We start from the raw sequence: 230,686 nt of genomic DNA on the forward strand, positions 1-230,686 counted from the left end.
AGCGCATGAAGCCGACACAGCGGTGCTGGGTGTTTTCCAGCTCGCGCGGGTGTGCCGGCATGCCCAGCCGCTGCAGATACGCCGGCGCCGCGTACACGCCCGCCTGCAGGTCGCCCACGCGGCGCGCGATCAGCGACTGATCGGTGATGGTGCCGCCGCGCACCACGCAATCCACGTGCTCGCCGATCAGGTCCACGCGGCGATCGCTCACGCCCATGTCCAATTGGATATCCGGATAGCGCGCATGAAAGGCCGGCAGTGCCGGCATCAGGATCAGGCGCGCCAACGGGCTGGGCACATCCACGCGCAGGCGCCCGCGCGGCAGCGCCGACGCATCGGACAGGCTGGTCTCGGCATCGTCCATGTCCGCCAGCAGCCGCAGCACGCGCTCGTAGTACGCCGCGCCATCGGCGGTGACATGCACCTGCCGCGTGGTGCGGTTGAGCAGCCTCACGCGCAGGCGTGCCTCCAGCTGCTGCACCAGCTGGGTCACGCTGGCCCGGCTCATGTGCAAGGTCTCGGCCGCCTTGGTGAAGCTGCCGGTCTCCACCACCCGCGCAAACGCCTGCATCGCGTCGAACCGGTCCATCGCCACTCCCGACTCCAAGATTGTTTGGATTCTACAAACAGTGCTGGTCGGCATCGCCGATTTATCGCGCGCAGACAAGCACCTACGCTGCCTGCCTGTTCCGATTCGACACCCGATGGAGGTCACCATGGCAACACGTGAGGCAGTTTTTCCGCAGGGGCGGCACGCGCTGTACGAGCGCCACCGCTATTCGCCGGCAGTCCGCGCCGATGGCTTGCTGTTCGTCGCCGGCCAGGTCGGCAGCCGCGAAGACGGCTCGCCGGAACCGGAGCTAGAGGCAGAGATCGCCCGCGCCTTCGCCAATCTCGATGCCATCCTCGCCGCAGCCGGCTGCAGCGCGCAGGACGTCGTCGACGTCACGCTGTTCATGCTCGACCCCGACGTGGTGTTCGAGGCCATGTGGGACAAATGGGTGAGCTACTGGGGTCCGGCACCCTACCCCACCGTCACCGCAGTGGGCGTGACCTGGCTGGCCGGCTTCCGCTTCGAGATCAAGGTCGTGGTGAAACTCCCGACACGGCAGCAGTAAACGTTTCCAGTAACTTGCCGGTTCTATCGCGTCGCGTCTGCATGCAGCCAAAGCAAAATCTCCGCCGGCCGCATCGCACTGGCGATAAGTAACTGGCGCGCCCACGCGAAATAATTCAAAGACCGCCACGCCTGCCTCGCCAGTGCGTGGCGTTTTTTTTGCGCGCGCACTTCGGAGCAAACGCATCTTTGTCAATTTTCCCCTGTAAAAATGCGGTTTTTTGCTTACCTCGGCCTTCACCGCTGCGCTACGCACCGGCAGGCCCGAGATGCGGACGATTATGTCCGCCGATATTCACCCCAGCTGTTTCAAACACCTAAAACACGCGTCTCGATAGGGCGGAACTATCGTCTACTTCTTGTGGTGCTTTGGTTTCTTAACCGGTTTTTCCAAGTTGTAAAAATCTCGCTAAAGCAATGATGCAGACGGCCGCTACCGCAATCCAGGGCGTTGCGACGCTCATTACCGTTCTGCCCGCGCGCCTCCCATGGCGCTGCGTCCATCACCCACTCAGCCGAGATTCTCAATGAAATTGACCGTCAAGCTTCTCAGTGGCGCCATCGCCCTGGCGTCGTCGACCTGCGCCTACGCGCAGCAGGACTCGATGTTTTCCTTCAGCGGCTTCGGCACGCTGGGTGTGGTGCATTCGACCGAGGACCAGGCCGACTTCACGCCCGACATCCAGACCGTGGAAGGTGCCGGTGCCAGCCACTCCACCTCGGCACGTCCGGACTCGCGTATCGCCGGCCAGGTCAATGCCAACTTCACCGAGAAGTTCACCGGCGTGTTGCAGGTGACCAGTGAGTACGCCGAACGCGGCGATTACGATCCCAAGGTCACGCTGGCGCATGTGAAGTATCAGTTCGGCCCGCAGTTCGCCGCGCGCCTGGGCCGCATCACTGCGCCGCTGTACATGCTGTCCGAGTACCAGCGCGTCGGTTACGCCACCCCGTGGGTGCGTCCGCCGTACGAGGTCTACAACTACCTGCTGCCGATGGACGGCGTCGAAGGCGTGTACACCATCAACGCCGGCGAGAGTGTGGTCAGCGTGCAGGGCTTCTACGGCCGCATCAATTCGAAGAAGGCCGATGTGTACGCCATGCGCGGCCTGGCGCTGGGCCTGGAATCGGGTGCGTCCACGTTCCGCGCCGCCTACATCGTGGGCACCACCGATTTCGATACACCGGCGCTGGATCGCCTGTTCTCGGTCTATCAGCGCATCAATCCCGCACTGGCCGATCGCCTGACCACCTATGGCGTGGACGGCAGCTTTGCCAGCCTGGGTTACGCCTACGATCCGGGCAGCTGGTTCCTGCGCAGCGAAGTGATCCGCGCCGATTACTCGCCCTCGCTCAACGGCAAGACCACTTCCGGTTACCTCAGTGTCGGCGGTCGCTTCGGCACGCTGACGCCGTCGATCACCTATGCCAACGTCGATCGCAAGGGCCCGACCATCGCGGCCGGCCAGGATCCGGTCGGCGTGATGACGCGCGCACTGGCGCAGGCCGAGAGCGGCCGTCACAGCTTTACCGCATCGCTGCGTTGGGACGCGCGTGAAAGCGTCGCATTCAAGCTGCAGGCCAGCCACATCAACAACAACGCGGGCTCGTTCGGATCGTTGAACAACATCCAGCCGGGCTTCCGTCCGGGCGGCAGCTACAACCTGCTGTCGGCCTCCGTCGACTTCGTGTTCTAAGAGAGCCCCCATGACCATTTCCAAGTGTTTTGCAGTCTCCCTGCTTGCCGCGTTGTCGCTGACCGCGTTCTGCGCCAATGCCGATGTCGTGGTGGTGATGTCGGCCAAGGGCGGCCCGGACAGCCTCAGCGCCGCGCAGGTGTCGCAGATCTTCCTGGCCAAATCCAACAGCCTGCCCGGCGGCGGCGCGGCGGTGCCGATCGATCAGGAAGAAGGCGTCGCCACCCGCGATGAGTTCTACAAGAAAGTGGCCTCACGCGACGCGGCACAGCTGAAGTCGTACTGGTCGCAGCTGATGTTCACCGGCAAAGCGCAGCGTCCCAAGCGTGTCAGTGGCGACGATGCGGTCAAGAAGGCCGTTGCCGCCACGCCCGGCGCCATCGGTTACATCAGCGCCAGCGCAGTCGACGCCAGCGTCAAGGTCGTCCTGAAGCCGTGACCCGCCACCTGCTCGAGACTCAAGTCATGAGACGCATCCTGTCGCTACCGTTGTTCTGGAAAATCCTGATGCCGGCCGCGGTGGCGATCCTTTGCCTATCGAGCTATGTGGCCTTCAGTACGCTGGTCTTTCACCGCAACAACGACCGCCTGGAAGCGGTACGCGACGTGCATTTTCCGATGCTCGACGCCATGACACGCAACGTGGCTGCACTGGACAAGCTCATCAACGGGCTCAACGGCGCCGCTGCCGCCGGCGATGCCGACATGTTGGCGGCCACCAAGCCGGTGGCCGACGAGATCCACGCCTCCTACGTGAAACTGCAGAAATCCGATCCCGCCAATGCAAAGGAACTGGCAGGTCTGGGCAAGCAGTTCGATCAGTACTACAGCCTGGCGCACGGCGTGGCCGCCGCGTTCGTGGAGCAACGCGAACCCGATGCGGCGCAGATGAGCGCCATGGCACCGGCACTGGAAACCTATCGCACCACCCTGACCGCCATGCAGAAGCGTGCCGATGCACGCTTCCGCGGCACCGTGCAGGAAGCGGTGGACAGTTCGGTGGCGGCAAGCATCGGCGGGCTGGTGCTGGGTCTGGTCGGTGCGGTGCTGTGCATCGCCTTCGGCTGGATCGTGGCGCGCGCCATCACCCAGCCGCTGAACCGTGCGGTGGGCATTGCGCATGCGGTGTCGTCGGGCAAGCTGGACAACAACATCTCGATCGACCGCAACGACGAGGTCGGCCAGCTGCTGCAGGCGATGGACAGCATGCAGCGTCAGCTGCGTCGGGTGATCCAGGCGCAGACCGACATGGGCGACAAGCATGAAGCCGGCATGGTCAGTCATCGTATCGCCGAGCAGGAATTCCCCGGCGAATTCGGCAGCATGGTGCGGGCCAGCAACGCGCTGGTGTCCAGCCATATCGCGGTGACGATGCAGATCGTCGCATTGACCGAGCGTTATGCCGCCGGCGACCTGTCGCAGCAGCTGGAGCGGTTGCCGGGCGAGAAGGCGGTGATCAGTCAATCGATCAACGATGTGCGGGCCAGCCTGTTGTCGATCAATGGCGAGATCAAGCGGCTGGCGTCGGCCGCGGCGGCGGGCGACTTCAGCGCACGCGGCGACGAGACTGCGTTCGAGCATGATTTCCGCCAGATCGTGGTGGACCTCAATCACCTGATGAGCAGCTCGGACAAGAGCCTGGGTGCGGTGTCGCAGGTGTTGCAGGCGATTGCGAGCGGCGACCTGACCACGCGCATGCACGGCGACTTTGCCGGCGTGTTCGCACGCATGCGCGACGATGCCAACACCACGGTTGACCGCCTGACCGACATCGTCGGGCGCATCCAGCATTCCTCGTCGGAGATCGATACTGCGGCCGGTGAAATTGCCGCCGGCAATCAGGACCTGTCGCGGCGTACCGAACAGCAGGCGGCCAGCCTGGAAGAAACCGCCGCCTCGATGGAGGAACTCACCTCCACCGTCAGGCAGAACGCCGAGCATGCGCTGCAGGCCAACGAACTGGCACGCAGTGCCGCCAGTGTGGCCTCCAAGGGCGGCGAAGTGGTCAGCCAGGTCGTCGGCACCATGTCGGGCATCGAAACCTCCTCGAAGAAGATCGCCGAGATCATCAGCGTCATCGATGGCATCGCCTTCCAGACCAATATCCTGGCCTTGAACGCGGCGGTGGAAGCCGCCCGTGCCGGCGAACAGGGCCGCGGCTTTGCAGTGGTGGCCTCGGAGGTACGCACGCTCGCGCAGCGTTCGTCCGCTGCGGCCAAGGAGATCAAGGAGCTGATCGACGCCTCGGTGGGCAAGGTGGCCGAAGGCTCGGTGCTGGTGCACAAGGCCGGTACCACCATGACCGAGATCGTCGCCAGCGTGAATCGGGTCACCGACATCATGGGCCAGATCACCGCCGCATCCAGCGAGCAATCGGCCGGCATCGAACAGGTCAACCAGACGGTGATCCAGATGGACGAAACCACCCAGCAGAATGCAGCGCTGGTGGAAGAAGCCATGGCCGCGGCACGGGCGATGGAGAAGCAGTCCAGCACCCTGACCCAGCTGGTCTCGCTGTTCCAGCTGCAGCCTGCCAGCGCACCGCAACTGGAAAAAGAGGTCGCATAGTCGACCGAGCGTATCGTCTCGCGACGTATTTGACGGCCTCTTCTGCATGGACTGCAGAAGGGGGTTTTTTGTGTCCGCCGACGGCGAACGCAGCGCCGGCACGGCAGCGTCGCAAGGCGCGCATCTTGCACCGACGAACGGCACTGCGCTGCTTCCAACCTGACCTCTGGCGGTGTCGCCTGCCGGTGTGTGCTGGCGTATCCCGACCGCAAGGCGGGCGGTTGTCCGACAGCAGCAACCGCGCTCTGCTGATGGCGCAGCTATGCGTCATCGCAAAAACCCTGGCGCGGAAGCACATCTGCACGCTCCAGGCATAACCAGGGGCTTATCGCCTGCCAGCCCGTATGCCGCTCAATGCGCGAGACCGGTCACAGTTTTGCCGGAAAAACTGACGTGACCGCACATTCCTCACGCCTACGTCACCACCAAGCAACATTTGCATGCGATAGCTGTCGCGCTCGCTAAAACAGCGAGCCAACTGTCCCCCTTCCAGCGCGCGTTCCGCTGAGCGTCGATCTGCCCCCGGCAGCCGGCGGTGGCGTCGTGCGTCCGATTGATTTTCCAGGAGATTCACTGCCCATGCGCTTCCGGACTTTCTTCGCCGTTCTGCTCTTCACCGCTGCCAGTGCCAGCGCAAACGCCCAGGTCGTCACCCTCAACAAGGGCGGCTACACCTTGCGCTACGACTGCACCAACCACACCGCGTTGCGCTACGAGTACGTGCTGCAGGCCGATACCGGCTCGGCCGCACGCCCGTCCAGTTTCAATCTGGACACCGAACTGCCCAGCGGCTGCGCCGGCCAGACCTCCACCGCCTCCTACGCCAGCGTGCGCACCGGCTACGATCGCGGGCACCTGGTGACCTCCAACCACATGGACTACAACGCGACCTACATCCGTCGCGCCAACCTGATGTCCAACATCGTGCCGCAGGTGTCCAGCTTCAACCAGGGCATCTGGGTGCGCGCCGAAAACGTGGCCGAGTGTTACCGCGACATCGCCAGCGTGCAGGTCTACGGCGGTGTGATCTACAGCGACACGACCAACGATTACTTCCTGAGCAGCCACGGCATCCGCACCCCGGACTTCTTCTGGAAGACGATCATCACTGCCAACCCGGGCGGCGGCACCCGCGCGATCAGCTGGCTGATTCCCAACAGCGCCAACCTCGGTTCGCTGGACAGCTACATCGTCAGCATCGACGAACTGGAAGACCTCTACGGCGCCAGCACCATCGGCATCACCGCACCGGCCGCCGTCAAGGCCATGCTGCCCGCCACCACCTGGCCGCAGCCGAGCAATTGCGACCTGGGCTGAGGGCGGCTGCCCACTTCTCCAGCCACGTCGATCAAGAGCAGCTGACACCATGTTGCGAGCAGTCGTCAGGTGGGTACGAAAGGCGCCTACGGCACCGGAGTGTCCGAATGGCCCTTGCCGGTGTCGGGCACCGGCCGCGCCCATCTGGCGCTGAGCGCAGCAGCCTGCTCAGCCGCTCTACACCGCTGGGCGTGCGATCCAGCAGACAAGGCCCGGGATTCCCGGGCCTTTTCGTTGCAGGCAGCGGCACGCCTGGCCCGCTGCAACGCGCACTTAGGCCTCGGGCGCGGCAAGCGCCGCAAACCAGTCCGCGTATGGCGTGTTCTTGACCAGATGCCGATTGAAGTCTTTGGCACCATCGCTCCACCACACCGGGCCACGCTCTCCCAGCGCCGTCTTGGCACGGTCGACCGCCGCACGCGCTGCAGCCAGCCGCCCGGCATCCTCATCGCGCTTGGCCGCCTTGACCGCGCGTCGCGCGTCCATCAAGGCGCCGACCAGCCCGGCACGCACGTCTTCGCGCAGATGCGGGTTGGCGGTACGCCAGAGCCGGCCACGCACGATCAGATACCGGCCATCGGGCGTGGTGACAGGCGCAGCATCGGCGGCGGTCATTGCCAACGTACTCGCCAACAACCAAGTAACGTCGTGCAGACCAAGCCGCGCCTACTCGACCTGCGCAAAGCGCGGACGCGCAACGCCATCCACCTCGACCTGCTCGACGAACATCGCATACGGCCGCACCCACAGACCGACGTCGCTGTCCAACGGGCGATAGAGCACCAGCGGGGCCAGTGTTTCGCTGCAGCGCACGACGCCGAGCACGTCATAACGGCCGCCCTTGAAGTGGCGGTACTGGCCCAGCGCGATGCTGGGCAATGGCGACAGGGAGGTGTCCATGGATGTCACAGAATGGGCAATCCGCAAGTCTAGGCAGCATGGCCGGCCGCAGCCAGCACATGCCGCGCAACCGGCAGCCTGCCGGGTTCAGCGATGCACGGCCGCGTGCAACGCTGCCACGCGCCTACTGGTCGTCGTCTTCGTCTTCGTCGTCTTCCGCGCCCAGGTCGTCGTCGTCCTCCACCGGGTCTTCGATGCCGTCGTCGTCATCGATCTCGCTGTCCTGTGCAGGCCCTTCCTGGATCGGTGTGTTGTCCCTGCCCGGTGCCTTGATGCCATTGGGCGGGGTCGGATCGTCTACGCCGCGGTTGCCGTTTTCGTCGTTGCTCATGGTCTGCTCCAGCGGTAAAAGACCGCATAACCACCCTCCTCCCGCCGATGTGACGCGCACGTGTGTCCTGCACGATGGCAGCGCACCCGTGCGGCCACGCGTGAGGCGAACGAACGCGACTGCATCCGGCCGGCACCTGTGGCCGTATTGATGAGAACGCCCACGGAGTCACCCGCATGCCGAGCCTGATCTGCGACCTGAAAGACCTGCTCGCCGCCTGGAAGGCCGAAGCCAGAACCTTCGATGCCTGCGACATGCCGGCTTCCGCGCTGGCCTTCCGCGACTGCCATCGTCGCCTGTCCGCGTTGCTGGACGACCATGCGCGCCACGCGGCGGCGCCAACGGACGCGCTGGCCGCGCACGAGCAGCCGGGCTCAGTGCCCCAGCTGCAGGCGCGCGCCATCGCGCCGATGGGTTCCTAAGGTTTCGATCAGCGTATCGCTGGCCTGATTCACGCCGATCACCTCGACCTCGGCGCCGTGCGCGCGCAGCTTGAGCACCACCTGATCCAGCGCTGCCACCGCGCTGATGTCCCAGAAGTGCGCGTGGCTCAGATCGATCAGCACCTTCGGCGGCGTGCCCGGGAAATCGAAGCTGGCCACGAACTGCCCGGCCGATGCAAAGAACACCTGGCCGCGCACCGTATACACGCGCACTCCGTCGTCACGCTCGCTGGCCTGCACCTGCAACATGCGCCCGACCTTGCGCGCAAAGAAGAGCGCCGACAGCAGCACCCCGGCCAGCACGCCGCGGGCCAGATCGTGCGTCCATACCGTGACCACGACGGTGCCCAGCATCACCACCGACGAACTCCCCGGGTGCGTGCGCAGATCGCGTAGCGAGCCCCAGCTGAAGGTGCCGATGCTGACCATGATCATCACCGCCACCAACGCCGCCATCGGGATCTGGCGCACCCAGGGCGCGCCATACACCACCATCAGCAGCAGGACGACGCCGGCCACCAGGCACGACAAACGCCCGCGCCCGCCCGAGCGCACGTTGATCACCGATTGCCCGATCATCGCGCAGCCGGCCATGCCACCGAAGCACCCGGCCAGCAGGTTCGCCAGCCCCTGCCCTGCGCATTCGCGGTTACGCTGCGACGGGGTATCGGTGAGGTCTTCGACAATCTGCGCGGTCATCAACGACTCCAGCAGGCCCACCACAGCCAGCGTCGTCGACACCGGCAGCAGGATGCGCACGCTGTCCCACGTCAGCGGCACGTCCGGCAGCAGGAACACCGGCAGGCTGTCGGGCAGACGGCCCATGTCGCCCACGTCGCGGATGTCGATGTGCCAGTACGCGCACACCGCCGTCAGCACCACGATGGCGACCAGCGGCGAGGGAATCGCCGTGGTGAAGCGCGGCAGCAGATAGATGATGGCCAGGCCCGCTGCACACACCGCATGCACCGGCCATGGCATGCCGACCAGCTCCGGCAACTGCGCCAGGAAGATCAGGATCGCCAACGCATTGACGAAGCCGGTGATCACCGAGCGCGAGACAAAGCGCATCAATGCGCCCAGGCGCAATGCCGCCGCGATCAGCTGCAGCACGCCGGCCAGCACGGTGGCCGCCAGCAGGTATTGCAGGCCGTGGTCCTTGACCAGGTCCACCATCAGCAACGCCATTGCGCCGGTCGCGGCCGAAATCATCCCGGGCCGGCCACCGGCGATCGAAGTCACCACTGCAATGCAGAACGCCGCGTAGAGCCCGACCTTGGGGTCGACGCCGGCAATGATCGAAAAGGCAATGGCTTCGGGAATCAGCGCAAGCGCGACCACGATGCCGGCGAGCACATCGCCACGCACGTTGCCGAGCCATTGCTGGCGCAACGAGAAAACTCTGGACATTGAAACGACTCCGCGCACCGGCAAACACACGGCGCGAATACATGAACGTCAAATACCTGGACCTTCGCAGCAACTGCGAGCGCGTGATGCCTTAGGTCAGGGTGGTGTCATGTGTCGGAAGAGATCGTTTTGGACGAAGCTTCATGCTAACGCGCTGCTATCGGTCTGCACAACCCGATGGCGCGCTGCTGCGCACGCTCGTCGAATAGTGGAGGATGAGCAACGCTGCCGATGCGCGAGTACCACCAACGCTCAGCCCGCTGAAAGCCGCGTGCTGGCATCGCATGCTGCCACTGTCGATGGGCAAGCTGCATGCGTCGTGGGCACAGGGCGTTGCGTGAGACACCGTCTGCGTGCGGTGGATGTGCCGGGCAGCACGCGCCCTGTCGCTTCAGCCGCTGCCGGCAGCGCGTGGCTCAGTCGTCGCCGAGCACACGCTCGCCCATCAGTTCGCGTTCGCGCTTTTCCAGTTCTTCGGCATAGCGCTTGCGCACGAAGCTTTCCGACAAAACGCCCAGCACATTGCGTTGTGCATCGATCACCGCCAGCTCGTCGGCCTGCGTGGCATCGAAGACCTTCATCACCGCCACGATGTCGGTGTCTGCCAGCAATGCCGCATCGCGGTGCTTGGCGTAGTCGCTCACCGGCGCATCGGCCTGCACGTTGTCCGCATACAGCACTGCCAGCGGCACCACACCGGCGTAATGGCCGGCGGCGTCTTCCAGCACCACGCGCTGCGTGGACCCCAATGGAAACCGCCGGCGAAACTCGCTCACCGTGGTGTCGTGCGCGGTGTGGTTGGCGTCCTTGCGCATCATCTTGCCGGCCGACAGATTGCGCACCCACCCCACGTCACGTGCACTGCGAATGTTCTCGCCACGCAGATGCAGGCGCCAGGTGGAGAACGAATAGCCGAACACCTGGCGCACCACGGTGTTTGCCACCAGCACCGCCACCATCACCGCGCTCGCCAGCACAAAGTCGTGCGTGCCTTCCAGGATCAGCATGGCCATCGTCATCGGCGCACCGACAATGGCTGCCGCCAACGCGGCCATGCCCACCAACGAAGCGCTGGTGATGTCCACCGCCGCGGCGCCGACCAGCAGGTTCAGGAACACCGCAAACAGGCTGCCTACCAGCGAGCCCATGAACAGCGAAGCGAAGAACAGCCCGCCACGGAAGCCGAAACCCAGCGAGATGCCCGACGCGATGCATTTGAGCACCAGCAAACCGGCCAATACCTGCAGCGTGCTGCTGCTGGTCAGGTCCAGATGCAGGGCGCCATGTCCCGATGACAGCACTTGCGGCGAATACATCGCCAACGGAATCAGCAGCAACCCGCCCACCACCGGGCGCCCCCAGAGCGGCAGCTCGATCCGCCCCACGGCGCGTTCGATACCGGCCACCAGCCGCATCACCGCGATGCCGATCAACGCGCAGGTCAGCCCCAGCGCGATGTAGATCGCATAGTCGCGCGGCTGCAATTGATAGGCGACCGCCGCCGGCAACGAATACGGCGCGGCACCGAGCGCGTTGGCCATGAACGCGCCGGCCAGCGCCGCTGCGGCCACTGGCGCAAGCGCCGAGGGCGTATAGGCGCCGATCACGATCTCGAACGCGTAGAACGCACCGGCCAGCGGCGCCCCAAACGCACCGGCGATCGCGCCTGCCGCGCCGGCACCGACCAGCGTGCGCATGTCGGCCCGGCGTACCCGCAGGACACGGCCCAGCTGCGAACCGGCGCCTGCGCCCATCTGCGTATAAGTCGCCTCTAGCCCCACCGATGCGCCAAAGCCGTTGGACAGCAGCGTCTGCACCGCAACGATCAGGTTGTCGCGCATCGACATGCGCCCGCCGTGCAAGGCATTGGCCTCCACCGCATCCACCAGCGGCCGCTTGCGTCGCCGCGCCAGCAAGGCCACCAGGCCCACCAGCAGGCCGCCCAACGGCAACACCAGCAGCTGGGTGGCGGTGATCGATTCGGCGGTACTGAGCCGCTCGCCCGGCGCAAGCGCGTACAGCCAGGCCTGCAGCGCATGCGCCATGCCGGCCTGCACCACCATCAGTGCTGCGGCGATCAGCCCCACCACGGCTGCCAGCCCGATGAACCACAGATCGTTGGCGCGCAATTGCCGGCGCAACCACTCCAGCGGCCGTCGCCAGAATGCGACTGCCGGGTGCACGGCGTGCGTGGGGTTGTGAGGAAGTGGCTGCATGGAAGACCAGCGCTCCGCCGGATCAGGGTGCCGGCGCACGGGAGACGTCAGCGATGCGGCCTAGTGTGCAGCAACCTGGCTGACCTGCCGCAGTCTGGCCGCGGCAGTGCACGCAACGAACACAGCGGCGGCAGCTAGTGCAGGCCACGCGCCGGGGACGACACTCTCACCCCAGTGCACACAGCGGCTTTTCCCCGGGGCGCAAGGTCAGCACACGCACACCGGTACGCGTCACCGCCACGGTGTGCTCGAACTGCGCCGACAACTTGCCGTCGCGCGTATGCACCGGCCATTGATCAGGCTCGGCGCGGATCGCCGCCCTGCCCTGATTGATCATCGGCTCGATGGTGAACACCATGCCTTCCTGCAGCTGCATCCCGGTGCCGGCATGCCCGTAGTGCAGGATCTGCGGCTCTTCATGCATCTGCCGGCCGATGCCATGCCCGCAATATTCCTTCACCACGCTATAGCCCTGCTCGCGCGCATGCCGCGCGATCGCATGACCGATGTCGCCCAGCCGCGCGCCCGGACGCACCGCGGCAATCCCCTTCCACATCGCCTGATAGGTGGCCTGCACCAACCGCCGCGCCGGATACGCCACCTCGCCCACCAGATACGTCGTGCTGGAGTCGGCGATATAGCCATCCTTTTCCAGCGTGATATCCAGATTGACGATCTGGCCGTTGCGCAGCACGTCCGCGGCCGCGGGCACGCCATGGCACACCACATCATCGATCGAGGCATTGAGCACGAAGGGAAAGTCGTACTGGCCCTTGCTGGCCGGCCGCGCGCCCAGTTCGTCGACAATCATCCGCTCGACGAAGTCGTTGAGTTCCAGCGTACTGCGGCCTGCCAGCGGCAGCTGATCCAGCGCATGGAACACCTGCGCCAGCAGCGCACCGGCGTTGGCCATCAGCGCAATCTCCGCCGGCTGCTTGATCATGTCCGCGCCGGTTTCAGGGATTGCGGACGCACGCCCGCCGCGCGCAGTTCCTGCGCCACGATGTCCTGGAACGAGGATTCCGGATGCATCTCGCACAGCATGCCGACCTTGATCCAGAAAGTGGCCTGCGCGTTGATCGACCGGCTGGTCACTGTGCACGCGCGGCGCAGCTGATCGTGCAGTTCGTCATCGATATTGACGATGCCCATGCAAGCTCCTATGTCATGAATATACAGATCGTATATGAAACGTATAAAGACCTGCAATGCCGGCAGTTGCCTGCGTCTGCGCTCGCTGGTTACCAGGCGAACGCAGCCGGGAAGACATCAGGCAGGGCAGCGCTAGTGACCGGCAACCGGCGAGCGTGCGCCCGCCGCAAAGCCGTGCTGTCGGGCACGCCATGCAATCAGCAGCCCGATTGCCAGCAGCAAGGCCATGGCAACCGGAAAGGTCTGCGCGCCCCATTGGTCCAGCAGCACGCCGCCCACCACGCCACCACCAGCGATGACGCTGTTCCAGGCAACCACATTGAGCGACAGCGCAACATCGGCGCCTTCGCCTGCGCTGTCGGCAAGCGCGGTCTGCAGCAGCGTCGCCGCGCCGCCAAAGGTCAGGCCCCACACCGCCACACAGACGTAGACCACAGGCTGCACGTCTTGCAGCAACGCCAGCACCACTGAGATCGCAAGGAACGTCGCCAACGACACCAACACCGTGCCGCGTAGGTGCTGCTCCACCAACTTTGCTGCCACGCCGATGCCGACCAGTGCCGCAACGCCGAAGATCAACAGCAACACATCCACGCGATGTGCCAGCCCCGCGTGTGCGGCGAACGGCGCCACATAGGTGTACAGGATGTTGTGGGCCAGCATCCATGCCATCACGGTGGCGAGCACCGGGCGCACGCCCGGCGTGCCGAGCACCTTGCGCAGCGGCACCCGCTGCGCTGCGGACTGCCCGGGGTAATCGGGCACCTTCAGCAGCACCCACACGATCAGGATGAGCGTCAATCCGGACATCGCCGCGAACGCACTGCGCCAGCCCAGTAGGCCGCCCATCCAGGTGCCCAGCGGCACACCGAGGGAAAGCGCAACCGGCGTGCCCACCATCGCAATCGCCATGGCCCTGCCCTGCTGGTCCGGCTGCACCATGCGCCGCGCGTAACCGGCAAGCAGGCTCCACGCCAGGCCTGCCGCTGCGCCGGCAAACAAGCGCGCCACCAGGGTCAGCGCATAACTGGTCGACAGTGCGGTGACCGAGTTGAACAGCAGGAAGCCGACGATGGTGAGCAACAGGACGTTACGCCGCCTCCACTGCTGGGTCGCAATGGTCAGCGGAATTGCGGCAATCACCGACCCAAGCGCGTAGGCGGTCACCGTCTGCCCGGCCAGTGCCGGGCTGATACCAAGGCCTGCGGACATCTGCGGCAGCAGTCCTGCCGGAAGGGTTTCGGTCACGATGCAGATGAAACCGGTCATGGCCAGCGCCAACAGCGCGGCGACGGGCAAGGGCGGCGGGATCGCGCTGGCAGTGGATGCAGTTGGAGAGGTCACACGCTGTCCTTCATTGGGGAGGGGGGGAATGCTGGTCAGACCGCTACATATATATCGATCGATACATATCAAGACCAAAAAAAAACAGGTCTTCGTCCTGAGACCTGCCGGTCGGCACCACTGAGTTTTTACATATGTATCGGTTGATATATATATCTGCAGGGCGGCCACGTTGTCAACGACATCTGTATCGAATAGTCTTGATGTAGACATCGGAGGGCGCCATGGCGCAAATGGGAAGGCCACGCAGCTTTGACCGTGACGCCGCGGTGGAAGAGGCGCTTCACCTGTTCTGGGAACAGGGCTACGAATCCACCTCGTTGAGCCAGCTCAAGGCCGCGATTGGTGGCGGCATCACCGCGCCCAGCTTCTATGCCGCCTTCGGCTCGAAGGAAGCGCTCTTCAAGGAATGCATGGACCGCTACCTGGCGACCTACGCCAGGGTGACCCACTGCTTGTGGGACGCCGCGCTTGGCCCCAGGCAGGCAGTGGAGCTTGCGCTGCGCCGTTCCGCCAAGATGCAGTGCGAGCGCGGCCACCCGAAAGGCTGCATGGTCACGCTGGGAGTGATGAGCGCGCCGTCGCCGGAGCTCTCGGCACTGTGCGCACCGCTGACGCGCTCGCGCGCGCGCACGCGCGCCGGCATCCGCGCCTGCGTGGACCGCGCCATCGCCGGCGGAGAACTCGGGCCTGCCGCGGACGCCGCCGCACTGACCTGCGTGTTCGACAGTTTCCTGCTCGGGCTATCCACGCTGGCCCGGGATGGCATGAGCTTCAAGGCGATGGATGCCGCGATCACGCAGCTCATGGGGCTTTGGGACGCCCAGGCGCGCTAGGTAGGCAGCGCTTCAACCTGTGCGCCGCCGGAGGTATCGATGGCAGCGGCAGCGCGCATCGCTGTGCTGGTCTAGTCGAAGGTACCGACAGCGGAAAGCCGCACCAACTCGTCCACCACGTAGCGCACCTTCGGGCGCAGATGGCGCGTGCGCGGCCACAGTGCGAAGATTTCGATGCAATAGGCCGTGCACTCTTCCAGGACGAGCTGCAGCCTGCCAGACGGGATGTGCGGGCGCACCAGCGAAATCGGCATCTGGCAGATGCCCAGACCTGCGATCGCAGCGTCGATGACCGCGTCGCCGTCATTCAACTGATGCGTTCCTTGCGGCACAAAATCGCCGGCGCCCACCGTGTCGCCAAACCGCCAGCCGACAGGCTGGCCATTGCGGAAGCCGACGATGCTGCGATGCGCCTGCAGGTCCTTGATGGTGCGGGGAGTTCCGTGTGCAGCGAGATACCCAGGTGAGGCGCATAGCACCAGTCGCTGCCGCCCCAGCTTGCGCGCAACCAGGCCACCGGAGCTTTCAACGCCGCCAAACCGGATCGTCAGGTCGATGCCTTCCTGGGCCGGGTCGATCAGATGGTCGTTGAAGGAAAGCGTGTAGTGGAGATCGGGATGCGCTGCGCCGATGCGGAGCAGGATCGGCAGCATGACGTGGCGGCCGAAAGACGACGGCATGTCCACGCGCAACCGGCCGCTGGGCAGTGACGACTGAGAGGCCAGGCCGGCTTCTGCGCTGGCGATCTCTTCCAACGCAGCAGCGCATGTCGCGAAATAGGATTCACCATCAGCAGTGAGCGCTATACGGCGCGTGGTGCGATGGAACAGGCGCACGCCCAGCCGCGTCTCCAGGCGGGCGATCGCCTTGCCTACCGCCGAGCGCGAGATCCCCAGCGACTCGGCCGCCTCGGTGAACGTCCTGGAACGTGCCGCAGTGACGAAGGTGACCAGCCCATTGAGTGTCTCGACAGGGATCATCAGCGGCCCTTTGGGGAATCGATGTCCCCAATGGCGGGACGCCAAGCGCCTTTATGTGCGCCGAAGTCAACCTTACCTTCTTTAGCCTGTCCTCACCAACTAGCGCCCTCCCCATGACATCAACGATTTTCCACCCCTTCGATCTCGGCGACATCCGGCTGCGCAACCGCATCGTCATGGCACCGATGACCCGCGCGCGCAATCCGGGATGCGTGGCGAACGCATTGACGGCGACGTACTACGCTCAACGCGCGAGCGCAGGCCTGATCGTCAGCGAAGGCACTCCCGTCTCGCAGCAAGGCCAGGGCTACATCGATGTGCCCGGCATCTGGTCGCAGGAGCAGGTCGCCGGCTGGAAGATGGTGACCGATGCAGTGCATGCCCAACAGGGCAACATCTTCGCCCAGTTGTGGCATGTGGGCCGCATGTCGCATACCTCGCTGCAACCCAATGGCGCCGATCCAGTGAGCGCGAGCACGCGCCCGGTGGCATCCAGCTCCAAGAGCTTTGCGTTTATCTACCGCGAAGACGGAACGCGTGGGACGGCTGAGCCCAGCCCGGCACGTGCGCTTGAGACCGAAGAAGTGCCAGGCATCGTCGGCGATTTCGAGCAGGCGGCACAACGCGCGATCGACGCCGGCTTCGACGGCATTGAGATCCATGCGGCCAATGGCTACCTCTTCGAGCAGTTTCTCAACCCGATCACCAATGACCGTGTCGACGCCTACGGCGGTTCGCTGCAGAACAGGGCGCGGCTCATTCTCGAGACCGTGGATGCGGTGGCTGCGCGCATCGGCTCACGCAAGGTGGGGATCCGCCTTGCACCGAACAATCGCCAATTCGACATGCCCGCGTACGCGGAGAGCGAGGCCAGCTACCTCTACCTGGCCGAAGAACTGGCCAAGCGCGAGCTTGCGTATGTGCATCTAAACGACAACCACGCAAACGGCTCGCCGGACATGAGCGAAACATTCCTCGCAGCGTTCAAGCGCACCTACGGCGGCACCGTGATCCTTGCGGGCAAATTGAACCTGGAACGCGCAGCCCGGTTGATCGATCAGGCAGTGATCGACCTGGCCGCGTTCGGCCAACCCTTCATTGCAAACCCGGACCTTGTGGCACGCCTGCAGACAGGCGCACCGCTCGCATCGCCGGATCGCGACACCTACTACGGCGGCGGCGCCGAGGGTTACACCGACTATCCAGCCGCAACCTGAAGCACAAGCATCACCTCCGATGCATCCGCCGGCGGCTGGCGCTGCGCGCTGCGAATTCGCCTCCAGAGGGCTATCGCAGCGCGTATTGGTGTGCTCCTGCGCCAAGCTGCACCGCGTGTGGAGGTGTGCTTGAGTGACGCGTCTTCCATTGAGCTGGCGGTACGTGTGATCGCCGGCGGCGCGTCATCGACCGCCCCTGCCCCAGCCAGCCTTGTTGGACCTTCCAATGACCCTCGGTAGCGTGGACATGACAGCACGACAAGCGGCGGCGTGAGAGCAGCACGCGGTCAGACGGGCGCGTTGGCCAATGCCCGACATTAGAGGTTGGGCGACATGGCTACCTGCCTTGACCTTCGACGCGTCTGCTCGCTCACCGACTACTAGAGCCCAGTCTGAAGATGCGGCAGGCACGACCAAGCGCTGCCGGAGGTTCTCGAAAGGAGCTCCCTTAACTCCAATGCTTTCCCGTTGACACGCGCCAGGAGCCGGAGCGAGTATGCGTGCGTCGCCGCATCATCGGCGACCGGGCTTGGCGGCCTGACTGTCAGCGGCGAAAGCCGCATTGAGCATGCTCTGCGGCTTTTTCGTGCCCGGCGTTGTCTGTTTTTATGGACGGTCGGACGGGGAGGCTGCAAAGCCTGCCGGCGCTGACCCGGTCCGCCAACCCCGTTCGGTCGTCCACCCTGCTTGGCGGCGTGGTGGATGGTTCGCTCATTGAACTGGAGTCAGCACCATGTTCTACAACACCCAACAAGCACCCGCGTCTGCGGCGCGCCAGATCGGCCACCATATCGATCTGATCGCCAACGCTTTCGAATGCAGTCATGCGTGGCTGAACCAGATGGCACGCCTCGTAAGCACAGGCAAGGCCATCCACGCCCTCCCGTTTGCCGACAATAAAGCAGCGATCGCTGCAGTTGATACCTTGTGCGCGCAGGTGCGGCCATGAGCACTAGCAAACAGTTCCGCGTCTGCACAGGCGTCACCCTCAGCTTCGAAATGATGCAGGGCTACGTGCTAGCGATGTTGCATTCCCACGCGCAGCCCGGCCTGCCGCCGGTCCTGATCGCCTGCGAAGCCACCGGCTTCGATGACGTCTTGCCGGGCGGCGATACGCAGAGCATCGTGCTGGGCCGGCTGCACGTCTGCATGCATGAAGACCCGGCAGTTGATGTCCTCACCTGGCTGCGCAAGCAAGCGCACCGTAACGGAGCGACACGATGATTACCACACACGCAAACGCTTATCCATAAGACGCCAACTACGCAATCAGCGAAGAACACGACGTTGCCCGATAGTTTCCGAGCCACAAAAAAGGCACTTGGACGCGCGTCTAAGTGCCTGCTTTCATTAGTGGGCCCACCAGGATTCGAACCTGGAACCAAAGGATTATGAGTCCTCTGCTCTAACCGTTGAGCTATAGGCCCGGCAGGGTGGGTGGCGAGATGCGGGGCATGTCGGACCGTCCAGCTGAGGCGAAAGTTTACCTGCCCGCGCGCGTCGCTGTCTGCTGACATCAGGCATCGATGAGGAGAAGCGCCCGAACCCACCGTGCCCGCGCATGCCCACACAAAAAAGCCCGGCCTGAGCCGGGCTTCTAAATTTGTATGCGATGACCGCGCCTTGCGCACCATTCGCGGTAGGTGATCCGGTGCTACAAGCACCTCAGCAATCAGCACCTCAGCAATCCCGAATCCCCACTCCCCAATCCCGGCTACTAAGCCACCTCAAGCTGCGCATCGACCAATTGCCGGCCTGCGCGGAATCCCTGCGCGATGGCTTCCTGGTAGGTCTCCCATCCCTGTTCCCGGCCACCGATGCGTGGCTGGCGTTTGCCGCCCAGTGCATACACGTCGACCCATAGCGTCCACCTGGCGCCCGGGGACGCCTGCTCGGTGCGTACGCGAATCTCGTGCTCGCGGTATGTGGTGGTTTCAAAGCGGCTTTGCCTGCTCATACGACAGCCTCGTTCCATTCGTCCATCAACTTAGAAGCCACGGCTAGAACGTCACGTGAGTCAGGCAGAAACATCGGCTTCATGTTGCGCCGCTGTCTGGCTTCGTCGCCGGGGCGTGAATGTCGCCTGCGCCACCCCCGGCGCGTCGGTGCTTCAGCGACGTCCACCCGGGCAAGCATAGCTCGCGGCATGCCCCACAACACAACAGCCCCGCATGTGCGGGGCTGTTGTGTGATCACTGCACCGATACGGCTACCGGATCAGTCGATGTCCAGGAACGAGCGCAGCTGTTCCGAACGGCTCGGGTGACGCAGTTTGCGCAACGCCTTGGCCTCTATCTGACGGATCCGCTCGCGGGTGACGTCGAACTGCTTGCCCACTTCTTCCAGCGTGTGATCGGTATTCATGTCGATACCGAAGCGCATCCGCAGCACCTTGGCCTCGCGCGGGGTCAGCCCTGCCAACACGTCCCGCACCGTCTCGGAGAGATTGATGTTGGTGGTGTTGTCGATCGGGGACTCCACATTGGTGTCCTCGATGAAGTCGCCCAGATGCGAATCCTCGTCGTCGCCGATCGGGGTTTCCATCGAGATCGGCTCCTTGGCGATCTTCATCACCTTGCGGATCTTGTCCTCGGGCATGTCCATTTCCTTGGCCAGCTCCTCTGGCGTGGCCTCGCGGCCGAACTGCTGGAGCATCTGGCGGGAAATGCGGTTCAACTTGTTGATCGTTTCGATCATGTGCACCGGAATACGGATGGTGCGCGCCTGATCGGCGATCGAACGGGTGATGGCCTGACGGATCCACCACGTTGCATACGTCGAGAACTTGTAACCGCGGCGGTATTCGAACTTGTCCACGGCCTTCATCAGGCCGATGTTGCCTTCCTGGATCAGGTCGAGGAACTGCAGGCCGCGGTTGGTGTACTTCTTGGCGATGGAGATGACCAGGCGCAGGTTGGCCTCGACCATTTCCTTCTTGGCCTTGCGTGCCTTGGCTTCGCCATAGGCCATCGCGCGGCTGATCTCCTTGATCTCGCCCAGGGTCAGGTAGTTGGCCTTCTCCATCTCGATCGAGCCCTGCTGCTCGGAGACGATCTGGTCCTTGACGTCGCGCAGCGCCGACGACCACTTCTGCTTGCGCTTGAGTGCGTCTTCCACCCATTCCAGGTTGGTCTGGTTGCCTTCCCAGGAGCGGATGAAATCCTTGCGCGGCATGCGTGCCACGGTGGTGGCCAGGTGCAGCACCTTGCGCTCGTGATCCTTGATGCCGTTGACCACGCCACGCAGCTGGGTGACCAGCGCATCGGTCAGCGGCAGCGGCAGCTTGAGCGTGGTGAAGATGGCGGCCATGTCCTCGCGCGCCTTGACCACCAGCTTGTGCTCAGCGCCGTTCTTGGCATAAATCTTCTTGAACTTGGCGTATTCGTTGGCCAGGTTCTCCATGCGCGTGGCCACTTCCACCGGGTCCGGACCGGTCGGGCCGGCCTCTTCCTCGGCAGCGTCGTCATCGCCGTCTTCGTCGTCGTCTTCATCGACCGCGTCTTCGTCGACGGCGACCGGGCCGGCGGCGGCCAGCGCAGCAGCGGCGGCGTCGGCTTCTTCGATCAGATCGTTGAAGCCGACCACGATCTCGGCCAGACGCTTCTTGCCTTCCTTGTGCGCTTCGTAATCGGCCAGCAGCATTTCGGTCGACAGCGGGAACACACCCAGCGCTGCCTGGACCTGGCTCAGGCCTTCTTCGATACGCTTGGCGATGGCGATTTCGCCTTCGCGGGTCAGCAGCTCGACCGTACCCATTTCGCGCATGTACATGCGCACCGGGTCGGTGGTGCGGCCACCTTCGGTGTCGAGCGCGGTCAGCGCGGCGGCAGCTTCTTCGGCTGCGGTGTCGTCAACCTCGCGGTTGCCGGTGTTGCCATCGTTGAGCAACAGGGTTTCAGCATCGGGCGCAACTTCATGGACATCGATGCCCATGCCGTTGATCATGCTGATGATGTCTTCGATCTGCTCCGGGTCGACCAGGTCGTCGGGCAGGTGGTCATTGACTTCGGCGTAGGTCAGATAGCCCTGTTCCAGGCCCTTGCTGATCAGTAGCTTGATGTCGGATTGCTGGGCAGGACGTTCGTTGGCCATGAGTGCTCGCGCCACCGGCTTTGAGATTGGAAAGAGAACCTAGCATTATACCAGCGTGAAGCCCGGTCTGCCGGATTCAAGACAGGACCGCTGGTGGACGTGGGTTTCTAGGGTCTGAGAAGGAAGGTCACCGGGCCATCGTTGACCAGGTCGACAACCATATGGGCACCAAAGCGCCCGGTTTCCACCCCGCCGCGATGTTTTTGCCGGCAGATCGCCACCAATTGATTGAACGCCCGTTCAGCCTCAAACGGCGGCGCTGCCGTGCTGAAGCCGGGGCGATTGCCGGAACTGGTGTCTGCGGCCAGGGTGAACTGGCTGACCAGCAGCAGGCCGCCGCCGGTGTCGGTGAGTGAGCGGTTCATCTTGCCGGCGTCGTCGGCGAACACGCGGTAGCCGAGCAGGCGCTCGGCCAGGCGCCGGATCTGCGCGTCGCTGTCGCCGGGCTCGACCCCGACCAGCGCCAGCAGCCCGGGACCGATCTGCCCGACGGTCTGCGCATCGACCGTGACTGCGGCGCGGGTGACACGTTGAATCAGCGCAAGCATGGGCACTCTCCGGCAGCAAACTGTGCCGCGCAGCATGCCCAGCACGGTTGGCACTGTCACGCGCGGGTCATCGCCGGCCGCGCTGTTTAGAATTGCGCGGATGAAACCCGATGTTCGCGCTCGCCTGCTTTACGCCACCGCCGCCACCGTGGGCCGCCTGCCGTGGCCGCTGCTCAAACGTGTGGCCGACGCGCTGGCCTGGAGCTGGCGCAAGCTTAATGCGCGCGAGGCGCGCGTGGCACGCCGCAACCTGGAACTGGCGTACCCGGAACTGGATGCCGGCCAGCGCGCGCAGCTGCATGCGCAGGTGCTGCGGTCGACCGCGCGGCAGACGCTGGAAGTGCTACGCACCTGGACCCGCCCGCCGGCCGAGAACCTGGCGCGGCTGCAACGCAATGGCCAGGCGCTCTACGACGCCGCGCTGGCCTCCGGGCGTGGCGTCATCGTGGCCGCGCCGCACTTCGGCAACTGGGAGCTGCTCAACCAGTGGCTGTCCGAACGCGGGCCGATCGCCATCGTGTATCGCCCGCCGGAATCGGACGCGGTGGACGGCTTCCTGCAACTGGCACGCGGCGGCGACAACGTGCGCCAGGTGCGTGCCGAAGGCCCGGCGGTGCGGCAGTTGTTCAAGGTGCTCAAGGACGGTGGCGCGGTCGGCATCCTGCCCGATCAGCAGCCGAAAATGGGCGATGGCGTGTTTGCGCCGTTCTTCGGCATCCCCGCCCTGACCATGACCCTGGTCAACCGACTGGCCGAGCGCACCGGCGCGATCGTGCTGTATGGCTGGTGCGAACGCGCCGGCGGCGACCTGCAATTCGCGTTGCATGTGCAGCCGGCCGACCCGGCAGTGGCCGACGCCGACCCGGTGCGCGCCGCCAGCGCGCTCAACGCGGGCATCGAACAGATCGCCCGGCGCGACCCGGCGCAATACCAATGGACCTACAAGCGCTACACGCTGCGCCCGCCGGGCAGCGGCGAGCCCAATCCGTATGCGACCGAGCGGCATCCGCACTGACGCCGGCTGCCTAAAGACGGAGCCGCCCGCGCATAGCGCGGCGTTGCCGGCGGCTCAATCGTCGTGCGGAGCGGCCGGCGTGGCGAGGATGCGCTGATAGAACGCCAGGTCCAGCCAACGGCCGAACTTGAAACCGGCCTCGCGCACGGTTCCGGCATGGGTGAAGCCGAACTGTTCGTGCAGCGCAATGCTGGCCTGATTGCTGGCATCGATGCCGCCGACCAGCACATGCACGCCGCGTTGTTCCGCCGCCGCGATCACGCCCTGCAACAGCAGGCGTCCGAGCCCCTTGCCGCGGTGGTCGCGGTGCACGTAGATCGAATGCTCCACGCTGTACTTGAACGCCGGCCAGGCGCGGAAGGTGCCGTAGCTGGCGAACCCCATCAGGCTGCCGTCGGCAGCTTCCACCCCGATCACCGGAAAGCCGCCCGCGCGCTTGGTCGCAAACCAGCCGACCATGCTCTCCGGTGGCCGCGGCTTGTAGTCGTACAACGCGGTCGAGTTGGCGATGGCGTCGTTGAAGATCTCCAGGATGGCGCTGGCATGGCGGTCTTCGCTGCAGTCGATGAGAGACATGGGGTCCGGTGCGGGCAGAGGGTCTTGGGATTAAAAGGCATTGCCGGGCGATGAACAACGCAGCCGGCATGCAACCAATCCACGCCTGCCGCGCAACTCAAACGGCGGGCGCTGGATGCAGCGTTCCACCCGGCCGTGGCGACTGGCGCTTGCGAACCACGCGACAATGGCCGCACGCGGCAGGCAACGGCCGCGGCGGCGTCCGCCTTGAAGCGGCCGTGGCAATCCCCATCTGGAGTCGTGCATGAGCAGCCCCGTCCCCTCCCCCAGCGCGCAGGCCTTCGGTGATCCGGCGGCGATCCGTTGCGAGCGCGCCGCCTCCGAGCTGCGCGCCGGCCGCCCGGTGCTGCTGACGGCGGCCAACGGGCAGGCGCGCGCGGTGCTGGCGCTGGACAGCAGCACCGCGCAGTCGTACGCGGCCTTCGCGCGTGCGGCGCAGGGGCGGCACTATCTGTTCGTCACCCCGACCCGCGCCCAGGTGCTGGGCCTGAGCGCGCCGCAGGGCGCACGCGTGGCGCTGGTCGAACACGACTACGACCAGCTCGCTGCCCTGGCCTACCTGCGCGACACCCCGGTACCGACGCAATGGACCCCGGGCGATGCGCTGGATGCCGGCACGGTGGAAATCGCGCGGCTGGGCCTGCTGCTGCCGGCGATGCTGGCCGTGGAACTGCACGACGCGGATGACCACGCCGCCTTCGCCGGTTGCCAGTCGCTGGCACTGGACGATCTGGGCAGCGGCTGCGCCAAATCCGCCGCGGCCGGCTACGAGCTGGTCACCCGCACGCCGGTGCCGTTGCGCGGGCTGGGGATGAGCGAGTTCGTGGTGTTTCGCGGCGGGGTGGCGCAGCGCGACCAGGTGGCGATCGTGGTCGGCCAGCCTGATCTGTCGGCTGCAGTACCGGTGCGCGTGCATTCCTCCTGCCTGACCGGCGATCTGTTCGGTTCGCTCAAATGCGATTGCGGCGACCAGCTGCGGCATGGCCTGGCCAAGCTGAAGGAGCTCGGCGGCGGCGTGCTGCTGTATCTGGACCAGGAAGGCCGCGGCACCGGCATCGCCGCCAAGATGCGCGCGTACGGTTACCAGCATGCCGGCCTGGACACCATCGATGCCGATGCGCAGCTGGGCTTCGGCCCGGACGAGCGCCGCTACGGCAGTGCGGTGGCGATGCTGCGCGGTCTGAGCATCGGCCGGATCCGGCTGCTGACCAACAATCCCGCCAAGGCCGAGCGCCTGCGTGCGGCCGGCATCGCGGTCGAGGACCGCATCCCGGTGACCGGCGACATCACTCCGGAGAACGAGCAGTACCTGCGCACCAAGGCCGCGCGTGCCGGGCATGCGCTGGATGTGGATGCGCTGATTCTGGCCGCGCAGTAAGCGCCGCTGCGCCGGATGCGCCCGCCCGCGGCGCCCGGCTATGCTTGCGCACCGCTCCTGCAGGCCAGCCTTGTGCACGACGCTCCACCGCCGCACCCCGAGGTCATCGTCGCTGCCGCGCCGGCACAGGCTCCGGCGGTGGACCACACCCAGTGGCAACCGCTACCGCAACGCGGTGCGTATGTGGCCGGCGTCAACGGCGCGCTGGGCGGCGGATGTGCCGGGCTGATCGCCGCCGGCGTGACCGTCACCGTGCTACACGCCTGGCATAACTGGCCGGTGGTGCTGGGCGTGACCGTGGTGGCCGCGCTGCTGGGTGCGTGGTTCGCGGTCAAACGGCATCGGCTCACCCACTGGAAACTCGACCAGCACGGCCTGGCGCTGCAACGCGGCCATCTGTGGCAGAGCGACACGCGCATTCCGATTTCGCGCGTGCAGCACGTGGACCTGCGCCGCGGCCCGATCGAACGCGCCACCCGGCTGACCACGCTGGTGGTGCATACCGCCGGCAGCCGGCTCAACGCGGTGGCCTTGTCCGGCCTGGATCAGGGCGATGCCGAACGCCTGCGCGACCGCCTCGCCCGCCAGCTCGATCACGACGACGACGCGCTGTGAGCGCCATCGAACACCCCGGCCAGGACGAGCAGCGCCTGCATCCGCTGTCGTGGGTGTTCGTGTTGTTGCAGCAGATCCGCCAGTTCCTGATTCCGCTGGCGGCCTTGGTGCTGTTCGGCAGCCGCGATGGCAGCCGCGACTCGGCCGACCACATCGCCACCGGCGTGGTGATGGCTGTGCTGGTGGCAATCTCGGTGCTGCGCTATTTCACCTATCGCTACCGCATCGGCACCGATGGGGTGGCGATCCGCAGCGGGCTGCTGGAACGCAGCCGGCGCGATATCCCGTTCGCGCGCATCCACAACGTGGTGGTACATCAATCGCTGCTGCACCGGCTGGCCGGCGTGGCCGAGGTGCGCCTGGAATCGGCCGGCGGCCACAAGCCCGAAGCGGAGATGCGCGTGCTGCGGCTGGACCAAGCACTGGCGCTGGAAGACCTGATCCGTCGCCGCACGCATGACGCCGATGCCAGCACGCCGCAGATCGAGGCCGACAGCAACACGCTACTGCGCCTGCCGCTGGGTGAAGTGATCCGGCTGGGGCTGATCTCCAACCGCGGCATGGTGGTGGTGGCTGCCAGCTTCGGCGTGATCTACCAGATGATTCCGCGCCGCACGGTGTCCAACTTCGTCGAACACAACGGCGAGCTGGCGTACCGCTACGTCAGCCAGATCCATCCGGGGGCGGCGGTGACCGCCGCGTTGGTGGTGCTGGGCGCACTGGCCGTATTGGTCGCGATGCGCGCGCTGTCGGTGGCGCTGGCGGTGGCGCAGTACTACGGCTTTCATCTCAGCCAATCCGAGCGCCGCCTCACCGTGGAGCGCGGCCTGCTGACGCGCATCCGCAGCAGCGTGGCGCTGCGGCGCATCCAGTCGTGGACGCTGTACGAAAGCCGCCTGCATCGCCTGTTCGGTCGTCGCCAGTTGCGGGTGGAGACTGCCGTGGCCGGCAGCGCCGACCGCGAAGGCAGCGCGTTGAAGGAGCTGGCGCCGATTGCCGACCCGCAACGCTGCGATGCCTTGTTGCAGCGCCTGCTGCCGGGGATTGCCTGGCCGCCGGCACAGTGGCAGGCGATCGCCACGCATTGCTGGTGGCGCTTGAGTCTGCCCACGCTGCTGTTGCTGCTGCCGCTGGTGATCGGCCTGGCCTGGCAATTCGGCAACCAGGCGGCATGGTTGCTGCTGTGGTTGCCGTGGAGTGCATTCAAGGCGCATCGCCAGGTGCACCGCATGGGCTACGCGGTGGATGCGCGGTTTGTCGCCGTGCGCGGTGGCTGGTGGAAACGCTGGTGGCGGCTGGCCGAGCTGGACAAGCTGCAGGCGCTGCAACTGCAACGCTCGCCGCTGGACCGTCTGTCCGGCACCGCAACGCTGTGGCTGGACACTGCCGGCGCCAGCGCGACCGGCCCGGGGTTATGCCTGCGCTTTGTGCCGTTGGCGCAGGCGCAGGCGCTGCAGGCGCAGTTGGGTGCCGCGTTGGCGCGGCGCAAGCTGCGTTGGTGAGTTGGGAGTCGGGATTCGGGATTGGGTGAAGTGCTGATTGGCAGCGGTATCTCGTCAACGCGCAACTCGCAGTGATCAGCGTTGTGCCGGGCCCCAGTATCCGAGTTCGCGGCGGATCTGCAGGCCTCGCCACACTGCACCCAGCGGCTTGCGCCGCAGCGTGCCGAGCTTGCCGGCGATGAAGTCCTCGGTCGCTGCCATCACCCGCTCCGACGACCGCCCGTCGCGGTATGGGTGGATCGCATCGGCATAACGGGCGAGCGCATTGCGCAGCGACGCATCCGGCGCCAGCGCGCGCGCCAGCTGCTGCGGCAATTGCCCGGGCTGCTGGAAGTCCAGCATATGCGGCTGCGGCACGCGGTTGCGGAAGGTCACCACCGGTTTGTGCTGCACCACGAACTCGGACACGATCGACGAGGTATCCGACACCAGCACATCGGCCGCACGCTGCCCAGCCATCACTTCTTCGGGTTCGACAAAGCGGGCATGCGGCCCGGCCAGCGCGCGATAGCGATCGAACAGCTCCGGCGCGCACTTCGGATGCAGCGTCAGCAGCCAGTAATGCGCACCGCGTGCGATATCAGCGGCGATCTCGTCGTAGAGCGCGGGCGCAGCGCTCAAGCGCTCGGTAAACGTGGAGCCGAACAGGATCACCGGCCGTCCGTTGGCGGGCGCGCGCAGTGCAGCGCTGCGGCCGCCATCGTCGCGGAACACCGGGTCGAGCTTGGGCCAACCGGTTTCGACCACGGCAAAATGCCCTTCGCGCTCGGCGAGTGCGCGAAACGGCGCCGTGGTGGCCGGGCCTTGCGTGCAATACAGATCGAACAATCCGCGCACGCGGAAGTGCCCGCGGTTGTCTTCGCGTTTCTGCACGTTGAACCCATGGAACAGCTGCACCTTGGCGCCCGCAATGAACGGCGGCACCCAGTTGGCCGCGCTGAACACCGCACGCGGGCGCAACGCCAGCGCCTCACGCAGGCCGACCTCGCGCACCTCCGGCAACACCAGCCCGCGCGCACCGCCCTCGAACCACGCCGATACGGCGTGCCCGCGGGCCTGTAATGCCTGCGCCAATGGCGCCAGAATAGGCAACGCGTAACGTTCCGTTGCGAACAGCAGGTATTGAGCCATCACATGTCCTCTTCGACCGCACCCGACGAACGGCCGCGCATCAGCGCCTGCATTATCGCGTTCAACGAGGCCGATCGCCTACGCGACTGCCTGCGCTCGCTGGCGTTCTGCGACGAGATCGTGGTGGTGGACTCCGGCTCCACCGACGCCACCGTGACGCTGGCCACCGCACACGGCGCACGCGTCCTGCAGCGCGCCTTCGATGGCTACCGCAGCCAGAAGGCATTCTGCGTTGCGCAGGCCAGCCACGACTGGGTGCTGTGCCTGGATGCCGACGAACGCGTCAGCGATGCCTTGCGGGCGTCGATCGTTGCCGCGCGCGATGGCGGGTTTGCTAATGCGGCCGGCTATCGCTTCGCACGGCTGTCGGATTATTTCGGCCGGTTCCTGCGCCATGGCAATGCCTATCCGGATCGGGTGCTGCGCTTGTTCGATCGACGCCGCGGCGGCTGGCGCGGCAAGCGCGAGATCCACGAGGCGGCCAGTGTCGACGGTGCAGTGGTGACCCTGGCCGGCGATCTGATCCACTATCCGTACCGTTCGCTGGCGCAGCAACTGGCCAAGACCCAGCGCTACGCGCAGATGATGGCCGAGCACGAGCATGCGCGCGGCAAGCGTGCGACCTGGAGCAAGCTGGTGCTGGCGCCGGCCTGGCGCTTCTGGCGCGGCTACCTGCTGCGCGGCGGGTTTCGCGATGGCTGGCACGGGTTGATCTATGCCTACGTGCGCGCCAACTACGTGCGCCAGAAGACCATCATGCTGTGGCTGCTGCAGCACAACCAGCCGGTGCAGGACCCGCCGCGTGCGGACGAGCGGCGCGGCGACTGAGAGCGGTCAGCAACACGACTGCGCTCGCCGCTACGTCGGCGCAAGACGCGCTCGAAGCCGGCAGTCCACCACGTCAATTCCGGTGACGAGGGAATAACCCATCGCCACCGCAAGCCCGCTTGCTAGACCTTGTCGGCCGCTCGAGCCGGGAACTCCTGCGCCTGACGCGCTGCCAGCCCGACCAGCACACCGACCATCGCCGTGTAGAAGCTGGCCGACACCTGGTGCGCAAACATGGACTGGGTCAGCCCGCACAGCGCATAGCTCACCACGATCATCACCCCAGCCGCGGCCGGTCCGCGGAACTGGCGCTGGCAGCTGCGGCGATGCAGCCGCACGAAGATCCACAACGGCACCCCGTAGACCGCAAACAGCAGCAACAGGCCCGGCACGCCCTGGGTGGCGCCCCACTCGGCCAGATCGTTGTGCGCATGGCCCAGATGACAGCGCAGCAGCCAGGTGTCGCCGGCGCATACCGGCAGCTCGCGCATCGCATCGTCGAAGCGCCCGACGCCGATACCGGTGAGCGGATGCGCGCGCAAGGTGTCCCAGGCCACATGCAGGCGCTCGATCCGGGCACCGGCGGAGGAGTCGCTGTCGCCGACCTCATAGCGCTGCAGGTCGCTCTGCAATTCGCCCAGGCGCATCTGCTGGGTCAACGCCGGCACGCTGAGCACCACGCCGACCGCCAGCACCGCACTGCCGACGAAGGTCAGCAAGCGCATGCGTGCGCTCTGCCAGGGCGCGCCCCAGATCAGCACGCCCAAGGTCACCAGCAACGACAACCACACCCCGCGGCTGCCGCTGAGCACAATCACCACCACCGTGGCGATGGCCGCGCCCACCAGCCAGCGCACCTTGCCGAGCGGACGGCAAAACACCGCCACCACCAGCAGCATCAGCGCGATATCGGCAAATACGATCGCATTGGTCCAGCCTTCCGCGCGGTCGGCACCGTTCATCACCTGCAGCATGGCAATCAACATTGCCGCGAACACGCCGGCAAGCGCGCCACGCCATAGCCAGACCTGGCGCGGCTGCAGTGCGTACGCCCACACCGCCGCCCACGGCAGCACCAGAAAGCGCGAGCGGTTGTCGACATCACGCAGCCCGTGCTCGAACAGCACGATCGACAACAGCGACATCGCGATCACCGCCGCGGCCAACCACCCCAGCGCGCGCAGCGACCAGGGGCGCATGGCAACGCCTGCGCGCAGGCTGCGCCAACCCACCAGCGAGCCAAGCAACAGGCACAGCCCGAACGGCAGCAACCCGCTCGGCATGCTGACCACCAGCGCGGTCAACGCGAACACGCCCAGTTCGGCAATGCCCACACCTGCAGGTGATGCGATGGGGGCCGACGAGGAAAGCGCAGCGGGCTGGGTGGGCAAGGAATTCATTCAGACATCGGTGGCAACTGGGGGTGACATCGGGCGACGCGGGTCAGTGACGCCGGCCAAGCTAACGATGCCCCGCATGAATCCATGCTAGACAGCGGCCGACGACGGCATTGACGGGCCGCCGATCGCGGCAGACACCTGCGCTGCGCCGGCTCATTCGGTGTCCAGGTTGCCCTGCTCCTGCACTTCCACTGCCCGCTGCTCGGAGCTCGCCACGCAACTGCCGTGCACGGCATCGGCCGGCACCAGCCACCAGCGACGGCGATTGGCCACCCCCACCATCTGGCTGCGGCTGCGGTCCACGCAGCCCAGCAGCGCGGTCTCCTGCGCCATCAGCCAACGTCGATCGGGACGCTCTGCCTGCCAGGCCACCGCGCGCTGCAGCTGTTGTTCCCACGGCACCTTGAAGCCGAAGGTCTGCGCGGGGCGGTCGGCCATCAGCAGGTTCTGCTCTTTCCAGGCCACCAGCCCGAGCTGCGCGTCCGGGCCGATCCGGCGCCCGGCCTCGCGCATCACCGCGCCCGCCGAACTGGAGTCGTTGAAGATCGGATAGCAGACCAGGCCGAACGCCACCCACCACGCGCCCAGCAGCGACGCGGCGGCAAGCGCGGAGCGGCGCACCCGCAGCAGCAACAGGCTGGCCACGCCCCATAAACCGACTGCCAGCAGCAGCCAGCCGAGCGGGTCGGTGGCCTCGCTGCCGACCCCGCGGCTGTCCATGATCTTCTGCTCGAAGCCCGGATGCCCGATCAGCATCGCCGCGCCGCCGGCAGCGAAGGCCAGCGTCAGCAGCAGCACGAATCCGAACAGCAGCCGCTGCACCCCGGCGCGGCGCAGCAGGCCTGCCGCCAGCGGTGCCAGCGCCAGGCAGAACATCGGCAGCGCCGGCAGGATGTACACATCGCGCTTGCCGCTGGGAATGGTGAAGAACACCAGCACCAGCAGCCACCAGGCCAGCGGCAACAGATAGCGCGCATCGTGTCGCTTGAGCCGGCGCCACCAGGCCGGGATCGCCCAGGGCAGCACCAGGATGGTCGGCAGCCACATTGTGGCCATGCCCTTGAAGTGGTACCAGACCGGCTGCGCGTGATCCCAGGAATTGGCGTAACGCTTGGCGGTCTGGCGCAGCAGGATGTCGTTGAGATAGACGCGGTACTCGGGCTGGCCGGCGGTCAACGCGGTCACCATCATCGGCACGAACCACAGCAGGATCGCGACGAAGAAGAACAGCGGCCCCAGCCAGAAACGCCGATCGCGCACATGCACGCGCACGCCCGGCCAGCCGCGCGCCGCCGCAATGCCGGCCGGGATCAGCATCAACAGGGCGATGATGCCGACCCCCTTGGTGATCACGCCCAGCCCGGCGGCAAACCAGCCCAGCGTCCACCAGCGCCAGGCCGGCCCCAGCAGCAGATGGCGCAGCAACCCGTAATTGGCCAGGGTGATCCAGAACACTACCAGCGGATCGATCTGCGCCTTCTTGGCCTGGAAGGTGAAGTGCAGCGTGAACAACAGCATCCACGCCGCATACGCACCCACACGCCGGGTCCACAGGCGCCGCCCCAGGTCGTACACGCAGGCCAGCGTGCCCAACGCCGCCAGCAGCGACGGCAGCAGGAACGCCACCCGCCAGTTGCCCAGCAGCGTGTAGAACAGCGCCTGCAGCCACATCAGCATCGGCGGCTTGTCCGAATACAGCTCGTTGCCGCGATGCGGGAACAGCCAGTCGCCGCTCATCACCATCTGCTTGGCGACCAGTGCAAACCGCGGCTCGTCCGACGGCCAGGGGTCGCGCAGTCCCAGGCCGGCACCGATCACCAGAACGGACGTGATGGCCAGCAGCCAGAAATCCTTGGAAGCACGAGTCTTGAGCATGACGGGCGGCAGTGGATGCGAAGGTGGAGCGCCGGGGTCGGCGCGCGGTCAGGACGCTTTTAGCAAAAGCGCGTAGAAAAAACCGTCGCAGTGCTGCTCGCCGGGGAAACGCTGGCGTCCGGCACCGGCCGCATGACCGAATTGCGCACCCAGCGGTTGCGCCTGCGCATCGGCAGTGCGTTGCAGGAATGCCTGCACCTGCGCCTGGTTCTCGCGCGCCAGCAGGGAACAGGTGGTGTAGAGCAACTGCCCGCCCGGCCGCAGCGTGCGCCAGGTGGCATCGAGCAGACGCGCCTGCAACGCGCACAAGGCGTCGATATCGTCGGCACGGCGATGCAGCAGCACGTCGGGCTGACGGCGCACCACGCCGGTGGCCGAACACGGCGCATCCAGCAGCACCGCATCGAACGGCTGGCCGTCCCACCATGCGGCGGTATCGGCGGCGTCAGCGGTATGCAAGGTCACCTGCGCGCCCGGCACGGTGCGCTGCAAGGTTTGCTGCACCCGCTCCAGCCGGCGCGCATCCACATCCAGCGCGGTGAGCTGCAGGCCAGGATGACGTTCCAGCAGATGCGCGGCCTTGCCGCCGGGCGCCGCGCAGGCATCGAGCACGCGTGCCGACGGCGCCAGCGCCTGCGCATCGGCAACCTGCTGGGCAGAGCCGTCCTGCACCGAGACATCGCCGTCGGCAAAGCCGGGCAACTGGCTCACCGGCACCGCCCCGTGCAGACGCACCGCATCCGGCAACAGCGCATCCGTGTCCGCGCCGATGCCCAGCGCGGCCAGCCGTTCGACATAACCGGCCGGGTCGATCCGCGAGCGCTGCACGCGTAGCCACATCGGCGCCATCTGCGCGCTTGCCACGAAGATGCTTTCGGCCTGCTCGCCCCAATCGGCGCGCAGTTGCTTGCGCAGCCAGGACGGCCAGCCTGCATCGGCGGACACCGCCGGAAAGCCCTCGCGCTGGGCGCGCCGCAGGATCGCGTTGACCATGCCGGCCTGCCGCGGCCGGCCCAGCGCGCGGCACGCGTCCACGGTGGCCGACAAGGCCGCGTGCGCGGGCAGCTGCAGCACGTCGAGCTGGGCGAAGCCGGCCATCAGCAGTGCCTTCAGTTCCGCATCGCGCGGCGGCAACGGGCGTTCCAGCCACTGCCGCAATGCCACGTCATAGGCCGGGCGGCGGCGCAGCACCGCAAAGCAGATCGCCTCCACCAGCGCGCGGTCGCGTGGATCATCAAGGCCGGGCAAGGTCGCGGCCAGTTCGGCCTTGAGCGAGCGGCCTTGGTCGAACACCGCCGTCAGCACCCGTGCCGCGGCCAGACGCGAGCCGACGCCCGCAGTTGCAGTCTCTGCCGACATCAGCGCAGCGCCGGCAGGTCGCGGCGCGCGTTGAGGTAGTCGGCAGCGGTGATCGCCTTGCCGCCCTCGCGCTGCAGCACGCGCACCCGCAGCGCGCCCTGCCCGCAGGCGATGTCGATGCCCTGCTTGCTGGCGGCGAGCAGGGTGCCCGGCGCCTGCTGATGGGCCAGCTCCAGCGCCACTGCACCATGCAGGCGCACGCGCTCGCCGGCCAGGATCGCCTCGGCCACCGGCCATGGATTGAACGCGCGTACCCGCCGCGCCAGTTCCTGCGCCGGCTGGGTCCAGTCCAGCCGCGCCTGCGTCTTGTCCAGCTTGTGCGCATAGGTCACGCCCTCGGCCGGCTGCGGCTGCGCCACCGGGCGGATGCCGGCACGCAGCAGGCCCAGGCCATCGGCCAGCACCTGCGCGCCCAGCGCGGCCAGGCGGTCGTGCAACTGCCCGCCGGTTTCCTGCTCGCCGATGGCCAGCCGCTGCGACAGCAGCACCGGGCCGGTATCCAGCCCGGCTTCCATCTGCATCAGGCAGACGCCGGTTTCGGTATCGCCGGCCTCGATCGCGCGCTGGATCGGCGCGGCGCCACGCCAGCGCGGCAACAACGAGGCATGCACGTTCCAGCAGCCATGGGTTGGCGCGGCCAGCACCGCCTTGGGCAGGATCAGGCCGTAGGCCACCACCACCATCAGATCGGCATTGAGCGCGCGCAGCGCGGCCAGTGCCTCCGGCGAGCGCAGCGTCTGCGGCTGGAAGACCGGGATGCCGCGCGCAATCGCCTCCAGCTTGACCGGCGACGGCGTCAACCCGCGGCCACGGCCGGCCGGCCGATCCGGCTGGGTGTAGACCGCCACCACTTCATGCCGCTGCGCGGCTGCGCGCAACGAGGCGACGGCAAAATCCGGCGTACCGGCGAATACGATTCTCATAGGGTGGGGATTCGGGAGTGGGGATTGGGGAGTGGCAGCGGCGGCGGGGAAGGGGGATTCGGGAATCGGGATTCGCAGCAGGGGGCTTGGGCAACAGCGCAATGGCTGGCCAATCCCATATCCCAGGTCCCGACGTGTCGCTCCATCCGTGTACGCGGAGCGCGCGCAGCGACAGCCTGCGCCATCGCTTCAATCACGCGCGATAGCGCCGCGCCCGGCGATTGGGATGGGGACCAACGGATCCGGCAAGCAGCCAGAAAACCCGCTTCACCAATCCCCAATCCCAACTCCCCAATCCCTGCCCTCAGGCCACGTGCTTACGCTGCTTGGCCAGTTTCTTGCGCACCATTTCGCGCTTGAGCGGCGACAGGTAATCGACGAACAACTTGCCGTCCAGATGGTCCATCTCGTGCTGGATGCACACCGCCAGCAGGCCGTCGGTGCTCAGTTCCTGCGCCTTGCCCTGGCGGTCGAGATAGCGCACGGTGATCGCATCGGCGCGGGCGACGTCGGCATAGATGCCCGGTACCGACAGGCAGCCTTCCTGGTAGACCTGCTCGCCCTGCCTGCTCACGATCTCCGGGTTGATGAACACCTGCGGGAGCGTCTTCTCCTCGCTGACGTCGATCACCATGAAACGCTTGTGCACGTCCACCTGACTGGCGGCCAGGCCGATGCCGGGCGCCTCGTACATGGTCTGGAACATGTCGTCGAGCAGGGTCTGGAATGCCGGGCTGGTGAGCTCGGCAGCATCGACCGGCACGGCCTTGGTGCGCAGCCGCGGATCGGGGAATTCGAGAATAGGGAGCAAAGCCATGGGATTACCCGTCTGGGAACACCGGCGCTGCGCCGGCAAGACGCTGTCATTCTAGCGCAATGCTTGCGTGACGCCCCGGTTTCTGGACTATAGTGCGCAGACCTGTTGGGGAATCAGGCAAGAAGGCACTCATGTTGAACCGACTTCGTACGGTCGTCGCTGCGGCGATGCTGACCGTCGCGACCTACGCTGCCGCGCAAGCGGTGGGCGAGCATCCAGAGACTTACGTGGTCCGCAAGGGCGATACCCTGTGGGACATCGCAGGACGTTTCCTGCAAAAACCCTGGTTGTGGCCGGAAATCTGGCAGGCCAACCCGCAGATCCAGAATCCGCACCTGATCTATCCCGGTGACGTGATCAGCCTGGCCTACCTGGATCGCGTCGCCAAGGGCACCGTCCAGCCCGGTCCGCGCCAGGAAGCACCGATTAACGCGATTCCGCTGGCCGATGTCGAGCCGTTCCTGAAGAACCTGCGCGTCACCGACGACTTCGACCAGCTGCCGTATGTGGTGGGCCTGGAAGGCGGCCGCACGCGCGCCACCACCGGCCAGGTGGCCTATGTGGTCGGCCTGGACGATGCACAGCCGGGCCAGCGTTTTGCGGTGGTGCGCCCGACGGTGAAGTTCAGCCTGCCCAAGCACAACGAAGACCTCGATGCGGCCGGCAACATCACCGCAGGCGCCGGCAACATCTGGAAGAACTACATCGCGCCGAGCACGCGCCGCGAGTTCCTCGGCTACGAACTGGCACAGGTCAACGTCGGCACCATCACGCGCAGCGCGGCGGGCGGCAACTCCAAGGCGGCCACCCTGCTGCTGCAGGACAGCGGCCGCGAAGTACGCGCCGGCGATCGCATCGTCGCCGTCGAGGCGCAGCCCTACGACCTGCAGTTCATCCCGCATCCGCCGTCGGAACAGGCCCTGCAGACCGAATTGCGGGTACTGGCCATCTCCGATGCCTTCACCGTCGGCGGCACCCGCGACGTGATCGCCATCTCCGGCGGTGCCCGCGAAGGCATCAATAACGGCACGGTGTTCTCGATCTGGCGCAAGGGCCGCACGGTCAGCGACCGCGTCAAGCACTCGCTCTTCTCGCGGACCGACGACGACTTCAGCGGCCCGGCCGGCTCCACCGTCGGCCTGCCCGACGAATACGCCTCGCACGCGATGGTGTTCCGCACCTTCGACAAGGTCAGCTATGCGCTGGTGATGGAAAGCGTCAAGCCGACCGGCCTGGGCTACTTCGTCAAGCATCCCGACGCGCAATAAGCGAAAATTCCGATGCGGTAATACGACGGCGCCTGAGGGCGCCGTCGGCGTTTGCGGTTCAGGCTGGACGTATGGCCCTCCCCACTTCCGACCTGCGCGCACTTCTGACCCTGCTCCTGGCGGGCGGCCGTAGCCCGCCGCGCCATGCGCTGCTGGACTGCTTCGCCAGCCCGGCCGAGCTACTGGCGGCCGGGCCCGAGGCCTGGCTTGCCGCCGGCTGCGACGAGTTGCAGGCGGCACGGCTGCAGACCCCCGATGCGCGCGCCCTGGACGCCGCCCTGCAGTGGTGCGAGCAGCCCGGCCATCACCTGATCGGCATGAACGATCCCGACTACCCCGCCCTGCTGCGCCACATCGTCAATCCGCCGCTGGCCCTGTTCGTGGACGGCGACCCGAATGCGCTCTGGCACCCGGGCGTGGCCGTGGTCGGCAGCCGCTCTGCCACCGCCGGCGGCCGCGACCACACCCGCACGTTCGCCTCCGGCCTGGCCGGCGCCGGGTTGGCCATCGTCAGTGGCATGGCCGCCGGCGTGGACGCGATCGCGCACGAGGCCGCGCTTGCCCGTGCCGGGGCCATCACCGTGGCGGTGGTGGGTACCGGCGCGGATGTGGCCTACCCGGCAAATCACCACTCCCTGCGCGATCGCATCGCCGCGCGTGGCGCGGTGGTCAGCGAGTACCTGCCCGGCACCGGGCCGGTCGCGGGGCATTTCCCGGCCCGTAACCGGATCATCGCCGGGCTGGCCCTGGGCACCCTGGTGGTGGAGGCGGCCATGCGCTCGGGCGCGCTGATCACCGCGCGACTGGCGGCGGAGGCCGGGCGCGAGGTGTTCGCCCTGCCCGGCTCGCTGCACAATCCGCTCGCGCGGGGCTGCCATCACCTGATCCGGCAGGGCGCCACCCTGGCCCAGGAGCCGGCCCAGGTCATCGACGGCCTGCGCCTGCTGTCGGGCGAACTGGCAAGCGCCTTGCGCCAGCGCCTGGCCGCCCCCACTGATCAGGCCAGGACACCGCCGCAGGCCGGCCCGGCGCGGCCGGATCCGGACTACCAGCGCTTGTGGCAGGCGCTGGGCCATGACCCAACCCCTATGGATTCCCTGGTCGAACGCACCGGATTGACGGCCGCCGCGCTGTCCTCCATGCTGCTCATCATGGAACTGGAGGGAGACGTGGTCACCGAGCACGGTCGCTATACCCGCAATCCCTAGTTTCTTCACCTCCACAGCGTCGCGCGACGCAGGCCGAGGGGCAATGAAAGAGAGCATTCTTGATGTACTGCTGTACCTGTTCGAACATTATTTCAGCGAAGATGCGGACCTGGTCCGCGACCGTGACTCGCTTCAGAATGGCCTGATCCAGGCCGGTTTCAGTCCCGCAGAAATCAGCAAAGCCTTCGATTGGCTGGACGCGCTCTCCGAGCAGCGGCCCAGCGTCGCGCGCCCGCATGTCGATGGACCGGTACGCATCTATCACGGCCCGGAGCTGGACAAGCTCGATGTGGACTGCCGTGGATTCCTGTTGTTCCTGGAACAACACCGCATCCTCGACGCCGACCAGCGCGAGCTGGTGCTGGATCGCGCCATGGCGCTGGACCAGGACGAACTGGACCTGGACGACCTCAAATGGGTGGTCTTGATGGTGTTGTTCAACCAGCCGGGTGCCGAAGCGGCCTACGCCTGGATGGAAACGCAGATGTTCCTGGACGAGCCTGAACCCGTACACTGAGGCGGAAGCCGCAACGGACGCGTGCGAGGGGACGGCAATGAGTAGTTGGTATTACGCCGAGGGCAACCGCCACCGGCGTGGCCCGGTGGCCGACGAGGCCTTGCTGGCGCTGTATCGCGATCACGCGATTGCACTGGACACCTTGGTCTGGCGCGAAGGATTTGCCCGATGGGTGCCGCTGTCTGCGTGCGCCGACGAGCTCGGGCCACCGATTTCCACCGATCTGCGCGCCGCAGCGCTGCCGCCGCCCCTGCCGCCGGTTCCACCAGCGGCTGTCAATAACGCAGCCGCCATTGCGCCCGCGCCGTCAGCGCGTCATCTATCCAGCAACGGGCCGGGATGGCCGCTGGCGTTGGTGCTGGGCGCGGTGGTGGGCATGTTCGTGCTGGTGGCGATGATCGGCATCCTGGCGGCGATCGCGCTGCCGGCGTACCAGGACTACACCGCGCGTACCAAGGTCGCCCAGGCGATCGCGGCGCTGACACCCTTGAAGCCGCAGATCGCCGAATTTCTCGCGCAGCAAGGCCGTTGCCCGGTCAACGGCGACGCCGGATTTCTCGCGCCCGAGCAGTATGCAAACGATGTCTTGAGCAGCGTGCGGATCGGCCGTTTCGACACCACCGAGTGCGGCGTCGAGGCACTACTGCATGCGCCAAAAATGACCAGGATCGACGGCAAGGCGCTGTGGCTGGATTTCGACGCGGACGCCGGCAGCTGGCAGTGCAGCTCCGAGATCGACGACAACCAACTTCCGCCGGACTGCCGCGGCTAGTCAATCGCTTTACGCAAGGGGACTTCAATGACGCAGTGGTATTACGCCGACGCACAACGCGAGCGCCAGGGGCCGGTGGACACGGACACGCTTCGCGCGCGCCTGTCGGAAGGCCTGATCGATGCATCCAGCCTGGTCTGGCGCGAAGGCTTTCCGCAGTGGGTGGCACTTGGCGAGGTCGCGGCCGAGTTGGGGATCGACACCGCCGTGCCAGCGCCCGGCGCGCCGAGCGTCGGAGATGCGCCGGTGCACGTTGCGCACGGTGAGCCGCAGGCGACGGTTTACCCGACCAGCGTCGCGGTGGATCACACGCCTGCCGCAGATACGCCGTTTGCCGGCCCGGCGGCAGACGCTGCGCTCGGGCGGTCCGACTCCGGCCTTGCCGATCACCCTGCCGCAGTCGATCACCAGCAGCGGCCGCCGAGCGGGCACGCTGCATCGGCAGATCCAGCGGCGTGGTCCACCACGCCGGCAGACCCTGCGGCAACTCCGGCGGCATCGGGCCCGCTCCTGGCCAACACCTCGCACGCGCCGGCAACATCCGCGCATGCCGCGTCGCAACCACCGGCCGGCGCGCCGCTTCCAAGCGCCTGGGATTCCGTCGCCGCGCCCGCGGCAAGCGTCGCATTGCACGATGCCCCGGTTGTCTACGCCGGCCTGTGGCGGCGCGTGGCCGCCAGCATCCTGGACAGCCTGATCACCAGCTTTGCGGTGTACCTGATCGTGATCCCGTTGGTGTTCGTCGTGGCACTGGCGACCAGCCGGGGCGATTCCGGCTCGGCGCTGGACGACGGCAGCGCGCTCAGCATCGCCATCCTGGTGATGTCCTACGGCATCGGCCTGGCGATCCCGACGCTGTATTTCGCCTGGATGCAGTCCAGCCGGCACCAGGCCAGCCTGGGCAAGCTCGCCTGCGGCATCAAGCTGGTGCGCGCCGACAGCAACGGCGGCCGGGTCGGTTTCTGGCGCAATGTGCTGCGCTACCTGGCCTACATGCTGATCAGCGTGCTCACCCTGGGCATCGGCGTGGTCGTGGCCGCGTTCATGGCCGGCATGACCGCGCGCAAGCAGGCTCCGCACGACAAGGTCTGCGACACGCTGGTGGTGGACCGCTGGGCGTTTACGGATCACCCGGAGCGCCAATCCAGCGGCCTGGACACGGTCACCATCGTGGTGCTGGCCATTTATGCGGTGCTGCTGGTGATCTCGGTGGTGGTGGTGGGCTTCATGCTGGCCGCCATCGGAATGAGCCAGAACTAGCAGTTCGCGGCCCTGGCCGCTTGACACGGCGGCGTCCGCCGTGATCTTTCTAATAAGAGAACTGAACGCCCGGGCTCGTTTCCCGGGCGTTGACCTGTGGGAAACAGTCGATCTGCTTCCCTCCACCGGCCAATTAGGCCACGCTACCCGCCCCCCGGGCCCTGCCCAAAGAATTCGCCACCATGCCCAAGCACCTGCTCATCGTCGAATCGCCTGCCAAGGCCAAGACGATCAATAAATACCTCGGCAAGGACTTCACCGTCCTGGCCTCGTATGGGCACGTGCGCGATCTCGTTCCCAAGGAAGGCGCGGTCGATCCGGACAACGGCTTTGCGATGCGCTACGACCTGATCGAGAAGAACGAGAAGCATGTCGAAGCCATCGCGCGCGCGGCCAAGGGCGCTGACGACATCTATCTGGCGACCGACCCGGACCGCGAGGGCGAGGCGATCAGCTGGCACATCGCCGAGATCCTGAAAGAGCGCGGGCTGCTCAAGGACAAGACGATGCAGCGGGTGGTGTTCACCGAGATCACCCCGCGTGCGATCAAGGAAGCCATGCTCAAGCCGCGCGCGATCGCGGCCGATCTGGTCGATGCGCAGCAGGCCCGTCGCGCGCTCGACTATCTGGTCGGCTTCAACCTGTCGCCGGTGCTGTGGCGCAAGGTGCAGCGCGGCCTGTCGGCCGGCCGCGTGCAGTCGCCGGCGCTGCGCATGATCGTCGAGCGCGAAGAAGAGATCGAAGCCTTCATCGCGCGCGAGTACTGGTCCATCGATGCACATTGCCGGCATCCGTCGCAGCCGTTCAATGCGCGCCTGATCAAGCTGGACGGGCAGAAGTTCGAGCAGTTCACCGTCACCGACGGCGACACCGCCGAAGCGGCGCGGCTGCGCATCCAGCAGGCCGCGCAAGGCGTGCTGCATGTCACCGATGTGGCCAGCAAGGAGCGCAAGCGTCGCCCTGCCCCGCCGTTCACCACCTCCACGCTGCAGCAGGAAGCCTCGCGCAAGCTCGGCTTCACCACCCGCAAGACCATGCAGGTGGCGCAGAAGCTGTACGAAGGCGTGGCGCTGGGCGACGAAGGCTCGGTCGGTCTGATCAGCTATATGCGTACCGACTCGGTGAACCTGTCGCAGGACGCGCTGTCGGAAATCCGCGATGTGATCGCGCGCGATTTCGGCACCGCCTCGTTGCCGGACCAGCCCAACGCCTACACCACCAAATCCAAGAACGCGCAGGAAGCGCATGAGGCGGTACGTCCGACCTCGGCGCTGCGCACCCCGGCGCAGGTGGCGCGCTTTTTGTCCGACGACGAACGTCGCCTGTACGAATTGATCTGGCGCCGCGCCGTGGCCTGCCAGATGATCCCGGCCACGCTCAACACCGTCAGCGTCGATCTGTCGGCCGGCAGCGAGCACGTGTTCCGCGCCAGCGGCACCACCGTGGTGGTGCCCGGCTTCCTGGCGGTTTATGAGGAAGGCAAGGACACCAAGAGCAGCGAGGACGAGGACGAAGGCCGCAAGCTGCCGCTGATGAAGGCCGGCGACAACATCCCGCTGGACCGCATCGTCACCGACCAGCATTTCACCCAGCCGCCGCCGCGCTTCACCGAAGCGGCGTTGGTCAAGGCATTGGAGGAATACGGCATCGGCCGGCCGTCCACCTACGCCTCGATCATCCAGACCCTGCAGTTCCGCAAGTACGTGGAAATGGAAGGCCGCAGCTTCCGTCCCACCGACGTGGGCCGCGCCGTGTCCAAGTTCCTGTCCGGGCATTTCACCCGTTACGTGGATTACGACTTCACCGCCAAGCTCGAAGACGACCTGGATGCGGTCTCGCGTGGCGAGGAAGAGTGGATCCCGCTGATGGAGAAGTTCTGGGGCCCGTTCAAGGAACTGGTTGAGGACAAGAAGGATTCGCTGGACAAGACCGACGCCGGCAGCGTGCGCGTGCTGGGCACCGACCCGGTCAGCGGCAAGGAAGTCAGCGCGCGCATCGGCCGGTTCGGCCCGATGGTGCAGATCGGCACCGTCGAAGACGAGGAAAAGCCGACTTTCGCCTCGCTGCGGCCGGGCCAGAGCATTTACTCGATCTCCATCGAAGATGCGCTGGAGCTGTTCAAGATGCCGCGCGCACTGGGCCAGGACAAGGACCAGGACGTCAGCGTCGGCATCGGCCGCTTCGGCCCCTTCGCGCGCCGCGGCAGCGTCTATGCGTCGCTGAAGAAGGAAGACGACCCGTACACCATCGATCTGGAGCGCGCGGTGTTCCTGATCGAGGAGAAGGAAGAGATCGCGCGCAACCGCGTGATCAAGGACTTCGAAGGCAGCGACATCCAGGTGCTCAACGGCCGCTTCGGCCCGTACATCAGCGATGGCAAGCTCAATGGCAAGATTCCCAAGGATCGCGAGCCGGCGTCGCTGACGTTCGAGGAAGTGCAGCAGCTGCTGGCCGATACCGGCAAGCCGGTGCGCAAGGGCTTCGGCGCCAAGAAGGCCACGCTCAAGAAGAATGCGGTGAAGGATTCGGCCAAGGAGGCCAAGGACGCCGCAGCCAAGAAGACCGCGGTAAAGAAGACGGCCACCAAGACCGCGGCGAAGAAGGCACCGGCCAAGAAGGCCGCTGCCAAGAAGGCCACCAAGCGCGTGGTCAAGAAGACCGTGAGCAAGGCTGCAGGCTAAGGGCGCCACATGCAGCACACGCTCAGCCTGGACAGCGCCGTCGCCACCCTGACCCGGGGCGGCGTGATCGCCTATCCCACCGAAGCAGTGTGGGGGCTGGGCTGCGACCCGCGCCAGCAGGCCGCCGTGCTGCGGCTGCTGGAGATCAAACGCCGCCCGGTCGACAAGGGCGTGATCGTGGTCGCCGCCAGCGTGGATGTGCTGCACGACTGGGTGGATCTCGACGCGCTGACACCGGCCCGCAGACAGGAGGTGCTGGCCAGCTGGCCGGGCCCGCATACCTGGATCCTGCCGATCACCGCCCAGGCGCCGCGCTGGATCACCGGCGCGCATGACGGGCTGGCGGTGCGCATCAGCGCACACCCGCTGGTCGCCGCGCTCTGTGCGGCCTGGGGCGGCCCGTTGGTGTCCACCAGCGCCAACCTGGCCGGCGAACCGCCCGCGCGCAGCCGGCAGGCGCTGGACCCGGCCCTGCTGGCCAGCATCGACGGGGTGACGGATGGCGAGGTGGGCGCATTGGCGCAACCGACCCAGATCCGCGACGCCCGCAGCGGACAGATCCTGCGCGACTGAGCAACCGCCACGCGCCGCCTGTCGGAGCGCTTCGCCATAGACACCGTCTGCCCCTTTGCCCACAGCCGGGTAGACGCGCACACTGCGGCCATGCGTACCGTCCTGACCCTTCTGTTGCTGGCCACCGCGCTGCCTGCGTCGGCGGCCAGTACCGCCAGCAAACCGGATCCGAATGTGCGGATCTACCGCTGCGTCAGCAGCACCGGCACCGTCGCCTTGCAGGATGCGCCTTGCAGCAGCGGCCGCCAGCAGGTGCTGGACCTGCAGCGCCCGCAGGATCCGCCGCCGCGGCCGCAGCGCGCCGTTGCCGCCCCGGCCGCCGTCGCGACGCAGCCACCGCGCGAGGTGCGCATCATCACCGTGCAGCCGCCGCAGCCGATGTACGAGTGCACCACCGAGGACGGCAACCGCTATACCAGCGACAGCCCGGAAGGCAATCCGCGCTGGGTGCCGACCTGGGGCCCGGCCTATGTGGGCAACGGCATTGCCCCGCCGGTCAGCGGCGGCGGCATCCAGCGTCCGCCGATTTCGGTCCGCCCACGCCCGGCGATGTCGGTGCAGGGAAGCGCCGGTCGCGGTGTAAGCCTGCGCGGCAGCGCAAGCTTCGGCGGCGACGGTTATCAGGGCGACTATCAAGGCGGCTACAACGGCGGCGGCTACGGCGGCGGCTACGGCGGCACGGTGATCGTGCCGTACGGCAACGTGCAGATCCGCGACGAATGCCATGCCCTGCCCGAACAGGAAGTCTGCGCGCGCCTGGCCGACCGTCGCTGGGAACTGATCCGCCGCTACAACAATGCCCTGCAGAGCGAGCGCCAGGATCTCAGCCGCGAACAGCGCGGTATCGACGCGCGCCTGCAGCGCGATTGCGGCGGCGCATGAGGCGCTGGCCGTGGGCGGTATTGCTGGCGTGTGCCTCGGTGGCCAGCGCACAGGAAGTGGCGATCTACCGGTGCACCGACTCCAGCGGCGCGCTTACCGTGCAGAACATGCCCTGCCCGAAAGGCATGCAGCAGCAGAAGAAACTGATGACGGCACCGGCTGCGGTACCGTTGACGGCGGGTGGATTAGGCGCAGCATCGCCTGCGCGTAGCGCGCCCGCTGCGCAGCCGCCCACCAGGCCGAAGACCGATGTCCCCGCCGCCGCCCCGGCTGCGACGCCGGCACCGGTGGCACCGACGCCACCTGCCGCGGCCTCGACCTCCACGCTGCCACCGCCGCCCTTGTTCGAATGCACCGCGCACGACAACGGGCGCTATTTCACCGAAGACCGCGAGCCGGCCACGCGCTGCCTGCCGATGCAGACCACCAACCTGGCGGGCGGGCCGGCAACCGGCGGCGGCAGCGCCTGCGAAGTGGTCACCGACCGCTGCGCACCGGTGCCGGACCAGAGCCTGTGCGAGGCCTGGCGCCAGCGTGCCGAGCAGGCCGAATCAACCTGGCGCTTCTCCGACGAGGCGCAAGCGGCCGAGCGCAAGCAGCGCTACGTACAGATGCGTCGGGTGCTGGACGAAAGCCGCTGCGCGAATCCGTCCGCCACGCCGTGATGCTGCAACCGGCGTGACAGCGCATGGCAGCCAGTGCGCCGGCGCTGTGCTTGCCGGGCTGATTCTTTCGAGCCACTGCAACCGTTAGCGATCACCGGATGACCTGCGCGGTGCAGCGAGCCGCATGCGAGCAAGCCCGCCGCACTGTCGCCTGCGTTGCGTGCAGACGCGGCGGACGAACACTGGAGGCGCAGGCGCAGCGACGGATCGGCGCCTGCCTGCGCGTCTTCGATGCCATGCGCAGGCACTGTCCGCGCGACCACGCACGCAGGCGTGTCAGAACCCGTAGCGCAGGAAGCCGCCATCCACTGCGATGCATTCGCCGGTGATGTAACTGGCGGCCGGCAGGCAGAGGAAACCGACGGCGGCGGCCACTTCTTCCGGTTCACCGATGCGGCGCATCGGGGTGCGCTCAATGACCTGCTCGTAGTAATCCGGATCCGACAACGGCCCGGAGGTGCGACGGGTGCGGATGTACCACGGCGCCACCGCGTTGACACGGATGCCGTCCTCGGCCCATTCCACCGCCAGGTTGCGCGTCATCTGCTGCAACGCGGCCTTGGTCATGCCGTACGGCGCGCCGCTGCGTACATGGGTGATGCCGGAGACGCTGCCGACGTTGACGATCGCCGACGCCGCGTGACGGGTCAGCAACGGGTGCGCATAACGCGACAGCTCGAAAGCGGCGAACACATTGGTTTCGAAGATGCCGCGCCACTGGTCTTCGGTGTAATCGATCGCCGCGCGGGTGATGTTGCCGCCGGCATTATTGATCAGCAGGTGCAGGCCATCGGCATGGTCTTCCACCCAATCCAGAATCGCGCGCCGCTCTTCGTCGTCGGCCACATCGGCGGCCAGCCCATGCAGCTCGCGCTGGGGAAATTCCTCGGCCAACTCGTCGCGCGCCTGCGCCAGCGCATCGGCATCGCGCGCCACCATCAGCAGATCCGCGCCAAAGGCCAGCAGTTCGCGCGCGATGGCAAAGCCAATGCCGGCGCTGGCGCCGGTGATGAGCGCGGTCTGTCCATCCAGCCGCCAACGGTGGGTTGTCACGTGGGTGATCCTCTTTCAAGACGCAGGAAACGGCCGCAGCAGCGCGCTTGACGCATGCCTGCGGCCCGGGCGTTAGGATACCGCCACCCCGAGCGAGGTCACGACGATGAAACGGCATTGGATTCTTGCGATCAGCCTGACGTTGCTGCTGGGCGCCTGTCAGCGGCCGCAACCTGCGCCCACCGAGCAGAAGCCCGAGCCGCAGGCCACCGCCCTGCGCGACCACATCCAGGAACCGTTGAACAAGGCGCACGCAGTGCAGGCGGCAAGCGACCAGGCCGCAGACGATCAACGCAAGGCGATCGATGCGGCCACGCAGTAACCGAAGCCTGCTGTCTGGAGCACGCGCGTTTTTGTCGACGCAGCAACTGCGCGTGCGCGCATGCGATTGAGCGCAAGGCGATCGCTGCATCTGCGCGCACGGCAAGCACGCGTGAGGTCGCTCGACCGATGGCTGGTTGCCTGTGATCGTGGCGCCGTGCGTTCTGCCATTTCTGCGCTGTTGGCGCGCCCGCATTGCTGCATCGCCTGAGCGCAGATACAACAACGCCGGCACAAGGCCGGCGTTGTCGATCCATCAGGTTGCGAACCTGCCGCGTCAGAAGCCGCAGAAGCAGTACGCCAGCGACTTGACCGGGGTGCCGCCCGCCTTGCTGTCGTGTACGGCGTCTTCGACAAAGCGCAACTGCGTGTCCACTTCCGGCAGCGAGCGCGCCAGCAGTGCGCGCGCCATGCCCGAATCGCCCAGCATCCAGGCGCCCATGCGGCTGCCGGCAAATCCGCTCATGAACTGCGAGAACGGCGTCGCCGGCTTTTCCACATAGCGCACGCGGAACTTGCCGCGGCTCAACTTGGCGCGGTCGGCCGCATCGGCCACCGCTTCGGACATGCCACCGAACGCGTCCACCAGGCCATGCTGCCTGGCCTGCGCACCGCTCCACACGCGGCCACGTGCGACCTTGTCGATGGCGTCCACCGACTGATGCCGCGCCTGCGCCACCTTGCCGGTGAAGTCGGCGTAACCCTTGTTGATCACCGCCTGGATCACCTGGCCGGCGGCCGGGTCCAGCGGACGGGTGATGTCGAAGGCGCCGGCAAAGCGCGTGGTACCCACGCCATCGGTGTGCACGCCGATCTTGTCCAGCGCGCGGGTCAGGTTGGGCACCATGCCGAAGATGCCGATCGAGCCACTGATGGTCGACGGGTCGGCATAGATGCGATCGGCGTTCATGCTGATCCAGTAACCGCCCGAGGCGGCCAGATCGCCCATCGACACCACCACCGGCTTGCCGGCCTGCTTGAGCGCGACCACCTCGCGACGGATCTGCTCGGAAGCGAACACTTCGCCGCCGGGCGAATCCACACGCAGCACCACCGCCTTGACCTCGTCGTCGTCGCGCGCCTGGCGCAGCAACGCGGCGGTGGACTCGCCACCGATGCGGCCGGCCGGCTGCTCGCCACCGCTGATCTCGCCAGCGGCCACCACCACGGCCACCTGCGGACGGCTGTCCATCGGCGAGCGCTGCGCCTGCAGCTGGCTCAGATAATCGTTGAAACCGATGTTGCGAAAGCCGCTGTCGGCATCGCTGTCGGCCACGCCGCGCTTGGTCAGCAGCGCATCGACGTCCTCGCGGGTCTTGAGCCCGTCGACCAGCTTCTGCTGCAGCGCGAACTTGGCCAGATCGCCACCGGCGGCGGCCACGCCCTCGGGCAGCGTGTCGATGCCGGCGGTCAGCTGCGCCGGGCTCAGCTTGCGCGCCTTGCCGACATCGGCCAGGTAGCGCTGCCACACGTCGTTCATCCAGAACAGGTCCGCTTCCTTGGCGTCGGCCGAAGCGGCATCGAGAATGTACGGCTCGGCGGCGGACTTGTACTCGCCCACGCGGAACAGATGCACGTCCACGCCGAGCTTGTCCTGCAGGCCCTCGCGGAAATACTGGCGATAACGGCCAAGCCCTTCCAGCAGCACGCTACCCATCGGGTCGAGATAGACCTCGTTGGCCTGTGCGGCCAGCAGGTACTGGCCCTGGCTCATGCTCTCGCTGAAGGCGACGATCTGCTTGCCGGAGGCGCGCAGCTTCTGCAACGCCGCGGCCACTTCGCGCTGCGAGGCGAAACCGGCGGGCTGAAACTTGTCCAGGTTCAACACCACCCGCTCGATCTTGCGGTCCTTGCCGGCCGCCTCGATCACTCGCACCAGGTCGCGCAGCTGCACTTCCTCGGCGCTCTTGTCGCCGACCGCCTTGGCCAGCGACCGGCTCACCGGGTCGGCGCTGAACTGCTCGACCAGCGTGCCCTCGGGGTTGATCACCAGGGTGGTGCGCTCGGCCAGCGGCTTGCTGCCGTCGCCACGCGCGATCGCCACCACAAACAGCAGCAGCACCAGGAACAGGAAGCCGAAGAACACCAGGTTGAAGATCAGGCGCCGGGTGAAATTCATCACATCCCACAGGCCGACGAAGAAACTGGCGATGGGACTGCGACGCACGGGGTGGTTCATGGAAAACTCCGTCAAAAGACGCTGCATACAATTCAATGGTGTCCAGCATACCGGCTGCGCGGCGCGCGCGGCATCCGCTGGAAGTCAGGGGGTCGCGCCGGCAGTCAGCCGCCGGCTGGTCTGCCGGAAGCGCAAGCCCATCAGGACCGACGCCACGGTCAGGCCCAGAATCAGGCCGATCCACATGCCTTGCGGTCCCCAGCCCAGCCCCAGGCCGAGCCCGGCGCCGATCGGCATGCCGACACCCCAGTACGAGAACATCGCCAGGAACATCGGCACACGGGTGTCCTTGAGCCCACGCAGCGCGCCGCTGGAAAGCACCTGGATGCCGTCAGGGAACTGGAACGTGGCGGCAAACAGCAGCAGCACCGAGGCCAGCGCGGCCACCGCCACATCGTCGGTGTAGACGCTCACGATGGCATCGTGGCCCAGCAACAGCACGCTGGCCGACAGCGCCTGGGTGCCCAGCACGATGGCGTAACCGGCCCAGGCCGCACGCCGCATGCCGAGCGGATCGCCGCGCCCGACCGCATGCCCGACCCGCACGGTGGTCGCCTCGGCCACACCCATCGGAATCATGAAACACAGCTGCGCGACGTTGATCGCGATCTGGTGCGCGGCCGCTTCGGTGGAGCCGAGCCGGCCGATCAGCAAGGCGGTGACGATGAACAGGCCGCCCTCCATCAGCACGGTGATGCCGATCGGCAGACCGGTGCGCAACAGATCGCCGATCGCACGCCAGCGCGGACCTTCGAAATGGGCAAACAACTGCAGGTGCGCGAAGCGGCGCGAGCGCCACAGATACAGCGCAAACACGCTGGCCTGCACCCACATGGTGACCGCCGAGGCCATGCCCAGGCCCTGCGCACCGTGCTCGGCAAAGCCGAACTTGCCATAGGTCAGCGCATAACCCAGCGGCGCCAGCACCAGCAGGCCGCCAAAGCCCAGCAGCATGGTCGGCAGGGTCCAGTGCATGCCCTCGCTGAGATAGCGCATGCAGAAGTAGAACGTCAGCGCCGGCCCGCCCCAGCGCACCGCGTGCAGGAAGTCGGTCGCACCCGGCACGATGTCCGGCGCAATCCCGAAGGTGGGCAACAGCGGCGGCACCGCACTGAGGAACGCGAACATCACCGCGCCCAGTCCCAGCGACAGCCACAGGGCCTGGCGGAACAGCGGGCCGATCTCGCGCTCGCGGCCGGCGCCACGCAGCTGCGAGACCGAGGCGGTCAACGAGATCAGCGTGCCGATCGGCACCAGCATCGGCAGCCACAACAGCGAAGTGCCGATGGTGACCGCCGCCAGCGTGGCGGTGCCGTGGTGACCGGCGATGACGTTATCGACAAATCCGATCAGGCCGGTGGAGACGTGACCGAGCACCAGCGGCAATGCGAGCAGGCCGGTGGTGCGCACTTCCGCGCCGAAACGCGGCGTCGCGGAGGTGGGTACAGGAGAGACAGACATGACAACCGATCGCTGCGCGGACTACGGCCGTGCCGGGAGGCGCTGGCACCGGGTCGCGTGGGGCCGCTATCTTACCCGCACTTGCGACACCGGCAGCGGCTATCGGCGGCAAGGCGCAAGGCGCAAGGCGCAAGGCGGGAGATGCTCGACGGCGAGCGGCTGGCGTGGCTGGTTACCGGAACGGCATGCCCGGGCTCCAGCGCGGTCCGTGTCCTTCGTGACGACCGCCGCTTCGCGCGCATCGCAGAAGCCGGCAGACCTGCAAGCCCTCGGCTCGGTGTCCGGCCCAACTGCCCGGTATCGAGGATGGACACCGAGCACGCGTGGAGACGACGCCGGCGCAGGGGGCTGCAACGGCGCAGTCCCGCCGCTGCCGGTCAGCGCGCCAGCTGGCGCTTCAACCAGGCGCTGCGCGTTGCCGGCGCCTGCGCGAGCAGGGCATCGCGCAGGCCATCGCGCTCCTGCGGCGGGGTGCGTTGTGCCAGCATCGCCAGCTGTTCCAGCTGCCCGGCGTCCAGGCTGCGCAGCGCCACCAGCAGCGTGTCGCGCTGCGCTGGCGGCACGTAGCCGATCAAGGGCTGCAACTGCGGATAGAACGCACCCAGCTGCGAACCCAGGCGCCAGCCATCGCGATGCAGGCGATCCATCGCGGTGAACTGCGTGCGCAGCGCGCGCTGCTGGTCTTCGGGCAAGCCATGCAGACGCTCGCGTGCCTGCCGCAATACCACCCGGTCGGTGGCGGTGAGCCCTTTCCAGGCCGCATAACGGGCGCGCAGCTCGGCCCGCTGGGCCGGCGTCAATGCGTCCCAGCGCGCGCGCTGCTGCGCGGCGCTCGGGGTTGCGGCAGTGGCGGCTGCGGGGGTCGGCATGCCGGCGGGCGCAGTCGCGTTGCCTTCCTCCAACGGCGCTGGCAGGGTCTGCGCAGCGGCCATGCCGACAACAGCCAACGCCAGCAGGCCGCACCACTTAATTGTCGTCATCGACGGTCTCCAGGGTGGCGGCAGGCTGGTCGGCGGTGGTGGCATGCGCGCCGGATTCGTCGGCCGGCACCGGATGGCCGGCCGCATACCAGGCGTAGAAATCGGCAGAACGTGCCAGTTCCAGGTCCGGGTCGGCCAGCATCGCCTGGTCGCGCGGATCCAGGCCGGGGTTTGCCACCGCCTCCGGCAAGTCGGCGGCGGGAAGGTCTTCCACTAGCACCGGCGCGGCATCGGTGACGTGCAGCACGCCGGCCGGAGCCTGCGAGACCGGCTCGGGCGGCAGGGCCGGCCGGCGATGCGTCCACCACCAGCCCAGCGCCGCAAGCAGCAGCGCCAACGCCAGCACGGCCAGCACGATGCCGGCGTGGCGGCGGTCGATCCGCGGCCACTGCCACTGGCGTGCAGGACGGTTGCGCGCTGCGGCCGGGCGGCGCGCTTCGGCGGCGGCCGCAGGCGCGGCCGCGACAGGCTGCAGCGGCATGCCGGCCAGGGCCGACTCGCGGAGCTGTGCCAGCCGGCTGACCTGCGCCGGGCTGAGCTCGCGCAACTCCTGCTGCGCCGCCTCGGCCAGTGCCCGCCAGGCCTGCGCATCCGGGTTGCCGGCCGCATCGCGCGGGCAGGCACGGGCCAGCGACTGCCGATAGGCCGCCACCTCGATGCCTTGCACCTCGCTGGCAGGCTCTTCTTCCAGCCCGGCCACGATACGCAGCAGCAGCGCCAGCCGGTCGCTGGTCTGCATCCGCCCCAGTGCGGTGAACGGCGGCAGCCAGGTCCCCGGCATGGGCTCGCGCCGCAGCGGCGGTGCCGTTGCCAGCAGGCTCCAGAAGCGCATCGGCCAGCCGGCCATCGGGCGACCCGCCGCCTGGCTGCTGAACGCACGCAACGCCGCCGCCAGGGCCCGCTCGGCCGCCGCGCCATCGCCACATTGCATTTGTGCGAGCACCAGACCCCGGCGTTCGACACCGCGCAGGAAAGCAGACAGCGCGGCAGGGGTGACGGGGGCGTCGGGGACTACGGTCATGGGAACTCCAGCATCGGCCGGCATGATACCGACGCAATCGGCCCCCGCCGATGGCTTGACAGATCGACCCGGCTGCGCTGCGTCCCGGCGCCATCGACCGCCGTCACCCGCGCGGGTTGTGCACAGCGGCAGACATGCCGATACGCAGGCGTCTGTCAACTGTTGATTTTTCTTTGTTGCATTCGTGTTTCACGCCTAAGTGATTGATCCTTATAGCTTTAAGCCGATTGGTGAAAAAATGTCCAACAGGTTGCAGAGGCTAGTGAATCCGCCTTCACAGCGTGGAGCACGAGACTAATTCACAGGCTTATCCACAGGCAGTGTGGATAAACCCGTTTCCTTAGCCCTCACATAGGTTTACGTCGGATTTATCACTTCCGTCACACAAACGCGTCGTAAGCCGAAGCACCGATTCGGAGGCGATCGAGCGGCGTCTGCCGGGTACTGGACAGGGTCGGTAGACTGACCGGATGTCTTCGACCGTCGCCACCTTGCGCGTCGCCCTGCCGGTGCCGCTGCCCCAACTGTTCGACTATCTGCCTCCGGCCGACGCGCCGCTGACCGACCCCGCGCGGGTCGGCTGCCGGGTGCGGGTGCCGTTCGGGCCGCGCGAGCTAGTCGGGGTAGTGGTGGAGATCGGCCAGTTGACCTCCGCCGAAGGACTGCGCCCGGCGCTGGCCTGGTGCGACGACGCCCCGCTGCTGGTCGAGGAGCTGGCCCGTTCGCTGCAGTGGCTGGCGCGCTACACCCACGCACCGCTGGGCGAGGCCCAGTCCAGCGCCCTGCCAGGCCCGCTACGCCGCGGCGAGCCGCTGGCCGACACCCATGCCTGGGCCTGGCAGCTCACCGAGGCCGGACGCACCGGCGCCGCCAGCCTGCGCGCCGGCAGCCGCCCCGCCTTGCTGGCCGCCCTGCTGCTGACCGGTGCGCTGGGCGAAGAACAGCTGGACCCCTTGCTGCCGCAGTGGCGCGAGGCCGCACGCAGTCTGGCCAAGCGCAGCCATGCCGAGCGCGTGGCGGTGCCGGCCGACAGCATCCCGCCCCGCCCCGGCAGCGGCCCGCAGCTCAACGACGAACAGCAGGCCGCCGCCGACGCCATCCGTGCGCAAAGCGGTTTTGCCACCTATCTGCTCGATGGCGTCACCGGCAGCGGCAAGACCGAGGTCTACCTGCAGGCGATCGCCGACTGCCTGGCGGCCGGCCGCCAGGCGCTGGTGCTGGTGCCGGAGATCGGGCTGACCCCGCAGACCCTGGGCCGCTTCCGCGCCCGCCTGGGCGTGCCGGTGCACGCATTGCATTCGGGGCTGTCCGATGGCGAGCGGGCGCGGGTATGGGCGGCGGCCTGGCGCGGCGAGGCCAAGCTGATCGTCGGCACGCGCTCGGCGGTGTTCACCCCGCTGCCCAATGCCGGGCTGATCGTGATCGACGAGGAACACGACGGCAGCTACAAGCAACAGGACGGCATCCGCTATCACGCCCGCGATTTCGCACTGGTGCGCGGCAAGGCGCTGGATGTGCCGGTGATCCTGGGCAGCGCCACGCCGTCGCTGGAAAGCCTGCACAACGCCTATTCCGGCCGCTACCGGCATCTGCGCCTGTCGCGCCGGGCCGGCGAGGCGCGGCCGCCGCGCGTGCGCGTGCTCGACGTGCGCAAGCGCCCGCTCAAGGACGGCCTGTCGCCGGAAGTGCTGGCCGGCATCGGCGCCACCTTGGCGCGCGGCGAGCAGGTACTGGTGTTCAAGAACCGCCGCGGCTATGCACCGGTGCTGCTGTGCCACGACTGCGGCTGGACCGCCGCCTGCCAGCGCTGCAGCACGCCGCTGCACCAGACCCCGATGACCGTGCACGCCGGCGGGCGGCGCCTGCAATGCCATCACTGCGGCGCGCGCCAGCAGGCACCGCTGGCCTGCCCGGCCTGCGCCAGCCTGGCGCTGCAGCCGCAAGGCATCGGCACCGAGCGGCTGGAAGAACGCCTGACCGAAGCGTTCCCGGAGTTTCCGGTGGTGCGCATCGACCGCAGCACCACCCAGCGCCGCGACGCGCTGGAGACCCAGCTGGCGCGCCTGGGCAGCGAGGCCGGCATCCTGGTCGGCACCCAGATCCTGGCCAAGGGCCACGATCTGCCACGGCTGACCATGGTGGTGGTGGTCGGCATCGACGAAGGCCTGTTCTCGGCCGACTTCCGTGCCGCCGAAAAGCTCTCCCAGCAGCTGATCCAGGTGGCCGGACGCGCCGGGCGCGCCGACCGCCCCGGCGAGGTCTGGCTGCAGACCCATCACCCCGAACACCCCTTGCTGCAGACCCTGGTCAACGGCGGCTACCACGCCTTCGCCGATGCCGAACTGCAACAGCGCGAGGCCGCGGGATTTCCGCCGTTTGCGCATCTGGCGCTGTTTCGCGCCGAGGCCAAGGACGTGGCGGCAGCCAACCAGTTCCTGATGGCGGTGCGCGGCCTGACCACGGCAGACAGCACCGCACAATCGCCTGCGTTTGCCGCAGTGGAGTGCTACGGCCCGATGCCGGCACCGATGCCACGCCGCGCGGGTTTCCAGCGCACCCAGTTGCTGTTGTCCGCGCAACAGCGCTCGGCACTGCATCGTCTGCTGGACGCGCAACTGCCCGCGATCTATGCGCTGCCGCAGGCGCGCCGCGTGCGCTGGTCGCTGGATGTGGATCCGATTGATCTGTATTAAGGCGGGCGTATCGCACGCGGGGCAGCAGCCAGACCCATGTTTTGCGCGCTGTGCCCAGGTCCCTGATCGCGCGTGGCGTGATCTTTCGTAGGAGCGCACCCGGGCGCGATGTGGCATTACCGGCACAGCCATCGCGCCCGGGTGCGCTCCTACGACCAGACGCGAGCCAACAGGCCACACGTGTCCCCACGCTTTTGTAGGAGCGCACCTGGGCGCGATGGGGCGTTCCCGGGAATGCCCTCGCGCACAAGTGCGCTCCTACAGAAAACGCGGGCTACTTGGCTGCGTGATGTACGAGGCGCATGTCCTTGCAGCAACGTGTCGGGTCGGCAGCGCGTGCGGCGCCTGCCATGAACCATGCTGGCCTGAGCGGAAACGCAAAACTCAGGTCAGCGCGGTCATCACCCCACGCTGGTACGCAGGCCGCGCGCGCAGGCGCTGGTACCACGCCTGCAGATGTGGCAGCTCGGGCCGCTCGATCGGCATTTCGAACCAGGCGTAGATGAAGCTGCCCAGCGGAATATCGCCCATCGCAAATTGTGCGCCGGACAGATACGGCTGCTGCGCCAGGGCCGCATCCGCGCGTGCGAGCAGGTCGCCCGAGCGCGTCAGTGCCGCGGCGATGCGCGCAGGATCGCGCTCGGCCTGCGGTGTGCGCAGCACGCCCCAGAACAGGTCGCGAAACACGCCGGCAAACGTCGAGGTGGTCCAGTCCATCCAGCGATCGCCCAGCGCGCGTTCGGCCGGTGCCTGCGGATACAGGGCCGGCGCATATTGCGCGGCCAGGTAGCGCACGATCGCATTGGACTCCCACAGCACCAACTCACCATCCTGCATCGTCGGCACCAGACCGTTGGGATTCAACGCGCGATACTCGGGCGTGTCGTTACGACCAAACGCACCACCGACTTCGATCGAGGTATACGCCACCCCGGCTTCTTCGGCGCACCACAGCACCTTGCGCACATTGCTGGAATTGCGCCGCCCCCATAGCGTGATCGAGGCGTTTCCTGCCGCCGATTGCATTGCAGCGTCAGCCATCGTCATTTCCCCGCTGCCGGTTTGGGCGTCGCGCGCGCCGGACGCTTTGCGGTGGCCGCCTGCGTGGCGACGGCGGCCGCTGGCTGCGCCGCTTTCGCCCGCCCGCCCTTGGGCGCATCGCGTACCCACAGGGCCTGCTCGTCCTGCTTGATCTCGAACAGGCCGATCGCACGCACCAGGTCGCTGAGTTTGCGATAGCCGTAATTGCGTGGGTCGAACGAGGCCTGGTTGGCCACCTGCTTGCCCACCGCTCCCAGATGCGCCCAGCCATCGTCTTCGCAGGCACTGTCGATCGCATTGCGCAGCATCTGCACCAGCCGGGTGTCGCCGCGCAGCGCGGTGGCGTCCTTGCGGCCGGCGGCGGTGTCGCTGGCCGCTGCCGCCTGCTCGCCCAGCGCCTCGACATAGGTGAACTTGGAACAGGCATTGACGAACGGCGCCGGGGTTTTCTTCTCGCCGAAGCCGTACACCTTCATGCCATCGGTGAGCAGACGCATCACCAACGGGGTGAAATCCGCATCGCTGGAGACGATCGCAAAGCCATCCAAATTGCGCGCATACAGCAGGTCCATCGCATCGATCACCATCGCCATGTCCGAGGCGTTCTTGCCCGAGCTGTAGGCAAATTGCTGGATCGGGCGGATCGCGTATTCGTGCAGCGCCGCTTCCCAGCTCTTCAGGTGCGGACTCTTCCAGTTGCCGTAGGCGCGGCGCACATTGGCCACGCCATAGCGCGCCACTTCGGCCAGCACCACGTCGATCTTGCCGGCCGGCGCATTGTCGGCATCGATCAGCAAGGCGATGCGTTTGTCGGGATTGTCGATCATGGTCATTCCTCGAAGTTGTCGGCAGAGTCGGTGTCGATTTCGGTGTCGTCGGCATCGGCCGACGGCAGCGTGTACTGGCTGCCATCGTGCATGGTCAACACGCCATCGCTCAGGATCTCGCGCTCGGAGCCGCCGCTGACCCAGTTGGCGTGCACGCGTCCGCGGCCACGATCGCCTTCCACCGTGAACACGAAATCGTCGTCACCCGGCGCCAGACCGGTGCGCACCAGATCCACCCGCATCGTGTGGATCTGGCCGATCTGTTCCTGCACCACCGCATCGTCCTGCAGCGCGGCGCGTGCCTGGTCGGCAAACAGCGACCAGCCGAACACGATCAGCCAGCCGAGCGCGCCCAGCACCAGCACGCCGAACAGCACCACGCAGGCCGCCAGCCCGATCAGGCCGAGCGTGACGCCGCTGAGTTTCTGTCCGGGCGCACGCGCGGCAGCCGGTGCCATCGCCGGCGAAGCGGATGGCGGTGGCGACAGCGGCGGCAACGGTGGGGGTAGCGACGGCATGCGGTCATCAGGTGGATGAGATGCGACATGATGCCGCAGGCAGGCCGGATCCAGGCGGCATGTTCATTACCGATGCGGCATGCTGATGAGCCCGCGTCGCATTCCATCGGACCTTACGATGACTTCTTCCCCCTCCCAAGCTCCGCTGCACCTGGTTGTGGTTGGCGGCGGTTTCGCCGGCTTATGGGCCACCCGCGCGCTCGACGATCCCGGCATCCGTATCACCCTGATCGACCGCCAGAACCATCACCTGTTCCAGCCGCTGCTGTATCAGGTCGCCACCGCCGGCCTGTCGGCACCGGATATCGCCGCGCCGCTGCGCCACATCCTGCGCGAGCAGCGCAATGTCGAAGTGCTGCTCGGCGACGTCGCCGAAATCGCACCGGCCCGCCGTGAGGTGGTGCTCGCCGACGGCAGCACGCTCGGCTACGACATGCTGCTGCTGGCTACCGGCGCCACCCATGCCTACTTCGGCAACGATCAATGGGCCGAGCATGCGCCCGGCCTGAAGACGCTGTACGACGCGCTGGTGCTGCGGCGCAAGTTGCTGCTCGCCTTCGAACGCGCCGAGGCAGAGTCCGACCCGGCCGCACGCGCAGCCTGGCTGAGTTTTGCCGTGGTCGGCGGCGGCCCGACCGGCGTCGAGCTGGCCGGCACGCTGGCCGAGATCGCCCGCCACACGCTCAAGAACGAATTCCGCCATATCGACCCGCAGCAGGCGCGCGTGCGCCTGGTCGAAGCCGGCCCGCGCGTGCTGCCCTCGTTCCCGGACGATCTCACCGCCAAGGCGCGCAAGCAGCTCGAACGCCTGGGCGTGGAGGTGCACACCGGCACGCCGGTCACCCACATCGATGCGCTGGGCTATCAGCTCGGCGACACCTTCGTGCCTGCACGCACCGTGGTGTGGGCCGCCGGCGTGGCCGCATCGCCGCTGGCACGCACGCTTGGCGTGCCACTGGACCGTGCCGGCCGCGTGCTGGTGGAGCCGGACCTGAGCGTGCCTGGCCACCCGGAAATCTTCGTCGGCGGCGACCTGGCCTCGGTGCAACAGGACGGCCGCCCGGTGCCGGGCGTGGCACCGGCGGCAAAGCAGATGGGCAAGCACATCGCCAAGGCGATCCGCGCCCGCCACCGCAGCCAGCCTGCACCAGCCTTCCGTTACCAGGACTACGGCAACCTGGCCACGATCGGCCGCATGGCCGCCATCGTGCATGTCGGCAAGCTCAAGCTCTCCGGCATCGTGGCCTGGTGGTTCTGGCTGGCCGCACACGTGTACTTCCTGATCGGCTTCCGCAACCGGTTCGTGGTGCTGGTGAACTGGGCGATGGCGTACTGGAGCTACCAGCGCGCCGCGCGCATCATCTTCGGCGGTGCCACCGACGACCCGCCGCCCAGCAGCAAGGACGGATGACAGCGGCGCAGGCCGTGCGCGATGCTGTGCGGCCTGATGCGACGGTCTGATCGTGACCACTCTCCTGTTCCTGCTGGATCTGCTCGGCACCTTCGTGTTCGCCCTCAGCGGCGCGACCGTGGCGGTGCGCAACCGCCTGGATCTGTTCGGCGTACTGGTGCTGTCGTGCGCGGCGGCGGTGTCCGGCGGCATCGTGCGCGATGTGCTGATCGGCGCCACCCCGCCGGCCGCACTGGTGCATCCGCAGTACCTGCTGGTCGCCTGCCTGGCCGGCGTGGCCGGTTTCTACTGGCACGCAGCGGTGGAACGGCTGCGCAACCCGGTGCAATTGTTCGACGCGGCCGGGCTGGCGCTGTTTGCGGTCTACGGCACCAGCAAGGCGCTCGATTACCAACTCAGCCCGCTCAGCGCGACCTTGCTCGGCATGCTCAGCGGCATCGGCGGCGGCATCGCGCGCGATCTGCTGGTGGCGCGGACGCCGGTGGTGCTGCAGGCCGAGCTGTATGCGGTCGCCGCGCTGGCCGGTGGCGGCCTGGTCGCGATCGGGCACATGCTCGCAGTGCCGCAGGCCTGGTCGCTGGCGACCGGTGCGCTGGTCTGTTTCGGGCTGCGTTTCATGGCCATCCGCTACGGCTGGCATCTGCCGGTGGCGCGCCTGCCGGAATAGCACGGGCGGGCGCAGCGCGCGGTCGATCATCGGCGAACGACCACGACGAACAACCACGCGTCCTCGGACTCGACGCAGCACAAGCAGCCCACATGCAAACGGCCCGGTAAACCGGGCCGTTTGTGCAACACCTGGGGCACGATCGAAGGATCAGGCCACGAACAGTGCCTTCATCTTCTTCAGCGCATTCGCCTCGATCTGGCGGATACGCTCGGCCGACACGCCGTACTCGTCGGCCAGCTCCTGCAGCGTCACCTTGGAGTCGGAGTCCAGCCAGCGGCGCTTGACGATATCGCGCGAGCGCGTATCCAGGCCGGCCATGCCTTCGCGCAGCAGCTGCAGCTGATTGTCTTCGCTGTCGTGACGCTCGTAGGCCTGCGACGGATCTTCGTCGTTGGCCACCAGATAGCTCACCGGCGACGGCGGACCGTGATCGTCGTCTTCGTCGGACGAGGCGTCGAAGCCGATATCGCGACCGGACAGACGCGACTCCATCTCCATCACTTCGCGCTCGGACACGTTCAGGTCCTTGGCGACCGCAGTCACCTCGGATGCATTGAGCCAGCCCAGGCGGGTCTTGGACTTGCGCAGGTTGAAGAACAGCTTGCGTTGCGCCTTGGTCGTGGCGACCTTGACGATGCGCCAGTTCTTCAGGATGAACTCGTGCATCTCGGCACGGATCCAATGCACCGCGAAGCTGACCAGGCGCACGCCCATTTCCGGGTCGAAGCGCTTGACCGCCTTCATCAGGCCGATATTGCCTTCCTGGATCAGGTCGCCCAGCGGCAGGCCGTAGCCGTTGTAGCCGCGAGCGACGTGCACCACGAAACGCAGGTGGGAATGGACCAGCTCGCGCGCGGCGTCCAGATCCAGCTCGTCACGGAAGCGACGGGCAAGATTCTGTTCCTCATCGACCGACAGCACCGGGATCTGGTGCACGGCACCGATGTAGGCTTCCAGCGAACCGAGCGCACTGGGAATCGGGAGATTGTTTGCCACTAGGGCAGTCGAGGTGATCTGGTTCATAGGGCACCATCTTAGCAGTCGAACTATTGGACTGCCGGGTACAGAAAGAGTTCCCAGCGTTCCATTTATAGGACGTTCGGGCTTCTAGCGTTGCCGTCGTTCTACGGCGCAGCTCCCCGACTTCGAATACCTACGCTACCACCGCCGCCCTGCGCAGACCGTGACAGAGACGCCGCGAAACGGGCCGGCGCTGGTACCGTTCAGCCGCTGGCCGAAGTGGTGTCCAGCGCGTTGCGCGGCGGCAGTGACCAGTCGATCGGGCCCAGCCCGCGGCGCTGCAGATGCTCGTTGGTCTTGGAGAAGTGCTGGCAGCCCAGAAAGCCGCGGTGCGCCGACAACGGCGAGGGATGCGGGGCCTTGAACACGCGATGGCGCGCCTGGTCGATGACCTTGCCCTTGGACTGCGCGTAGCTGCCCCAGAGCAGGAACACCAGGCCTTCGCGCTCGCGGTTGAGGGTCTCCACGACATGGTCGGTGAAGCCTTCCCAGCCCTTGTTCTGGTGCGCGCCGGCACGGCCCTGCTCCACCGTCAGCACCGCATTGAGCAGCAGCACGCCCTGGCGCGCCCACGGCATCAGATAGCCGTGGTCCGGCCGCGCGATGCCCAGGTCGTCCTGGATCTCCTTGTAGATGTTGAGCAGCGACGGCGGCACCGGCACGCCGGGCAATACCGAAAAGCACAGCCCATGCGCCTGGCCTTCACCGTGATACGGGTCCTGGCCCAGGATCACCACCTTGACCTGTTCGAACGGGGTGGCGTCGAAGGCCGCAAAGATCTGCGGGCCCGGCGGGAACACCCGTGCCCCGGCCGCCTTGCGCTGGCGCAGGAATGCGGACAGCTCCTGCATTTCCGGGCGCAGCAACCAATCGCCCACCCGCGCCTTCCACGACGGTTCCAGCTGGATACGCGCTTCCACTTCAGCCACTTCGGTCATAGCGTGACAGCCTGGTCCTCGAGCCGTGCCAGGCGCAGCTGGAACAGCACCTTGGTCACCAGCAGACGTTCTTCGATGGGTTTTTGCACCAGGTCGTTGGCGCCGGCGCGCAGCAGCTCGGACTGGTTGCGCGGATTGGTGTCGCCGGTCATCACCAGCACCGGCAGGCGACGCTTGCCGTAGGCGAAGTCGATGCGGATGCGCTCGACCACGTCGCGGCCGTTGAGCTCGCCCTTCAGGGTTACATCGGTCAGCACCACGTCGATGCGGCGCTCGGTGCGGCCCAGCGATTCGGCGGTGAGCAGCGCGAAGGCATCCTCGGCGGTGAGCACATGCACCACCTTCAGGCTCTGCCGCTCGAGCATGCGCTTGGTCGCCTCGGCCACCACGCGGCTGTCCTCGATGTACAGCACGGTTGCGCCGATCACCGGCTCGGGCTGCACATAGCCGCGGATGAAGGTCGCCAGGGCTTCGTGGCCCAGCGCCTTGTCGAAATAATCGGTGACGTATTCGGTGAAGCGGCGCTCCACCAGATGCTGCTGCGCATCGCCGGAGACCACGATCACCGGCACATAGGCCTGGCCGGCCGCTTCGCGCACGCTGCGCGCCAGGGTCAGGCCATCGCCATCGGGCAGCGACAGCGAGGTGGTGACCAGATCCACCGCACCGGCTTCCAGCGCCTGGCGCGCCTCGGCGATGCTGGAGCAGCCGATCACCTGCACGTTGGGCAGGTCGCGCTGCAACACATCGGCGATCAGCTTGCGCACCAGCTTGGAGCCATCGACCACCATCACGCGCGGCGCGTCGCTGATCAGGTGCTTGAGATCCGGTGGATGCATGGCAGGCCTCAGGTCTCGGTGGGACGGGTCTGGCGAAGGAAATGGCCGGTGACCAGCCAGGCGCCCAGCCAGCCCAGGACCAGTGTGCCGACCAGCACCAGCGCAGAATGCAGCAGATCCAGCCCGTGCAGGGTAAAGGAGCTGCCGTAACTGTCGGCCAGGGTCGCCAACGGCGCGCGCAGTGCCAGCCCGGAGGCGGCGATCAGCGCGAGCGCCACAGCGCCGGCACCGAGCCCGTACCAGGCCCCCAGGTACAGGAACGGGCGCCGGATGAAGCCATCGCTGGCGCCCAGCAACTGCAGCACGCCGATTTCCTCGCGCCGCGACTGGATGTCCAGCCGCACCGTATTGCCGACCACCAGCACCGCGCCGACACCCAGCAGTGCCGACAACACCTGCACCAGCCGCTCGCCGAAGTGCAGCCAGCCATCCAGGCGCTTGCGCCACAGCGCGTCGTGCTGCACCTGGTCGGCCTGCGGCAAGGCCTGCAGCGCGCCGGCCAGCTGCGCATCGTCGGCCGTCTCGCTGGGCGTGACGACCAGCAGCGTCGGCAGCGGGTTGTCGCCCAGCGCATCGATCGCCTCGTCGAGCTTGGCGCTCTCGCGCAGCTCGGTCAGCCCCTGCGCCGGCGTGCGCAGCGCGACCTGGGCAACGTCCGGGCGCGCGCGCAGTTCGCCGGCCAGGGCCTGCGCGGCATCGGCGCCGATCTCGACCTTCAGGAACAGGTTGATCTCGCGCGACTGCTGCACGCTGCCGGCCAGCAACTTGACATTGTCCAGCGCGATCGACAGCCCCAGCGGCAAGGCCAGCGCCAGCGCCATCACCACGATGGTCAGCAAGGTGGCCCAGGGCTTGCGCATGGCACGGCCCAGGCTGAAGGCGATGCTGTGCAGATGGTGGTCGATCCACACGCCGACACGCGAGGGGGCGACGGCTTCGGTATTGGCGGGCTTGCTCATTCGGCCAGATCCTGCGGCGAGATGTCGTCGACCAGGCGGCCGTGATCCAGGATCAGCACGCGCTTGCGCATCTGCTTGAGCAGGGCCAGGTCATGGCTGACCACCAGCACGCTGGTGCCGCGCGCGGGCAGCTCGGCGAACAACTGCATGATTTCCGCGGCCAGCGCCGGATCCAGATTGCCGGTGGGCTCATCGGCCACCAGCAGGCGCGGTTCGCCGACGATGGCGCGGGCGATGCCCACGCGCTGCTGCTCGCCGGCCGACAACTGCGACGGCAAGGCCCGCTCGCGATGGGCCAGCCCGATCCGCTCCAATGCCGAGCGCACGCGCTTGCCGATCTCGGCACGCCGGGTGCCGCGCAGGATCAGCGGCAACGCCACGTTCTCGGCGATGCTGCGGTCGTTGAGCAGGCGATGGTCCTGATAGACCGCACCCACCTGGCGACGGTGCAGCGGAATCTGCCGGCCGCGCACCTTGAGCAGGTTGCGTTCGCCCAGCAGCACCGCGCCCTGGCTGGGCCGCTCGCTGAGGTGGATCAATTTGAGCAGGGTGCTTTTGCCGGCGCCGGAGTGGCCGGTCACGAACAGCATCTCGCCATCGGCCACTTCGAAGCTGACATCGGTCAGCGCCTGGTGGCCACCGGCGTAGTGCTTGCTGACGTTGTCGAAACGCAGAACGGTCATTCAGCGATTATGCCGGAGCGCCAGCGCTTGCGTCGCATCGCCGAAGCCCGGCAATGCGACGCAGGCCGCAGGCGATCAGTTGCCGGACACCAGCGAGCGCAGGCGACGACCGATGCGGCTCAGCAGCGACGGGCTGCCGGACGGCTTGGCGGCGCTGCGCACCGGCTTGGCGACCACCTGGGTGGGCTTGCGCGGTGCGGCAGGTGCGGCGACCGGAGTGGAGGCCACTGCCGGCTCGGCACCTTCGACCGGGCGGCCATTGCGACGACGGCGCCGCTTGCGCGGTGCGCGCTCGGCATCGGCCACGATGGTGGAAGGTGCCTCGACCGACGCCGCAGCAACCACCGGCGTTTCGGTCGGCGCGGCCGCTGCCGGGGCTTCGCCCTCCACACGCGGCTTGCGACGCGGACGCGGCTTGCCATCGGCACTGCCGCCGTCGCGACGACCGCCGCCACTGCCGCTGCGCGATGCGCCACCCGGCCCGCTGCGACCACCGCCGCGACGCTGCTCTTCGGCAGCACGCTGTTCGCGCGCCTCGCGGAAGATGGTGCCCACGCTGTCGCCAGCATCCTCGTCGGCCTCTTCGCCTTCCACCGGTACACGCGCGGTGCGCGGCAGCGGCGTCAGCAGCTCGGAGGTCACCGGCTCGACCGGGATCTTCTGCTCGATATAGGCCTCGATGTCCGGCAGGCTCATCGCATAGCGCTCGCAGGCGAAGCTGATCGCATCGCCCTCTTCGCCCAGCCGCGCGGTACGGCCGATGCGGTGCACGTAGTCTTCCGCATCGAACGGCAGGTCGTAGTTGTAGACGTACTTGACGCCGTCGATGTGCAGGCCGCGCGCGGCCACGTCGGTGGCGACCAGGATTTCGAGCTGGCCCTTCTGGAAGCGGTTGAGCAACGACTCGCGCTTCTTCTGCGGCACGTCGCCCGACAGCACGCCGACCCGGTAGCCGTGCCGCTCCAGGGTGCGCGCCACGCGCTCGACGAACGCCTTGGTATTGACGAACACCATGGTGCGCGCGCCTTCGCTGCGCGACAGCAGGCCCAGCAGCAGCGTCTGCTTCTCTTCGTCAGAGGGGAAATAGATGCGCTGGCGCACCCGTGCGGCGGTGATGCTCTCGGTTTCGACGACCAGCTTTTCCGGCTCGTTCATGTGCTCGTAGGCGAGCTCGAGCACGCGATGGCTGAGCGTGGCCGAGAACAGCAGGGTCTGGCGGGTGCCGCGCTCGGGCATGCGCCGCAGCAGGAAACGGATGTCCTTGATGAAGCCCAGGTCGAACATGCGGTCGGCTTCGTCCAGCACGCAGATCTCGCAGGCATGCAGCGAGACCACCTTGTGCTGCTTGACGTAGTCGATCAGCCGGCCCGGGGTGGCGATGATCACGTCCACGCCCTGCTGCAACAGCTCGCGCTGCTTGTCGTAGTCCACCCCGCCGTAGACCAGCGCAAAGCGCAGGCCCAGGTCGGCGCCGAACTTGACCGCATCCTTGTGGATCTGGATCGCCAGCTCGCGGGTCGGCGCCAGGATCAGCGCACGCGGGTCTTCCGGCTTGCGGTCGGCCAGCGCCGGGCGGATCAGCAGGCGGTTCATCACCGCTACTAAGAACGCCAGGGTCTTGCCGGTGCCGGTCTGGGCCTGGCCGGCGACGTCGCCGCCCGGCAGCGCGACCGGCAGGGTCAGCGCCTGGATCGGGGTACAGCGGGTAAACCCGGCGCTCTCCAGCCCGGCGATCAGCGCCGGATGCAGGTCGAACGTGGAAAAAGTCAAATCGGTCAGCGGTTTGTCGCTCATTATTCCGTCTTCGTGAGGCGCCCTGGGCAGCCCGGGCGCGGCTTGCATCGATGCCGACAGCGTCGCAAACTGCGGCTGTTGTGGCGGACAGCGCGGCTTCAGGACTGACACTTGATTCAGTCGCGCAATGCCCCAGTTTAACGCAATGTAGCGGCCTGCCCGTTCGGGCGGGCCGTTTTGGTTTCCAGGAGACCCAACGTGAGCGACAAGGTTCAACATGTCGGCGATGCCGACTTCGATACAGCTGTACTGCAATCTGGCGAACCGGTGCTGGTGGATTTCTGGGCCGAGTGGTGCGGACCCTGCAAGATGATCGCCCCGGTGCTGGACGATCTGGCCGATACATACCAGGGCAGACTGAAGGTTGCCAAGGTCAATGTGGACCAGAACCGCGCCCTGGCCATCAAGTACCACGTGCGTTCGATCCCGATGCTGTTGCTGTTCAAGGACGGCCAGGTGCAGGCCACCCAGATCGGTGCGGTTGGCAAGGGCCAGCTGACTCAGATGATCGACAAGACCCTGGGCGGCGCGGCCGCCTGAGCGAGCGGGCGTCCAGTGATGGGCGCCCCGTGATGCGCCAGCAGTTAAATCCTGCTGCGGCAGGCGCTTGCGCGGTTGCGCGCAGCGGTGATAGTGTCAGTTGATCCGGAGCACGTTCGTGCGCCGACGTACCCCTCTAGAAACCTCTTCTAGACTCCCATCACCTAAAGTTCGCCCCCCAGCCGGGCGCTCGCACTCTTAGCGAGGAATCACGCACTTGTCCGATCATCCTTCCTCCGATACCGGGAGCAGCGTCGACGCTCCTGTCGAGAAGCGCGTGCGCAAGCCGCGCGTGAGCAAGACCGCCGCTGCCACCGACGACGGTGGCGCGCAGCAGCCCAACCTGCCCTTGCCCGCCAGCCCCGCACCCGACGCTCCACGTGCCCCGCAGGCACCGTCGCACGCTGCCGATTCGGCACCGGCGCAGACGTCCGGCGATGGCGCGTCCTATGCCGGTAACGCCCCCAGCACCAACCAGGGCAACCCGGGCGGCGACACCCATGGCGACTCCCGCGAGGGTGGCCAGACACAGCAGCAGCGCTTCAATCAGGCGCAGCAGCAACAGAACCAGAATCAGGCGCAGCACCGTGGCCAGGGCCAGAACCAGGCTCAGCCCCAGGCGCAAGGTCAGGGTCAGGGTCAGGGTCAGGGTCAGGGTCAGGACCAAGCCCAGAATGGCGGCCAGAATCAGCAAGGCCAGGGCCAGGGGCAGAACCAGCAGGGCAACCGCCGTGACCGCTTCCGCAACCGCCGCGACCGTGGACGCGACCGCTTCGGCAATGAAGGTGGTGGTGGCATGCCGTCGTCCGATGGCAGCAATGAGCCGTTCGTCGCGCGCCCACACCCGGCCGTGCCGGAAGGCTTCCCGGTCTACTCGCTGAGCGATCTCAAGCGGATGCCGGCGCAGAAGCTGCTGGATATCGCCGACCAGCTCAACATCCAGGAAGGCGTGGCGCGCGCCCGCAAGCAGGACGTGATCTTCGCCCTGCTCAAGGTGCTGACCCGCCACGGCGAAGGCGTTGCCGCCGACGGTGTGCTGGAAATCCTGCCCGACGGCTTTGGCTTCCTGCGTGCCGCAGAAGCCAGCTATCTGGCCGGCCCGGACGACACCTATATTTCGCCCAGCCAGATCCGCCGCTTCAACCTGCGGACCGGCGATCACCTGTCCGGCCGCATCCGCTTCCCGAAGGACGGCGAACGCTATTTCGCGCTGTCGATCGTCGACACCATCAACGGCGAGCCGCTGGAGGCCAGCAAGAACAAGGTGCTGTTCGAGAACCTGACCCCGCTGTTCCCGCGCCGCCGCTTCCGTCTGGAGCGTGGCGATGGATCGACCGAGGACATCACCGGCCGCATCCTGGATCTGATGGCGCCGCAGGGTAAAGGCCAGCGCGCGCTGATCGTCTCCCCGCCCAAGGCCGGTAAGACGATGATGATGCAGCAGGTGGCCACGGCCATCACCAGCAATCATCCCGAAGTGCACATGATCGTGCTGCTGATCGACGAGCGCCCGGAAGAAGTGACCGAAATGCAGCGCACCGTGCGCGGCGAGGTCATCTCCTCCACCTTCGACGAACCGGCCGCGCGCCACGTGCAGGTCGCCGAGATGGTGATCGAGCGGGCCAAGCGCCTGGTCGAGCACAAGAAGGACGTGGTGATCCTGCTCGACTCGATCACCCGTCTGGCACGCGCCTACAACAACGTGGTGCCCAGCTCCGGCAAGGTGCTCACCGGTGGTGTGGACGCCAACGCGCTGCACCGTCCGAAGCGCTTCTTCGGTGCGGCCCGTAACGTGGAAGAAGGCGGCTCGCTGACCATCATCGCCACGGCGCTGGTGGAAACCGGCAGCAAGATGGACGAGGTGATCTACGAAGAGTTCAAGGGCACCGGCAACAGCGAAGTGCATCTGAACCGTCGCATCACCGAAAAGCGCGTGTATCCGGCGATCGACATCAACCGCTCGGGCACACGTCGCGAAGACCTGCTGATCGAGCCGGAGCTGCTGCAGAAGATCTGGATCCTGCGCAAGCTGCTGCACCCGATGGACGAAATCGCGGCGATGGAATTCCTGCTGGACAAGATGAAGACCACCAAGTCCAACGACGAGTTCTTCAGTTCGATGAAGCGCTGAGTCGCTCGGTATTATCGATACAAAAAAAGCCCCGCATCGCGGGGCTTTTTTTTTGTAGTTGGGTGATGATGCGGACTCTCTGGAGAGGCAATGCGCCTGACATCCTGTCCGCAGCAGCGGCAACAGCCGCTGCCCAATGGCATCACCCCAAAAAACCAGATCTGGTTATCTGCCTGACAGAGCGCGTCACGCGGGAGCAAGGCGCAAGCCCCTTTTCCCTTATCCCTCCTGCAGCGGCGTCGCCAAGCGAACGCCTTCTCCCCGCACCGAAAACAAGCCATAGCCAGACAGCGCATCAGGACTGTCGATCGATACGGCGTCACTCCTTTCATTACGCCACGGCGCAACCTGACGCGGGCCCGGGAGGTAGGCCTGCCACTGCTTCTGCCTGGCGTTCAGGTCGCGCTCGGATGAGGCAATCTCGAACGTCACCGGCACACGCATCACCCAGAAAGGAGCATTGACGTCAGGGCCCTCGGTTGGCGGAAGAAACTCCCAATGACGCGCCTTGCTCATGGACGTATCGGCAAACTCCTGCCGCCAGCGTGCGCGCTTGGACTCGGGCACCAGCGCGGTGAGATTGACCTGCTCGGCGACCACATCCTCGACCTTTCCCGTACGACCGATCTTGAGCAGCAGATAGACCACACCCGTCGCCCCACCTCGGAAGGCATTCACCGGATAGGCAGGTGGTTGCATGTCCTTGGAGCGCACGCTCCCCACATCCTGCGCCTCGCCGCCGAAATGCGCGCTACGGATCGAAATCAGATACCGATTGTCATCGGTCGGCTTGGCGACCAATAGCAGATTCATCGGCAAGGTTGCCGGCAAGGCGCTGCCATCGTCTTTCACCGGATCAAAGCGCCACGCCGCGATCGAGTGCTTGACCCGCTCGCGAACGGCCACCGGTAACTGGGCCTCATCCTTGAGCGCCACTGCGGTGACGACACCCTCGGGGGTCAGGGTCAGGGTACCCGAGACATTCATACTCGCCTCGGTCAGCTGGCGAGCGCTGCTGGAACCCGCTTGTGCATTACCGAGCAGTGCCAGTCCCATAGCGAAGCCAAGCACGATTTTTTGCTTCCACTGCATCACGACTCTCCATTGATCCAAGCGCTCTTTGTACCAGTGTGCACATGCAAACGAAACATCTCAGGCCAGCCGACGCGAATCCGCATACGGCGGGGTGTCGGGGTAGTCGTCCTCGCGAAGGCGGGTTTGCAGGTCGCGCCACCACTGCGGGTCGAACAGTTCCGGGTGCAGGTGCTTGACCGCTTCCAGCTGCGAGGGCGGCAAGCCCATGAATAGCGCGAAACGCTCGGGAAACACATCGCGCGGGCCGACGTGGAACCAGGGCTCGGCAGCCATCTGTTCTTCATAGGTGGTGGCGGTTGGCCAGTCGCGGAAGGTGCATTCGGTGATCAGGCACAGCTCGTCGTAGTCGTAGAACACCGCGCGCTGATGGCGGGTGATGCCGAAGTTCTTCAGCAGCATGTCGCCGGGAAAGATGTTGTTGCGCGCCATGTCCTTGATCGCCTGGCCGTAGTCCAGCGCGGCCGCATGCGCGGCTTCGGGCAGCTGTTCGCGCAGGTAGAGATTGAGCGGGCGCAGGCGGCGCTGCACGTAGCACAGCGCGATCAGCACGTCCTGGCCATCTTCGCTCAGACTCGTCGCACAGCTGGTCTGCAGCTCTTCCAGCAACGCTGGCGAGAAACGCGATTTGGGAAACCGCAGGAAGCGATACGGCTGCGCGTCCAGCAAGCGACCGATGCGATCGAGCTGGAACACCAGCTCGTATTTGCCTTCGACCTGCGCGCGACTCATGGTCTTGGGATAGGCAAAGCGGTCGCGAATCAGTTTGAACACCAGCGGATAACTGGGCAGGGTAAATACCACCATGACCATGCCGGGCGTGCCGTCGGCATGCACCAGCTGCTCGGAGGGATGCGCCTGGAAATGGCTGAAAAACGTGCGATAGCGTTCGGTCTTGCCCTGCTTGGCGCGCCCGAGCATCGTGTACAGCTCGTCGACCGGCTTGTGGGTAAGCAGGCTGCGTAAGAACACCACCGCGTCGCCGACGGTGGCCAGATCGGCCTGGAAGTAACTGCGCGAGTTACTGAACAATTGCGCGACGTCGCTGCGTTTGGTCAGCACCGCTTCGGCACGCAGGCCGGCGTCATCGTTGACCAGGGCGATGACGCATGGCGAGAAGCGATGTTCGCCGAACACGCGGCCGACCAGGTAGGCGCGCCGCTCGCGATAGAACACCGTCTCCAGCAGCTCCACGCTGCGCACCGGGTGCTCGCCCCAATGTGCGAGATCGTCGAGCAGGCGCACCGCGATCGCCGCTGCACAGCGGGTGCGATGCGCATACGGAACGTCGAAGGAATAATCGCCGAGCACGCGCACCAGCATGTCGGTCAGCCGGCCGGGCGAGACCGCATAGGTGTGCCGCGCAACTGGCACCGTGATCGCGTCGGTCGGCTCGATATCCAGCGCGATGAACTCGATCTCCGCATCCACGCCGTGGGTGCCGAAGTAACGCCGGGTCAGGGTGTTGTAGAAGGTCTTGTACAGCTCCTGGTCGATCAGCCCGCTCAGCAGCGCGGCGTAATGCACGCGTGCACGCATCCACAGCGCGCGATCGTGCGCCTGCCCCAGCAGCACCGCACGCAAGCGCAGCATGCATTCGCTGATGTACTGGTCGTACAGCGCGATCCGCGCCACCGCATCATCGCGCGCGCCGCTCCAGTCGCGCGTCTCAAAGCGCTGTTTGGCCCGTGCGGTGATCTCGGCAAACCGGGCGTGATAATCCTCGAAGGCGTCGTACACGGCATGGGCGATCGCCAGCGCACGGCGCTCGGACTGTGGCGGTAACGGGAGCTGGCTCATGCCGGCAGTGTACCCAGCGCATGTTGCGACGTGCAGCGGAGACAAACGGTCAATCGAACAGGCGCACAGTCGGCCAAATGCCGAGACTGCTCGCACCGAGGCGCAGGATCTCTCGCAGGCAAGGCATTGCCAGGTTGTGTGGCCTGGTACGCAACGACCGTGTTCTCGCTGTTACGCGCAAACGCCGGAAACGACAAGGCCCGCTTCTCATCGAGGCGGGCCCTGCCTGTTGCACCTGCTGGACGCACCGCCAGGCGGTGCGCTGGATCAGGCCTTCAGCATGGCCAACACGTCGTTGAAAGTCTTGCTCGGGCGCATCGCCTCGCTGACCTTGGCCAGATCGGGGTGATAGTAGCCACCGATCTCGACCGGCTTGCCCTGGGCACCGTTGAGCTCGGCCACGATGCTGGCTTCGTTCTCGGTCAGGGCCTTGGCCAGCGGTGCGAACTTGGCCTGCAGGGCGGTGTCCTCGGTCTGCGCAGCCAGGGCCTGCGCCCAGTACATCGCCAGATAGAAGTGGCTGCCGCGGTTGTCCAGTTCACCGACCTTGCGCGCTGGCGACTTGTTGTTGTCCAGGAACTGACCGTTAGCGACGTCCAGCGCCTTGGCCAGCACCGTGGCCGACGGATTGTCGTAGCGGTTGCCCAGATGCTCCAGCGAGGCGGCCAGGGCCAGGAACTCGCCCAGCGAATCCCAGCGCAGGCTGTTCTGTTCGACGAACTGCTGCACGTGCTTGGGCGCCGAGCCACCGGCACCGGTCTCGAACAGGCCGCCACCGGCCATCAGCGGCACGATCGACAGCATCTTGGCGCTGGTGCCCAGCTCCAGGATCGGGAACAGGTCGGTGAGGTAATCGCGCAGCACGTTGCCGGTGACCGAGATGGTGTCCTGGCCCTTGCGGATGCGTTCCAGCGAGAAGGTGGTCGCTTCCACCGGCGGCAGGATGCGGATATCCAGGCCACTGGTGTCGTGATCCTTCAGATAGGTTTCCACCTTGGCGATGACCTGCGCATCGTGCGCACGGGCCTTGTCCAGCCAGAACACCGCAGGCGTCTCGCTCAGGCGCGCACGTTCGACGGCCAGCTTGACCCAGTCCTGGATCGGCGCGTCCTTGACCTGGCACATGCGCCACAGGTCGCCGGCTTCCACCGCATGTTCGAATACGGTGGCGCCGGTGTCGTCGGTGACCTTGACGGTCCCGGCGGCGGCAATCTGGAAGGTCTTGTCGTGCGAGCCGTATTCCTCGGCCTTCTGCGCCATCAGGCCGACGTTGGGCACCGAGCCCATGGTGGACGGATCGAATGCGCCATGCGCCTTGCAGTCGTCGATCACCGCCTGATAGACATCGGCGTAGCAGCGATCCGGGATCACCGCCTTGGTGTCCTGCAGCTTGCCTTCGGCATTCCACATCTGACCGGAGTCGCGAATCATCGCCGGCATCGACGCATCGACAATCACGTCGCTGGGCACATGCAGGTTGGTGATGCCCTTGTCCGAATTGACCATGGCCAGGGCCGGACGCTGCGCGTATTCGGCCTGGATATCGGCCTTGATCTGCGCCTGCTGGTCTTCCGGCAGCGTGGCGATGCGTGCGTACAGGTCGCCGATGCCGTTGTTGGGATCGAAGCCGACCGACGCAAGCGCTTCGGCATGCTTGCTCAGCGTGTCCTTGTAGAACTCGCCGACCACCACGCCGAACAGCACCGGGTCGGAGACCTTCATCATGGTGGCTTTCAGATGCACCGAGAACAGCACATCCTTGGCCTTGGCATCGGCGATCTGCGCGTCGATGAAGCTGGCCAGTGCGCGCTTGCTCAGCACCGCGGCATCGACGATTTCGCCGGCCTTGACCACGACCTTGTCCTTCAACACGCTGCTGCTGCCGTCGTTACCGACGAATTCGATCTTCAACGCGCCGGCGGCCGCCACGGTGGCGGATTGCTCGCTGCCGAAGAAGTCGCCGTCGTCCATATGGGCCACGTGCGACTTCGAATCGCTGCTCCACTTGCCCATGCGGTGCGGATGCTTGCGCGCGTAATTCTTCACCGACAGCGGCGCGCGGCGATCGGAGTTGCCCTCGCGCAACACCGGATTGACCGCGCTGCCCTTGACCTTGTCGTAGCGCGCCTTGATGTCCTTTTCGGCATCGTCCTTGGGCGTGTCCGGATACGCCGGCAGCGCATAGCCCTGGCCCTGCAGTTCGGCGATGGCGGCCTTGAGCTGCGGCACCGAGGCGCTGATGTTGGGCAGCTTGATGATGTTGGCTTCCGGCGTGGTGGCCAGCTCGCCAAGCTCACCGAGGTCGTCAGCGATCTTCTGCGCGTCGCTCAGGTGCTCGGGAAACAGCGACAGGATGCGGCCGGCCAGCGAGATGTCGCGGGTTTCGACCACGATGCCGGCAGTATTGGTATAGGCATCGATGATCGGCAGCAGCGACTGCGTGGCCAGATACGGTGCTTCGTCGGTGAGCGTGTAGATGATCTTCGGTGTCTTCGACATAAGGTGCGATGGCTCGTGTGGTCGGAAGGAGCGCCGGCGTCGTTGGCACTGGCGTTGGCGTGCGCGACGGGGGTCGCTGCTGGCACGCCGATCGGCCAGCGCGTGGAACGCGGCGATGGATCAGCACGGCATTGTCGCGTCTGAGCCGCGCCCGGGTAAAGCGGCCACAGGCGGATGCTCCATCCCGCCACCCGTCCAATGCGATGGATGCAGCTGTAACGAATGTGCCGTCTGACAGAGTTGCATAGAAAAAGGGCGCGATCGTGCGATCGCGCCCTGATGGCCTGCTAGAAGAACGATAGGGCAGCGCGATGGACGCGCTTGTCCGACATGCTTGGGATCGGCGCGCCGCCGCTTTGCGAATACGCACACCTATCTGCAGACTGCCTGCTCGCCTGGCTGCTTACTTGACCGTGATGGTCTGCGGAGTACCCGCCGGCTTGCCATCCACCATCACCTGCGCGGTGTAGCTGCCAGCCGGCCAGCCATCGGGCTTACTGAAGCTGAGATTGGTGGTTTCCGGGCCCGTCGTGGTCAAGGTGGCGTTCTGCTCGCCGGCCACCTGGCCATCCTGATAGGTGAGTTTGGCTGCGACCGCCACATTGCTCGCGCTGCCATCGGTTTTCACCGAAACGATGATGGTGTCTTTGCTGCCGATGTTGGCCGACGGAGTCACCGACTTGTCGGCAGTCGCCGTGGTGCCGACCACCACGCTCGACACCATCACTGCCGAACCTGTGGCGGCGGCGGTATCGGTGCTGGCAGCGCCGGTCGCGGTGCTCTGGCCAGCCTGATCGCTCGCCGGCGGTGTTGCGGCCGGACCCGGCATTGCCTCGGTGGCAGCGCCGGAGGTCGGATCCTTGGACACGCTGTCGTCGTCGGCCTTCTTACTGCAGCCCGACAGGGCGAGAACGCCGGCAAGGGCAATGGCGAGGGTGCTAGAAACGGAAGTAGTACGCATGGATCAATCTCCGGATATCAAGATAAAAAGTGGGTTTCGAAAGGTGCCAGGTGTGCGGTGCGCCTATGACTTCGGCGGCAACTGCAGGACCTGGCCGGGAAAGATCTTGTCCGGATCCTTGAGCGTTTCGCGGTTGGCTTCGAAAATCCGCGGCCACAGGTTGCCGTCGCCGTAATGGCGCTTGGCGATGCTGGACAGACTGTCGCCCGCCTGCACGGTGACCGATTCGCTGACCAGCTGCGCAGTGCTCTGCACGCTGGTACGCACGTTGGAGAAATCCGCCGCCGGCGCGACGTCGGCGGTGCTGTCGACCGAGGACGTCACGTTGGAAAAATCTGCTTTCTTGTCGACATTCATTGCCGCAATCCCTTTGCATCACGATGACTGCAGGGTGCGCGGCGCGCCGTTAAGCGTGGATCGCGCCACCGTGAAGCTGGCGCGAGCCTTGAATGGGCGCGATTACTGGCGCAGGTCGCGGAAGATCGACAGCGGTGTCGGCACGCTGGGCGAGCTGCGCAAGGGGTTGATGTCCAGCCCGCCACGGCGGGTATAGCGCGCTTCCACCACCAACCATTCGGGCGCGCAGCGGAGCAGCACGTCATGGAAGATACGCTCCACGCATTGCTCGTGAAACTCGGCGTGGTCGCGGAAACTCACCAGATAACGCAGCAGGCCTTCGCGGTCGATCGGGGCGCCGCGGTAGCGCAACGTGACGCTGGCCCAATCCGGTTGACCGGTGACCGGGCAATTGGATTTGAGCAAGGCCGAGGTCAGCACTTCTTCCACCACTGGTTGCGCGTGCGCCGCCAGATACGCGGCATTGGGCGGGCCGTAGTCGTCGATGCTGACATCCAGTGCGTCGATCGATTCGCCCTCACCCACCGCATCGATCGGCGGCAGACCGAATTCCACCGCCACGTCGGCACCGGCGCGCGTGGACAGGTCGGAGGCGATGCGCGTACGCACCGCTTCGGCGCTATTGAAGCGGGTGGCATTGAGCGAATTGAGATACAGCTTGAGCGACTTGGATTCGATCAACGACGGCGACTCGCTGGGCACGTGCAAGGTGGCGGTGGCCACGCACGGCTTGCCCTGCGCATCGAGCCAGCTGAGTTCGTAGGCATGCCAGCGGTCGCGGCCGATGAAGGGCAAGGCTCCCGTCAGGCCGATCGCCTCGCGCCCGGCCGCGCGCGGAATCGGGAACAACAGCGACGGATCGTAGCCGCTGGGATAGGCGACCTCACGACCGAGGGTGGAATCTTCTGGGGTATTCATCGCGCCATTTTAGGCCGAGCGGGCTGGCCGTGAGGTGTATAGCGGACGCTGGAGCGACCTGGCGACAGAAGCAGCGGGCCGTCCAGCGGCCCGCCACCCCACACGGTCACCAACGCTCAGCAGAAACCGCGCAACTGCACACGATTCCCGATTCCCGATTCCCGAATCAGCCAGCCTCCCCCTGATGCAGGTAATCCAGCGACACCTGCAACAGCGCGCGCAGGCCCACATCCAGCGACGATTCGTCGAGCAGGAACTGCGGCGAATGATTGCTGGGCGCGGTGGCCGGGTCGATGCCCTTGGTGGTGGAGCCGACGAAGAAGAACATCGACGGCACCTGCTGGGCGTAGAAGGAGAAATCTTCCGCGCCCATCTGCAACGGCGGCTCGTAGACATTGTCGGCGCCGACCACGGCCTGCAGGCTGGGCAGCATCCTGGCGGTCAGCGCCGGGTCGTTGACCGTGGCCGGGTTGCCGGGCTGGTCCGGCACCTGCGCCTCGACCTTGGCCCCGTGGGCGGCGGCGGTGTGCTCGGCCACCGTCTTGAGGTCGGCGAAGATCTGCTGGCGCATGGCTTCGTCGAAGGTGCGGATGGTGCCGACCATTTCCACGTCGTCGGGGATGATGTTGTAGCGGATGCCGCCCTTGATCGCACCGAAGCTCAACACCGCCGGTTGTTTGGACAGGTTGGCGCGGCGGCTGATCACGGTCTGCGCGGCACCGATCATGTCGGCGCTGGCCACGATCGGGTCGATGCCGTTCCACGGCGCCGAGCCATGCGTCTGGCGGCCGATCATCTTGATCGCAAACCGGTCCGAGGCCGCCATCAGCGGGCCGCTGCGCACCGCGATCTTGCCGGCCTGCACGCTGGAGAACACATGCAGGCCGAACACCGCCTGTGGCTTGAAGTCGGCGAACAGGCCTTCCTTGAGCATCAGCGAGGCGCCGCCCTCCTCGTTGCCGGGCGCGCCTTCTTCGGAAGGCTGGAAGATCAGCATCACTTCGCCGGGCAGCTGCTCGCGCATGCCGACCAATGCTTCGGCCACCCCGAGCAGGATCGCGGTGTGGGCGTCGTGGCCGCAGGCGTGCATCACCCCGACCTGCTCGCCGCGGTACTCGGCGGTGACCGTGGAGGCATACGGCAGGCCGGTCTGCTCCTTGACCGGCAAGGCATCCATGTCCGCGCGCAAGGCGATCTTCGGACCCGGCTTGCCGCCCTTGATGATGGCCACCACGCCGTGATGGGCGATGCCGGTACGCGGCTTGAGGCCGAGCTTGCGCAGCTGCGCGGCCACGGTGGCGGCGGTGCGCTCCTCGCGGTTGGACAGCTCTGGGTGCTGGTGGAAGTCGCGGCGCCACTGCACCAGCTTGCTCTGCAACGGCGCGGCGGCGGCCTGGACTTCGGGCCGGGGCGCGGCCTGGGCGGCGGCCAGGGTGGGCAGGGCAAGCAGCAACGCGCTGGTCAGCAGGCGGGAGTGGCGCATCAGCAATCCTCTAAAGATGGTCGCTTAATGTAGTGCAGGTGCACGCTCGGTGGGCTGCAGTGGGGCTCGATTCAGTCCCGCGGTCAACCACATCGGCCCTGACGCGTTGCCGCTGCACTGCATCTGTGAACGCTGCAGTCGTTTCGTCCGGCGGGCCGTTACTTCAGTAACGCTCAATTGCCTGATCGCAACGATATGCTTCGCACAGCCGCCCCACGGTCGCACCAGCGCCCGGCCCGCCCTCAGGAGTTGTCGCATGTCGCGTTTTTGGAAGATCACACTGCTGGTCGTAGCGGTGCTCGTCGTGGTGTTCGTCGCAATGCGGATGTTCGGTGGGGGCAACCACGGCAAGCGGGCGGATGCGCCGGACGGCAATGGCACCGAGAACAGCGGCCCGGTACCGGTCACGGTCGTGGCCGCCACCACCCAGGATGTGCCGGTCTACGCCAGCGCGCTGGGCACGGTGACCGCGCTCAACACGGTCACGGTCAGCCCGCAGGTCGGCGGCCAGCTGATGAGCCTGAATTTCAAGGAGGGCCAGGAAGTGAAGAAGGGCGAGCTGCTGGCGCAGATCGACCCGCGCACCCTGCAGGCCAGCTACGACCAGGCGCTGGCGGCCAAGCGCCAGAACCAGGCGCTGCTGGCGACCTCGCGGGTGAACTACCAGCGCTCCAACGACCCGGCCTACAAGCAGTACGTCTCGCGCACAGACCTGGATACCCAGCGTAACCAGGTGGCGCAGTACGAGGCGGCGGTGTCGGCCAACGATGCACAGATGCGCTCGGCGCAGGTGCAGTTGCAGTTCACCCGCGTGACCGCGCCGATCGACGGCATCGCCGGCATCCGCGGCGTGGACGTGGGCAATATCGTCAGCGCCAGCTCCACCATCGTCACCCTGACCCAGATCCGCCCGATCTACGTGTCCTTCAACCTGCCCGAGCGCGAGTTGCAGGCGGTGCGCAGCGGCCAGGCGGCCGCCCCACTGGACGTGGCGGCGCTGGATCGCGGCGATGCGCACGTGATCAGCGGCGATGGCAAGCTGGAGGTGATCGACAACCGCATCGCCGCCGACAGCGGCACCTTCGGTGCGCGTGCGATCTTCGCCAACACCGACAACGCCTTGTGGCCGGGCCAGTTCGTCAACGTGCGCCTGCAGCTGCGCACCATCTCCGGCGGCACCGTGGTGCCGACCCAGGCCGTGCAGCGCGGCCCGGACGGCGATTACGTCTACGTGGTCGGCAACGACAACACCGCGCAGATGCGCACCGTGGTGCAGGGCGTGGAAGTGGACGACAGCCATGTACAGGTCACCAAGGGGCTCAAGCCAGGCGAGCGTGTGGTGACCGAAGGCCAGTTCCGGCTCAAGCCGGGCAGCAAGGTCAGCGCGCTCAAGCCGGGCGAAACCCCGCCGGAGCCGACCGAGGCAGAACTCAAGGCCGCGCAGGACAAGAGCCGTGGCGGCGCCGGCGGCCGACGCAGCGGCGGCGGCCCGCGCTAACTCGCGAGCACCGGCGACGGGCCTTCCGTCGCCGGTGTGCATCGGCGCTGCGCGCGCCGGCATCGATTGACGTCTTCAGCAAGGACACCCCCCGTGGGCTTTTCGACCATCTTCATCCGCCGTCCCATCGCCACCTCGTTGTTGATGGCGGGCATCCTGCTGCTGGGCATCCTGGGCTACCGGCAATTGCCGGTCTCGGCGCTGCCGGAAATCGACGCGCCCAGCCTGGTGGTCACCACCCAGTACCCCGGCGCCAACGCGACCACCATGGCCTCGCTGGTGACCACGCCGCTGGAGCGCCAGTTCGGGCAGATCTCCGGGCTGCAGATGATGACCTCCGATTCGTCGGCAGGCCTGTCCACGATCATCCTGCAGTTCTCGATGGACCGCGACATCGACATCGCCGCGCAGGATGTGCAGGCGGCGATCCGTCAGGCCACCCTGCCCTCGTCGCTGCCGTATCAACCGGTCTACAACCGGGTCAATCCGGCCGACGCGGCGATCCTGACCCTCAAGCTCACCTCCGACTCGCTGCCGCTACGCGAGGTCAACCGCTATGCCGATGCGATCCTGGCCCAGCGCCTGTCGCAGGTGCCGGGCGTGGGCCTGGTGTCGATCGCCGGCAATGTGCGGCCTGCGGTGCGCATCCAGGTCAACCCGGCGCAGCTGTCGAACATGGGCCTGACCATGGAATCGCTGCGCAGCGCGCTGACCCAGACCAACGTCAGCGCGCCGAAGGGCTCGCTCAACGGCAAGACCCAGTCCTACAGCATCGGCACCAACGACCAGCTCACCGACGCGGCGCAGTACCGCGAGACCATCATCAGCTACAGCAATGGCCGCCCGGTGCGGCTGGCCGATGTGGCCAACGTGGTCGACGGGGTGGAGAACGACCAGCTCGCCGCCTGGGCCGACGGCAAGCCGGCGGTGCTGCTGGAAATCCGCCGCCAGCCCGGTGCCAATATCGTGCAGACGGTGGAGCAGATCCGCAGCATCCTGCCGCAGCTGCAGGCGGTGCTGCCGGCCGACGTGCACCTGGAGGTGTTCTCCGACCGCACCGAAACCATCCGCGCCTCGGTGCACGAGGTGAAGTTCACCCTGGTGCTGACCATCGCGCTGGTGGTGGCGGTGATCTTCGTGTTCCTGCGCCGGTTGTGGGCCACCATCATTCCCTCGGTGGCGGTGCCGCTGTCGCTGGCCGGTACCTTCGGGGTGATGGCGTTTGCCGGCATGTCGCTGGACAACCTGTCGCTGATGGCGCTGGTGGTGGCGACCGGGTTCGTGGTCGACGATGCGATCGTGATGATCGAGAACATCGTGCGCTACATCGAACAGGGCAAGAGCGGGCCGGAAGCGGCCGAGATCGGCGCCAAGCAGATCGGCTTCACCGTGCTATCGCTGACCGTGTCGCTGGTGGCGGTGTTCCTGCCGCTGCTGCTGATGCCGGGCGTGACCGGGCGCTTATTCCATGAGTTTGCGTGGGTGCTGTCGATTGCGGTGGTGATCTCGATGCTGGTGTCGCTGACGCTGACGCCGATGATGTGCGCCTACCTGCTCAAGCCCGACGCCCTGCCCGAAGGCGAGGACGCGCACGAACGCGCCGCGGCCGCCGGCAAGACCAACCTGTGGACGCGCACCGTGGGCACTTACGAGCGCAGCCTGGACTGGGTGCTGGCGCACCAGCCGCTGACCCTGGCGGTGGCGATCGGCGCGGTAGCGCTGACCGTGGTGCTGTACGTGGCGATCCCCAAGGGCCTGCTGCCCGAGCAGGACACCGGCCTGATCACCGGCGTGGTGCAGGCCGACCAGAACGTGGCGTTCCCGCAGATGGAGCAGCGCACCCAGGCGGTGGCCGCGGCGCTGCAGAAAGACCCCGCCGTGACCGGCGTGGCCGCCTTCATCGGTGCCGGTACCATGAACCCGACCATCAACCAGGGCCAGTTGTCGATCGTGCTGAAGACGCGCGGCGACCGCGAGGGCCTGGACGAGGTGCTGCCGCGCCTGCAAAAGGCGGTGGCCGGCATTCCCGGCGTGGCGCTGTTCCTCAAGCCCGTGCAGGACGTCACCCTGGACACCCGCGTGGCCGCCACCGAGTACCAGTATTCGATGTCGGATGTGGACAGCAGCGAGCTGGCCACCTGGGCCGGGCGCATGACCGAGGCGATGCGCAAGCTGCCCGAGCTGGCCGACGTGGACAACAACCTGGCCAACCAGGGCCGGGCGCTGGAGCTGAGTATCGATCGCGACAAGGCCAGCATGCTTGGTGTGCCGATGCAGACCATCGACGACACGCTGTACGACGCCTTCGGTCAACGCCAGATCTCCACCATCTTCACCGAGCTCAATCAGTACCGGGTGGTGCTGGAAGTGGCGCCGGAATTCCGTAGCAGCACCGCGTTGATGAACCAGCTGGCGGTGGCCAGCAACGGCAGCGGCGCGCTGACCGGCACCAATGCCACCAGCTTCGGCCAGCTGACCTCGTCCAACTCCTCCACCGCCACCGGCGTGGGCGCGCAGAACACCGGCATCGTGGTCGGCGCCGGCAGCATCATTCCGCTGGCCGCACTGGCCGAGGCCAAGGTCACCAACACGCCGTTGGTGGTCAGCCACCAGCAACAGCTGCCGGCGGTCACGATCTCGTTCAATCTGGCCCCGGGCCATTCGCTGTCGCAGGCGGTGGAAGCGATCGAGCAGGCGCGCCAGGATCTGAAGATTCCGACCCAGGTGCATGCGGCGTTCGTCGGCAAGGCGGCCGAATTCACCGGCAGCCAGACCGATATCGTGTGGCTGCTGCTGGCCTCGATCGTGGTGATCTACATCGTGCTGGGCGTGCTCTACGAGAGCTACATCCACCCGCTGACGATCATCTCCACGCTGCCGCCAGCCGGCGTCGGCGCGCTGCTGGCGCTGATGATGTGCGGGTTGAGCCTGTCGGTGGACGGCATCGTCGGCATCGTGCTGCTGATCGGCATCGTCAAGAAGAACGCGATCATGATGATCGACTTCGCCATCGACGCCCGCCGCGACGGCGCCAACGCGCACGAGGCGATCCGGCGCGCCTGCCTGCTGCGTTTCCGCCCGATCATGATGACCACCGCAGCCGCGATGCTGGGCGCGCTGCCGCTGGCGCTGGGCACCGGCATCGGCTCGGAACTGCGGCGTCCGCTCGGCATCGCCATCGTCGGCGGCCTGCTGCTGTCGCAGCTGGTGACGCTGTACACCACGCCGGTGATCTACCTGTACATGGAACGTGCCGGCGAGCGGCTACGCGATTGGCGCGCACGGCGTGCCGCCCGCCGCGACGGCGTGCCCCCGGCCTCCACCTCGGAGCGCCCGGCATGATGACCGATGGCGTCATCGCTGATCGGTCTGCCTGCCCACGGCATCGCCTTCCCGCACGCACGCATGGCAGCTGCGCTGGCTGTTGCCTTTCCCGATTCCCGAATCCCGAATCCCGATTCCCGGCAGTCACTCCATGAACATCTCCGCGCCCTTCATCAAGCGCCCGATCGGCACCGCGCTGCTGGCGATCGGTTTGTTCGTGATCGGATTGATGTGCTACCTGCGGCTGGGCGTGGCGGCGTTGCCGAACATCCAGATTCCGGTGATCTTCGTGCACGCCACGCAGTCCGGCGCCGATGCCAGCACCATGGCCTCCACCGTCACCGCACCGCTGGAACGCCACCTGGGCCAGCTGCCCGGCATCGACCGCATGCGCTCCTCCAGTTCGGAGAGCAGCAGCCTGGTGGTGCTGGTGTTCCAGAGCAATCGCAACATCGATTCGGCCGCGCAGGATGTGCAGACGGCGATCAACTCCTCGCAATCGGACCTGCCGTCCGGGCTCGGCACGCCGATCTATTCGAAAGCCAATCCGAACGACGACCCGGTCATTGCCATCGCGCTGACCTCGGACACGCAATCGGCCGATGAGCTCTACAACGTTGCCGACTCGCTGCTGGCGCAACGGCTGCGCCAGATCACCGGCATCAGTTCGGTCGATATCGCCGGCGCCTCCACACCGGCGGTCCGCGTGGATGTGGATCTGCGCGCGCTCAACGCGCTGGGCCTGACCCCGGACGATCTGCGCAATGCGGTGCGCGCGGCCAACGTCACCTCGCCGACCGGATTCCTGTCCGACGGCAACACCACCATGGCGATCGTGGCCAACGATTCGGTGTCCAAGGCCGCCGATTTCGCCCAGCTGGCGATCTCCACCCAGTCCAACGGGCGCATCGTGCGGCTGGGCGATGTGGCCACCGTCTACGACGGCCAGCAGGATGCCTATCAAGCGGCCTGGTTCGACGGCAAACCGGCGGTGGTGATGTATGCCTTCACCCGCGCCGGCGCCAACATCGTCGAAACCGTGGACCAGGTGAAGGCGCAGATTCCCGAGCTACGCGCCTACCTGCAGCCCGGCACCAAGCTGACGCCCTACTTCGACCGCACCCCGACCATCCGCGCCTCGCTGCACGAGGTGCAGGCCACGCTGATGATCAGCCTGGTGATGGTGATCCTGACCATGGCGCTGTTCCTGCGCCGCCTGGCGCCGACGTTGATCGCGGCGGTCACCGTGCCGCTGTCGCTGGCCGGCTCGGCGCTGGTGATGTACATGCTGGGCTTCACCTTGAACAACCTCAGCCTGCTGGCGCTGGTGATCGCCATTGGCTTTGTGGTCGACGATGCGATCGTGGTGATCGAAAACATCATGCGTCATCTGGACGAAGGCATGCCGCGTCTGGATGCCGCACTGGCCGGTGCGCGCGAGATCGGCTTCACCATCGTGTCGATCACTGCCTCGCTGGTGGCGGTGTTCATTCCGATGCTGTTTGCCAGCGGCATGATCGGCGCGTTCTTCCGCGAGTTCACCGTGACCCTGGTGGCGGCGATCGTGGTGTCGATGCTGGTGTCACTGACCCTGACGCCAGCGCTGTGCAGCCGCTTTCTGTCCGCGCATACCGAGCCGGAAAAACCCAGCCGTTTCGGCGCCTGGCTGGACCGCATGCACGAGCGCATGCTCGCGGTGTACACGGTGGCGCTGGATTTCTCGCTGCGGCACGCCTTGCTGCTGTCGCTGACGCCGCTGCTGTTGATCGCCGCCACCGTCTTTCTCGGCGGCGCAGTCAAGAAGGGCTCGTTCCCGGCACAGGACACCGGCCTGATCTGGGGCCGCGCCAATTCCAGCGCGACGGTGTCGTTTGCCGACATGGTCAGCCGCCAGCGCCGCATCACCGACATGCTGATGGCCGACCCGGCGGTGAAGACCGTCGGCGCGCGGCTGGGCTCCGGCCGGCAGGGTTCCAGCGCCTCGTTCAATATCGAATTGAAGAAGCGCGACGAAGGCCGCCGCGACACCACCGCGCAGGTGGTCGCACGCCTGAGCGCCAAGGCCGACCGTTACCCGGATCTGGATCTGCGCCTGCGCGCGATCCAGGACCTGCCCAGCGACGGCGGTGGCGGCACCAGCCAGGGTGCGCAGTACCGCGTTTCGCTGCAGGGCAATGACCTGGCGCAGCTGCAGGAATGGCTGCCCAAACTGCAGGCCGCGTTGAAGAAGAATCCGCGCCTGCGCGATGTCGGCACCGACGTGGATACATCCGGCCTGCGCCAGAACATCGTGATCGACCGCGCCAAGGCCGCGCGCCTGGGCATTTCGGTCGGTGCCATCGATGGCGCGCTGTATGGCGCCTTCGGCCAGCGTTCCATTTCCACCATCTATTCGGATCTCAACCAGTACAGCGTGGTGGTCAATGCACTGCCCTCGCAGACGGCAACGCCCAAGGCGCTGGACCAGGTCTTCGTGCCCAACCGCGCCGGCCTGATGGTGCCGATCACCTCCGTCGCCACCCAGGTGCCTGGGCTGGCGCCGCCGCAGATCGTCCACGAAAACCAGTACACCACGATGGATCTGAGCTACAACCTCGCACCGGGCGTGAGCACCGGCGAGGCGGACCTGATCATCAAGTCCACCGTGGAAGGCTTGCGCATGCCCGACGGCATCCGCCTCAGTGGCGACGACAGCTTCAACGTGCAACTCAGCCCCAACTCGATGGGCGTGTTGCTGCTGGCCGCGGTGCTCACCGTCTACATCGTGCTGGGCATGCTGTACGAGAGCCTGATCCATCCGGTGACCATCCTGTCGACGCTGCCGGCCGCCGGCGTCGGCGCGCTGCTGGCGTTGTTCCTCACCAACACCGAGTTGTCGGTGATCTCGATGATCGCGCTGGTATTGCTGATCGGCATCGTCAAGAAGAACGCAATCATGATGATCGACTTCGCGCTGGTGGCGCAGCGCGTGCACGGCATGGATGCGCGTGCGGCCGCACGCGAGGCCTCGATCGTGCGCTTCCGCCCGATCATGATGACCACGATGGTGGCGATCCTGGCCGCGGTGCCGCTGGCGGTCGGCCTGGGCGAAGGCTCCGAACTGCGCCGCCCGCTGGGCATTGCGATGATCGGCGGGCTGATCTTCTCGCAGAGCCTGACCCTGCTCAGCACCCCGGCGCTGTACGTGATCTTCTCCTGCCTGAGCGAACGCTGGAAGGCGCGTCGCGCACGTGCGCGTGCACGCCGGGCAGAGCGCGCGGCGGCACGGCGCCCGGCGGCGTCGGCGCACTGAAGCGATGCCGCACACGTGCCGGTCTGCACGGACCGGTGCGTGCCGGCCGGCATGGCGGTTGGCCCGCATCTTTCGCCATCGCTTGCCGCTTGCTGGCATGACGCCGGGGCGTCGCTGCTGGCAGCGTATTCAAACGCGGCATAGTGATGCGAGCTGTAAATGCACGCTCGACCTACTTGCTTTCGGCCAGAGCCCAAGTGCTTTACCGCATCCAGACGACGCTGCGATCTAGAAGCTCGGTTGCCTTGACGTGTTGGACGGCATGGATGGATCAGGGATGGATCAGTTATCGCGTGGCGGGGCTGCAGCTTGGTTACAGGGACCTTGCCCGCCTACCATCGCAGGACACGCCGCAAGTACGTCCATGTAGGCGCTTACGCGGCATCCATGCCGCGTAAGGTCCCGCGACGGTAGGCGGGCAAGGACCTGTCGAGATGGTCGGTGTCCGTGTCTGCAAGCGGGCATGGCATGCGTTGGTCGGATCAGGGTGGGTCCGATCGATCAGCTTCCCGGCACAGGCCGAGCAAGAGTCAGGCCTTCCAGCAAATAACCTGAAAAACGCAGGTAAACGCTCTTTACCCACCGACCAATTTTCTGGTGCGGTGTCCTCGCCGGTTGCGGGACCCTTGGCGGCATGGATGCCGCCAAGGAGCCTCCACGGACGGATTCACGGCGTGTCCCGCAAGCGGTGAGGACACCGCGCGCTCGACTCACTGAGCTTTTGACCTGAGCCGAAGCGCCTGACCGCGTCCAGATGCCGAGACTAGCCAAAACCTCGATTGCTTCTTTGTTCCGATGCTTCAAGGTACGCGCCATCCGAATCCGCAGCAGCGCACATTCTTGCAATGTGGACTGCGTGATCACGACACGTAATACGCGACAAAACCGGCAGACAGCAGGCGTGCAAACGTACGCGCCGCGCCGTGACCGCTACACCAGCAACGCCTGCAGCGACGCCCGCTCCAGCTGCGCGTACAACGCGCACTCATCCTGCACCTGCACGCCCAGCGCCTGTTCGAAACTGCGCTTGCTCGAATGTGCTGCATAGGCGCGTTGTTCGGCACCACCGAGATTGGACTGGAAGATGCCGGCCGCACTCACCGGCAGGAAATCTTCATAGATGATCGGATCGGCACTGAGCAGACCGAGCGCAATCGCGGTTTCTGCCGGCATTGCCGCCACCTGCGCGGGATCGGCACGTCCGGCCTCGGTCAGCGCGTAGCGGAAATAGCCCAGGCCTTCCTGACGCAGCACGGCTTCGTCGTCGGGAAATGCCGCGAACGCGGTCTGCAGCCGCGTGGCGTAATCGGTACCGGTGCTGCCCGCGCCATCGCTATCGCGTGCCTGCGCCAGCAGCGCGTCGTACAGCGCGCGGCCCTTGGGCGTCAGCGCGAGCCCGCGTTGTTCGATCTCGCCAAAGCGCGCGGTGTGCGTGCCGTGCTCGGCCTGCCCGCTGTCGCCGACAAAGCGCACCGGCTCCTCCAGTGCCTTGAAACTGGTCTGGCGCAGCAGGATCGGCACCCGACGACGCGGCGGACCTTCGATCACCGCCTTGGCATCGATTCCGGCGCGCTGCATCTGCGCCTGCGCCGCATCGATATCCAGCGTGCGTGGCGTCAGGTGGTTGATATGCGGCCCGTGGAAGCTCACCACGTCGGCGATCAGCTTGTGCGCCTCGCTCAGCGCGCGGTAGGTCGGCAGCGACACCGTCGCATCGCCGTGCCAGCGGAAGGTTTCCAGCGCTTCGGCAACGAACTGCTGCGCCTGCGCCGCCTCCAGCCCGCCGTGGCGCTCGTGCTGTTCGATCAGCTCCAGCGCGGCCGCGGTGAAGATCTGCCGCTGCTCCAGGATCTGCGCCGCCTGCGCCCGCAGCGCGGCGTCTTCGATCAGCTCCAGCCGCAGCAACGAGGTGAACACGCGGAACGGATTGGCCGATAGCGCCGCCTCGTCGATCGGGCGGAACGCGGTGGAATGCACCGGCACACCCGCCACCGACAAATCGTAATAGCCCACCGGATGCATGCCCATCACCGCAAACAGCCGCCGCAACGTGGCCAGTTCCTGCGCCGTGCCGACGCGGATGGCACCATGCCGTTCCAGATCCAGCCGCGCGCGCTCGTCGTTGCGTTGCAGGCGCGCGGCCAGGGCGGGATCGGCGCTCAGGGTGTCGGCGTTGACCTGAGCCACCAGCGTCATCAGGTCGCCGTACAACGGCACCTCGGCGCGATACATGTCCGACATCGCCTGCGCGAACAGGCTGCGGATGTGATCGGGGGAGACAAACACGGTATCGCGCATGGGCTGGTCTTGGCAGGGCCGGCCAACGCCGGCGTTGCAGCATTCTCGCCGACCGCGCCCTGCGGCGGCCAGCTGCACGGCAGCATGCCGGCGCCTGTGTTGCCGCGCAGACAGCCGCGCAGCCGATCGATCACCTCACGGCTTGCCACTGTGCGGGTTCCCACCAGGCGTAAAACGCATCGAGTGGCGGCTGGCGATCCGTGGCGAGCAGTCGTCCGCTGGATGCGGATGGTGGGCAAGCTCGGAACCGTAGCGCATGGCGTGGTCCATGTCGGTCCTAAGCCGACTGCGCCCGTGCGGCCGGGAGCGCAGTCATCTTGTGGGTCGCTCCGAGGATGGCCAACAAGCGAGAGAGGCCGCCAGCCCCGCCCAGGCTCAGGCCGACCTGGCGCGCATCGAACGGCTGGCACGGCTCCGGTGCCACTACCTGCAGCGAGTTGACGCCGAATAGCACGCTGCCGCACCGGTAGCCGACACCACCTTGAGCCGGCAGCCACCGGATCTGCGTGGACGGCGCGCAGGAAACGCAGCGTGCGAGTGGTACACGCCGGTTCCTAGTACCGCCGCACCCGCCGGGTGGCTACGCCGCCGGTTTGCCAGCCACTTTAAAGCCCGGCCTGCGCCGCTGCCTCGGCCGCCTCGCTGGCCTGGCGCGCGGCTTCCAGCCGTTGCGCGTGATCGCCGAGCTGGCGTCGCAGCAGCGCGTCCAGGGTGATCGGACGTTCCCAGCGGTCGTAACTGGCGACGATGGCGTGCCGCAGCGCGCGCATATGCACGGTCTCCGGCGTGACCGACAGCCGCGTGATCACGCCCTCCCAGCCGTCATGATGGTCACGGCTGTAGGCGCGTACCGTGTCGCGGCAGGACAACTGCAGCGTCTGCGCCCAGAAACAGGCGAAATAGATGTCGCCGGCGTGCCAGCCATGCACCTGCAACAATGCCTGCACATAACCGCGCGGGGTGCCGGTGTAGCGCGCAACTTCGCCGATGAAACTGTCCGGGTAGCGCTGCGCGTAGCTGCCCATGTCGGCCAGATGCTGGTCCACCCAGGCATCGCCGGTGCCCGGCGTCACTGCCGGCGCAGCAGCCGGTGCCGCAGCGGCAGGCGCGGATGCTTGCGCAGGCGATGTTTGCGCAACTGCCAGCATCGGCAGCAGCAGCGCACTCATCAGCGGCAGGGATCGCAACAGCGAGGTAAGCAGTGAAGGCATGCGCCGATGATGCCGCATGCCCGTGTCGCTGTCAGGCCGAGCGCTTGCGCCACCGACACAGGCGGCGCGCCGTCAGCGCGCCAGCCGTATGGGATGCCCCGAGTCGGAACGGATGCATGACACCGGACCGCCACGAGCATTCGCATGTCTGGCGCGCGCACAGCCGCGCCGGCCGCGCTCAGCGTAGATCGTAAAAGCCGCCGTAGTGCACTTCGCGGCAGCCGCTGAGATCGCAGGCACCCACATAGCCCGGGCCGATGTAACGCTGACGCGCATCGCGATTGTGCGGGCTGCTGTATGGGTCCGGGCCGTACAGACCATTGCCGTAATAGATCTGGCCGTACGGGCGGTTGCGCGACGCGCCTAGCCGCAGCCCGGCGCCATACCCGAGGTATCCGCGGGCGTCGCCGCCATAGGGGCCGTAGCGCTCGCCCGAATACCCGTCGGCAGCAAATACGCTGCTGCGCTCACGCCGGTCCGGCCGGGTCTGCAAGGTCGCGATGCTCTGGCCCTGGGCGTCCACATAGCCCTGCTCGCGGTCGAAGCGCACCATGCGGAAATACACCAGCTCTCCCGCGTCCCGACGCGTACGCAGGCGTACATAGTTGCCGCCATCGTCGTAGTAAGGCTGACCGTCGCGAAAGATCACTTCGCTCGGGTTGATGACTTCTTCTTCGAGCTCGGCAGCCGTCAGTGACGGCGCGCCGCCTGACAGACCCAGCAATACGGCCAGGCTGACACGGCAGGTAAACGACAACATGCGCATCGGTGATCCCTCCTAGTCGGCCAGGCACCCACGCCTGACCGGAAACGTCCTGTTGCTGGGCGCCGCCGGTTGCGCCGGCAGATCCAGGTCGCGGCGCTGGCCGCGACGGAGCTCAGCTTAGCGCGTGCTGCCGGGCCACTGCATCCAGCGCATGCACTGCGGCCGGCCAGCCGGCGGCGTCGGGCACTTCGCGCATGCGCGGCTCGTCGGCGGCCACGCCATGCTCCTGCTCGTGCGCCCAGGTCACCGCGTACGGGGTGTAGATTCCCCAGCCGCCGATGGCCAGCACCGGCTCCACGTCCGAGCGCAAGGAATTGCCGATCATCACAAAGCGCTGCGCCGGCAGGTCGAACTCGGCCAGCACGCGCGCATAGGTCTGGGGATCCTTTTCGGACACCACCTCCACGCGCGGAAACAGATCGGCCAGGCCGGATTGTTCGATCTTCTGCTCCTGGTGGAACAGGTCGCCCTTGGTGATCAGCACCACCGCATAGTCGGCTGCAATCGCACTAACCGCCTCGCGCACGCCGGCAATCACCTCCACCGGGTGCTGCAGCGTGGCGCGGCCGATCTCGACGATGCGCTGGATGTCGCGTGCGGCAATGCGCGCCTGCGTCAGTTCGATCGCCGTCTCGATCATCGACAGCGTCATGCCCTTGGCGCCGTAGCCGAATACTTTTAGATTGCGCCGCTCCACCGCCAGCAGGTGCTGCTGCATGCGGGTATCGCCCAGATCCAGGTAATCGGCCAGGATCGCTTCGAAATCCGCTTCGGCAGTGCGGTAATAGTCCTCGCTTTTCCAGAGGGTATCGTCGCCGTCGAAGCCGACCAGTTGGATCGCCTGGCCGTCGCGCTGTGCAAAAGAGGTCATCGCGCCAGTTTAGCAGCGCACTGGAGCGCTGCCGCGGTCAATCCCCCGCGGCGTCGCCTGGACCGGGCTGGTAGCTGGCGAATTCGTCGCGCGACAGGCGCCCATCGCCATTGCTGTCGAAGCCGGCAAAATTCTCGCGCAGGACGGGGTCGGCGCCGGCTTCGGCCACGGTCAATGAGCCGTCGGCGTCGCTGTCCAGGCTGCGGAAGGTCCGTGGCGCCAACGTGCCGGCCTGCGGCGCCAGTGCGGCCTCCGCACCGCCTTTGGCAGCCGATGGCGCTGCAGCGTCGGCCGGCAGCAAGGGCGTGGTGGCAGGCGGTGGTGGGTCGATCGGCAACGGCGCCATTGTCGGTGTTGCCGGCCCTGTGGTGGAGGTCGCACGCGACGGGTTGGCCGGCGGCAACTCCGGCGGCGCCGCGAGCGCCCACAGTGGACTCGACAGGCCGACCAGCATGGCGATACGCAGCAGCATGAAAGTGTGCCGAAGGGACGAGCGGGCAAATCTAGCGCGGCGCACGTAAAGAAAACGGGAGCGACCCTGGCAGATCGCTCCCGCGTGTCCATCCTGTTACGTGGTCATGCTGCTACTTGCCGATCACGGGCATCCACGAAGCGATGCCACGGATCAAACGACAACAACCGCTCAAATGACTGCAATTGCGAAAGCTGCCTCCTGATGTCGAAAAAAACACGTCAGCAAACGAACTCACTACCTTGCGACCTACTACCTCAGTTGCCTTGCGACCCACTTCCCGCTGCGCCGCCCTGCTGCTTGGCGACAAACGCCTTGTATTCGTCCGGGGTCAGCTTGCCGTTCTTGTCGGAATCGGCGTCATTGAAGATCTGCGCGAGCCCGGCATTGACCTGGGCTTCCTGTGTGCTGATGGCGCCGTCGCTGTCGGTGTCGACGCTCGCCCAGGTCTGGCCGCCGCCGGACTGCGCAGGCTGTGCCGCAGTGGTGGCAGAGCTTCCCGACTGGGCCGACGTCGCGGCGGCATCCTGCTGCGTACTCTGCGCCATGGCCGGCAGCGCCAGGGCGGCGGCAAGAGCGGCGGTGGCGGCGAGCAGCGAGGTGCGGTTGCGATTCTTCATTGGGTGGTCTCCTTGGCTTGGGAATGCGCGGTGTCGCCGCACATGGCCCCACCTTACCCAGCCCGAATGAACGCAAAACCCGCCGCAATTTCACGCAAAACATCCTCTTAACCACGCGTCGGACGTTTGCGCCTAGCCATCTGTTAGACATCGGTGAGCCAAACAGAAGCAGCTCATTCAATGCATCGAAATATGCGAACCGTGCCGCATTTCATAACGTAAATTTACGCATTCGGTGCCTCGTCATCCCAGCTTCCGGAGCTGAACAGTTTCCAACCCAGCACCACACCGGCGATCGCCCCGGCCACTTCCAGGATCACCCGCGATCCCAATTCGTTGGGATCGTGGATCTTGGCCAATGCCAGGCGCGCATACAGCGGCGACTCCAGCCGCACGATGCTGGTGTAGACGAGATTCCAGATGTCGTAGCCGCCGCCGATGGCGACCGCGAGCAGACAGGCGATGCCCAGCGTGTGCCCGTGGGTGAAGTGCAGACGCCGGCCGATATGCTCGACCCCAGCGAAGACCAGCACACCCAGCACCAACGCAATCAGGCCAGCCTCCAGCGAACCGAGCAGACCGAAGTGCAGAGGCAGATTCATCGTGACGATCCAGGCAGCAGGCGCATCAGTCTAGCGGTTGCGGGTGATGGATCCCGGCCCAAGCAGCAAGCGCGAGCGCTTACGCGAACGCGGACCGGCCGGGCGCTACGAGTGCCCGATGCTGCGGCGCGCCGCGCTCACGCATCGTCCTGGCCGCGCGCACTCACCTGCGCCTCGCCTTCTTCATCCCATTGCACGCTGACCGAGATCGGCTTGCAGCACACCTGACAATCTTCGATGTAATGCTGGTCGCCGCCGGTCAGATCCAGCGTTAGGGTGATCCACTCCCCGCAATACGGGCAGGCGATATCGGTAAAGCGTTCCGGGTCGGACATGACAATTCCTTGCAGCGGTTTGGGGTGATGCACAACATGGACAGCACGGTGGCCGGAGTCACCGCCTGCGGCACGGTTGCTCAGTTGACCGGCACATCGAACGCGGTATCCGGCATCGGCTCGGGGCGGAAGGTGAAATGCCACCACTCCATCGGGTAGTTGGCAAATCCCTCCGCCGCCATGGCACGCAACAGCTGCTGGCGGTGGGCACGCTGGGCGGGGCTGATATCGCGCGCATCGGTATGCGCACGCGCATCGAAGAAATCGAAGTCGGTGCCCATCGCCACCGGCTGGCATGGACCCTGCCGGCAATCGAGCAGGCCCAGGTCCAGCGTTGCGCCACGGCTATGCCCCGAAGTCTCGGCAATGTAGTTGCCCAGCAGCGCGCGCTTGTCCACACGCGGGTAGTACTGCGCCTTGGTCGACTGATCCTGCAGATCCGCAGCCCAGGCCACGAAGGCCTGCACCGCCCGCGCCGGCCGGTAGCAGTCGAACACCTGCAGTCGATATCCCTGGGCCTTGAGCGACCGCGCCACCCGTGCCAGGGCCTCCGCCGCCGGACGCAACAGATAGCACGTGGGCGCCTCATACCCCGGCACCACGTGCCCGGTGAAGTTGTTGCTGCCCGCATAACGCATGTCCACCGCAATCTCCGGCGCAAGGCCCTGCACATTGACCAGACCGGCTTGTGCGGCGGTTGTTGCCGGCGAGAGGATGGGAGCCGCTTGCACGTTGAGGCCTGCGCACAGAAGAACCAGCGCAGACACCTGCCACCCGATGCGCTGCAGGGTGCATGCGACGTGGTGCCATACGAGATTTACCGGGGATCGTGCTTGCGTCATGCGCCAAGCATAAGCCACCACAAGCAAGCTGCCTGCACAGAAGCGCTCGAACAGGCAAAGCACTTGGATCGCTTGACGAACAACGGCTCGGGACGGACAGACCGGATCGCTGCGCTCGCCGTCTACACATCGACGCACTATCCCCCCCTGTGCAATCGCCAGTCCGGTCGAATGCCGGACTGGCGATTGCTGTCGCACAGATTCGTAACCTGATGAGAGGTGCCTAGCGTGCAGGACCCGACTGCGTCTGCGCGGCCTGCGTGCGCTGCTGATCCTCCTGGTTCTGCCGCTGCGTCTCGGCTGTGAGCTGTTGCTGACTCTGCTCCAGCGGCACCGATGCGGCCTGCTGCTTGTCCACGTAGGCACGATTCACATCGAGTGGGTTGTTGGGATTGCGCTCCACCGCAATCAACCCCTTGCCATTGGTGCTCGGCACCAACTCGTCGATACGCGACATCCCACTGACCTTGGCTTCGAATGCGATTTGGCCAGCGGCGCGCTGCATTTCGTCGCGGCTATTGAAGCCGCCGTTCGGCCCATGCTTCTGAAGATGGTCCATTGCCTGCTTGAGCAACGGATCCACTGGACGTTGCGCTTCGACAGCGGCGGAAGCGGGGAACTTGGCCTCGCCACTATTCTTGGCCTGGCCCTGTTGCTTGCCGAGTGCTTCGAGCGTGGCCTTATCGGCAATACCCGTCGGATCCATGCCCTTCTCGCGCTGCAGGTTTGCCACCACTTCCTTGGTCTTGTCGCCGTAATAGCCGGTACCGGACAGCAACTTGCCGCTGTTGTCCTTTATCCCGAGTTCGATCAGGGCCTGCTGCATTGCCTTTACATCCGCACCTTGCTCGCCCGGTCGCAACGATGTGCGCGTTGGATGGTCCTGATGCTGCGACTGTGTCTGTTGCCTGTCCTGCAGCAGGTCGCGCGCCTTGGCGAATGGATCGGACGCAAACAACCTGGCGTTCTGGTTGTCGGCCAGATACTTGTCCAAAGGCATCGTATTGACGCCCTTTGTGCCGCTGGACTGGCTGACCTGCAGCTCGCCGCTCTTGGGGTCGCGCACCACCATCAGGATGTGATCGATGCCCTTCCAGTGGTCATGCCCCGAATTCCGGCTGGCATCCACGCCAATGACCATGCCTTCCTTCAGCGCACCGGGCTTGAATACGTCCTGGCCTTGTAGCAACACGCCGGAATTGTCGAATGCCTTCTTGACGATGCCACCGGAGCCAGTCATTCCTTGCACCAGCATGTCCTGGCGGCCGAACACGTCGCGGCCGGCCTTCTGATTGATCTCCCGCATGGTGGCGTTCTGCAACTCAGAGACCCAGCCGGAGCAGTCGATGTAGCCCTGTTCCAGGTGCTTGCCGTCCACGCCGGGATGGTAGAGCCTGTGGCCCTCGATATTGATCGCGTACTTCACATCGTCGTACTTGACGCCCATCTCATACGCGGCGGTGAGCTTGATTGCGTCTTGACCGCCCTGCCCGGCCGCAGCAGCCGGATGCGACTGCACGCGGGCCGGCGCAGCCGGCTGTTGGGACTGGCCCTCGGCAACTGGCTTGATGCCCTTTTCCGGGATGGCGATATGGTCGAACTTGGTGTCCCAGTACTTCAGAAAGGTCTTGGCCATGTCCTGATCGGACATCTTCTTGAACTCGGCCAGCGAGCTGCCGGTGTAAGCCTCGAACTGTTTGGCACCGGCCGCATCCTTTTCGCGCGGCACATTGTTGATGATGTTCGCGCGCGTGTCTCCGCGCGCGAAGCTGCCGTCGGCAACCGCCTTCTGGATCGACCGATAGCCGGCAGCGCCCTGCTGGTGCGCCATGTACATATCCAGCCCATCGGGCTGCGGCTTGCCGGACAGGTACGGACGATTGTCTTTATCGTGCTGGCGGGTCAGTGACCTCGCATTGTCCTGATATAACCGCGCCGCGGCATCGGTATTGGCCACCGCATCCAGTTCACGGCCGTTGATGCCGTAGGCCGCGGCGGTACCAGGAGTGAACTGGAACAAGCCCTTGGCGCTGTTCGGGCCACGGCTGGCCTGCTCATCGAACCTGCCGCCGGTTTCGACATAGGCGAAACGCATGAAATCGTCGACTGGAATGTGGCGTTCCCTGGCCTCACGCTCGATGATGTCGAGGTTCTCGGCCTTCGTGTAGTCGCGTGCCATCTCGTGTTACTCCTTGAGGTTGATATACGGCGCTGGGCGCCGACAAGGTCAACCGAGCTCATCCATGAGCTAATTGGTGTGCGGTCAACAAGACTGTTCGGTGTTGCAAGTCGCGGGTTCTTGCTGCTGCCGACGCGTCGCTCCGTGGAGCGGCGCACCGACCGATTCACTGGACTTCTTTCGGCAGGTACTGGCCGCTCGCCTGGTCGTATACATAGACCACCGCATCGGATGCATCGAGCATGCGCACCTGGCCAGGGCCGGAAATAACCGTGCCCTGCAACGCCACGTGCATGGCCGGCATCCGCTCGCCGGGCACCGGCTGGAAGCTCAGCGTGCCGCGGCTGGAGACGTGCGGAACGCTACCCTCTTCGTCGCTGCTGAGCTCGTTGTCTTCGCCGGCTGCAAGCGTTCCCCGGTAGACCCAGCCCTGGTAGTCGCCCAGGTCGTTCTTGTCCGGATCGAAGGTAAATAGCGCAAAGCCGAAGCTGGTGACGCCATTGCCGAAACTGGAGATGGGCACTGCCAACAGCAGGTGACCGTTGTCCAGGAGGTGCCGCTGCGGCTTGCGCGTTTCGTCGACCGCGTCGGCGCGCTCGTCGCCGCCGAAACGGCCGACGTACTGTTGCGCGTGGAATAGCCTCCACGGCCGCTCGCTGTCCGGCGCGGTCAGCAGAAACGTGGCCTGGCTGATCGACACGCCTTCGCCCGGATCCGGAAAGGTCTCGGCTTCGTCATTGCCGTACTTGTTGGGCGTGGCGTAGGCGAAACCGGTGTAGTAGTGCTTGCCGTCCAGATCGAAGTGCTGGCCGTGCCAGAAACTGGCAACAGCACCGTTGTCGATCTCGTACGAGAGCGCGCCGTCCCCATCCATCCCGTAAATCAGGTACAGCACGCTGCCCGGGTAGGGCGGTGCCACAGGGACGGCAACTTGAGTGTCGTTGGACATGTGCAGAACATCCTGTATGTATTGAAGAAGCCGGAAACACAACCGCAATCCCGACACGCCATGCCGCGTTATCCGGAAAGCCGCCCTGCTACGCATCACGGACATGGCCCGACCCGCAGAGACGCAGCTGTCGCAGACGCGGCTTCGGACAGAAAACGGTGAGTGCGATCCGGCCCCAAGGCAGGGGCGGTGATGGCGATTCGCGCATGGCAAACCGCAAACCGGCGATCCACTCCGGCATTTCGGGCGAGTGCAGCATCCATTGCCGCTCGCGAATGACTCGCCTGATCATCAGGCCCCGTGGGCGAATCTTATCCAGTTCCCGCGCCCGAAACCAGCCGGCTCTGCCGGCCAGTCCGCGTCGCGTGCCGGCCCACAACAGACCGGCAGCAGGCAGGCTCAGCGATCCAGCGGCGGCGTGTACTGGTGCTTGGCGGCGTCGTAGGTATAGGTGACCACGTCGGCGCCGCCGAGGCTGCGGACCTTGCCAGGGCCCGCAATGGCGGTGCCACTCATGGCCACACGCAGGGTCGGCATCGATCCACTGCCGGGTTCGAAGCTCAGCGTGCCGGTACTGGACGCGCACTTCATGGTGCCCTCATCGTCGCAGGCCGCGCTGTTGTCTTCGCCGGTGGCCACGGTGCCCAGGTAAACCCAGCCCTTGTAGTCACCCATGTCGTTCTTGTTCGGATCGAAGGAAAACAGCGCAAAACCCAAGCTACTGATGCCGTTGGCGAAGCGCGTGGTCGGCAGCGCAAGCAGCAGGTGGCCATCCTTGGTCTCGGTTCGCTGCGGCTTGCGCGTCTGGTCCAGCGTGTCGGCCTTCTCGTTGCCGCCGAAATCGCCGGCCCACTGCTGCGCATGGAACAGCACCCATGCCGGTTTGCCACCGGCATCGTCGAGCACATAGGTCGCCTGGCTGATGCTGACGCCGACGGCAGGGTCCGGAGAGTCCTCTTCCTCGGATTTGCCGTACTTGCCGGGGCCCGCGTTGGCGAAGCCGGTGTAGTACTGCTTGCCGCCAAGGTCGAAGCGGTAGCCGTACCAGAAGCTGGCCAAGGCGCCGTTGTCGATGGTGTACGACTCCGATCCGTCACCCTTCATCCCATAGATATCGGCAAGCACGTGCCCGGGCGCCGGCACCTCGGCGTCGACCGTTGCAGGACTCGCCGCCGCTGGCGCAGCAGCAGGAGCGCTCTGCGAGGGCGGTGCCTGCACGTCTCCGGGCGTTGCGTCGGGTGTCTTGGTGCAGCCGCCGACCATCAGGATCGTGGCGGCCCACAGGGCAGTCTTTCCTAGCCTCATCACACGACATCCTTCAAGAGTTTGGGCGAGCGGATGCTACCAAGAATGTGGTCGGGATCCAGTCCACGCAGCGTTCGTCAGGGCGACGGAAAACGAGCAGGCTGGATCGCTACGGCGCATCCGGTTCGATGGGCACCGACGGAAGCTGCAATTGCCGCAGTGCTGGTCGGGTCAACGCATGCAGGATGCGCAAATCCTCGGCATCCAGCGTGCGGGCGTCGCTGCCGCGGTAGTGATGATGAAACGCCTGCAGCGTGGCGGCGGGATCGTCGAGGCTGTAGCCGAGCAGGGCCAGCGCCTGCCAGGGATCGAAGCCTGCCGGCGCGGCGGAGGCATCGGCGGCAGGCCAGCGGCCGAAGCCGGCGTCGGCCAGGCGCCTCCACGGAAACAGCGGGCCGGGATCGTTCTTGCGGGTCGGGGCCACGTCTTCATGGCCAACGATCTGCGTGCGCGGGATGCGCAAGCGGGTGCATAGGTCGTCCAGCAACACCAGCAGGCTGTCGATCTGGGCGGGCGCGAACGGCTCGCTGCCGTCGTTGTCCAGTTCGATGCCGATCGAGGCGGAATTGATGTCGGTGATGGTGCCCCAGCGCCCAGCGCCGCCATGCCAGGCGCGCTGGTCGTCGCCGACCAGTTGATAGCGCGCGCCATCCTCGCCGATCAGATAGTGCGCACTGACCCGGCCGCCGCTATTGCGCCCGCGCAGCGTGCCCAGGCTCTGCGGCACCGATTGCTGGTCGGTGAAGTGCAGCACGATCAGGATCGGCCGCCGCGTGTCGTAATTGGGCGAGGGTACCCACCGGGCCAGCGGGTTGCGCTGCGGCGCATGCGCGCACGCACCCAAGGACAGCACCACCAGGCACAGCGCGGCGCGTAGCCAGGGCGATGGCGACAGCGTGGGAGCAGATGACATCGGATTCTCCTGGCGAAACGGCAAGGGCTTGCGCTGCACCAACCCCCTGATGGGCCGCGCAGGCGATGCACCCATTATCTGCCGTGCGGGGCGATGGCGTGCAGCACGCGGCTGCGGCCGGTGGCAGGCAGACTGCACGTGCGTAGAGACCAACAGACCTTACACCGCCGCTGCGCCATGCGACACGCACCGGGGATACTTGCGCATGCGTACACTACAAGCCGGCGCGGTCGGCGCATGTCCGCGCGCCTGCGGTCGTGATTCCCTGTAAAAAGCCTCGCCAGTCGCTGCATCCATCAAGAGCCCTCTTCATGCCACTGTCGCGCCGCCTGCTGACGTTGTTGTTGCTGGTCACTGGACTGTTCTGGGATGCCGCTGCGGCAACGCCTGCCAGCCCGATACCGCACACGGCACCGTTGGCGGCCAGCGATGCGCAGCTGACCGCCGACTACTGGATCCAGCGCACTGGCAACACGCAGACGCTGCACATGACTGCCGCACAGATCGCCGGCTTCAATGCACGCTTACTGCGTGACGATCGCTCCATGCACGACCTGTCGCAGCTGGCCGAGGTGCTGCCGGCGGCCGAGGTGCGCGCGCGCATCGAAACGCTGTCGGCCACACCGATGCGTGCGCTGTACGACAGCGAAGGTCGCAGCATCGATACCTCTCGCCTTGCGACGCTGCGCCACGCCCTGGCACTGGATGCACTGCCCGCACAGGTCACGCCGCGGTTTGCACTGGTGGTGCAGCGCGCTGCACTGCGCACCTTCCCCACCACGCAACGCGTGTTCAGCACCACCGACGACCACGATATCGACCGCTTCCAGGAATCGGCGCTCTACCCCGGCACACCGGTGGCGGTGCTGCACACCAGCGCCGATGGTGCATGGCACTTTGTGCTGGCGGCCAACTATGCGGCCTGGATCGCCGCCGACCGGATTGCCATGGGCACGCGTGACGAAGTGCTGGACTATGCACAACGCCGCCCACGGCTGGTGGTCACCGGCGCACGCGTGCAAAGCGCCTATACCCCGGAGGTACCCGCCATCTCCGCACTGGCGCTGGACATGGGCACCAGCGTGCCGCTGCTTCGCGACTGGCCGCCGCAGCAGCCGGTCAACGGGCAGTTGCCGCAGGCTGCCCATGTCGTGCAGTTACCGCTGCGCAACAGCGAGGGTCGCTTGCAGCTGGTGCCGGCACTGATCCCGCGCGGTGCCGACGTGCGCGTGGGCCCACTGCCGGCCACGCATGCAGCGTTGTTGCAGCAGGCGTTCAAATTTCTCGGCGAACGTTATGGCTGGGGCAACGATTACGATGCGCGCGACTGCAGCGGTTTCGTGCTGGATGTGTATCGCAGCCTGGGCATCGCATTGCCGCGCAATACCGGCGATCAGGCACGCAGCCCTGCGCTGCTGGGCGTTCCGTTTCAGGCGCAGGCCGCACCGCCGCAGCGCCTGCAACAACTTGCCCGGCTGCAGGTCGGCGACCTGATCTATATCCCCGGTCATGTGATGCTGGTGATTGGACACGAGCACGGCGCGCCATGGGTGATCCATGATGTGGCCGGCGCTAATTACCGCGACGCAGCCGGCAACGTGCAGCGCGCGCGCTTGAACGGTGTGTCGGTGACGCCGCTGCTGCCCTTGCTCGCCAGCGACGGCACACCATTCGTCGACCACATCACCCGCATCCAACGCATTGCACCGACTGACTCGCCATGAAGATCACCGGCTTTCGCCTCGGCATGCTGCGCGTGCCATTGAAGACCCCGTTCAAGACAGCAGTGCGTACCGTGCAGGCGATCGAGGACGTGGTGGTGCTGCTGCAGACCGATAGCGGCCACATCGGCTATGGCGCAGCCCCGGCAACCGCCCCGATCACCGGCGATACGCACGGTTCCATCATCGCCGCAATCGATCATTGCATCGGGCCGAAGTTGATCGGCCAGGACGTGGCCGATCTCAACCGGCTATGCGCGCTGGTGCAACACGCGCTGGAGCGCAACACCAGTGCCAAGGCGGCAGTGGAGATCGCGCTCTACGACCTGTGGGCGCAGGCCTTGGGCATCCCGCTCTACCGTGCGCTCGGCGGCGGCACGCCGCGCATCACCACCGACATCACCATCAGCGTCGATAGCATCGACGTGATGGTGGCGCAGGCGCAATCCGCGCTTGCACGTGGCTATCGGTCACTGAAGATCAAGGTCGGCAAGGACAGCGGCTCAGACCTTGAGCGGATCACGGCGATACATGCCGCTGTCGCTGGTCGCGCATCGCTGCGCCTGGATGCCAACCAGGGCTGGACGCCCAAACAGGCGGTGCGCACCATGCGCACACTGGAACACGCCGGCATCGTAATGGAACTGGTGGAGCAGCCGGTCAAGGCCGCGGACATCGACGGACTGGCGTTTGTCACCGCACGGATCGACACACCGGTGATGGCCGACGAAAGCGTGTTCTCGCCGGTCCAGGTGATCGACCTCATCCAGCGCCGCGCAGCCGATATCGTCAACATCAAGCTGATGAAGACCGGCGGGCTATCCAACGCAATCCGCATCGCCGATATCGCTGGCTTGTACGGCGTGCCCTGCATGATCGGCTGCATGATCGAATCCAGCATCAGCGTGGCTGCGGCAGTGCATCTGGCGGTGGCCAAGGCCGACAGCATCACCCTGGCGGACCTGGATGCGCCCGCACTCGGGCAGTTCGATCCCACCGAGGGCGGCGTGCACTTCGACGATGCGCAGATCCATATCGACGACTCGCCCGGCCTGGGCATCCGCCGCATCCACGGGCTGGAGCTTTTGCCGGCTTGACTTGCAGACTAAGACGCCAATTGGATCTCCATGCCGCGCTGGTGCCGGCATGGCGCCGTTAGCGCTTCTTCGCACACGCAGCCACCCGGACAGCGAACCTCGTGCATTGCTTGCACCATGCCCACCGACCATCGCGACTGGTCCTTGCCCGCTCACCGTCGCGGGACCTTACGCGGCATGGATGCCGCGTAAGCGCCTAAAAGGATGTACTTGCGGCGTGTCCTGCGAGGGCGGGCGGGCAAGGGCCCTGCAACCATGCCCCAGATCAGCCGCTCTGCAGCCAGCCAGCCACAGAGGCCAACTCTCCCAGAACAACAAAACACACTCGAAGCCCCGCCAAGCAGTCGTACAAACCAGGCGCGCGCATGCGGCACGCGGCCGCATTGCTGAGTACAGTAGCGACAGTATGGTGCGCCCAACGCGGCACCAAAGCAGCGCACTATCTCCGTCAACCGTGTATCGATCCCAGACTCGTCCCCGCTCGACCATTCCCCCGGAGCCTGCATGCGCCTTGCCACCTTGTTTCGATCCGTTGTGCTGTTGGCGCTGGCAAGTTGCAGCAGCGTTGCCGTCGCTGCCGGGCCGATCGATGCCTTGAATCAAGCGCGCGCGTTGATCGTGGTGACCACGCCGGACTGGGACAGCACCCAGGCGCGCCTGCAGACATTCACCCGTGTGGACGGCCACTGGCAACCGGCCGCACCGGGCTTCGCAGTCGCGCTCGGGCGGCATGGCAGTGCCTGGGGCGATGGCTTGCATCCGGCGCAGGCACAAGGCCCGCAGAAGCGCGAAGGCGACGGCCGCAGCCCGGCCGGTGTATTCGCGATCGGCCCGGCCTTCGGTTACGCCCAGCAGATCGACAGCGCCATGCCGTACCAGGCGATGAGCGCCACCCACTACTGCATGGATGTACCGAGTTCGCCGCTGTACAACCGCATCGTCGATGCCGCGCAGGTCGGTGAGGCCGCGGTGGCCGGGTCGACCGAACCGATGCGCCTGGACCTGCAACATCCCGGCGATGCACGTTACAGCGAGGGCTTCGTGATCGCCCACAATCCCGATGCGGTTCCCGGGCGCGGCAGCTGCATCTTCGCGCACCTGTGGCGCACGCCGGGCCAGTTCACCGCCGGCTGCACCGCGATGGCGCCGGCCGATATGCAACGCCTGCTGGCCTGGTTGAAGCCCGACGACAAACCGCTGTTCGTGCTGTTGCCACGTGCCGAATACGCACGCCTGCAAGCCCGCTGGCAGTTGCCCGAGTTGAGGGAGGCAGCACGATGACCACCCCAGCTCCTGCACCCGATTCCACTGGCCTGGTCCGCGTGGTCAGCCGCTGGCAGATTGTCGGCTTGTCGATTAACGATGTCATCGGCAGCGGCATCTATCTGCTGCCCGCGGCCACCGCGGCACTGCTGGGGCCGATGAGCCTGTGGGCGGTGATGCTGGCCGGCCTGGCGGTGGCGTTGCTGGTGTTGTGCTACGCGCAGGCGGCCAGCTATTTCGACACGCCGGGCGGCAGTTACCTGTACACGCGTGAGGCGTTCGGCCCGTTTGTCGGCTTTCAGATCGGCTGGATGATCTGGCTCACGCGCATCAGTTCGGCAGCGGCATTGAGCAACGGCCTGGCCGATGCGGTGGCGCGGTTTTGGCCAACCGTAGCAACCGATCACTGGGCACGCTTGCTGGTGGTCGTCGGTTCCCTGGGCCTGCTCACCGCCATCAACGTGATCGGCGTGAAATCGGCGGCGCGTACCGGCATCGCACTGGTGATCGGCAAGCTGGTGCCGTTGCTGCTGTTCGTGGCAATCGGCCTGTTCTACGTGGACTGGTCGTGGGCCTTTGCCGGCACCACGCCGGATCTGCGCGACCTGGGCAATCTGGGCGAAGCGGCCTTGCTGCTGCTGTTTGCCTATGCAGGCTTTGAAAACATTCCTGCGGCCGCTGGCGAATACCGCAACCCACGCCGCGACGTGCCGTTTGCGCTGATCACCATGATCGTCACCGTCACCTTGATCTACGCCGCGGTCCAGGTCGTCGCACAGGGCACGCTGCCCAATCTTGCCGCCTCGCCCACGCCATTGGCCGATGCCGCAAGCCGTTTCGGCGGCGAGGCGCTGGCGCTGATCCTCACCGTGGGTGCCACCATTTCCATCCTAGGCACCACCAGCAATACGGTCATGCTCGGGCCGCGTTTTCTGTTCGCGCTGGCACAGGATGGCTACGGCCCTGCATTCCTGGCACGTGTGCATCCGCGCTTCCACACCCCGGCTGCGGCAGTGCTGACCCAGGGCGTGCTGTCGCTGGCGCTGGCGGTGTCTGGCTCGTTTACGCAGCTGGCATTGCTGTCGATGGTCACGCGGCTGTTTGCCTACATCGGCACCGCTGCGGCAGTGATCGTGCTGGCGCGTCGCTACCGGCAACGCACCGACACCTTGCGCCTGCCTGGCGGGCCGGCCATTCCCATCGCAGCGCTGCTGCTGTCGCTGGGCCTGCTGGCCAGCGCCAGCTGGCAGAACCTGGCAGCCGCCGGGGTGGCATTGCTGGTGGGCTGGCTGATTTACCTGTTTCCGCGCAAGTCTGCGTAGCGGTTTTCGCAGGGCGCTCGCACAGCGATCACGCCCGACTAACCGTGCCCGCCCAAGGCTGCAGCTCTCACCTGCATGGGAGCTTGCGATGAAACTGCGCCGTGTCTACAGCACGCCCGATATCGAAAGTGCGCAACGCGTCATGCAGGCCGCACGCAGCGCCGGCATCGACAACGATGCGCTGTCCTTGATTGCCCGTTCGGATATCGAGCTGGAAGGTATTGCCGATGAACGCAAGGATGCCAAGACGGATTTTCTCCCTGCTGCCGCGCGCGGCGCCGCCACCGGGGGCGCTGCGGGCTTGGTCGCCGGACTGGTTGCCATCGCCGTGCCTCCGATCGGCCTCACCATCGCCGGCGCCGGCGTCATGGCGCTGGCAGGCGCCCTGGTCGGTACCTGGTCGTCTGCACTGATCGGCGCCACCGTTCCCGACCCGGTCCGCCGCCAATTCGAGGACGAAATCCAGGCAGGGCGCGTCCTGGTCATCATCGATGCCGACCAGCCCTCGCTGCAGCATGCCGAAGCCAGCCTGCGTGCCGCCGGCGCCACGCCGCTGCCTTACGAGGCTGCATCGGCAGCGACGTGACAAGCGCCGACGCCGGCTGAATTGCTGTTAGCAGTGCACCGCATCGCCCAAGGGCGCACTAGAGACAAATACACAAGTGCAGCATGCCTTGATGTCCTCCTCACCTGCCCTGGCAACGGATTTAACACCTGCCCGCCTAGGTTAGGGCGCACATTCAACACGGAGACGAGCATGAACGTGCCGTATCAGATTCCGGGCCGCGCACCGGACGAAGACCGCAGCCAGAACGTATCCAATTATTGGCGCGAGCGCTTCACCGAAGAATCGTATTACACCGAAGGTGACCGCTACGAAGATTACGAGGGTGCCTACCTCGCAGGGCATGAGGCGCGTATCCGCGAAAACGCACGCGCCTACGATCAGGTGGAAGCAGAATTGCACCGCGAATGGGAAGCCAACCGTGGCACCGATGGCCTGAGCTGGAGCAAGGCCCGTCACGCCGTCAAGCGTGCCTGGGAAAATGCAACAGACTTCGTGAGTGGCGACAACAAGTCCAAGCCCTGAACACAACAACGCCACCGTCGAGGTGGCGTTGTTGTATCAGTGTGGGGTGCTGCGTCAATCCAGTGGCGGCGGTACCGCGCGCGAGTAATGCGATGCGTTGGCGACATCCATCGCATCACGGGTGTTCTTCTGCACCGCAACCGCGCCAAACAGGCTCAATGCGTAGGCCATTGCGTAGAAACCTTTCTCGCTCAGCAACAAAGTCGCGTTGATCAGGCCGATTGCCAGTAGCAGCAGCGCGATGACCAGCGAGAACCAACAGATCGCGTAGTACAGGCCCGTCACCGGAATTCCATCTGCGCGGTCACGCACACTCTTCTGCAACGACACCGATGCGAACAGGCCGAACAACAGCAGCGTGAAGTAATAGCCTTTTTCGTTGAGCATCATCTGCGCATTCCATAGCCCGACCAGGTAGGCAATGCCGCCCAGCAGCAATGCAGCCCAGGATGCGGCGATAAAAGCAGGTGACGTTTTTTGCGTGGCAGCCATGGAAACTCCTTTTCATGGTGAAGCGGTAATGTGGGACGCACACGTCTCACAAAGAAAGTGATCTACTACAAGGCGGCCTCGAAGGCGTCGTGTAAGGTACTTTAAAACCCGACGCAGGACACGTTGCGGGAGGGCTGCAACGCAACTGCGCCCATTCCCTGGAGGACCTCATGTCTGTCCGACGTCTGCTTGCCCTGGCCTGCTCGGCCAGCTTGTTCACCACCGCCGCCGCATGTGCCGCGCCTGCCGTCGCGCCGGCTGCCGCCATTCCCAAGGCGCAATGGCCGTTCCAGGCCACCACCGTTGCCGATTTCGACGAGCCCTGGGCAATGACCTTCCTGCCCGACGGCAGTCTATTGGTCAGCGAAAAACGCGGTGCATTGATGCGGCTGGATCTCAAGACCAACCGCAAGAGCGCCATCACCGGCATTCCGGCAGTCGCCTATGGCGGCCAGGGCGGCTTCGGCGATGTCCTGGCGCATCCGCGCTTTGCCAAGAATGGCCTGGTTTATGTCAGCTACGCCGAACCGGGACAGGGTGATACCCGCGGCGCAGCAGTGGCACGCGCCAAGCTCACGCTGGATGCCAGCGGCGGCGGCACGCTGTCGGACCTGAAGGTGATCTGGCGCCAGGATCCCAAGGTCACCGGCAACGGTCACTTCGGCCACCGGCTCGCCTTCGGCCCGGACGGCAAGCTGTGGATCAGCTCCAGCGAACGCCAGAAGTTCACCCCCGCCCAGGACATACAAGCCAATCTCGGCAAGCTGATCCGTCTCAACGATGACGGCAGCGTGCCGGCCGACAACCCATTCGCTGCGCAGGGCGGGGTTGCCGCGCAGATATGGTCGCTGGGTCACCGCAATATTCTCGGCCTGGCCTTCGACGGCAAGGGGCGCCTGTGGGAACACGAGATGGGCCCGCTCGGCGGCGATGAGTTGAACCTGATCCAGCGCGGCGCCAACTACGGTTACCCGATCGTCTCCAACGGCGACAACTACGACGGCACCCCGATCCCGGATCACAACACCCGCCCGGAATTTGCCGCGCCCAAGATCAGCTGGACACCGGTGATCTCCCCAGCCGGCTTTGTGATCTACAGCGGCAAGCAGTTCCCGGCGTGGCGCGGCAACGGCTTTATCGGCGGCTTGTCGTCGATGTCGCTGGTGCAGGTCTCGCTCGGCGATCAGCCGCGCGAGGTGGCCCGCTACGACATGGGCGCGCGTATTCGCGAAGTGGAACAGGGTCCGGACGGCGCGCTGTGGTTGCTGGAGGACGAAGCCAGCGGTAGCACCGGGCGCCTGCTCAAGCTGACGCCAAAGAGCAAGGCGGCAGTCGAGAACCACGCGTAACTCCGCAAGATCGCGCCCAGGGGAGTCGTGCCACCGCCACGCGTCGAATGCGTGCTGGCGGTGGCCACGATTTTCGCGGCGAAGCCGCGTTCGATCCGGCGCGGTGCATGGCGCGATACGCGCAGATGCGAGCAACCCCGTGGTCCCACATCGACCAGGCACGTGCCTGCATCTTTTATGACCCGATGACGGCGCGCCCTTGGGCCACGTCCGCCATCGTCAAACCCGGTGCAGTAGCCGCACTCCGCTGCGTGTCGCGTGAGTGCGTCATACCACGCCCGCGGGTGTTCAGGCTTCCAGCAACTCGAACGTCACCGCCTCGCCACTCTTGGCCGAGGCGCACACCCATACATCGAACACGCCCGGCTCGGCGCCAAACATATTCTTGTGGTTGGTAAAGGCCAGTGCGTCGCGCGCCAGGGTGAACACCACGTCCGTACTTTCGCCGGGCTGCAACAACACCTTGCGGAACCCCTTGAGTTCGCGCACTGGACGCACCCGGCTGGCCACGCGATCGTGCACATACAGCTGCACCACTTCTTCGCCGGCCACGCGGCCGGTATTGGTGACGCGCGTGGTGATGGTCAGGGTCTGGTCCCAGCCGAGCTGCGCGCTGCTCAGCTGCGGCTGTGCATACGCAAAGGTGGTGTAGCTCAAGCCGTGGCCGAACGGATACAACGGCTCGTTGGGCATCTCGCGCCAGCGTGCCTTGTACTCGGACAGCGTCGGCAGTTCCGGGCGGCCGGTACGCAGATGGTTGTAGAAATACGGCTGTTGCCCGGTCACCTGCGGAAAGCTGATCGGCAGACGCGCGGAGGGGTTGTAGTCGCCGAACAACACGTCGGCCACGCCGGTACCGGTCTGCGTGCCCAGGTACCAGGTCACTGCAATCGCATCGGCATCGCGCACCGCACCGCTCAGGGCCAGCGCGCGGCCATTGCGCAGCAGCACCACCATCGGCGTGCCGGTGGCGGCGATGGCTTCGGCCAATGCCTGCTGCGCCGGCGGCAACACGATCTCGGTGCGCGACTGCGCCTCGCCACTGAAGCGCTGCGGCTCGCCCAGCGCCAGCACCACCACGTCGGCAGCCTGCGCCGCATCGATGGCGGCGGAAATACCGCCCGGCAGCGCCTCTTCCAGGCCACAGCCCGGCACCACCGTCAGATGCTCGCTGTCGACCACCGCGCGCACACCCTGCTCCAGGGTCACGTAGCGCTGCTTGTCGCCGAACAGCGTCCAGCACCCCTCGATGTTCTCGCGGTCCTGCACGAACGGCCCGATCAACGCGATGTGCTGCCCGGTTTTCTTCAGCGGCAACACCTCGCCCTGGTTCTTCAGCAGCACGATCGAACGCCGCGCCGCATCGCGCGACAACGCATCGTGCGCGGGCAGATGCGCGGTGTCGGCTTCGCGTGCCGGATCCAGCGAACGGTACGGGTTGTCGAACAGCCCGATCGCCTCTTTCAATTGCAACATGCGGCGCACGCTGGCATCCAGCGTGGCCATCGGCACCTCGCCGCTTTCCACCAGCGATGGCAGATGCGCGGCATAGAAGCCGCTCTGCATGCTCAGATCCAGGCCGGCCAGGAACGCCTTCTTGGTCGCATCGCGCTCATCGGCGGCATAGCCGTGCGCAATCAGCTCCATGTCGGCGGTGTAGTCGGAAATCACCACGCCGGGGAACTGCCATTCGCCGCGCAGGATCTCGGTCAGCAACTCGTGGTTGGCACTGGCCGGCACGCCGTTGATGTCGTTGAACGAGGACATCACGGTCAGTGCGCCGGCATCGAAGGCGGCCTTGAACGGCGGCAGGTGCACATCGCGCAGTGTCTGCGGCGCGATGTCCACGGTGTTGTATTCCATACCCGCAGCCACGGCGCCGTAGGCGGCGAAGTGCTTGGGGGTGGCCAGCAGGCAATCGTCGGCCTTCAGATCGCTGCCCTGGAAGCCGCGCACGCGGGCGGCGGCAAACGCCGCGCCCAGCACCACGTCTTCGCCAGCGCCTTCCGCGCCACGGCCCCAGCGCTGGTCACGCGCAATGTCCACAGCCGGTGCGTAGGTCCAGTGCAGGCCGGCGGCGGTCGCCTCGATCGCGGTGGCGCGCGCGGTGCGCTCGGCCAGCTCGGGCTCGAAGCTGGCCGCCTCGCCCAGCGGGATCGGGAACACCGTGCGCATGCCGTGGATCACGTCCGCCGCCAGGATCACCGGGATGCCCAGGCGGCTTTCTTCCACTGCCACCTTCTGGATCTGCACGCCCAGCGCGGCGCCGACGCCATTGAACAACGAGCCGACCCGGCCTGCGCGCACCTGCTGCAACACCTCGTCGGCGTTGAGCACATTGGCTTCGGGATTCACGTCCGGCGCGAACGGCCGCACCATGTCGGCGAACACACCCAACTGTCCGACCTTCTCTTCGACGGTCATCTGGGCAATCAGGGTTTCGATACGATCAGCAGCCATGAGATCCTTGAGAAAACGTTTACATGGCCGTCAATTCTAGCCTGACGCGACCGCGAGGGGGCAAGTGTCGGGATCTGGAAGTGGCGATTGGGGATTTGTCGGGTCCGGTTGAACGGCGCCTTGGAGCTGGGGATCGTTGGCGTGGTCGTGGATCGCTGGTCCGGCGCCGCCTGGATCTTCCGGGGCTCGGCCAAGGATCGGAGCTCGCCGAGCGGTGCAGCGGCGGCGGCCCTCAGCGGGCCCGCTCGCGCTCGATGATCACCCCCACCGCCTGCGCGCCGCGCACCGCACCAGGCTTGCTCAGCTTCAACCGCAGCCAGTGCACGCCGAACTCGTCCAGCACGATCGCCGCGCAGCGCTCGGCCAGGGTCTCCACCAGCCCGAAGTCGGAGGCCTGCACGAATTCGATCAGCCGCTTGCTCACCGCCTTGTAGTTCAGGGTATCGGCGATGTCGTCGCTGGCGGCCGGAATGCGGTTGTCGAAGCCCATCTCCAGATCGAACCGCAGCGTCTGGCGGATGCGCCGCTCCCAGTCGTAGATGCCGATCAGCGCATCGATTTCCAGGCCTTCGATAAAAACTTTGTCCATAGGTGGGGAATCGGGAATCGGGAATAGGGATTAGGGAATGGTGAGAAGCACAAGCAACGACACGGCAGCGCGAACGGAATCAAAGTAGCGCTTTTACGATTCCCGATTCCCGATTCCCGATTCCCGATTCCCGCGCCGCCGCCAGCGGCGGCAAGCCCGCCATATCCCAACGCGGCGTCACATGCACTGCCGCGTCGGCGCGCTCGCCGGCCTCCAGCCGCAGCGCGCCGGCGAAGGCGATCATCGCGCCGTTATCGGTGCACAGGGCCGGCCGCGGGAAGCACACCCGGCCACCGCGCCGCTGCGCCGCGTCCTGCAGGCGTGCGCGCAGGCGCTTGTTGGCGCCCACGCCGCCGGCCACCACCACGGTGTTGCAGTCGGCCGCATCCAGCGCGCGCAGGCATTTGATCGCCAGCGTCTCCACCACCGCATCCTCGAACCCGCGCGCGATGTCCGCTCGCGTGGTGTCGGACTGGTCGCTGCCGCGCCAGGCCAGCAGCACCTGGGTCTTGAGCCCGCTGAAACTGAAATCCAGCCCGGGGCGGTCGGTCATCGGCCGCGCGAACTTGTAGCGCCCCGGGGTGCCGGTTTCGGCCAGCGCCGCCAGTTGCGGCCCGCCCGGATACGGCAGGCCCATCATCTTGGCGGTCTTGTCGAAGGCCTCGCCGGCCGCATCGTCCAGCGTCTCGCCAAGCACCTCGTACTCGCCCAGCGCCTTCACCGACACCAGTTGGGTGTGGCCGCCGGAGACCAGCAGCGCCACGAACGGCGGCTGCGGCGGGTCGTCTTCCATCAGCGGCGCCAGCAGATGACCTTCCATGTGATGCACGCCAATCGCCGGCACGTCCAGCGCCCAGGCCAGCGACCGCGCCACACCGGCACCAACAAGGAGTGCGCCGACCAGGCCCGGGCCGGCGGTATAGGCCACCCCGTCGAGTTCGTCGATCCGCAACCCGGCCTCGTCCAGGGTCTGGCGGATCAGCGGCAGCAGCTTGCGCACATGGTCGCGACTGGCCAGCTCCGGCACCACGCCGCCGTATTCGGCATGCAGCGCGATCTGGCTGTAGACCGCGTGGGCCCGCAGCGCCGGCACGCCCGACAGCGCGGTGTCGTAGACCGCCACGCCGGTCTCATCGCACGATGATTCGATCCCAAGAACTTTCACGGCAACTCGGCAGGCAGGGACATGCGGCCTATTTTCGCAGCTTTTGCCCTGCGCAGATCGGCCAGGGGCGATCTGCTGCACGGCCGTGTCATCGCCACCGGATCACCCGCAAGCGCAGGCTTTATCAGGCTTGCTCACGCAGATGCTGCAGGGGGCTTGCAGGTCGTTGGCAAGTCGTTATAATGCGCGGCTCGCCGGGGCAACCCGGAAATTCCGTCACGCGAGTCCGCTCGCACCCGCCCGGGGCTCCCGGACGGAAATCCCATTATCTGGAGAACCCATGCCCAGCGTTAAAGTCCGCGAGAACGAGCCCTTCGAATTTGCGCTCCGCCGTTTCAAGCGCACCTGCGAAAAGGCCGGCGTGCTGGCCGAAACCCGCAAGCGCGAGTTCTATGAAAAGCCGACCCAGGAGCGCAAGCGTAAGGCTGCCGCTGCTGTGAAGCGTCAGTTGCGTCGTTCCTCGCGCGACGTCACCAAGCGCCAGCGCTTGTACTGATCGAACGCGGTTCCTTGCCGACGGGCATGCGCTGAAGGCGCGGCCCATCGGAGTGGAACCCAAGAGCCGGCACGCGCAAGCGTCGCCGGCTTTTTGTATTGGTCCGCAGCCAGGCGACCGCTGCGTTCTGCGCAGCTGCAGAGCCGACCGGCATCGCTGCCGCCATCCGCGCCTGTCCGACTTCCTGCCGATGCACCGCGCCCGTCATGGCGCATCGGCACATCAGCAACACGCACTCCCAGGAGTTACACCATGCCCCTCAAGCAACAGCTCACCGATGACATGAAAGCCGCCATGAAGTCCGGCGACAAGCACAGCCTGGGCGTGATCCGGCTGATCAATGCCGCGATCAAGCAGAAGGAAGTGGACGAGCGCGTCGAGATGGACGATGCCGCCGTGATCGCCGTGCTCGACAAGATGGTCAAGCAGCGCAAGGACTCGGTCACCCAGTTCGAAGCTGCCGCACGCGACGACCTAGCGCAGATCGAGCGCGAGGAGATCGTGGTGATCGAGCGCTACCTGCCGGCCAAGATGGGCGAAGCCGAGATCGTCGCCGCCATCCAGGCAGCCATCGCGCAGACCGGTGCCAGCAGCCCGGCCGACATCGGCAAGCTGATGGGCGCACTCAAGCCCAAGCTGGCCGGTCAGGCCGACATGGGCCTGGTCTCGACACTGGTCAAGCAGCATCTGGCAGGCTGAGTCTTCGCCTGCGCAATGCCCTGTGCCCGATGGCCAGGGCACTGCAGCGAGCCGCCCGAGTGCGGCCGGCTGCAGCGCCGTTTCAATAGCAGCACACGCGCAACATCCAGCGCCCGCTTTCACCCGATCTTTGAACACGCCCTGTTAGAACACCTTCGCCAGCACAGGTCCGGGTGAAGCATTCCGCATGCCGGCTTCACCTCACGACGCCTGCGCGCACAACGGTATGCCCAAGGATTCCCCCGCCGGTGACGAAGCTCTCAACCGAACACCTGCAGAAACATCTGAGCCGCCTGCAGCGCAGCCTGCCGATGGCACTGCTCAATCGCTTTCTCGAGATCGACGTGATGACGCAGGCCGCGTCGCTGTCGTTCTACGCCTTGCTGTCGCTGGCACCGCTGCTGGTGCTGCTGCTGTGGCTGACCGCATCGCTGTATCCGCCTGCGCAGGAAGCGCTGGTGCAGCAGATCGCGCAGCTGGCCGGCGGTAGCGCGGCGGAAGTGGCCGACACGGTGATCCGCAACGCCACCGATCAACCCGGGGTAGGCTCGTTGGCCGGACTGTGGAGCACGTTGCTGCTGTTCATCGGCGCCACGGCGGTGTTTGCGCAGTTGCAGAACGCCCTGAACCTGATCTTCCGCACCGACAAGCAGCGCCTGGAAGGCCTGATGGCGTGGCTGAAGAAGCGCGTGTTCTCGTTCGGCGTGATCCTGGCCCTGGGCTTCTTGTTGATCGTGTCGATGATTGCCACCACCGCGTTGCAGGTGGTGTTTGCACGGCTGCCATCGGTGCTGCCGGCGATCGGCTACATCACCACCCTGGCGCTGTATTCGCTCGCCTTCGCTTTCCTGTATCGCTATCTGCCCGATCGCACCGTCAACTGGCGGCAGGCCTTCGTCGGCGGTGTGATCACCGCATTGTTGTTCGCCCTGGGTCGCTACGGTATCGGCCTGTACATCGCCAAGGCCGCGCCTGGCAGCGCATACGGTTCGATGGGCACCTTGGTCATCCTGCTGGTGTGGATGTACTACGCCTCGGTGGTGTTCTTCGTCGGCGCCCTGCTGACCGCGGTGATCGACGAGCGCGTGCGCTCGCATCGCAAGCTGCGCGAGGCCGGCGTGGATACGGACAACCTGCCGCCGGTCGCCGCCGAACCAGACGCCACGCTGCAGCCGCCGGAAGCACCGACGCGCAGTTGATTGCGCATGCTGCGCCGGGTGCCGCGCGTACCCAGGCGGCATCCACCGCTTCGCTGAGGGCCCTCGCTCACTGAAATCGGCGCGCGCCGGCGGCTGGGATATCCTAGCGGGATGGCCCGCATCCCCGACGCATTCATCGACGAACTGCTTGCACGCACCGACATCGTCGAGGTGGTGGGCGGTCGCGTGCCGCTCAAGCGTCAGGGTAAGGAATACTCGGCGCGCTGCCCGTTCCATGACGAGCGCTCGGCCTCGTTCACGGTCTCGCCGACCAAGCAGTTCTATCACTGCTTCGGCTGCGGCGCGCACGGCACCGCGATCAGCTTCCTGATGAATTACGACCGCCTCGAATTTCTCGATGCGGTCGACGAGCTGGCCAAGCGTGCCGGCATGGAAATCCCGCGCGAGACCCAGCAACGCACCCCACAGCAGCAGGACGACAGCCGCGAGCTGTATTCGGCACTGGAAGCGGCGACCAAGTTCTTCCAGCGTCAGCTCGAGAGCAGCGAACGCGCCCGCGACTATCTGGACGGCCGCGGCGTGGATGCCGACAACCGCGCGCGTTTCCAGATCGGTTACGCGCCCGATGGCTACAGCGCACTGAAGGACACGCTGGGCACCGATGCGCGCCGCATGAGCGTGCTCGAACGCGCCGGGCTGTTTTCCAAGAACGATCGCGGCCATGTCTACGACAAGTTCCGCGACCGGGTGATGTTCCCGATCTTCGACCGCCGCGGCCGCGTGATCGCGTTCGGCGGACGCATCATGGGCGCGCCGGCCGACGGCCGCGACCCGGGGCCGAAGTACCTCAACTCGCCGGAAACCGCGCTGTTCCACAAGGGCCGCGAGTTGTACGGCCTGTGGCAGGTGCGCCAGGCCAATCAGAAGATCGAGCGGCTGATCGTGGTGGAAGGCTATATGGACGTGGTCTCGCTGTTCCAGTTCGGCGTCACCCAGGCGGTGGCCACACTGGGCACGGCGACCACGCCCGAACATGCCGAGCTGCTGTTCCGCAACGCGCCGGATGTGTACTTCTGCTTCGACGGCGACAACGCTGGCCGCAAGGCGGGCTGGCGGGCACTGGAATCGGTGCTGCCACGCATGAAGGACGGCCGCCAGGCGTTCTTCCTGTTCCTGCCCGATGGCGAGGACCCGGACACCATCGTGCGCAAGGAAGGCGCGCAGGCCTTCGATCAGCGCCTGAAGCAGGCCACGCCGCTGTCGCAGTTCTTCTTCGACGAGATGTCGCGCGAGATCAACCTGCACACGCTCGATGGCAAGGCGCGGCTGGCCGAACGCGCAAAGCCGATGCTGGCACAGATCCCCGAAGGCGCGTTCGGCGACCTGATGAAGCAGGAGCTGTCGCGCCTGACCGGCGTGGGCGTCACTCAGGCGGCACAGGCGTCCACATCGCAGGCACGGCCGCCTGCCCGCATGGGTGCACCCGCGCAGAAACGCAGCCTGGTGCGCGCATCGATCGCGATCCTGCTGCAGCGGCCGTCGCTGGCGATGAGCCTGGAGGGCGACCATGATTTTTCCGGCCTGCGCCTGCCCGGCATCGACCTGTTGATGGAGCTGCTGGCACTGGTGCGGCAACGCCCGGAAATCAGCACGGGCGCACTGCTGGAACACTTTGCCGAGCGCGACGAACAGGCCGCGCTGCAGAAACTGGCCGCACAGGCATTGCCCGGCGACGAGCACAGCTGGGCGATGGAACTGCATGACGTCGTTGCGCAACTGGACAAGCAATTGCTGCGCCAGCGCCTGGACGAACTGCAGGACAAGCAGCGCGCGCAGGGCCTGGACGACACCGACAAGTACGAATTGCGCGAGCTGTTCAAGGCGCTTGCTGCGTTGTAGTGCGGGTAGCGCGAGGGGATCGACTTACGCTGTCGTGTGCGGGCCAGGCGTGCACGCTGCACGACGCCATGGCCCAGTTGCACCGGCAACTGCTGCAGCAGCGAATTGAAGCGCTGTAGACAAGGCAACGCGCACACGGACTCGACGAGATCGACCAGCAGGCACTGCGCGCACTGCCGCGCCTGCGTTCGACCGCGCACTGAGCACCCGGCGAACGCTGTCAGACCACCTGTTGCCGACGCAGCCGGCCAGCCCTGGCCGTCGCATGCAGGTGCGCGCTCATAGCTGCTTGAACAAGGTCTTGGCCATCGAGCCGAGCGCCGCGCTGACCGCTTCGATCTTGTCGGCATCGGCCAGTGCGGCCTGGCCGGCATGCGCGGCCAGCCGCTCGATCAGGGCATCGCGTGCGGGCGCGCCGTCGGCACTCTGGGTCTGCGGCGTACCGGACACCGGCGTGAGCCATGAGGCAATCAAGGCCTGATAGGCGGTGGTGTGCTGGGAAGCCATCTGCTCGAGAAATTGCACGACCGTGGTGGGGGTGCCGGTGAGCGTGCCGGTCAGCGGCTGGTTGGCGATCTGCCGGTAGTTCACCGTGGACGCCACCGCATTGGCGATGGCCACATCGACCAGCACATCGATCTCCTTGATCGGCGCATTCCCGTACAGCGTCTTGATCTGACTCAGCATCGGCACGGTCCAGGCATGCGGCACGCAATCGAGCGTGTTCCACAAGTCGGCATTCCAGATCTGATACGGCGCCGCGCCCGGCGCTGGAGAGGGCAATGCCTGTGCATACAGGGCGGCGAACGTGCCGTTGCCCGGCGTGGCGCCGGCGGTGGGATAGCAGTGCACGGCGCTGAAATTGTCCAGCTTGCCGTTGGTCTTCAACCAGGTCGCCAAGGTCGGCGACAGCGCACCGCCCAGGCTGTGCCCGGCAAAGATCACCGTCGCCTTGCTGCCATCCAGCGCTTGCAGGAAATCCAGCAGCGTCGTGTTCGGCGCCAGTGCGGTGGAGGGACTGACCATGTTGAGCAGATGCCACACACCGGTAGCGGCGCCCATCGAGATGACCGCCGAACCTGGCTTGACGGGTTTCTTCGCCGCAACCGGCGCGGTGCCGAGCAACGGCGTGTAGGTCGCAAAATCCACCGCCGAGGACACATCGAAGTCTTCGGTGAACCAGTCGTAGAGCGACTCCGGGTTGGTGGCGCTCAGCGCGACCACATATGCCTCGCCGATGCCCGGCATGGCATCGGTATGGGCCACGTACATGGCATTGCCCGACAGCGACGAATCGGCCGCCTGCCAGACCTGCGGCCCCCACACCAGGTGCCAGTCGCCGATCCTGTCCTGGGTGTCGGCCGATGCCAGCGTCTGCAGCAACGTGGCCTGGTAGTCCGCCTGCAACGCCGGCTGGCTGCCCCTGCGATCGCCCACCCAGTTGGCCAGGGCGGAAAGCGCAAAGGTCTGTTGATATTGGTCGTAGCGCATGGACCGGCTCCTTTCCTTAGGCCTTGCGTGGAAACACGAGCGAACACGCACGCGGCGTGCGGGCACCGTTCGGGCACGGATGCGCGCGGCGTGTGCAACCAGAATCTAACAAAGGATGTGCGTGCCAGAAGCGCCGCGCAGCGGAATCTCGACGCATCGCACGAATCGCCCACCACACCGAGCGGCGCCATCCGCAATGCTGCAGGCAGGCGCAAGCGCACGCTGCTGCCGGAGCCGGTGCGAGCACGCATGCGTCCCCGGCCTGCGCTGCGCGGCCGACTCGCACGGTGCACGCTGGCCTCTACAATGGCACTCTGCAGACAGCCCTCCCCCTGAATACGCACGATGATCAAACACTGGCTGGCGCGGTTGCGCATTGATCCATTCACCCTCGCGCTGCTGTGCACGGTCACGCTCGCCTCGTTCCTGCCGGTCTCCGGCACCGCCGCGGCGGTCATGGACGATGTCACCGACGTGGCGATCGCCGCGCTGTTCTTCCTGCACGGCGCGCGCCTGTCGCGCGAGGCGGTCAAGGCCGGCGCGCTGCATTGGCGCCTGCATCTGGTGATCCTGGCCTGCACCTTCGTACTGTTCCCGCTGCTCGGGCTGTTGTTCAAACCGCTCGCGCATCTTGCGCTGACACCGGAGCTGTATATCGGCGTGTTGTTTCTGTGCGCGCTGCCGTCCACGGTGCAATCGTCGATCGCTTTTACCTCGATGGCGCGCGGCAACGTGCCGGCAGCCGTGTGTGCCGCCTCGCTTTCCAGCCTGCTGGGGGTGTTTTTCACGCCGTTGCTGATGGGCGCCCTGGTCGGCAGCCAGGGCGCGATGGCGCACCCGGCCGAGGCGATCGGCAAGATCCTGCTGCAGTTGCTGGTGCCGTTCCTGGCTGGCCATTTCATGCGCCCGTGGATCGGCGGCTGGGTCGAACGGCATCGCGCCGTGCTGCGTTACACCGACCAGGGCACCATCCTGCTGGTGGTCTACACCGCCTTCAGCGCATCGGTGAACGAAGGTCTGTGGCAGAAGACGCCGTTGCCGGCCTTGCTCGCGGTGCTCGGCGCGGCCGCGTTGTTGCTGACGGTGGCGATGCTCTCGATCACCTTCATCGCGCGGCGCCTGCGCTTCAACCGCGCCGACGAGATCGCGATCGTGTTCTGCGGTTCGAAGAAGAGCCTGGCTACCGGCGTGCCGATGGCCAAGGTAATGTTCGCCGGCGGTGGCCTGGGCGCGATCGTGTTGCCGATCATGCTGTATCACCAGCTACAGCTGATCGTCTGTGCATTCGTGGCCGCGCGTTATGCGCGCAACGCGCCGGGCGAGCCGCAGATCACTCCCGGTGGTCCTTGAAGGTAACGGCCACTGCACGGCGGTGGTCTGATCGACGACACATGGCGCAGCCCACGCTGCGTGCCCTGCAAAGGCTTGCTTGCCGCCGGCGCGTTGCCTGCGCGCCATCGCCGGCCCGCTACGCCCGGCGCGACACCGGTTCGCGTTGCGTGCCGGTGCCGGTTGTAAGCAGATATACAACGGTTATGACGCACTCCGACGCTGGCACAGTGCCGCTCGCTAGAGTGTTCGATCCACCTTGCTGCCGCCCCCATCGGTGATTGCCATGACGCTATCGTTCCGACGCCCTGCCCCGTCCCTGATCGCGCTGCTGGCGGTGCTGGCCACGCTCACTGCCTGCAACAAGCCCGCCACGCCGCCAGCCCCGACACAGACCAAGGCGGCCGCCACGCCGGCGCCTGCGTCCAGCATCGCCTGGCGCGAGGGCGATGTCGAAGATGCCTTCGCCGAGGCCAGGGAAAGCGGCAAGCCGATCCTGCTGTACTGGGGTGCGGCCTGGTGCCCGCCCTGCAATCGCCTGAAGGCCACCTTGTTCAAGGACCCGGCCTTCATCGCCCGCACGCAGCAATTCGTGGCGGTGCATCTGGACGGCGATTCGGAGGGCGCGCAGGCCTGGGGCGAACGCTTCGGCATCAAGGGCTACCCGACCATCATCGTGCTGCGCCCGGATCGCAGCGAGATCACCCGCCTGGCCGGCGATGCCGACAACGCGCGTCTGGCCGATGTGCTGCGGGTGGCGGCCAAGAGCACCAGTACCGCCAGGCAACTGCTCGACACCGCATTGCAGACCCCGCAGCAGCTCAGCGCGGACGACTGGGCCGTGCTCGGCAACTATGCCTGGGGCACCGACGATCGGCTGGTCAAGCCGGAGCAGGCCGTCGATGTACTCACGCGCCTGTCCAGATCGGCGCCACAGCCGGCCCTGCAACGCAGCTTCGCCCTGGCGGCGATTACCGCAGCCAAGGAGCCGCCTGCCGCCAGCGCGGCGTCGCGCACCTTGCTGGAAGCGGTGCTGGCCGATCCGGCAGAGGTGCGCGCCAATCTCGGCACGCTGAGCTACATGCCTGCACGGCTGGTCGCCGCTGCCAGTAGCGATGCCGGCGAACGCACCGCCTTGTCCAATGCGCTGAATCTGGCATTGGACAAGGTCTACGCCGACACCGCACTGCCGATCGCCGACCGGCTCGGCACCGCGTACGCCCGGATCCAGCTGGCACGCCTGGCACAAGGCCAGCCCACCGAAACCGAGGCCAAGGGCCCGCAACCGCCGTTGCCCAAGACCGTGGTCGACACCGTGCAGCAACGCGTGCAATGGGCGACCGACACCGCCAGGACCGATGAGGAGCGCCAATCCACCATCAGTACCGCCGCGGCATTGCTCGGCGAGGTGGGCGACCGCAGCGGCGCCGAACAGTTGCTGCTGGCCGAGTTGACGCGCAGCAAGACGCCTTACTACTACATGCCCGAACTGGCCGATCTGGCCGAACAACGCGGCGATAAGAAGACCGCGTTGTCCTGGCTCAGGAGGGCGTACGAAAGCGCGCAAGGACCGGCCACCCGCGTGCAGTGGGGCGTGATGTACGTGGATGGCCTGATCCGGCTCAGCCCGGACGACACCGCCGGCATCGAGACCGCTGCCACGCAGGTGATCGGCGAGCTGGCCGAGCAGCCTGATGGCTACCGCCAACGCACCCGGCAGCGCTTCGCCACGCTGGGCGCCACGTTGAAGACCTGGAGCAAGCAGCATCGCCAGGAAGGCAATGCGGTGCTGACGCGCCTGCAGCAGAAGATGCAGAGCAGCTGTGACAGCAAGAACACCAGCGAGTGCGCCAGCTGGTTGAGCTGAGCCGGCGTGAGCGAGCAGCCAGCACGCCACGAATTTGAGTGCGCTAAGTAGCGATTGCGCGCCGGATGCCCAGCGGCGCGCACAACTGACGTGTAAGAGCGAGATGGGCCGGTTCCAGCCACCGGCCGCATCCGCCTGACGGCTGCCTCGGCCGCAGCCCTATCGATCGCCTTGATGGCAGCAGCGGGCGTTCGCTGCCGCTAGCGCACCCACGGCAACAGCAGGTGGTCCACCATCAGAAACGCGAACAGCGCCATCAGGTAGACGATGGAGTAACCGAACATCTTCATCGAGAACAGCTCGTCCGGCGGGTCGAGCATGCGCCAGGCGTACCAGAGGAACACCACGTTGAGCACCACCGCGCCGCCCAGGTAGAACAGCCCGCTCATGCCCACCACCACTGGCAACAGGGTCACGATCGCCAGCAGCACCGTGTACACCAGGATCTGCTTGCGCGTATGCGGCACGCCATGGGTGACCGGCAGCATCGGGATCGCCGCCTTGGCGTAATCGGCACGGCGGAAGATCGCCAGCGCCCAGAAATGCGGCGGCGTCCAGATGAAGATGATCAGCACCAGCAGCGAGGCGTTGATCCAGTCGGCGCTGGTCGGCAAGCCGGTCACTGCGGCCCAGCCCAGCATCGGCGGCGTGGCGCCGGCCAAGCCGCCAATCACGATGTTCTGCGAGGTCGCACGCTTCAGATACACGGTGTAGATCACCGCGTAACCGATCAGCGACGCAAACGTCAGCACCGCGGTGATCACATTCACCCAGACCACCAGGATGGTCATGGAGATCACGATCAACACGCCGGCAAACAGCAGCACCTGCCACGGCCGCACCTTGCCCACCACCAGTGGCCGCCACGAAGTCCGCGCCATCTGCGCGTCGATCTTGGCGTCCAGCAACTGGTTGATCGCCGCCGCCGCCGACGCCGCCAGCCAGATACCCAGAAAGCCCAACGCACCGGTGCGTACCTGCACCCACGTCGGCACATCGGGGATGGCCAGGAACATGCCCACCAGGGCGGTGAACACAATCAGTGCCACCACCTTGGGTTTGGTCAGATCCCAGTAATCGCGTGCGCTGACAGCCATGCTCACTCCGGCGCGCGCAGCCGCGCCAGCAGCGAGACCAGCACGAACAACAATGCGACCGCGCCGCCGTTATGCAGCACCGACACTTCCAGCGGCAACGCCAACTTGACGTTGAGCATGCCCAGCGTCACCTGCACCGCCACCAGCACCGCCAGCGCACCGGCCCACACCCGCATGCCCGGCGAACGCGACAGGCGCCAGGCCAGCCACCACAGGTACAGCGCCGTCGCAATTGCCCACAACCGGTGCGCCATCTGGATGGCGATACGCGCTGCGCCATCGAGCACACCGCCTTCGTAATCCACCCCGATCCCGCGCCACAGCGTGAAGCCTTCGCGGAAGTCATGCGGCGGCCACCACTGGCTGACGCAGCGCGGGAAATTGTCGGCCGACCAGCTACCGCCGCCGCAGGCCAGCGCCGCGTAATTGGCACTGACCCAGCCGCCGAGGGCGATCTGCAGGCCCAGCACCGCCACACCCGCACGCAGCAGCCACTTGAGCCGCGAGGCATCGGCCAGCGTGATCGGCAGGTGGGTCGCGCGCCAGGCCATCCATACCAGCAGCGAGAACATCAGCATGCCGCCGAGCAGATGGCCCATCACCACGATGGGTTTGAGCAGCAGCGTCACCGTCCACATGCCCAGCAGCGCCTGGAAGATCACCACTGCCAGCGTCAGCACCGCCGCACGCGCCAGGTCGATATTGCTCCAGCGCAGCGCCGCCAGCAGCAGGATGGCCTCGCCGGCAATCGCCACGCCGAACGCCAGCGTGTGCCAGCCGGACATGTACAGCGGAATCGACAAGGCCACCAGCACCGCAGCAGAAACCACCTGGGCGATGCCCATGCGGCGGCGGCGCACCGCCAGCAACGACAGCACCAGCACCTCCACCCCGAGCGCGCCGGCCAGGAAGCGGTGCACCTGCTCGCGCCAGGCCTTGTGCGATTCCAGCGGCCGTATCTTGCTGGCCACATGCGTATTGGCTTCGTCGCTGGTCTGCGGCCAGGTGACGCGGCCGTAGCAGGTCGGCCAGTCCGGGCAGCTCATGCCGGCATCGGACAGGCGCACGAACGACCCGAACAGGATCGTGCTCGCAGTGAACAACGCAGCCAGCCAGGCCATGCGATGGAAGTGGCGGAACAATGCCGGTGGCGCAAACAGATTCATCGAAACGGGCTCACATCAGTTTCAGCAGCTTGACCAGATCGGCACGCAGGCCGGCCGGGTCGAACCCCGGGGCGTACCGCAGGATCACGAAGCCATTCGGGTCGATTACATACACCGGCACGCCGGCGGCATCGTTGGCACGCGGCAGGCCCTGCCGCAGCCGCGCGTCGTCGCGCAGCACACGCAGGGCCGACATCGGCGGCAGACCGGCCGGTGGGGCGCCGATCCACAACACCTCCACCTTGTCGGCGCGATGGCCGAGCAGCTGCCATACCTTGTCCAGTTCGGCCGCCAACATCACGCACTGCTGCGTGCAGCCGGCAGGCGGTGCGAGCGCGATCCGCCATACACGTTCGGCAGGCGTCCAGGCATACAGCTGCCCGTCCGCGCGCACCGGCACCAACCCGCGCAGGTCGGCGGGCGGCTTGAGCAGTTCGCCGTGATTGCGCATCGATGCCGGCTGCCATCCGGAGAAGCGCAGCACACCGGCCAGCAACATCGAGCCGAAGAACAGCACCGCCAGGGCAATCAGCATCCTGCGGCCGCGTTTGACCGAATGCGGCGTGGCCGATGTGGAGGAGGTCATGCCGGCGATTTTCTCATGCCGCAGGCGTCAGTGCCCGCGTCGACGGCGGCGGCGCGCACGCCAGCTCAGCAGCGTCGCGGTGACCAGCACGGCCGCGGCCAGACCGAACCATTGCACCGCATAACCCAAGTGCCGCGCGGGTGGCAGCGTATTCGGCAGCATCTCCAGGTCGCGTGCATACCCGACCGGTAGGGCTGGATCCAGGCGCAGGACCTGCGACGAAATGTCGCGCCTGCCCAGCGCGCTGCGCAGGGCGCTGGTATCCAGACGCGTGGCCAGCCAGGTCTGCGGCGCATTGGCAGCAGCCAACGCCGGCCCCATTGCGAGTCCGGCCGAGGGCGGCGCACTCAGCAACCCCTGCACTGCCTGGCTCCCCTGCAGTGGCGCGATTGTCGGCAGCTGCCGGTCGGCCGGCAACGGCAGCCAGCCCAAATCGACCAGCAGCATGACCGGGCTGCCCTGCGGCGCGGCAAGTTGATAGATCCGCACACCGGCACGCCCGGCATGCAGCTGGTTGTCCAGCAGCACCTGCTGCGGCAGGAACCGCACCTCTCCGCTCACCCAGGCCAGCGCATGCGGCGTGGCCAGGGCCTGCACCAGGGTCAACGGCGTCTGCCGCACATGCGCCGCGCGTTCCAGCAACGCCTGTTTGTCGTGCATGCGCTGCAGCTGCCACTGCCCCAGCGCCGCAAACCCCGCACTGACCAGCACGGCCAGACACCATCCCAACACCGCCGTGTGCTTGCGCATCATGACAAGCGACGCAAAAAGGCGTGCAATGCCGTTACCACGCCGACGACCACCGGGGCTGTTGTGAACGATTCGCTCAAGACGTTGCTGATTGTCGCCTTCCTGATCGTGATCCTGTGGAACCTGGGTGCGGGCCTGTACTACCTGCTCACCGACCGTGGCGAAACCAAGCGCACCGTCAACGCACTGACCTGGCGCATCGGTCTATCGGTCGCACTGATCGCCGTTGTGATCCTCGGCATCTACACCGGCTGGATCAAGCCGCATGGGCTTGGCCGCTGACGCGGCCGGGAATGGGGAATCGGGAGTAGGGAATCGTAAGAGCAAAAGCAGGCTCGCTCTGGCGATTCCCGATTCCCGATTCCCGATTCCCGATTCTCAAAGTACATACACGAACAGGAACAACGCCAGCCACACCACGTCGACGAAGTGCCAGTACCAGGCCGCCGCTTCGAAGGCGAAGTGGTTGTCGCGGGTGAAGTGCCCGCGCGCCACCCGCAGCCACATCACCGCCAGCATGATCGTGCCCAGCAGCACGTGCATGCCGTGGAAGCCGGTGAGCATGAAGAAGGTCGAGCCGTAGATGCCCGATCCCAGCGTCAGATTGAGCTCGGTGTAGGCGTGGATGTATTCCTCGGCCTGCAGGAACAGGAACACGCAACCCAGCAGCACGGTCAGGCCCAGCCACAGCAATAGCGCCCCACGACGGCCGCCCTTGAGCGCGTGGTGCGCAATGGTCAAGGTCACGCCGGAGCTGAGCAGGATCAGCGTATTGATCAGCGGCAGGCCCCAGGCCGGGATGGTCTGGAACTGCCCACCGATCGTGCCGGGACCATTGGTCGGCCATGCAGCGGAATAGCCGTTCCACAGCAGTTCGTTGGTCATCACGCCATCGCCTTCGCCGCCCAGCCAGGGCAGCGTCAGCACACGCGTGTAGAACAACGCGCCGAAGAAGGCGCAGAAGAACATCACCTCGGAAAAGATGAACCACACCATCCCCATGCGGAAGGAGCCGTCCACCTGGCGGTTGTAGTGCCCGGCGTTGGATTCGCGGATGACATCGCCAAACCACCTGAACAAGGTCGCCAGCAACATCGCCATGCCGACAAAGAACGTCCAGCGCCCCCATGCCGCATCGTTGAGCCAGCTGGCCACGCCGATCATCATCACGAACATCGCAATCGACCCGACAAAGGGCCACTTGCTCTGGCTCGGGACGAAATACGCATCGGCGTTGGGACTATGGTCGGCCATGGCGTTGCTTCCGTGTCGGTGCTGCGTGTGGATGAAGGATCAAGGCGCCGCGCGCGGTGCGCTGGATGCGCCACCGCCCTGCAACTCCGAGGTCAGGGTGTCATTGCGATAGAACGTGTAGGACAGGGTGATCGTGGTGACTTCCGGCGGCAGTGCCGGGTCGACGATGAAACGCAACGGCATGTCGCGCGTTTCGCCGGCCTGCAAGGTCTGCGCGGTAAAACAGAAACATTCGGTCTTGTTGAAGTATCCGGATGCACGCGCCGGTGCGACCGATGGCACCGCACTGCCGACCACTGCCCGCGCACTGTCGTTGCGTGCGAAGTACAGCGCCTCATTGAGTTCGCCCGGCACCACATCCATCGTCATCTGCTCGGGATGGAAGGTCCACGGCAGTTTGGAATTGACCCCGGCATCGAACTCCACCCGCACCGTGCGTTTGCCAGCCCCTGCACTCGCAGCAGCATTACCACGGGTGCTGCCCGGTGCGCGCTCCATGCGGATGCCGAAGACTTTTTCGCACGCGATGCGATATAGCGGCACCAGCGAAAAGGTCAGCACGAACACGCCCAACACCACGCTCAGCAGCTTGAACAGGCCGGCCGTCGGTGCAGGTGCGGGCGCCCGCGCGTTCACCGCCCGATGACTCCCGACGCAATGAAACCCGCATAGATCAGCAGCGCGATGATGCCGACGGTGATCGCCGTGCGGCGCACCGCACGACGCTGTTGCGCCTGCCGTTCGGCAGCGGAGAGCAGACGTGCCACAGCCGGCGGCGCGGACTCAGTGACCGATGTCTTCATGCGCAAGATCTCCAGGCTTGATCACCGGCGGCACGGTGAAGGTATGCGCCGGTGCCGGCGACGGCACCGTCCACTCCAGTCCCTTGGCGCCTTCCCAGGCACGTGCATCGGCCTTGGCGCCACTGCGCAGCGAGGCGAGCAGGATGCCGGCCATCAGGAACGGCGTGGCGAACATGCCGAACGCGCCGATCGAGCTGATCAGGTTCCAGTCGGCAAACACCACGTTGTAATCGGGGATCCGCCGCGGCATGCCGGCCAGGCCAAGAAAATGCTGCGGGAAGAACAGCAGATTGACGAACACCATCGTCCACCAGAAATGGAACTTGGCCCAGGTCTCGTTGTACATCCGCCCGGTCCACTTCGGCCACCAGTAGTACACCGCCGCAATCAGCGCGAAGACCGCACCGGTAACCAGCACATAATGGAAATGCGCGACCACAAAATAGGTGTCGTGGTACTGGAAATCCGCCGGCACGATCGCCAGCATCAGGCCCGAAAATCCACCGATGCTGAAAAGAATCACGAACGCCACCGCCCACAGCATCGGCGATTCGAACGTCAGCGAGCCCTTCCACATCGTGCTGACCCAGTTGAACACCTTTACCCCGGTCGGGATGGAGATCAGCATCGTGGCAAACATGAAGTAGATTTCGCCGCCGAGCGGCATGCCCACGGTGAACATGTGGTGGGCCCACACGATGAAGCTCAGGAACGCGATCGCCGCGATCGCATAGACCATCGCCTGATAGCCAAACAGCGGCTTGCGGCTGAAGGTCGGGATGATCTCGCTGACCACGCCGAACGCCGGCAGGATCATGATGTAGACCTCCGGATGCCCGAAGAACCAGAAGATGTGCTGGTACATCACCGGGTCGCCGCCGCCGGCCGCATTGAAGAAGCTGGTACCGAAGAACTTGTCGGTCAGCAGCATGGTCACCGCGCCGGCCAGCACCGGCATCACCGCGATCAGCAGGAAGGCGGTGATCAGCCAGGCCCAGCAGAAGATCGGCATCTTCAGCAGGTCGATGCCCGGCGCGCGCATGTTGAGCACGGTGGCGATGATGTTGATCGCGCCCATGATCGAACTGACGCCGGCCACATGGATCGCGAACACGCTGAAGGCCACGTTGTAGCCGCCCTGCAGCGACAGCGGCGGGTACAGCGTCCAGCCGCCGGCCGGCGCACCGCCGGGCAGGAACAGCGTCAGCAGCAGCAAGGTAAATGCCACCGGCAGCAACCAGAACGACCAGTTGTTCATGCGCGGCAACGCCATGTCCGGCGCGCCGATCTGCAGCGGAATCATCCAGTTGGCCAGGCCGACGAAGGCCGGCATCACCCCGCCGAAGATCATCACCAGGGCATGCACGGTGGTCATCTGGTTGAAGAATTCCGGCTTGACGAACTGCAGCCCGGGCTGCATCAGTTCAGCGCGGATCACCACGCTCATCGCCGCGCCGATGATGAACATCACGAAGGAAAACAGCAGATACAGCGTGCCGATGTCCTTGTGATTGGTCGAGAAAAACCAGCGCTCGACGAAACCGGGCTGGTGGTGTCCGTGGTGATCGACTGCGGTATGCGCCATGACGGAACGACCTCTACGAAGCGGTGCGGTTGCGGGCGATTAAAGAGCGGCGGTCGGTGCGGCGGCCGGAGCAGGCGCCGCGGCTGGAGCGGCCTCGCCGGCAGGCGGTGTTGCAGGTGTGGGCGCCGGCGCCGGGGTGCCTGCCGGTACGGCAGGCGCTGCGCTGGCACTGCGACGCGATGCCAGCCAGCGCTGGAATTCGGCCTTGGGCAGCGCTTCCACCACGATCGGCATGAAGCCATGATCCTTGCCGCACAACTCGGCGCACTGCCCGCGATACACGCCCGGCTGCTCGATATTGGTCCATGCCTCGTTGACGATGCCGGGGATCGCGTCCTGCTTCCAGCCAAGGGCCGGCACCCACCACGCATGGATCACGTCGTCGGCGGTGATCACGAAACGGATCTTGGTGTTGACCGGCAGCACCAGGCGGTTGTCCACGTCCAGCAGATAATGCGGTTGCGATGCAGCGGTCGGACGCTCGCCACTCTGGCGGATGCGGTCGGATTCGCGCGCCAGCCGGCTGGTGAACTCCACGCCCTGGCCCAGATACTCGTATTTCCACATCCACTGGTAGCCGGTGACCTTGACGGTCATTTCCGACTCGCGGGTGTCGTACATCGCAATCAGTTTGGCCGTCGCCGGCCAGGCCATCGCAATCAGCACCAGCACCGGGATCACCGTCCACAGCACCTCGGCCGTGGTGTTGTGGCTGAATTGCGCGGCCACCGCCCCCTTGGACTTGCGGAACTTGAAGATCGCATAGCCCATCGCACCGAACACCAGCGCGCCGATCACCACGCAGACCCACAGCGCCACCATGTGCGCCTCGTAGGCCATGCGCGCGGTTTGGGTGACCCCGCGGCCCATGTTGAGCTGCCATTCCTTCGGGTCGGCCGATTGCGCCCAGGCGACTGAAGCGCTCGACAGCGCCAGCATCGCCAAAGCCAATTTCGAATACGTCGCCTTCCAGCTGCTGCGTTGCGTCATTGCCTAGACCCTTACGTCATCGGTGACGGCCATTGGCGGCCGCGAGCAAGCGTTTCAGCGTAGTTGCCAGTTCCACACGTTCGGCCGGCCCGAGAAAACTTCCGATCTCGATCTGCTTGCCGCTGCTGACCAGCACCACCCTGTCGTCGCGTTCCATGCATAACCGCACCCAATGCGGATGTGCCTGAAACGCTGGTGGCGCATGCCCGGATGGAAACACCTCGACAACGGTCTCCCCTACCCGGATCGCTTCTTCGCGCTCGCCACTTCGCCACAATTGCCGTAGCGCCAGCGCCACCACACCACTGTGCAACAGGGCGAACACCGGCGCGAATGCATTGCCGGTCCACCACCCCAGGCCCGCAAATACCCACATCGTTCCCGCCAAGACTGCGAACAGCTGCACAAACTGCCTGGCCGACAATGCCCGCGGAGGCCGCAACCGCAACTGCGTCCCGACCCCTTCGGACATCAACGGCAGTACTTCGATCATTGGCAACACGCAGCGCACTGCGGGAATGGCCCGATGGTAGACCCGCACGAACGCATGCGGCAAGCGTTTCCGGCAATCATGCGATTGCTGCAGTGCAGCTAAAAACACGCGTAAATCAACCACTTCCCGGTGCATGTGCCGATGCCCGCGGCTGCGGCCGGCAAGGATCGAGTCCGTTTTGGGCCTGCGCCGGCCACGTGCACAAAACGGCGGAAAAGTTGCCGCTTCCACACAAGTGCGCAGGGGCTGCGGCTCTCTAGAATGAGCACGGATTCCCAGGCACCCTTCGCATGAACGCTCAGCTCGACCCGCTTGCCTCTCCCTCAGTTGCGCGCCCGCTGCTGGCGCCCGAGCTGCCTGCCGCACCCGGCGCATTGCGTGCGGCGATCACCGCCGCCTGGCTCAAGGACGAAACCGAGCACGTCCGCGAATTGCTCGACCAGGCGCGTCTGCCCGCCGCCGAACAGGCCAAGGTGCAGGCGGTGGCCGCCGACCTGGTCACCCGCGTCCGCGCACGTGCGCAGGACCAGGGCGCGATCGAAGCCTTCATGCGCCAGTACGACCTGGGCAGCGAAGAAGGCGTGCTGCTGATGTGCGTGGCCGAAGCACTGTTGCGCATTCCCGACCAGGACACCGCAGACAAGCTGATCCGCGACAAGCTCGGCGATGCGGACTGGAAAAAACACGTCGGCGGCAGCGACTCGGTGCTGGTCAACGCATCGACCTGGGGCCTGATGCTCACCGGCAAGCTGGTGCAGCTCAACGACCTCACCCGTGCCGACGTGCCGGGGGCGTTCAAGCGCCTGATCGGCCGCGTCGGCGAGCCAGTGATTCGCCTGGCAGTGCGCCAGGCGATGAAGATCATGGGCCACCAGTTCGTCATGGGCCGCACCATCGGTGAAGCCCTCTCGCGTTCGCGCAAGGGCGACAACGCCGATTACCGCTATTCGTTCGACATGCTCGGCGAAGGCGCATTGACCATGAAGGATGCGCAGCGCTATCTGCAGGCGTACCGCGATGCCATCCATGCCATCGGCCGCAGCGGCAGTTTCGTCGGTACAGATGTCTTTGCAGCGCCCAGCATCTCGATCAAGTTGTCCGCACTGTATCCGCGCTACGAGCATGCCAAGCGCGCACGCGTGATGGCCGAGCTGGTGCCGGGCGTGCTCGAGCTGGCGCAACTGGCCAAGTCCTACGGCATCGGCTACACCGTCGATGCCGAAGAAGCCGACCGTCTGGAACTGTCGCTGGACATCATCGAGGCCACCTTCTCCGACCCGTCGCTGGATGGATGGGAGGGCTATGGCCTGGCGGTGCAGGCGTATCAGAAGCGCACGCCGTACACGATCGATTTTCTCGCCGATCTGGCACGCCGCGTCGGCCGTCGCATTCCGGTGCGTCTGGTCAAGGGCGCGTACTGGGACGCGGAGATCAAGCGCGCACAGATCGAAGGTCACCCCGGCTACCCGGTCTTTACCCGCAAGCAGAATACCGACGTGTCGTATCTGGCCTGCGCGCGCCGCATGTTCGCGCACAGCGATGCGCTGTATCCGATGTTCGCCACGCACAACGCGCAGACAATCGCGGCGGTACGCGCAATCGCAACGACCAAGCATTACGAACACCAGAAACTGCACGGCATGGGCGATGACCTGTATGCCGAAGTGATTCCGGCCGATCGCCTGGGACTGCCCTGTCGCGTGTACGCACCGGTCGGCTCGCACGAGGATCTGCTGCCGTACCTGGTGCGTCGCCTGCTTGAGAACGGCGCCAATTCCAGCTTCGTCAATCGCATCACCGACGAGGACGTCGCCATCGAAGACCTGATCCGCGATCCGGTCGAAGCGGTGTCCTCGTTCGGCTCCATTCCGCATCCCAAGATTCCGCTGCCCACCGATCTGTTGCGCAGCCAGAACCAACACAGGAAAAACTCCATGGGCGCCAATCTCGCCAACGACAACGATCTGCGGCAGCTGGCCGAGCAACTCAATGCCGCCATCAAGCCGTGGAAGGCCACCCCGTTGGTTCCCGGCGCGGTGATCAGCACGCCCGGCGAGGCGGTGCGCAACCCGGCGGACCGACGCGAAACGGTCGGGCACTGGCAGCCGGCCGATCCGGCCATCGTGCAGACCTCGCTGGCAACCGCCGCTGCCGCGCAGCCGGCCTGGAACCGCACGCCTGCGGCCAGCCGCGCCACCATCCTGGAGCATGCCGCCGACCTGCTTGAAGCACGCATGCCCGAATTCATGGCGATCTGCGTCAAGGAGGCCGGCAAGACCCTGCCCGACGCTGTGGCCGAAGTGCGTGAGGCGGTCGACTTCCTGCGTTACTACGCAGGCCAGGCACGCGCCCAGTTCGGCGCACCCGAGCGTCTGCCCGGGCCAACCGGCGAATCCAACGAACTGCAGCTGCATGGCCGCGGTGTCTTCGTCTGCATCAGTCCCTGGAACTTCCCGCTCGCCATCTTCCTCGGCCAGGTCGCTGCCGCATTGGCTGCGGGCAACAGCGTCATCGCCAAGCCTGCAGAGCAAACCAACCTGATCGGCTACGCCGCAGTGAAGCTGCTGCACGAAGCGGGTATCCCCGAAGCGGTCGTGCAGTTCCTGCCGGGCGACGGCGCCACCGTCGGCGCCGCGCTGACCAATGATCCGCGCGTGGCGGGCGTCGCCTTCACCGGCTCCACGGAGACCGCACGCGTCATCAACCGGACCCTGGCCTCCCGCGACGCCGCGATCGGTGTGCTGATTGCCGAAACCGGCGGCCAGAACGCGTTCATCGCCGACTCGTCCTCGTTGCCGGAGGCCGTCGTCAAGGATGCAATCTCCAGCGCCTTCATGTCCGCCGGCCAACGCTGCTCGGCGGCCCGCGTGCTGTTCGTGCAGGACGACATCGCCGACAAGGTGATGACCATGCTGGCCGGCGCGATGGGAGAGCTGAAGATCGGCGATCCTGCGCTGCTGTCCACCGATGTTGGTCCCGTTATTGACGCAGATGCGCTCAAGATCCTCGATGATCATGCGGCGCGCATGGATCGCGAAGCTCGCCTGATCGGCACCACCATCCTGGATCCTGCCACTGCCAACGGCAGCTTTTTCGCCCCACGCGCGTACGAGCTGACCTCACTCGCGCAGCTACAACGCGAAATTTTCGGACCGGTCCTGCATGTCATCCGCTGGAAAGCCGACCAACTCGACGCCGTCATCGATCAGATCAATGCCACCGGTTACGGACTGACCCTGGGCGTGCACTCGCGCATCGACGAGACCATCGATCGCATCACCACGCGTGTTGCGGTCGGTAATGTCTACGTCAACCGCAATCAGATCGGTGCGGTCGTCGGCGTACAACCCTTCGGCGGCCAGGGTCTGTCAGGCACCGGCCCGAAAGCCGGCGGGCCGCATTACCTGCTGCGCTTCGCCACCGAGAAGGTCGTCACCGTCAACACAACAGCCGCAGGTGGCAATGCCTCGCTTCTGACACTGGGCGACTGAGATCCAGTCCCACAACTATGAGGCCATCTCTATTGGCTTGCTGAGGAAAACAAGAACCCCGCATCGCGGGGTTTTTTGTTGTGCCCAGATGTCCGCATAAGGTGCTGTGCCCGTAGATCTGCATTGCGTAGAAGTAAGCGGTAGGTCATTGCTACACAACAGCATCGCTGCGAGTACCTACCTCTCGGCATCGACATGAAAATCAGGGGACAGAGGTAAGAAAGAAGCTCAACCTTGGATGGTGTTAGTGACATAAACCGACGCGTCAGGTGCTGCGTTACATGTCGATGAGCCCCCAGATCACAGCGTGGCAAGGTGCCAAAGGATGCGCCTTGAGTGCCCGAGTGCCGTGGCGCTACCCGACTTCGGCTTTGCCTTCGGCTTTAGCTTAAATTTCGCGCAAAAAGAAACCCTCAGTCCTATTGGACTGAGGGTTTCGGGTAAAGCCCCTGGCGATGACCTACTCTCGCATGGCTTGAGCCACACTACCATCGGCGCAGCTGCGTTTCACTTCCGAGTTCGGGATGGGATCGGGTGGTTCCACAGCGCTAATTTCACCAGGGAGACGGTTGGAGCAGCGCTTGATAGCGCTCGTCTCGCATAGGTAACTTGTGACGTAGCTTGCGTTTGGTGATCTACCAACGTTCGTTGGGACCAAGGCAACTTGAGGTTATATGGTCAAGCCGCACGGATCATTAGTATCAGTTAGCTCAATACATTGCTGTACTTACACACCTGACCTATCAACCACATAGTCTATATGGTTCCTTTAGGGGGCTTGTGCCCCGGGAAGTCTCATCTTGAGGCGCGCTTCCCGCTTAGATGCTTTCAGCGGTTATCGCTTCCGAACATAGCTACCCGGCAATGCCACTGGCGTGACAACCGGAACACCAGAGGTTCGTCCACTCCGGTCCTCTCGTACTAGGAGCAGCCCCTCTCAAACTTCCAACGCCCATGGCAGATAGGGACCGAACTGTCTCACGACGTTCTGAACCCAGCTCGCGTACCACTTTAAATGGCGAACAGCCATACCCTTGGGACCGACTACAGCCCCAGGATGTGATGAGCCGACATCGAGGTGCCAAACACCGCCGTCGATATGAACTCTTGGGCGGTATCAGCCTGTTATCCCCGGAGTACCTTTTATCCGTTGAGCGATGGCCCTTCCATACAGAACCACCGGATCACTAAGACCTACTTTCGTACCTGCTTGATCCGTCGATCTTGCAGTCAAGCACGCTTATGCCTTTGCACACAGTGCGCGATGTCCGACCGCGCTGAGCGTACCTTCGTGCTCCTCCGTTACTCTTTAGGAGGAGACCGCCCCAGTCAAACTACCCACCATACACGGTCCCTGATCCGGATAACGGATCTAGGTTAGAACGTCAAGCACGACAGGGTGGTATTTCAAGGATGGCTCCACTGCAGCTAGCGCCACAGTTTCATAGCCTCCCACCTATCCTACACAGACGAACTCAACGTTCAGTGTAAAGCTATAGTAAAGGTTCACGGGGTCTTTCCGTCTTGCCACGGGAACGCTGCATCTTCACAGCGATTTCAATTTCACTGAGTCTCGGGTGGAGACAGCGCCGCTGTCGTTACGCCATTCGTGCAGGTCGGAACTTACCCGACAAGGAATTTCGCTACCTTAGGACCGTTATAGTTACGGCCGCCGTTTACTGGGGCTTCGATCAAGAGCTTCGCCTTGCGGCTGACCCCATCAATTAACCTTCCAGCACCGGGCAGGCGTCACACCCTATACGTCCACTTTCGTGTTTGCAGAGTGCTGTGTTTTTGATAAACAGTCGCAGCGGCCTGGTTTCTGCGACCCTCTTCAGCTATAGCTCGCATGAGCCACCAAAAAGGGTGCACCTTCTCCCGAAGTTACGGTGCCATGTTGCCTAGTTCCTTCACCCGAGTTCTCTCAAGCGCCTGAGAATTCTCATCCTACCCACCTGTGTCGGTTTACGGTACGGTCTTCGTGAGCTGAAGCTTAGGAGCTTTTCCTGGAAGCGTGGTATCAGTGACTTCGCCATAAAGGCTCGTCTCGGTGCTCGGTCTTAAAGGATCCCGGATTTGCCAAAGATCCAAACCTACCGCCTTTCCCCGGGACAACCAACGCCCGGTACACCTAACCTTCTCCGTCCCTCCATCGCACTCACGCGAGGTGCAGGAATATTAACCTGCTTCCCATCGACTACGGCTTTCGCCCTCGCCTTAGGGACCGACTAACCCTGCGTCGATTAACGTTGCGCAAGGAAACCTTGGGCTTTCGGCGTGCGGGCTTTTCACCCGCATTATCGTTACTCATGTCAGCATTCGCACTTCCGATACCTCCAGCAGACTTCTCAATCCACCTTCGCAGGCTTACGGAACGCTCCTCTACCGCGCATAAAACAAGTTTTATGCACCCCAAGCTTCGGTTCACTGCTTAGCCCCGTTAAATCTTCCGCGCAGACCGACTCGACCAGTGAGCTATTACGCTTTCTTTAAAGGGTGGCTGCTTCTAAGCCAACCTCCTGGCTGTCTATGCCTTTCCACATCGTTTTCCACTTAGCAGTGAATTTGGGACCTTAGCTGTGGGTCTGGGTTGTTTCCCTTTTCACGACGGACGTTAGCACCCGCCGTGTGTCTCCCGGATAGTACGTACTGGTATTCGGAGTTTGCAATGGTTTGGTAAGTCGCGATGACCCCCTAGCCATAACAGTGCTCTACCCCCAGTAGTATTCGTCCGAGGCGCTACCTAAATAGCTTTCGAGGAGAACCAGCTATCTCCGGGTTCGATTAGCTTTTCACTCCTAATCACAGCTCATCCCCGTCTTTTGCAACAGACGTGGGTTCGGGCCTCCAGTACCTGTTACGGCACCTTCACCCTGGCCATGACTAGATCACCCGGTTTCGGGTCTACTGCCCGCGACTATGCGCCCTTATCAGACTCGGTTTCCCTTCGCCTCCCCTATACGGTTAAGCTTGCCACGAACAGTAAGTCGCTGACCCATTATACAAAAGGTACGCAGTCACTCTTGCGAGCTCCTACTGCTTGTACGCACACGGTTTCAGGATCTATTTCACTCCCCTCTCCGGGGTTCTTTTCGCCTTTCCCTCACGGTACTGGTTCACTATCGGTCGGTCAGGAGTATTTAGCCTTGGAGGATGGTCCCCCCATATTCAGACAGGGTTTCACGTGCCCCGCCCTACTCGTCTTCACTGGAGTGGCCCTTTTAAATACAGGGCTATCACCTTCTATGGCCAATCTTTCCAGATTGTTTTTCTAAAGCCATTCCAGCTTAAGGGCTGCTCCCCGTTCGCTCGTCACTACTTAGGGAATCTCGGTTGATTTCTTTTCCTCCGGTTACTTAGATATTTCAGTTCACCGGGTTCGCTTCCAGCAGCTATGAATTCACTGCAGGATACTGCCGAAGCAGTGGGTTTCCCCATTCGGATATTGCCGGATCAAAGCTTGTTGCCAGCTCCCCGACACTTTTCGCAGGCTACCACGTCCTTCATCGCCTCTGACCGCCTAGGCATCCACCGTGTGCGCTTATTCGCTTGACCATATAACCCCAAGTTGCCTCGGAGCTACATGCCGTGTTGTGTGGGGTACAAAGCCACCAACGCGAACATACGACTCAATTATTTAGGGACTCGAGGTCCCCGCCTTAGCCTCAACGACACGTTTAGATAGATATCTCAAACGCTCGCTACGTCACAAGTTATAAAAGAACATGTATCAGCCTCAACGCTGATCCATATAAATTCTTAAGTGTGCACTACATTCAGAGTGGTGGGTCTGGGTAGACTCGAACTACCGACCTCACCCTTATCAGGGGTGCGCTCTAACCACCTGAGCTACAGACCCGAAGTCTTTTCACTCAATATGGTGGAGCCTGTCGGGATCGAACCGACGACCCCCTGCTTGCAAAGCAGGTGCTCTCCCAGCTGAGCTAAGGCCCCAAAAGGGACTTCGCATACCGACCTGTGCCGGTATGAATCTCTGAATGCAGGTAATTTGTGAGGACGCCCGCAAGACGATGACGTCATGCTCAAAAGGAGGTGATCCAGCCGCACCTTCCGATACGGCTACCTTGTTACGACTTCACCCCAGTCATCGGCCACACCGTGGCAAGCGCCCTCCCGAAGGTTAAGCTACCTGCTTCTGGTGCAACAAACTCCCATGGTGTGACGGGCGGTGTGTACAAGGCCCGGGAACGTATTCACCGCAGCAATGCTGATCTGCGATTACTAGCGATTCCGACTTCATGGAGTCGAGTTGCAGACTCCAATCCGGACTGAGATAGGGTTTCTGGGATTGGCTTACCCTCGCGGGTTTGCAGCCCTCTGTCCCTACCATTGTAGTACGTGTGTAGCCCTGGTCGTAAGGGCCATGATGACTTGACGTCATCCCCACCTTCCTCCGGTTTGTCACCGGCGGTCTCCTTAGAGTTCCCACCATTACGTGCTGGCAACTAAGGACAAGGGTTGCGCTCGTTGCGGGACTTAACCCAACATCTCACGACACGAGCTGACGACAGCCATGCAGCACCTGTCTCACGGTTCCCGAAGGCACCAATCCATCTCTGGAAAGTTCCGTGGATGTCAAGACCAGGTAAGGTTCTTCGCGTTGCATCGAATTAAACCACATACTCCACCGCTTGTGCGGGCCCCCGTCAATTCCTTTGAGTTTCAGTCTTGCGACCGTACTCCCCAGGCGGCGAACTTAACGCGTTAGCTTCGATACTGCGTGCCAAATTGCACCCAACATCCAGTTCGCATCGTTTAGGGCGTGGACTACCAGGGTATCTAATCCTGTTTGCTCCCCACGCTTTCGTGCCTCAGTGTCAGTGTTGGTCCAGGTAGCCGCCTTCGCCACGGATGTTCCTCCCGATCTCTACGCATTTCACTGCTACACCGGGAATTCCGCTACCCTCTACCACACTCTAGTGACCCAGTATCCACTGCAATTCCCAGGTTGAGCCCAGGGCTTTCACAACAGACTTAAACCACCACCTACGCACGCTTTACGCCCAGTAATTCCGAGTAACGCTTGCACCCTTCGTATTACCGCGGCTGCTGGCACGAAGTTAGCCGGTGCTTATTCTTTGGGTACCGTCAGAACAATCGGGTATTAACCGACTGCTTTTCTTTCCCAACAAAAGGGCTTTACAACCCGAAGGCCTTCTTCACCCACGCGGCATGGCTGGATCAGGCTTGCGCCCATTGTCCAATATTCCCCACTGCTGCCTCCCGTAGGAGTCTGGACCGTGTCTCAGTTCCAGTGTGGCTGATCATCCTCTCAGACCAGCTACGGATCGTCGCCTTGGTGGGCCTTTACCCCGCCAACTAGCTAATCCGACATCGGCTCATTCAATCGCGCGAAGCCCGAAGGTCCTCCGCTTTCACCCGTAGGTCGTATGCGGTATTAGCGTAAGTTTCCCTACGTTATCCCCCACGAAAGAGTAGATTCCGATGTATTCCTCACCCGTCCGCCACTCGCCACCCATAAGAGCAAGCTCTTACTGTGCTGCCGTTCGACTTGCATGTGTTAGGCCTGCCGCCAGCGTTCACTCTGAGCCAGGATCAAACTCTTCACTTAAAATTACATGCCCGAAGGCAAATTACTTTAGCTGCAGAAGTTCAACCACTGGCAACTTATCGCTTGCAAAGCAATTAATATGTTGCATTTTGATTAAACGTCTGCAAGATGGACAATCATCCTTCCTGCAGGCGTCCGCACAAATTACCTGCGCACACTGTCAAAGAACATTGGGAAGTGGCCTCAGCGCCGTTCCCGTCAGCTTCGTCGTTTCCGTCGAAGCGAGCCGCCCATTATAGCGGACTTTTTCTTGCCGTCAACACCTCATTTCGAGGTGGTTGACGCCGCTTCGTTTCGACCCGAAGGTTTTCTGCGAAGCGAGCCGGCCATATTAGCAGGCTTTTCATCTTCGTCAACCCCTCGTGAAGAGGAAGTTGCCGTCGCCGCACCTCAATCCGCCGTAGCGTCTTTCCGTGTAGCGAGCCGCCCATCATAGCCGGCTTTTTCGTTTCGTCAACACCCTAAATCAGGGGATTTTCGAACCCTTTCCGCTCTGGTTCCGCGTTTGCGGGGCCATTGCGTCTGGGGAGGCGAACTATAGGCCCAACCGGAGAGTTTGGGAAGGGGTTTGTGAAAAAAATTTCACGATTTTTCCCTTCCCCTGCGTTGACACGTCCTGATAGTCCGCTATGGCAAGCCGCTGATCCGACTCATGCATCCGGTGCACCTATATAGATGTCACCGCAGAGCGGAGGTTGCCGCCATGCAGCAACCCTTCGCAGCTCAGCCGCTGACCAGCGCCACGCGGGCGAAATTACGCTTGCCCACCTGGATGACACCTTCGAAGCCTGGCCCGAACTGGCGTGCCGGATCTTCGACCACTTCGCCATCGATCTTGACCGCTCGCTCCTTGAGCTTGCGCGTAGCTTCCGAATTACTCGGCGTCAGGCCAGCTGCAGTAAGCAGGCTTGCGATCCGCAGACCTTCGGCCGGTACAGCGACCTCTTGCAGCGGCAACAGGCTGGTGTCGCCCTGCCCTGTCACTACCGCGTGCCAGCCGGCAATGGCCTGCTCCGCGGTAACAGCGTCGTGGAAACGTGCGGTGAGTTCGCGCGCCAGCCGCAATTTGACCTCACGCGGGTGCAGTTCACCCGAGGCGACCTGCGCCTTCAAACGCTCTGCTTCGGCCACGCTGATGTCGAAAGACAGCAGATCGATCCAGCGCCAGGTCAGCTCGTCGCCGATCTTCATGGTCTTGGTGACGATGTCGATAGCCGGCTCGTTGATGCCGATGTAGTTGCCCAGCGACTTGGACATCTTGGCCACGCCGTCCAGGCCTTCCAGCAGCGGCATGGTCAGCACGACCTGCGGGGCCTGGCCGTAGTGCTCCTGCAGGCCACGGCCCATCAACAGGTTGAACTTCTGGTCGGTACCGCCCAGTTCGACGTCCGCCTTCAGGGCGACCGAGTCGTAGCCCTGGACCAGCGGATACAGGAATTCGTGGATGGCGATCGGCTGCTGGCCAGTGAAGCGCTTGGCGAAGTCGTCGCGCTCGAGCATGCGCGCCACCGTGTGCTGCGCGGACAGCTTGATCATGTCCGCCGCGCTCATCTGGCCGAACCACTCGGAGTTGAAGCGCACCTCGGTGCGTTCGCGGTCCAGGATCTTGAAGACCTGCTCCTCATAGGTTCGGGCATTGGCCAGCACATCGTCGCGGCTCAACGGCTTGCGGGTGACGTTCTTGCCGCTCGGGTCGCCGATCATGCCGGTGAAGTCACCGATCAGGAAGATCACCTGGTGCCCGAGCTGCTGGAACTGCCGCATCTTGTTGAGCAACACGGTGTGGCCCAGATGCAGATCCGGCGCGGTGGGATCGAAACCGGCCTTGACCCGCAGGGGCACGCCTGATTTCAGTCGCGCTTCGAGCTGATCGAGCTTGAGGATCTCCTCGGCGCCGCGACCGATGAGTGCGAGGGATTCTTCGATAGTGGCCAACCACAGACTCCAGCGGCGTTTGCCGTCAACAACGTGAACGATGTTAAACGCGGGTTAATTCCGCGCCAAATGTAAATAAACGAACAGGCTCAATGGTTTGACGCGCTGTTACAGGCTGTCTATGGTACCGGCGATTGGGCTCGCACTTCGAGCCAGCGAGGAATTTGAACGATGCAGAACTCAGAGCAGGGCCGTGCACGCAAGCGGCGCTTTCACGAACGCCTCCACGTCCTCCACGACACTGCCCTGCATCGCAAGCTCAAGGCGCATCTGCCGGCGGCATTCAACGACCGGTGGACACGCCGTCATTGGATCCATGCCAGCCTGTTCGCGACCATCGGTGCGCTGGTGGCCACGATCGTGCCGGGCTTCTCCAACGCCATCGATACCCCGCTGTCCAGCCATTCCACGCTGGCCTTGCCGCTGCCGCCGTTGGTGCCGAGCCGCAAGCAACTGGCGCCGAGCACCGATTGGGAAATTCTGCAGGTCAAGTCCGGGCAGACGCTGAGCACCTTGTTCGGCGAGCTGGGAATCCCGACGGCGGTGATGTACCAGGTACTGGCGCATCCGGGCACCAAGGAGGCGCTGACCAAGCTGCGTCCGGGCGCCGAGATCGCCTTCGATATGCCAACGCCGGGCGAGTTGCGCGCATTGCGCTTCGACCGCGACGACAGCCACCGCGTGGAGCTGCGCCTGCTGGGCGACAGCGTGCGCGAGAACGTCACCGAGCGGGTGACGACCACGCGCACGGTGGTGGCGAGCGGGGAAATCAGCAGCTCGCTGTACGCCTCGGCCGGCAAGTCGGGGTTGTCGCCGGCAGCGGTGGCGATCATGACCGACGAGATCTTCAAGTACGACATCGACTTCGACAAGGATCTGCAGCCGGGCGATCGCTTCAGCGTGGTGATGGACGAAACCTGGCGCGAGGGCGAGCGGATCAATACCGGCGACATCCTGGCAGCGACCTTTACCACCGGCGGCAAGACCTACACCGGCTTCCGTTTCGAGCGTGCCGGCAAGCCGGCCGAGTATTTCGACATCACCGGCCGGCCGTTGAAGAAGAGCTTCATCCGGATGCCGGTGGCCTACAGCCGCATCAGCTCGACCTTTGGGGCACGCAAGCATCCGGTGCTGGGCACCATGCGCATGCACAAGGGCGTGGACTACGCGGCAGCCTCGGGCACGCCGATCATGGCTGCCGGCGATGCGCGGGTGGTGTTCGTCGGCACCCAGCGCGGCTACGGCAATGTGGTCATCCTGGACCATGGCAGGAACTTCAGCACGCTGTACGGGCACATGTCGCGCTTCGGCAAGATCAAGGCCGGCCAGCGCATCAACCAGGGCACGGTGATCGGCTATGTCGGCATGACCGGCCTGGCGACCGGCCCGCATCTGCATTACGAGTTCCGTGTCGCCGGGCAGCAGCGCAACCCGATGTCGGTGACCATGCCGCCGCCCGAGCCCTTGCAGGGTGCCGAGCTGGCCGCCTTCCGCGCGCAGACGGCGCCGGCGCTGGCGCGTATCGAAGGCATGGAGAAGTTGATCTACGCCGACGCCGGCAAGCCTGCCAAGGGCAAGCCGCGCGGTTGAGTGGCGGCGGCTAACTTCTCAGCCGCCGACCTGGCCATCGCCGGTCGGATGGCTGCGCAGCGGTTCGCGAAGGAGCTGGCAGCTCATGCAACGTTGCGGCCGGCGCCGGATCGCTGCCAGCGTCCAGTGGAAACCATGATGCCGACGCGACAGTCGGCGCTGCCGGTGCAGCGCTGACTGACGCGCGTACAGCCCATTGGCCTCACCGCCATGCGTGCAGGGCCGGTTGACTCTCCCACCCCGGCTGCACAAGCTGCATGACCACTGTGCAACTGGCTCTGGCATGTCTGCTCCGGAACACCTGGAATCCCCGCTCTACCTGGGCCTGATGTCGGGCACCAGCGCCGACGGCATCGATGCCGCACTGGTGCGCTTTGCCGATGACAGCCATCGCCGCTGCGAACTGGTTGCCGGCACCACCGTGGCCTGGGAGCCGCAACTGCGCGACACGCTGGTGATGCTGGGCCAGGGCGCCGACGTGATCGCCATCGATGCGCTTGGACGCCTGGATGCGCAGGTGGGGCTGGCGTTTGCGGCCGCGGCCAATCAACTGATCCGCGACAGCGGCATCGCGCGTGGGCGCGTTCGCGCGATCGGCTCGCATGGGCAGACCATTCGGCATCGACCCAAGGCCGATCCGGCCTTCACCTGGCAGATCGGCGATGCCAGCCGGATTGCCGAGCACACCGGCATCACCACGGTGGCCGATTTCCGCCGTCGCGATGTGGCTGCCGGCGGCCAGGGCGCGCCGCTGATGCCGGCCTTCCATCTGGCCATGCTGGGCACTGGCGATGAAGACCGCGCGGTGCTCAATCTGGGCGGCATCGGCAACCTGACGCTGATCCCGCGCGATGGCGCGGTGCTGGGCTTCGATACCGGGCCAGCCAATGCATTGCTGGACAGCTGGTGCCAGCAGCATCGCGGCACCCCGTTCGATGCCGACGGTGCGTTTGCCGCCAGCGGGCGCGTCGATACCGCACTGCTGCAGGCGTTGCTGGCCGACCCGTGGTTTGCGCTGGCACCGCCCAAGAGCACCGGACGCGAGCAGTTCCATCTGGACTGGGCGATGCAGGCGATGCGGTCACTGGGAGACGTGGCGCTATCTGCGGCCGATGTGCAGGCGACCCTGCTCGAACTGACCGCGGCCAGCGTCGCCGACGCGTTGCTGCGGCTGCAGCCCGATACCCGCCGGGTGCTGGTGTGCGGTGGCGGGGTGCGCAATCCGGTATTGATGGCACGACTGGCGGCACGACTGGCGGCGCGATTGCCGGGCGTGGTGGTGGAATCCAGCGCGCGGCATGGGCTGGATCCGGACTATCTGGAGGCGATGGGGTTCGCATGGTTGGCCGCGGAGCTGCTCGCAGGCCGTGCGGCCAATCTGCCGTCGGTGACCGGGGCGGCCGGGCCGCGGTTGCTGGGGGCGATCTATCCGGCGTGAGGGGGCTGGATCAATGCGAGCGCCCGCATTCGCAGCATCCTCGCGCCGAATGGATTCGCACGCGAGGCAGCGCTGGCTGACCGTTTGCAGCTACGGACTATTCCCCGCCGGCAGCGCCTTGAGCGCGGCAATCGCTTCGGCCAGGGCATCGACTTCCGGGTGTTGCAGGCCGCCGGTGACTTCGTATTCGCTGGCGAACAGGCCCTGTTCGAGCAGATGCATCACGGTCTGATGCTGGGTCCAGCCGCGAGCGACGGAGATGCGACGAATCCTGTCCACCAGCAATGGATCGATGTCCCGCAACACCAGATCGGTCATGCCCTGCCTCGTGCACTGCGCTGCCCCGCCTGCATCATCGACAACCTGGGCGGCCGTTTCAATCCGGGCGCCCATCGCGGGCATCCAGCCGCGGCCACAGCCAGGCAAGCAGGGCCAGCGTGGGAACCACGGTCAGGGCGCTGAGCATGAAGAAGGTGCTGTAGGAGGTGGCCTCGACCAGGAACCCGGACACACCGCCGGCGAATTTACCCGGCAAATTGGCGAGCGACACCAGCAAGGCGTACTGGGTGGCGGTGAAATTGCGATTTGTCAGCGATGACATGAAGGCCACCAGCACGGTACCGGCGAACCCCTGGAACAGATTGTCGGCACTGAGTGCGGCGTAGAACGCCCACAATTTGCCGGGGTTCTGCGCCATCAGCAAAAACGCCAGGTTGGACAGCGCCACGCCCAGGGCGGCCACCAGCAGCATGCGACGGAAACCGAACGCCGCCACCGCCGCACCGCCGGCGAACGCGCCGACGATGCCCATCCATACACCGAACAGCTTGGACACCGTGGCGATGTCGGCCTTGGTGTAGCCCGAATCCAGATAGAACGGCCCGGCCATCACGCCGATCACCTGATCCGGGAACTTGAACAGGCCGACAAATGCCAGCAGGACGATGCCCAGCGCCAGCCCATTGCTGGAGAAGAAACTGGAAATGGGCTGCCAGAATGCGCCGGCTACGTCGATGCGACGCACCACCGTGACCAGCGGCCGGTCCGGCTCGCGGCATACCAGGGTGGTGATGATCGGCAGCAGCATCAGCGCCGACATGGCCAGGTACGCCGAGGTCCAGTTGAGGTATTCGGCCAGGTACAGCGCCCCGGCGCCACCGAGGATCAGGCCGATCCGATAGCCCAGGGTGTAGGTCGCCGCCAAGGCGGCCTGCGCCGTGTCCGGGGCAATTTCGATGCGGTAGGCATCCACCACCGAATCCTGCGTGGCGCCCCAGAACGAGGCGAACAGCACCCAGGCGACCAGGCCGGTGACACTCATGTCCGGGCGCGAAAACGCCAGTGCGAACAGGCCGGCAGTGACGCCGAGTTGCGAGACCAGCAGCCAGGAACGCCGGCGGCCCAGAAACGCGGTGATCGGGAACGCATAGCGGTCGATCAGCGGAGCCCACAGAAACTTGAGCAGGTAGAAGAAGCTGGCCAGGCTGATCAGACCGATGCTGCCCAGATCCAGCCCGACGTCGCGCAGCCGGGTGGACAGGGTCTGCGAGGCGATCAACAGAAACGGCAGACCGCTGCCGAAACCCAACAGTGCCATGGTTGCCGCCGATGGCGTGGCGAAGGCCTGCCGGATGCCGCGCAGTCCTTTGTAGTTGGGTACAGGCTTGGTCATGCGTGTGGCCGCTGGGAACGGGTGCTGATTGTTGCCGGGTGGGCAGTATCGCCAGCCGCTGCGCGGATTGCCCTGCCGGAAACGCATGATTGGCTCCATGAAGGATCAATCACTATCAGGCTGCGGCCAGGCACAGCCTGCACGCACTCGAGGTTGATCTCCACGCAGCGACTGGAAGCACCCCACTGCGGGGCCTGGCCAACCGTCCCCATGCTCGTCACTGCCAGCCGCGCGCCCTCACTCACTCCGCGTAATCCACGATGTACGGCGCGTGGTCGGAGAAGCGCTGCTCGCGGTAGATGGAGCAGGCCTTCACCTTGTCGCGCAGGCCGGGGGTGACCAGTTGGTAGTCGATGCGCCAACCGACGTTGTTGGTGCGCGCTGCGCCGCGGTTGCTCCACCAGGTGTAGTCCTGGCCCTGGGGATGCAGCACGCGGTAGGTGTCGACCCAGCCGCGGCCGCTGGCGGCGTTGGCGTCTTCCAGCGCATCGGCGCACAGGCCGTTGAGCCAGTCGCGCTCGGGCGGCAGGCAGCCGGAATTCTTCTGGTTGGACTTCCAGTTCTTGATGTCCAGCGCCGAGCGCACGATGTTCCAGTCGCCGCACAGCACGTACTGCCGGCCGCTGGCCAGCCACTGCTCCAGGATCGGCCGCAGCCATTCCATCACCTGGAACTTGTAGCCCTGGCGCAACTCGCCTGAGGAGCCGGATGGAATATAGAAGGACACCACGCTGAGGTTGCCGAAGCGCGCTTCGACATAGCGGCCTTCTTCGTCGAACTCGGGCCAGCCCAGCGCGGTGCGCACTTCATCGGGCTCGTGCCTGCTGTAGATGGCCACGCCGCTGTAGCCCTTCTTGGTGCTGGCGTCGCGGAACCAGGCCTTGTAGCCGGTGGGCAGGAACTTGGGACCGGCCAGCTGATGCTCCTGGGCCTTGGTCTCCTGCACGCACAGCACGTCGGCGTCCTGGTCGGCGAACCACTCGAAGAAACCCTTGGTGACGGCCGAGCGCAGGCCGTTGGCGTTGAAACTGATGATGCGCATAGGCCGGGAATGGGAAGTCGGGAATAGGGAATCGTAAAGCCTACCCCAGCGCAGCTGCGAAGGCTGCCGAGGCACGATGCGTTTACCATTCCCGATTCTCCATTCCCCATTCCCGTCAATGACCGACCACCGCACCCGTTTCCTGCAGCTGGCCCTGGGCGCCGATGCCCTGCGCTTTGGCGAGTTCACGCTCAAGTCCGGGCGGCTCAGCCCGTATTTCTTCAATGCCGGGCGCTTCGATTCGGGCGCCAAGACTGCGCAGCTGGCGCAGTGCTATGCCGATGCGATCGACGCGGCGGGGTTGGAGTTCGATCTGTTGTTCGGGCCGGCCTACAAGGGCATCCCGCTGGCGACCGCACTGGCCTGCGCCTACGCCGGGCGCGGGCGCGACCTGCCGCTGGCGTTCAACCGCAAGGAAGCCAAGGACCATGGCGAGGGCGGCAGCCTGATCGGTGCGGCGCTTGAGGGCCGCAAGGTGCTGATCGTCGACGACGTGATCACTGCCGGCACCGCGATCCGCGAGGCGCTGGGCATCATCCGTGGCGCCGGCGGCATTCCGTCCGGGATCGTGGTGGCGCTGGACCGGCAGGAGATCGCCTCCGAGCAGGATCGCCGCTCGGCTGCGCAGGCGGTGGCGGCCGAGGCCGGCATCCCGGTGATCGCGGTGGCCAACCTGGGCGACCTGCTTGCTTTTGCGGCAGGAAACGCCGACCTTGTGGGCTTCCGGGAACCGCTGCTGGCCTATCGTGGCCGCTACGGCACCGACACCACAGGCTGACGGCAGGCGACAGGGGGCTGCGATGATGCCGAGACACACCCGTTTGGCGTTACTCGCCGCCGTTGCGGCAGCCGTGGCCGCCGCGCCTGCCATCGCGCAGGACAAGCCGGCCGCGAAGAAGCTGTATTGCTGGAACCAGAACGGCGCCCGGGTGTGCAGCGATACGCTGCCGCCGGAGGCGGTCAATCAGGCGCGCGACGAATTCAACGCCAAGAGCGGCCTGCGCAGCGCCGAGGTGCAGCGCGCCATGAACAGCGACGAGCGCGCCGCAGCAGCCGCCAGCGAGCAGCAACGCCAGGCCGACCTGGCCGCCGAGCAGATGCGCCAGCGCACCGACCAGGCGATGTTGATGTCCTACCAGAGCGAGGACGACCTGCGCCGGGTGTTCAACGAGCGCATCGCCATCGTCGACAACAACATCCACACCGCGCGCTTCAACGTGACCAGCCTGCGCGAAGGGCTGGCCAGCATGCTGCGCAGCGCCGGCGACCGCGAACTGGCCGGCCAGGCGGTGGCCGACAAGCTGGCCGCCGACATCCAGCAACGCCATCGCGAGCTGATGGCGCAATTGCGTCTGCAGACCAGCTTCGAGCAGCAACGGGTGGCGCTGGACGGCGAGATCGCCGACATCCTGCAGCGCTACCGGGCGATGAAGGAGCCGCCGGCCGGCGCGGCGCCCACCGGCTGACCGGCGCAGCCGTCATTCCCGCCCGTGCAGCGCACTGCCGCGGGCGGCATTTCCCGATCCGACGCCCTGCCCGCATAATGGCCGGTCTTACTCCCTGCCCACGAGGCTCTCCCGCATGGCCCGGATCATCGCCATTGCCAACCAGAAAGGCGGCGTCGGCAAGACCACGACCGCGGTCAATCTGGCGGCCGGCCTGGCGCGCGCGCCCAAGCGCGTGTTGCTGGTGGATCTGGACTCGCAGGGCAACGCGACCATGGGCAGCGGCATCGACAAGCGCGACGTGGCTGCCTCGACCTGCGACCTGTTGCTGGGCGAAAACACCGCCGCCGAAATCCGGGTCACCGCGCCGGAAGGCTTCGACCTGCTGCCGGGCAACATCGACCTGACCGCAGCCGAGATCCAGCTGATGGATCAGGGCGAGCGCGAGCAGCGGCTTAAGCGCGCCCTGGCGCCGATCCGCGACGAGTACGACTTCATCCTGATCGACTGCCCGCCGGCGTTGTCGCTGCTGACGCTCAATGCCCTGACCGCGGCCGATTCGATCATCGTGCCGATGCAGTGCGAGTACTACGCACTGGAAGGACTGACCGCGCTGCTGGAAACCATCGAGGCGTTGCGCGCCAACCTCAATCCGGCGCTGGAAATCGAAGGCGTGCTGCGCACGATGTTCGACATCCGCAACAACCTTGCCAATGCGGTGTCGGCAGAGCTGACCGAGCATTTCGGCGACAAGGTGTTCCGCACCATCGTGCCGCGCAACGTGCGCTTGGCCGAAGCACCCAGCCATGGCCAGAGCATCGTCGGTTACGACCGCACCTCGCGCGGTGGCGTGGCCTACCTGGGGCTGGCCGGCGAAATCGTGCGCCGCCAGAACGACCGCAACAAGGCCTACCGGCCCGTGGAGACCGTCTGATGAACAAGCCGATCCCCGCAAAGAAGCGCGGCCTGGGCCGTGGCCTGGAAGCGCTGCTGGGGCCGAAGGGCGCGGCCGCCGCCGCGGCGCCGAGCGCGGCCAGCGAGGAGGCCTTGCAGCCGGGCGACAGCCTGCGCCGGTTGCCGGTCACCCAATTGCAGCCGGGCAAGTACCAGCCGCGTAAGGAGATGGACGAGGTCAAGCTGGCCGAGCTGGCGGAGTCGATCAAGGCGCAGGGGGTGATCCAGCCGATCGTGGCGCGCGAGCTGGCGCCGGGGCAGTTCGAGATCGTGGCCGGCGAACGTCGCTGGCGCGCCTCGCAGCTGGCTGGGCTGAGCGAAGTCCCGGTGGTGGTGCGCGAGCTGGACGACCGCACCGTCATCGCGATGGCGCTGATCGAGAACATCCAGCGCGAAGACCTCAACCCGCTGGAAGAAGCGCAGGCGCTGCAGCGCTTGATCGACGAATTTTCGCTGACCCACGCCGAGGCCGCCGGTGCGGTGGGCCGCTCGCGTGCGTCGGTGTCCAACCTGCTGCGGCTGCTGGAATTGCCGGTGGCGATCCGCGTGCTGCTGGAAACCCGCCGCCTGGAAATGGGCCATGCGCGTGCGCTGCTGACCCTGGCGCCGGAGCTGGCCAGCAAGCTGGCGCAGGAAGCGGCCGACCAGGGCTGGTCGGTGCGCGAGGTCGAACACCGTGCGCAGCAGTTCGCCGCCGGCAAGGTGCCCGGTGCCCTGCGCAAGGGCAAGCCGGCCGCCGCTGCGCCGCAGGCCGATATCGCCTCGCTGGAGACCGAACTGTCCGAATCGCTGGGCACCAAGGTGGTGTTCAACCACGGCCGCGGCGGCAAGGGCAAGCTGGTGATCCACTACACCGACCTGGACACGCTGGACGGCGTGCTCGAACGCCTGCGCCTGCAGCGCAGCTGAGCCTGTGCACCCGCACCAGGAGCATCCCCGGCAATGAATCCCGCCAAGGTCGATCGCAAGCACCTGCTGCATCTGACCGACCTGCCGAACGTGGGGCCGGCCTGCGAAAAGGATCTGCAGCGGATCGGCATCCGGGTTGCCGCGCAGTTGCGCGGTCGCGATGCCTACGACATGTATGCGCAGCTGTGTCTTCGCACCGGCGTGCTGCACGATCCCTGCGTGATCGACGTGTTCCTGTCGATCACGCGCTTCATGCAAGGCGAGGCGCCACGGCCGTGGTGGGCGTTCAGCGCCGAACGCAAGGCAACGCTGGCCAGCGAAGCACCGCTCAGTCTGGGGTGAGTGCGCGCATGCGATCAGGTGCGGCCATCAACCGGAGCAACCCATGAGCACTGAAGACGACCAGATCAGCCCCGGCGGCAGCACGCTGATGCTGCACGCGCAGGAAAAGGCATTCGAGCCGGCACACGGCGGCGACTGCATCGAGCAGATCAGCGCACATATCGAGCAGCACCTGGGGCCGATCTCGGGAGTCCTGCACGAAATCATCTCCGACGCCGTGCATCTGGACGTGCATGTGGTGCCCGCCACCGCGGAGGTCCCGTACCTGCGGCTGGTGACCTCGGGCATGAGCGACCGGCCGATGACCCTGCCCGAGGGTGTGGAAGCGCCGCAGTACATGGAGCTGATGCTGAGCCTGCCCGCCGATTGGCCGATGGACCAGCGCGACTTCGAAGACCCGCGCCACTACTGGCCGATCCGCCTGCTCAAGACCCTGGCCCGGCTGCCGCACAAGTTCGAGACCTGGCTGGGCTTCGGCCACACCATTCCCAATGGCCATCCGGCCGAACCCTACGCACCCGGCGTGCGCTTCGACGGCGCCATCGTGCTGCCGCCGGTGAGCACGCCCGAGGGATTTGCGCGCCTGGCCATTGATGCCGACAAGACCATCGTGTTCATGACGGTGGTGCCGCTGTATCCGGAGGAGATGGCGCTGAAACTGAAGGACGGCAGCGATGCGCTGCTGGATCGCTTCGATGCCAAGGGGATTGGGGACATCATTGCGCTCGATCGCGTCAACGTCGCCAAAAAGCGCTTCGGGCTGTTCTGAGCGCCACCTGCCTGCCCGCTTCCGATATCTCCAGGACCACTGCAATGACCATTCTCGTCACCGGCGCCGCCGGTTTCATCGGGGCCTACACCTGCCGCGCGCTGGCTGCGCGCGGTGAGTCGGTGGTGGGCCTGGACAACTACAACAGCTACTACGACCCGCAGCTCAAGCGCGACCGGGTGGCGGCGCTGTGCCCAGGCATCGACATCCGCACGCTGGACCTGACCGACCGCGACGGCCTGGCCGCGTTGTTCGACGAAATCCGGCCCACACGCGTGGTGCATCTGGCCGCGCAGGCGGGGGTGCGTTACTCGCTGGAAAACCCGTCCGCCTACGTCGACAGCAACCTGGTCGGCTTCGTCAACATGCTCGAACTGTGCCGGCACCGCGGTGTGCAGCATCTGGTGTATGCCTCGAGCAGTTCGGTGTACGGCGATTCGGCCACCCCGCCGTTTTCCGAAGACCAGCGCGTGGACCAGCCGCGCTCGCTGTATGCGGCGACCAAGGCCGCCAACGAACTGATGGGCTATACCTATGCGCAGCTGTACGGCCTGCGCGCGACCGGGCTGCGGTTCTTCACCGTGTACGGGCCGTGGGGCCGGCCGGACATGGCGCCGCTGATCTTCAGCCGCGCGGTGCTGGCGGGGCGGCCGATCGAAGTGTTCAACCACGGCAGGATGCAGCGCGACTTCACCTTCGTCGACGACATCGTGGCCGGCGTGCTGGGCGCGCTGGACACGCCCAGCGGCGAGCCAGTGCCGCACCGGGTGTTCAACCTGGGCAACCACACCCCGGTGGAGCTGGAGTACTTCATCGACGTGATCGCCCAGGCTGCCGGGCGCCCGGCCGAGAAGGTCTACCGGCCGATGCAGCCGGGCGACATGATCCGCACCATGGCCGATACGCAACGCGCGCACGCCGCCTTCGGCTTCGAGCCGGCCACCCCGGTCGAGCACGGCCTGCCGCAGGTGGTGGAGTGGTGCCGCAGTTATTTCGGCGAGCGCGCCTAGGGCGCGCTTGCGCGGCGGCGCAGCGGCGCAGCGGCCAGGCAATCGCACATCGCCGCGAGGTCACGCCCGCAGCGACGGGCGTATCGGCAGGGCGGCGCGCTGGAGCGTTGAGCTTTCCGCGCCCTACCAGCACCATCCTGGCACGGATCACGACCTCCTGCCGGCTGCGCGGGTCAGGTTATTTAACGCGCTCGCACACGCTACAGGCTGCTTGACGCTCGCTCCAGCGCACACAACGCAGGTTCGCTTCATGCCTGACTCAGACAGTCAGGGCACAATGCGCGATCTTTTTCGCTCAGCCTTCATCTGGCCACCACGAATCCATGAGCCAACCCCAGCTTTCCGTCGTCGTCCCGGTGTTCAACGAGCGCGATAACGTCGCCGCCCTGGTCGGCGAGATCGTCGCCGCCTTGCGCGGGCTGGTGGCGTTCGAGATCGTCTATGTCGACGACCACTCGCGCGACGACACCCTGGCGGTGCTGCAAGGCCTGAAGACAACCACGCCGGAACTGCGCGTGCTGCATCACGTGACCCAGAGCGGCCAGAGCACGGCGGTGCGCAACGGCGTCAAGGCCGCGCGTGCGAGCTGGATCGCCACGCTCGACGGCGACGGCCAGAACGATCCGGCCGACATTCCCAAACTGCTGACCGCGCGCGCCAGCGCCGAGCCGCAGGTGAAGTTGTTTGCCGGCTGGCGGGTCAACCGCCAGGATTCGGGATCCAAGCGCTGGGCCAGCAAGTGGGCCAACGCGATCCGTTCGCGCATGCTGCATGACAACACCCCCGATACCGGCTGCGGCATCAAGCTGTTCGAGCGCGAGGCGTTCCTGGACCTGCCCTACTTCGATCATATGCACCGCTATCTGCCGGCATTGATGCAGCGTGCCGGCTGGCGCACGGTGAGCGTGCCGGTGCATCACCGCCATCGCACCGCCGGCGTGTCCAAGTACAACAACCTCAATCGCGCGCTGGTCGGCATCCGCGACCTGCGCGGCGTGGCCTGGTTGATCACCCGCAGCAAGCGCACCGTGGTGCAGGAGCGCTGATGGAACTGCATTGGCTGGACCAACCGCTGACCTGGCTGTACTGGACCGGGCTGCATGTCACCGGCTGGAAGCTGATCGGCTATGTGGGCGCACTGATGTTCGGCGGCCGCTGGCTGGTGCAATTCGTCGCTTCCAAGCGCGCCGGCAAGCCGGTGATCCCGCGCATGTTCTGGTACATGAGCGTGGTCGGCAGCCTGATGACGCTGAGCTACTTCGTGTTCTCGGCCAAGCAGGATTCGGTGGGGGTGCTGCAGAACCTGTTCCCGGCGTTCACCGCGTTCTACAGCCTGTATCTGGATGTGAAGCATCGCGGCTGGAGGCGGGATCGCGCGGTGCATTGAGCTGGGATTGGGAAGTGGGGATTGGGGATTCGTAAGTGCGCACTCCCGCTCCAAATTTCCGGGCTTTGAGGCGATGCGGGCTGCGCGGCTGAGCTGATTGAGCGTGCTGCATTGGCTCTGTTTTCGGTGGATAACGTCAGGTGCTCGCTAATTGGGGTCAACGCGTTTTTTCGTACGTCGCGATGCGCTGGTTACCGACCTGGAATGAGGCCCGTGGCCGATGCCGCGGCTGTTTGCTCATCGGCATGCTGTGCCTATGTCCAGCGCGCTCCTCCATCGTCCGTTGTCCGGGTCGGCGCCGCTTGCGGCGCATTGGCACCTGCGGCTGTACACGCATCAGCAGGTGCCGTTGTTTGCCGACTGGCGTTGCGCGCGGGCGGCCGCAGCCAACCTTGCGGCGGCCGGTCATTGGCAGGGTGCGCAGTTGCTGTGCTGGGTGCTGCTGCCGGACAGTTGGTGTGCGCTGTTGCAGGCACCGGGCAAGGCTGCGCTGCTACAACTGGCCTCCCTCGCGCGACGGGCGGCTGCCGAGGCGGTCAATCGTGCGCGCGGCCGTGGCGGGACGGTGTGGCAGCCGCAGATGCAGGCATCGGCGCTTGCGCCGACTGAGGACCACCGACAGTTCGCGCGTACGCTGGTGGCGTTGCCAGTACGCGCAGGGCTGGCCGCGCAGATCGGCGGGTATCCGTACTGGGATGCGGTCTGGCTGTTGCACGGCCACGCTGCACACGGCACCGCGATTGCAGCGCCAGATGATCGCGCACGTAGGCTTGGTCCGGGAGGCGGGTGACCGCGATCGCGTGCATTCGTGCGGCTTGAGCCGGAAAGACTGATGCGCGTCTTCGCCTGTCAGCCTTGCGGGATATCTGTGCGAGCGACGTCTGCTCGATCAACATTTGACGTCCAGCGGCGCCTGCTCGATCAACGTCTGACGTCGAGCGGCGTCTATTCGGGCAACGTCTGACGTCGATCGCCTACGCCTGCCGGAGCGGGCCGCGCGCTGGGGTGATCGCCTGCATCTGCCAGCGCCGAGCACGGTGTGGTCGGCAGCTGTGGCGACGCGACCTGCCCTGCCGGGACGCCGGCAGGGCAGTCGCCCGGGACGCACCGGTCGATCAGAATTCCAGCGGATGGTCCGGCAGCAGGGCCTGCAACTGGCTGCGGAACAACCCGCGAATCCGCTGCAGTGCGTCTTCGGTATCGGCCTCGAAGCGCAGCACCAGGATCGGCGTGGTGTTGGAGGCACGCACCAGGCCCCAGCCGTCGGCGAAGTCCGCACGCAATCCGTCGATCGTCGACAGCCGCGCCGATTCGAACGGCGATTCCTCACCAGCCTGGGCACGCTCGACAATGCGCGCGACCAGCGCGTGCGCATCGCCATCCACCGGCACCTTGATTTCCGGCGTGGACACGCTTTCGGGCAGGGCGTCCAACACCTCCGACGGGGTTTCCTCGCGCTGGGCCAGGATTTCCAGCAGGCGTGCGGCCGCATAGATGCCGTCGTCGAAGCCGTACCAGCGCTCCTTGAAGAAGAAGTGCCCGCTCATCTCGCCGGCCAGTTCGGCGTCGGTCTCGCGCATCTTGGCCTTGATCAGCGAGTGCCCGGTCTTCCACATCAACGGGCTGCCGCCGTTGCGCAGCACGTGATCGGACAACTTGCCGGTGCACTTGACGTCGTAGATCACCAGCGCACCGGGATTGCGCTGCAGCACATCGGCAGCGAACAGCATCAGCAGACGGTCCGGGAACACCATGGCGCCCTGCTTGGTGACCACGCCCAGACGATCGGCATCGCCATCGAAGGCCACGCCGATATCGGCATCGAAGCGCTGCACCATCTTCACCAAGTCGTCGAGGTTGTGCGGCTCGCTCGGGTCGGGATGATGATTGGGGAAGGTGCCGTCGATCTCGCAATACAGCGGGATGACCTCGGCGCCGATCGCTTCCAGCAGGCGCGGCGCGATATCGCCGGCCACGCCGTTGCCGGCATCCACCACGACCTTGATCGGGCGGTCCAGCTGCACGTCGTCGGCGATGCGCTGGATGTAGGCGTCGCTGATGTCGCGCTGTTCCAGCTCGCCAGGCGTTGCCGCGGTGTGCAGGCGGCCTTCGTTGATGCGCTGGTGCAGTTCGGCGATCGCCGCCCCGGACAGGGTCTCGCCACCGATCACGATCTTGAAGCCGTTGTAGTCGGGCGGATTGTGGCTGCCGGTGACCGCCACGCAGCTGCCGGCGCGTAGTTCGTAGGCGCCGAAGTACACCACCGGGGTGGGCGCCAGGCCGATGTCGATCACTTGGCAGCCGGCGCGACGCAGGCCGTCGATCAGGCCATTGGCGAGCTCCGGGCCCGACAGCCGTCCATCGCGGCCGACCACCACCTCGCGCAGGCCCTGCGCCTGCATCACGCTGCCGATGGCTTGGCCGATCAACGCGACGACGCCGGGGTTGAGGTCCTTACCGACCACGCCACGGATGTCGTAGGCGCGGAACATCGCGGTGGCGACCTGCACGGCCGGCACCAGCGCCGGCGGCGCGGGCGGCACATCTGCCTCCAGCGCGCGCGCTTGGCTGGCAAGGCTGGCGTCGTGCTGCAGGCTCTGGCTGAAGGTGGGTTCGTCGGCGGTCGGCTCACCGGTCACGCGGCGACGCGGCAAGGCGACGCGGCCACGGCTGGCCAGCACCAACAGCACGGCGATGACGAGCAGCAGCGCGGCCACGATCGCACAGCCCACGGCGCCCAGACCCAGCGGGCCGTCATCGCGTTGCGGTACCGCGGCGGCCACGCGCAGGCCGCTGTTACCCAATGGCCTGGCCAGGGTTTCGGCGGCATCGCCCAGCACCGCATCGCCTTGCTGGGCGACGTTGTAGCTGCCCTGGCGCAAGGCCAGGTACGCGCTGCCGGGCACTGCGATCGCATCCAGCGGGCCGGTCAGACGCAACAACGGCAGCCGCGCGTACGCCACCGCCGGCTGCGCGCCCAGGCGCACCGCTGCCGCCACGCCGAGACGGACCTGCTTGGCATCGCGCACCACGTGCACCTGCGCACGCTCTGCCACCAGTGCCGACTCGAGCAGGCTCAGCCGCGCGTAGCCGAAGTCCTTGGGATTGTCGTAGGCAGCAGCGAGGTCGCCGGACAGGACCTGCACATCCTCGGCGCCCTTGAAGCGCTCGCGGATGCTTGAGGCGGCCGCCAGCGCGTCGCCATTGGCCAACGCGGCGATGACCTGTGGCTGCTTGAGCACGGCGTCGAGCTGGCTGGCCTGCTGGGCCATGGCTCGGCTGATGTCCTGCACGGCGCGGTCGCGCGCCTGTTCCAGCTCCTGCGCAACCGCATCCTGGCGCCATTGCGTGTAGCTGCTCCAGCCGAACCAGGCAGCCAGCAGCACCAATACCCCCCCCAACACCGGACCACTCGTACGCACGCTGGACATCGACTGCCTGCGCTCGTTCGCCTTGCTCATGTGACGTCCCCCGTCAGCGCACGCCGGTGTGGCCGAATCCACCCGCTCCCCGCGCGCTGTCGACGAAAGTATCCACCACTTGCAAGCCCACGCGCACGATCGGCAGGATCACCAGCTGGGCGATGCGGTCGCCCGGCTCGATGGTGAAGGCCTCACGGCCGCGATTCCAGGTACTGATCAGCAGCGGCCCTTGGTAATCGGCATCGATGAGTCCGGTGCCGTTACCGAGCACGATGCCGTGGCGATGGCCCAGGCCCGAGCGCGGCAGGATCACCGCGCACAGCTGCGGGTCGGCCAGATGGATGGCGATGCCGCTGGGAATCAGCGCCGCATCGCCGGGCTCCAGTGTCATCGGCGCTTCCAGCGCCGCGCGCAGGTCCATGCCGGCGCTGGCGTCGGTGGCGTAGGCCGGCAGCGGCCACAGATCGCCAAAGCGCAGGTCGAGCAGCTTCACCTGCAAGGACTGGGTCGGGGTGCTCATGCCTGCAATCTCTCCGCGATCAGGGCCAACAGCTGGTCGGCCAGTTCGGTCTTGCTGCTGCTGGGGAAGGCGCGCTCGCCGCCCTGCCAGTAGGCGGTGGCGGCGTTGTTGTCGCTTTCGAAGCCGCCGCCCTCGATCCCCACCTGGTTGGCGATGATCAGGTCCAGCCGCTTGGCGGCCAGCTTGCCACGCGCGTAATGCTCCACGTCGTGCGTTTCGGCGGCAAAGCCGACCACCAGCTTCAGCGCGCCGGTCTGCGCGGCGACCTCGGCCAGGATGTCCGGGGTGCGCACCAGCTCCAGGGTCAGCGTCTCGCCGGTCTTCTTGATCTTCTGCGCGACCACCCGCTTGGGGGTGTAGTCGGCCACCGCAGCGGCGCCGATGTAGATGTCGGCCGGGAACGCACCCAGCACCGCATCGCGCATCTGCGCAGCGGAGCGCACGTCGATCCGCCGCACCCCGGCCGGGGTGGTCTGGTGCACCGGGCCGCTGACCAGTACCACGTCGGCGCCCTGGCTGGCGGCGGCCGCGGCCAGCGCATAGCCCATCTTGCCGCTGCTGCGGTTGCCCACGTAGCGCACCGGATCCAGGTCCTCGAAGGTGGGGCCGGCGCTGATCACGATGCGCAGGCCGTCCAGTTGCGCGCTGCTGGGCACGAACGCCGGGGCGGCAGCAGCCTTGGAGGCGATCGGCGCGGCGCTGCCGGCACCGCCGGCCAGGGCGGCGATGATCGCCGCCGGCTCGGCAAGCCGGCCGGGGCCGGACTCGCCTTCGGCCAGCGGGCCGTCCTCGGGACCGACCACGCGCACGCCGCGCGCGGACAGGGTCGCCACGTTCGCCTGCGTGGCCGGGTGCAGCCACATGCGGTGGTTCATTGCCGGGGCCACGGTCAGCGGCGCGGTGGTGGCCAGGCACAGCGTGCTGACCAGATCGTCGGCCAGGCCGTGCGCCAGCCGCGCCAGCAGGTCGGCGGTGGCCGGAGCGACGATCACCTGATCGGCCCAGCGCGCCAGTTCGATATGTCCCATCGCCTGCTCGGCGGCGCTGTCCCACAACGTGGTGCGGGTGGGCTGCCCGGACAGGGCCTGGAAGCTGAGCGGGGTGACGAATTGTTGCGCGCCGCTGGTCATGGCGACCTGCACCTGCGCACCGGCGTCGCGCAGGCGACGGACCAGTTCGAGCGATTTGTAAGCGGCAATGCCTCCGCCGACGCACAGCAGCAAGCGCTGTCCGTTCAGGGGGCGGGCCTGAGTGGAGCCGATCACGTCGGAGTCGTCCTACGGTTACAAGGACAACTAGATTAGCCGATGCCCCCGTCCGGCCTGATAGGCGTGAGCGATGAGCACCGGCAATCTCGCCATATGCACATTCACGACTGGCCCACCCACGAACGCCCGCGCGAAAAACTTCTGGCGCGCGGGGCGCCTGCCCTGTCCGATGCCGAGCTGCTGGCGATCTTTGTCGGCTCCGGCCTGCGCGGCCAGGACGCCGTCCAGACCGGACGCAATCTGCTGCTGCGCCACGGCCCGCTGCGCGTGCTGCTGGATCGCACGGCGCCCGCCCTGGCGCGCCTGCCCGGCCTGGGTCCGGCCTCGGCCTGCAAGCTCAGTGCAGCGCTGGAACTGGCGCACCGCCACCTGCTGAGCGCACTGGAACGCGGCGACGCGCTCAGCGACCCGCCCAGCGTCGGCCGCTACTTTTCGCAGCGGCTGCGTGCGCGCCCCTACGAGGTGTTCGCGGTGCTGTACCTGGACACCCGCCATCACGCCATCGCCTTCGAGGAAGTGTTTACCGGCACCATCGACGGGGCCGACATCCACCCGCGTGAAGTGGTGCGGCGGGCGCTACTGCACAATGCCGCGGCGGTGATCGTCGGGCACAACCACCCTTCAGGCAATCCGGAGCCGTCCGAGGCCGACCGCGCGGTCACCCGGCGCCTGCTGGGTGCATTTGAGCTGGTGGATATCCGCCTGCTGGACCACTTCGTGATCGGTGACGGGCGTCCGGTCTCGCTGGCCGAGCGCGGCTGGCTGGGATGAGCGCGCGGCGGTGACCTGAACCGTCGGCCCGACCCCGGGGCGCGCGGTCGGGTAAAATCGGTGGTTTCGTTCCAAGCAGATCCCACGTGAAAGCCCAACTCCGCGCACTGATCGGCCAAGGCATTGAAGCCTTGCGCGCCAACGGCACCCTGCCTGCCGACACCCTGCCGCCGGATTTTGTGGTCGAGCGGCCCAAGACGCGCGAGCACGGCGACTTCGCCACCAATGCCGCGATGCTGCTGGCCAAGCCGGCGCGCAGCAACCCGCGCGCGCTGGCCCAGGCGCTGGTCGCCGCATTGCCGGTCAGCGACGACGTGGCCAAGGTGGAGATCGCCGGCCCGGGCTTCATCAATTTCCACCTCGCCCCCACCGCCTACCAGCGCGAAGTGGCGCATGTGCTCAAGCAGGGCCACGACTACGGCCGCGGGCTGGCCGGCAACGGCCGCTCGGTGGGCGTGGAATACGTCTCGGCCAACCCGACCGGCCCGCTGCACGTCGGCCACGGCCGCGCCGCGGCGATCGGCGACAGCCTGGCGCGCGTGCTCGATGCCAACGGCTGGAACGTTAAGCGCGAGTTCTACTACAACGATGCCGGCGTGCAGATCGAGAACCTGGCACTGTCGGTGCAGGCGCGCGCGCAGGGGCTCACCCCCGACAGCGACGGCTGGCCGGAGAACGGCTACCGCGGCGACTACATCGCCGATGTGGCCACCGCCTACCTGGCTGGCGACACCGTCGACCTGGAGGGCCATCTGGTCACCGGCGGCAAGGACCCTGCCGACTTCGACGCGATCCGCCGCTTCGCCGTGGCCTACCTGCGTAACGAGCAGAACCACGACCTGGCCGCGTTCCGCGTCGATTTCGATATCTATTTCCTGGAAAGCTCGCTGTACAAGGACGGCAAGGTCGAAGAGGCGGTGCAGAAGCTGATCGCCTCCGGCCATACCTACGAGGAAGGCGGTGCGTTGTGGTTGAAGTCCACCGACTTCGGCGACGACAAGGACCGGGTGATGCGCAAGTCCGACGGCACCTACACCTACTTCGTGCCGGACGTGGCCTATCACCTGACCAAGTGGCAGCGCGGCTACGAGCGCGCGATCACCGAGCTGGGGGCCGATCACCACGGCTCGCTGACGCGTGTGCGCGCCGGCCTGCAGGCGCTGGAACTGGGCATCCCGCAAGGCTGGCCGGAGTACGTGCTGCACCAGATGGTCACGGTGATGCGCGGCGGCGAGGAAGTGAAACTGTCCAAGCGTGCCGGCAGCTACGTCACCCTGCGCGATCTGATCGAGGAAACCAGCGCCGATGCGGTGCGCTGGTTCCTGATCGCGCGCAAGCCCGACTCGCAACTCACCTTCGACATCGACCTGGCGCGGCAGCAGAGCAACGACAACCCGGTGTTCTACGTGCAGTACGCGCATGCCCGCGTCTGCAGCGTGCTGCGGCAGGCGCAGGAGAAGGGCTACAAGTACGAGCAGGCGCATGGACTGGCCGAGCTGGCGCGCCTGGACGACGAGCATTCGCTCAACGTCATGGTCGAGCTGTCGCGCTATGCGGAGGTGGTGGAAATCGCCGGGCAGACGCTGGAGCCGTACCAGATCGCGCAATACCTGCGTGAATTGGCGCACGCCTTCCACACGTGGTATCACAACACCAAACTGCTGGTGGACGATGCCGCAGAGCGCGACGCCAAGCTCACCCTCGCCGTCGCCACGCAACAGGTGCTCGCCAACGGCCTGGAACTGCTTGGCGTCAGCGCCCCAGAAAAGATGTAAGCCGGGCCGCATGGCCCGCAACGACGTGATTCGGAGAAGTGGTAGATGGCAGCACGACGCGGTAAGAGTCAGGCGCGACGCAATACCAGCAATGGCACTCCCGGTTGGGTGTGGTTGGTGGCGGGCGCTGCGATTGCGGCAGTGATCTTTCTGGCCGCGCCCAACCTGTTCAAGAAGGACGGCGACGGCTTCCTGCGCGTAGGCCCGCGCGCCAACCCCGACGCGCAGCCCGAGCCGGTGGCCGATGCCGACGTGGATACGCCGGCCGAGCTGCCCAAGCCCAGCGCGCAACCGCCCAAGCCGCAGGCCAAGCCGGGTGATGCGCAGACCCAGTACGACTTCTATACCTTGCTGCCCGGCAAGGAAGTGCAGATGTCCGATGCCGAACTGGCGGCCAGTGCGCGCGCCGAGGAAGCCGCACGTGCGCGCGCCGCATTGGAAGGCAAGCCGGTCGCGCCGGCACCGGGTGCGAGTGTGGCGGCAGCCACGCCGGCCGCCAGCGTGCCGGTCCCGGTGACCGAAACGGCCGCCAGCGCGCCGAAGCCATTGGCCGAGACCGCCCCGGCACGCCCGGCCGCCACGCCGGCCCCGGCCAGCACTGCGGCACTGAGCACGCCGGCTGCAACCGCTGCGCCGAAGCCGGCAGCGACAGCAGCAGCTGCCACCCCGGCAGCTGCCTCTGCAGTGACCGACAACACCCGCTACATCCTGCAGGCCGGCTCGTTCGGCGCCTCCGGCGATGCCGAATCGACCAAGGCCAAGCTGGCGATGATGGGCCTGGCCGCACGCGTGGAGTCGGCCGACATCAGCGGCAAGACCGTCTACCGCGTGCGCATGGGGCCGTACGGCAGCGCCAGCGAACTGGCAGAAGCCAAGCAGAAACTGACCGGTAGCGGCTTGCCCGCCATTGCGATCAAGGCGCAGTAGCCGCCGTGCTGCAGCGCACCGCCGGCCTGTGGTTGTGGTGGGGACTGATCGGCGCGGCGCACGCCACCGAGCAGATTCCCGACCGCATCCGGATCGACGGGCAGGACGCGGTGCTGCTGGCCGAGCCGTTGGCGCCGGTGCTGGACGACCAGGCCACCTGGCAACGGTTCGTGGCGTATGCGCGGCCGGCGCTGGGCAGTTGCAGTGCAAACTGGCGCGGCTACCAGGCCGATTGGCGCGTGGAGCAGGCGCAGGTGCTGCTGGATCGCATCGTCATCGGTGCCTGCGACACCGCGCCGCCGGCGTTACCGCTCGAGGTGTTGTTCCCCGGACGAACCGCTCCGGTCGCCGCGGACTGGATCGACGGCGAGCTGGTGATCGCCCTGCCAACCGCTGCGAGCACCGGCGACAGCGCACCCGGCGCCGCAGAAGCACCGTATCTGCTCCTGCAGGTGCAACACGGCCGCGTGGTGACGCGCGAGCCGCTCAGTGAGGCAGGGTTGCGCGCGCTTCGCGCCCAGGCCAACACACCTGGTCCTGCCACCACACCCTGATCCCTTTGCCTGATCCCCTCGTTCGCAGGAGTTATCCCCATGTCCAAGACCGTTCTGATCACCGGTGCCACCTCCGGATTCGGCAGCGCCGCCGTGCGCCGTTTTGCCGCCGCCGGCTGGAAGATCATCGCCACCGGCCGCCGCGCCGAGCGCCTGGATGCGTTGGCGGCCGAGCTGCCTGCCGGCCAGGTGCACACCGCTGCCTTCGACATGCGCGATGCGCAGGCCCTGTCGGCAGCGATCGACGCATTGCCGGCCGAGTTTGCCGACATCGATGTGCTGGTCAACAACGCCGGGCTGGCGCTGGGCACCGCGCCCGCGCAGCAGGCCGACCTGACCCAGTGGCAGCAGATGATCGACACCAATGTGACCGCGCTGGTCACCCTCACCCACCGCCTGCTGCCGGCACTGATCGCACGCCGTGGCGCCATCATCAACATCGCCTCGGTCGCGGCAACCTACCCCTACACCGGCGGCAATGTGTACGGCGGCACCAAGGCGTTCGTGCAGCAGTTTTCGCTGGGCCTGCGCGCGGACCTGCACGGCACCGGCGTACGCGTGACCTCGATCGAACCGGGCATGGCCGAAACCGAATTCACCCTGGTGCGCACCGGCGGCAACCAGGCCGCCTCCGACACCTTGTACCGTGGCGCCACCCCGATGACCGCCGAGGACATTGCCGAGCAGATCTTCTATGTCGCCAGCCTGCCGGCGCATCTGAACATCAATCGGCTGGAAATCATGCCGGTCACGCAGTCGTTCGCCGGTTTCCAGGTGGCGCGCGACGCGCAGTGACGATGGCCTGCAACGCCAGTGCCTCGGTCGCGTCGCGATCCGATGGTGTGGCGGTCGGCGCGTGGGCAGATCGCGCCGCATCCAAGCTGGGTGCGGCGCGGCAACCGGCGCACCGCCAGGGATGACGACAACGCCGCGCATTGCGCGGCGTTTTGCTTTGCCCGGTCAGCCGCGATCGGCGGCAACCAACGGCTGCGCGCCTGGCCGCAGCATCTTGTCGCGCAGTTGCAGGAACGGGCGCTCCACCGCGTAGTGCAACAGCGCGCCGCCCAGCACCGCCACCAGGCCATACACCGCAAATGCCAGCACGCCCCGCCCCTCCAGCGCCGGGCCGAACCAGCCCTGGATGAGATGGAAGACGGCCTTGTGGGTCAGATACAGGCTGTAGGAGATGGCCGCCAGCCATGCCACGCCCGGCACGCGCAAACCGCCAAGCAAACCGCTGCTGGCGGTGCCGGCGAGCACCAGCAAGGCCAGCCCCAGCGACAGCACCGGCCAGCCCACCGCATTGCCGATCAGGCCGGTGCGCTCGCGGAACAGCCACAGTGCCAGCGCCAGAATCGCCACGCCGGCACACAGAATGGCGTTGCCGTGCTGCTGCAGCCGTTGCCACGTCATGGGGCGAAACACCTTCAGTACCGCCAGCACGACACCGGCCAGCAGACCGTCCAGACGATTCCAGGTCGGGTAGTAGATGTCTTCGATAAACCAGTTGCGCTGCAGACCGACGCCAGCGCTGTCCAGGGCAGTGTTGTGCCACCAGATGCCGGCACGCAGCGCGATGCCTGCAACCACGACCAGCACACAGAGCACGCCAAAGCGTGCGGCCGAGGGCCGACGCAGCAGCAGCGTCGCCAGCAACGGAAACACCAGATAGAAATGTTCTTCCACGCACAGCGACCAGGCGTGCGAGAACGCGGCATCACGGCCGTAGTCGACGAACAGGTTCAGGGTGAAGGTGACGAACATCCACCACGGCGCCAGCCCGGGCGACTCGCGAAAGTCCGGCCACGCCATGTAGATCACCAGCACCAGCAAGAACGCCGGCAGGATGCGAAACGCGCGGCGCAGATAGAACTCCTTGAAGTCCAGGCGTTGCCCGCGCGCCAGCGGCCTCAGCACCTGCGTGCCGATCAGAAAGCCGCTTAGGACGAAGAACAGGTCCACGCCCATCCAGCCGTAGCGCGACAACCACGCCCAGTCCGGCCCCAGACCGCCGACCACGAAGGAATGGAACAGCATCACCCAGACAATGGCGATGCCACGCAGCAGATCGAGAGCGGGATAGCGCATGCGGGCGATGCAAAGCCGAGGGAGCCCGATTGTGCCGCATCCCGCCGATGCGACGATGCCGGCGCCGGCGCTGGCCGCATTCGCCAGCTCGGATCAGCAACGCAGACGTTGTTTCCGCATCACTCAGTCGTGCAGGCATGGCCCGGTCGACCACCTATCGGCGACAGCAACACCCCAGCGCCCACCCGTGCAACAGCCGAAAGTCTTCGGTGAGGCCAGCCGCATTGCTGCAGCCAATCCAATATTGACGCTGTAGCTCCCCCACAGCGTCAACCATCACGCATCGGCCTGTGTCACGCGACGGCCTGCTGCTCGATCCGCACGGCCGGCGCCACCGACACCGCCGGTTGCAGCAATCCCCAGGCTTCCAACTGCTCCACCGCACGGCCGATTCCGTCCTCCTCGCGGATGCGCTGGCCCAGCGCGCGTGCCGCTGCGCGCATGCTCGGCGCGCTGGCCTGGCCGATGGCATCGGCCAGGGTCTCAGGCTGCAGCCCGACCCGTGCAAGCGCCGGCGGGGCGACGCCGCGTTGCGCCAGGCAGTGCGCCCAGAACGGCTGGTCGTAGCCGAACGGCAGCACCACCGACGGGATCCCCGCAGCCAGCGCCGCACCGGTGGTGCCGGCACCACCGTGATGCACTGCCACCGCCACCCGCGGAAACAGCCAATCGTGCGGTGCCTGTTCCAGCTGGAAGAAGCGCTCGGCATCGTCGGATGCGTCTTCCGCGGCCGCCAGCCCGCCCCAGCCGCTGGCCAGCAGCGCACGTTGACCGGTCAGACGCACCGCTGCCTTGACGATGGCGGTGAGCTGGGCCGCATCGCTGCTGATCATGCTGCCGAAGCCGATATACAGCGGCGGCGGGCCGGCCTGCAGAAACGCCTGCAGCGCGGCCGGCGGCTGCCACTGCGGCTGCGGCAACTGCCAGAACCCGCTGACCTGGGCCCGGTCCGGCCAGTCCGGCGGACGTGGGCACAGATGCTCGCTGTAGCCATACACCACGCGCTGCGCACTGCGATCGGGGCCACTCCACGGATATGCCGGCAGCCCCAAGGCCGGGCGCACGATGCCGTTGAGCGCCGGGCGCATCAGCTGCCAGCCGGCAAAGCGCACCGCGTGATGCAGCGCCACGCTCACCAGCCCGGGCAGGCGCACGGTGGGCATCACCATCAACGGCACATGCCGCGAGGCGGTCAGCGGCTGCAATTGCGTGAATACCACCGGCAGGCCATAGGCCTGGCCCAGGCTATGCGCCAGCAGGCTGGCGCTGCCGACGCCGAGAATCAGGCCGGCATCGGCACAGGCCGCGCGGCCCTGCTCAGCCCAGTCGCGCGCCCACTCCAGCAGCTGCGCACGCAAGGTGCCCCAGATGCCGCGCCAGCCACCGCGCATCTCGGCGACATCCGGATGGCCCTGCAGCAGTTTCTGGTGGTCGCCGCTGAGCGGGAAGAAGTCCAGCCCATTGGCGCGGATCAGCGCTTCGAAGTTGGCGCTGGTCAGCACCCGCACCGGGTAACCGCGCTCCTGCAAGCCACGGCCCAGCGCGATGATCGGGCGCACATCGCCATGCGTACCCAGGGTGGCGATCAGCACCGGGCGCTGGCGTCCCGCGTTGAAGGAAGACTCAGGCATATTCGGCCACCCCGTCACTGGCGGTGGCGATGCTGCCATCGCGTTGTGCGGCTTTCGTGGTGGCCGCGTGCAGCAGTGCGCTGAGCGTGGCCGAATGCGTGGACGACAGCATCGAGTGGTGGTCGCTGTCCAGCACATGCAGCTGCAGGTTGCGCACATACGGGCGCCAGGCCTGCGGCCGGTAATCCACCCACACCGTATCGTCGCCGCCGGAAGTCATGCGCACGCTCGCTTCGACGAACACCACATCCTGGTCCAGCGGCTTGGGACGGTGACGCCGCGCCAGATGCAGGTGGTGCTGGGTCATGCCGCCCATGTCGTCCAGCAACGTGGGGCGTTGCTCGAGCAGCTGGCGCACTGCGGGCAGGTCGTTCAAGCCGTAGTGATCGCACAGCAGGCTGGCCAGTTCGGCCACCGTGGTCGGCATCGGCTGGCCGTGTGCCAGATGCAGGCCCAGCGCATGCACCGATGCACGCACGTTTTCCGATTCCGGCAGCGACGCGGCCTGCTCCAGGTGCGGGTAGCTGTCGAGCATCGCCAGCAATTCGACTTCTTCGCCCAGCGCATGCAGTTCGGCAGTGATGGCATGCGCGATCAAGCCGCCCAGCGACCAGCCGATCAATCGATACGGCCCCTGCGGCTGTACCGTGCGCAGCCGCGCCAGATAGTCACGCGCGATCGCATCGATGCTTTCCGGGCGATGCTGCGGGTCGCTCAAGCCCGGCGACTGCAAGGCATACACCGGCCACTGCGGATCGAGCTGACCGAGCAAGGTGAGATACGACCAGCCCAGGCCGACCACCGGGTGGATGCAGAACAGCGGCGGCGTACCCGGGGTGCCCGCACGCAACGGCAACAGCACGCCGAGCGGGTCGTTCGGGATCTGCGCGTTGCGCTTGATTACCTCGGCCAGGCCGGCAATCGTCGGCGCATGGAACAGGGTGCCCAATGGCAGTTCGACACCGAACGTCTGCGGGAAGCGTGCGGCCATTTCCGCCGCGCGCAGCGAGTCACCGCCGAGCTCGAAGAAGTTGTCTTCGACACCCACCACCTCGATGCCCAGCACGTCCTGCAGCATCGCGGCCAGCTGGTGTTCGAGCGCATCGCGCGGCGCCACATGCGCGCGCTGCGGCAGCGCACCCGGCGACGGCAAGGCGCGGCGATCCAGCTTGCCATTGGGTGTCAGCGGCAGTGCCTGCAATGGCACCCACAAGGTGGGAATCATCGACGCCGGCAGGCGCTGCTGCAGATGGACGCGCAACAGCTCGGGTGATGGCGTTGCGCCATGCTTGCCCACCACATACGCCAGCAACTGCAGTGCGTCGTGGTCGCCATCGCGATGACCGACCACCACCGCCTGCGCCACTTGCGAATGCAGCAGCAAGGCGTTTTCGATTTCGGCCGGCTCCACGCGATGGCCGCGGATCTTCAGTTGCGCATCTGCGCGGCCGATGAATTCCAGCATGCCGTCGCGGCGCTGACGCACGCGGTCGCCGGTGCGGTACATGTTGCTGCCGTCGTCGGCGAACGGGTCGCGCACAAAGCGCTCGCTGGTCAGCTGGCGCTTGCCGCGATAGCCCTTGGCCACGCCCGCGCCACCGATGTACAACTCGCCGATCGCGCCGGTCGGCAGCGGTTGCCGCTGCGCATCGAGCACATAGACGCGGGTATTGAGTAGCGGCCTGCCGATCGGCGGGGCGGCAGCGTCGGTGAGCTGCAACGGCATGATGGTCGACCAGATCGTGGTTTCAGTTGGCCCGTACAACTGGGTCAGGCGCCCGACCCGGCTCAGCAACTGGGTCGCCAGTTCCGGCACCAGGGCTTCGCCGCCGACCAGGGCGTGGATGCGGTCCAGCGCCAGATCCTGATTGGCAAGCAGGATGCGCCACAGCGACGGAGTGGCCTGCACCATGCTGATCTGCTCCTGCGCGATCAGCCGCGACAGGCTGCGTGGATCGTGGGTGATGCCAGCCGGTGCGATGACCACACGCGCGCCCACCAGCAACGGCAGATACAGCTCCAGCCCGGCGATATCGAAGGTGATGGTGGTGACCGCCAGCATGCGGTCGCGCGGACGCAACGCAAGCTCATGCTCCATCGCATGCAGGAAATTGAACAGGTTGCGATGACTGATTTCCACACCCTTGGGCGCGCCGGTCGAGCCGGAGGTGTACAGCACATAGGCCGTACCGTCCGGCGTGGCCAGCGGCGCGATCGCCGCCGGCAACACGGCCGGGCACGGGTCCAGCCAAACCATGCCGCCGAGCAGATAGCGCTCGCACAACGCCGGCTCGCAGACCAGCGCGATGGCACCGGAATCGTTGAGCATCTGCCGGTTGCGTGCGGCCGGGCTTTCCGGGTCCAGCGGCAGGTACGCCGCCCCGCTCCACATCACCGCCAGCAAGGCCACCAGCAATTGCTCGCTGCGCGGCAGCGCGATGGCGACCACATCGCCGGGGCGGACGCCATCGGCCACCCATTGCGCGGCGATGCGCGAGGCCAGTTCGCACAGCGTGGCATAGTCCAGGGTGCGGTTGTCGTATTGCACCACCACTGCCGCCGGCATCAGCTCGGCACGCTGCAGCATGCCGTGCAGTAGCGTGGCCGGTTCCGGCAGCGCTGCGGCGGTGGCGTTCCAGGTCTGCAACAGGCGGCGGCGTTCCGCATCGCCCAGCACATCGATCTGGCCCAGCGCGCATTCCGGATCTGCCAGCACCGCATCGGCCAGATGGGTCAGGCGACGGCAGTGCTCGGCCAGCTCGTCGCTGTCGTACAGCGCCGGATTGGCATCCAGATCGAAGCGCAACGCGGCACCATCGCCGCGCTCGTAGCAGAAGATGGTCAGATCATCGGCCGGGCCGTTGGAGAGGTTATGCGGCATCGCATAGGCCTGGCCAAAGCGCAGTGCGTAATCGAAGGCTTCGATGTTCACTGCCAGGCGTGCGAACTTCTGATCGATCCCGAACATGCCCAGATCGCGGCGCACGTCCTCGAAGCGGTATTGCTGATGACGCAGCGCATGCCTGACCACCGAGGACACCTGCGCGAACAGCGCATGCACCGGCTGCTGCGGATCCATTTTCAGGCGCAGTGAAATCACATTGGCCACCAGGCCTGCGGTCTGCCGGTAGCGCGCATTGATGCGGCCGGTCACCGGCATGGCCAGCACCAGATCCTCGGCTCCGGTGCAGCGGTAGTAGTACGCGGCGATCAGCGAAATCAGCATCTGCGGCAGGCTGGCACCATAGTCCTTGCCGAGTGCGCGCAGCCGCACCACCTGCTGTGGCGAGAATTGTCCGGTGCCACGCAACAACCCGGTCGACAGGTGATTGCCCGGACGCGCCAGGGTCGCCGGCGGCGGCAGATCGGCCAGCTGCTGCATCCAGTAGCTGCGGTCGCGCTGAAAACGATCGGAGTCGCGATACTGCTGTTCCAGCTCGATCAGCGACAGCGCGCTGCCGTATTGCGCAGGCTCCGGCTCGATGTTTTCTGCGTAGGCGTTATACAGCACCGCCATGCGCTGCATCATGATCGAGGCGCAATAGCCATCCATCACCAGATGGCTGACGCATTGCACCCACATATGATGGTCTTCGCCAAGGCGGAACACCGCGCAATGCCATAACGGCCCGTTCTGCAGATCTTCCGGCTTGCGGATTTCTTCGTCGACCCAATGCTCGGCGGCGTTGCGCGGGGAAGGATCTTCGCTGACGTTGAAATACGGAATCGCGGCGGTGTATTCGGGCAAGACCACCTGATGCGGTACGCCGTCGTGCTCGGCGATGCATAGCCGCAGCGTGTCGAATTCGCGCGTCAGCTGCATGCTGGCGCGGATCAGCAGCTGCGGATCCAGCGGGCCGAACATTTCCAGGGCTTCGGACAACATCAAGGTGTTGTCGGTATGCAACTTGCTGGCGACCCACAGGCCGCGTTGCGCTTTGGTCAGGGGAAACACGGGAGAGGCGTCGGTGTGCATTGCGTGCATCCTTCTTGTGTGGCGCGCAGTCGCCCGGTGCGCCATGTCCGCAATGCGGTCAGTGGGACGCCGGATCAGCACCTGGCCTTGAAACGTGGGGTAAGAGACACCGACGACCGCCAGCGCATGCCGGCGATATACGATGGAAACGCACAATGGGAACGCATCACGAAGCGGCGTGCAGCGTCGATACAACGACGTGCACTGACTTTCCTAAAACACTTGTTTCCCGACAAGTTAAACAAACACTAACAATTAGCCGCCGCGATAAACCGTGCAAAAATCACGAAATCCGCGTCGCCCGCAAAAATTTTTTGCCGAAGTGTGATTTCAACTAGTGTTCTGGATGCATACGTCTACAGATCGCGTTTTTCGCGCGTTGCACGCTACGGAACAGACCGCCATGCATCGCGCAGCAATCCGGCGAAGGCGTTTTTGCCGGGAATTTTGCGTGTTTCATGGCGCATCCTGGACAGCATGCACCAAGACCACTGCATGCAGCGGCATTGATTTTATTGCGTTACAGGGACAACCATTCCGCAAGACACAGCGCTTTTTTTGAATGCCGTCTGCAACCGCATGGTCACACGACGGTTATTTGATTGTCATTGCCACGCCGCGGCGATCACGCATGCACAGGTGTTGCTGGTGATAGCCTGACGCTGACTTGAGCGGATGGTGTTGGTCGTCGCACGTCGTCGCCGGGGCAAGACGTTACCGGGCTCGGCCAGGGCGCGCAGAAGCCAGGGCGTCCGGCAATGGCACCGGGTTCGGACCCTGAGCCACGCCGCATTACGGCCGCACAGCGGTGCTGCGGGCCGTCTCGTCAATGCATTGCGCGCGAAGGTGAAACAGAATGGCGCGCCACGGCCTCGGCCGCAGCGCGCAGTGCCTCAGCCCAACGGTTCGTCGGACAGATAGGTGTAACCGGTCAACCCTGCTTCCAGCGCATCGCTCAATTCCTGTGCGCGCTCGGACGACAGCTGCGCGGCGGCAATGCGCTCGGCATAGGTCGCACGCAGCGTGTCCAGCTGATAGCCCACGTAGTCCAGCATCACATCGGTGGTATCGCCGCGGCGCTGCTGCGCGATGCGATAGCCATCGCCGTCCACGGCCACTTCCACCGCATCGGTATCGCCGAACAGGTTATGGATATCGCCCAGGATTTCCTGGTAGGCACCAACCAGGAAGAAGCCGATGCGATAACTCTCGCCCGGATTCAACGTGTGCAGCGGCATCGAGCTGTCCAGGCTTTCGTTCTCGACGTAGGTCTTGACCATGCCGTCGGAGTCGCAGGTCATGTCGGCGATGATGCCGCGCCGCTGCGGCGCTTCGTTCAAGCGCTCGATCGGCACGATCGGGAACACCTGGTCGATCGCCCACACATCCGGAATCGACTCGAACACGCTGAAGTTGACGAAGTACTTGTCGACCAGCCGCTCGTTGAGCTCGTCCAGCACCGGGCGATGGCTCTTCTCGTCGAAACTCAGGCGTGCACGCACGCCATGCGCAATCGCATAGAACAGGTCATCGATACGCGCGCGGTGGGTCAGGTCGATCTGGCCCAGTGCGTACGCACTCAAGCCTTCGGCATGGAAGTGTTGCGCCTCCTGGAACAGTTCCACCGCCGGGCGCACATCGAGCTCGTCGTGGATCTCGCGCAGGTGGCGGATCGCTGCCGGCTCGTCGTCGTGCGCGTCCGGCACGCGGCCTTCCGGCGCCTGCTCCACTTCGGACACGTTGGCGATCAGCACCGCGTGGTGGGCGGTCATCGCGCGGCCGCATTCGGTGACGATGCGCGGCGGGGTCAGGCCGTGCTCTTCGCAGGCGCTGGCCAGCGGCTGCACGATGTTGCTGGCGTAGGAATGCAGGCCGTAATTGATCGAGCAATAGCTGCGCGAGCGCGTGCCTTCGTAATCGATGCCCAGGCCGCCGCCGACGTCCACATGACTGATCCTGGCGCCCAGCCGCGACAGCTCCACGAAGTAGCGCGTGGCCTCGCGCATGCCGTTGGCGATGTCGCGCACATTGGAGATCTGCGAGCCCATGTGGAAATGCAGCAGCTGCAGGCTGTCGGCGTACTCGGTGTCGCGCAGGGTCTTCCACAGGTCCAGCACCTGCCGTGGCGACAGCCCGAACTTGGCCTTGTCGCCACCGCTGTTCTGCCACTTGCCCGCGCCAAGCGAAGCCAGGCGCATGCGCACGCCCAGACCCGGCTTCACGTCCAGCGCGCGCGCCTCCTCCAGCACCAGCTTCAGCTCGGAGGGCTTTTCGATGACGATGAAGGTCTGCAGGCCGAGCTTGCGGCCGATCAGCGCCAGGCGGATGTATTCGCGGTCCTTGTAGCCGTTGCAGACGATCAGCCCGCCCGGACGCGACAGCGCCAGCACCGCCATCAGCTCCGGCTTGCTGCCCGCCTCCAGGCCGAAGCCGTCGCCGTGGTGGCTGGCCAGCGTGCCGGCCACGCCGCGATGCTGGTTGACCTTGATCGGGTAGACGGCCGTGTAGCCGCCGGCGTAGTCCCATTCGGATTGCGCCTGCGCGAACGCCGCCTGCAGCTTGCCCAGGCGCTGGCCCAGGATGTCCGGGAAACGCACCAGCAGCGGCAGCTTGGCGCCGGCTGCGCGCGCGGCGTCCACCACCTCGGGCAACGACACCGACGGACCGTCGCTGGTCGGCGTGACCACCACATGTCCGGCGTCGTTCACATCGAAATACCCGTCGGCCCAATGCGGGATCGAATAGGTCTTGCGGGCTTGGTCGAGGGACCAATCGCTCATTTCGCTGACTCGGCTGGGGCAAAAAGGGCGTGAAGTGTAACGCCTGGCACGCGCAGGGTCCGTTACAATCCGCGCCGACTTCACGCCCTGCTCCTGATTGGAGCGGGGTTGGCGGGGGTTCGGGATGGCCGCCAGCAACTTGCCTGTGCGCGGCTGCGCCCGACCCTCATCCGGCGCTTTGCGCCACCTTCTCCCAAGTGGGAGAAGGAACAGCCCCATCTTTCAGGACCTTGCATGAGCGCCAACGACAACTGGTACATCGAACACTTCCAGCCGACCGGCTCGGCGATCGGCTTCCGCATCAGCGGCAAGCTGGACGAGGTGCAGTCCCCGTTCCAGAAGATCGAGATCTACCAGACCACCGACTGGGGCAAGCTGATGCTGATCGACGGCGCGGTGATGCTGACCAGCCGCGACAATTTCTTCTATCACGAGATGATCAGCCACCCGGCGCTGTTCACCCACGCCGCGCCCAAGCGCGTGGTGATCATCGGCGGCGGCGACTGCGGCACCCTGCGCGAGGTGCTCAAGCACCCGGGCGTGGAAAGCGCCACCCAGTGCGACATCGACGAGCAGGTCACCCGCATGTCGGAGAAGTATTTCCCCGAGCTGTGCGATTCCAACCACGATGCGCGTGCCGAGCTGCTGTTCGACGACGGCGTGGCCTACATGGCCAACTGCCCGGCCGGTAGCGTGGACATCGTGATCGTCGATTCCACCGACCCGGTCGGCCCGGCCGAGGGCCTGTTCAACAAGGCCTTCTACGAGAGCTGCTTCAAGGCATTGAAGGACGACGGCATCCTGGTGCAGCAGTCCGAGTCGCCGCTGGCGCTGCTGGAGCTGATCAAAGAAATGCGCACCGAAATGGGCAAGGCCGGCTTCCAGTCGTTCAAGACCCTGCCCTTCCCGCAGCCGTGCTACCCGACCGGCTGGTGGAGCGTGACCATGGCCAGCAAGCAGGCCAACGCCGATTTCGCCTTCCGCCAGGACGCCGCGCAGGCCAAGGGCTTCGAGACGCTGTACTACACCGCGCACCTGCATACCGGCGTGCTGGTCGCACCGCCGTTCGTGGCCAAGGCACTGGGCGAGTAAGCGCGGCTCACGCACCGGAGCGCGCCGCCAGCGGATGCGGGCGGCGCGCCAGTAATCACGGCCAGGCCGGGCCGTGACCAGGCAACCGTGCCGAGCGCCCTACAACCGCGCCAGCACCTCGGCCTTCTTGGCGTCGAACTCTTCCTGGGTCACCAGCCCCGCATCCAGCAGCTGCTTGAGCTTGCTCAGCACCTGGATCGGATCGTCCGCGTCCGCGGCCGCTGCCGTGCTCTGCGGTGACGAGGACGCGCTGCCCTGCGCGGTGGGTGCGTGCACCACCACGCCACCTGCCGATGCGCGCAACTTGTCGAACTCCAGCTGCTGGCGCTTTTCGTAGGCCGATTCCTCCACCTGCTGGGCATAGGCGTAGACCCGCCGCGCCTGCTTCTTGGGCAGGCTGTCGATGGACAGGTAACCGCCCTGCGTGGTGCGGCACATGATCGTCGCTCCCAGCATCTGCTCGCTCATATGCACGTCGAGCACCTCGCGCCAGGGGACATCGCGAAACGTCATTCCGAACAGCGTGGGGTGCACCACGATGAATCTGCGAGTGGTCAGCACCACCGCGGCGGGCGACAGGTTCACCACCATTTTCTTCTGCACCGCGATGTACTCGACCTGCTCGTCCCGCGTCAGCAGCTCGTTCACCTTGGGAAGGATCTTGCCCACGGCCGTCGGGTCCTGCTCGTCCGTCAAAAACTGCGCCAATGCGTCCATCTGCCCTCGCCAACGGCTGAGTCAATGCGTTGACCGTGACACTACAACAACCCGCATGGATGCCCGTGCAACGCCAATGACCGTATGCGGCGCGGCTACAAGGTGCGGCCTCAAACAGAATTGCCGTCTGCCAAGTCGCTGTTGAACTACATCTGACGCAGAAGGGCGGATGCTGCCGCCCGCCGTTCCTGGATCGTTCGCTTACATTAGAAGCGGACTTCGAGTGCCGCGTTCAGTACTTCGGCACGATTGATGGTGGTGTCTTCGGCGTAGTCATAGTAATCGTTGGCGTAAATGTAGTTGGTGTACATCGCGCTCACACTCGCGTGCTTGCCGATATCGACGCCCAGGCCGAGGCTCGCGTAGCCACCGTAGATTTCATCAATCATTTCTGCGACCTCCGCATACCATGAGCCAATACGCACCACAGCAAACAGTGGAGTGTCACCAAAGTTGAAGCGGGCCGTACCACCGATGCCGCCAAACTTCACTGCTGGAATAAAGACATCGTCGGTCGAGTCTCCGCGGTCCAGGCGCCCAACCGATCCCTCGAGCCCGATCAACGTCACCGAGCCGGCACGCCAGCGATAGCCGGCACTGAGGCCAAGCATGTCCTGCTTGTAGCCACTGAACACCTCGCCCCTACCACGCTGCACGCTGATAAACGCGCCGCTGTTGATACGCGATTGCTCGGTCCGCGCAGTGCCCGTTGCTGGTACTGGCGCTGCTGCGTACGCCGGCGCAGGCGGCGCATCTACCGCAGGCGTCTGCGCCGTGACGGTGGCAAATCCGCCGGTCTGGTCGACCACACCTGCACTTCCGCTTCCACCGACGGCGGTCCGCGCGCCGCCGGCTTGCGACGGACGCGACTGCGGCGCTGCCGGCGCAGGGGCCTCCTGCGTACCGGCCTGCGGCTGCTTTTGCTGCTGCCGGTAGCTATCCCAGCCGCGCGACAGCGATTGCGCTGAAGCCTGTGCCGTGACGCCAAGCGCCGTGCAGGCCAATAGCAGTGTTGCAGTCCTTTTCATCGTATTCCCCATGAGTGGTCCCCCATCGTTCCCGCATCCGTGCGCGCGCGGGCGAACCCGACGGCGTCTGGAAGTGGCGCAGTTGCTGTCATCTCTCCGGGGGCGTCCCCGCATCACTGCAATGCCCAAGGCACCGGCCGTGGCACACCGGCGTGGATGTGCGCGACGCGCGCGTGATGCAGCCCCCTGACCGCAGCGCGCACAGTGTCTGGAGTCTCATTGCCTGTCAAGAAGCGGCGAGACGCATATCCAACCGCACTCTGCCGGGGTGAGCTTCGACATGTTCCGCCACTACCGATCCGCCGCGAGCCGATCGCCAGCTCCCATTGCGATCGAGCGAGATCGCACCGCGGCCGTGGTGCCGCGTGTGGCCGCCCAGTGCATCGGCAGAGCGCTCCCGCGTGCCGTCCGATCCGGTGATTTTGCAAAACCCGAGTGATTCAACCGCTTGAATAGCAAGGCTGTTCCATGTCCGGAACATTTCATTTGTTAAACAAATGTAATTTCAGTACTCGCAAGTTCTAAAATTCACCGGACCGATCCCTCGCGATCATCGTGAACCTGCCAGACGCGTGATTCCTCCGCGCCGCCAAGGTCCGGAGACTTGCCATGCATTACCAGCCGCTGGACACCTCCAGCCTGCAAATCGTCACGCCCGTGCTGCTCAAGCAGGGCACCCGGCTGCTCGAGCCCAACGTCTATCGCACGCATCTGGATGGGCAACTGGCGGTGGTCAAGGACTACAGCCGCTACCGCCGTACGCTGCTGGCGCCGATCGCGCGGCTGATGGTGCGGCACGAGGCCAAGATGCTGGCCCGCCTGCACGGCTGGCGGCACGCGCCGGCCCTGCTCGGCACGCTGGGCAGCCTGGCGCTGGGCATGGAGTTCATTCCGGGCGACACGCTCAGCGCCAGTGCGGTGGTGGGCCAGGAAGTGTTCCAACAATTGCAGCAGGCGCTGCGCCGCCTGCACGCCGTCGGCATCACCCACAACGATCTGCACGGCACCAATGTGGTGATCAGTGCCGGCGTGCCGGTGCTGATCGATTTCACCTCGGCCTGGCGCTTCCCGCGCTGGTTGCGGCGCGGCACGCTGGCGCGGCAACTGCAGCGCAGCGACCTGGCCAATTTCCAGAAGATGCGCCAGCGTCTGGCCGGGATCGCGCCGACCGCCGACGAGGCCGCACGCAGCGCCGAGCCGCGCTGGGTACGCACCATCCGCAGCAGCTGGAAGCGGCTGTATCGGCACCTCAAGCGCGATGCGCAGCCAACCAGTGCCGACTGAAACCCGCTGACCGGCAGGCCGCGGCCACCCGCCGCCAAGGCAGCGCGCGCCGGGCGCGATGCCTGGCCGGTAACGTGCAACCGCGCCCTGCATCCAGCACCCGCACCTGCGCAACAACGCATTCGATCTGCGTCCCGCATGCTGATCCGGCGTCGTGGGCCACACCCGCCGGGCTGCAAGCCTGGCCATCCCGATGCCACGCCAACGGTGCGCCAATCTTCCTGGCGAGCAATCGCCAGGTGGTGCGCAACGGCGCGGGAAACCACAGTGGACAGGGGTACGCGCCGATGCCGTGCACCGGCGGCGCCCTCCAGGCGGCTAACCCGTCGACCGGTCGCCGCCCCGGCTCCTCACTGCGCGCCGGCCGCTTCGGCTGCCGCCGGCGCGCTGTAGGCGATCAGTTGCGGTGCGTCGGCGACGAAGCGGTCCAGCACGCCATCGGCGATCTTGACCGGACCACCGAAGCGCGTGGCGCCGGGGATCGAGGGGATCGCCGCGGCTTCGGCGGCGATCCGCTTGGCATCGGCAAACGCAACTGCCGCCTGCGCGTCACCGCGATTGGCGGCATCCAGCCCGGCTGCGGTCTGCTGCAGCGCGCGGCCCCAGCCTTCCATCGCCTCTAGCCAGGGGCGCGATTGTTCCGCAAAGCCCTTGTCGGCCACGCCTGCACGAATGGTCTGCGGCGCGGCCGCGAACGCGTCGGCCGTGCGCGCCAGCTCGGCGATGGCCTGGCTGCGCGCTGCCGCATCGCCGAGCGCAATCGCCTCACGCACATGGTCGAGCACGGCCTTCAGCCGCGGCGCCTGTTCCTGCCACGGCTGGCTGCCGAAGGTCGGCGCCAGATGCTGGGTATCGAAGAAGGTCAGCAGCGCAGCGGTCACCTGCGCGTCACCACCGGCCAGGTCGCGTGCGGCCGCATGCCAGGTGCGCTGGGCGTCGTAGCCGGTGTCGTTCCAGGCGAAGGCGGTCAGCCCCATCACCGCGACCCGGCTGGGCACTTCCTGATTCATCGGGTTGGAGACGATGCCGGACAACTCCGCCGACAGGCCGGCCTCGCGCCGCGCATACGGCGCCATCAGCAGGCGCCCGGCCGAGGTTTCGAAATCGTTGACCGGGTAGTTGTCCCACAGCAGCGTCTTGCGGCCGAATGCCTTGGTCGCCGCGCGTGCATCGGGAATGGAAATGGCCGGCGGCACCACGTCGGTGCCGGTCCACTGCACCACGATCTTCGGGTCCAGATGCTTGCGCAGCGCTTCCTTGTACGGGCTTTCCTTGGCGTCGTAATACTCGGTCGGCACCATGATCAGTTCCGAGGCTGCATCGTGGCGGGCGACCAGATCGGCCTGCACCAGGTTGAGCAGATGCGACTGCGCGATACCGGCCGCCTGCGCGCCGGACGCACCGAAGGTGGTCTTGTCGCGCTCGCAGTTCCACTTGGTGTATTCGATATCGTCCAGCGCCACGTAGAAGCTGCGGACGCCCAGCGCACGGAAGGCATCGAACTTGCGCAGCAGCGCCTTGGCATCGGCCGGATCGGAGAAGCACACCGTCGGCCCCGGCGAGATCGCATAGACGAAGTCGACATGGTTGCGCTTGGCGGTGGCCGCCAGTTTGCCCAGCGCCTTCAGCGTTGCGGCCGGATATGCGTCGCGCCAGCGATCACGCGCGTACGGGTCGTCCTTGGGGCTGTAGATGAAGGTATTGGCCTTGCTGCGGGCGAGGAACTCGATGTGCTTGCTGCGGTCGGCCATCGACCATGGCGCGCCGTAGAAACCTTCGATGGTGCCGCGGATCGGCATCGCCGGATGATCCTGGATCGCCAGGGTCGGAATGGCCGGGCGCTCGACCAGCTGGCGCAGCGTCTGCGCCGCATGGAACAGCCCGTCGTTGTCATGACCGGCCAGCGTGATCAGGCTGCCGGTGCCGAGCGCCACGCTGGCGAGCGTATAACCCTCCTTGTGGGTGTCCTGCACCGCCTTGCTGCGGGTCAGCGCATCGCGCACCACTGTCGCCTCACCGGTGCCGAGCACGATGTGCGGGCGGTCGAGCGTGGCCGGCAGACGCGCCGCGGTGGCGATCTTGGTGACGCCGGCCGTACCGAGGATGCGGCGTACCAACGCGACCGACTCCGGATCTGCGCCCGGCGCCACCACCAGCACCACTGATTGCCCCAGCGTGACGGTGCCACCCTCCAGCGTGATCGAGACCGGGGCGGGGAAGATCGCCGGCTGGGTGACCGGCTCTGCCAGCGCGGGGACTGTTGCCGCTGCCAGGCCTGCTGCCAGCCAGAGCGAGAGCGGGCGCAAGCCCGACTTCCTATCGCGTCGCTTCATCCCCGAACTCCGGTATTGAAATGGTATTAGGCCCTAGAGTAGGCAAGTCGTCGCGTGGCGACAAGCGGGCCGGTCTTGGGACACTCAAGTCAGACCGGAAGCCGAAAAGCTTGGTCGCGGGCATGACGCCTGTGCCGCTGCTGGCCCCAGGTGCTGGATCCACTCTTCGGTATTGAAATGGTATGAGTAGGCTGCGTGGCATGGCACCGCTCGGGTCGTATACCAGGCCAGCTGCTCGGGTGAAATCGAGCCGACTCAACGTTTCTCAGCTGCGTCGACCGCCGATGCCAGATGCCGCCTGTCCACGGCGAACAGTGACCCACGACGCAGTGGTGGACGCCGTGGCGCTGCGTCGCGGCAATCCGCCGATGACGGATGCGGTATCTCAGCAACCGGCCAATCGCCTGAGCACCAACGGCGCAATGTCGGCCGAATGCGCTGCCCACTGACGCCTTACAGCGCGTCGCTGTCCAGTTCGCCGGTGCGGATGCGCACCACGCTGCCCAGGTCGTAGACGAACACCTTGCCGTCGCCGATCTTGCCGGTCCCGGCCGCGGTCACGATGGCTTCGACCACGCGCTCGGCCTGGTCGTCGGTCACCGCCACTTCGATCTTCACCTTGGGCAGGAAATCGACCACGTATTCGGCACCGCGATACAGCTCGGTGTGCCCCTTCTGGCGCCCGAAGCCCTTGACCTCGGTGACCGTGATACCTGCCACCCCGCAGCCGGCGAGCGCTTCGCGCACATCGTCGAGCTTGAACGGTTTGACGATGGCCATGATCATTTTCATCGGTGCAGATCCAGCGGCAAGACAGGGCGCGCAGCATACCGTGGACGGCCGTAACACTCACCCAGCGGCGCGCGGCCGTCACCGCGGCCGACAGTCGAATGGGACTATCCTTACCGCCTGCCGACTGCCTTGCCGATGTCCCGCGTGTCCCGGCCTGCACTAGGCTTCCTACGGACCTGCGGAGAACATCCATGATCGATTTCAACCAGCTCGACGACCTCGCCCGCCGCCTTAGCGACCTGGTGCCGCCGGGCCTGCGCCAATCGCGCGAAGAACTGCAGAGCACCTTCAAGGGCGCGCTGCAGGCCGGCCTGGGCAAGCTGGACCTGGTCACCCGCGAAGAGTTCGACGTGCAGCGCGCGGTGCTGCTGCGCACGCGCGAAAAACTCGACGCGCTGGAGCAGGCCGTGGCCGCGCTGGAGGCCCGTGCGCCTGCGACGCCGCCCACAGCACCACCTGCCGCTCCCTGACCAGGGCCCTCCACCATGAGTCTGGCGCTGGTGCACAGCCGTGCCCGCGTGGGGGTGCATGCGCCTGAGGTTCGGGTGGAAGTGCATCTCTCCGGCGGGCTTCCCTCCACCCAGATCGTGGGCCTGCCCGAGGCCGCGGTGCGCGAATCGCGCGAACGGGTGCGTGCGGCGCTGCTGTGCGCACAATTCGAATTTCCCGCCCGGCGCATCACCATCAACCTGGCGCCGGCCGATTTGCCGAAGGAAGGCGGCCGCTTCGACCTGCCGATCGCCCTCGGCATCCTGGCCGCCAGCGGGCAGATCGATCGCCAGACCCTGGCCGACTACGAGTTTCTCGGCGAGCTGGCGCTGACCGGCGAGTTGCGTGGCGTCGATGGCGTGCTGCCGGCCGCGCTGGCTGCCGCGCAGGCCGGGCGACGGTTGATCGTGCCGCTGGTCAACGGTGCCGAAGCGGCTGTCGCCGGGCATGTCGAGGCCTTTACCGCACGCACGCTGCTGGAAGTCTGCGCCGCGCTCAACGGCAGCCAACCGGCGCCCGCTGCCGAGGTGGCGATCCCGGCGCTCGGCGTGCGCGCGCTGCCCGACATGGCCGATGTGCGCGGCCAGCCGCACGCGCGTCGCGCGCTGGAGATCGCCGCTGCCGGTGGTCACCATTTATTGCTGGTCGGCAGCCCTGGCTGCGGCAAGACTTTGCTTGCCTCGCGCCTGCCCGGCCTGTTGCCGGAATCCAGCGAGGCCGAGGCACTGGAAACCGCTGCCATCACCTCGGTCAGCGGCCGCGGGCTGGATCTTGCGCGCTGGCGGCAGCGGCCCTACCGGGCCCCGCATCACACCGCCAGCGCGGTTGCGTTGGTCGGTGGCGGCACGCATCCGCGCCCCGGCGAGATCTCGTTGGCCCACAACGGCGTGCTGTTTCTGGACGAATTGCCCGAGTGGCAGCGGCAGACGCTGGAAGTGTTGCGTGAGCCCCTGGAATCGGGCCTGGTGACGATCTCGCGCGCAGCGCGCAGCGTGGATTTCCCGGCACGGTTCCAGCTGGTTGCTGCCATGAACCCGTGCCCATGCACACGTAACATGCTGTGCTAGGATCGTCAACGTAACGACAATAGCGTGGACATATGGCGTCCTTGGAAGTAGTGAACTTAGCCAGCCCGCTCCCGGCGATCACTGATGAAAAGGTATCTTGGCCGTCCACGGATGGGCTCTCAGCCACACCGGTACCGCTTCTCTTTTGGAGTGATGGTACGCCTTGGCGAGAAGCGAATTTGTGGATCGCTCAGAAAGCTATCGGCACAAAATTTGCGACGTTGAGCTCCCTCATGTCGCATCTTCTGGCATTCGCGAAATGGTTAGAACGAACGGGTATGACCTGGTGTCATTTCCCAGCACTCGAAAGTGAGCGATGCCTATATAGGTTTCGTGGGGCACTCAAGACGGCCCTGGATTACGGCGAAATTTCGCCCCACACGGCGTCCAACCGGATGCGCGCGATGGTCCAGTTTTATAGCTGGGTCTCGATGGTAGGCCTTTTGTCGCCCGATTGGCCGATGTGGAAGGAGCGAAGTATTGGTATTCGGCTTCCTGACAAATTTGGCTTTGAGCGCACATTGATGACGCGCACGACGAATCTAGCCATATCCGCCAAGCGCGCCGTCGGGGAAAAGCTAGAAGATGGGCTCTATCCGGTCACCAAGAGCACGGAGCGCGAAATCCTACGGTTCGTTAAAAAGAACGGATCGATCGAGCTCTTCCATATCCTGAGTATCGGATTCAGAACAGGGATGCGTCTAGGGACAATTGCCGATCTAAAGGTTGCGTCACTTCAGCGTGCAACTGCTGATCCGCTAATGGCAGGATTCTTCCGAGTGCAAGTCGGCCCGCTGGCTCATCCACCGGTAGCCACTAAGAAGGGAGTGAATGGCGCATCCGTATTCACGAAGAAGATCGTGAATCTTTATTGGATTACGCAGCATCCTCGCGTCGCCTGAAGCGCCAAGCACGCGCCGCTTTGAAGGACCGGAATCTCGTTTTCCTCACGAGGGCTGGCCGCCCGTATGCAGGATCCGATCAAAACAACTACCGAGCGGTGGAGATGGAGCTTTCTCGGCTCAGAAGGCTGGCCATTCAACTTGGTAACGGATGCCTAGTCGACTTTCGCTTTCACAGATCTAGAGCATCGTTCGGATCAAACGTCGCACGTCTTCTCCTCTCAAAGTTGCCCACAGACTCCGCACTACAACTTCTACAGGAGCTAATGCTGCACGCTGAAATCGCAACGACACTGAGATATGTGAAGTTCGCGGAGCGAAGTATCGCTCTTGAAGACGCCTCTGACGCTTTCACGAGAGAATTTCTAAAACTGGCGGATCGAAATGAGCAACACGATCCCTGACCTAACTTTTCCCTCGCTACCATATGGAACGAATCAAGTACCCCTAGATCTTCGGCATCATCTATACAGGGGGCTCTCGGGCCAGAACTCGGATAAAGCGCGCGGGGCAATTGAAATGGGTACCTGCGGAAAGCCTGATATAAATAGGCTCCCCCTAGTTACCGCGCTCCACGATGCAATCAGGTCTCGCATAGCGCTTGGCCAGCCTGTAGTCTCAACGCGAAATACCTGTAAGTGCTTGCGTTACTTCTTTGCATGGTGTGACGCCAACGACAGAGATGCGACAAAGGAGTCCGCGGCTCAGGATTTCTACGCTTGGGCTGAGTACCTACTAACGCGAACGCAAGCCAATCCCGTTCCAAGAATAGAATCTTCTATAAAACCGTACGCCCTTGGACGAGGCAGGCATAAAAAAGAGGTAATTAGGGCCAGTACGGCGAACGATATTGCGAGCTTCGCGTCCTTGGCTATATCTGAAGCGCTTGGCATGACGCGTCCGCTCATTAGGTACACCCGCCTACCAGAAGCGGCACGAGCACAGAGAAAGCCATATAGCGACTCGGACAAGCTTTCTTCTGAGTCCGCATCGTCGTTTGGGAGTACCCTGCTCAGAATCTGCGATGAGCTCACGCTCAGTAAAGCGCTCGGGCAATTGCCCGTGCGCATCGAGCTAAGCGAAGGAACTGTACTCTTAGAGTGGTGCAAGCTTAGACCGCCAGAGAACATCCTCGCATTGGGTGACCACCGAACCGTCGGAGAAAGGAACGCTGTTCTGAAATCACGCAAAGCGTGGGAGAACGATAGAACCATCCGAACCCGGTACCCAGTAGTAAATCTTAGGATCGAGTGCGAACTACTATTATTCCTGTCGCAGACCGGAATGAACCTCGCTCAGGCACACCAACTCAAACGCCGTAAGTTCGCATATCAGACGCAAGGCGATCAGATTATTGTTACAGCAAGTTATAAAGGACGCAGGGGCGGAACCGTAAATTTCCAGGTTTTTCGAGAATATCGCAAAATCCTCAAAAGATATCTTTCGTGGATTGAGAGATTCATCCCGGTCGACGAGGACGATCGCCTATTCCCGTTCCATTACCCATCAGCCATTCCTGCCCCGGACTGTCCACCGAACTTCAGTTCAACTCGGCTCAAGTTCGAACGCTTGGGCATCGAGTGGGTGGGTCCTCGCAAGCTCAGGAATCATCGGGTCAACTGGATTAAAGGCTACACTGGAAGCGACGCGGTCGCTGCGGAGAGCGCACAACACACGAAGCAGACGCTCCGAACCATCTACGCAAAGCCGAATCACGCGACAGCAGCGCGAGAGATCGCGCGCTATCACCGTTCAAGCCAGGTTTGGCAAGAGCCGCCTGCACCTGGTCGTTGCGTTAGCAATGGAGCGACTCCAGCCACTGCGCCCAATACTCCCGAGGCGGTCCCCCCCCCTGACTGCGTGAGCCCATCCGGATGTTTGTTCTGCATCTACCATCGTGATGTCAGCAGCCAGGACTACGTGTGGTCGCTTGTGTCCTACCGCCGTCTCAAGGTGCTCGAAATGGCCAGCCATGCACCACCTGCAACCGGCACAGCTCCCGTTCCTGCGGAGGTGATCGTCAGCCGAGTCACGATGAAGCTGGACGCTATCTCGAGCTCAAGCGCCATCCGCTCGACATGGGTTACGGAAGCCTTGTCGCGACTCAAAGAAGGTAACTATCACCCTGGTTGGTCCGCTTCAATCAAACTCATGGAGATCTAGCTTGGAAGCGCGTATGCAAAACAGTTTCTTCTTGAAATTCCTGAGTTCGGGCATCGACGACAACGCACCCAACTTTCGACTGCGCGACTGGCCACCTGCTCCAGACCAACCCGTTACACTTGATTCCGACGGCTTTGTTCTAAACAGGTATTCCGATTCAACCTGGGATATTTCCCATCACTGCAGTCGGGCTTATCGACTGCATTTCCGAGATGCTGCACATCTACGCATTCAGAAGGTTAGCCCTGAGAATGGCGCTTTGTTTAGGCTCTGCTTGGCGTGGTGGTGGTGGGGACCGCATGCGGTCTCCAGAGCCAGGGAGTTGGAAGCACGATTTCGAGCTCTGCGTCCAATCTTCGAGCTATGCACCCAACACGGTATAAGTGCAGATAGATTCCACAAATTCCCGAAGCTCATCTCGCTCTATAAGGCAAAGTTGAAGCCATCACAGGCGGCCACCGCTATTCGCTTGTTGCATGACGTATTCGAGGCACAAAACGAACTTGGCTTCATTCTGGCGACGAGGGAGCAGATTGCCGAGCTCACCGTTGAAATTCCGACGCACGTGAAGGTGCAGACCCCGTACGTTCCGCCGCGCATATGGCAGTTGCTCGCCAACAGGACTAAGGAGATCATCGAAGAATTCCATGACCACTCGGATGAGTTCGTCAAGTTATTTCAAGCCAACGTGGATGTTAGGACTTCAAGCGGCGCCGCCGCGTCTACGCTAATTAGCGATTACCCCGGCGTGGTCAGGGCGATGTGCAGGTGGTTGAAAGACCATTGCGACGGCCGTTTCCCGGTCAACACAATTTCCGCTTATGCAAGCCTTGTTTCACTGTGCTGCCATGTGCAGATCGTTCTCTATTCCCTCATGCGGGTAGAAGAAGCATGGTGCTTGCCATCGGACTGCTTCATCACCGAACGAGATAGCACTGGGGAGTTGGTCTTCTCAGTGCGGGGCGACTCCACCAAGACAATTCTCGACAGCGATGCCAGGTGGATCGTTGCCGAGTCTGTAGGTAACGCGGTATCCGCCGCGCAGAAGATTGCGCGGCTTCGCCTCAGAGCCGGCCAAGCAAGGGGCGTGCTTGGACCAGAGGCTGACGCTCCGGATGCCCCGCTGTTTCCACGATCATACGAGCCTTGGGGTGCCGGCTCCGGGAGACCACTAGCTCGATTCCTAAATGTTCGACACGCCGCTCAGGAATTAAAAAGAGAACTGCGGCGCTATAATATATTCGCTGGTAATGAGCTAATGATCACGAACGAAGATTTTGAGATCAGCCGTTTGATGAATCCAATGGCCAACCCCGAGATCTTCGCCGTTGGAAAGAGATGGCCACTTGCGTGGCATCAACTTCGTCGCACAGGCGCTGTCAACATGCATGCATCCGGCCTTGTGAGTGACGCGAGTATTCAATATGAGCTCAAGCATACCCATGCAGCAATGTCTCGATACTATGGCCGCGGACATCACCTGTTGGGTGGCAATCTTAACAGCAAGGCCAAGCAAGAGTACGTGCGAACCATGTATGAGATGCTAGCGCGCGAGTTTTCAAGCCTTAGGAATGACACTTACGTAAGCCCCTATGGTAGTGAGCATAAGGGACGTATCCTCACTATGACGTCAGCACGGGAGCATACCCAGTTGCTCAAAGAGGCTAAGAAGGGAACCATTGCCTACCGAGAGCATTTGCTCGGCGGATGCACCAATCCCATGCCTTGCGATAAAGGCGGTTTTGAGAGCGTCGCCGCCTGCGGAAGCGAAGGGAATCCTTGCGAATGGCTTCTTTACGACAGAAGAAAACTCCCCCGCTACCGGGAGTTGTTGGGTGATATAGAGTCACGAATAAGGAATGCAACCCCAGGCCAGCCACTTCACAACGCCCTTACTGTGCAAGAAAGGGCCGTGCGCGCCGCTATCAGGATATGCGAGGACCAAGATGCCGCGTAAGCCAAGTGCAGAGAACAGCTTTAGAGAAGCATTTGAACGCTTGAAAACTAATATTCCCCAACGCTTACCCAAGGGAAGTGTTCCACACGAAGCAAACGTTGCACGCGAGGCAGGAGTTAGTCCATCTGCCCTCAAGAAACATCGTTTCCCTTCGCTGGTTGCAGAAATTCAGCAGTGGAACAAAGAGCATGGGATTGATAAATCGTTGAAGCCCAGGGCATCTGAAATTGAGGGCCGGCAGACGAGCAGATCTCTTCGCGAAAAAATTAGGTCGCTGACCAACCAGCGAGACGCGGCCTTATCACTTTTGGTTAGCGCGGATACCAGAATACTGGCACTTACTTTGGAGTGTGAGCGATTGCGCGCGGTTGAGAATAGCTCCTCCGTAGTCTCCTTTACTGATAGACGGAAGGTACGGAACTGAAGACTGATATGGCAGCAGAGTCGGTGGACCTAACCAACATGGTAGGCCATCCGCTTTGGGCAGAATGTGGCCTTCCCATTCCGACTTGATCGACGCCGTTGTCTTTACTTAGCTTCATCCGATGGCAGTGCGAATAATGTGGCGTAGCCCATGAGATCTGATCTGATCGGGGTCGCCTTTTGCGTAGGTCACCAACTGAGCGCTACTGACGACTTGCCTATCCGAGTCAGGAAATCGATCAATAACTGACTCACATTCCTGAACAAGATCAACTAGTGGCTGATTAGCCTCTGCATCTACTAGCGCCAATATTCTTCGCGAGAGTGAGTAGAGCCATAGGTTGACCCCATGTGCACAGCTATATGATTGCCAACTTATCTGGGAGCTAAACGGCAGTCGAATGGTTCGCGCCAAACTGTCGAAGATGCTGCGCAGCGCGCCAACGATCACTTCTCGCCCTTCTGGTGCAAGGAGGGATGTAAGCACCGCAAGCTCGTCGGTAAAGGCACCATCCGCCTCAATCGTAAAATGCAAGCTCTGTCCTTTCAGCGCATTACGCCACTGCGTCATAAGATCGTTGAGCCATTCCTGAGAAATTTGTGCTGGGTCTATAACCCTATGCTCAAGCATGGGAAGCAGCAGTGACTCAAGGATCCACGGAGTAAAGTGATGCAGCCTGCCCAGACGTCCGCGCACAGGCTCAAGGATATCCTTAAGCTCCCTGTCTGTTAGCTGCCCATCAAGCGACTCGGTAAACTTTGATATCAGATAGGGCTTGGACCCTGCCTTCGCGAAATTGGCCTCATTGATCATCCAGCAGAGGATCGTTCGCTGCGATCCAGCCGGTATGACCATGTCGATCTTCGAAAGAGAATCAATGCCCCATACGCCAGAGTTAATAGCGTCTTTAAAAGCATGCAGGCCCACCCAAGCTACTAAACCAGCTTCACTTTTCATGAGCGCATCGATCTGTGAGGGAAGCTTTTCAAAGCTCAAACACAGACATATGTGTCTGAACGCCTCGACGACTAGCGCATGCGAGCGCTCGTCTTTAATTGGAGATGCACATATGCTGGCAATAAATTCTACAAGCGCTTGCGGAGCATAGGCCCAGAGCAGTTTCAGCGCATAGTAGTCGCCCCATGATGTGTCAACAGGTGAATAAGGAAAAATAGCATGGGGCTCATAACTCGATAGCAGCAAAGAACTGAGGTCTTGAGACCTGTACAACTCAATATTCAACAGTGCGTTCCGCATCCGCGGCGGCAACGCTCCGTCACGCAATGGACTCAGATAATCAAGCAAGGAATTCTTAAGCTCTTCCGAGAAGGGCGTATCTCTCTTGGTGTAAAAATCGCCCGCAGGGGAGTTAGCAAGCACGAAGCCCATTGCGTCCCAAGCAGAATTGAAGTCTTCAAGAGATAGACCTTCAGTCCACAGCTTGGATGCGACGCTATCAAATATTCCATGGTCCAGGTGGCCGTCTGTGACCGTCCCTTTGGCCTCCAGTTGTCCCATCAGATCCTTTCCAGACAGACCGGCTAGTTCTTGGTCATCCAGCCACCAGGCAAACACATCGCCTGCACGAGGCGCCTCAACGAACGAGGACCGATGGTGCAAGCCCTCGGCCTCTTTTCCTTCATCTTCGCAGTGCGCCGCTGTTGTCGAGTCAAAAATTAGCTTCGCGGTCGGAACTTGCTTGCCATCTCCATGCAAAGTGCTCTGGATGATGTGGTCAGCGTAGTCGAAGACGTGAGGTATGACATCCAATGGAATAGGAGTTGCCAAGAGGGGATAGCTTTCGTTGGCCCTTTGAATGGAATTCGAGAGATGATAGCCCCCAAGCGGCTTTCCAGTAGATGATCGAATCAGGATCATACGGTCGTGGATCTTGCTGTCAGGAACGGCTAGGACCTTCAGGCGAACATTGCCAAAATACCCCCTTCTCCACTCATTGCACTTATTTATAAGGCGTTCCACCCGCCCGGACTGATTGACCAGCGAACTGCCCTCGTCTTTCGGTGCTTTCACCGAGATGTCATCGTCCTTAGCCGCCTTCTCTGTGGTGATGATGAGATAGTCTCCTGTTGAGGTTCCCATTCTATGAAGCAGTTCAACGCCTACGTCCTCCATAAACGGATCGATCCATGCAATTTGAGCATCATGGTGCTGATCGAAGATCTCGCGAAGCCAATCTGTCAGCCGTAGGCGGCTGGTGCCGCCGCTATCGGCAAGTTTCAGGAAGAATTGGCCCTTGGAGGGCTCAGGGAAAAGTTGCTTAATGCCATCTTCAGTCAGGCGATTCAATTCTACCCAGGGGTCCGACCAGTGCCCTCTTATGACTGAGCGAGAGGTACGAATAGCACGCTCCACTCGCCCCTTCACCTCCAGCTGTGGCCTGTCCCTCTTTGGAACTTGCTTCTCCAGCCAGCCCAGCTTTCCGTCCATGCTGATTGGCTCAATCATGTGCGTACTTAGGTTCACGCTGCCGACGAAGTAGCTGCCCGTCTGAAGCACGAGGTATGATGCGATTGGCCCGTTGCTTAATGCATAGATTTCCAATGTGAAAGACGTAAATGACCGGTTCTTGATTGCCTCCATCCTAAAGCTGTGCTTCAGTGGAAATTCCTTCTCCTTGTCCAAGACCGTTGTATAGGTCGCTTGGATGCTGTCATCGCTTTGTGCATTCAGTACTAGAAGGAGATCTGACTTTTCGCGGGTCAAAGGTTCGAACAGCTGGATGGTGGCGTCACAACCGCTCAACGTTATGTCGTACTTACTCCTCTCTGTCCGCGTCAAGCTGGGCGAACAGATGAACTCAAAGTCCCCGATCCGCCAAGCATCCAATGCCGTGAAGTCCAGACCAGTATCGGCGTTTAACGACAGCAACGCGGCGGCGGCGATTGTTCGCTCTGAACCTCCCATGTGATTGAAAACTACCGCTTTGCCTTCGGACGACATCGCAGCGCTATCCACGCTTGCATAGCTCGTTGGACTGAGCCGGCTTGTACGGAACCGGAAGTAATCGCGTGTCGGCAAGTGCATAACGGGGCGGGCAAAAGGGTTCGCCCCAAATATCGCCTCACCGATTTTCGCAGCCAACTTATCATTGAGTTGAATACCTGCCATTTTACTGGCCGAGCTCAGGGGCTCGCCGGCAATGAAGTGCTCAAGAAACATTTTGATTCGAAGTGCAGATGTATGCAGCGTCAGCGCATGAGTCTTTGCCGAACCACTCTCGGACGTTGAGGTTTTGCTGGTTGTCGTCCCACTCCAGCTGTCTGACTGGTACGTACCTGGCAACGATCGGCCGTACAGAAATCTTAGCTCAGACGAGTGGGGCTCTTGGATTTCTAGCACCCATATCTGAGTTACAGTGAGATAATTGTCATAGCCGAAGAGGTTGTGAAGCCTAAAGTCTGAAAAGAGATCGTTGAGACCATAAGGCATAGCGGATCCTTGTGCTTGTCGATGAGTGAGCGCGAGCTCTAGCGCTAAACGGGCCGAGCAGGAGGCTCAGTGAATCGGCCCCGGGTTTCGTAGATATTCGTCACCTGCTTTAAGGATTCTGCATCTCGAAGGCTATCTGTGACAGCCCGTTATTGGAACCGTGTCGCCGCTTGGCGGTGCAAGAGATCTCAATTGCTGACAATGGCCTAGGCAGTAGCACATCTGCCAAAATTCCTGCAGATTCCTACCACGCTGACACCGTTGAGGTAGCGACCGACCACCTGAATCGAACCAGGTCTCGATCACTCGTCATCGCCAAATATCAGCTTACCGATCAGAAAGATTGTGCTTCCAAAGTGATAGATTAGTTGCTGACCTTGGTTGAGGTAGGACTGACTTGTATCGATCCCAGCTAAAATTAGAGCATCGGCAACCTTCTCACCAGTCGGATGGGCGTCCGCGACTCTCATGTCATACACCCCAGCGATCACACCAAATACGCTGCGAGCCTTCTCGACACCGACCTTCTGAGCAAGAATGTCCTGAAGAAGCTTATTAGAACCAAGCTTTTCTCTGTCAGCATGAGTGGAAAGCTTGCGAAGTTCACGTACGTTGAGCCTGTCTGAGAACACGCGAACTAGCTCTTTCGCAAGGCGCAGAAGCGACGCTCGATCCGTGCTGACAAATCTTGACACAATCTGCATAGCATCCTGATCATCGATTTCATGGTTAAACAGAGGGAAGCCATGCTTTTGCTTGAAGCTACGCTCAAGCAGACGCATAGTCCCAAACAGCAGAACTTCAGATGCCTCTGTGGAAGCGGGCCGCGTCTTCACTTGAGACATCAACAGTTCCGCCGAGACCTTCCCGTCAGGAGCAACGTTTTGAGAGGCCCATACGTGCTGCTCCCAAGTAGGGAGCTTGGCGATATCATAGGCGTACACAGTCATTAAATCAGCGGAGTTGACGCCGAAATGCGTCTGGTACCCGGATGTGGAAATGATCGCCCCCGTCTCCGCGGTGTACCATTTCAAAGAGAATCCTCGACGTGCCAGCAGCTCATTTACGATACCTGGACGGAACCAAAGCCATCGACCAATATCCTCATCGTTCAGATCGTGGGACGCTGTACGAGTTCCGTCGGTATCCGTAATGAAATGGGGGCGAGCTGAGTCCTCGTCACCTCTGACGCGCACACTGCGTTCTTTGTGGTCGATCCATTCGTCCCGCCAAAACTCACCCTGAACCCTTACGCCTTCGTATCCATCTCGATGGCCCTCGCGCTGCTCCGACTCAGTATTGTCATCCCGCTCAGGTCCCATGATCGGCGCATCTTCGTCTGGGTCTACGTCGGTTCTCCACACCCGGAAGGACGCCCAGCTCCCTCCGAAGATGTTCTTCAGCTCTCGTAGGCTGAGCTCGAACCTTCCCCCATCCCTTTCTTCCTCTGTATCAGTGAGGCCCTCGTAGTCGCCTCCTTGGAGTGACGAGATGTTCTCGACGCGCTGGCGGTAGTACGAAACTTTCAGCGCCAAGCCTCTTGCAGCCAGGTAGTCCAAGAGGAACTCTCGCTTTATCTCGATGGACGTGTGGCTCCCATCCTTGTCTAGCTTTTCACGGACGACCTCAACGAAGTCCTCCTCCGGACGAACCCAGCTAGTGCCTTCCTTCACTAGACGAAGGGCAATAATCAGATCTGGGCTCAGTATCCACTGTCTACCGCCAACCACAGGCTGATCGTGCTCATAGACGAGCTCGACCCCGATTGGCTGCTTATCGTTGTACTGGAACTCTTCTACGGGGGAGTAGTGCCCATCGTCGTAGGCGTGAGGCCGCGCACTATGGTCGATCCCAATTTCACTCCATCCCAAGCGATCTGCATTGCCACGGTTCTCCGGGCTAAAAGCGACGGATCCACAGCCAAAGTACTCGCTAATGTAACCAATATCTTTTGGGTCGCCACGCCCTTCCTCGCGCTTCTCCGAAGCCCGCAGCGGCACCCACGTGGAGTTGTCAAAGCGCCGGCGTGTCTCCCGGCTCTGGAGCATCCATTCCCTTTTCATGCTGTAAGTCCTATCAGTAATCACAAAATGGAAGAGCACCGGCAACTGAGATCAGCGCTCACGTACCGATGAATCAACAAGCCGAGGAATCGGCTGTCGCCCAAAAACGTTATCAGTAAAGAAAAGCCCTTGGCAAATGCGATGCCCCTGAGCCTGATCGAACCCCAATAGCAGTGCCCCACCCAATTCCATGCCAGCTAAAATTAAAGATCTGCGGTTGATGTTGACCAGGGAACGCGGCGAGCGTTAGCTCGCGCGGCTCTCGCAGTGCCTGAAACGCACCCGTGGCCAATCGCTTTGTCATATTTGTCGAGGCAAACAGGACCGCGTGAATGAACTTCGGCGAATCTCCGACGTGATCCCAGGGCTTTCCGCGGCGACCTGGCTACCTGCCAAATGAAAATTTCGGCGGATATCCCTACAGACCCTGCTTGGGAGCCCGTTGAGATTGCCAGAATTAAGATCAGCTATAAGTACGTTGTTTCTTCGCCCACAGACTATAGCTGAGAGATGATCGAACGTCGCTTTTCCGCATGCTGATGAGCTTGATGTTGAGTGCCATACAACACCCGGCCACTGCGCCAAGAAGCGATGCGCCCAGCCAACGAGGCCATGACCAATCCACGGAAACAATAAACAGTATCGTGCCGCCTACCGCAACCAGGCACAATATGCATGTACAGCCCAACTTAATCTTTGAGGAAATTCTGGACCAAGCGCTTACCGAAACTGGCTCCCGCTCCCATTGATCCCGGGCACGCACCACTTCTAAATCGATCTGAAGGCGTCGTATCGACTTGTCATTGGAAGCTTCCCTGAGCGCGCGCTCGACCGCCGAACGAGCCGGAAATTCAGAATCCCATTCCCGAGAAATCACGACCCCATAAGCCTGCAGTACAGGCAACACCCACTCGGGACTAGCCAGTGGCTCGAGGTATCGGCCATCCAGAACTGCCCAATAATTAGTTAGTCCAGGTATACAGACCGTATAAATAACTATGCGCTCGGGCGCAGGATAGTCTTCGGTACTGGTACATGCAGGGATCCATTCTTCGTTAAGGCGCTGAAACAGACTGACACGGTTCTTTCCTTCGCCGGCTAAGAACAATCCAAGAGGGCGAATCCACGTGTATGTCGCACCCTCATCGCTGCCCCAATGCGCACGATCAGGGTGCAGGAGAAAGGAAAGCACAGCGGCCTCTTTCTCTGGCGACATCGTTTCGGAATATTGACGATGTGCATCGCCTATGACCCGTTTGGCCGGCACCAACGCCGGAATGCCTTTGTCGGAACAGTTGTTTTGTGCAAACGGAAACGCTTTAAGGTAAAACGTGAATCCTTGAGGGATGTGATGTTCGTCGGGCCAGAGATTCAAGCCCTGCCCTGCGATCGCTGCCAGCCGAAAGCGGCGCCTTGCTAACGCGTCGCAAGTATGTTTGTTTGCCACCATCTGCGCCACAGCAATATCGAGCTCAGGCGAGGCAATGTAATCCAGGCGTGGCAGTATGTTTGACTTGTTGTTCTCGATGCTCATTGGCAGCCAGTAGCTCTAGGATCTATGGGCTGAGCCCGATCGTGAAATTGTCAACCCACATCTGTTTTGGCCATCTAGGCCACGATCATGAGCTTAGGCGAGTTCTTGATATCGCACGTGCTCCCGCATATCTTAGCTTGGCTCGACCATATACTGTTATTCGCACGATGCAGCTGGCGCCTCGCTCATTGGCCTTTCATCGCGGTTGGCGTAAGGATCGGGATGCTCAAGGGCTGGTACGCATTACTAACTACGCTCCGTTGGCCTCAAAACTTTTTGATAGCACGTCCTGCAACAAGACCTTGACCAGGCTCAGATCGGCGACCAGATGTTTGAGCTTTGATACGCCCAGGTTTTTTACACATCTCAGACGTCACTCCAAGCACGTCGAAGAAGAAAGCCTTGGATCGGTTTGAGGAACGCGATGCATGGAGGGTCAGTATCTGGTAACGCATGCTCTAACGACCAAGCAGACTGAGCTTTGGTCACATCAGTGCTAGCTAGTGCCACGGGCCATCTCCAGCGGCCGGCGCCTCCCAGACACTTCAGCGCTATCTCTGATGCCTTTTTTCCTGGCAACCAGACAACGTCGCTAGCCGGATGACTAAAACCCCTCACTATCAATGAGCTACGCGCGCAGACTATTACCCGGGCGCCCGGTAAAGAGTCCTAAAATCGGCAACGAGGCTATCGACTTGAAAGTCTTCACTGTGCCACTTAGACCCCTGCTTCACAGACGTGCCGCCCATTGCCATAGAATTCCTGGACCAAGGAAATCAGCTGCGATCTGCGGCGCAACCGTCCACGATGGAAATCACCATGAACGATCAGGCAGCAATCCCCGTCATCATCGCGAGCGACTCCCATCTGGGGGAATTTTTTGTTCTCCGGCCAAGCTTCCGAGGCAATGGTCAAAGCGCTGGCTTGAAGATTGCCAACGAAGAACTGCTTCTGCCCCCTGGCATGAACACCATGGATCCCCCCAATGGTGACCCAAGCCAGTATCCGGTGAGGCCGCACCTAGTGCAGCTGCCTGGACAGCAAGAGATGCCGCGTGATTTCGAGAAGCTGGCGGGCATCTGGATCGTTTCGGAAGCATTGAAGCAGGTGTTCGACGCCGTCGATCCGGAAGGCTTCGCCTTTGTGGCTTGCGACTTCACTCTTGCCGACGGCACGCAGGGTCCTCAGTACTACCTCTGCAGCGTGACGCGTTGGCTTGATGCGCTTGATGAGAGTGAATCGCGGGTCCAGATCGAGATCGAACACGATTACGAGACCGGAGAAGACCTCAACTTCTATAGCGTATCCGGCGGTGCAAGCCTTGTATTCAAGCGAGAAGTCGTTGGGAACGCCCACATCTTCCGTCAGTCACGCCTAGGGACTGAGGCCATTTGTGACCGTGTTCTGTTCGATGCCTTGAGCGCAGCCCAACTTAGCGGCCCTTCGCTGCGAGACGCCGCAGATCTCTGACGCGTCAAACCCTCGATACGGATTTCTGAGCGGGAGTTGCACCGATGGCTGATACACCGGCTTTCCAAGGGCACCATGTCATTGAGCAAGCGGCTTTCAGTGAGAGCCGCTTGCTGCAGTCGCTTTCCAGAAGCGGCCTGTTCGATCTGCATGGTCCACGCAACATCCTCAATCTTCCGGCCGACCAGGCGTTGGCGGCAAGGATGGGTTTGTCGCCTCACCCTGGTGGACCCCTGGGGGCTTATTCGGAGGAGCTTGCGAACCGACTTGAAAGATTGGAGCTTTCCCCTGACGGACAAGCAACATTGCGGGGCGATCAGGCGGCCGCTCAGCGCATCGCGGCTAGAGTCAACGGCCTGACCGACACCCTGAAAGTTGGCTTGGTCAACGGCGACCTTGTAAGCAATACGCCGCAAGGCATGACCCCACAGCAGGCAAATGCACGGATACGTGCCTTTCATGGTGATCTCGCCGCATATCAGCAGAGTCATGCTGCCCAGATTGCTGACATAGGAAACATGGCCGCAGCAGAGTCGCGCTGGGCCGGAGTGACGCGCTCTGAAGGCAACGTCCAACTAGCCTTGGATGCCATTGATCAACCGGGATCATCCACCCTCAGTGACAGATGGGGTGGCCGGCCGTCTCTGGGGACGGCGATTGCCGAAGCTAACCAAGCCGGGCGCCTGCCGCTTACTGAGCCAGTGGAAACCCGCTTGCGCAGCGCATTTCCTCAAGAAATGCCACCGATCCTGGCACGGCCACCGACTGCGCCCCGGATGCCCGGCGTCCCAGGCGAAGGCAGCATCGTGGCCGGCGAAGGGCTTGCTGCAGCAGAAGCGGCCGGAGCGCGCGGGCTTTCTGGTGCTCGCGTCGCGGGTGCGGCCGGCGTAGCACTCATGGCCTACGACTTCGCCGTGACCGGCCACCGCGTTGTCCAGCTAAGTACGCAGGGCAACGACGCCGGCGCCGCATCGGCAGCCACGCACTTCGTTGGCCGCAATGCAGGCGGCATCGCAGGCGGCTTCCTGCTTGGCGCAGGCTACGGTGCCGTCACAGGGTCGTGGACGGGGCCAGGGGCGTTGGCGACCGGTTTGGTCGGCGGCGTAGCGGGCGCTTACCTTGGCGAACGTTGGGCCGAGAAACAGGACATCGACCGGATCTACACACAGCCAGACCGCAGCGGCAACGAGTGGACGCGCAACCCTGAAGATCCCCAAGGCACCTGGACGCGGACAGTGAGCGCACCGATGCCCAACGGCGGTTTTCAGGAAACGCGTCTGGTTGCTGCTGGCCGCCTTGCCGACGAACTGAATTACCGCGCAGCGAACGACTCGTATTCACTTGGGCTGGCAAATCCACCAAAGCCGCAGGATCCATACCGCCTGGATGCCAAGAACGAAACGCATCCGCCGCGCGAACCGTTTGAAACGGGCCGCGACTACGTGCGCGATGCGCAGACCGGGAAGTGGCAGCTTGAAATCAGGGAAAATATCGACGGCAAGATACCGATCACACGCAATGCTCCGATCAGTACCGAGCGTGAGACCGCACTGGAGAGCCAGTCGCAGACGATCATTGCGCAGAACGCTGCCAACACTCCCGAAGCAACAGCGGCCCGCTACCAAATCGCCTACAACCAGTTCGGCTGGAATGAGTTCACCAACCGCGAACCGGTGCCACAGGCCATCACGAACGCGCGCACGCAACCGCAGCCCTTACAGGCTTCTGACGGTCGCTCCTACACCCGCGACGCCAGCGGCGAATGGACCACGCCCGGCACGTTCTATGGGAGCAATGCAGCCACCGGCAACACGCGCGAAGAATTGAACCGCACGTGGCAGAGCCAACAGGCCGGGCTTCAAGATATGGCTTCGATGGCGGAGGTCGCCCGCAGCAATCCCACGCTGACGCAGAGCGACTTGCATAGCCAAGTTGCCGGGATGTACGCCCGCGCTGGCATTACGCGCACTGACGCGCAGATTGATGCAGCCACGGCAGCAGTCGCACAAGACCATGCGCGCGACACAGGCAAGCCGATGCCCTTCTTCCTGCAGCTGCAGAAAGATGGCTCAATCGCCACGGTGGTTGGTCAGAACGACGACCGCATGGAGATCAGGGCGACCACGACGGCAGCAGAAATACTGCAGGCAGAACGGCAGCAAGCCATGCCTGCCAACGCCACCTCGCCCAATCCGCCTGGGCAGTCGCCTCAAACGCAACAGCCTGCAGCACAGCCCACGCAAGCCCCCGTACCCAGCGCGCCGTCTTCGCAAACAGTGCCGGGACGTTCGTCCGCACTGGAAGACAACCACGTGCAAGGGCGTGCAGCGTCCACGAGCACAGCACAGGTTGGCGCGCCGGGAATGCAGATGGGTGCGCGTTCTGTTGCATCGCAAGAGCCTCGTGAAGACGAGCAGCCATCTGTGAATCGGCAGAGCGCGGCCGGCCCGAAGCCGCAAGATGCTGCATTGGTGGAGCAACTACGCTCTTCAATCGCAAGGCTCGATGAAAGCGCCAACAAACCGTGGGATGAGCGCAGCGATCGCATGGTTGCGAGCGCGTACAAAATGGCAGTTGAGGCGGGATTCAAGCCTGGCGACAAGGTCGATGTCGCACTGAACGTACCGACCGACAAGCTTCCGGGCGGGGTGACGATGTTCGTGATGCGCTCAGGCCCAGGCGCGTCCCCGGATCCGTATGCCAACCGCGCGCAGATGCCGACCAGCGAGGCACTGGCGGCGGCTCCAGAACAACAGTATCTGGCTGCTAACCAGGCACGCGATATGCAAGAGCAAACGCGAATGCAAGAACTCGCACAGACGCGTGACCACACGCAGGATGACCCGAGCAGGACAGGACCGAGAATGTCATAATCGGGATAGGTACCTGATTAAAGCTAAACTAGACTGTGGCGATGACAGACTTCATCTGCTGACAGGTGTCTGCGTCACGCTAGGAGCAACAATGGCAAAGAAATCGGATGCAGCTCGAAAAGCGAAGCTCAAGGAGCGTCGCAGAAAAGCTGAAGAAGCTCAGGCGCGACCACTAACAAGCGCAAGTAAGGTTGAAAATTGCATGGCCGCTTTTGATGCCGAGCGCAACATCGTTGTTGAACTGATAGGGGAAGATGGAGCTGTTCTTGCCTACATTGAAGGTGACGATGCAGATTCTTGGACAGTAGTAGTGGATGATGAGCCTATCGCCGGCATTGATGATGAGATAGTCGCGCTTGGCTGGCTCGTCGGCGCAGCGGTGGACGACATCGCAGACGGCAATGCACCAGTCCTGGTCTACTCGCATTGGATTGTTGAGCAAATTGATGCGCGCTGCAAAGCTGCGAACGTTGAATGGCACGACTTCTTGCGCTCTCTCTTGCCTGCTGAGAAACAGCACATGCAGCTCCCGCAAAATCGCACGATGTAGCAGCGCCTACACCGTCACTTGCCCAGTAAGCGAAGGCACATCGCAGCGCACTCATCGATCGGCGATGCCCCGCCGGCTAAGTCCGACGTCCTGCAAGCTCAAACGCGAGAAGGAGGTCAGCTAGCGTCTGAGGAGCTACGGCTCAGTCTTTATGCGGTCCTTTCGGATAGCTGCGAAACCATTCACCTTCAATGTTTGAGGTCAGATAAGGACGATGGAAAATTGACGGAGCGAGTTGATAGAGCTCTTCTTCGCGTTGGGCGATGACCTCGATATCGCTTAGTGTCGGATAGTGCCGTAGCAGACGATAGGCCTCTTGCCGCACCTCCTGGGGCACAGCCTTGCTACCAGCAAGTTCTTTCAGGAACGCGCCCGCTTGCAGGATATTGCGAGTACGTTCGTCAGGTAGGGTCATCGCTACTGACTCCAAGAATAGGAATTCTTAGCTTACTGCGCTGACAAGAATTGCGCCCGCCCTTTTGGTAGGATGTGAATCTCACAGCCGCGCGAACACCGCCCAAAGAAGGCGATCGACGGAATGACGCAGCGGCCTGTGCCCAGCAGTAGGCCAACAGCGATATCATCAACCCCGGACTCTAAACCTGACCACTACTCGGGGGGGCAGACGTCGAAAGCGTAGGAATTCAAGCGGTGGCGGTTGAGCAGTGAGCCAACCGGGCGTCAGCTGTGAGCAGGTGGCCCCGGAGCTGGGAGTTCATCCACATTCGTTCCACAGAATGTTCCACGCGATGCTGCGGGCATGTACTAGGACGCAGTTCCGCAGCTCTATGTGGCACAGGCTCTCTAGGATTGATGAGTGCTGGCCTGCGGAGCGGGTTAGAGACCACTCTGGGAACTTCAACATGGAAGTCTTTGGGGAAGGGCAGCAGGATGAGCCACCTCAACCAGTGGATTCAGTCCATGACCCCGAAAGCCCTCACCCCGCATGGGGTGATCTACCCCGCCGGCAACGAAACCTACCACGCCATCCGCTCAATCAACGAATTTGGCGAGTTCGCGCATGCAGCGGCCTATGCGAGCCAACTTATGGCAGACGGGAAGGCTCAGTTCCCCGACGAAGCTCTTATGCAGGCAAGCGCCGAGCTCCGGCGCATTCGCTACGCCAAAGAAGGTTACGCCCCTCACAAGAAGGCCCGTGATGGGCTCAAGAAGCATGCCGACTCACTCGATACAGTTTCCAATCGCCGCGTGTTTCCGGCGAACCAGGCCCTTAAAAAGGAATCTGAAGAATGACAGCTTGGCATGGTTTCCGCCAGGGGATGGAAATCGACCCTGATGCGCGTCGTACACTGGGAACGGCTCTGACGGACATCATTGGTTCGCCTCGACAGTCGGCGAAGCAGTTGGATGAGATTTTTCGGCAGTCTTCGCAGGAGGCAGAGGGTTTAGTCGATGCCATCAGACAGATGAGCGTCGGCGATACGACTGGCACGTCAGGCTGGGCGGGCAACCGCCACTGGAAGCGTGTTACCCAATCTGCTCGGACGGCTGCTCCATTTGTATCCGATGAGTTCGGCAGGCTGATTTTGACAGGTAAGCCCCGTCACTCGGAAGGCTTCCTCTCGTTTGGCATAACCGAGGAGGGACTAAAGGCCCTTGAAGGACGTCGATTCCTATGCGATCGCCTCAGCAACTGTTTGACCGTGGACCTGTACAAGCCGCTACTCCAATGGGTTGAAAGCCTGAGCGCAACTGAGGCAACTGCGGTTTGTGACACGTCATCGCCGTATACGAAAGTTGCCGCGCAAGAAATGGCCGGAGACTCGGAGCTTGGAGTCTCCCTATACTGGATAGATGCTGCTTTCCAGTTGATTCTCGACCACTTTGTGCGCGAGTGGCGAGACGGTAACGATGCCGATGACAGTCGTGCACCTCCGCCGGGGGCGCTGGAGAGCATTGCAGAGGAATCCAGTTATCGCGTCAAAAGGCTGATTGATATGGCAGCCCAGGAGGGCTGTGACGTTGCTAAAGAAGACAGCCTGTCGCTGAGATTTGCTGTGGCCGTTTCGGCAAACCGCGCTATGGCAGAACTCTGGGGCCGTTGTGATGCCGAGCTAAAGGCCCTCAGCGACGCTGAGACCCTGTTTGAGAGGTTGCGTCAGGCGAATATCGTCGAAGTACCGGACCAGTTCCTGGAGGAATCAGCTGACTGTGAGTTGGACCAGCAACTCACGGCCTGGCTCACCAACCAACTTGGACCGGCGGGCGGCTTGGTGAGCATAGGTGAGGGCCTGCGGCCAATGTCGTATGCAGACGTTACGACCGCGGTGAAGCTGAGCAGAAAACTTCAGCACGATTATGTCTGCAAGCAAAGTAAAGGTGAGCGCGGGAAGCATGCCAAGCGTCAGTACGGTGGAGCCGGCGTCCGCTTCGTATTTCTTCTGGCCTTGCTTGCTGCCTACGGCTTTAAAACGCGTGTTTCACAGGAATTCACTGGAGCCAAGAACTCCACAAAAGCCGTGTTTCCCCATCGAGACCCAGCCAAGGATGAAAATGATCTCGAGCTCTCAATGCATGCGGCAACTTCGATAGAGCGAATGGTCGCGCTCATTCATCGATCTGCTGGGGATGGCTGGGCATTCGACCTCCGAGCGCTGCGTGAGCAGGCCGAGGCAAAGGTGCGTCGCCTCGAACACCAAGCCAATCTTTACAAGTACGTGGTTGATGGGCGAACCGCGCCGGAGATCTTCGGTATCTACAAGTTTCTGGTTAGGCTCAGATTCGGATCCCCCAGATTGGCGACGGAATGTACGACTGATAATTCATCTACGCAGAACCCATAAGCACGAATTGCTCGCCTTGCCCGCACGTTTACAGTGACGGGCATGGCGCCCGAGCAGGCACGCGTCATTACCGATTGTGCCAGATAGATCAATCACGTTCAGATTTAAGTAAGATCGTAATCTTTCGCGGTTTGGGATTCCCGAGGGTACTATCCTTTCATTGGAAGTGAGCAGTGATGCGCATCGGCAGAGATCAATGCGATACATCTACTCGTGATCTTATGGAGTCGAGCACCGATGGCTGACGTGAACTATTGCCTGATCTTGTCTGAATTCCCTTGTCTGACTGGAGAGGTATGGGCGGCTTGGGCACAAGCATTGCTGTCTTCCGCGTCAATTGGCCTTGCGTACTTTGCCGGTGCAAAGGGGGAGGCCTTGCGGAGAAGGAAGGATCGCAACATGGCGATGAGTTACGGGTTCTTGGTGCGCCCTCACCTAGTGAGCATTTGGCAGAGCTTGGCTGAGGCAAGGTCACGGTACGTCACATCCCCAGGAGACGACGAGGCAGCTCTAAAGCTATTGACTGTGCCACCGGAGCTCAACGCACTGCTGGCAGATATGCATCACTTGGATGAAGCCGGACATGCTGTACACAGAGCACTGATGACACTCTATGATCTCCGAGAGGAGATTGTGGAAAACTCCTACTACGTGCGCTGTGGTGGCGAAATCTACGACAACGATGGCAACTTTGAGGGATTGCTCCAGGAGCCGGGTGACGTCGATGCATCTTTCCAAATAGCGATGACGGCGGTGGGCAACGCCCGAAAGCTGATAAGTAATCAACTGCGCGAGTAACGATCGCCACTGCAGGAGAGGACTCTGATCGCAGCGTCGCTTCGTCAATTCAGTGCGGGCCCCTCATAGGTAACAGCATTGGCGAAAGCAACTGCGACGCAATGCCAAAGGAAGTGTGACCAAATCTCATTCGATAGGCTTTATCAAACTATGAACTTGATTATCTACTCCCCTGATGTTCGGCTCAATGACGTTCTTGGGGATGTACTCCTCAGGCAGGGGGCAGACACCGCCACGTTGAGCGTGCATCGTCTGGCGGCCTATGGGCGAGTCACCCATGAAATCAAGAAGGAGGTCATGAAGCGGGTGACTAAGCAGGACATCAAAGCCGTAGGCTGCAATAACCCCGACATCGGCGTTGTATCGCACAACGATGACCGCATCATTCTCAAGCCGTCGCGGACGCGCGCCAAGGACATGAAGCGCCCAAGTCAGCACGTCACAGACGTGCGTGCCCGAGACATTTTTGGGCCTGGGTGGAGCAAGAAGCTGCCAGTGGCCTATGCAGATAAGCTCGATCAGGTGATCGAGCAATTGGAGATGACGCCGGGCGGTGGAAAGGCTCTTGATAATCCTGACACTGTAGTGATCATCGTTCGAACGGCGCAAGACGGTTGGAAGGCGCTCGTAGTCGACGCAGGTCAAGAACGGCTTGATGAGCGGCTTTTCTAAATTGAGCGGTGACGCGCTGGATTGAGGTAGGTAGGAGCTCGAGCGCGCTGCCATTCAGTTTATCAAAGGCATGAATAATGTTGCCTTGTAGGGCGAAAATCCGTGATTACATGGCGGCTCTTTGGCTGGCGGGGACACTACTCCTTTCCTCTCAAAGACCGCGGTAGGTTCGAATCAGGAACCTCTACATGCATATCGTCGATGCACGCTTACCGGCAACCTCCTCGCTATACCAATAATTGATCTAACTGCCCACATTATCGACCCGTCCTTCGATCAGCTGGATCGCCTTGATTGCTGATTCACCGAGCGCTTGGTCATCGCTCAAGCTGCGCAGAAGAGGCAGATCTCCAGCGACGCCGAGATTGCCAAGCACGTCAATGGAGAATCTAAGCACATCGAGCCTGTCATAGCCGAAATGACCAAAATAGCCGATCTGGTCATCAGGCCGTTGTAGTGCATTCCTGCAAATACATAACATCTTGCCGGGAAACTTCTGCATGACCGATTCGCGGGCTGCGTTCTCGTATGACATTGCCTTGGTCACCAGGTACAGCGCTGACGCCGCTCCAAGCTGAGCCGGGTGCAGCAGGACTTCCATGGCCGCTGAGCAGGATTGGGTGAGACGATCGGCGTCAAGATCCGAGCGATGAGCCCAGTAGTGCAGATCGCCTAAAGCGATCAAGGCATCCTTGGCCGGGGACTCCACATCCCCTCGGTCGGCTGGCGGCGGAACTCCGAGCATTCCAAGCGCGACATGGGCCCACACAAACACCGAGATCGATTCTTGCGGCATGAAGCTGTTGAGTTCCGGTAGGGCTGTCCATCTCTCGATAGCGGGCGCAACCTTAGGATCCTGGTACTCGGTCAGCTCCTGAATCAAAGGAGAGACGAACAACCCCGCGTACCCGGCACCCCGGCAGGCCATCGTCAACAGGCGCTTGCGCTGGTCCTTGTTCAACTCCTGTATGACCTCGCAGTACGCCGACGAGAACGGGTGATCAAACTGGCAGGAGTACGCTGCCCAGGCCTTCGCATCCTGCACCGCGTCCATAGGGCCTGACAGAAGATTCTGCAGATCTTCCCTGACCCCGCCGACATGTTGGTCGACATCCTTATCCAGGGCACCCATGTGTTCGAGCGCTTCGACCACCATCCCGGACACCATCGGCCCCAAGGTGGGAAGCAAGGCTTCCAGAGCGTCGACAAGCTGCTGTTTCAACCCGTCATCACTCAGACGAAGGAAATACACAGAGTTCAGCAGTGCAAGCTGCAGATGATAGGGCTGATACCTCCACTGCTCGCCAAGCAACGGCAGGATATGCGGGATGATGTAGGCTCTGTCCTCCGCGAATCTGACTAGGGTCAGCAGAAGATACGTCTGGCCAGACGTGCGAGGCCGTTCCCACGCACCTTTAATGCTGTCCGCAACTTCACTCTTGCCGGCCCTGGATGGAAAATAAACGTGGCAGATGCGATTCACCAGCTGCGATATCCCTGCTCGCCCCGACATCACGTACGCATCGGCAAACAATGCGGTGCGGAGCCTGACCTTCTTTTCCTTTGCTTCCTCCCTCAGCTCATCGAATGCTTGGTTCAATGATCGATCCATCTCAGCGACGGCATGTAGGACGCGGTCCAGGTAGGTTCCGCGCCAAACACCGTTTGAAATTGTCGTCATAAGCGCGCGTTCTGAGGGACTCCAATCGCACAAGGTGTCTTCGCACACCCCGGCCCCGCCCCAGGTGCCATCCCATAGCGAATGCCGGACAGCCGCGGCTTCCGCCGTCAACTTCTCGAGCACCTGGTCGCACCGGGCCACGACCCAGTTGCGCGCCACCACTCCGCACTCGCCATCCGATGCGGCCCGCAGCAGGCCGGCATCCTCGATCCTCGCAAGCACGTTAGCCACGAAACGATCATCATCGTAAGCGCCCAGGATCAATGCACGGCTGTTTCCATACTTTGGGGCGACCAGCGCCAGCAACACCTTCTCGACATTATGGTCGCTCTGGCGAACAACGGACTCGGCCGCGAACGCCGAGAAGATCAGTTCATGGCGGAAGCTGACCCTGTCCGATTGCCTGACCACAAGGCCGGCGGCGACTATCCTGCCGAGTACGTCGCCATGGATACGCTCGGCAGCCGCCAGACGGTCGAAGTCCCTGATTGACAGGCTGAACGACATGCGATTGATCAGCTGCCCTGCAACTGCCGCCAGGAGTCGAATTCCGTCGGATGCGTCGTCTCCGAGCTTTTGCCGTGCATAGGCGTCGAACAAGGCAAAACGACTTGCCCCGTCAGCCAATGTTGCCCCGACTCGGCCGACCAGGTCCGCCTCGAGCCCACTCGACACTGAGTCCAGAAGATACGCCAATCGATACCCTGCCTGACCAGCCGTCGATTCTGCAATCGCCAGCTTCAACGCCTTGTCAGGCTCGCTGACGACGACACGACTGGCATTGATGAGATCCGATCGAACAATGTCGACCTGCGCGCTCACGATTAGCCGCATACCGTAGCGCCGGGCAGCCGCCGCCAGGCTCCTGGTGAGCGCCAGTTGCTCGGCTGCCGGACATTCGTTGTACCCGTCCAGGATCAACACCAGCAGTCGGCCGTTCGCCTGGGCCGCCGAGATCAGGCGAGCCGCCGACGGCGCACCGAGCAAGCCTGCCTCCCTCCCGATGCTCTCGCCCAGTGTTCCGGTGAAGTACTTTCCTTGAAGGAATATTGGGACGTGGCCACGCTCCAAGCAGTGGATGCCAATCTTTTGGGCGAGGAGGGTTTTCCCGCAGCCGGATGGCCCAAGAATGAGAAGGTCGTCATCATCCTGCGCAACACGGTCTGCCACGCCGATCGCATCGAGCTCTTCGGCGCCGAGCTCATAACGGTCACTCTTCAGCGACCCGACGGCTGGCGCATAGATAAGTAGGAACTGCGACCAGTAGGCCGTCAGCAGCGCCTCCTGTTCGAGCAGTCTGGCGTCGCACGCGGCGCCCGGCGTCTGCACTCGCTGAAGGCCCAGTTCTTGCGCAAAGGCGGCCCACTGCTGCCTGGAAAGCAGGAGCCCGGACCGCTTCGCGGTGACTTCCGCAAAAGCGCCAGCACTTATGATCGAGACCTTGAAGTCGGACGCAGGCACATCCGATCCCGTCGGCAACGCCGGGGCGAAGACAACACAGGCATCCGGATAGCCAGGCATTTCTCCGTGAGACGCGCAGAGCTGGTCCCTCAGCGCATTCTTTGCCTCCAATGCCTGGCAGTATGGGTTTCCGACACTCCGCCACACACCGCCCGAACCGTGCATCTGCCACTGCCCATTCTTCTGGCCACGGACACGGCGCGAGAAATGCTTCGCTTCGACAATCAGCGTCAATGAGTCCGTGGCGACCACGAAATCAATTTGGCGGCCGCCAACATGGATATTGGCGAAGATCGCCGACCATCCATCGGTACTCGCCAGATGTTCGACGAGTGCGGCCAACACGTTCCGCTCAGACGCGTGTTCTATGGCATTGCCGACATAGAGTTCGATCTTGGCGGTGCCCTTCATCTCTGTTTCATCCTAGCCGCGGCCAGCCGTTCGCCTGGCGAGATAGCGGCATAGCACACCGCTAATGCCCGCCATCAACTCTGCCTCTTCGAACTCCGGCGGTTTCTCATCGTGCAGGTGACGACCGAAGTTGGATGTATAGCCCCAGGCCTTGTCGACGATCTTGTCGACCGGCTTGGAAAAAAGATCCGGATTGCGCCGAATCAGGTCCCCGAGGGTGTCCTCCTCGAACACCTCGGCACCACGCATTTCGAGCCGGCCGTCGACGAGTTGCCACCCGACTCCTGCGACCCGGAAGTAGCGGTTGACCTCATCGGCGAACGACACCGATGCCCCTGGGTGGCGGGAAGCGATCGCTTCGACGAAGTCGTAGACCTCAAACCACTCACATTCCGCCAGCAGGCCCCGAACCTCTTCGTCGATGTTCGGGAACTCCGACCAGTTTGCCTCGTCGGGCGCGCGGTAGCGGATTCCGCACAACACTTCACACAGAGCGCTCGGCCTAAATTCGTATCGATAGGCAATGGTGGTTAACGCGTCCCGCACTTCACTCGGAGCGTCCTGTCGGATGGTGATCTCTGCGTCGGGTCGAGAGAGCACATGCCTGGTCGAGAATGTCGTCATGCTGCGAGTCTCTTCTTTTCAGATTGCTTGCCTGGCGCGATTAAACGATTCTGCGTTGGACCTGCGGCAATCGGCGGCCACCGGCCTGGTCAGAGCTTCCCCCCGCCTCGTGACGGCAGAGGGAAGCCATGGGACGTGGGGTGTCGCCTGTCAGCTCAGCCTGACTTCTCGAGTCCGATTCTCGCCTTCTCCAGGTGCTTGAGCAGCGAGTTCAGCGGCGGGCAATCCGCATATCCTTGCCTGAGCAAGGCCTGCACCTCGCCGATGGTCCAGAGTTGCGCAGCGGCACCTTCGACAGGATCTATGTATTCGCCGTAGTACATGGCCTGAAACTGCTCTTGGCTCATGGCATCGCCGGGATACTCGGCCATTACCCAGTTGTCCAGTTCGGACCGCACGACACTGAGCGCGTCCTGCACGCGCTTGGGTAGCCTCGAGTTGCACAGACCATGTAGCAATGGCCCGACCTTCAGGTGCATTCCTATCGGCATCGCGACCGCCGGGCGCCACCGCGAGGCGGCACCGCCAACTGGCCTGCCGTAGGGAGTCGCACCACGACGTACCTCGCCCCGCCATGCAGGCATCGGACGCCGCCGCGGCTTGAGGCCCGCGGCCTCCCGCGCCGGGCTGAGGAAGGCCGTGCCGTAACGGTCCGATTCGCCGCTCCAATGTTGTGGTGACGCCTCTCCCGACAAGGTAGCCAATTTACGGGAGAGCTGCGCCAGGAGCGCGGCATCGGCGGAGACGAGATACGGGACCGAGTGCCCGGGAACGTAGAGTCCTTTCCACGCCGGCGCAACCACGGACACGTTTGAATCGCGCAGCCAGCGCCGCCGACGATCCAGCAGCTCCGGGCCGTGGTGATCGTAGGGTTCGTCCATGTAGAGCCACGAGCCGCTTGCCGTGTCAAGCCACTCGCTCGGATGGTCGTGGCCCGGCATCTTCTGCAGGTAGCGCAGCTTGCGATGCATAGCTTGGGTGGTCACCGGAACGAGTCCAGTAGCGACCATGAAGCGCAAGGCACTGGCGGCATCGTGCAGATATTGCTGGGCTGTTTCCTGACGCTCGACGTCGAGTTCCCGCTCGATATGGTCGTCGGCGTCGAGCCGGAAGCCGGCAAGTTGACGCACGGCGTTCAGCTGGTTCCTGCGGACGACCTCGGCCAAGGGCTTTGCCAGCTCGATTCGCAGGGTTTCGCGTCCCCCACGGCCGTTCTCACGCCAGTAGGCAGTGAGAAAAACGGGGTAGAGGGTCGAATGAACACCACGTGCCAGTTGACGTTGCGCATGGTGCAGGTTCTCGAAGCCAGCGATGCGAGCAGCTTCTTCGAGAGCTTGATGGTGGGGAATGGAGCGCTCGCGCTTGAGTGTTTTGGCGAGACGCTTGATGCCGTCCACGGAGGACGGAGGTACGGCGACGCTATGCATGACTTTGCTCCACGGTCCGTAAGCGCAGCGTCACCCGTAACCACCAGCTGAGGACCGAACAAGGTCATCTTAGGTTAATGTTTACTGGCAGTGCCGTTTCCAGCTTCGCTCAGACGGGTGTCATGCGCCTGCCAGGCGCGTGAGAAAAAATAGCACGATCTCCGCCACGCCGCCAATCTCCTAACGTTTATGTAGGAATGGCGCACATGATGCTTACCCGAGAACAGGGCGCTAGAGATGTCCGCTTTGGGTCAAAAGCGGGCTGTAGCATCGATGATCGCGTGCTCTCGAGCCGGCATGTTTGTTATTAGCCAATAAGATCAAGGGGCCTGCGGAACTATCAGCGAGCTATAGAGAGAACTTCAAACTTCCACGCGGCTCGGAGTACGAGGGCATTTGCTACCAATTAGCGGGGCGCAAAGAAAGAGGTCTCGCATGCGAGACCTCTGGTCGTCGGCGCTTGAGTGGAGGCTCTGACCTCCGTCCCCCTACCATGGTGGGTGAAGTGGCCTTGACGACGGAGAAATATTGTCATAACAAGACCAGCAGCACCATCAGCCGTGGACTCATCGCGGCGTCAGAAAACACCGCAGAGATCTTTACAGCATTCAGCGACATTCCGAGAGTGACGCCTATCTTTTCGTGGGTTCTAGTCATAACGGCAGCAGCGCATCGCCCTGAGTCGGTGACCTCGCAGTGTCAAACCGCCTCCCACTTAGGCCAGCGGGAACCGATACCTCATCTAAGCTGACACCCCTCGAGGAAAACTAATCAGCCTTCCAGTCAGGCGTTGAATTGGTAAAAGCGCCGTATGGGAATCTGCCACCTAACCTTCTTTTGGGAACAGCAGTCTGGTGGAAGCAGCCACAGTCATGTCCAACGCACGGGTAAGCAAAACAAACTCCAAGATATCCAGACGACGTGCGCCTGCTTCGATCGCCGACAGACGTTGTTGTGGCCAGCTCAACCGCCGAGCAACTTCACCCTGTGAAAGCCCCAATCGCTCACGGCGTGCACGCAGCTGGTAGATCAGCTCACGGTACTGACCGTCATAGATCGTCTTGGTTGCCATGGTCGCGATTGCTGAATGCGACCAGCAATCTATGCGCCACCCACTGATTACATGAAAATCATGTAGTCGCCATTTCCTTCATCTGATAGGCTAAGAGCTGGATCCCACCGAGGTATGCGTGGCTCATGTCCAGACTCAACCGACTCTTTTAACACCTCGCACCTTGCTGTTGCGCGCTTCAGAGCGCGTCGGATTGATGGGCACTGCTGCTTGGTGCGCCTTGCACCTCGCCACCCAACAGCCAAACCCAATCACGTCTTGCCCTTGCTTAACAGAGCAATTGCTTCAGTTCCTAGAGCAGGCCGGCATCCTGATACGCTGTACGTCTCCATCTGGTGCACCTCACCGGGCCGTCTACGAGCCTGTCGCCTGGCGTTACTGCGGCATCGATCTGCCAAGCAAAGAAATCCAAGCAGCTCTTGATGATGCGTTGCAACTTCGCTTAGCCGAGGACGATGGAATGATTCGCAATGCCCTCTGGCGGTTGCTCGCCGACGGAGACAGCGAGGCCTATCTTGTTCATCTCTTACAGCGCTATCGACTTGACAGCGGCGACGTCCGGAAGCTCATATTGGCGATCCGAGCAGAGTGGGCACCATATTCTGTAGGTAGACGCCGCTACCTTGCTTGGTTGAGCGTGCGCCACGCTGCCGCCACGTTGTCCCAAGGGCACTTTGGTGCAGACGCAGCATATGCTGCCCTGCAAACCCATCTAAGACGCCGAGGACGTTGGCTCGCGGCTAGGCAGTCCCAGCGAGACCTTGCTGATGACGAGTACAGCTTCATACCTGACGCACATTGGCGCCGTCCAATACTGCTGGAACTTTTCCTGACAAGAATCGCGCCAATGGGGAAGAAATTTTGGACGCTGCCCCCGCCCCAAACAAGCTAAAGGGTAAGGAGTTACCGCGATCTCGTCCTGAGCACAGGCCTTTTGTTCCAAATTTCTTCCTTCAGGATGTGCATATGACGACACCCGAAGCAAAGTACGCGCCGTATCTTTCAAGCCGGTACCTTCTTGGTTGAGCTCGCGCTCGGTGAGCGTTTGCCTGTTGAAGTGCACCGCAAAGCGGCCCGGCTAACGCGTCACTACCTACACTAGGTGCTCAGTTGTCGTTACTTCATCGGTCTCCGGCACTTCCTGCCGCAACCTGAGTCCGTTTGGTTTGAAGGCTATCAGCACGGGCAGTTGACCATGAGGCTCAGCAATAGAATTTCCAGGTTTCATCGCAAAACTTGGCGACCAGCCAACTAGCTCCTCCGGTGACCGGCGGGCATCTCCGATTCGTCCATCATGAAACCTTTGATGTGTGGACAGATCCGCCGCTCAAAATTGCCTAAACCTGTAGGCGATTTGGGAATAGTCCATTAGAGGAGCTTACGTGTGCACGTCCGGTTGGGCCGGCGATGGCAGCGGGCGTTGCCGCTGCAGCAGCGACAGCATCCGCCGCTACCGCAGCCGCATTTCCGGCCCGTTGCTGGACCGGATCGACCTGCATGTCGAAGTGCCGCGACTGCCCCCACAGGCCTTGCGCAGCGGCAACCTCGGCGAAGACAGCGCCAGCATGCGCACCCGCGTGGTCGCCGCACGCCAACGGCAACTCGCGCGTGCCGGCGCGCCCAACGCACAGCTGGATCAGGCACAGACCGATCATCATTGCCGCCTGGAAGGCGACGATCAGGCGCTGCTGGAACGCGCCATCGAACACCTGCAGCTCTCCGCACGCTCGATGCATCGCATCCTGCGCGTGGCCCGCACCATTGCCGATCTCGACGACAGTGCGGCCATTGCCACCCGGCATCTGACCGAGGCCATCGGTTACCGCAAACTGGATCGCGCCATCGGCACGGCGAGCGCGGCGTAGCAGCACCGGTCCAAACACGCCAATGTGGCGGCATGCGTCCACCGCACAACGATGCCGCGCTGTTTCGTTGGGACACTAAGGAGTTCGAAACGGTAATGCGATCGATCGCTGCGTCCATCGCAGAACTATCTGCTGCCGGTTCGGCGGCAAGGTGCGTGCACGTGCTTGCATCGGGCAGCACAGCATTCGCCGGTACGTCCACACGCTCTCTCCAGCGTCGCAACATCCATTTCATGGTGATGCACGTACAACGTCCGCCACACCACTGCGCAGAGGCCGCCATGAGCCGACTTCCCGACCTAGTCACCGTCCCGTCCCTGGATCTGAATCGCTATCTGGGCACCTGGTACGAAATCGCACGGCTGCCGATTCGCTTCGAGGACGCCGATTGCACCGACGTGTCGGCGCACTATTCGCTGCAGGACGATGGCACGGTGCGGGTGCAGAACCGCTGCCTGACCGCCGAGGGCGAGCTGGAAGAAGCAATCGGGCAGGCGCGCGCCATCGACGACAGCAACGCGCGGCTGGAAGTCACCTTCCTGCCGGAAGGCCTGCGCTGGATTCCTTTCACCAAGGGTGATTACTGGGTGATGCGCATCGACGCGGACTACACCGCCGCGCTGGTCGGTGGCCCCGACCGCAAGTATCTGTGGCTGCTGGCAAGGCTGCCGCAGCTGGACGAAAACATCACCCAGGCCTATCTGGCGCATGCGCGCGAGCAGGGCTTTGATCTGGCCCCGCTGATCCACACCCCGCACACCGGGCGGCTGACGGAGCAGCCACTTCCCTGACTGCTGCGCCAAGCTGACAAAGCAGCCTTCAACGTTGCTCGCTAGGGCACGCTCCCTCGGCCAGCGAATGGCTTATGTCTTTGGGGATCGGGGTTGCGGGTAGCTCGACTGTAGAGCCAGGCCAACTCTAGAGCGGCTGATCTGCGACTTGGCTGCAGGGTCCTTGCCTGCCTACCATCGCGGGACACGCCGCAAGTACGTCCATGTAGGCTCTTACGCGGCATCCATGCCGCGTAAGGTCCCGCGACGGTAGGCAGGCAAGGACCAGTGGAGATGGTCGGTGCGCGCGGGCAAGCAAGGCAAGACATCGGGTGTTCGGATCACGGTGTATGCCACCGGCTTCCCATCCCAAGCCGCGCGGCAGACAGGTTTTCAACGCGCAACCGACAAACGTCTCCTCTGCCCGCCACAAGCTCAGGAACACGCTTTCGAGAAAGCAGCCGACCAACTCGCTAGTGCGGTGCCCTTACCGGTTGCAGGCTCCTTGGCGGCATCAATGCCGCCAAGGAGCCTGCACGGACGGATGCACGGCGTGTCCTGCGAGCGGTGAGGGCGCCGCGCCCTCGACCTCCCCCCCCTCGCCCATCTGATATTCGACGCCTGGCGACCGGGCTGCAGCCCGACTCAACCGTTGAGCGTGCCCAGATCCTTGGCCGCAGCCTGCGCGCCTTCCAGGCTGTCGAAGGCAACGCCGGTGTCGCCGACCACGTACTTGGTCAGCTCGCCATCGCGGGTGGTTTCCTGCATCTTGAAGATCGGCACTGCATCGGTGCCGCCGACGCGTTCTTTCTGCGTTGTCATGGTGATTCCTCCAGGAAAGTGCCTTGCACGGGGCCGGATGGCGCCGCGGCTCCCGCTTGGGAGCACAGACCCCCGACCCTAGCGCGCTGCCTGGTGCAGGCGCGTGAATCCATTGACGAGGCCGATTACCACACCTGCCAGTACCGTCATTTGCAGAAAATCACATCTGCTTCGCCCCGCGGACGCGCGCAACCCGCGCGTCTGTCGTACATTCGCGACGTGCAGCCTCATCAGTCCACCGTCACTGTCTCCAACGTCCTCGCGCGGCGCGTCCGTGCGCGGCGCAAATACGCCACGCCATTCGTGGGGCGATGCGTGTCAGCGCCGCTCTGCACGGGCTGTTGTGCGTGAGCACGCCTCCACGCAGATATGGGTGGTGAGGTGAAGCGTCAACGCATCATCAGTCTGACCGTGTTGCTGGTAGTGCTGTGCGCAACGCTTCCGGTCAGCCTGTCCTACTACCTGGCATGGCGGCTGGCGCTGGACCGCGAGGAAAGCAAGCTCGCGCAGCTCGCGGCACTGTCGATCCGGCGCACCGACACCGCCTTCGACGAGGCGCATGGTGCGCTCCTGAGCATGGCCGCGTCGCAGCTGCAGCCCTGCTCCCAATCGCATCTGGGGCAGATGCGCGCGCTGGTGCTGGCCAGTCACTACATCGTCGAACTGGGATACATGCAGCAGGGCCGGTTGCGCTGCACCTCGTGGGGACCATCGCCGGCGACCGTTGCCCACACCACGGCCGACTTCGTGGTCAAGCGCGGCATCGCGGTCACCACACGGCTGCGTCCGTTGGCCAATCCGCAACACCCGTTGATGGCCCTGCAGCTGCGCGACTACAACGTCCTGATCAATCCGACCACGCTGACCGACATCAATCTGCCGCCCGGCCTGCAGTTGGCGATCGGCACGCCGGACGGGCAGATCCTGAGCAGCACCGGCACTGCCGCCGAGCGGCTGCTGATCGCACCGCCGACCGATGCATCCGGCACCGACGCAGATGGCCAGGTGTTGTCCGGCCGCGACCGCCGCGGCGACTGGGCCGCGGTCGTCACCGAGCCGGCGGCCTATCTGCGCGGGCCGCTGGCGGCGGCGCGGCTGCAGGTGGTGCCGGTCGGCATTGCGCTGGCGCTGCTGTTGGTCAGCCTGGTGATCTGGGTATCGCGGCGGCGGTTGTCGCCGCTGGCACGGCTGGAGATCGCCGTCCAGCGCAACGAGTTCGTCGTGCATTACCAGCCGATCATCGCGCTGGACACCGGTGCCTGCGTCGGTGCCGAGGCGCTGGTGCGGTGGCAGCAACCCGATGGCGTGCTGATCCCGCCCGATGCCTTCATCCCGCTGGCCGAAGAAAGCGGTTTGATCCTGCCGATCACCGACCTGGTGGTGGCCGAAGTCATCCGCGACCTCGGCCCCACCCTGGCGACCGACCCCTCCCTGCACGTGGCTATCAATGTCTCCGCCGAAGACATCAAGAGCGGCCGTGTGCAGACCGTGCTTGCGCAAGCGCTGCACGGCACCAGCGTGGACAGCGGGCAGTTGTGGGTGGAGGCGACCGAACGCAGCCTGATGGACATCGAAGCGGCACGTACCACCATCACCCACCTGCGCGGTGCCGGCCACACGGTGTCGATCGACGACTTCGGCACCGGGTACTCGAGCCTGCAGTACCTGCAAGGCTTGCCGCTGGACGCGCTGAAGATCGACAAGTCGTTCGTGGATACCATCGGCACCCACTCGGCAACCAGCGCGGTGACCTCGCACATCATCGACATGGCCAAGACGCTGCAGTTGCGCACCATTGCCGAAGGCGTGGAACGGCAGGAGCAGCTGGACTATCTGCGCGCGCACGGCGTGGATCTGGCGCAGGGCTGGCTGTTCTCGCGCGCGCTGCCGGCCACCGGCTTCATCGCCTACCACGCGCTGATGCGCGGCGCTGCGCACTGACCAGCGCCGGTACGGCACCCTGCTGACCTGGGCCGTCAGGACGCGCAATCGACCAACAGCCACGGCGATCCAGGCACCGCAATAAACGGTATGCGCGCACGGCATGCTCGAATCGCAGCGCAGGTGCTGATCTCACCCGCACGCAAGCTCAAATTGCCCGAAAGCGTGCTGCCCGAGCTGGCGCTACCGCTTTGCGTCCCCCCTGCCGCAAGCACCGATGCCGAGCACCCGGCAAGGCGCAATCTCGTGTGGCGATCCTGCAGGGACTGACTGCACCCAAAAAAAGGGCCGCCAATGGCGGCCCTTTTGATCAGGCGCTCTGCAAGGCGCCTTCGCGTTGGCGGCGTACCGGCTTGGGCCGGCTCGGGAACGCGTGCCGCACGATCCGCCACATCACCTGGCCGAACTGACGCGGCAGCGAGCCGGTGTTGTAGTGCTGGCCGTAGCGCGCACAGACCTGCTTCACCTCGACCGCAATCTGCGCGTAGCGATTGGCCGGCAGGTCCGGGTAGAAGTGATGCTCGATCTGGTGGCTCAGATTGCCCGACAGCACGTTCATCAGCTTGCCGCCGGTGAGGTTCGAGGAACCCCGCAGCTGACGCAGATACCAGTGGCCGCGCGACTCGTTGCGGATCGACTCCTTCGGGAACACTTCCGCATCGGCGGTGAAGTGGCCGCAGAAGATGATCACGAAGGTCCAGATGCTGCGCAGCACGTTGGCAGCCAGGTTGCCCAGCAGCACGGTCAGGAAGAACGGGCCGGCCAGCAGCGGGAACACGATGTAGTCCTTGAGCATCTGGCGGCCCATCTTGCGGCCGACCGGCAGGAACGAGGCGCGCAATTCGGCCGCCTTCATCTTGCCGGCGAACCAGCGGCCCAGGCGCAGGTCCTGGATTGCCACGCCCCATTCGAACAGCAGCGCAAAGAACACCGCCACGAACGGCTGCAGCAGGTAGAACGGACGCCAGCGCTGCTCGGGGAAGATGCGCAGCAGGCCGTAGCCGATGTCGTCGTCCATGCCGCGCACATTGGTGTAGGTGTGGTGCTTGAAGTTGTGCGTCTTGCGCCAGTTGTCGCCGGTGGCAACGATGTCCCACTCGTAGGTGTTGCCGTTGAGCTGCGGATCGCCCATCCAGTCGTACTGGCCGTGCATGACGTTGTGGCCCAGCTCCATGTTCTCCAGGATCTTGGACAGGGTCAGCAGCACCACGCCGGCGATCCACGCCGGAATCAACACGCTGTGCACGAACGCACCCAGGAACAGCAGCGCGCGACCGGCCACGCCGGTCCAGCGCACAGCCGCCACGATGCGGCGGATGTAACGCGCATCGGCAGCGCCGACCTGGCTCTGCACGCGGGCGCGGATGGCATCGAGCTCGTCGCCGAAGGACTGCAGTTCGGCAGCGGACAGGGCGCGGTTATGGACTCGGCTCATGAAGATTCCTTACAGATCCAGGATCAGGTCAGTGCTCGGGGCACTGATGCACAGGCGGACCTGTGCGGTGGGTTCGTTGCTGCGCTCACCGGTCAACAGGTGGCGCGTGGTGCCGGACTGGCGCGCGCAGGCGCAGCTGTTGCAGATGCCCATGCGGCAGCCGTACTTCGGGCGCAGGCCTTGCGCTTCCAGTCCTTCCAGCAGCGACTGGCCGCGCGGCAGGCTGAGCGTACGGCCGCTGCGTGACAGCTGGACCTGCACGTCACCGGTTTCGCCGTCTTCCAGCGTCGGCACGCTGAAGGCTTCGGCCTGGAACGCGGCCACGCGGCCCTGCAGGCGCGCACGCGCCGCCTGCACGAAACCGCCCGGGCCGCAGACCATGACATGACGGCTGGAGAGATCGGCGATTTGCTCCAACGGATAGGTATCGATGCGCGCCGCCGGCGTGGCGCCTTCGCGGGTGGTCAGCAGCCGTAGGCGCAAGCGCGGATGGGCGGCGGCCATCGCCTCGAATTCGTCGACGAAGCAGGCTTCGTCGCGCTGGCGCACCCAGTACAGCAGGTCCACGTCCATCGGCATGCCGGCCTGCGCGGCGGCCTGCAGCAGCGCGCGCATCGGGGTGATGCCCGAGCCGGCAGCAAGCAGCAACAGCGGCGTCTGGGTGGTCGGCAGCAGCATGTCGCCGAAGGCCGGATCCAGCGACACCACCGTCCCGATCGGCGCAGCGCCGGCCAGGTAGCGGCTGACCAGCCCGCCCTCGATCGCCTTGACGGTGATGGCCAGGCGGCCATCGGCCAGCACCGTCGGGCTGTAGCTGCGCAGCAGGCGGCGGCCGTCGATCTCCACGCCCAGGCTCACATGCTGGCCGGCCTGCAGGCCCTGCCAGTGGCCGTTGGGCCGCAGCACCAGGGTCACCGCGTCGCGGCTGGCCGCCGTGCGCGCGACCAGGCGAGCCATCGGCCGCTCCAGCGTCCACAGCGGGTTGAGCCGGGTTGCCCAGAAGTCGAACAACTGCGGCGACACTAGCCGGCGCGCCAGACGCGTCGGCAACGGGGACTTGGACTTGGGAGGAGATGCCAGGTTCATGGATTGCACTATACGCATGCATGCACAGCCGTGTATACAGTTGTATATCGATCAGAGGAGCTATGATTCAGGCCCACCCCCGGCTGCCGCCTCATGACCTCCATCGCCCTGCCTTCCCAAGACGCGCCGCCGTCACGCAAGCCGGCGATTTCACGCGAGGACCTGATCGCCGCGGCGCTGTCGCTGATCGGACCGCACCGCAGCCTGTCCACGCTGAGCCTGCGCGAGGTGGCACGCGAAGCCGGCATCGCGCCGAACAGCTTCTATCGCCAGTTCCGCGACATGGACGAGTTGGCGGTGGCCTTGATCGATCTGGCCGGGCGTTCGTTGCGCACCATCATCGGCCAGGCCCGCCAGCGCGCCACCTCCACCGACCGCAGCGTCATCCGCGTGTCGGTCGAAGCCTTCATGGAGCAGCTGCGCGCCGACGACAAGTTGCTGCATGTATTGCTGCGCGAAGGCGCGGTGGGCTCGGATGCATTCAAGCAGGCGGTGGAGCGCGAGCTCAGCTATTTCGAAGACGAGCTGCGGGTGGACCTGATCCGCCTGGCCGCCGCCGACAACGCCAAGCTGCATGCACCGGCGCTGGTGTCCAAGGCGATCACCCGGCTGGTGTTTGCGATGGGCGCGGTGGCGATGGACTCGCCGCCGGAAAAAGATCCCGAATTGATCGAACAGATCTCGCAGATGCTGCGCATGATCTTGACCGGCGCACGCACCTTGGGCATGCACGGCGGGTGAGCGTGGTTTGACGTTGGACGCTGCGCGCCTGCCCAACTTTCATCAATGACGCTTGATCGTTGAGCGCTGCAGCCTGGCTGGCTGCGTATGGATTGCATCGCGCGTCTGCACTGTCAGTGCGTCAATGACTTTGTGGTCATGATGGCGCAGTCCACCTGCGTTGCCGCGTCGAGCGTCATTCGAGCGCCCGTGCATCGACGTGGTCGCAGGTATTGCGTTTCGCAAAGCCAGCCAGAGATAGTGATTGCTGCAACAGCTGCAGTGCCTGCTCGCGTAGGAAGTTATTTCAACGGGCTGCAGCGCGATACGGTCGCACGTTCTGCAGACCACCGCTTTGCGGAGAAAAGCTTGGCGTCATCGGCTGACGACGTGGTTGAGATTATCCGTCCACACCAACAAGTCGAGGCCTTAATCAAAAGACTCGCACGATGAACTTGCTTGGAGCGCGATGTTGCAAGCTGACATCAGCAACCTCATCCATAGCGGCGGATGCATAGTTCAGTCTTGTCGCGACGGTACTCACATCCAAGCACACGCGTTTCACTCCGCCCTGTCCAAGGTGGCGCCACGTTCGCGATCTGCTCGACAGACGCACCTAACAGCCACCCCCGGAGACGACATGAGCAACCACGACACCCCTCTCGACAAGCAGGAACGCAAGGCCGAAGCGCAGGATCTGAATCGTGATCCGATCTCCGGTGCACCCGGTTCGCATCCGGTAGGTGTGGGTGTGGGCGGCATCGCAGGTGGCGCTGCCGCAGGCGCGCTGGCCGGTACGGTGTTCGGCCCGCTGGGCACCTTGATCGGCGCTGCTGTCGGCGTGGTGGCCGGCGCTGCAGCAGGCAAGGGCGTGGCCGAGCGCCTGGACCCGACGGTGGAAACCGAATACTGGCGCCAGGAACATCAGAACCGTCCGTACTACAAGGAAGGCACCGATTACGACCGCGATTACGCCACCGTCTACGGCTTCGGCCTGCAGGCGCGCGAGACGCGACCGACCAGCACCTGGGAAGAAACCGAAGCGACGCTGGCCGGCGAGTGGCCGCGCAATCGCGGTGAATCGCGGCTGGAATGGGAAGAAGCGCGCCTTGCCGCGCGTGATGCCTGGGAACGCGCCGATCGCACGCATAGCGTCTATCGTGAGGGCGATACGCATTACGAAGGCCGCTTCGACAGCGCGAGCTATCGCGATGCCGAGTACTCCTATGACGATTATCGTCCGGCCTACCGTTATGGCATGCAGGCGCGCCAGCAGCATGCCGGTCGCCAGTGGGACGACCATCTGGAACGCGACCTGGGCGATGGCTGGGACCGTTTCAAGTCCAATTCGCGCCTGAGCTGGGAAAAGGCCAAGCACGCAGTGCGCGAAGCCTTCGATTCCGAGAATCATGATGAGGCGGCACGTCGCAACCCGACCGACCCGCGCGTCTAAGTCATGACGGCCTGGTGTTAAACAACGCTCAAGCTGGAAAAAGAACGGGCCCGAGGGGCCCGTTCTTTTTTGTCGAAGCGCCATTAGACACGAAACGCCTTGGCGAACGCGAGAATCAGCTGGAGCTGTTCTCCACCGCGCGGATATCGCCGCGGAACTCGTTCGCGCCTTGCCCAGGCGAGGCTGGCGCATCGCCCTGCTGCTTGAGCCTCTGCTTGCGCGCGGCCACCACTTCTTTGGCCAGGGCGATGCGCCGGCCGACCACCATTTCGGTGAGCCAGTCGATCAGCGTGCGCGTGTATTCCTGTTGATGTTCCTTGACGCTCAATGCATGGTCGGCACCGGCAATCACGCGTGCACTCAGCGAGCGCGCGTTGACGAAGGCATTGGCGTAGTTGCGTAATACCGGATGCGGCACGATCACATCGTGTTGCGCCTCCACCAACAGCACATCGCCTTTGTAATCGGCACAGGCGGCCAAGGCGATATTGTCGTCGGGGGTCAGCACGCGTTGCCGGTAGTCCATCAACTCCGGATCGGCGTTGAGGCTCACCTTGGGGTGATCCCAGTGCTCGTCCTTGTAGAGCGCGGGCGAACGCAACGCCAGCCATTCCACCGGGCGTTCGCGCGTCAGCAATGCCGACAGATAGCCGCCGTAACTGAGCCCAACCACCGCGATCGACTGCGGATCGACGTACGGCAGGCCAGCGAGCTGATCGTAGGCGGCCTTGATGTCGTCCAGGTTCTGCGCGCGTGTCACGCTCTGACGCATCGACGCATAGCCTTCGTGACCGCGCAGGTCGAAGGTCATACAGATGCAGCCCAGGCCAACCGCTTCGCGCGCACGCACCAGGCTGTGGTGCTGGCTGCCCCCCCAACCATGGACGAACAACACGGCGGGAATGCCGGTGGGCGTCAGCAAGGTGCCGCTGAGTTCGTCCTGGTCGACCGGGATCTGGATGCTGGAAAGTTTGGCTTCCATTATGGGGTGAATACCCTCCTGTATTTGAAGCGTGGACCCGGCCCGGCGCGCTCTGCGCGGTAGTAGATCTGCGCATCCGCGGGCGGTTCGCCCTGATAGATCTCATGCGTGGATGCGTGCACCCACCGCAGATTGGCGTCATCCTGAAAGCTGGAGATCGCGGCAAGCTCGGCCGGTGTCGCGCCGCCGACGCGCCAGGATTGCTCCAGCACACCGCAGACCGGACCGGCCTGCCCATCGTCGCCGCTGACCACGTCGTAGTTGCGCCGCGAGATGTGCAACCCAGGATAGGCGGCGGTGATGAATCGATCGTATCTGCAGGCCTGCTCTACCACGCGCTGCTGCAGCGACGGTAGCGCGGTCATGGCCAGTGCCTCGAGCGATCCGCGATACACATGCAGCGACGAGCCGCCGTAGACCTCTTCATCCTGCATGTTGCGCACGCTGCATTGCGTGCCGTAATAGGCGATCTGGACACCAGCCACACAGAGCTCGCCCACGCTGTGCGTCACGGGCTGCAGGATATTGCGCTCCAGCACCGCGCCATGCGTGCCCAGATAGTACTCCGGCAGGCTATCCAGCACCTGCGCGAGGTGCGCTGCACCAGCGATACGCCATTGGCCATTGCCACCCACGCCGGTCGGCAGTTTGAGTCGCACACCGCCATCCTGAAGCAGGATCTCCAATGCACGCAGGGCATCGATGCGCGAAAACACCGTATAGCCCACCAATGTAGCCGGGATCAGCGCGGTGGCCAGTGCCTGGTTCCATCCGGCGATGCTGGCTGCGTGGTCGCCAATGAGCGGGTGGCCGATCACCTTGGTCGCCAGGAAGGCATGCGGCACGATGCCGCCCAGCAGGTCCGCCGCGTCATCGATACCGAGTCCATGCGCCTGTTCCGAGGTCAAGGTCTCATCGGGCACATGAAACACGGTCTTGGGGACAGCATGCTTGGAGTCACTGGCATGCCCTGCGCCGCGTACGCCCAACAATCGCGCAATTTCGCCGCAGACCCAGGCATGCGTGGCACGCTCGTGACCGTACTCGGGCACCGGCCGCGTGACATGCCCCACGACCTGGCAGTACTGCTTGTGCGCCATCACGTCTCCCCTCGCAGCGTCGAGCTGCGTGCCGTTGCTGGCTTGTTCAAACAGTTGAGACGCACGCAGGCATTGATGCAGCGCTACGCGATGCCTGGGAGAACCGGCTTATTTCAGCGTCAGATAGAACGCAAATACGATCGCAAGGACGACGATCAAGCTGATGGCGACACGTCCCCCTCGTAGCTCCACCAAGGCATGCCACCACACGCGTGCTTCGGAGGTACCGCTGGCGGCTTGCGGCTTACGGCTGCTTTCGCTGTCCTGCATCCTGAGTACTCTCATCTCCCTAAAGTCATCCCACATCCTAAGCATCAGACGTTACACAAGTGTGGAACGATTCAGAATCTTCCGTAAATTGCGGCATTGCGTGGGCGTTTTCTCACTCATCAACGCCGCTATCAGCCTATGCGCGATGGCAAGCCTCACACCTCGATTGCCGACATTGCAGCCAATGCAATCGATTGCTGGCTATTGCTCAGCACGACGCTACGGCTTCGATCACAACTGCAGTTCTTGCGAGACATTGCCTGCATACGTAGCGTGTAGAGGCGCAAATGCAAGCTGACCAGTTAAGCACGCACCACTGCAGTGCGTTGAATAGTCGGGTTCGATGATCATTCGTTGACACAGCCGCAGTTACCCTGCATGTCAAGTTTGTTTAACCCGGACCACGCGAAGTCATGAGCAGAGACCCATCCGTCATCGATGTACAAGCCGAAATCGCGCATTGGCAGGCGCGGCACGCGCAGGGCAACCTGGGTGCAGGCAAGTTCAGCGAATTGTCCCCGGTGGTGAAAATGGCCTGCGATATCTATCTGCAGGCGCCGCGTTCGAGCGATCAGGAACGTCTGCGCCTGTTTCGCGACCGCCTGGAGCATCACTTCATCTCATCCAGCACCCAGTCAAACTACGAACAGTTGGCTACTGATTGCTGGCAGCGTCTGGGCACACGCAATAGTTGAGCAGCACGTATTGAGCAAGACCGTTACTCATTGGAGAGCATCATGAAAACCCCGTATCAAGTGCAGCAGGAGCTGGAGCGATTGGAGCGGTTGGTTCCGCACATCGTCAGCGACCAGGGCGACCGCGCGGAGGACATCCTAGGCTTCCATGTCGCCAGCTTGTTGGGCAGTGCCCCGGCCAGCGAACACGCGCTGATTCGCGAGCGCACCGCACGCATGGCGCGCGTGTGCCGCACCGCACAGGACAGCGTGCGTACGCCAGCCAGATCGTTGGGCCTTGGCGCAGCCGCCCAGGCGCAGCTGGCCTGACCGGCAGGCGCCGATCCACGCATCACCGGAGCCGCGTAGCGGCTCCTTTGCATTTCACCGTCGGCAGCATTGGCCGCATTCTTTTAGGACCTCCATGAAATCCCTTCTTGTCGCGACATCGTTTCTTGCCGTGCTCTCCCTGACTGCCTGCGATCGCCCTGGCGGCGATGCCTCGCGAACTGCGCCGGCAGTATCGCCCGAACCGACTGCCGCGCCGGTCAGCGGCACCGGCGCTGCCGAACTGGCCAAGGGCGATCCCGCCGTGCTCGGCGTGCTGGCGGCGCTGGATGAAAACGAAATCGCGTTGGCCAAGCAGGCCATCTCCCAGGATCTGGGCGGCGCCACCGACACCTTCGCCAAGCAGCTGTTGCACGACCACGAAGCCAACCTGGAAAAGAGCAAGACACTGGGTGCCACTGACAGCCCGCGTGCCGATGCAATGCGCGCCAAGGGCAAGGCAGCGGTGGATGCACTGGCAAAGACAGCGACCCTGCCCGATGGCAAGGACGCCTACCGCAATGCCTTCCTGCGCACGATGGTCAGCGACCACGGCGACACCATCAAGATCATCGACGCCGAACTGCTGCCCGCCGCCGAAAGCGCGCCGGTCAAGCAGCATCTGGAAGAAAGCCGGCGCGTGGTGTCGGCGCACTTCGAGCGTGCCCACGCGGTGTCCTCCTCGCGCTAAGCCCGTTGCAGCGTCTGCAAGCACCCAACGCGCCGGCCTGTCCGGCGCGTTGGCGTTTGGGCCTTGCCGATCTTGCCGATGGACACGCCCTCCGCGCGGCCGCCGTCCTGGTGCCACGCGCGGTCCTCACGCCACGTGCAGCAGCGACTTCACTTTGCAGCAGGCAGCGCTGGCCTATCGTGCCGCATCGATTCAGCGCAGGAATGTCCCATGCAGTTGCTCATCACCGGCGGCACCGGGTTCATCGGCCAGGCCTTGTGTCCGGCACTCGTGCAGGCCGGGCACCAGGTCAGCGTGCTGACCCGCGACCTGCGGCGCGCAGCGCGTCGCCTGCCCGGCATGACCGTGGTGGACACGCTGGACGGCGTGCAGGCCGATGCGGTCATCAATCTGGCGGGCGAGCCGCTGGCGGCCGGCCGCTGGACCGATGCGCGCAAGCAGCGCTTCCGCGCATCGCGCCTGGGCATCACCGGCCAGCTGCATGCCTGGATCGCGCAGCAGCCGGCCGAACGGCGCCCGGCGGTGCTGATTTCCGGCTCGGCGGTGGGCTATTACGGCGAGCGTGGCGACAGCGTCCTGACCGAGGCGGACCACGCCGGCGACGATTTCTCTGCACAGCTGTGCCGCGACTGGGAAGCCGAAGCGGCAAAGATCGCCGCGCTCGGCCCGCGCGTGAGCTGGGTGCGCACCGGCATTGTGCTCGACCGCGACGGCGGCGCGCTGGCGCGCATGCTGCCGGCGTTCCGCTTCGGCGGCGGCGGCCCGTTCGGCGATGGCCGGCACTGGATGAGCTGGATCCATCGCGCCGACATGGTGGCCTTGCTGCTGTGGTTGCTGGAACACGGCCAGGCCGGCGCCTACAACGCCACCGCGCCGACCCCGGTCACCAATGCCGAGTTCGCGCGCACCCTGGCCCACGTACTGCATCGCCCGGCGCTGCTGGCGCTGCCGGCCAGCCTGCTGCGGCTGGGCTTCGGCGAGATGGCCGAGCTGCTGCTGATCAGCCAGCGCGTGCTGCCGCAACGCGCCCTGGATGCCGGCTTCCGCTTCCAGTACGTCCACCTGGAAGCGGCATTGCGCGCCATCCTGCAGCGCTAGCGCCTGCGCGGTGGCCCTGCGGCCTTGCGCAATGGCAGGGCTGCCGGCCGCCTGTAACGGCCCGGCGGGCCATGCACTAATATTTGCCTAACGACCATCTCCGACAGTGCTGCCGATCTCGGACTGGCCCTGGGCCCGGCGGAACACCTATGCACCTGCTGCTTGTCGAAGACGACACCATGCTGGCCAACGCGATCTGCGATGGCGTCCGCCAGCAGTCCTGGACCATCGACCACGTCGGCAGCGCCAATGCCGCCAAGACCGTGCTGGTGGACCACCGCTACACCGCGGTGCTGCTGGATATCGGCCTGCCGGGCGAATCCGGGCTGACGGTGATCCGCTTCATGCGCGGTCATTACGACGCCACGCCGGTGATCGCGCTGACCGCGCGCGGCCAGCTCACCGACCGCATCCGCGGCCTGGATGCCGGTGCAGACGACTACCTGGTCAAGCCGTTCCAGTTCGACGAGCTGATGGCGCGGCTGCGTGCGATCACCCGGCGCAGCCAGGGCCGCGTGGTGCCGCTGCTCACGCAGGGCGATGTCTGCGTGGACCCGAGCAGCCGCAAGGTCACCCGCGACGGCAAGTGGGTGGCGCTGAGCGCGCACGAATACCGCCTGCTGCTGGCGCTGATGGAACGCGCCGGGCGCGTGGTCACCAAGGATCAACTGGAAGAAGGCGTCTACGGCGGCCCGTCCGAAGGCGGCAGCAACATGATTGCGGTGTACGTGCACCAGCTGCGCCGCAAGCTGGGCGACGAGCTGATCTCCACGGTGTATGGCCAGGGCTACATGGTTGGCAAGGCACCGGAATGAAATCGCTGCAGGCACGCATGCTGGCGGCGCTGGCTGCAATCGTGTTGTTGAGCTGGTCCACCTCGGTGTGGATCCTGGTCGCCCTGGTCACCCAGGGCCATCACAGCGTGTTCGAGCAGGAGCTCAACATGTTCGGCGACCAGTTGATCAGCGCCCTGCCCGATGCGCTGGAGCACCGCTTCGATACGCAACCGGAGCCGCGGGCCGCGGTCGACGCGCACACCCCGATCGGCAATGTGTCCTCGCGCATGAGCTTCAAGCAGACCTTGATTGCGATGGTGCTCAACACCTTGCAATTGGGGGTATTGGGCGTGCTGGTGTGGTGGGCGGTACGCACCTCGCTCGCACCGCTGCGCGCCATTTCCAGCGCCATCGCGCAACGCACCGGGCTGGAAACCGAGCCGGTGCCGCTGGCGCAGGTGCCGGACGAGATTCGCCCGCTGATCGGCTCCTTCAATTCGCTGCTGGCCCGCGTGGAGAAGACCGTGCAGGCCGAGCGCGATTTCGTGGCAGACGCCGCGCACGAACTGCGCACCCCGCTGTCTGCGCTGCATGCCTACGCCGAGGTCGCGCTGCGCGCACCCACGCTGGAGGCCAAGGACGCAGCGCTGCAGCAGCTGCTGGAAACCGCGCGCCGCAGCAATCGGCTGGCCGAGCAATTGCTGGATCTGGCGCGGCTGGATGCAGGCATCAGTTCGGCGGCGTACCAGCAGGTGGACATGGGCGAGCTGATCTCGCATGTGCTGGACGAATTCAGCGTGCAGGCCGAGGCCCGCCACATCAATCTGCAGGTGGAAGCATCGCCCTGCCTGCTGCGCTGCGATGTGGATGCGGTGGGCATCCTGATCCGCAATCTGGTCGACAACGCCATCCGCTATGGCCGGCCTCACGGCATGGTGGAAGTGAGTTGCGGCTACTGCCTGCGCGCCGATACGCTGCATCCGTTCGTGCAGGTCAGCGATGACGGCCCGGGCGTGCCGGAGAGTGCCCACGCGTCCATCTTCGAACGCTTCTACCGGGTTGCCGGCAGCCAGGTGCAGGGCAGCGGGATCGGGCTGTCGCTGGTGGCCGGCATCGCGCGCCTGCACGAGGCCAGCATCGAAACCTGCGAAGGCCACGAGGGCCGCGGCCTGTGCGTGCGCGTGGTGTTCGCCAGCGAGGGCGTGCGCCGCACCGGCTGAACGCAGGCGGCGCGCGGCGATCGTCCAGCGCCCAACCAATAAGTTTCCAACACCCGCTGCCTACAGTGCACTCACCGCACGCATCCAGGATGCATGGTGATGTTTCACTCGATCCGTTCCACCCCGCTTTCCCCCGCCGCCATCGCGCTGCTGGCACCGCATACGGCTGCCAACGACAGCGTTGCCCCTGCCCCTGTCGCCGATGTCCTCCTGCTGGACTTTCGCTGTGGCCGCACCGGCACGCGCAATCGCGACATCTGGAGCGAACTGCCGGATATCCGCAGCGCGCGGCAGGCGCGCCGGCTGCAGCACTGGGCCAAGAGCGGGGTGTTGTTCACTGCCGCCGCAGTGGTGTTTGCGCTGGCGGTGGCCAGCTATCTGATGCATTGAGCGCGCGGCCCCGCTCGCGCGTGCTTGTCCCTATCTGCTTCCTCTCCAGGTATTTGCCCATGTCGTCGCATTCCCTTGTCCGTTGCTGCGCGCTGCTGGTTGTCGGCGTGACGCTGATCGGTTGTGCCAGTACGCGCCCGATGCCGTACAGCCAGCTGCCGTCTTCAAGCTATCTGCGCCCGCACGATGGCAGCCGTGGCGACCGCATGCCATATGCTTACCAGGGCGAGGTGGATTGGACGCGCTACCGCGCCGCACTGGTCGAGCCGGTCAGCATCTATCGCGGTCCTGACGCGCAATTCGAAGACGTGCCCGAGCAGGAGAAACGCATGCTCGCCGATTACATGCAACAGGAGTTCGACAATGCGATCGGACAGCGTTGGCAGCGCGCGACGCTGCCCGATCGCGACACCTTGCGCGTGCGCATCAGCCTGACCGGTGCCAAGCCCAGCAAGCGGGTGCTGGGCACCTTCATGAAGGTGGATCTGGGTGGCGGTTCCTATAACGCGGTGCAGGCCGCACGCGGCAAGGAAGGCGCATTCTCCGGCTCGGTCAGCTACGCGGTGGAAATCTTCGACGCGCAGAGCAACCGCCTGCTCGCCGCCTATGTCGAAAAACAGTATCCGAGCGCAATGAACATCAAGGCCAGCCTGGGCGCCTACGACGCGGCCAGGGCCGGTATTCGCAAGGGCGCCGAGCAATTGGTCAAGGGAATGGAGTAGCTGGGATTTGGGAATCGGATTAGCGGATTAGCGGAAGCGATGGCTTTCAGTTTCCTTCTCCCACCGGGAGAAGGTGCCCCGCAGGGGCGGATGAGGGTACGCGCGAAGCCTCGCGAATCAGGAACGAGACGCGGGCTCCGCCAGCGCCCCTGTCCCACCCCGCTCCACACCCGATCCACGCTTGCGGCGCCGGCACCCCAAGACACGCGCGCCCATGGCGTGCAAGCCGTACCTTCTCGCTCCGTGAGGAGAGTGGCTTGCTGTCCCGCATCTAGCGAGTGGTACGGGCCAGATGCCCCATCTGGCTCAGATGTCAGATCCAGTCACTCGCCCGATCAGATGAGCGCAGCAGGAAAGCGATCATCTCGTTAACAGTCACACCACAAAAAAGGCCGGCGCTGTACCAACAGCGCCGGCCTTTGTCAGTCTGCACGGCCAACGCATCGTCAGCGTGCAATGCCATCTTGGTGCTGCAGCATCAACGCGTCACGCGCTTGGCCACTTTCTTGCCCACCGCCTTGCGGGCGGCGGTGGTCTTGGCCACTGTGCGCGTGGCCGGGGTCTTGGTGACCTTGGCGGCCTTCTTCAAAGTGGTCTTGGTCACCGCCTTCTTGAGCGGGGCCTTTTTCACTGCGGCCTGTTTGGTGGCGGTCTGTTTGGCCACTGGTGCCTTCTTGGCGGCGGGCTTGACGATGGTCTTGGCGACCGGCTTCTTGACCGGCGCCGCCTTGGCCGCAGCCTTCTTTGCTGCCGCACGCGCGCCCACCGTGGCCACTGCGCTCTTGCGCGCTGCGCTCTTGGCCGCGGTCTTGGCGCTCAGTGCTGCGGCTTCGGCCTTGGCATTGGCCTTGGCGGTTTCCAGCTTCTGCTTGGCGCTGGCCTTGGTGTTGGCCAGTTTCTTCTTGGCAGCATCGGTGGTACTGCTCAGCTTCTGCTTGGCGGCATCCTTGGTAGATGCAAGCTTCTGCTTGGCAGCGTCCTTGGTGGCGGTCAACTTTTCCTTGGCGGCCTCCTTGCCCGACACCAGCGAGCGCTTGGTCTTGGCCACGCTGCGCTTGACCGCAGTGGCTGCATCGCCGGCCTTTTCGACGACGCGCTGTTCGACCTTGACCACCGCCTTGCGGGCCTTGGCGACGCGGGTCTTGACCTCCGCCACCGCCGTGCCGGCCGCGTCCTGCACGCTGGCCACCGCGTCGCTGGTGGTGCTGGCGATGGTCTCGCCCAGTTCGGTGGCAGTGCTCTTGACGCTATCGACAGCCTCGGACAGGGTTGCCGTCACACCATTGCCGTTGCTCATAGGACCCTCCTTAAGGGCATCAGTGCTGAAAACGCGGGCGATGCGCAGCGGCATGCGTATGCTGAACAGGCATCGGATCAAGCGGACGCTACGCCGGGCTCAAGCGACTGTCAACGCAGCGCCGGCAAGGGCTCGGCGGCGCTTTCACCAGGCGTTAAATTGCCCGCTGGCACTCTCGTTCAGCTTGATTTACGCAGTCAGACGCCCTATTCCTCTTCCACCGCGTAACCCGGACTCGTTGCATGCGCCCGCTGCCCACCTTGCTGACCCTTTCCCTGGCCGCTGCCTTCGGCGGATTTGCCGCCACCGGCATCAACGCCTGGATGGACAACCGCGCCGAGGCCGCACCGGCCGGCGCGGCCACCACCTTTAGCCTGCCCGCGGCCGCCGCGTTGCCGGCCGCCGTCGCCGGGCAACCGGTGCCGTCGCTGGCGCCGATGCTGCAACAGGCGATGCCGGCGGTGGTGAGCGTCAATACCAAGCAGGTGGTGCGCGTGCGCAACCCGTTCTTCAACGACCCGATCCTGCGCCGGCTGTTTCCGCAGGTGCCGCAGGATCGCATCAACGAGTCGCTGGGTTCGGGCGTGATCATCGATGCGCAAAAAGGCTATGTGCTGACCAATCACCACGTCATCGAAAATGCCGACGATGTGCAGGTGACGCTCGGCGACGGGCGCACGGTCAAGGCCGATTTCATCGGCTCCGATGCCGATACCGATATCGCGCTGATCCGCATCAAGGCCGACAACCTCACCGACATCAAGCTGGCCGACAGCAATGCGCTGCGCGTGGGTGACTTCGTGGTGGCGATCGGCAACCCGTTCGGCTTCACCCAGACGGTGACCTCCGGCATCGTCTCGGCAGTGGGCCGCAGCGGTATTCGCGGGCTGGGCTACCAGAACTTCATCCAGACCGATGCCTCGATCAACCCGGGCAACTCCGGTGGTGCGCTGGTCAACCTGCAGGGCCAGTTGGTGGGCATCAATACCGCCAGCTTCAATCCGCAGGGCAGCATGGCCGGCAATATCGGCCTGGGCCTGGCGATTCCCTCCAACCTGGCGCGCAATGTGGTGGAGCAACTGGTGACCAAGGGCGTGGTAGTGCGCGGCACGCTCGGGCTGGAAACCCAGAACCTCACCCAGCAGATGCTGCAGGGCCTGGGCGTGGATTCGTTGCGCGGTGCGCTGGTGACGCGCGTGTTGCCAGGGTCGGCTGCGGCCGCGGCAGGCGTGCAACCAGGCGATGTGGTGGTGGCCGCCAACGACCAGCGCGTGGACAGCGCAGAGGCGCTGCACAACTACGAAGGCCTGCAGGCGGTCGGTAGCGCG

General features: G+C 64.6%; 189 protein-coding genes, 3 tRNA genes, 3 rRNA genes, 1 other RNA gene and 4 pseudogenes (2 of these 200 running past the window's edge). 94 read left to right on the forward strand and 106 right to left on the reverse strand.

The window, feature by feature from the left end; translation table 11 throughout:
• Positions 1 to 589, reverse strand: the 5' portion of a protein-coding gene (locus ABQY64_RS18100; protein WP_374151314.1) for a LysR substrate-binding domain-containing protein. The gene continues 338 nt to the left of window position 1, outside the view; only the first 589 of its 927 coding nucleotides appear in the window; it begins with the start codon at positions 587 to 589; its stop codon lies off the left edge, out of view.
• A 127-nt stretch (positions 590 to 716) separates the two neighbouring features.
• Between ABQY64_RS18100 and ABQY64_RS18105 the strand changes: the two genes are divergently transcribed.
• The 5 genes from ABQY64_RS18105 to ABQY64_RS18125 all read left to right on the forward strand — a co-directional run bounded on the left by ABQY64_RS18105 (position 717) and on the right by ABQY64_RS18125 (position 6,699).
• Positions 717 to 1,118 (forward strand): Rid family hydrolase, encoded by a 402-nt coding sequence (locus tag ABQY64_RS18105; RefSeq protein WP_039522479.1) that lies wholly within the window; start codon positions 717 to 719, stop codon positions 1,116 to 1,118.
• A gap of 526 nt (positions 1,119 to 1,644) precedes the next feature.
• Positions 1,645 to 2,814 (forward strand): hypothetical protein, encoded by a 1,170-nt coding sequence (locus ABQY64_RS18110; protein WP_047129429.1) that lies wholly within the window; start codon positions 1,645 to 1,647, stop codon positions 2,812 to 2,814.
• A gap of 10 nt (positions 2,815 to 2,824) precedes the next feature.
• Entirely contained in the window at positions 2,825 to 3,253 is a 429-nt protein-coding gene (locus tag ABQY64_RS18115) for a substrate-binding domain-containing protein (RefSeq protein ID WP_102583573.1), read from the forward strand.
• Positions 3,250 to 5,382, forward strand: a complete 2,133-nt coding sequence (locus ABQY64_RS18120; protein ID WP_349780425.1) for a methyl-accepting chemotaxis protein — start codon at positions 3,250 to 3,252, stop codon at positions 5,380 to 5,382. Before ABQY64_RS18115 ends, ABQY64_RS18120 begins: the two co-directional genes overlap by 4 nt.
• Positions 5,383 to 5,961: 579 nt before the next feature.
• A complete protein-coding gene (locus ABQY64_RS18125; protein WP_039518674.1) occupies positions 5,962 to 6,699 on the forward strand; it encodes a DNA/RNA non-specific endonuclease in 738 nt (245 codons plus the stop codon).
• A gap of 39 nt (positions 6,700 to 6,738) precedes the next feature.
• On the opposite strand, the gene ABQY64_RS18130 is transcribed toward ABQY64_RS18125, so the two are convergent.
• The 4 genes from ABQY64_RS18130 to ABQY64_RS18145 all read right to left on the reverse strand — a co-directional run bounded on the left by ABQY64_RS18130 (position 6,739) and on the right by ABQY64_RS18145 (position 7,930).
• Positions 6,739 to 6,815, reverse strand: a non-coding RNA gene (locus ABQY64_RS18130) — sX9 sRNA.
• Positions 6,816 to 6,972: 157 nt separating this feature from the next.
• Positions 6,973 to 7,314, reverse strand: a complete 342-nt coding sequence (locus ABQY64_RS18135) for a hypothetical protein (RefSeq protein ID WP_104574649.1) — start codon at positions 7,312 to 7,314, stop codon at positions 6,973 to 6,975.
• 51 nt (positions 7,315 to 7,365) lie between these two features.
• Positions 7,366 to 7,599 (reverse strand): DUF1653 domain-containing protein, encoded by a 234-nt coding sequence (locus ABQY64_RS18140; RefSeq protein WP_349780426.1) that lies wholly within the window; start codon positions 7,597 to 7,599, stop codon positions 7,366 to 7,368.
• A 124-nt stretch (positions 7,600 to 7,723) separates the two neighbouring features.
• Positions 7,724 to 7,930, reverse strand: coding sequence for a hypothetical protein (locus ABQY64_RS18145; protein WP_047127422.1), 207 nt, complete (start codon positions 7,928 to 7,930; stop codon positions 7,724 to 7,726).
• 176 nt (positions 7,931 to 8,106) lie between these two features.
• Between ABQY64_RS18145 and ABQY64_RS18150 the strand changes: the two genes are divergently transcribed.
• Complete coding sequence (locus ABQY64_RS18150; RefSeq protein ID WP_349780427.1) at positions 8,107 to 8,352, forward strand: hypothetical protein; 246 nt, start codon at positions 8,107 to 8,109, stop codon at positions 8,350 to 8,352.
• On the opposite strand, the gene ABQY64_RS18155 is transcribed toward ABQY64_RS18150, so the two are convergent.
• The 5 genes from ABQY64_RS18155 to ABQY64_RS18175 all read right to left on the reverse strand — a co-directional run bounded on the left by ABQY64_RS18155 (position 8,305) and on the right by ABQY64_RS18175 (position 14,420).
• Positions 8,305 to 9,783: a SulP family inorganic anion transporter gene (locus ABQY64_RS18155; RefSeq protein ID WP_349780428.1), complete on the reverse strand. Its 1,479-nt coding sequence runs from the start codon at positions 9,781 to 9,783 to the stop codon at positions 8,305 to 8,307. The two genes, ABQY64_RS18150 and ABQY64_RS18155, sit on opposite strands and share 48 nt — an antisense overlap.
• Positions 9,784 to 10,199: 416 nt before the next feature.
• Positions 10,200 to 11,999, reverse strand: coding sequence for a chloride channel protein (locus ABQY64_RS18160; RefSeq protein ID WP_349780429.1), 1,800 nt, complete (start codon positions 11,997 to 11,999; stop codon positions 10,200 to 10,202).
• 166 nt (positions 12,000 to 12,165) lie between these two features.
• Positions 12,166 to 12,942, reverse strand: coding sequence for a type I methionyl aminopeptidase (gene map / locus ABQY64_RS18165; RefSeq protein WP_102583578.1), 777 nt, complete (start codon positions 12,940 to 12,942; stop codon positions 12,166 to 12,168).
• Positions 12,939 to 13,151, reverse strand: a complete 213-nt coding sequence (locus ABQY64_RS18170; RefSeq protein WP_024938505.1) for a ParD-like family protein — start codon at positions 13,149 to 13,151, stop codon at positions 12,939 to 12,941. Before ABQY64_RS18170 ends, map begins: the two co-directional genes overlap by 4 nt.
• A 132-nt stretch (positions 13,152 to 13,283) precedes the next feature.
• Positions 13,284 to 14,420 (reverse strand): MFS transporter, encoded by a 1,137-nt coding sequence (locus ABQY64_RS18175; protein ID WP_374151371.1) that lies wholly within the window; start codon positions 14,418 to 14,420, stop codon positions 13,284 to 13,286.
• A 395-nt stretch (positions 14,421 to 14,815) separates the two neighbouring features.
• Here ABQY64_RS18175 and ABQY64_RS18180 point away from each other — a divergent pair, with 395 nt between their 5' ends.
• Positions 14,816 to 15,331 (forward strand): TetR/AcrR family transcriptional regulator, encoded by a 516-nt coding sequence (locus tag ABQY64_RS18180; RefSeq protein WP_372469954.1) that lies wholly within the window; start codon positions 14,816 to 14,818, stop codon positions 15,329 to 15,331.
• A 71-nt stretch (positions 15,332 to 15,402) separates the two neighbouring features.
• Here the strand turns inward: ABQY64_RS18180 and ABQY64_RS18185 are convergent, their stop codons facing one another.
• Entirely contained in the window at positions 15,403 to 16,311 is a 909-nt protein-coding gene (locus ABQY64_RS18185; RefSeq protein ID WP_349780458.1) for a LysR family transcriptional regulator, read from the reverse strand.
• Between the two features lie 113 nt (positions 16,312 to 16,424).
• On the opposite strand from ABQY64_RS18185, the gene ABQY64_RS18190 reads away from it, so the two are divergent.
• The 3 genes from ABQY64_RS18190 to ABQY64_RS18200 all read left to right on the forward strand — a co-directional run bounded on the left by ABQY64_RS18190 (position 16,425) and on the right by ABQY64_RS18200 (position 18,752).
• Positions 16,425 to 17,528, forward strand: coding sequence for an alkene reductase (locus ABQY64_RS18190; RefSeq protein WP_349780459.1), 1,104 nt, complete (start codon positions 16,425 to 16,427; stop codon positions 17,526 to 17,528).
• 733 nt (positions 17,529 to 18,261) lie between these two features.
• Positions 18,262 to 18,477, forward strand: a complete 216-nt coding sequence (locus ABQY64_RS18195) for a hypothetical protein (RefSeq protein ID WP_104646441.1) — start codon at positions 18,262 to 18,264, stop codon at positions 18,475 to 18,477.
• Positions 18,474 to 18,752 (forward strand): hypothetical protein, encoded by a 279-nt coding sequence (locus ABQY64_RS18200; RefSeq protein WP_166767236.1) that lies wholly within the window; start codon positions 18,474 to 18,476, stop codon positions 18,750 to 18,752. The genes ABQY64_RS18195 and ABQY64_RS18200 overlap by 4 nt, the downstream gene beginning before the upstream one ends.
• 130 nt (positions 18,753 to 18,882) lie before the next feature.
• On the opposite strand, the gene ABQY64_RS18205 is transcribed toward ABQY64_RS18200, so the two are convergent.
• The 4 genes and pseudogenes from ABQY64_RS18205 to dtd all read right to left on the reverse strand — a co-directional run bounded on the left by ABQY64_RS18205 (position 18,883) and on the right by dtd (position 22,168).
• Positions 18,883 to 18,955: transfer RNA gene (locus ABQY64_RS18205), tRNA-Ile, on the reverse strand.
• A gap of 290 nt (positions 18,956 to 19,245) precedes the next feature.
• A pseudogene (locus tag ABQY64_RS18210) lies at positions 19,246 to 19,559 on the reverse strand (hypothetical protein).
• Between the two features lie 186 nt (positions 19,560 to 19,745).
• Entirely contained in the window at positions 19,746 to 21,620 is a 1,875-nt protein-coding gene (gene rpoD, locus ABQY64_RS18215) for an RNA polymerase sigma factor RpoD (protein ID WP_016902493.1), read from the reverse strand.
• Positions 21,621 to 21,727: 107 nt separating this feature from the next.
• On the reverse strand, positions 21,728 to 22,168 hold the full coding sequence (gene dtd / locus ABQY64_RS18220) for a D-aminoacyl-tRNA deacylase (RefSeq protein ID WP_039815885.1): 441 nt from the start codon (positions 22,166 to 22,168) through the stop codon (positions 21,728 to 21,730).
• Here dtd and ABQY64_RS18225 point away from each other — a divergent pair.
• Complete coding sequence (locus ABQY64_RS18225) at positions 22,167 to 23,183, forward strand: lauroyl acyltransferase (protein WP_024938516.1); 1,017 nt, start codon at positions 22,167 to 22,169, stop codon at positions 23,181 to 23,183. The genes dtd and ABQY64_RS18225 overlap by 2 nt on opposite strands.
• A 54-nt stretch (positions 23,184 to 23,237) precedes the next feature.
• On the opposite strand, the gene ABQY64_RS18230 is transcribed toward ABQY64_RS18225, so the two are convergent.
• Complete coding sequence (locus ABQY64_RS18230) at positions 23,238 to 23,759, reverse strand: GNAT family N-acetyltransferase (RefSeq protein WP_047129480.1); 522 nt, start codon at positions 23,757 to 23,759, stop codon at positions 23,238 to 23,240.
• A gap of 244 nt (positions 23,760 to 24,003) precedes the next feature.
• Here ABQY64_RS18230 and ribA point away from each other — a divergent pair, with 244 nt between their 5' ends.
• The 3 genes from ribA (at position 24,004) to ABQY64_RS18245 (ending at position 27,254) form a co-directional block, all read left to right on the forward strand.
• A complete protein-coding gene (gene ribA, locus ABQY64_RS18235; protein ID WP_349780431.1) occupies positions 24,004 to 25,137 on the forward strand; it encodes a GTP cyclohydrolase II RibA in 1,134 nt (377 codons plus the stop codon).
• Between the two features lie 138 nt (positions 25,138 to 25,275).
• Positions 25,276 to 25,752 carry a PH domain-containing protein gene (locus tag ABQY64_RS18240; protein ID WP_047129748.1) on the forward strand — a complete coding sequence of 159 codons (477 nt, stop codon included), beginning with the start codon at positions 25,276 to 25,278 and terminating at the stop codon, positions 25,750 to 25,752.
• Positions 25,749 to 27,254 carry a PH domain-containing protein gene (locus ABQY64_RS18245; protein WP_349780432.1) on the forward strand — a complete coding sequence of 502 codons (1,506 nt, stop codon included), beginning with the start codon at positions 25,749 to 25,751 and terminating at the stop codon, positions 27,252 to 27,254. The genes ABQY64_RS18240 and ABQY64_RS18245 overlap by 4 nt, the downstream gene beginning before the upstream one ends.
• 75 nt (positions 27,255 to 27,329) lie before the next feature.
• Here ABQY64_RS18245 and ABQY64_RS18250 read toward each other — a convergent pair whose 3' ends face one another.
• On the reverse strand, positions 27,330 to 28,388 hold the full coding sequence (locus tag ABQY64_RS18250; protein ID WP_349780433.1) for a CDP-glycerol glycerophosphotransferase family protein: 1,059 nt from the start codon (positions 28,386 to 28,388) through the stop codon (positions 27,330 to 27,332).
• Here ABQY64_RS18250 and ABQY64_RS18255 point away from each other — a divergent pair, their 5' ends adjacent.
• Complete coding sequence (locus tag ABQY64_RS18255) at positions 28,389 to 29,213, forward strand: glycosyltransferase family 2 protein (RefSeq protein ID WP_102580477.1); 825 nt, start codon at positions 28,389 to 28,391, stop codon at positions 29,211 to 29,213.
• A 122-nt stretch (positions 29,214 to 29,335) separates the two neighbouring features.
• Here the strand turns inward: ABQY64_RS18255 and ABQY64_RS18260 are convergent, their stop codons facing one another.
• From ABQY64_RS18260 to def, 5 genes are all read right to left on the reverse strand, one after another.
• Positions 29,336 to 30,613, reverse strand: a complete 1,278-nt coding sequence (locus ABQY64_RS18260) for an O-antigen ligase (RefSeq protein WP_349780434.1) — start codon at positions 30,611 to 30,613, stop codon at positions 29,336 to 29,338.
• Positions 30,614 to 30,766: 153 nt separating this feature from the next.
• On the reverse strand, positions 30,767 to 32,488 hold the full coding sequence (locus ABQY64_RS18265) for a glycosyltransferase family 39 protein (protein ID WP_349780435.1): 1,722 nt from the start codon (positions 32,486 to 32,488) through the stop codon (positions 30,767 to 30,769).
• Between the two features lie 48 nt (positions 32,489 to 32,536).
• Entirely contained in the window at positions 32,537 to 33,847 is a 1,311-nt protein-coding gene (rsmB, locus tag ABQY64_RS18270) for a 16S rRNA (cytosine(967)-C(5))-methyltransferase RsmB (RefSeq protein ID WP_349780436.1), read from the reverse strand.
• Entirely contained in the window at positions 33,847 to 34,770 is a 924-nt protein-coding gene (gene fmt / locus ABQY64_RS18275; protein WP_349780437.1) for a methionyl-tRNA formyltransferase, read from the reverse strand. Before fmt ends, rsmB begins: the two co-directional genes overlap by 1 nt.
• Before the next feature lie 304 nt (positions 34,771 to 35,074).
• The gene (gene def / locus ABQY64_RS18280; protein ID WP_024938525.1) at positions 35,075 to 35,587 is read right to left on the reverse strand and encodes a peptide deformylase; all 513 of its coding nucleotides are present in this window, start codon (positions 35,585 to 35,587) and stop codon (positions 35,075 to 35,077) included.
• Positions 35,588 to 35,718: 131 nt separating this feature from the next.
• Between def and ABQY64_RS18285 the strand changes: the two genes are divergently transcribed.
• The 9 genes from ABQY64_RS18285 to ABQY64_RS18325 all read left to right on the forward strand — a co-directional run bounded on the left by ABQY64_RS18285 (position 35,719) and on the right by ABQY64_RS18325 (position 45,413).
• Entirely contained in the window at positions 35,719 to 36,855 is a 1,137-nt protein-coding gene (locus tag ABQY64_RS18285) for a LysM peptidoglycan-binding domain-containing protein (protein ID WP_349780438.1), read from the forward strand.
• 71 nt (positions 36,856 to 36,926) lie between these two features.
• Positions 36,927 to 38,063, forward strand: a complete 1,137-nt coding sequence (gene dprA / locus ABQY64_RS18290; protein ID WP_349780439.1) for a DNA-processing protein DprA — start codon at positions 36,927 to 36,929, stop codon at positions 38,061 to 38,063.
• Between the two features lie 43 nt (positions 38,064 to 38,106).
• Positions 38,107 to 38,580 (forward strand): DUF494 family protein, encoded by a 474-nt coding sequence (locus ABQY64_RS18295; protein WP_003484452.1) that lies wholly within the window; start codon positions 38,107 to 38,109, stop codon positions 38,578 to 38,580.
• A 37-nt stretch (positions 38,581 to 38,617) separates the two neighbouring features.
• Positions 38,618 to 39,352, forward strand: a complete 735-nt coding sequence (locus ABQY64_RS18300; RefSeq protein ID WP_349780440.1) for a pilin — start codon at positions 38,618 to 38,620, stop codon at positions 39,350 to 39,352.
• A gap of 27 nt (positions 39,353 to 39,379) precedes the next feature.
• Positions 39,380 to 40,612 carry an RDD family protein gene (locus ABQY64_RS18305; RefSeq protein ID WP_349780441.1) on the forward strand — a complete coding sequence of 411 codons (1,233 nt, stop codon included), beginning with the start codon at positions 39,380 to 39,382 and terminating at the stop codon, positions 40,610 to 40,612.
• Positions 40,613 to 40,794: 182 nt separating this feature from the next.
• Positions 40,795 to 43,293, forward strand: a complete 2,499-nt coding sequence (locus tag ABQY64_RS18310) for a DNA topoisomerase I (protein WP_104561410.1) — start codon at positions 40,795 to 40,797, stop codon at positions 43,291 to 43,293.
• Between the two features lie 9 nt (positions 43,294 to 43,302).
• Positions 43,303 to 43,866: a Sua5/YciO/YrdC/YwlC family protein gene (locus tag ABQY64_RS18315; RefSeq protein WP_047129490.1), complete on the forward strand. Its 564-nt coding sequence runs from the start codon at positions 43,303 to 43,305 to the stop codon at positions 43,864 to 43,866.
• Positions 43,867 to 43,956: 90 nt separating this feature from the next.
• Positions 43,957 to 44,748, forward strand: a complete 792-nt coding sequence (locus tag ABQY64_RS18320; protein ID WP_349780442.1) for a DUF4124 domain-containing protein — start codon at positions 43,957 to 43,959, stop codon at positions 44,746 to 44,748.
• Positions 44,745 to 45,413 carry a DUF4124 domain-containing protein gene (locus tag ABQY64_RS18325; RefSeq protein ID WP_102583990.1) on the forward strand — a complete coding sequence of 223 codons (669 nt, stop codon included), beginning with the start codon at positions 44,745 to 44,747 and terminating at the stop codon, positions 45,411 to 45,413. The genes ABQY64_RS18320 and ABQY64_RS18325 overlap by 4 nt, the downstream gene beginning before the upstream one ends.
• Positions 45,414 to 45,689: 276 nt before the next feature.
• On the opposite strand, the gene ABQY64_RS18330 is transcribed toward ABQY64_RS18325, so the two are convergent.
• Complete coding sequence (locus tag ABQY64_RS18330; RefSeq protein WP_039518559.1) at positions 45,690 to 46,466, reverse strand: SDR family oxidoreductase; 777 nt, start codon at positions 46,464 to 46,466, stop codon at positions 45,690 to 45,692.
• A 106-nt stretch (positions 46,467 to 46,572) separates the two neighbouring features.
• On the opposite strand from ABQY64_RS18330, the gene ABQY64_RS18335 reads away from it, so the two are divergent.
• Entirely contained in the window at positions 46,573 to 46,788 is a 216-nt protein-coding gene (locus tag ABQY64_RS18335) for a hypothetical protein (protein WP_016903674.1), read from the forward strand.
• Positions 46,789 to 47,064: 276 nt separating this feature from the next.
• Here ABQY64_RS18335 and sppA read toward each other — a convergent pair whose 3' ends face one another.
• The 4 genes from sppA to ABQY64_RS18355 all read right to left on the reverse strand — a co-directional run bounded on the left by sppA (position 47,065) and on the right by ABQY64_RS18355 (position 52,428).
• Positions 47,065 to 48,966 (reverse strand): signal peptide peptidase SppA, encoded by a 1,902-nt coding sequence (gene sppA / locus ABQY64_RS18340; RefSeq protein WP_039518555.1) that lies wholly within the window; start codon positions 48,964 to 48,966, stop codon positions 47,065 to 47,067.
• An 84-nt stretch (positions 48,967 to 49,050) separates the two neighbouring features.
• Positions 49,051 to 50,427: an MATE family efflux transporter gene (locus ABQY64_RS18345; protein ID WP_039524984.1), complete on the reverse strand. Its 1,377-nt coding sequence runs from the start codon at positions 50,425 to 50,427 to the stop codon at positions 49,051 to 49,053.
• Between the two features lie 377 nt (positions 50,428 to 50,804).
• Positions 50,805 to 51,407, reverse strand: coding sequence for a DUF3106 domain-containing protein (locus ABQY64_RS18350; RefSeq protein ID WP_349780443.1), 603 nt, complete (start codon positions 51,405 to 51,407; stop codon positions 50,805 to 50,807).
• Complete coding sequence (locus ABQY64_RS18355; protein WP_349780444.1) at positions 51,394 to 52,428, reverse strand: hypothetical protein; 1,035 nt, start codon at positions 52,426 to 52,428, stop codon at positions 51,394 to 51,396. Before ABQY64_RS18355 ends, ABQY64_RS18350 begins: the two co-directional genes overlap by 14 nt.
• Positions 52,429 to 52,898: 470 nt before the next feature.
• Between ABQY64_RS18355 and ABQY64_RS18360 the strand changes: the two genes are divergently transcribed.
• Positions 52,899 to 55,121 (forward strand): primosomal protein N', encoded by a 2,223-nt coding sequence (locus ABQY64_RS18360; protein ID WP_104570806.1) that lies wholly within the window; start codon positions 52,899 to 52,901, stop codon positions 55,119 to 55,121.
• A 384-nt stretch (positions 55,122 to 55,505) separates the two neighbouring features.
• Here ABQY64_RS18360 and ABQY64_RS18365 read toward each other — a convergent pair whose 3' ends face one another.
• The 3 genes from ABQY64_RS18365 to ABQY64_RS18375 are packed head-to-tail and all read right to left on the reverse strand — an operon-like array spanning position 55,506 to position 57,507.
• Positions 55,506 to 56,168 carry a glutathione S-transferase family protein gene (locus ABQY64_RS18365; RefSeq protein WP_374151315.1) on the reverse strand — a complete coding sequence of 221 codons (663 nt, stop codon included), beginning with the start codon at positions 56,166 to 56,168 and terminating at the stop codon, positions 55,506 to 55,508.
• Entirely contained in the window at positions 56,165 to 56,995 is an 831-nt protein-coding gene (locus tag ABQY64_RS18370; protein WP_039518543.1) for an NYN domain-containing protein, read from the reverse strand. The genes ABQY64_RS18365 and ABQY64_RS18370 overlap by 4 nt, the downstream gene beginning before the upstream one ends.
• Positions 56,992 to 57,507, reverse strand: a complete 516-nt coding sequence (locus ABQY64_RS18375) for a hypothetical protein (RefSeq protein ID WP_167706677.1) — start codon at positions 57,505 to 57,507, stop codon at positions 56,992 to 56,994. Before ABQY64_RS18375 ends, ABQY64_RS18370 begins: the two co-directional genes overlap by 4 nt.
• A gap of 118 nt (positions 57,508 to 57,625) precedes the next feature.
• Between ABQY64_RS18375 and ABQY64_RS18380 the strand changes: the two genes are divergently transcribed.
• Together ABQY64_RS18380 and ABQY64_RS18385 are read left to right on the forward strand one after the other, a co-directional pair.
• Positions 57,626 to 58,918 carry an NAD(P)/FAD-dependent oxidoreductase gene (locus tag ABQY64_RS18380; RefSeq protein ID WP_024938886.1) on the forward strand — a complete coding sequence of 431 codons (1,293 nt, stop codon included), beginning with the start codon at positions 57,626 to 57,628 and terminating at the stop codon, positions 58,916 to 58,918.
• Between the two features lie 52 nt (positions 58,919 to 58,970).
• A complete protein-coding gene (locus ABQY64_RS18385; RefSeq protein WP_016903683.1) occupies positions 58,971 to 59,585 on the forward strand; it encodes a trimeric intracellular cation channel family protein in 615 nt (204 codons plus the stop codon).
• A 150-nt stretch (positions 59,586 to 59,735) separates the two neighbouring features.
• On the opposite strand, the gene rpoH is transcribed toward ABQY64_RS18385, so the two are convergent.
• The 6 genes from rpoH to rhlB all read right to left on the reverse strand — a co-directional run bounded on the left by rpoH (position 59,736) and on the right by rhlB (position 65,821).
• Complete coding sequence (rpoH, locus tag ABQY64_RS18390) at positions 59,736 to 60,611, reverse strand: RNA polymerase sigma factor RpoH (RefSeq protein WP_349780445.1); 876 nt, start codon at positions 60,609 to 60,611, stop codon at positions 59,736 to 59,738.
• Between the two features lie 200 nt (positions 60,612 to 60,811).
• A complete protein-coding gene (ung, locus tag ABQY64_RS18395) occupies positions 60,812 to 61,537 on the reverse strand; it encodes a uracil-DNA glycosylase (RefSeq protein ID WP_026064622.1) in 726 nt (241 codons plus the stop codon).
• Positions 61,538 to 61,542: 5 nt separating this feature from the next.
• Positions 61,543 to 62,385 (reverse strand): response regulator, encoded by an 843-nt coding sequence (locus ABQY64_RS18400; RefSeq protein WP_172454178.1) that lies wholly within the window; start codon positions 62,383 to 62,385, stop codon positions 61,543 to 61,545.
• Between the two features lie 8 nt (positions 62,386 to 62,393).
• Positions 62,394 to 63,344, reverse strand: coding sequence for a permease-like cell division protein FtsX (gene ftsX, locus ABQY64_RS18405; RefSeq protein ID WP_349780446.1), 951 nt, complete (start codon positions 63,342 to 63,344; stop codon positions 62,394 to 62,396).
• A complete protein-coding gene (gene ftsE / locus ABQY64_RS18410; RefSeq protein WP_016903688.1) occupies positions 63,341 to 64,027 on the reverse strand; it encodes a cell division ATP-binding protein FtsE in 687 nt (228 codons plus the stop codon). Before ftsE ends, ftsX begins: the two co-directional genes overlap by 4 nt.
• Before the next feature lie 75 nt (positions 64,028 to 64,102).
• Positions 64,103 to 65,821 (reverse strand): ATP-dependent RNA helicase RhlB, encoded by a 1,719-nt coding sequence (rhlB, locus tag ABQY64_RS18415; protein WP_039524962.1) that lies wholly within the window; start codon positions 65,819 to 65,821, stop codon positions 64,103 to 64,105.
• A gap of 198 nt (positions 65,822 to 66,019) precedes the next feature.
• Here rhlB and trxA point away from each other — a divergent pair, with 198 nt between their 5' ends.
• Entirely contained in the window at positions 66,020 to 66,361 is a 342-nt protein-coding gene (trxA, locus tag ABQY64_RS18420) for a thioredoxin TrxA (protein ID WP_005923050.1), read from the forward strand.
• 217 nt (positions 66,362 to 66,578) lie between these two features.
• Entirely contained in the window at positions 66,579 to 68,492 is a 1,914-nt protein-coding gene (gene rho / locus ABQY64_RS18425; protein ID WP_349780447.1) for a transcription termination factor Rho, read from the forward strand.
• A gap of 219 nt (positions 68,493 to 68,711) precedes the next feature.
• Here the strand turns inward: rho and ABQY64_RS18430 are convergent, their stop codons facing one another.
• From ABQY64_RS18430 to ABQY64_RS18460, 7 genes are all read right to left on the reverse strand, one after another.
• Positions 68,712 to 69,584, reverse strand: coding sequence for a hypothetical protein (locus tag ABQY64_RS18430; RefSeq protein WP_349780448.1), 873 nt, complete (start codon positions 69,582 to 69,584; stop codon positions 68,712 to 68,714).
• A 60-nt stretch (positions 69,585 to 69,644) separates the two neighbouring features.
• On the reverse strand, positions 69,645 to 71,384 hold the full coding sequence (gene aceK, locus ABQY64_RS18435) for a bifunctional isocitrate dehydrogenase kinase/phosphatase (protein ID WP_104646480.1): 1,740 nt from the start codon (positions 71,382 to 71,384) through the stop codon (positions 69,645 to 69,647).
• A gap of 267 nt (positions 71,385 to 71,651) precedes the next feature.
• On the reverse strand, positions 71,652 to 73,883 hold the full coding sequence (locus ABQY64_RS18440) for an NADP-dependent isocitrate dehydrogenase (protein ID WP_349780449.1): 2,232 nt from the start codon (positions 73,881 to 73,883) through the stop codon (positions 71,652 to 71,654).
• Positions 73,884 to 74,286: 403 nt separating this feature from the next.
• A complete protein-coding gene (locus tag ABQY64_RS18445) occupies positions 74,287 to 74,844 on the reverse strand; it encodes a hypothetical protein (protein ID WP_039815940.1) in 558 nt (185 codons plus the stop codon).
• Positions 74,845 to 74,907: 63 nt separating this feature from the next.
• Positions 74,908 to 75,201: a LysM peptidoglycan-binding domain-containing protein gene (locus ABQY64_RS18450; RefSeq protein WP_024938877.1), complete on the reverse strand. Its 294-nt coding sequence runs from the start codon at positions 75,199 to 75,201 to the stop codon at positions 74,908 to 74,910.
• 102 nt (positions 75,202 to 75,303) lie between these two features.
• Positions 75,304 to 76,119 (reverse strand): NADPH-dependent 7-cyano-7-deazaguanine reductase QueF, encoded by an 816-nt coding sequence (gene queF, locus ABQY64_RS18455; protein ID WP_039518525.1) that lies wholly within the window; start codon positions 76,117 to 76,119, stop codon positions 75,304 to 75,306.
• Positions 76,120 to 76,285: 166 nt separating this feature from the next.
• Positions 76,286 to 77,602 carry a M20 family metallopeptidase gene (locus tag ABQY64_RS18460; protein WP_349780450.1) on the reverse strand — a complete coding sequence of 439 codons (1,317 nt, stop codon included), beginning with the start codon at positions 77,600 to 77,602 and terminating at the stop codon, positions 76,286 to 76,288.
• A 256-nt stretch (positions 77,603 to 77,858) separates the two neighbouring features.
• Here ABQY64_RS18460 and ABQY64_RS18465 point away from each other — a divergent pair, with 256 nt between their 5' ends.
• The 3 genes from ABQY64_RS18465 (at position 77,859) to ABQY64_RS18475 (ending at position 85,716) form a co-directional block, all read left to right on the forward strand.
• A complete protein-coding gene (locus ABQY64_RS18465; RefSeq protein WP_024938874.1) occupies positions 77,859 to 79,100 on the forward strand; it encodes an efflux RND transporter periplasmic adaptor subunit in 1,242 nt (413 codons plus the stop codon).
• A gap of 93 nt (positions 79,101 to 79,193) precedes the next feature.
• Positions 79,194 to 82,442: an efflux RND transporter permease subunit gene (locus ABQY64_RS18470; RefSeq protein WP_349780451.1), complete on the forward strand. Its 3,249-nt coding sequence runs from the start codon at positions 79,194 to 79,196 to the stop codon at positions 82,440 to 82,442.
• A gap of 133 nt (positions 82,443 to 82,575) precedes the next feature.
• The gene (locus ABQY64_RS18475; RefSeq protein ID WP_039518520.1) at positions 82,576 to 85,716 is read left to right on the forward strand and encodes an efflux RND transporter permease subunit; all 3,141 of its coding nucleotides are present in this window, start codon (positions 82,576 to 82,578) and stop codon (positions 85,714 to 85,716) included.
• Positions 85,717 to 86,646: 930 nt separating this feature from the next.
• On the opposite strand, the gene ABQY64_RS18480 is transcribed toward ABQY64_RS18475, so the two are convergent.
• The 14 genes and pseudogenes from ABQY64_RS18480 to ABQY64_RS18545 all read right to left on the reverse strand — a co-directional run bounded on the left by ABQY64_RS18480 (position 86,647) and on the right by ABQY64_RS18545 (position 99,079).
• A complete protein-coding gene (locus ABQY64_RS18480; RefSeq protein ID WP_166769200.1) occupies positions 86,647 to 88,014 on the reverse strand; it encodes a VOC family protein in 1,368 nt (455 codons plus the stop codon).
• 343 nt (positions 88,015 to 88,357) lie between these two features.
• Positions 88,358 to 88,495: pseudogene (locus ABQY64_RS18485) on the reverse strand (beta-ketoacyl-[acyl-carrier-protein] synthase II); the annotation flags it as partial.
• 124 nt (positions 88,496 to 88,619) lie between these two features.
• Positions 88,620 to 89,243, reverse strand: coding sequence for a hypothetical protein (locus ABQY64_RS18490; RefSeq protein ID WP_166769201.1), 624 nt, complete (start codon positions 89,241 to 89,243; stop codon positions 88,620 to 88,622).
• Between the two features lie 160 nt (positions 89,244 to 89,403).
• Positions 89,404 to 89,991 carry a hypothetical protein gene (locus ABQY64_RS18495; RefSeq protein ID WP_349780736.1) on the reverse strand — a complete coding sequence of 196 codons (588 nt, stop codon included), beginning with the start codon at positions 89,989 to 89,991 and terminating at the stop codon, positions 89,404 to 89,406.
• Between the two features lie 112 nt (positions 89,992 to 90,103).
• Entirely contained in the window at positions 90,104 to 90,862 is a 759-nt protein-coding gene (locus tag ABQY64_RS18500) for an HAD family hydrolase (protein WP_065048594.1), read from the reverse strand.
• 37 nt (positions 90,863 to 90,899) lie between these two features.
• Complete coding sequence (locus tag ABQY64_RS18505; RefSeq protein WP_053045977.1) at positions 90,900 to 91,334, reverse strand: EF-hand domain-containing protein; 435 nt, start codon at positions 91,332 to 91,334, stop codon at positions 90,900 to 90,902.
• A 257-nt stretch (positions 91,335 to 91,591) separates the two neighbouring features.
• Positions 91,592 to 91,954, reverse strand: coding sequence for an EF-hand domain-containing protein (locus tag ABQY64_RS18510; RefSeq protein WP_016903160.1), 363 nt, complete (start codon positions 91,952 to 91,954; stop codon positions 91,592 to 91,594).
• Positions 91,955 to 92,178: 224 nt separating this feature from the next.
• The gene (locus tag ABQY64_RS18515; protein ID WP_039522427.1) at positions 92,179 to 92,556 is read right to left on the reverse strand and encodes a hypothetical protein; all 378 of its coding nucleotides are present in this window, start codon (positions 92,554 to 92,556) and stop codon (positions 92,179 to 92,181) included.
• A gap of 137 nt (positions 92,557 to 92,693) precedes the next feature.
• Positions 92,694 to 92,891 (reverse strand): CPXCG motif-containing cysteine-rich protein, encoded by a 198-nt coding sequence (locus ABQY64_RS18520; protein ID WP_065048591.1) that lies wholly within the window; start codon positions 92,889 to 92,891, stop codon positions 92,694 to 92,696.
• 80 nt (positions 92,892 to 92,971) lie between these two features.
• On the reverse strand, positions 92,972 to 93,622 hold the full coding sequence (locus ABQY64_RS18525) for a M15 family metallopeptidase (RefSeq protein WP_374151316.1): 651 nt from the start codon (positions 93,620 to 93,622) through the stop codon (positions 92,972 to 92,974).
• Between the two features lie 334 nt (positions 93,623 to 93,956).
• Positions 93,957 to 95,912, reverse strand: a complete 1,956-nt coding sequence (locus tag ABQY64_RS18530; RefSeq protein WP_104552794.1) for an XVIPCD domain-containing protein — start codon at positions 95,910 to 95,912, stop codon at positions 93,957 to 93,959.
• Positions 95,913 to 96,078: 166 nt separating this feature from the next.
• Positions 96,079 to 96,861: a hypothetical protein gene (locus ABQY64_RS18535; RefSeq protein ID WP_039524931.1), complete on the reverse strand. Its 783-nt coding sequence runs from the start codon at positions 96,859 to 96,861 to the stop codon at positions 96,079 to 96,081.
• A gap of 399 nt (positions 96,862 to 97,260) precedes the next feature.
• Complete coding sequence (locus ABQY64_RS18540; protein WP_065048587.1) at positions 97,261 to 98,166, reverse strand: hypothetical protein; 906 nt, start codon at positions 98,164 to 98,166, stop codon at positions 97,261 to 97,263.
• 109 nt (positions 98,167 to 98,275) lie between these two features.
• Positions 98,276 to 99,079 carry an N-acetylmuramoyl-L-alanine amidase gene (locus ABQY64_RS18545; protein WP_228607919.1) on the reverse strand — a complete coding sequence of 268 codons (804 nt, stop codon included), beginning with the start codon at positions 99,077 to 99,079 and terminating at the stop codon, positions 98,276 to 98,278.
• A 311-nt stretch (positions 99,080 to 99,390) separates the two neighbouring features.
• On the opposite strand from ABQY64_RS18545, the gene ABQY64_RS18550 reads away from it, so the two are divergent.
• From ABQY64_RS18550 to ABQY64_RS18575, 6 genes are all read left to right on the forward strand, one after another.
• Positions 99,391 to 100,803, forward strand: a complete 1,413-nt coding sequence (locus tag ABQY64_RS18550) for an SH3 domain-containing protein (RefSeq protein ID WP_127158739.1) — start codon at positions 99,391 to 99,393, stop codon at positions 100,801 to 100,803.
• Positions 100,800 to 101,897 (forward strand): dipeptide epimerase, encoded by a 1,098-nt coding sequence (locus ABQY64_RS18555; protein WP_127158738.1) that lies wholly within the window; start codon positions 100,800 to 100,802, stop codon positions 101,895 to 101,897. The genes ABQY64_RS18550 and ABQY64_RS18555 overlap by 4 nt, the downstream gene beginning before the upstream one ends.
• A gap of 504 nt (positions 101,898 to 102,401) precedes the next feature.
• Entirely contained in the window at positions 102,402 to 103,178 is a 777-nt protein-coding gene (locus ABQY64_RS18560; RefSeq protein WP_065048581.1) for a L,D-transpeptidase, read from the forward strand.
• Complete coding sequence (locus ABQY64_RS18565) at positions 103,175 to 104,482, forward strand: APC family permease (protein ID WP_024938862.1); 1,308 nt, start codon at positions 103,175 to 103,177, stop codon at positions 104,480 to 104,482. The genes ABQY64_RS18560 and ABQY64_RS18565 overlap by 4 nt, the downstream gene beginning before the upstream one ends.
• 88 nt (positions 104,483 to 104,570) lie before the next feature.
• Positions 104,571 to 105,068, forward strand: a complete 498-nt coding sequence (locus ABQY64_RS18570) for a hypothetical protein (RefSeq protein WP_127158736.1) — start codon at positions 104,571 to 104,573, stop codon at positions 105,066 to 105,068.
• Positions 105,069 to 105,239: 171 nt separating this feature from the next.
• Complete coding sequence (locus ABQY64_RS18575; RefSeq protein WP_039518493.1) at positions 105,240 to 105,572, forward strand: hypothetical protein; 333 nt, start codon at positions 105,240 to 105,242, stop codon at positions 105,570 to 105,572.
• A 54-nt stretch (positions 105,573 to 105,626) separates the two neighbouring features.
• On the opposite strand, the gene yiaA is transcribed toward ABQY64_RS18575, so the two are convergent.
• Positions 105,627 to 106,064 (reverse strand): inner membrane protein YiaA, encoded by a 438-nt coding sequence (gene yiaA / locus ABQY64_RS18580; RefSeq protein ID WP_046344757.1) that lies wholly within the window; start codon positions 106,062 to 106,064, stop codon positions 105,627 to 105,629.
• A gap of 170 nt (positions 106,065 to 106,234) precedes the next feature.
• Between yiaA and ABQY64_RS18585 the strand changes: the two genes are divergently transcribed.
• Positions 106,235 to 107,413, forward strand: coding sequence for a PQQ-dependent sugar dehydrogenase (locus tag ABQY64_RS18585; protein WP_349780735.1), 1,179 nt, complete (start codon positions 106,235 to 106,237; stop codon positions 107,411 to 107,413).
• A 288-nt stretch (positions 107,414 to 107,701) separates the two neighbouring features.
• On the opposite strand, the gene ABQY64_RS18590 is transcribed toward ABQY64_RS18585, so the two are convergent.
• The 3 genes from ABQY64_RS18590 to tsaD form a co-directional block, all read right to left on the reverse strand.
• Positions 107,702 to 109,873 carry a glycoside hydrolase family 3 N-terminal domain-containing protein gene (locus tag ABQY64_RS18590; protein ID WP_349780734.1) on the reverse strand — a complete coding sequence of 724 codons (2,172 nt, stop codon included), beginning with the start codon at positions 109,871 to 109,873 and terminating at the stop codon, positions 107,702 to 107,704.
• 232 nt (positions 109,874 to 110,105) lie between these two features.
• Positions 110,106 to 110,462, reverse strand: coding sequence for a dihydroneopterin aldolase (folB, locus tag ABQY64_RS18595; RefSeq protein WP_024938857.1), 357 nt, complete (start codon positions 110,460 to 110,462; stop codon positions 110,106 to 110,108).
• A 79-nt stretch (positions 110,463 to 110,541) separates the two neighbouring features.
• Complete coding sequence (gene tsaD, locus ABQY64_RS18600; RefSeq protein WP_349780733.1) at positions 110,542 to 111,627, reverse strand: tRNA (adenosine(37)-N6)-threonylcarbamoyltransferase complex transferase subunit TsaD; 1,086 nt, start codon at positions 111,625 to 111,627, stop codon at positions 110,542 to 110,544.
• A gap of 280 nt (positions 111,628 to 111,907) precedes the next feature.
• Between tsaD and rpsU the strand changes: the two genes are divergently transcribed.
• The 4 genes from rpsU to dnaG all read left to right on the forward strand — a co-directional run bounded on the left by rpsU (position 111,908) and on the right by dnaG (position 115,881).
• A complete protein-coding gene (rpsU, locus tag ABQY64_RS18605; RefSeq protein ID WP_002808376.1) occupies positions 111,908 to 112,123 on the forward strand; it encodes a 30S ribosomal protein S21 in 216 nt (71 codons plus the stop codon).
• A 252-nt stretch (positions 112,124 to 112,375) separates the two neighbouring features.
• Complete coding sequence (locus tag ABQY64_RS18610) at positions 112,376 to 112,822, forward strand: GatB/YqeY domain-containing protein (protein ID WP_016902816.1); 447 nt, start codon at positions 112,376 to 112,378, stop codon at positions 112,820 to 112,822.
• A 248-nt stretch (positions 112,823 to 113,070) separates the two neighbouring features.
• Positions 113,071 to 114,021 (forward strand): YihY/virulence factor BrkB family protein, encoded by a 951-nt coding sequence (locus tag ABQY64_RS18615; protein WP_102580517.1) that lies wholly within the window; start codon positions 113,071 to 113,073, stop codon positions 114,019 to 114,021.
• Between the two features lie 111 nt (positions 114,022 to 114,132).
• Positions 114,133 to 115,881, forward strand: coding sequence for a DNA primase (gene dnaG / locus ABQY64_RS18620; RefSeq protein ID WP_024938854.1), 1,749 nt, complete (start codon positions 114,133 to 114,135; stop codon positions 115,879 to 115,881).
• A 279-nt stretch (positions 115,882 to 116,160) separates the two neighbouring features.
• On the opposite strand, the gene ABQY64_RS18625 is transcribed toward dnaG, so the two are convergent.
• On the reverse strand, positions 116,161 to 117,372 hold the full coding sequence (locus ABQY64_RS18625) for a hypothetical protein (protein ID WP_349780732.1): 1,212 nt from the start codon (positions 117,370 to 117,372) through the stop codon (positions 116,161 to 116,163).
• Positions 117,373 to 117,717: 345 nt separating this feature from the next.
• Here ABQY64_RS18625 and ABQY64_RS18630 point away from each other — a divergent pair, with 345 nt between their 5' ends.
• Both ABQY64_RS18630 and ABQY64_RS18635 read left to right on the forward strand, forming a co-directional pair.
• Positions 117,718 to 118,722: a bile acid:sodium symporter family protein gene (locus tag ABQY64_RS18630; RefSeq protein WP_184519234.1), complete on the forward strand. Its 1,005-nt coding sequence runs from the start codon at positions 117,718 to 117,720 to the stop codon at positions 118,720 to 118,722.
• A gap of 265 nt (positions 118,723 to 118,987) precedes the next feature.
• Positions 118,988 to 120,568: a thioredoxin family protein gene (locus ABQY64_RS18635; protein WP_349780731.1), complete on the forward strand. Its 1,581-nt coding sequence runs from the start codon at positions 118,988 to 118,990 to the stop codon at positions 120,566 to 120,568.
• A 200-nt stretch (positions 120,569 to 120,768) separates the two neighbouring features.
• Here the strand turns inward: ABQY64_RS18635 and cyoE are convergent, their stop codons facing one another.
• From cyoE to ABQY64_RS18655, 4 genes are read right to left on the reverse strand one after another with little or no spacing between them, the layout of a single operon-like run.
• A complete protein-coding gene (gene cyoE, locus ABQY64_RS18640) occupies positions 120,769 to 121,665 on the reverse strand; it encodes a heme o synthase (protein WP_039518476.1) in 897 nt (298 codons plus the stop codon).
• 2 nt (positions 121,666 to 121,667) lie between these two features.
• The gene (locus ABQY64_RS18645; RefSeq protein WP_039816000.1) at positions 121,668 to 122,831 is read right to left on the reverse strand and encodes a heme A synthase; all 1,164 of its coding nucleotides are present in this window, start codon (positions 122,829 to 122,831) and stop codon (positions 121,668 to 121,670) included.
• A 10-nt stretch (positions 122,832 to 122,841) separates the two neighbouring features.
• The gene (locus ABQY64_RS18650) at positions 122,842 to 123,417 is read right to left on the reverse strand and encodes a hypothetical protein (RefSeq protein ID WP_039524888.1); all 576 of its coding nucleotides are present in this window, start codon (positions 123,415 to 123,417) and stop codon (positions 122,842 to 122,844) included.
• 27 nt (positions 123,418 to 123,444) lie between these two features.
• Positions 123,445 to 124,170, reverse strand: coding sequence for an SURF1 family protein (locus tag ABQY64_RS18655; protein WP_349780730.1), 726 nt, complete (start codon positions 124,168 to 124,170; stop codon positions 123,445 to 123,447).
• Positions 124,171 to 124,230: 60 nt separating this feature from the next.
• Between ABQY64_RS18655 and ABQY64_RS18660 the strand changes: the two genes are divergently transcribed.
• The gene (locus tag ABQY64_RS18660; RefSeq protein WP_006449736.1) at positions 124,231 to 124,449 is read left to right on the forward strand and encodes a twin transmembrane helix small protein; all 219 of its coding nucleotides are present in this window, start codon (positions 124,231 to 124,233) and stop codon (positions 124,447 to 124,449) included.
• Positions 124,450 to 124,545: 96 nt separating this feature from the next.
• On the opposite strand, the gene ABQY64_RS18665 is transcribed toward ABQY64_RS18660, so the two are convergent.
• From ABQY64_RS18665 to ABQY64_RS18690, 6 genes are read right to left on the reverse strand one after another with little or no spacing between them, the layout of a single operon-like run.
• Positions 124,546 to 125,421, reverse strand: a complete 876-nt coding sequence (locus tag ABQY64_RS18665) for a cytochrome c oxidase subunit 3 (RefSeq protein ID WP_104594921.1) — start codon at positions 125,419 to 125,421, stop codon at positions 124,546 to 124,548.
• Positions 125,422 to 125,460: 39 nt separating this feature from the next.
• A complete protein-coding gene (locus ABQY64_RS18670; protein WP_349780729.1) occupies positions 125,461 to 126,057 on the reverse strand; it encodes a cytochrome c oxidase assembly protein in 597 nt (198 codons plus the stop codon).
• Positions 126,054 to 126,224 (reverse strand): hypothetical protein, encoded by a 171-nt coding sequence (locus ABQY64_RS18675; protein WP_024938846.1) that lies wholly within the window; start codon positions 126,222 to 126,224, stop codon positions 126,054 to 126,056. Before ABQY64_RS18675 ends, ABQY64_RS18670 begins: the two co-directional genes overlap by 4 nt.
• Positions 126,205 to 127,809, reverse strand: a complete 1,605-nt coding sequence (gene ctaD / locus ABQY64_RS18680; protein ID WP_016902803.1) for a cytochrome c oxidase subunit I — start codon at positions 127,807 to 127,809, stop codon at positions 126,205 to 126,207. Before ctaD ends, ABQY64_RS18675 begins: the two co-directional genes overlap by 20 nt.
• 39 nt (positions 127,810 to 127,848) lie before the next feature.
• Positions 127,849 to 128,799, reverse strand: coding sequence for a cytochrome c oxidase subunit II (gene coxB, locus ABQY64_RS18685; protein WP_047127510.1), 951 nt, complete (start codon positions 128,797 to 128,799; stop codon positions 127,849 to 127,851).
• Between the two features lie 16 nt (positions 128,800 to 128,815).
• A complete protein-coding gene (locus ABQY64_RS18690; RefSeq protein ID WP_016902801.1) occupies positions 128,816 to 129,292 on the reverse strand; it encodes a DUF2244 domain-containing protein in 477 nt (158 codons plus the stop codon).
• Between the two features lie 290 nt (positions 129,293 to 129,582).
• Between ABQY64_RS18690 and putA the strand changes: the two genes are divergently transcribed.
• Positions 129,583 to 132,783, forward strand: a complete 3,201-nt coding sequence (gene putA, locus ABQY64_RS18695) for a bifunctional proline dehydrogenase/L-glutamate gamma-semialdehyde dehydrogenase PutA (protein ID WP_349780728.1) — start codon at positions 129,583 to 129,585, stop codon at positions 132,781 to 132,783.
• A gap of 447 nt (positions 132,784 to 133,230) precedes the next feature.
• Here the strand turns inward: putA and rrf are convergent.
• From rrf to tyrS, 6 genes are all read right to left on the reverse strand, one after another.
• A 5S ribosomal RNA gene (gene rrf, locus ABQY64_RS18700) occupies positions 133,231 to 133,345 on the reverse strand.
• A 112-nt stretch (positions 133,346 to 133,457) separates the two neighbouring features.
• A 23S ribosomal RNA gene (locus ABQY64_RS18705) occupies positions 133,458 to 136,338 on the reverse strand.
• Positions 136,339 to 136,565: 227 nt separating this feature from the next.
• Positions 136,566 to 136,642, reverse strand: a tRNA-Ile gene (locus ABQY64_RS18710).
• 19 nt (positions 136,643 to 136,661) lie between these two features.
• Positions 136,662 to 136,737 (reverse strand) — tRNA-Ala (locus ABQY64_RS18715).
• A 92-nt stretch (positions 136,738 to 136,829) separates the two neighbouring features.
• A 16S ribosomal RNA gene (locus tag ABQY64_RS18720) occupies positions 136,830 to 138,376 on the reverse strand.
• Together the 16S, 23S and 5S rRNA genes with 2 tRNA genes alongside form the textbook arrangement of a ribosomal RNA operon.
• Positions 138,377 to 139,099: 723 nt before the next feature.
• Entirely contained in the window at positions 139,100 to 140,311 is a 1,212-nt protein-coding gene (gene tyrS, locus ABQY64_RS18725) for a tyrosine--tRNA ligase (RefSeq protein ID WP_349780523.1), read from the reverse strand.
• Between the two features lie 171 nt (positions 140,312 to 140,482).
• On the opposite strand from tyrS, the gene ABQY64_RS18730 reads away from it, so the two are divergent.
• Positions 140,483 to 141,901, forward strand: coding sequence for a M23 family metallopeptidase (locus ABQY64_RS18730; RefSeq protein WP_349780524.1), 1,419 nt, complete (start codon positions 140,483 to 140,485; stop codon positions 141,899 to 141,901).
• A 283-nt stretch (positions 141,902 to 142,184) separates the two neighbouring features.
• Positions 142,185 to 143,339 (forward strand): anhydro-N-acetylmuramic acid kinase, encoded by a 1,155-nt coding sequence (locus ABQY64_RS18735; protein WP_349780525.1) that lies wholly within the window; start codon positions 142,185 to 142,187, stop codon positions 143,337 to 143,339.
• Positions 143,340 to 143,429: 90 nt separating this feature from the next.
• On the opposite strand, the gene ABQY64_RS18740 is transcribed toward ABQY64_RS18735, so the two are convergent.
• The 3 genes from ABQY64_RS18740 to ABQY64_RS18750 all read right to left on the reverse strand — a co-directional run bounded on the left by ABQY64_RS18740 (position 143,430) and on the right by ABQY64_RS18750 (position 146,053).
• Positions 143,430 to 143,657, reverse strand: coding sequence for a hypothetical protein (locus ABQY64_RS18740; protein WP_016901952.1), 228 nt, complete (start codon positions 143,655 to 143,657; stop codon positions 143,430 to 143,432).
• Between the two features lie 58 nt (positions 143,658 to 143,715).
• On the reverse strand, positions 143,716 to 145,011 hold the full coding sequence (locus tag ABQY64_RS18745; RefSeq protein ID WP_349780526.1) for an MFS transporter: 1,296 nt from the start codon (positions 145,009 to 145,011) through the stop codon (positions 143,716 to 143,718).
• 241 nt (positions 145,012 to 145,252) lie between these two features.
• Complete coding sequence (locus ABQY64_RS18750; RefSeq protein ID WP_039524873.1) at positions 145,253 to 146,053, reverse strand: exodeoxyribonuclease III; 801 nt, start codon at positions 146,051 to 146,053, stop codon at positions 145,253 to 145,255.
• Positions 146,054 to 146,171: 118 nt separating this feature from the next.
• Here ABQY64_RS18750 and pyrE point away from each other — a divergent pair, with 118 nt between their 5' ends.
• The 10 genes from pyrE (at position 146,172) to ABQY64_RS18800 (ending at position 153,659) form a co-directional block, all read left to right on the forward strand.
• Positions 146,172 to 146,831: an orotate phosphoribosyltransferase gene (gene pyrE / locus ABQY64_RS18755; RefSeq protein WP_349780527.1), complete on the forward strand. Its 660-nt coding sequence runs from the start codon at positions 146,172 to 146,174 to the stop codon at positions 146,829 to 146,831.
• A gap of 22 nt (positions 146,832 to 146,853) precedes the next feature.
• The gene (locus ABQY64_RS18760; protein ID WP_100224744.1) at positions 146,854 to 147,519 is read left to right on the forward strand and encodes a hypothetical protein; all 666 of its coding nucleotides are present in this window, start codon (positions 146,854 to 146,856) and stop codon (positions 147,517 to 147,519) included.
• Positions 147,520 to 147,634: 115 nt separating this feature from the next.
• The gene (locus ABQY64_RS18765) at positions 147,635 to 148,432 is read left to right on the forward strand and encodes a ParA family protein (protein WP_016901957.1); all 798 of its coding nucleotides are present in this window, start codon (positions 147,635 to 147,637) and stop codon (positions 148,430 to 148,432) included.
• The gene (locus tag ABQY64_RS18770) at positions 148,432 to 149,361 is read left to right on the forward strand and encodes a ParB/RepB/Spo0J family partition protein (RefSeq protein ID WP_039510312.1); all 930 of its coding nucleotides are present in this window, start codon (positions 148,432 to 148,434) and stop codon (positions 149,359 to 149,361) included. The genes ABQY64_RS18765 and ABQY64_RS18770 overlap by 1 nt, the downstream gene beginning before the upstream one ends.
• A 33-nt stretch (positions 149,362 to 149,394) precedes the next feature.
• Positions 149,395 to 149,703, forward strand: coding sequence for a helix-hairpin-helix domain-containing protein (locus ABQY64_RS18775; protein ID WP_016901959.1), 309 nt, complete (start codon positions 149,395 to 149,397; stop codon positions 149,701 to 149,703).
• 43 nt (positions 149,704 to 149,746) lie between these two features.
• Positions 149,747 to 150,472, forward strand: coding sequence for a suppressor of fused domain protein (locus ABQY64_RS18780; RefSeq protein ID WP_349780528.1), 726 nt, complete (start codon positions 149,747 to 149,749; stop codon positions 150,470 to 150,472).
• 44 nt (positions 150,473 to 150,516) lie between these two features.
• A complete protein-coding gene (locus ABQY64_RS18785) occupies positions 150,517 to 151,482 on the forward strand; it encodes an SDR family NAD(P)-dependent oxidoreductase (protein WP_349780529.1) in 966 nt (321 codons plus the stop codon).
• 323 nt (positions 151,483 to 151,805) lie between these two features.
• Positions 151,806 to 152,528, forward strand: coding sequence for a glycosyltransferase family 2 protein (locus ABQY64_RS18790; RefSeq protein ID WP_024940453.1), 723 nt, complete (start codon positions 151,806 to 151,808; stop codon positions 152,526 to 152,528).
• Positions 152,528 to 152,869 carry a lipid-A-disaccharide synthase N-terminal domain-containing protein gene (locus tag ABQY64_RS18795; protein WP_016901963.1) on the forward strand — a complete coding sequence of 114 codons (342 nt, stop codon included), beginning with the start codon at positions 152,528 to 152,530 and terminating at the stop codon, positions 152,867 to 152,869. Before ABQY64_RS18790 ends, ABQY64_RS18795 begins: the two co-directional genes overlap by 1 nt.
• Before the next feature lie 256 nt (positions 152,870 to 153,125).
• Positions 153,126 to 153,659, forward strand: coding sequence for a hypothetical protein (locus tag ABQY64_RS18800; RefSeq protein ID WP_374151317.1), 534 nt, complete (start codon positions 153,126 to 153,128; stop codon positions 153,657 to 153,659).
• A gap of 325 nt (positions 153,660 to 153,984) precedes the next feature.
• Here ABQY64_RS18800 and ABQY64_RS18805 read toward each other — a convergent pair whose 3' ends face one another.
• The 3 genes from ABQY64_RS18805 to coaBC are packed head-to-tail and all read right to left on the reverse strand — an operon-like array spanning position 153,985 to position 158,076.
• Positions 153,985 to 156,330, reverse strand: coding sequence for a phosphomannomutase/phosphoglucomutase (locus tag ABQY64_RS18805; RefSeq protein WP_349780531.1), 2,346 nt, complete (start codon positions 156,328 to 156,330; stop codon positions 153,985 to 153,987).
• Between the two features lie 13 nt (positions 156,331 to 156,343).
• Positions 156,344 to 156,811 carry a dUTP diphosphatase gene (gene dut / locus ABQY64_RS18810; protein ID WP_349780532.1) on the reverse strand — a complete coding sequence of 156 codons (468 nt, stop codon included), beginning with the start codon at positions 156,809 to 156,811 and terminating at the stop codon, positions 156,344 to 156,346.
• Positions 156,808 to 158,076, reverse strand: a complete 1,269-nt coding sequence (coaBC, locus tag ABQY64_RS18815) for a bifunctional phosphopantothenoylcysteine decarboxylase/phosphopantothenate--cysteine ligase CoaBC (protein ID WP_349780533.1) — start codon at positions 158,074 to 158,076, stop codon at positions 156,808 to 156,810. The genes dut and coaBC overlap by 4 nt, the downstream gene beginning before the upstream one ends.
• Positions 158,077 to 158,172: 96 nt before the next feature.
• Here coaBC and radC point away from each other — a divergent pair, with 96 nt between their 5' ends.
• The 5 genes from radC to ABQY64_RS18840 all read left to right on the forward strand — a co-directional run bounded on the left by radC (position 158,173) and on the right by ABQY64_RS18840 (position 162,901).
• Positions 158,173 to 158,850: a DNA repair protein RadC gene (gene radC, locus ABQY64_RS18820; RefSeq protein WP_016901968.1), complete on the forward strand. Its 678-nt coding sequence runs from the start codon at positions 158,173 to 158,175 to the stop codon at positions 158,848 to 158,850.
• Positions 158,851 to 158,936: 86 nt separating this feature from the next.
• Positions 158,937 to 160,625, forward strand: a complete 1,689-nt coding sequence (argS, locus tag ABQY64_RS18825; RefSeq protein ID WP_349780534.1) for an arginine--tRNA ligase — start codon at positions 158,937 to 158,939, stop codon at positions 160,623 to 160,625.
• Positions 160,626 to 160,670: 45 nt separating this feature from the next.
• Entirely contained in the window at positions 160,671 to 161,552 is an 882-nt protein-coding gene (locus ABQY64_RS18830; protein WP_016901970.1) for an SPOR domain-containing protein, read from the forward strand.
• A 5-nt stretch (positions 161,553 to 161,557) separates the two neighbouring features.
• Positions 161,558 to 162,106 (forward strand): hypothetical protein, encoded by a 549-nt coding sequence (locus ABQY64_RS18835; protein WP_349780535.1) that lies wholly within the window; start codon positions 161,558 to 161,560, stop codon positions 162,104 to 162,106.
• A gap of 39 nt (positions 162,107 to 162,145) precedes the next feature.
• Entirely contained in the window at positions 162,146 to 162,901 is a 756-nt protein-coding gene (locus tag ABQY64_RS18840; RefSeq protein WP_016901972.1) for an SDR family NAD(P)-dependent oxidoreductase, read from the forward strand.
• Between the two features lie 165 nt (positions 162,902 to 163,066).
• Here the strand turns inward: ABQY64_RS18840 and ABQY64_RS18845 are convergent, their stop codons facing one another.
• The 4 genes from ABQY64_RS18845 to speA form a co-directional block, all read right to left on the reverse strand.
• Positions 163,067 to 164,194 (reverse strand): acyltransferase, encoded by a 1,128-nt coding sequence (locus ABQY64_RS18845; RefSeq protein ID WP_349780536.1) that lies wholly within the window; start codon positions 164,192 to 164,194, stop codon positions 163,067 to 163,069.
• Positions 164,195 to 164,487: 293 nt separating this feature from the next.
• Positions 164,488 to 165,825, reverse strand: a complete 1,338-nt coding sequence (locus ABQY64_RS18850; protein ID WP_047129972.1) for a glycosyltransferase — start codon at positions 165,823 to 165,825, stop codon at positions 164,488 to 164,490.
• A complete protein-coding gene (locus ABQY64_RS18855) occupies positions 165,818 to 169,801 on the reverse strand; it encodes an amino acid adenylation domain-containing protein (RefSeq protein ID WP_349780537.1) in 3,984 nt (1,327 codons plus the stop codon). Before ABQY64_RS18855 ends, ABQY64_RS18850 begins: the two co-directional genes overlap by 8 nt.
• An 893-nt stretch (positions 169,802 to 170,694) precedes the next feature.
• Positions 170,695 to 172,581: an arginine decarboxylase gene (gene speA, locus ABQY64_RS18860; protein WP_349780538.1), complete on the reverse strand. Its 1,887-nt coding sequence runs from the start codon at positions 172,579 to 172,581 to the stop codon at positions 170,695 to 170,697.
• Between the two features lie 234 nt (positions 172,582 to 172,815).
• On the opposite strand from speA, the gene speE reads away from it, so the two are divergent.
• Complete coding sequence (gene speE / locus ABQY64_RS18865) at positions 172,816 to 173,673, forward strand: polyamine aminopropyltransferase (RefSeq protein WP_024939717.1); 858 nt, start codon at positions 172,816 to 172,818, stop codon at positions 173,671 to 173,673.
• A 99-nt stretch (positions 173,674 to 173,772) separates the two neighbouring features.
• Here speE and ABQY64_RS18870 read toward each other — a convergent pair whose 3' ends face one another.
• Together ABQY64_RS18870 and ABQY64_RS18875 are read right to left on the reverse strand one after the other, a co-directional pair.
• Positions 173,773 to 174,390: a PH domain-containing protein gene (locus ABQY64_RS18870; RefSeq protein WP_349780539.1), complete on the reverse strand. Its 618-nt coding sequence runs from the start codon at positions 174,388 to 174,390 to the stop codon at positions 173,773 to 173,775.
• Between the two features lie 206 nt (positions 174,391 to 174,596).
• A complete protein-coding gene (locus ABQY64_RS18875; protein ID WP_349780582.1) occupies positions 174,597 to 175,418 on the reverse strand; it encodes a hypothetical protein in 822 nt (273 codons plus the stop codon).
• 609 nt (positions 175,419 to 176,027) lie between these two features.
• Between ABQY64_RS18875 and ABQY64_RS18880 the strand changes: the two genes are divergently transcribed.
• On the forward strand, positions 176,028 to 176,702 hold the full coding sequence (locus ABQY64_RS18880) for an RIO1 family regulatory kinase/ATPase (protein ID WP_349780540.1): 675 nt from the start codon (positions 176,028 to 176,030) through the stop codon (positions 176,700 to 176,702).
• Between the two features lie 350 nt (positions 176,703 to 177,052).
• Here the strand turns inward: ABQY64_RS18880 and ABQY64_RS18885 are convergent, their stop codons facing one another.
• Positions 177,053 to 179,035: a beta-N-acetylglucosaminidase domain-containing protein gene (locus tag ABQY64_RS18885; RefSeq protein WP_349780541.1), complete on the reverse strand. Its 1,983-nt coding sequence runs from the start codon at positions 179,033 to 179,035 to the stop codon at positions 177,053 to 177,055.
• A gap of 314 nt (positions 179,036 to 179,349) precedes the next feature.
• On the opposite strand from ABQY64_RS18885, the gene ABQY64_RS18890 reads away from it, so the two are divergent.
• On the forward strand, positions 179,350 to 179,484 hold the full coding sequence (locus ABQY64_RS18890) for a hypothetical protein (RefSeq protein ID WP_349780542.1): 135 nt from the start codon (positions 179,350 to 179,352) through the stop codon (positions 179,482 to 179,484).
• 4 nt (positions 179,485 to 179,488) lie between these two features.
• Here ABQY64_RS18890 and ABQY64_RS18895 read toward each other — a convergent pair whose 3' ends face one another.
• A complete protein-coding gene (locus tag ABQY64_RS18895) occupies positions 179,489 to 179,827 on the reverse strand; it encodes a P-II family nitrogen regulator (RefSeq protein ID WP_016904463.1) in 339 nt (112 codons plus the stop codon).
• 191 nt (positions 179,828 to 180,018) lie between these two features.
• Between ABQY64_RS18895 and ABQY64_RS18900 the strand changes: the two genes are divergently transcribed.
• The 5 genes and pseudogenes from ABQY64_RS18900 (at position 180,019) to ABQY64_RS18920 (ending at position 186,405) form a co-directional block, all read left to right on the forward strand.
• Positions 180,019 to 180,297, forward strand: coding sequence for an accessory factor UbiK family protein (locus ABQY64_RS18900; RefSeq protein ID WP_039816672.1), 279 nt, complete (start codon positions 180,019 to 180,021; stop codon positions 180,295 to 180,297).
• 15 nt (positions 180,298 to 180,312) lie between these two features.
• Positions 180,313 to 181,362: pseudogene (locus tag ABQY64_RS18905) on the forward strand (YifB family Mg chelatase-like AAA ATPase); the annotation flags it as partial.
• A gap of 254 nt (positions 181,363 to 181,616) precedes the next feature.
• Complete coding sequence (locus ABQY64_RS18910) at positions 181,617 to 182,285, forward strand: hypothetical protein (RefSeq protein ID WP_349780543.1); 669 nt, start codon at positions 181,617 to 181,619, stop codon at positions 182,283 to 182,285.
• 1,284 nt (positions 182,286 to 183,569) lie between these two features.
• Positions 183,570 to 184,448 (forward strand): hypothetical protein, encoded by an 879-nt coding sequence (locus ABQY64_RS18915; protein WP_349780544.1) that lies wholly within the window; start codon positions 183,570 to 183,572, stop codon positions 184,446 to 184,448.
• Between the two features lies 1 nt (position 184,449).
• A complete protein-coding gene (locus ABQY64_RS18920; RefSeq protein WP_349780545.1) occupies positions 184,450 to 186,405 on the forward strand; it encodes a hypothetical protein in 1,956 nt (651 codons plus the stop codon).
• A 538-nt stretch (positions 186,406 to 186,943) separates the two neighbouring features.
• Here ABQY64_RS18920 and ABQY64_RS18925 read toward each other — a convergent pair.
• The 3 genes from ABQY64_RS18925 to ABQY64_RS18935 all read right to left on the reverse strand — a co-directional run bounded on the left by ABQY64_RS18925 (position 186,944) and on the right by ABQY64_RS18935 (position 193,876).
• On the reverse strand, positions 186,944 to 190,279 hold the full coding sequence (locus ABQY64_RS18925; RefSeq protein ID WP_349780546.1) for a VPA1262 family protein: 3,336 nt from the start codon (positions 190,277 to 190,279) through the stop codon (positions 186,944 to 186,946).
• A 302-nt stretch (positions 190,280 to 190,581) separates the two neighbouring features.
• Positions 190,582 to 192,342: a hypothetical protein gene (locus tag ABQY64_RS18930; protein WP_349780547.1), complete on the reverse strand. Its 1,761-nt coding sequence runs from the start codon at positions 192,340 to 192,342 to the stop codon at positions 190,582 to 190,584.
• Between the two features lie 463 nt (positions 192,343 to 192,805).
• A complete protein-coding gene (locus tag ABQY64_RS18935) occupies positions 192,806 to 193,876 on the reverse strand; it encodes a hypothetical protein (RefSeq protein WP_349780548.1) in 1,071 nt (356 codons plus the stop codon).
• 807 nt (positions 193,877 to 194,683) lie between these two features.
• Here ABQY64_RS18935 and ABQY64_RS18940 point away from each other — a divergent pair.
• From ABQY64_RS18940 to ABQY64_RS18950, 3 genes are all read left to right on the forward strand, one after another.
• Positions 194,684 to 195,346 (forward strand): imm11 family protein, encoded by a 663-nt coding sequence (locus tag ABQY64_RS18940; RefSeq protein WP_349780549.1) that lies wholly within the window; start codon positions 194,684 to 194,686, stop codon positions 195,344 to 195,346.
• Between the two features lie 44 nt (positions 195,347 to 195,390).
• The gene (locus ABQY64_RS18945; RefSeq protein ID WP_349780550.1) at positions 195,391 to 198,219 is read left to right on the forward strand and encodes an XVIPCD domain-containing protein; all 2,829 of its coding nucleotides are present in this window, start codon (positions 195,391 to 195,393) and stop codon (positions 198,217 to 198,219) included.
• A gap of 91 nt (positions 198,220 to 198,310) precedes the next feature.
• The gene (locus ABQY64_RS18950; protein ID WP_146093364.1) at positions 198,311 to 198,769 is read left to right on the forward strand and encodes a hypothetical protein; all 459 of its coding nucleotides are present in this window, start codon (positions 198,311 to 198,313) and stop codon (positions 198,767 to 198,769) included.
• A gap of 142 nt (positions 198,770 to 198,911) precedes the next feature.
• Here the strand turns inward: ABQY64_RS18950 and ABQY64_RS18955 are convergent, their stop codons facing one another.
• On the reverse strand, positions 198,912 to 199,184 hold the full coding sequence (locus ABQY64_RS18955) for a BPSL0761 family protein (protein WP_084725902.1): 273 nt from the start codon (positions 199,182 to 199,184) through the stop codon (positions 198,912 to 198,914).
• A 506-nt stretch (positions 199,185 to 199,690) separates the two neighbouring features.
• On the opposite strand from ABQY64_RS18955, the gene ABQY64_RS18960 reads away from it, so the two are divergent.
• The 4 genes from ABQY64_RS18960 (at position 199,691) to ABQY64_RS18975 (ending at position 203,043) form a co-directional block, all read left to right on the forward strand.
• The gene (locus ABQY64_RS18960) at positions 199,691 to 200,023 is read left to right on the forward strand and encodes a hypothetical protein (protein WP_146093363.1); all 333 of its coding nucleotides are present in this window, start codon (positions 199,691 to 199,693) and stop codon (positions 200,021 to 200,023) included.
• Positions 200,020 to 201,573, forward strand: coding sequence for a hypothetical protein (locus ABQY64_RS18965; protein ID WP_104611601.1), 1,554 nt, complete (start codon positions 200,020 to 200,022; stop codon positions 201,571 to 201,573). The genes ABQY64_RS18960 and ABQY64_RS18965 overlap by 4 nt, the downstream gene beginning before the upstream one ends.
• 237 nt (positions 201,574 to 201,810) lie before the next feature.
• Positions 201,811 to 202,371, forward strand: coding sequence for a hypothetical protein (locus ABQY64_RS18970; RefSeq protein WP_046962796.1), 561 nt, complete (start codon positions 201,811 to 201,813; stop codon positions 202,369 to 202,371).
• A gap of 150 nt (positions 202,372 to 202,521) precedes the next feature.
• Positions 202,522 to 203,043: a hypothetical protein gene (locus tag ABQY64_RS18975; RefSeq protein WP_046962797.1), complete on the forward strand. Its 522-nt coding sequence runs from the start codon at positions 202,522 to 202,524 to the stop codon at positions 203,041 to 203,043.
• 244 nt (positions 203,044 to 203,287) lie between these two features.
• On the opposite strand, the gene ABQY64_RS18980 is transcribed toward ABQY64_RS18975, so the two are convergent.
• From ABQY64_RS18980 to ABQY64_RS18995, 4 genes are all read right to left on the reverse strand, one after another.
• Positions 203,288 to 206,596 (reverse strand): NERD domain-containing protein, encoded by a 3,309-nt coding sequence (locus ABQY64_RS18980; protein ID WP_349780551.1) that lies wholly within the window; start codon positions 206,594 to 206,596, stop codon positions 203,288 to 203,290.
• A 12-nt stretch (positions 206,597 to 206,608) separates the two neighbouring features.
• Positions 206,609 to 207,220 carry an AbiJ-NTD4 domain-containing protein gene (locus ABQY64_RS18985; protein ID WP_349780552.1) on the reverse strand — a complete coding sequence of 204 codons (612 nt, stop codon included), beginning with the start codon at positions 207,218 to 207,220 and terminating at the stop codon, positions 206,609 to 206,611.
• Positions 207,221 to 207,375: 155 nt separating this feature from the next.
• Positions 207,376 to 208,647, reverse strand: coding sequence for a DUF5623 domain-containing protein (locus tag ABQY64_RS18990; RefSeq protein WP_349780553.1), 1,272 nt, complete (start codon positions 208,645 to 208,647; stop codon positions 207,376 to 207,378).
• Between the two features lie 826 nt (positions 208,648 to 209,473).
• The gene (locus tag ABQY64_RS18995) at positions 209,474 to 209,719 is read right to left on the reverse strand and encodes a helix-turn-helix transcriptional regulator (RefSeq protein ID WP_349780554.1); all 246 of its coding nucleotides are present in this window, start codon (positions 209,717 to 209,719) and stop codon (positions 209,474 to 209,476) included.
• Between the two features lie 1,385 nt (positions 209,720 to 211,104).
• On the opposite strand from ABQY64_RS18995, the pseudogene ABQY64_RS19000 reads away from it, so the two are divergent.
• Both ABQY64_RS19000 and ABQY64_RS19005 read left to right on the forward strand, forming a co-directional pair.
• A pseudogene (locus ABQY64_RS19000) lies at positions 211,105 to 211,584 on the forward strand (ATP-binding protein); the annotation flags it as partial.
• A gap of 281 nt (positions 211,585 to 211,865) precedes the next feature.
• Entirely contained in the window at positions 211,866 to 212,375 is a 510-nt protein-coding gene (locus ABQY64_RS19005; RefSeq protein ID WP_016904460.1) for a lipocalin family protein, read from the forward strand.
• A 624-nt stretch (positions 212,376 to 212,999) separates the two neighbouring features.
• Here the strand turns inward: ABQY64_RS19005 and ABQY64_RS19010 are convergent.
• On the reverse strand, positions 213,000 to 213,176 hold the full coding sequence (locus ABQY64_RS19010) for a hypothetical protein (RefSeq protein WP_010374782.1): 177 nt from the start codon (positions 213,174 to 213,176) through the stop codon (positions 213,000 to 213,002).
• Between the two features lie 381 nt (positions 213,177 to 213,557).
• On the opposite strand from ABQY64_RS19010, the gene ABQY64_RS19015 reads away from it, so the two are divergent.
• Complete coding sequence (locus ABQY64_RS19015) at positions 213,558 to 215,117, forward strand: EAL domain-containing protein (RefSeq protein WP_016904459.1); 1,560 nt, start codon at positions 213,558 to 213,560, stop codon at positions 215,115 to 215,117.
• A gap of 310 nt (positions 215,118 to 215,427) precedes the next feature.
• On the opposite strand, the gene ABQY64_RS19020 is transcribed toward ABQY64_RS19015, so the two are convergent.
• Both ABQY64_RS19020 and ABQY64_RS19025 read right to left on the reverse strand, forming a co-directional pair.
• Entirely contained in the window at positions 215,428 to 216,552 is a 1,125-nt protein-coding gene (locus ABQY64_RS19020) for an acyl-CoA desaturase (RefSeq protein WP_024939708.1), read from the reverse strand.
• 9 nt (positions 216,553 to 216,561) lie between these two features.
• A complete protein-coding gene (locus tag ABQY64_RS19025; RefSeq protein WP_127158953.1) occupies positions 216,562 to 217,638 on the reverse strand; it encodes a ferredoxin reductase in 1,077 nt (358 codons plus the stop codon).
• 93 nt (positions 217,639 to 217,731) lie between these two features.
• Here ABQY64_RS19025 and fabR point away from each other — a divergent pair, with 93 nt between their 5' ends.
• Both fabR and ABQY64_RS19035 read left to right on the forward strand, forming a co-directional pair.
• Positions 217,732 to 218,379: an HTH-type transcriptional repressor FabR gene (fabR, locus tag ABQY64_RS19030; RefSeq protein ID WP_127158952.1), complete on the forward strand. Its 648-nt coding sequence runs from the start codon at positions 217,732 to 217,734 to the stop codon at positions 218,377 to 218,379.
• A gap of 619 nt (positions 218,380 to 218,998) precedes the next feature.
• Positions 218,999 to 219,811, forward strand: a complete 813-nt coding sequence (locus ABQY64_RS19035; RefSeq protein ID WP_016902664.1) for a hypothetical protein — start codon at positions 218,999 to 219,001, stop codon at positions 219,809 to 219,811.
• Between the two features lie 115 nt (positions 219,812 to 219,926).
• Here ABQY64_RS19035 and ABQY64_RS19040 read toward each other — a convergent pair whose 3' ends face one another.
• Both ABQY64_RS19040 and ABQY64_RS19045 read right to left on the reverse strand, forming a co-directional pair.
• Complete coding sequence (locus ABQY64_RS19040; RefSeq protein ID WP_039521007.1) at positions 219,927 to 220,793, reverse strand: S9 family peptidase; 867 nt, start codon at positions 220,791 to 220,793, stop codon at positions 219,927 to 219,929.
• Positions 220,793 to 221,893 (reverse strand): DUF3182 family protein, encoded by a 1,101-nt coding sequence (locus ABQY64_RS19045; RefSeq protein ID WP_349780555.1) that lies wholly within the window; start codon positions 221,891 to 221,893, stop codon positions 220,793 to 220,795. The genes ABQY64_RS19040 and ABQY64_RS19045 overlap by 1 nt, the downstream gene beginning before the upstream one ends.
• A 683-nt stretch (positions 221,894 to 222,576) precedes the next feature.
• On the opposite strand from ABQY64_RS19045, the gene ABQY64_RS19050 reads away from it, so the two are divergent.
• The 8 genes from ABQY64_RS19050 (at position 222,577) to ABQY64_RS19085 (ending at position 228,061) form a co-directional block, all read left to right on the forward strand.
• Positions 222,577 to 222,858, forward strand: coding sequence for a hypothetical protein (locus ABQY64_RS19050; RefSeq protein ID WP_016902660.1), 282 nt, complete (start codon positions 222,577 to 222,579; stop codon positions 222,856 to 222,858).
• Between the two features lie 42 nt (positions 222,859 to 222,900).
• Positions 222,901 to 223,167, forward strand: coding sequence for a hypothetical protein (locus tag ABQY64_RS19055; protein ID WP_166767431.1), 267 nt, complete (start codon positions 222,901 to 222,903; stop codon positions 223,165 to 223,167).
• A 94-nt stretch (positions 223,168 to 223,261) separates the two neighbouring features.
• A complete protein-coding gene (locus ABQY64_RS19060; RefSeq protein ID WP_349780556.1) occupies positions 223,262 to 223,855 on the forward strand; it encodes a DUF4142 domain-containing protein in 594 nt (197 codons plus the stop codon).
• A 210-nt stretch (positions 223,856 to 224,065) separates the two neighbouring features.
• Positions 224,066 to 224,953, forward strand: coding sequence for a TIGR01777 family oxidoreductase (locus tag ABQY64_RS19065; RefSeq protein ID WP_228600087.1), 888 nt, complete (start codon positions 224,066 to 224,068; stop codon positions 224,951 to 224,953).
• A gap of 149 nt (positions 224,954 to 225,102) precedes the next feature.
• Positions 225,103 to 225,768, forward strand: coding sequence for a response regulator transcription factor (locus ABQY64_RS19070; protein ID WP_016902656.1), 666 nt, complete (start codon positions 225,103 to 225,105; stop codon positions 225,766 to 225,768).
• Complete coding sequence (locus ABQY64_RS19075; RefSeq protein ID WP_349780557.1) at positions 225,765 to 226,949, forward strand: ATP-binding protein; 1,185 nt, start codon at positions 225,765 to 225,767, stop codon at positions 226,947 to 226,949. Before ABQY64_RS19070 ends, ABQY64_RS19075 begins: the two co-directional genes overlap by 4 nt.
• 99 nt (positions 226,950 to 227,048) lie before the next feature.
• Complete coding sequence (locus ABQY64_RS19080; RefSeq protein ID WP_047130141.1) at positions 227,049 to 227,339, forward strand: hypothetical protein; 291 nt, start codon at positions 227,049 to 227,051, stop codon at positions 227,337 to 227,339.
• Between the two features lie 59 nt (positions 227,340 to 227,398).
• Positions 227,399 to 228,061, forward strand: a complete 663-nt coding sequence (locus ABQY64_RS19085) for a DUF3313 domain-containing protein (protein WP_228600089.1) — start codon at positions 227,399 to 227,401, stop codon at positions 228,059 to 228,061.
• 478 nt (positions 228,062 to 228,539) lie between these two features.
• Here ABQY64_RS19085 and ABQY64_RS19090 read toward each other — a convergent pair whose 3' ends face one another.
• On the reverse strand, positions 228,540 to 229,358 hold the full coding sequence (locus ABQY64_RS19090; RefSeq protein ID WP_349780558.1) for a histidine biosynthesis protein HisIE: 819 nt from the start codon (positions 229,356 to 229,358) through the stop codon (positions 228,540 to 228,542).
• Between the two features lie 242 nt (positions 229,359 to 229,600).
• On the opposite strand from ABQY64_RS19090, the gene ABQY64_RS19095 reads away from it, so the two are divergent.
• Positions 229,601 to 230,686: the 5' portion of a Do family serine endopeptidase gene (locus ABQY64_RS19095; RefSeq protein WP_047129988.1), read on the forward strand. The gene runs 354 nt beyond the window's last position; 1,086 of the gene's 1,440 nt are visible here — the first part of the coding sequence; it begins with the start codon at positions 229,601 to 229,603; its stop codon lies off the right edge, out of view.

This window comes from Xanthomonas sp. WHRI 7065, assembly GCF_040203115.2.
Lineage (GTDB): Bacteria > Pseudomonadota > Gammaproteobacteria > Xanthomonadales > Xanthomonadaceae > Xanthomonas > Xanthomonas arboricola.

Excerpts from the sequence above, each read along its gene's own strand:
- ABQY64_RS18195 (WP_104646441.1), top strand. The coding sequence starts at position 18,262 with ATGTTCTACAACACCCAACAAGCACCCGCGTCTGCGGCGCGCCAGATC.
- ABQY64_RS19045 (WP_349780555.1), bottom strand. The coding sequence starts at position 221,893 with ATGGCGCACAAGCAGTACTGCCAGGTCGTGGGGCATGTCACGCGGCCG.
- ABQY64_RS18450 (WP_024938877.1), bottom strand. The coding sequence starts at position 75,201 with ATGAATGTCGACAAGAAAGCAGATTTTTCCAACGTGACGTCCTCGGTC.
- ABQY64_RS18855 (WP_349780537.1), bottom strand. The coding sequence starts at position 169,801 with ATGCACACCGACGCCTCTCCCGTGTTTCCCCTGACCAAAGCGCAACGC.
- ABQY64_RS18910 (WP_349780543.1), top strand. The coding sequence starts at position 181,617 with ATGTCGCATCTTCTGGCATTCGCGAAATGGTTAGAACGAACGGGTATG.
- ABQY64_RS18505 (WP_053045977.1), bottom strand. The coding sequence starts at position 91,334 with ATGCTGCTGCGTATCGCCATGCTGGTCGGCCTGTCGAGTCCACTGTGG.
- ABQY64_RS18575 (WP_039518493.1), top strand. The coding sequence starts at position 105,240 with ATGAACGTGCCGTATCAGATTCCGGGCCGCGCACCGGACGAAGACCGC.
- ABQY64_RS18175 (WP_374151371.1), bottom strand. The coding sequence starts at position 14,420 with ATGACCGGTTTCATCTGCATCGTGACCGAAACCCTTCCGGCAGGACTG.
- ABQY64_RS18320 (WP_349780442.1), top strand. The coding sequence starts at position 43,957 with ATGCGTACCGTCCTGACCCTTCTGTTGCTGGCCACCGCGCTGCCTGCG.
- putA (WP_349780728.1), top strand. The coding sequence starts at position 129,583 with ATGAACGCTCAGCTCGACCCGCTTGCCTCTCCCTCAGTTGCGCGCCCG.
- ABQY64_RS18780 (WP_349780528.1), top strand. The coding sequence starts at position 149,747 with ATGAGCACTGAAGACGACCAGATCAGCCCCGGCGGCAGCACGCTGATG.
- ABQY64_RS18495 (WP_349780736.1), bottom strand. The coding sequence starts at position 89,991 with ATGCGCATGTTGTCGTTTACCTGCCGTGTCAGCCTGGCCGTATTGCTG.
- ABQY64_RS18370 (WP_039518543.1), bottom strand. The coding sequence starts at position 56,995 with ATGACCATGATCGACAATCCCGACAAACGCATCGCCTTGCTGATCGAT.
- ABQY64_RS18540 (WP_065048587.1), bottom strand. The coding sequence starts at position 98,166 with ATGAGGCTAGGAAAGACTGCCCTGTGGGCCGCCACGATCCTGATGGTC.
- ABQY64_RS18975 (WP_046962797.1), top strand. The coding sequence starts at position 202,522 with ATGAACTTGATTATCTACTCCCCTGATGTTCGGCTCAATGACGTTCTT.
- ftsE (WP_016903688.1), bottom strand. The coding sequence starts at position 64,027 with ATGACCGTTCTGCGTTTCGACAACGTCAGCAAGCACTACGCCGGTGGC.
- ABQY64_RS18430 (WP_349780448.1), bottom strand. The coding sequence starts at position 69,584 with ATGCAGTGGAAGCAAAAAATCGTGCTTGGCTTCGCTATGGGACTGGCA.
- ABQY64_RS18645 (WP_039816000.1), bottom strand. The coding sequence starts at position 122,831 with ATGAATCTGTTTGCGCCACCGGCATTGTTCCGCCACTTCCATCGCATG.
- ABQY64_RS19080 (WP_047130141.1), top strand. The coding sequence starts at position 227,049 with ATGTTTCACTCGATCCGTTCCACCCCGCTTTCCCCCGCCGCCATCGCG.
- ABQY64_RS18655 (WP_349780730.1), bottom strand. The coding sequence starts at position 124,170 with ATGATGCGCAAGCACACGGCGGTGTTGGGATGGTGTCTGGCCGTGCTG.
- ABQY64_RS18475 (WP_039518520.1), top strand. The coding sequence starts at position 82,576 with ATGAACATCTCCGCGCCCTTCATCAAGCGCCCGATCGGCACCGCGCTG.
- ABQY64_RS18555 (WP_127158738.1), top strand. The coding sequence starts at position 100,800 with ATGAAGATCACCGGCTTTCGCCTCGGCATGCTGCGCGTGCCATTGAAG.
- ABQY64_RS18510 (WP_016903160.1), bottom strand. The coding sequence starts at position 91,954 with ATGAAGAATCGCAACCGCACCTCGCTGCTCGCCGCCACCGCCGCTCTT.
- coxB (WP_047127510.1), bottom strand. The coding sequence starts at position 128,799 with ATGACGCAACGCAGCAGCTGGAAGGCGACGTATTCGAAATTGGCTTTG.
- ABQY64_RS18545 (WP_228607919.1), bottom strand. The coding sequence starts at position 99,079 with ATGTCATCTGCTCCCACGCTGTCGCCATCGCCCTGGCTACGCGCCGCG.
- ABQY64_RS18965 (WP_104611601.1), top strand. The coding sequence starts at position 200,020 with ATGACAGCTTGGCATGGTTTCCGCCAGGGGATGGAAATCGACCCTGAT.
- ABQY64_RS18360 (WP_104570806.1), top strand. The coding sequence starts at position 52,899 with ATGTCTTCGACCGTCGCCACCTTGCGCGTCGCCCTGCCGGTGCCGCTG.
- ABQY64_RS18440 (WP_349780449.1), bottom strand. The coding sequence starts at position 73,883 with ATGTCGAAGACACCGAAGATCATCTACACGCTCACCGACGAAGCACCG.
- ABQY64_RS18840 (WP_016901972.1), top strand. The coding sequence starts at position 162,146 with ATGTCCAAGACCGTTCTGATCACCGGTGCCACCTCCGGATTCGGCAGC.
- ABQY64_RS18335 (WP_016903674.1), top strand. The coding sequence starts at position 46,573 with ATGAAACGGCATTGGATTCTTGCGATCAGCCTGACGTTGCTGCTGGGC.
- ABQY64_RS18765 (WP_016901957.1), top strand. The coding sequence starts at position 147,635 with ATGGCCCGGATCATCGCCATTGCCAACCAGAAAGGCGGCGTCGGCAAG.
- ABQY64_RS18880 (WP_349780540.1), top strand. The coding sequence starts at position 176,028 with ATGCATTACCAGCCGCTGGACACCTCCAGCCTGCAAATCGTCACGCCC.
- ABQY64_RS18785 (WP_349780529.1), top strand. The coding sequence starts at position 150,517 with ATGACCATTCTCGTCACCGGCGCCGCCGGTTTCATCGGGGCCTACACC.
- ribA (WP_349780431.1), top strand. The coding sequence starts at position 24,004 with ATGAGCAGCCCCGTCCCCTCCCCCAGCGCGCAGGCCTTCGGTGATCCG.
- ABQY64_RS18805 (WP_349780531.1), bottom strand. The coding sequence starts at position 156,330 with ATGAGCAAGGCGAACGAGCGCAGGCAGTCGATGTCCAGCGTGCGTACG.
- ABQY64_RS18790 (WP_024940453.1), top strand. The coding sequence starts at position 151,806 with ATGAGCCAACCCCAGCTTTCCGTCGTCGTCCCGGTGTTCAACGAGCGC.
- ABQY64_RS18255 (WP_102580477.1), top strand. The coding sequence starts at position 28,389 with ATGTCCTCTTCGACCGCACCCGACGAACGGCCGCGCATCAGCGCCTGC.
- ABQY64_RS18310 (WP_104561410.1), top strand. The coding sequence starts at position 40,795 with ATGCCCAAGCACCTGCTCATCGTCGAATCGCCTGCCAAGGCCAAGACG.
- ABQY64_RS18745 (WP_349780526.1), bottom strand. The coding sequence starts at position 145,011 with ATGACCAAGCCTGTACCCAACTACAAAGGACTGCGCGGCATCCGGCAG.
- ABQY64_RS19075 (WP_349780557.1), top strand. The coding sequence starts at position 225,765 with ATGAAATCGCTGCAGGCACGCATGCTGGCGGCGCTGGCTGCAATCGTG.
- ABQY64_RS18185 (WP_349780458.1), bottom strand. The coding sequence starts at position 16,311 with ATGATCCCTGTCGAGACACTCAATGGGCTGGTCACCTTCGTCACTGCG.
- ABQY64_RS18750 (WP_039524873.1), bottom strand. The coding sequence starts at position 146,053 with ATGCGCATCATCAGTTTCAACGCCAACGGCCTGCGCTCGGCCGTCACC.
- ABQY64_RS18500 (WP_065048594.1), bottom strand. The coding sequence starts at position 90,862 with ATGACCTCTTTTGCACAGCGCGACGGCCAGGCGATCCAACTGGTCGGC.
- ABQY64_RS18995 (WP_349780554.1), bottom strand. The coding sequence starts at position 209,719 with ATGGCAACCAAGACGATCTATGACGGTCAGTACCGTGAGCTGATCTAC.
- ABQY64_RS18285 (WP_349780438.1), top strand. The coding sequence starts at position 35,719 with ATGTTGAACCGACTTCGTACGGTCGTCGCTGCGGCGATGCTGACCGTC.
- folB (WP_024938857.1), bottom strand. The coding sequence starts at position 110,462 with ATGGACAAAGTTTTTATCGAAGGCCTGGAAATCGATGCGCTGATCGGC.
- rpoD (WP_016902493.1), bottom strand. The coding sequence starts at position 21,620 with ATGGCCAACGAACGTCCTGCCCAGCAATCCGACATCAAGCTACTGATC.
- ABQY64_RS18325 (WP_102583990.1), top strand. The coding sequence starts at position 44,745 with ATGAGGCGCTGGCCGTGGGCGGTATTGCTGGCGTGTGCCTCGGTGGCC.
- dprA (WP_349780439.1), top strand. The coding sequence starts at position 36,927 with ATGGCCCTCCCCACTTCCGACCTGCGCGCACTTCTGACCCTGCTCCTG.
- rsmB (WP_349780436.1), bottom strand. The coding sequence starts at position 33,847 with ATGTCGGCAGAGACTGCAACTGCGGGCGTCGGCTCGCGTCTGGCCGCG.
- ABQY64_RS18800 (WP_374151317.1), top strand. The coding sequence starts at position 153,126 with ATGTCCAGCGCGCTCCTCCATCGTCCGTTGTCCGGGTCGGCGCCGCTT.
- dtd (WP_039815885.1), bottom strand. The coding sequence starts at position 22,168 with ATGCTTGCGCTGATTCAACGTGTCACCCGCGCCGCAGTCACGGTCGAT.
- ABQY64_RS18900 (WP_039816672.1), top strand. The coding sequence starts at position 180,019 with ATGATCGATTTCAACCAGCTCGACGACCTCGCCCGCCGCCTTAGCGAC.
- ABQY64_RS19020 (WP_024939708.1), bottom strand. The coding sequence starts at position 216,552 with ATGAGCCGAGTCCATAACCGCGCCCTGTCCGCTGCCGAACTGCAGTCC.
- ABQY64_RS19025 (WP_127158953.1), bottom strand. The coding sequence starts at position 217,638 with ATGAACCTGGCATCTCCTCCCAAGTCCAAGTCCCCGTTGCCGACGCGT.
- ABQY64_RS18190 (WP_349780459.1), top strand. The coding sequence starts at position 16,425 with ATGACATCAACGATTTTCCACCCCTTCGATCTCGGCGACATCCGGCTG.
- ABQY64_RS18895 (WP_016904463.1), bottom strand. The coding sequence starts at position 179,827 with ATGAAAATGATCATGGCCATCGTCAAACCGTTCAAGCTCGACGATGTG.
- ABQY64_RS18140 (WP_349780426.1), bottom strand. The coding sequence starts at position 7,599 with ATGGACACCTCCCTGTCGCCATTGCCCAGCATCGCGCTGGGCCAGTAC.
- ABQY64_RS19050 (WP_016902660.1), top strand. The coding sequence starts at position 222,577 with ATGAGCAGAGACCCATCCGTCATCGATGTACAAGCCGAAATCGCGCAT.
- ABQY64_RS19070 (WP_016902656.1), top strand. The coding sequence starts at position 225,103 with ATGCACCTGCTGCTTGTCGAAGACGACACCATGCTGGCCAACGCGATC.
- ABQY64_RS18480 (WP_166769200.1), bottom strand. The coding sequence starts at position 88,014 with ATGCGCGATACCGTGTTTGTCTCCCCCGATCACATCCGCAGCCTGTTC.
- ABQY64_RS18585 (WP_349780735.1), top strand. The coding sequence starts at position 106,235 with ATGTCTGTCCGACGTCTGCTTGCCCTGGCCTGCTCGGCCAGCTTGTTC.
- ABQY64_RS18400 (WP_172454178.1), bottom strand. The coding sequence starts at position 62,385 with ATGCATCCACCGGATCTCAAGCACCTGATCAGCGACGCGCCGCGCGTG.
- ABQY64_RS18315 (WP_047129490.1), top strand. The coding sequence starts at position 43,303 with ATGCAGCACACGCTCAGCCTGGACAGCGCCGTCGCCACCCTGACCCGG.
- ABQY64_RS18520 (WP_065048591.1), bottom strand. The coding sequence starts at position 92,891 with ATGTCCGACCCGGAACGCTTTACCGATATCGCCTGCCCGTATTGCGGG.
- ABQY64_RS18145 (WP_047127422.1), bottom strand. The coding sequence starts at position 7,930 with ATGAGCAACGACGAAAACGGCAACCGCGGCGTAGACGATCCGACCCCG.
- ABQY64_RS18550 (WP_127158739.1), top strand. The coding sequence starts at position 99,391 with ATGCCACTGTCGCGCCGCCTGCTGACGTTGTTGTTGCTGGTCACTGGA.
- ABQY64_RS18160 (WP_349780429.1), bottom strand. The coding sequence starts at position 11,999 with ATGCAGCCACTTCCTCACAACCCCACGCACGCCGTGCACCCGGCAGTC.
- ABQY64_RS18155 (WP_349780428.1), bottom strand. The coding sequence starts at position 9,783 with ATGTCCAGAGTTTTCTCGTTGCGCCAGCAATGGCTCGGCAACGTGCGT.
- ABQY64_RS18650 (WP_039524888.1), bottom strand. The coding sequence starts at position 123,417 with ATGACCTCCTCCACATCGGCCACGCCGCATTCGGTCAAACGCGGCCGC.
- ABQY64_RS18300 (WP_349780440.1), top strand. The coding sequence starts at position 38,618 with ATGAGTAGTTGGTATTACGCCGAGGGCAACCGCCACCGGCGTGGCCCG.
- cyoE (WP_039518476.1), bottom strand. The coding sequence starts at position 121,665 with ATGGCTGTCAGCGCACGCGATTACTGGGATCTGACCAAACCCAAGGTG.
- ABQY64_RS18735 (WP_349780525.1), top strand. The coding sequence starts at position 142,185 with ATGTCTGCTCCGGAACACCTGGAATCCCCGCTCTACCTGGGCCTGATG.
- ABQY64_RS18170 (WP_024938505.1), bottom strand. The coding sequence starts at position 13,151 with ATGGGCATCGTCAATATCGATGACGAACTGCACGATCAGCTGCGCCGC.
- ABQY64_RS18135 (WP_104574649.1), bottom strand. The coding sequence starts at position 7,314 with ATGACCGCCGCCGATGCTGCGCCTGTCACCACGCCCGATGGCCGGTAT.
- radC (WP_016901968.1), top strand. The coding sequence starts at position 158,173 with ATGCACATTCACGACTGGCCCACCCACGAACGCCCGCGCGAAAAACTT.
- ABQY64_RS18560 (WP_065048581.1), top strand. The coding sequence starts at position 102,402 with ATGCGCCTTGCCACCTTGTTTCGATCCGTTGTGCTGTTGGCGCTGGCA.
- map (WP_102583578.1), bottom strand. The coding sequence starts at position 12,942 with ATGATCAAGCAGCCGGCGGAGATTGCGCTGATGGCCAACGCCGGTGCG.
- ABQY64_RS18925 (WP_349780546.1), bottom strand. The coding sequence starts at position 190,279 with ATGCCTTATGGTCTCAACGATCTCTTTTCAGACTTTAGGCTTCACAAC.
- rpoH (WP_349780445.1), bottom strand. The coding sequence starts at position 60,611 with ATGAACCAGATCACCTCGACTGCCCTAGTGGCAAACAATCTCCCGATT.
- ABQY64_RS18230 (WP_047129480.1), bottom strand. The coding sequence starts at position 23,759 with ATGTCTCTCATCGACTGCAGCGAAGACCGCCATGCCAGCGCCATCCTG.
- ABQY64_RS18630 (WP_184519234.1), top strand. The coding sequence starts at position 117,718 with ATGATCAAACACTGGCTGGCGCGGTTGCGCATTGATCCATTCACCCTC.
- ABQY64_RS18915 (WP_349780544.1), top strand. The coding sequence starts at position 183,570 with ATGAACCTCGCTCAGGCACACCAACTCAAACGCCGTAAGTTCGCATAT.
- fabR (WP_127158952.1), top strand. The coding sequence starts at position 217,732 with ATGACCTCCATCGCCCTGCCTTCCCAAGACGCGCCGCCGTCACGCAAG.
- ABQY64_RS18885 (WP_349780541.1), bottom strand. The coding sequence starts at position 179,035 with ATGAAGCGACGCGATAGGAAGTCGGGCTTGCGCCCGCTCTCGCTCTGG.
- ABQY64_RS19055 (WP_166767431.1), top strand. The coding sequence starts at position 222,901 with ATGAAAACCCCGTATCAAGTGCAGCAGGAGCTGGAGCGATTGGAGCGG.
- ABQY64_RS18445 (WP_039815940.1), bottom strand. The coding sequence starts at position 74,844 with ATGCGTACTACTTCCGTTTCTAGCACCCTCGCCATTGCCCTTGCCGGC.
- ABQY64_RS18115 (WP_102583573.1), top strand. The coding sequence starts at position 2,825 with ATGACCATTTCCAAGTGTTTTGCAGTCTCCCTGCTTGCCGCGTTGTCG.
- ABQY64_RS18460 (WP_349780450.1), bottom strand. The coding sequence starts at position 77,602 with ATGCGCCACTCCCGCCTGCTGACCAGCGCGTTGCTGCTTGCCCTGCCC.
- ABQY64_RS18105 (WP_039522479.1), top strand. The coding sequence starts at position 717 with ATGGCAACACGTGAGGCAGTTTTTCCGCAGGGGCGGCACGCGCTGTAC.
- ABQY64_RS18200 (WP_166767236.1), top strand. The coding sequence starts at position 18,474 with ATGAGCACTAGCAAACAGTTCCGCGTCTGCACAGGCGTCACCCTCAGC.
- speE (WP_024939717.1), top strand. The coding sequence starts at position 172,816 with ATGAGCGCCAACGACAACTGGTACATCGAACACTTCCAGCCGACCGGC.
- ABQY64_RS19010 (WP_010374782.1), bottom strand. The coding sequence starts at position 213,176 with ATGACAACGCAGAAAGAACGCGTCGGCGGCACCGATGCAGTGCCGATC.
- ABQY64_RS18940 (WP_349780549.1), top strand. The coding sequence starts at position 194,684 with ATGGAAATCACCATGAACGATCAGGCAGCAATCCCCGTCATCATCGCG.
- ABQY64_RS18665 (WP_104594921.1), bottom strand. The coding sequence starts at position 125,421 with ATGGCCGACCATAGTCCCAACGCCGATGCGTATTTCGTCCCGAGCCAG.
- ABQY64_RS18850 (WP_047129972.1), bottom strand. The coding sequence starts at position 165,825 with ATGCCTGAGTCTTCCTTCAACGCGGGACGCCAGCGCCCGGTGCTGATC.
- ABQY64_RS19085 (WP_228600089.1), top strand. The coding sequence starts at position 227,399 with ATGTCGTCGCATTCCCTTGTCCGTTGCTGCGCGCTGCTGGTTGTCGGC.
- ABQY64_RS18380 (WP_024938886.1), top strand. The coding sequence starts at position 57,626 with ATGACTTCTTCCCCCTCCCAAGCTCCGCTGCACCTGGTTGTGGTTGGC.
- ABQY64_RS19060 (WP_349780556.1), top strand. The coding sequence starts at position 223,262 with ATGAAATCCCTTCTTGTCGCGACATCGTTTCTTGCCGTGCTCTCCCTG.
- ABQY64_RS18345 (WP_039524984.1), bottom strand. The coding sequence starts at position 50,427 with ATGTCTGTCTCTCCTGTACCCACCTCCGCGACGCCGCGTTTCGGCGCG.
- rhlB (WP_039524962.1), bottom strand. The coding sequence starts at position 65,821 with ATGAGCGACAAACCGCTGACCGATTTGACTTTTTCCACGTTCGACCTG.
- ABQY64_RS18565 (WP_024938862.1), top strand. The coding sequence starts at position 103,175 with ATGACCACCCCAGCTCCTGCACCCGATTCCACTGGCCTGGTCCGCGTG.
- ctaD (WP_016902803.1), bottom strand. The coding sequence starts at position 127,809 with ATGGCGCATACCGCAGTCGATCACCACGGACACCACCAGCCCGGTTTC.
- yiaA (WP_046344757.1), bottom strand. The coding sequence starts at position 106,064 with ATGGCTGCCACGCAAAAAACGTCACCTGCTTTTATCGCCGCATCCTGG.
- ABQY64_RS18990 (WP_349780553.1), bottom strand. The coding sequence starts at position 208,647 with ATGCATAGCGTCGCCGTACCTCCGTCCTCCGTGGACGGCATCAAGCGT.
- ABQY64_RS18770 (WP_039510312.1), top strand. The coding sequence starts at position 148,432 with ATGAACAAGCCGATCCCCGCAAAGAAGCGCGGCCTGGGCCGTGGCCTG.
- ABQY64_RS18570 (WP_127158736.1), top strand. The coding sequence starts at position 104,571 with ATGAAACTGCGCCGTGTCTACAGCACGCCCGATATCGAAAGTGCGCAA.
- def (WP_024938525.1), bottom strand. The coding sequence starts at position 35,587 with ATGGCTTTGCTCCCTATTCTCGAATTCCCCGATCCGCGGCTGCGCACC.
- ABQY64_RS18775 (WP_016901959.1), top strand. The coding sequence starts at position 149,395 with ATGAATCCCGCCAAGGTCGATCGCAAGCACCTGCTGCATCTGACCGAC.
- ABQY64_RS18535 (WP_039524931.1), bottom strand. The coding sequence starts at position 96,861 with ATGTCCAACGACACTCAAGTTGCCGTCCCTGTGGCACCGCCCTACCCG.
- ABQY64_RS18465 (WP_024938874.1), top strand. The coding sequence starts at position 77,859 with ATGTCGCGTTTTTGGAAGATCACACTGCTGGTCGTAGCGGTGCTCGTC.
- ABQY64_RS19035 (WP_016902664.1), top strand. The coding sequence starts at position 218,999 with ATGAGCAACCACGACACCCCTCTCGACAAGCAGGAACGCAAGGCCGAA.
- ABQY64_RS18265 (WP_349780435.1), bottom strand. The coding sequence starts at position 32,488 with ATGCTCAAGACTCGTGCTTCCAAGGATTTCTGGCTGCTGGCCATCACG.
- dnaG (WP_024938854.1), top strand. The coding sequence starts at position 114,133 with ATGGCCCGCATCCCCGACGCATTCATCGACGAACTGCTTGCACGCACC.
- ABQY64_RS18295 (WP_003484452.1), top strand. The coding sequence starts at position 38,107 with ATGAAAGAGAGCATTCTTGATGTACTGCTGTACCTGTTCGAACATTAT.
- ABQY64_RS18625 (WP_349780732.1), bottom strand. The coding sequence starts at position 117,372 with ATGCGCTACGACCAATATCAACAGACCTTTGCGCTTTCCGCCCTGGCC.
- ABQY64_RS18225 (WP_024938516.1), top strand. The coding sequence starts at position 22,167 with ATGGGCACTCTCCGGCAGCAAACTGTGCCGCGCAGCATGCCCAGCACG.
- sppA (WP_039518555.1), bottom strand. The coding sequence starts at position 48,966 with ATGAACCACCCCGTGCGTCGCAGTCCCATCGCCAGTTTCTTCGTCGGC.
- ftsX (WP_349780446.1), bottom strand. The coding sequence starts at position 63,344 with ATGAGCAAGCCCGCCAATACCGAAGCCGTCGCCCCCTCGCGTGTCGGC.
- ABQY64_RS18930 (WP_349780547.1), bottom strand. The coding sequence starts at position 192,342 with ATGAAAAGGGAATGGATGCTCCAGAGCCGGGAGACACGCCGGCGCTTT.
- ABQY64_RS18960 (WP_146093363.1), top strand. The coding sequence starts at position 199,691 with ATGACCCCGAAAGCCCTCACCCCGCATGGGGTGATCTACCCCGCCGGC.
- queF (WP_039518525.1), bottom strand. The coding sequence starts at position 76,119 with ATGAATACCCCAGAAGATTCCACCCTCGGTCGTGAGGTCGCCTATCCC.
- ABQY64_RS18945 (WP_349780550.1), top strand. The coding sequence starts at position 195,391 with ATGGCTGATACACCGGCTTTCCAAGGGCACCATGTCATTGAGCAAGCG.
- ABQY64_RS18980 (WP_349780551.1), bottom strand. The coding sequence starts at position 206,596 with ATGAAGGGCACCGCCAAGATCGAACTCTATGTCGGCAATGCCATAGAA.
- ABQY64_RS18970 (WP_046962796.1), top strand. The coding sequence starts at position 201,811 with ATGGCTGACGTGAACTATTGCCTGATCTTGTCTGAATTCCCTTGTCTG.
- ABQY64_RS18110 (WP_047129429.1), top strand. The coding sequence starts at position 1,645 with ATGAAATTGACCGTCAAGCTTCTCAGTGGCGCCATCGCCCTGGCGTCG.
- speA (WP_349780538.1), bottom strand. The coding sequence starts at position 172,581 with ATGAGCGATTGGTCCCTCGACCAAGCCCGCAAGACCTATTCGATCCCG.
- ABQY64_RS18610 (WP_016902816.1), top strand. The coding sequence starts at position 112,376 with ATGCCCCTCAAGCAACAGCTCACCGATGACATGAAAGCCGCCATGAAG.
- ABQY64_RS18740 (WP_016901952.1), bottom strand. The coding sequence starts at position 143,657 with ATGACCGATCTGGTGTTGCGGGACATCGATCCATTGCTGGTGGACAGG.
- ABQY64_RS18635 (WP_349780731.1), top strand. The coding sequence starts at position 118,988 with ATGACGCTATCGTTCCGACGCCCTGCCCCGTCCCTGATCGCGCTGCTG.
- ABQY64_RS18150 (WP_349780427.1), top strand. The coding sequence starts at position 8,107 with ATGCCGAGCCTGATCTGCGACCTGAAAGACCTGCTCGCCGCCTGGAAG.
- ABQY64_RS18690 (WP_016902801.1), bottom strand. The coding sequence starts at position 129,292 with ATGATCGAAGTACTGCCGTTGATGTCCGAAGGGGTCGGGACGCAGTTG.
- ABQY64_RS18515 (WP_039522427.1), bottom strand. The coding sequence starts at position 92,556 with ATGAATCTGCCTCTGCACTTCGGTCTGCTCGGTTCGCTGGAGGCTGGC.
- ABQY64_RS18305 (WP_349780441.1), top strand. The coding sequence starts at position 39,380 with ATGACGCAGTGGTATTACGCCGACGCACAACGCGAGCGCCAGGGGCCG.
- ABQY64_RS18955 (WP_084725902.1), bottom strand. The coding sequence starts at position 199,184 with ATGACCCTACCTGACGAACGTACTCGCAATATCCTGCAAGCGGGCGCG.
- ABQY64_RS18795 (WP_016901963.1), top strand. The coding sequence starts at position 152,528 with ATGGAACTGCATTGGCTGGACCAACCGCTGACCTGGCTGTACTGGACC.
- ABQY64_RS18365 (WP_374151315.1), bottom strand. The coding sequence starts at position 56,168 with ATGACGATGGCTGACGCTGCAATGCAATCGGCGGCAGGAAACGCCTCG.
- ABQY64_RS18350 (WP_349780443.1), bottom strand. The coding sequence starts at position 51,407 with ATGACGACAATTAAGTGGTGCGGCCTGCTGGCGTTGGCTGTTGTCGGC.
- ABQY64_RS18355 (WP_349780444.1), bottom strand. The coding sequence starts at position 52,428 with ATGACCGTAGTCCCCGACGCCCCCGTCACCCCTGCCGCGCTGTCTGCT.
- ABQY64_RS19090 (WP_349780558.1), bottom strand. The coding sequence starts at position 229,358 with ATGAGCAACGGCAATGGTGTGACGGCAACCCTGTCCGAGGCTGTCGAT.
- ABQY64_RS19065 (WP_228600087.1), top strand. The coding sequence starts at position 224,066 with ATGCAGTTGCTCATCACCGGCGGCACCGGGTTCATCGGCCAGGCCTTG.
- rpsU (WP_002808376.1), top strand. The coding sequence starts at position 111,908 with ATGCCCAGCGTTAAAGTCCGCGAGAACGAGCCCTTCGAATTTGCGCTC.
- ABQY64_RS18845 (WP_349780536.1), bottom strand. The coding sequence starts at position 164,194 with ATGCGCTATCCCGCTCTCGATCTGCTGCGTGGCATCGCCATTGTCTGG.
- ABQY64_RS18830 (WP_016901970.1), top strand. The coding sequence starts at position 160,671 with ATGGCAGCACGACGCGGTAAGAGTCAGGCGCGACGCAATACCAGCAAT.
- ABQY64_RS18530 (WP_104552794.1), bottom strand. The coding sequence starts at position 95,912 with ATGGCACGCGACTACACGAAGGCCGAGAACCTCGACATCATCGAGCGT.
- ABQY64_RS18870 (WP_349780539.1), bottom strand. The coding sequence starts at position 174,390 with ATGGACGCATTGGCGCAGTTTTTGACGGACGAGCAGGACCCGACGGCC.
- pyrE (WP_349780527.1), top strand. The coding sequence starts at position 146,172 with ATGACCGACCACCGCACCCGTTTCCTGCAGCTGGCCCTGGGCGCCGAT.
- ABQY64_RS18260 (WP_349780434.1), bottom strand. The coding sequence starts at position 30,613 with ATGAATTCCTTGCCCACCCAGCCCGCTGCGCTTTCCTCGTCGGCCCCC.
- ABQY64_RS18490 (WP_166769201.1), bottom strand. The coding sequence starts at position 89,243 with ATGCGGCATCATCGGCGCATGCCTTCACTGCTTACCTCGCTGTTGCGA.
- ABQY64_RS19040 (WP_039521007.1), bottom strand. The coding sequence starts at position 220,793 with ATGGAAGCCAAACTTTCCAGCATCCAGATCCCGGTCGACCAGGACGAA.
- ABQY64_RS18675 (WP_024938846.1), bottom strand. The coding sequence starts at position 126,224 with ATGAAGACATCGGTCACTGAGTCCGCGCCGCCGGCTGTGGCACGTCTG.
- ABQY64_RS18125 (WP_039518674.1), top strand. The coding sequence starts at position 5,962 with ATGCGCTTCCGGACTTTCTTCGCCGTTCTGCTCTTCACCGCTGCCAGT.
- ABQY64_RS18730 (WP_349780524.1), top strand. The coding sequence starts at position 140,483 with ATGCAGAACTCAGAGCAGGGCCGTGCACGCAAGCGGCGCTTTCACGAA.
- fmt (WP_349780437.1), bottom strand. The coding sequence starts at position 34,770 with ATGAGAATCGTATTCGCCGGTACGCCGGATTTTGCCGTCGCCTCGTTG.
- ABQY64_RS18875 (WP_349780582.1), bottom strand. The coding sequence starts at position 175,418 with ATGAAAAGGACTGCAACACTGCTATTGGCCTGCACGGCGCTTGGCGTC.
- ABQY64_RS19005 (WP_016904460.1), top strand. The coding sequence starts at position 211,866 with ATGAGCCGACTTCCCGACCTAGTCACCGTCCCGTCCCTGGATCTGAAT.
- ABQY64_RS18760 (WP_100224744.1), top strand. The coding sequence starts at position 146,854 with ATGATGCCGAGACACACCCGTTTGGCGTTACTCGCCGCCGTTGCGGCA.
- ABQY64_RS18590 (WP_349780734.1), bottom strand. The coding sequence starts at position 109,873 with ATGGCTGCTGATCGTATCGAAACCCTGATTGCCCAGATGACCGTCGAA.
- dut (WP_349780532.1), bottom strand. The coding sequence starts at position 156,811 with ATGAGCACCCCGACCCAGTCCTTGCAGGTGAAGCTGCTCGACCTGCGC.
- ABQY64_RS18375 (WP_167706677.1), bottom strand. The coding sequence starts at position 57,507 with ATGCCGTCGCTACCCCCACCGTTGCCGCCGCTGTCGCCACCGCCATCC.
- ABQY64_RS18935 (WP_349780548.1), bottom strand. The coding sequence starts at position 193,876 with ATGAGCATCGAGAACAACAAGTCAAACATACTGCCACGCCTGGATTAC.
- ABQY64_RS18985 (WP_349780552.1), bottom strand. The coding sequence starts at position 207,220 with ATGACGACATTCTCGACCAGGCATGTGCTCTCTCGACCCGACGCAGAG.
- ABQY64_RS18950 (WP_146093364.1), top strand. The coding sequence starts at position 198,311 with ATGGCAAAGAAATCGGATGCAGCTCGAAAAGCGAAGCTCAAGGAGCGT.
- aceK (WP_104646480.1), bottom strand. The coding sequence starts at position 71,384 with ATGAGCCAGCTCCCGTTACCGCCACAGTCCGAGCGCCGTGCGCTGGCG.